The sequence below is a fragment of the Amycolatopsis sp. NPDC098790 genome (genome assembly GCF_044759945.1).
Taxonomy (GTDB): domain Bacteria; phylum Actinomycetota; class Actinomycetes; order Mycobacteriales; family Pseudonocardiaceae; genus Amycolatopsis.
This window is the reverse complement of record NZ_JBIWAI010000002.1, coordinates 1,862,808-2,093,493: the sequence shown is the minus strand read 5'-3', so window position 1 is coordinate 2,093,493 and position 230,686 is coordinate 1,862,808. Positions and strand designations below refer to the sequence as shown.

Annotated in this window: 192 protein-coding genes and 2 pseudogenes (2 of these 194 only partly in view); 93 read left to right on the top strand and 101 right to left on the bottom strand. The window is 72.4% G+C overall.

The window, feature by feature from the left end; translation table 11 throughout:
• Window positions 1-771, top strand: partial view of a beta-galactosidase gene (locus ACIQWX_RS23370; protein WP_400874617.1) — the end only. 2,112 nt of this gene lie to the left of the window's left edge; the window shows 771 of its 2,883 coding nt (coding positions 2,113-2,883); the start codon falls outside the window, past its left edge; its stop codon occupies window positions 769-771.
• Window positions 772-841: 70 nt separating this feature from the next.
• Here the strand turns inward: ACIQWX_RS23370 and ACIQWX_RS23365 are convergent, their stop codons facing one another.
• Window positions 842-1,708, bottom strand: coding sequence for a manganese catalase family protein (locus ACIQWX_RS23365; RefSeq protein ID WP_400874614.1), 867 nt, complete (start codon window positions 1,706-1,708; stop codon window positions 842-844).
• 182 nt (window positions 1,709-1,890) lie between these two features.
• Between ACIQWX_RS23365 and ACIQWX_RS23360 the strand changes: the two genes are divergently transcribed.
• Window positions 1,891-2,247 carry an STAS domain-containing protein gene (locus tag ACIQWX_RS23360; RefSeq protein WP_400874611.1) on the top strand — a complete coding sequence of 119 codons (357 nt, stop codon included), beginning with the start codon at window positions 1,891-1,893 and terminating at the stop codon, window positions 2,245-2,247.
• A gap of 8 nt (window positions 2,248-2,255) precedes the next feature.
• Here ACIQWX_RS23360 and ACIQWX_RS23355 read toward each other — a convergent pair whose 3' ends face one another.
• Together ACIQWX_RS23355 and ACIQWX_RS23350 are read right to left on the bottom strand one after the other, a co-directional pair.
• Entirely contained in the window at window positions 2,256-4,370 is a 2,115-nt protein-coding gene (locus ACIQWX_RS23355) for a BTAD domain-containing putative transcriptional regulator (RefSeq protein ID WP_400874608.1), read from the bottom strand.
• Window positions 4,371-4,431: 61 nt separating this feature from the next.
• Window positions 4,432-4,776 (bottom strand): cupin domain-containing protein, encoded by a 345-nt coding sequence (locus ACIQWX_RS23350; RefSeq protein WP_400874605.1) that lies wholly within the window; start codon window positions 4,774-4,776, stop codon window positions 4,432-4,434.
• A 37-nt stretch (window positions 4,777-4,813) separates the two neighbouring features.
• Between ACIQWX_RS23350 and ACIQWX_RS23345 the strand changes: the two genes are divergently transcribed.
• Window positions 4,814-5,410, top strand: coding sequence for a TetR/AcrR family transcriptional regulator (locus ACIQWX_RS23345; protein WP_400874602.1), 597 nt, complete (start codon window positions 4,814-4,816; stop codon window positions 5,408-5,410).
• Window positions 5,411-5,453: 43 nt separating this feature from the next.
• On the opposite strand, the gene ACIQWX_RS23340 is transcribed toward ACIQWX_RS23345, so the two are convergent.
• Together ACIQWX_RS23340 and ACIQWX_RS23335 are read right to left on the bottom strand one after the other, a co-directional pair.
• The gene (locus tag ACIQWX_RS23340; RefSeq protein WP_400874599.1) at window positions 5,454-5,861 is read right to left on the bottom strand and encodes a hypothetical protein; all 408 of its coding nucleotides are present in this window, start codon (window positions 5,859-5,861) and stop codon (window positions 5,454-5,456) included.
• 59 nt (window positions 5,862-5,920) lie between these two features.
• Window positions 5,921-6,784, bottom strand: a complete 864-nt coding sequence (locus ACIQWX_RS23335) for a universal stress protein (protein ID WP_400874596.1) — start codon at window positions 6,782-6,784, stop codon at window positions 5,921-5,923.
• Between the two features lie 94 nt (window positions 6,785-6,878).
• Between ACIQWX_RS23335 and ACIQWX_RS23330 the strand changes: the two genes are divergently transcribed.
• A complete protein-coding gene (locus ACIQWX_RS23330; protein ID WP_400874593.1) occupies window positions 6,879-7,838 on the top strand; it encodes a TIGR01777 family oxidoreductase in 960 nt (319 codons plus the stop codon).
• Here ACIQWX_RS23330 and ACIQWX_RS23325 read toward each other — a convergent pair.
• A complete protein-coding gene (locus ACIQWX_RS23325; protein WP_400874590.1) occupies window positions 7,831-8,850 on the bottom strand; it encodes a helix-turn-helix domain-containing protein in 1,020 nt (339 codons plus the stop codon). The two genes, ACIQWX_RS23330 and ACIQWX_RS23325, sit on opposite strands and share 8 nt — an antisense overlap.
• Before the next feature lie 104 nt (window positions 8,851-8,954).
• Here ACIQWX_RS23325 and ACIQWX_RS23320 point away from each other — a divergent pair, with 104 nt between their 5' ends.
• Both ACIQWX_RS23320 and ACIQWX_RS23315 read left to right on the top strand, forming a co-directional pair.
• Window positions 8,955-9,911, top strand: a complete 957-nt coding sequence (locus ACIQWX_RS23320; RefSeq protein WP_400874587.1) for an alpha/beta hydrolase — start codon at window positions 8,955-8,957, stop codon at window positions 9,909-9,911.
• 37 nt (window positions 9,912-9,948) lie between these two features.
• Complete coding sequence (locus tag ACIQWX_RS23315) at window positions 9,949-10,788, top strand: DUF1932 domain-containing protein (RefSeq protein ID WP_400874584.1); 840 nt, start codon at window positions 9,949-9,951, stop codon at window positions 10,786-10,788.
• Here the strand turns inward: ACIQWX_RS23315 and ACIQWX_RS23310 are convergent.
• Window positions 10,772-11,809, bottom strand: a complete 1,038-nt coding sequence (locus ACIQWX_RS23310; RefSeq protein WP_400874581.1) for an NADPH:quinone reductase — start codon at window positions 11,807-11,809, stop codon at window positions 10,772-10,774. The genes ACIQWX_RS23315 and ACIQWX_RS23310 overlap by 17 nt on opposite strands.
• A 424-nt stretch (window positions 11,810-12,233) precedes the next feature.
• On the opposite strand from ACIQWX_RS23310, the gene ACIQWX_RS23305 reads away from it, so the two are divergent.
• Window positions 12,234-12,365, top strand: a complete 132-nt coding sequence (locus tag ACIQWX_RS23305; protein WP_400874578.1) for a hypothetical protein — start codon at window positions 12,234-12,236, stop codon at window positions 12,363-12,365.
• Window positions 12,366-12,414: 49 nt separating this feature from the next.
• Here the strand turns inward: ACIQWX_RS23305 and glgC are convergent, their stop codons facing one another.
• The 4 genes from glgC to ACIQWX_RS23285 all read right to left on the bottom strand — a co-directional run bounded on the left by glgC (window position 12,415) and on the right by ACIQWX_RS23285 (window position 17,904).
• Window positions 12,415-13,632, bottom strand: coding sequence for a glucose-1-phosphate adenylyltransferase (gene glgC / locus ACIQWX_RS23300; RefSeq protein WP_400874575.1), 1,218 nt, complete (start codon window positions 13,630-13,632; stop codon window positions 12,415-12,417).
• On the bottom strand, window positions 13,629-14,783 hold the full coding sequence (gene glgA, locus ACIQWX_RS23295; RefSeq protein ID WP_400874573.1) for a glycogen synthase: 1,155 nt from the start codon (window positions 14,781-14,783) through the stop codon (window positions 13,629-13,631). The genes glgC and glgA overlap by 4 nt, the downstream gene beginning before the upstream one ends.
• Before the next feature lie 94 nt (window positions 14,784-14,877).
• A complete protein-coding gene (locus tag ACIQWX_RS23290) occupies window positions 14,878-16,395 on the bottom strand; it encodes a hypothetical protein (protein WP_400874570.1) in 1,518 nt (505 codons plus the stop codon).
• 171 nt (window positions 16,396-16,566) lie between these two features.
• Entirely contained in the window at window positions 16,567-17,904 is a 1,338-nt protein-coding gene (locus ACIQWX_RS23285) for a choice-of-anchor A family protein (RefSeq protein WP_400874567.1), read from the bottom strand.
• 232 nt (window positions 17,905-18,136) lie between these two features.
• Here ACIQWX_RS23285 and ACIQWX_RS23280 point away from each other — a divergent pair, with 232 nt between their 5' ends.
• The 3 genes and pseudogenes from ACIQWX_RS23280 (at window position 18,137) to ACIQWX_RS23270 (ending at window position 21,220) form a co-directional block, all read left to right on the top strand.
• Entirely contained in the window at window positions 18,137-19,303 is a 1,167-nt protein-coding gene (locus tag ACIQWX_RS23280; RefSeq protein WP_400874564.1) for a histidine kinase, read from the top strand.
• Window positions 19,304-19,738: 435 nt separating this feature from the next.
• Window positions 19,739-20,386: pseudogene (locus ACIQWX_RS23275) on the top strand (response regulator); the annotation flags it as partial.
• Window positions 20,387-20,425: 39 nt separating this feature from the next.
• Entirely contained in the window at window positions 20,426-21,220 is a 795-nt protein-coding gene (locus tag ACIQWX_RS23270; RefSeq protein WP_400875868.1) for a BTAD domain-containing putative transcriptional regulator, read from the top strand.
• A gap of 4 nt (window positions 21,221-21,224) precedes the next feature.
• Here the strand turns inward: ACIQWX_RS23270 and ACIQWX_RS23265 are convergent, their stop codons facing one another.
• The gene (locus tag ACIQWX_RS23265; RefSeq protein WP_400874561.1) at window positions 21,225-21,605 is read right to left on the bottom strand and encodes an STAS domain-containing protein; all 381 of its coding nucleotides are present in this window, start codon (window positions 21,603-21,605) and stop codon (window positions 21,225-21,227) included.
• A gap of 365 nt (window positions 21,606-21,970) precedes the next feature.
• Between ACIQWX_RS23265 and ACIQWX_RS23260 the strand changes: the two genes are divergently transcribed.
• Window positions 21,971-22,849, top strand: coding sequence for a MerR family transcriptional regulator (locus ACIQWX_RS23260; RefSeq protein WP_400874558.1), 879 nt, complete (start codon window positions 21,971-21,973; stop codon window positions 22,847-22,849).
• Between the two features lie 26 nt (window positions 22,850-22,875).
• Here the strand turns inward: ACIQWX_RS23260 and ACIQWX_RS23255 are convergent, their stop codons facing one another.
• Window positions 22,876-23,310 (bottom strand): SRPBCC family protein, encoded by a 435-nt coding sequence (locus ACIQWX_RS23255; RefSeq protein ID WP_400874555.1) that lies wholly within the window; start codon window positions 23,308-23,310, stop codon window positions 22,876-22,878.
• Between the two features lie 191 nt (window positions 23,311-23,501).
• On the opposite strand from ACIQWX_RS23255, the gene ACIQWX_RS23250 reads away from it, so the two are divergent.
• From ACIQWX_RS23250 to fusA, 5 genes are all read left to right on the top strand, one after another.
• A complete protein-coding gene (locus tag ACIQWX_RS23250; RefSeq protein WP_400874552.1) occupies window positions 23,502-27,107 on the top strand; it encodes a discoidin domain-containing protein in 3,606 nt (1,201 codons plus the stop codon).
• Between the two features lie 87 nt (window positions 27,108-27,194).
• Complete coding sequence (locus ACIQWX_RS23245; protein ID WP_400874549.1) at window positions 27,195-28,835, top strand: PucR family transcriptional regulator; 1,641 nt, start codon at window positions 27,195-27,197, stop codon at window positions 28,833-28,835.
• Between the two features lie 271 nt (window positions 28,836-29,106).
• Complete coding sequence (locus ACIQWX_RS23240; RefSeq protein ID WP_400874547.1) at window positions 29,107-30,546, top strand: M4 family metallopeptidase; 1,440 nt, start codon at window positions 29,107-29,109, stop codon at window positions 30,544-30,546.
• A 130-nt stretch (window positions 30,547-30,676) separates the two neighbouring features.
• The gene (locus tag ACIQWX_RS23235; RefSeq protein WP_400874544.1) at window positions 30,677-30,805 is read left to right on the top strand and encodes a hypothetical protein; all 129 of its coding nucleotides are present in this window, start codon (window positions 30,677-30,679) and stop codon (window positions 30,803-30,805) included.
• A 57-nt stretch (window positions 30,806-30,862) separates the two neighbouring features.
• Window positions 30,863-32,803, top strand: coding sequence for an elongation factor G (gene fusA, locus ACIQWX_RS23230; RefSeq protein WP_400874541.1), 1,941 nt, complete (start codon window positions 30,863-30,865; stop codon window positions 32,801-32,803).
• Window positions 32,804-32,976: 173 nt separating this feature from the next.
• On the opposite strand, the gene ACIQWX_RS23225 is transcribed toward fusA, so the two are convergent.
• Window positions 32,977-34,176, bottom strand: a complete 1,200-nt coding sequence (locus tag ACIQWX_RS23225) for a cysteine desulfurase-like protein (RefSeq protein WP_400874538.1) — start codon at window positions 34,174-34,176, stop codon at window positions 32,977-32,979.
• A gap of 20 nt (window positions 34,177-34,196) precedes the next feature.
• Window positions 34,197-34,418, bottom strand: a complete 222-nt coding sequence (locus ACIQWX_RS23220; protein ID WP_400874535.1) for a hypothetical protein — start codon at window positions 34,416-34,418, stop codon at window positions 34,197-34,199.
• Window positions 34,419-34,528: 110 nt separating this feature from the next.
• On the opposite strand from ACIQWX_RS23220, the gene ACIQWX_RS23215 reads away from it, so the two are divergent.
• Window positions 34,529-35,779, top strand: a complete 1,251-nt coding sequence (locus ACIQWX_RS23215) for a glycosyltransferase 87 family protein (protein ID WP_400874533.1) — start codon at window positions 34,529-34,531, stop codon at window positions 35,777-35,779.
• Here the strand turns inward: ACIQWX_RS23215 and ACIQWX_RS23210 are convergent.
• Complete coding sequence (locus ACIQWX_RS23210) at window positions 35,730-36,155, bottom strand: DUF4383 domain-containing protein (protein WP_400874530.1); 426 nt, start codon at window positions 36,153-36,155, stop codon at window positions 35,730-35,732. The genes ACIQWX_RS23215 and ACIQWX_RS23210 overlap by 50 nt on opposite strands.
• 78 nt (window positions 36,156-36,233) lie before the next feature.
• Between ACIQWX_RS23210 and ACIQWX_RS23205 the strand changes: the two genes are divergently transcribed.
• The gene (locus ACIQWX_RS23205; protein WP_400874527.1) at window positions 36,234-36,695 is read left to right on the top strand and encodes an SRPBCC family protein; all 462 of its coding nucleotides are present in this window, start codon (window positions 36,234-36,236) and stop codon (window positions 36,693-36,695) included.
• On the opposite strand, the gene ACIQWX_RS23200 is transcribed toward ACIQWX_RS23205, so the two are convergent.
• Together ACIQWX_RS23200 and ACIQWX_RS23195 are read right to left on the bottom strand one after the other, a co-directional pair.
• Entirely contained in the window at window positions 36,665-37,861 is a 1,197-nt protein-coding gene (locus tag ACIQWX_RS23200; protein ID WP_400874525.1) for an FAD-dependent oxidoreductase, read from the bottom strand. The genes ACIQWX_RS23205 and ACIQWX_RS23200 overlap by 31 nt on opposite strands.
• Complete coding sequence (locus ACIQWX_RS23195; RefSeq protein WP_400874521.1) at window positions 37,858-38,292, bottom strand: nitroreductase/quinone reductase family protein; 435 nt, start codon at window positions 38,290-38,292, stop codon at window positions 37,858-37,860. Before ACIQWX_RS23195 ends, ACIQWX_RS23200 begins: the two co-directional genes overlap by 4 nt.
• Window positions 38,293-38,346: 54 nt before the next feature.
• Between ACIQWX_RS23195 and ACIQWX_RS23190 the strand changes: the two genes are divergently transcribed.
• The 3 genes from ACIQWX_RS23190 (at window position 38,347) to ACIQWX_RS23180 (ending at window position 41,535) form a co-directional block, all read left to right on the top strand.
• A complete protein-coding gene (locus ACIQWX_RS23190) occupies window positions 38,347-38,802 on the top strand; it encodes a MarR family winged helix-turn-helix transcriptional regulator (RefSeq protein ID WP_400874518.1) in 456 nt (151 codons plus the stop codon).
• Between the two features lie 10 nt (window positions 38,803-38,812).
• Complete coding sequence (locus ACIQWX_RS23185) at window positions 38,813-40,309, top strand: cryptochrome/photolyase family protein (RefSeq protein WP_400874515.1); 1,497 nt, start codon at window positions 38,813-38,815, stop codon at window positions 40,307-40,309.
• Between the two features lie 86 nt (window positions 40,310-40,395).
• Window positions 40,396-41,535, top strand: a complete 1,140-nt coding sequence (locus ACIQWX_RS23180; RefSeq protein ID WP_400874513.1) for a DICT sensory domain-containing protein — start codon at window positions 40,396-40,398, stop codon at window positions 41,533-41,535.
• 165 nt (window positions 41,536-41,700) lie between these two features.
• On the opposite strand, the gene ACIQWX_RS23175 is transcribed toward ACIQWX_RS23180, so the two are convergent.
• Genes ACIQWX_RS23175 through ACIQWX_RS23160 form a run of 4 tightly spaced genes read right to left on the bottom strand, consistent with a single transcriptional unit; the run spans window position 41,701 to window position 49,653 of the window.
• Window positions 41,701-43,149, bottom strand: coding sequence for an MFS transporter (locus ACIQWX_RS23175; protein ID WP_400874510.1), 1,449 nt, complete (start codon window positions 43,147-43,149; stop codon window positions 41,701-41,703).
• A complete protein-coding gene (locus ACIQWX_RS23170; RefSeq protein WP_400874508.1) occupies window positions 43,146-47,285 on the bottom strand; it encodes a beta-ketoacyl synthase N-terminal-like domain-containing protein in 4,140 nt (1,379 codons plus the stop codon). Before ACIQWX_RS23170 ends, ACIQWX_RS23175 begins: the two co-directional genes overlap by 4 nt.
• A complete protein-coding gene (locus tag ACIQWX_RS23165; RefSeq protein WP_400874505.1) occupies window positions 47,282-49,003 on the bottom strand; it encodes a fatty acyl-AMP ligase in 1,722 nt (573 codons plus the stop codon). Before ACIQWX_RS23165 ends, ACIQWX_RS23170 begins: the two co-directional genes overlap by 4 nt.
• Before the next feature lie 35 nt (window positions 49,004-49,038).
• Complete coding sequence (locus ACIQWX_RS23160; protein ID WP_400874502.1) at window positions 49,039-49,653, bottom strand: hypothetical protein; 615 nt, start codon at window positions 49,651-49,653, stop codon at window positions 49,039-49,041.
• A gap of 405 nt (window positions 49,654-50,058) precedes the next feature.
• Between ACIQWX_RS23160 and ACIQWX_RS23155 the strand changes: the two genes are divergently transcribed.
• From ACIQWX_RS23155 to ACIQWX_RS23140, 4 genes are all read left to right on the top strand, one after another.
• On the top strand, window positions 50,059-51,072 hold the full coding sequence (locus ACIQWX_RS23155) for an alpha/beta hydrolase (RefSeq protein ID WP_400874499.1): 1,014 nt from the start codon (window positions 50,059-50,061) through the stop codon (window positions 51,070-51,072).
• Window positions 51,069-51,899, top strand: a complete 831-nt coding sequence (locus tag ACIQWX_RS23150) for an SDR family NAD(P)-dependent oxidoreductase (protein ID WP_400874496.1) — start codon at window positions 51,069-51,071, stop codon at window positions 51,897-51,899. The genes ACIQWX_RS23155 and ACIQWX_RS23150 overlap by 4 nt, the downstream gene beginning before the upstream one ends.
• A 175-nt stretch (window positions 51,900-52,074) precedes the next feature.
• On the top strand, window positions 52,075-53,286 hold the full coding sequence (locus tag ACIQWX_RS23145) for a glycosyltransferase (RefSeq protein ID WP_400874493.1): 1,212 nt from the start codon (window positions 52,075-52,077) through the stop codon (window positions 53,284-53,286).
• Window positions 53,283-53,693 carry a RidA family protein gene (locus ACIQWX_RS23140; RefSeq protein ID WP_400874490.1) on the top strand — a complete coding sequence of 137 codons (411 nt, stop codon included), beginning with the start codon at window positions 53,283-53,285 and terminating at the stop codon, window positions 53,691-53,693. Before ACIQWX_RS23145 ends, ACIQWX_RS23140 begins: the two co-directional genes overlap by 4 nt.
• Here the strand turns inward: ACIQWX_RS23140 and ACIQWX_RS23135 are convergent.
• Window positions 53,690-54,685 carry a YdcF family protein gene (locus ACIQWX_RS23135; RefSeq protein WP_400874488.1) on the bottom strand — a complete coding sequence of 332 codons (996 nt, stop codon included), beginning with the start codon at window positions 54,683-54,685 and terminating at the stop codon, window positions 53,690-53,692. The two genes, ACIQWX_RS23140 and ACIQWX_RS23135, sit on opposite strands and share 4 nt — an antisense overlap.
• Window positions 54,686-54,761: 76 nt before the next feature.
• A complete protein-coding gene (locus ACIQWX_RS23130; protein ID WP_400874485.1) occupies window positions 54,762-56,273 on the bottom strand; it encodes a catalase in 1,512 nt (503 codons plus the stop codon).
• 105 nt (window positions 56,274-56,378) lie between these two features.
• On the opposite strand from ACIQWX_RS23130, the gene ACIQWX_RS23125 reads away from it, so the two are divergent.
• Window positions 56,379-56,744, top strand: coding sequence for a DNA polymerase ligase N-terminal domain-containing protein (locus tag ACIQWX_RS23125; RefSeq protein WP_400874482.1), 366 nt, complete (start codon window positions 56,379-56,381; stop codon window positions 56,742-56,744).
• Window positions 56,734-57,564, top strand: a complete 831-nt coding sequence (locus tag ACIQWX_RS23120; protein WP_400874480.1) for a dihydrodipicolinate synthase family protein — start codon at window positions 56,734-56,736, stop codon at window positions 57,562-57,564. The genes ACIQWX_RS23125 and ACIQWX_RS23120 overlap by 11 nt, the downstream gene beginning before the upstream one ends.
• On the opposite strand, the gene ACIQWX_RS23115 is transcribed toward ACIQWX_RS23120, so the two are convergent.
• The 6 genes from ACIQWX_RS23115 to ACIQWX_RS23090 all read right to left on the bottom strand — a co-directional run bounded on the left by ACIQWX_RS23115 (window position 57,549) and on the right by ACIQWX_RS23090 (window position 63,817).
• On the bottom strand, window positions 57,549-58,241 hold the full coding sequence (locus ACIQWX_RS23115; RefSeq protein WP_400874478.1) for a DUF998 domain-containing protein: 693 nt from the start codon (window positions 58,239-58,241) through the stop codon (window positions 57,549-57,551). The two genes, ACIQWX_RS23120 and ACIQWX_RS23115, sit on opposite strands and share 16 nt — an antisense overlap.
• Before the next feature lie 195 nt (window positions 58,242-58,436).
• Complete coding sequence (locus tag ACIQWX_RS23110) at window positions 58,437-59,303, bottom strand: NAD(+)/NADH kinase (RefSeq protein WP_400874475.1); 867 nt, start codon at window positions 59,301-59,303, stop codon at window positions 58,437-58,439.
• A gap of 33 nt (window positions 59,304-59,336) precedes the next feature.
• Window positions 59,337-60,812, bottom strand: coding sequence for a flavin-containing monooxygenase (locus ACIQWX_RS23105; RefSeq protein ID WP_400874472.1), 1,476 nt, complete (start codon window positions 60,810-60,812; stop codon window positions 59,337-59,339).
• A complete protein-coding gene (locus ACIQWX_RS23100) occupies window positions 60,809-61,654 on the bottom strand; it encodes an SDR family NAD(P)-dependent oxidoreductase (RefSeq protein ID WP_400874469.1) in 846 nt (281 codons plus the stop codon). Before ACIQWX_RS23100 ends, ACIQWX_RS23105 begins: the two co-directional genes overlap by 4 nt.
• Window positions 61,638-62,528: an alpha/beta fold hydrolase gene (locus ACIQWX_RS23095; protein ID WP_400874466.1), complete on the bottom strand. Its 891-nt coding sequence runs from the start codon at window positions 62,526-62,528 to the stop codon at window positions 61,638-61,640. The genes ACIQWX_RS23100 and ACIQWX_RS23095 overlap by 17 nt, the downstream gene beginning before the upstream one ends.
• A complete protein-coding gene (locus tag ACIQWX_RS23090; protein ID WP_400874463.1) occupies window positions 62,525-63,817 on the bottom strand; it encodes a cytochrome P450 in 1,293 nt (430 codons plus the stop codon). The genes ACIQWX_RS23095 and ACIQWX_RS23090 overlap by 4 nt, the downstream gene beginning before the upstream one ends.
• A gap of 84 nt (window positions 63,818-63,901) precedes the next feature.
• Here ACIQWX_RS23090 and ACIQWX_RS23085 point away from each other — a divergent pair, with 84 nt between their 5' ends.
• Together ACIQWX_RS23085 and ACIQWX_RS23080 are read left to right on the top strand one after the other, a co-directional pair.
• Window positions 63,902-64,483 (top strand): TetR/AcrR family transcriptional regulator, encoded by a 582-nt coding sequence (locus ACIQWX_RS23085; protein ID WP_400874460.1) that lies wholly within the window; start codon window positions 63,902-63,904, stop codon window positions 64,481-64,483.
• A gap of 115 nt (window positions 64,484-64,598) precedes the next feature.
• On the top strand, window positions 64,599-65,642 hold the full coding sequence (locus ACIQWX_RS23080) for an alcohol dehydrogenase catalytic domain-containing protein (RefSeq protein ID WP_400874457.1): 1,044 nt from the start codon (window positions 64,599-64,601) through the stop codon (window positions 65,640-65,642).
• Here the strand turns inward: ACIQWX_RS23080 and ACIQWX_RS23075 are convergent.
• The gene (locus ACIQWX_RS23075) at window positions 65,639-66,610 is read right to left on the bottom strand and encodes an SEFIR domain-containing protein (protein WP_400874454.1); all 972 of its coding nucleotides are present in this window, start codon (window positions 66,608-66,610) and stop codon (window positions 65,639-65,641) included. The genes ACIQWX_RS23080 and ACIQWX_RS23075 overlap by 4 nt on opposite strands.
• A 258-nt stretch (window positions 66,611-66,868) precedes the next feature.
• Between ACIQWX_RS23075 and ACIQWX_RS23070 the strand changes: the two genes are divergently transcribed.
• The 5 genes from ACIQWX_RS23070 to ACIQWX_RS23050 all read left to right on the top strand — a co-directional run bounded on the left by ACIQWX_RS23070 (window position 66,869) and on the right by ACIQWX_RS23050 (window position 73,471).
• Entirely contained in the window at window positions 66,869-67,435 is a 567-nt protein-coding gene (locus ACIQWX_RS23070) for a TIR domain-containing protein (protein ID WP_400874451.1), read from the top strand.
• Between the two features lie 3 nt (window positions 67,436-67,438).
• Complete coding sequence (locus ACIQWX_RS23065; protein ID WP_400874448.1) at window positions 67,439-69,073, top strand: CATRA system-associated protein; 1,635 nt, start codon at window positions 67,439-67,441, stop codon at window positions 69,071-69,073.
• The gene (locus ACIQWX_RS23060; RefSeq protein WP_400874445.1) at window positions 69,070-69,735 is read left to right on the top strand and encodes a hypothetical protein; all 666 of its coding nucleotides are present in this window, start codon (window positions 69,070-69,072) and stop codon (window positions 69,733-69,735) included. Before ACIQWX_RS23065 ends, ACIQWX_RS23060 begins: the two co-directional genes overlap by 4 nt.
• Window positions 69,735-72,842 carry an ATP-binding protein gene (locus tag ACIQWX_RS23055; protein ID WP_400874442.1) on the top strand — a complete coding sequence of 1,036 codons (3,108 nt, stop codon included), beginning with the start codon at window positions 69,735-69,737 and terminating at the stop codon, window positions 72,840-72,842. Before ACIQWX_RS23060 ends, ACIQWX_RS23055 begins: the two co-directional genes overlap by 1 nt.
• 65 nt (window positions 72,843-72,907) lie before the next feature.
• The gene (locus tag ACIQWX_RS23050; RefSeq protein WP_400874439.1) at window positions 72,908-73,471 is read left to right on the top strand and encodes a dihydrofolate reductase family protein; all 564 of its coding nucleotides are present in this window, start codon (window positions 72,908-72,910) and stop codon (window positions 73,469-73,471) included.
• Between the two features lie 41 nt (window positions 73,472-73,512).
• On the opposite strand, the gene ACIQWX_RS23045 is transcribed toward ACIQWX_RS23050, so the two are convergent.
• The 4 genes from ACIQWX_RS23045 to ACIQWX_RS23030 form a co-directional block, all read right to left on the bottom strand.
• A complete protein-coding gene (locus ACIQWX_RS23045) occupies window positions 73,513-74,187 on the bottom strand; it encodes an Asp23/Gls24 family envelope stress response protein (protein ID WP_400874436.1) in 675 nt (224 codons plus the stop codon).
• A 238-nt stretch (window positions 74,188-74,425) separates the two neighbouring features.
• Window positions 74,426-75,643 (bottom strand): SGNH/GDSL hydrolase family protein, encoded by a 1,218-nt coding sequence (locus ACIQWX_RS23040; protein ID WP_400874433.1) that lies wholly within the window; start codon window positions 75,641-75,643, stop codon window positions 74,426-74,428.
• On the bottom strand, window positions 75,640-77,937 hold the full coding sequence (locus tag ACIQWX_RS23035) for a glycoside hydrolase family 3 N-terminal domain-containing protein (protein ID WP_400874430.1): 2,298 nt from the start codon (window positions 77,935-77,937) through the stop codon (window positions 75,640-75,642). The genes ACIQWX_RS23040 and ACIQWX_RS23035 overlap by 4 nt, the downstream gene beginning before the upstream one ends.
• Window positions 77,938-78,029: 92 nt before the next feature.
• Window positions 78,030-79,040, bottom strand: coding sequence for a LacI family DNA-binding transcriptional regulator (locus ACIQWX_RS23030; RefSeq protein WP_400874427.1), 1,011 nt, complete (start codon window positions 79,038-79,040; stop codon window positions 78,030-78,032).
• Window positions 79,041-79,173: 133 nt separating this feature from the next.
• Here ACIQWX_RS23030 and ACIQWX_RS23025 point away from each other — a divergent pair, with 133 nt between their 5' ends.
• Genes ACIQWX_RS23025 through ACIQWX_RS23010 form a run of 4 tightly spaced genes read left to right on the top strand, consistent with a single transcriptional unit; the run spans window position 79,174 to window position 85,297 of the window.
• Window positions 79,174-80,466 (top strand): extracellular solute-binding protein, encoded by a 1,293-nt coding sequence (locus ACIQWX_RS23025; protein WP_400874424.1) that lies wholly within the window; start codon window positions 79,174-79,176, stop codon window positions 80,464-80,466.
• Window positions 80,463-81,431 carry a carbohydrate ABC transporter permease gene (locus ACIQWX_RS23020; RefSeq protein ID WP_400874421.1) on the top strand — a complete coding sequence of 323 codons (969 nt, stop codon included), beginning with the start codon at window positions 80,463-80,465 and terminating at the stop codon, window positions 81,429-81,431. Before ACIQWX_RS23025 ends, ACIQWX_RS23020 begins: the two co-directional genes overlap by 4 nt.
• Window positions 81,431-82,255, top strand: coding sequence for a carbohydrate ABC transporter permease (locus tag ACIQWX_RS23015; protein WP_400874418.1), 825 nt, complete (start codon window positions 81,431-81,433; stop codon window positions 82,253-82,255). The genes ACIQWX_RS23020 and ACIQWX_RS23015 overlap by 1 nt, the downstream gene beginning before the upstream one ends.
• Window positions 82,256-82,270: 15 nt before the next feature.
• Window positions 82,271-85,297, top strand: a complete 3,027-nt coding sequence (locus ACIQWX_RS23010; RefSeq protein WP_400874415.1) for a glycosyl hydrolase 115 family protein — start codon at window positions 82,271-82,273, stop codon at window positions 85,295-85,297.
• A gap of 652 nt (window positions 85,298-85,949) precedes the next feature.
• On the opposite strand, the gene ACIQWX_RS23005 is transcribed toward ACIQWX_RS23010, so the two are convergent.
• The gene (locus ACIQWX_RS23005; protein ID WP_400874412.1) at window positions 85,950-87,011 is read right to left on the bottom strand and encodes a LacI family DNA-binding transcriptional regulator; all 1,062 of its coding nucleotides are present in this window, start codon (window positions 87,009-87,011) and stop codon (window positions 85,950-85,952) included.
• A gap of 70 nt (window positions 87,012-87,081) precedes the next feature.
• On the opposite strand from ACIQWX_RS23005, the gene ACIQWX_RS23000 reads away from it, so the two are divergent.
• Window positions 87,082-88,101 (top strand): endo-1,4-beta-xylanase, encoded by a 1,020-nt coding sequence (locus ACIQWX_RS23000; RefSeq protein ID WP_400874410.1) that lies wholly within the window; start codon window positions 87,082-87,084, stop codon window positions 88,099-88,101.
• On the opposite strand, the gene ACIQWX_RS22995 is transcribed toward ACIQWX_RS23000, so the two are convergent.
• From ACIQWX_RS22995 to ACIQWX_RS22965, 7 genes are all read right to left on the bottom strand, one after another.
• The gene (locus tag ACIQWX_RS22995; protein ID WP_400874407.1) at window positions 88,088-88,630 is read right to left on the bottom strand and encodes a polysaccharide deacetylase family protein; all 543 of its coding nucleotides are present in this window, start codon (window positions 88,628-88,630) and stop codon (window positions 88,088-88,090) included. The two genes, ACIQWX_RS23000 and ACIQWX_RS22995, sit on opposite strands and share 14 nt — an antisense overlap.
• A 55-nt stretch (window positions 88,631-88,685) precedes the next feature.
• Window positions 88,686-89,618, bottom strand: a complete 933-nt coding sequence (locus ACIQWX_RS22990; RefSeq protein WP_400874404.1) for an acyl-CoA desaturase — start codon at window positions 89,616-89,618, stop codon at window positions 88,686-88,688.
• 288 nt (window positions 89,619-89,906) lie between these two features.
• Complete coding sequence (locus ACIQWX_RS22985; RefSeq protein WP_086680104.1) at window positions 89,907-90,110, bottom strand: cold-shock protein; 204 nt, start codon at window positions 90,108-90,110, stop codon at window positions 89,907-89,909.
• A gap of 100 nt (window positions 90,111-90,210) precedes the next feature.
• The gene (locus ACIQWX_RS22980) at window positions 90,211-91,506 is read right to left on the bottom strand and encodes a class I SAM-dependent methyltransferase (RefSeq protein ID WP_400874402.1); all 1,296 of its coding nucleotides are present in this window, start codon (window positions 91,504-91,506) and stop codon (window positions 90,211-90,213) included.
• Window positions 91,488-92,870 (bottom strand): FAD-binding oxidoreductase, encoded by a 1,383-nt coding sequence (locus tag ACIQWX_RS22975; RefSeq protein ID WP_400874400.1) that lies wholly within the window; start codon window positions 92,868-92,870, stop codon window positions 91,488-91,490. The genes ACIQWX_RS22980 and ACIQWX_RS22975 overlap by 19 nt, the downstream gene beginning before the upstream one ends.
• A 39-nt stretch (window positions 92,871-92,909) precedes the next feature.
• Window positions 92,910-93,443: a DivIVA domain-containing protein gene (locus ACIQWX_RS22970; protein WP_400874397.1), complete on the bottom strand. Its 534-nt coding sequence runs from the start codon at window positions 93,441-93,443 to the stop codon at window positions 92,910-92,912.
• The gene (locus ACIQWX_RS22965) at window positions 93,440-93,631 is read right to left on the bottom strand and encodes a hypothetical protein (protein WP_400874394.1); all 192 of its coding nucleotides are present in this window, start codon (window positions 93,629-93,631) and stop codon (window positions 93,440-93,442) included. The genes ACIQWX_RS22970 and ACIQWX_RS22965 overlap by 4 nt, the downstream gene beginning before the upstream one ends.
• A gap of 183 nt (window positions 93,632-93,814) precedes the next feature.
• On the opposite strand from ACIQWX_RS22965, the gene ACIQWX_RS22960 reads away from it, so the two are divergent.
• Window positions 93,815-94,231 carry a DUF6292 family protein gene (locus ACIQWX_RS22960; RefSeq protein ID WP_400874391.1) on the top strand — a complete coding sequence of 139 codons (417 nt, stop codon included), beginning with the start codon at window positions 93,815-93,817 and terminating at the stop codon, window positions 94,229-94,231.
• A gap of 25 nt (window positions 94,232-94,256) precedes the next feature.
• Window positions 94,257-96,173 (top strand): S9 family peptidase, encoded by a 1,917-nt coding sequence (locus tag ACIQWX_RS22955; protein WP_400874388.1) that lies wholly within the window; start codon window positions 94,257-94,259, stop codon window positions 96,171-96,173.
• Here the strand turns inward: ACIQWX_RS22955 and hpaD are convergent.
• The 6 genes from hpaD to ACIQWX_RS22925 all read right to left on the bottom strand — a co-directional run bounded on the left by hpaD (window position 96,156) and on the right by ACIQWX_RS22925 (window position 103,246).
• A complete protein-coding gene (gene hpaD / locus ACIQWX_RS22950) occupies window positions 96,156-97,199 on the bottom strand; it encodes a 3,4-dihydroxyphenylacetate 2,3-dioxygenase (RefSeq protein WP_400874385.1) in 1,044 nt (347 codons plus the stop codon). The two genes, ACIQWX_RS22955 and hpaD, sit on opposite strands and share 18 nt — an antisense overlap.
• Window positions 97,196-98,704, bottom strand: coding sequence for a 5-carboxymethyl-2-hydroxymuconate semialdehyde dehydrogenase (gene hpaE, locus ACIQWX_RS22945; protein WP_400874382.1), 1,509 nt, complete (start codon window positions 98,702-98,704; stop codon window positions 97,196-97,198). The genes hpaD and hpaE overlap by 4 nt, the downstream gene beginning before the upstream one ends.
• Entirely contained in the window at window positions 98,701-99,648 is a 948-nt protein-coding gene (dapA, locus tag ACIQWX_RS22940; protein WP_400874379.1) for a 4-hydroxy-tetrahydrodipicolinate synthase, read from the bottom strand. Before dapA ends, hpaE begins: the two co-directional genes overlap by 4 nt.
• Window positions 99,649-99,664: 16 nt before the next feature.
• Window positions 99,665-100,333: a GntR family transcriptional regulator gene (locus ACIQWX_RS22935; RefSeq protein WP_400874376.1), complete on the bottom strand. Its 669-nt coding sequence runs from the start codon at window positions 100,331-100,333 to the stop codon at window positions 99,665-99,667.
• A complete protein-coding gene (locus tag ACIQWX_RS22930; protein WP_400874373.1) occupies window positions 100,315-101,736 on the bottom strand; it encodes a fumarylacetoacetate hydrolase family protein in 1,422 nt (473 codons plus the stop codon). The genes ACIQWX_RS22935 and ACIQWX_RS22930 overlap by 19 nt, the downstream gene beginning before the upstream one ends.
• A gap of 73 nt (window positions 101,737-101,809) precedes the next feature.
• The gene (locus ACIQWX_RS22925; protein ID WP_400874370.1) at window positions 101,810-103,246 is read right to left on the bottom strand and encodes an aldehyde dehydrogenase family protein; all 1,437 of its coding nucleotides are present in this window, start codon (window positions 103,244-103,246) and stop codon (window positions 101,810-101,812) included.
• A gap of 138 nt (window positions 103,247-103,384) precedes the next feature.
• On the opposite strand from ACIQWX_RS22925, the gene ACIQWX_RS22920 reads away from it, so the two are divergent.
• Window positions 103,385-104,818, top strand: coding sequence for a GMC family oxidoreductase (locus ACIQWX_RS22920; RefSeq protein WP_400874367.1), 1,434 nt, complete (start codon window positions 103,385-103,387; stop codon window positions 104,816-104,818).
• Here ACIQWX_RS22920 and ACIQWX_RS22915 read toward each other — a convergent pair.
• The 3 genes from ACIQWX_RS22915 to ACIQWX_RS22905 are packed head-to-tail and all read right to left on the bottom strand — an operon-like array spanning window position 104,802 to window position 107,701.
• Entirely contained in the window at window positions 104,802-105,644 is an 843-nt protein-coding gene (locus ACIQWX_RS22915) for an alpha/beta hydrolase (protein ID WP_400874364.1), read from the bottom strand. The two genes, ACIQWX_RS22920 and ACIQWX_RS22915, sit on opposite strands and share 17 nt — an antisense overlap.
• On the bottom strand, window positions 105,641-106,588 hold the full coding sequence (locus ACIQWX_RS22910; RefSeq protein ID WP_400874361.1) for an aldo/keto reductase: 948 nt from the start codon (window positions 106,586-106,588) through the stop codon (window positions 105,641-105,643). The genes ACIQWX_RS22915 and ACIQWX_RS22910 overlap by 4 nt, the downstream gene beginning before the upstream one ends.
• Before the next feature lie 9 nt (window positions 106,589-106,597).
• The gene (locus tag ACIQWX_RS22905; protein WP_400875865.1) at window positions 106,598-107,701 is read right to left on the bottom strand and encodes a zinc-binding dehydrogenase; all 1,104 of its coding nucleotides are present in this window, start codon (window positions 107,699-107,701) and stop codon (window positions 106,598-106,600) included.
• A 56-nt stretch (window positions 107,702-107,757) separates the two neighbouring features.
• On the opposite strand from ACIQWX_RS22905, the gene ACIQWX_RS22900 reads away from it, so the two are divergent.
• Window positions 107,758-109,047, top strand: a complete 1,290-nt coding sequence (locus ACIQWX_RS22900) for an amidohydrolase (RefSeq protein WP_400874358.1) — start codon at window positions 107,758-107,760, stop codon at window positions 109,045-109,047.
• Here the strand turns inward: ACIQWX_RS22900 and ACIQWX_RS22895 are convergent, their stop codons facing one another.
• Complete coding sequence (locus ACIQWX_RS22895) at window positions 109,048-109,767, bottom strand: SDR family NAD(P)-dependent oxidoreductase (protein ID WP_400874355.1); 720 nt, start codon at window positions 109,765-109,767, stop codon at window positions 109,048-109,050. It lies immediately after the preceding gene.
• 45 nt (window positions 109,768-109,812) lie between these two features.
• Between ACIQWX_RS22895 and ACIQWX_RS22890 the strand changes: the two genes are divergently transcribed.
• A complete protein-coding gene (locus ACIQWX_RS22890) occupies window positions 109,813-110,739 on the top strand; it encodes an aldo/keto reductase (RefSeq protein WP_400874352.1) in 927 nt (308 codons plus the stop codon).
• 45 nt (window positions 110,740-110,784) lie between these two features.
• On the opposite strand, the gene ACIQWX_RS22885 is transcribed toward ACIQWX_RS22890, so the two are convergent.
• From ACIQWX_RS22885 to ACIQWX_RS22865, 5 genes are read right to left on the bottom strand one after another with little or no spacing between them, the layout of a single operon-like run.
• A complete protein-coding gene (locus tag ACIQWX_RS22885) occupies window positions 110,785-111,507 on the bottom strand; it encodes an alpha/beta fold hydrolase (protein WP_400874349.1) in 723 nt (240 codons plus the stop codon).
• Between the two features lie 15 nt (window positions 111,508-111,522).
• On the bottom strand, window positions 111,523-112,353 hold the full coding sequence (locus tag ACIQWX_RS22880; RefSeq protein WP_400874346.1) for an ABC transporter permease: 831 nt from the start codon (window positions 112,351-112,353) through the stop codon (window positions 111,523-111,525).
• Window positions 112,350-113,294 (bottom strand): ABC transporter permease, encoded by a 945-nt coding sequence (locus ACIQWX_RS22875; protein ID WP_400874343.1) that lies wholly within the window; start codon window positions 113,292-113,294, stop codon window positions 112,350-112,352. Before ACIQWX_RS22875 ends, ACIQWX_RS22880 begins: the two co-directional genes overlap by 4 nt.
• Window positions 113,291-114,868: an ABC transporter substrate-binding protein gene (locus tag ACIQWX_RS22870; RefSeq protein WP_400874340.1), complete on the bottom strand. Its 1,578-nt coding sequence runs from the start codon at window positions 114,866-114,868 to the stop codon at window positions 113,291-113,293. The genes ACIQWX_RS22875 and ACIQWX_RS22870 overlap by 4 nt, the downstream gene beginning before the upstream one ends.
• Window positions 114,865-116,598, bottom strand: a complete 1,734-nt coding sequence (locus tag ACIQWX_RS22865; RefSeq protein WP_400874337.1) for a dipeptide ABC transporter ATP-binding protein — start codon at window positions 116,596-116,598, stop codon at window positions 114,865-114,867. The genes ACIQWX_RS22870 and ACIQWX_RS22865 overlap by 4 nt, the downstream gene beginning before the upstream one ends.
• 226 nt (window positions 116,599-116,824) lie before the next feature.
• On the opposite strand from ACIQWX_RS22865, the gene ACIQWX_RS22860 reads away from it, so the two are divergent.
• Both ACIQWX_RS22860 and ACIQWX_RS22855 read left to right on the top strand, forming a co-directional pair.
• Window positions 116,825-117,799, top strand: a complete 975-nt coding sequence (locus tag ACIQWX_RS22860) for a methyltransferase dimerization domain-containing protein (protein WP_400874334.1) — start codon at window positions 116,825-116,827, stop codon at window positions 117,797-117,799.
• Window positions 117,796-118,716 carry an alpha/beta hydrolase gene (locus ACIQWX_RS22855; protein WP_400874331.1) on the top strand — a complete coding sequence of 307 codons (921 nt, stop codon included), beginning with the start codon at window positions 117,796-117,798 and terminating at the stop codon, window positions 118,714-118,716. The genes ACIQWX_RS22860 and ACIQWX_RS22855 overlap by 4 nt, the downstream gene beginning before the upstream one ends.
• A 4-nt stretch (window positions 118,717-118,720) precedes the next feature.
• On the opposite strand, the gene ACIQWX_RS22850 is transcribed toward ACIQWX_RS22855, so the two are convergent.
• The 4 genes from ACIQWX_RS22850 to ACIQWX_RS22835 all read right to left on the bottom strand — a co-directional run bounded on the left by ACIQWX_RS22850 (window position 118,721) and on the right by ACIQWX_RS22835 (window position 123,582).
• Window positions 118,721-119,308: a TetR/AcrR family transcriptional regulator gene (locus ACIQWX_RS22850; protein ID WP_400874328.1), complete on the bottom strand. Its 588-nt coding sequence runs from the start codon at window positions 119,306-119,308 to the stop codon at window positions 118,721-118,723.
• A gap of 65 nt (window positions 119,309-119,373) precedes the next feature.
• Entirely contained in the window at window positions 119,374-120,978 is a 1,605-nt protein-coding gene (locus ACIQWX_RS22845; protein WP_400874325.1) for an amidohydrolase, read from the bottom strand.
• Window positions 120,979-120,981: 3 nt separating this feature from the next.
• Window positions 120,982-121,716 (bottom strand): MoaF C-terminal domain-containing protein, encoded by a 735-nt coding sequence (locus ACIQWX_RS22840; protein WP_400874323.1) that lies wholly within the window; start codon window positions 121,714-121,716, stop codon window positions 120,982-120,984.
• A gap of 6 nt (window positions 121,717-121,722) precedes the next feature.
• Complete coding sequence (locus ACIQWX_RS22835; RefSeq protein ID WP_400874320.1) at window positions 121,723-123,582, bottom strand: primary-amine oxidase; 1,860 nt, start codon at window positions 123,580-123,582, stop codon at window positions 121,723-121,725.
• Between the two features lie 113 nt (window positions 123,583-123,695).
• Between ACIQWX_RS22835 and ACIQWX_RS22830 the strand changes: the two genes are divergently transcribed.
• Together ACIQWX_RS22830 and ACIQWX_RS22825 are read left to right on the top strand one after the other, a co-directional pair.
• Window positions 123,696-124,523 carry an SDR family NAD(P)-dependent oxidoreductase gene (locus tag ACIQWX_RS22830; RefSeq protein ID WP_400874317.1) on the top strand — a complete coding sequence of 276 codons (828 nt, stop codon included), beginning with the start codon at window positions 123,696-123,698 and terminating at the stop codon, window positions 124,521-124,523.
• 12 nt (window positions 124,524-124,535) lie between these two features.
• On the top strand, window positions 124,536-125,336 hold the full coding sequence (locus tag ACIQWX_RS22825; protein WP_400874314.1) for an SDR family NAD(P)-dependent oxidoreductase: 801 nt from the start codon (window positions 124,536-124,538) through the stop codon (window positions 125,334-125,336).
• Between the two features lies 1 nt (window position 125,337).
• Here ACIQWX_RS22825 and ACIQWX_RS22820 read toward each other — a convergent pair whose 3' ends face one another.
• From ACIQWX_RS22820 to ACIQWX_RS22790, 7 genes are all read right to left on the bottom strand, one after another.
• Window positions 125,338-126,030, bottom strand: a complete 693-nt coding sequence (locus ACIQWX_RS22820) for an ABC transporter ATP-binding protein (protein ID WP_400874310.1) — start codon at window positions 126,028-126,030, stop codon at window positions 125,338-125,340.
• Complete coding sequence (locus ACIQWX_RS22815; RefSeq protein ID WP_400874308.1) at window positions 126,027-127,736, bottom strand: ATP-binding cassette domain-containing protein; 1,710 nt, start codon at window positions 127,734-127,736, stop codon at window positions 126,027-126,029. Before ACIQWX_RS22815 ends, ACIQWX_RS22820 begins: the two co-directional genes overlap by 4 nt.
• A gap of 68 nt (window positions 127,737-127,804) precedes the next feature.
• Window positions 127,805-128,665: a branched-chain amino acid ABC transporter permease gene (locus ACIQWX_RS22810; protein ID WP_400874305.1), complete on the bottom strand. Its 861-nt coding sequence runs from the start codon at window positions 128,663-128,665 to the stop codon at window positions 127,805-127,807.
• Window positions 128,666-128,675: 10 nt separating this feature from the next.
• The gene (locus ACIQWX_RS22805; protein WP_400874302.1) at window positions 128,676-129,845 is read right to left on the bottom strand and encodes an ABC transporter substrate-binding protein; all 1,170 of its coding nucleotides are present in this window, start codon (window positions 129,843-129,845) and stop codon (window positions 128,676-128,678) included.
• Window positions 129,842-130,237 carry a nuclear transport factor 2 family protein gene (locus ACIQWX_RS22800; protein WP_400874299.1) on the bottom strand — a complete coding sequence of 132 codons (396 nt, stop codon included), beginning with the start codon at window positions 130,235-130,237 and terminating at the stop codon, window positions 129,842-129,844. Before ACIQWX_RS22800 ends, ACIQWX_RS22805 begins: the two co-directional genes overlap by 4 nt.
• An 11-nt stretch (window positions 130,238-130,248) precedes the next feature.
• Window positions 130,249-131,010 carry a MoaF C-terminal domain-containing protein gene (locus ACIQWX_RS22795; protein WP_400874296.1) on the bottom strand — a complete coding sequence of 254 codons (762 nt, stop codon included), beginning with the start codon at window positions 131,008-131,010 and terminating at the stop codon, window positions 130,249-130,251.
• Window positions 131,011-131,067: 57 nt separating this feature from the next.
• Window positions 131,068-132,006 (bottom strand): helix-turn-helix domain-containing protein, encoded by a 939-nt coding sequence (locus ACIQWX_RS22790; RefSeq protein WP_372664905.1) that lies wholly within the window; start codon window positions 132,004-132,006, stop codon window positions 131,068-131,070.
• Between the two features lie 606 nt (window positions 132,007-132,612).
• On the opposite strand from ACIQWX_RS22790, the gene ACIQWX_RS22785 reads away from it, so the two are divergent.
• Window positions 132,613-134,817, top strand: a complete 2,205-nt coding sequence (locus tag ACIQWX_RS22785) for a tetratricopeptide repeat protein (protein WP_400874292.1) — start codon at window positions 132,613-132,615, stop codon at window positions 134,815-134,817.
• Between the two features lie 307 nt (window positions 134,818-135,124).
• Here the strand turns inward: ACIQWX_RS22785 and ACIQWX_RS22780 are convergent, their stop codons facing one another.
• From ACIQWX_RS22780 to ACIQWX_RS22770, 3 genes are read right to left on the bottom strand one after another with little or no spacing between them, the layout of a single operon-like run.
• Window positions 135,125-135,844, bottom strand: coding sequence for a glycosyltransferase (locus ACIQWX_RS22780; protein WP_400874289.1), 720 nt, complete (start codon window positions 135,842-135,844; stop codon window positions 135,125-135,127).
• Window positions 135,841-137,082, bottom strand: a complete 1,242-nt coding sequence (locus ACIQWX_RS22775) for a bifunctional PIG-L family deacetylase/class I SAM-dependent methyltransferase (protein WP_400874286.1) — start codon at window positions 137,080-137,082, stop codon at window positions 135,841-135,843. Before ACIQWX_RS22775 ends, ACIQWX_RS22780 begins: the two co-directional genes overlap by 4 nt.
• The gene (locus tag ACIQWX_RS22770) at window positions 137,079-138,035 is read right to left on the bottom strand and encodes an acyl-CoA dehydrogenase family protein (protein WP_400874283.1); all 957 of its coding nucleotides are present in this window, start codon (window positions 138,033-138,035) and stop codon (window positions 137,079-137,081) included. Before ACIQWX_RS22770 ends, ACIQWX_RS22775 begins: the two co-directional genes overlap by 4 nt.
• Before the next feature lie 54 nt (window positions 138,036-138,089).
• Between ACIQWX_RS22770 and ACIQWX_RS22765 the strand changes: the two genes are divergently transcribed.
• Window positions 138,090-139,061 (top strand): magnesium transporter CorA family protein, encoded by a 972-nt coding sequence (locus ACIQWX_RS22765; RefSeq protein ID WP_400874280.1) that lies wholly within the window; start codon window positions 138,090-138,092, stop codon window positions 139,059-139,061.
• Here the strand turns inward: ACIQWX_RS22765 and ACIQWX_RS22760 are convergent.
• On the bottom strand, window positions 139,056-140,210 hold the full coding sequence (locus tag ACIQWX_RS22760) for an NAD(P)/FAD-dependent oxidoreductase (RefSeq protein ID WP_400874277.1): 1,155 nt from the start codon (window positions 140,208-140,210) through the stop codon (window positions 139,056-139,058). The two genes, ACIQWX_RS22765 and ACIQWX_RS22760, sit on opposite strands and share 6 nt — an antisense overlap.
• Before the next feature lie 440 nt (window positions 140,211-140,650).
• Here ACIQWX_RS22760 and ACIQWX_RS22755 point away from each other — a divergent pair, with 440 nt between their 5' ends.
• Both ACIQWX_RS22755 and ACIQWX_RS22750 read left to right on the top strand, forming a co-directional pair.
• The gene (locus tag ACIQWX_RS22755) at window positions 140,651-145,201 is read left to right on the top strand and encodes a HAMP domain-containing protein (protein WP_400874275.1); all 4,551 of its coding nucleotides are present in this window, start codon (window positions 140,651-140,653) and stop codon (window positions 145,199-145,201) included.
• Between the two features lie 4 nt (window positions 145,202-145,205).
• Window positions 145,206-147,584 (top strand): SpoIIE family protein phosphatase, encoded by a 2,379-nt coding sequence (locus ACIQWX_RS22750; protein ID WP_400874272.1) that lies wholly within the window; start codon window positions 145,206-145,208, stop codon window positions 147,582-147,584.
• Window positions 147,585-147,620: 36 nt separating this feature from the next.
• Here the strand turns inward: ACIQWX_RS22750 and ACIQWX_RS22745 are convergent, their stop codons facing one another.
• Together ACIQWX_RS22745 and ACIQWX_RS22740 are read right to left on the bottom strand one after the other, a co-directional pair.
• Entirely contained in the window at window positions 147,621-148,715 is a 1,095-nt protein-coding gene (locus ACIQWX_RS22745) for a calcium:proton antiporter (RefSeq protein WP_400874269.1), read from the bottom strand.
• A gap of 51 nt (window positions 148,716-148,766) precedes the next feature.
• A complete protein-coding gene (locus tag ACIQWX_RS22740; RefSeq protein ID WP_400874266.1) occupies window positions 148,767-149,660 on the bottom strand; it encodes a LysR family transcriptional regulator in 894 nt (297 codons plus the stop codon).
• 70 nt (window positions 149,661-149,730) lie between these two features.
• On the opposite strand from ACIQWX_RS22740, the gene ACIQWX_RS22735 reads away from it, so the two are divergent.
• Entirely contained in the window at window positions 149,731-151,464 is a 1,734-nt protein-coding gene (locus tag ACIQWX_RS22735; protein WP_400874264.1) for a pyruvate dehydrogenase, read from the top strand.
• A 43-nt stretch (window positions 151,465-151,507) separates the two neighbouring features.
• Here the strand turns inward: ACIQWX_RS22735 and ACIQWX_RS22730 are convergent, their stop codons facing one another.
• From ACIQWX_RS22730 to ACIQWX_RS22715, 4 genes are all read right to left on the bottom strand, one after another.
• A complete protein-coding gene (locus ACIQWX_RS22730) occupies window positions 151,508-151,750 on the bottom strand; it encodes a hypothetical protein (protein WP_400874262.1) in 243 nt (80 codons plus the stop codon).
• A gap of 16 nt (window positions 151,751-151,766) precedes the next feature.
• Window positions 151,767-152,876, bottom strand: a complete 1,110-nt coding sequence (locus ACIQWX_RS22725) for an NDMA-dependent alcohol dehydrogenase (RefSeq protein ID WP_400874259.1) — start codon at window positions 152,874-152,876, stop codon at window positions 151,767-151,769.
• Between the two features lie 86 nt (window positions 152,877-152,962).
• Window positions 152,963-154,576 carry a sigma-54-dependent Fis family transcriptional regulator gene (locus ACIQWX_RS22720; RefSeq protein WP_400874256.1) on the bottom strand — a complete coding sequence of 538 codons (1,614 nt, stop codon included), beginning with the start codon at window positions 154,574-154,576 and terminating at the stop codon, window positions 152,963-152,965.
• 101 nt (window positions 154,577-154,677) lie between these two features.
• Complete coding sequence (locus tag ACIQWX_RS22715; protein ID WP_400874253.1) at window positions 154,678-155,502, bottom strand: urea carboxylase-associated family protein; 825 nt, start codon at window positions 155,500-155,502, stop codon at window positions 154,678-154,680.
• 144 nt (window positions 155,503-155,646) lie between these two features.
• Between ACIQWX_RS22715 and ACIQWX_RS22710 the strand changes: the two genes are divergently transcribed.
• Window positions 155,647-156,579 carry a hypothetical protein gene (locus tag ACIQWX_RS22710; RefSeq protein WP_400874251.1) on the top strand — a complete coding sequence of 311 codons (933 nt, stop codon included), beginning with the start codon at window positions 155,647-155,649 and terminating at the stop codon, window positions 156,577-156,579.
• Window positions 156,580-156,661: 82 nt separating this feature from the next.
• Window positions 156,662-157,318 carry an HNH endonuclease family protein gene (locus ACIQWX_RS22705; protein ID WP_400874248.1) on the top strand — a complete coding sequence of 219 codons (657 nt, stop codon included), beginning with the start codon at window positions 156,662-156,664 and terminating at the stop codon, window positions 157,316-157,318.
• Here ACIQWX_RS22705 and ACIQWX_RS22700 read toward each other — a convergent pair.
• Window positions 157,315-158,058, bottom strand: a complete 744-nt coding sequence (locus tag ACIQWX_RS22700) for a fructosamine kinase family protein (RefSeq protein ID WP_400874245.1) — start codon at window positions 158,056-158,058, stop codon at window positions 157,315-157,317. The genes ACIQWX_RS22705 and ACIQWX_RS22700 overlap by 4 nt on opposite strands.
• A gap of 48 nt (window positions 158,059-158,106) precedes the next feature.
• On the opposite strand from ACIQWX_RS22700, the gene ACIQWX_RS22695 reads away from it, so the two are divergent.
• Window positions 158,107-158,463: an MmcQ/YjbR family DNA-binding protein gene (locus ACIQWX_RS22695; protein WP_400874243.1), complete on the top strand. Its 357-nt coding sequence runs from the start codon at window positions 158,107-158,109 to the stop codon at window positions 158,461-158,463.
• Here ACIQWX_RS22695 and ACIQWX_RS22690 read toward each other — a convergent pair.
• From ACIQWX_RS22690 to ACIQWX_RS22675, 4 genes are all read right to left on the bottom strand, one after another.
• Window positions 158,388-159,251 (bottom strand): GNAT family N-acetyltransferase, encoded by an 864-nt coding sequence (locus tag ACIQWX_RS22690; protein WP_400874240.1) that lies wholly within the window; start codon window positions 159,249-159,251, stop codon window positions 158,388-158,390. The two genes, ACIQWX_RS22695 and ACIQWX_RS22690, sit on opposite strands and share 76 nt — an antisense overlap.
• A gap of 40 nt (window positions 159,252-159,291) precedes the next feature.
• Entirely contained in the window at window positions 159,292-161,364 is a 2,073-nt protein-coding gene (locus ACIQWX_RS22685) for a putative Ig domain-containing protein (RefSeq protein WP_400875863.1), read from the bottom strand.
• A gap of 107 nt (window positions 161,365-161,471) precedes the next feature.
• The gene (locus ACIQWX_RS22680; RefSeq protein ID WP_364456685.1) at window positions 161,472-161,693 is read right to left on the bottom strand and encodes a hypothetical protein; all 222 of its coding nucleotides are present in this window, start codon (window positions 161,691-161,693) and stop codon (window positions 161,472-161,474) included.
• 201 nt (window positions 161,694-161,894) lie between these two features.
• Complete coding sequence (locus ACIQWX_RS22675) at window positions 161,895-163,460, bottom strand: acyl-CoA synthetase (RefSeq protein WP_400874236.1); 1,566 nt, start codon at window positions 163,458-163,460, stop codon at window positions 161,895-161,897.
• A gap of 129 nt (window positions 163,461-163,589) precedes the next feature.
• On the opposite strand from ACIQWX_RS22675, the gene ACIQWX_RS22670 reads away from it, so the two are divergent.
• Window positions 163,590-164,816: a phospholipase D-like domain-containing protein gene (locus tag ACIQWX_RS22670; protein WP_400874233.1), complete on the top strand. Its 1,227-nt coding sequence runs from the start codon at window positions 163,590-163,592 to the stop codon at window positions 164,814-164,816.
• A 70-nt stretch (window positions 164,817-164,886) separates the two neighbouring features.
• Here the strand turns inward: ACIQWX_RS22670 and ACIQWX_RS22665 are convergent, their stop codons facing one another.
• Both ACIQWX_RS22665 and ACIQWX_RS22660 read right to left on the bottom strand, forming a co-directional pair.
• Window positions 164,887-167,832, bottom strand: coding sequence for a BTAD domain-containing putative transcriptional regulator (locus ACIQWX_RS22665; protein ID WP_400874230.1), 2,946 nt, complete (start codon window positions 167,830-167,832; stop codon window positions 164,887-164,889).
• Between the two features lie 227 nt (window positions 167,833-168,059).
• On the bottom strand, window positions 168,060-168,650 hold the full coding sequence (locus tag ACIQWX_RS22660; RefSeq protein WP_400874227.1) for a hypothetical protein: 591 nt from the start codon (window positions 168,648-168,650) through the stop codon (window positions 168,060-168,062).
• Between the two features lie 56 nt (window positions 168,651-168,706).
• Between ACIQWX_RS22660 and ACIQWX_RS22655 the strand changes: the two genes are divergently transcribed.
• Window positions 168,707-169,072, top strand: a complete 366-nt coding sequence (locus tag ACIQWX_RS22655) for a DUF488 domain-containing protein (protein WP_400874225.1) — start codon at window positions 168,707-168,709, stop codon at window positions 169,070-169,072.
• 23 nt (window positions 169,073-169,095) lie between these two features.
• Here the strand turns inward: ACIQWX_RS22655 and ACIQWX_RS22650 are convergent, their stop codons facing one another.
• A complete protein-coding gene (locus ACIQWX_RS22650) occupies window positions 169,096-171,441 on the bottom strand; it encodes a glycoside hydrolase family 2 protein (protein WP_400874222.1) in 2,346 nt (781 codons plus the stop codon).
• A gap of 78 nt (window positions 171,442-171,519) precedes the next feature.
• Window positions 171,520-172,554, bottom strand: a complete 1,035-nt coding sequence (locus ACIQWX_RS22645; protein ID WP_400874219.1) for a LacI family DNA-binding transcriptional regulator — start codon at window positions 172,552-172,554, stop codon at window positions 171,520-171,522.
• 150 nt (window positions 172,555-172,704) lie between these two features.
• Between ACIQWX_RS22645 and ACIQWX_RS22640 the strand changes: the two genes are divergently transcribed.
• From ACIQWX_RS22640 to ACIQWX_RS22600, 9 genes are all read left to right on the top strand, one after another.
• Window positions 172,705-174,222 (top strand): sugar ABC transporter ATP-binding protein, encoded by a 1,518-nt coding sequence (locus ACIQWX_RS22640; protein WP_400874217.1) that lies wholly within the window; start codon window positions 172,705-172,707, stop codon window positions 174,220-174,222.
• Window positions 174,219-175,259: an ABC transporter permease gene (locus tag ACIQWX_RS22635; RefSeq protein WP_400874214.1), complete on the top strand. Its 1,041-nt coding sequence runs from the start codon at window positions 174,219-174,221 to the stop codon at window positions 175,257-175,259. Before ACIQWX_RS22640 ends, ACIQWX_RS22635 begins: the two co-directional genes overlap by 4 nt.
• Entirely contained in the window at window positions 175,252-176,259 is a 1,008-nt protein-coding gene (locus tag ACIQWX_RS22630; protein WP_400874211.1) for an ABC transporter permease, read from the top strand. The genes ACIQWX_RS22635 and ACIQWX_RS22630 overlap by 8 nt, the downstream gene beginning before the upstream one ends.
• Before the next feature lie 5 nt (window positions 176,260-176,264).
• A complete protein-coding gene (rhaS, locus tag ACIQWX_RS22625) occupies window positions 176,265-177,326 on the top strand; it encodes a rhamnose ABC transporter substrate-binding protein (protein ID WP_400874208.1) in 1,062 nt (353 codons plus the stop codon).
• A gap of 63 nt (window positions 177,327-177,389) precedes the next feature.
• Window positions 177,390-177,734 carry an L-rhamnose mutarotase gene (locus ACIQWX_RS22620; protein WP_400874205.1) on the top strand — a complete coding sequence of 115 codons (345 nt, stop codon included), beginning with the start codon at window positions 177,390-177,392 and terminating at the stop codon, window positions 177,732-177,734.
• A 5-nt stretch (window positions 177,735-177,739) separates the two neighbouring features.
• Window positions 177,740-178,906, top strand: coding sequence for an L-rhamnose isomerase (gene rhaI / locus ACIQWX_RS22615; RefSeq protein WP_400874202.1), 1,167 nt, complete (start codon window positions 177,740-177,742; stop codon window positions 178,904-178,906).
• Between the two features lie 2 nt (window positions 178,907-178,908).
• The gene (locus tag ACIQWX_RS22610; protein WP_400874200.1) at window positions 178,909-180,939 is read left to right on the top strand and encodes a bifunctional aldolase/short-chain dehydrogenase; all 2,031 of its coding nucleotides are present in this window, start codon (window positions 178,909-178,911) and stop codon (window positions 180,937-180,939) included.
• A gap of 8 nt (window positions 180,940-180,947) precedes the next feature.
• Complete coding sequence (locus ACIQWX_RS22605; RefSeq protein ID WP_400874197.1) at window positions 180,948-182,369, top strand: arabinose isomerase; 1,422 nt, start codon at window positions 180,948-180,950, stop codon at window positions 182,367-182,369.
• 5 nt (window positions 182,370-182,374) lie between these two features.
• Window positions 182,375-183,760 carry a rhamnulokinase family protein gene (locus tag ACIQWX_RS22600; RefSeq protein WP_400875860.1) on the top strand — a complete coding sequence of 462 codons (1,386 nt, stop codon included), beginning with the start codon at window positions 182,375-182,377 and terminating at the stop codon, window positions 183,758-183,760.
• A gap of 13 nt (window positions 183,761-183,773) precedes the next feature.
• Here ACIQWX_RS22600 and ACIQWX_RS22595 read toward each other — a convergent pair whose 3' ends face one another.
• Genes ACIQWX_RS22595 through ACIQWX_RS22585 form a run of 3 tightly spaced genes read right to left on the bottom strand, consistent with a single transcriptional unit; the run spans window position 183,774 to window position 185,840 of the window.
• Entirely contained in the window at window positions 183,774-184,382 is a 609-nt protein-coding gene (locus tag ACIQWX_RS22595; RefSeq protein ID WP_400874194.1) for a response regulator, read from the bottom strand.
• Window positions 184,379-185,455: a sensor histidine kinase gene (locus ACIQWX_RS22590; protein WP_400874192.1), complete on the bottom strand. Its 1,077-nt coding sequence runs from the start codon at window positions 185,453-185,455 to the stop codon at window positions 184,379-184,381. Before ACIQWX_RS22590 ends, ACIQWX_RS22595 begins: the two co-directional genes overlap by 4 nt.
• Before the next feature lie 10 nt (window positions 185,456-185,465).
• Window positions 185,466-185,840: a hypothetical protein gene (locus ACIQWX_RS22585; RefSeq protein ID WP_400874189.1), complete on the bottom strand. Its 375-nt coding sequence runs from the start codon at window positions 185,838-185,840 to the stop codon at window positions 185,466-185,468.
• 133 nt (window positions 185,841-185,973) lie between these two features.
• On the opposite strand from ACIQWX_RS22585, the gene ACIQWX_RS22580 reads away from it, so the two are divergent.
• Both ACIQWX_RS22580 and ACIQWX_RS22575 read left to right on the top strand, forming a co-directional pair.
• Entirely contained in the window at window positions 185,974-187,014 is a 1,041-nt protein-coding gene (locus ACIQWX_RS22580; protein WP_400874187.1) for a LacI family DNA-binding transcriptional regulator, read from the top strand.
• A gap of 319 nt (window positions 187,015-187,333) precedes the next feature.
• Window positions 187,334-190,510, top strand: a complete 3,177-nt coding sequence (locus ACIQWX_RS22575) for a TIM-barrel domain-containing protein (protein WP_400874184.1) — start codon at window positions 187,334-187,336, stop codon at window positions 190,508-190,510.
• Between the two features lie 156 nt (window positions 190,511-190,666).
• On the opposite strand, the gene ACIQWX_RS22570 is transcribed toward ACIQWX_RS22575, so the two are convergent.
• Together ACIQWX_RS22570 and ACIQWX_RS22565 are read right to left on the bottom strand one after the other, a co-directional pair.
• The gene (locus tag ACIQWX_RS22570; RefSeq protein WP_400874181.1) at window positions 190,667-191,209 is read right to left on the bottom strand and encodes a DUF305 domain-containing protein; all 543 of its coding nucleotides are present in this window, start codon (window positions 191,207-191,209) and stop codon (window positions 190,667-190,669) included.
• Window positions 191,206-192,138 (bottom strand): DUF1996 domain-containing protein, encoded by a 933-nt coding sequence (locus ACIQWX_RS22565; protein ID WP_400874178.1) that lies wholly within the window; start codon window positions 192,136-192,138, stop codon window positions 191,206-191,208. Before ACIQWX_RS22565 ends, ACIQWX_RS22570 begins: the two co-directional genes overlap by 4 nt.
• 214 nt (window positions 192,139-192,352) lie before the next feature.
• On the opposite strand from ACIQWX_RS22565, the gene ACIQWX_RS22560 reads away from it, so the two are divergent.
• From ACIQWX_RS22560 to ACIQWX_RS22540, 5 genes are all read left to right on the top strand, one after another.
• Window positions 192,353-194,485, top strand: a complete 2,133-nt coding sequence (locus ACIQWX_RS22560; RefSeq protein WP_400874175.1) for a discoidin domain-containing protein — start codon at window positions 192,353-192,355, stop codon at window positions 194,483-194,485.
• 155 nt (window positions 194,486-194,640) lie between these two features.
• Window positions 194,641-195,693, top strand: a complete 1,053-nt coding sequence (locus ACIQWX_RS22555; protein ID WP_400874172.1) for a hypothetical protein — start codon at window positions 194,641-194,643, stop codon at window positions 195,691-195,693.
• 214 nt (window positions 195,694-195,907) lie between these two features.
• The gene (locus tag ACIQWX_RS22550; RefSeq protein WP_400874170.1) at window positions 195,908-196,342 is read left to right on the top strand and encodes an XRE family transcriptional regulator; all 435 of its coding nucleotides are present in this window, start codon (window positions 195,908-195,910) and stop codon (window positions 196,340-196,342) included.
• A gap of 19 nt (window positions 196,343-196,361) precedes the next feature.
• A complete protein-coding gene (locus tag ACIQWX_RS22545) occupies window positions 196,362-196,952 on the top strand; it encodes a hypothetical protein (protein WP_400874167.1) in 591 nt (196 codons plus the stop codon).
• A 9-nt stretch (window positions 196,953-196,961) separates the two neighbouring features.
• Complete coding sequence (locus tag ACIQWX_RS22540; RefSeq protein ID WP_400874165.1) at window positions 196,962-198,050, top strand: hypothetical protein; 1,089 nt, start codon at window positions 196,962-196,964, stop codon at window positions 198,048-198,050.
• Between the two features lie 90 nt (window positions 198,051-198,140).
• Here ACIQWX_RS22540 and ACIQWX_RS22535 read toward each other — a convergent pair whose 3' ends face one another.
• Window positions 198,141-198,653, bottom strand: coding sequence for a 2'-5' RNA ligase family protein (locus tag ACIQWX_RS22535; RefSeq protein WP_400874159.1), 513 nt, complete (start codon window positions 198,651-198,653; stop codon window positions 198,141-198,143).
• A 197-nt stretch (window positions 198,654-198,850) separates the two neighbouring features.
• Window positions 198,851-199,270 (bottom strand): hypothetical protein, encoded by a 420-nt coding sequence (locus ACIQWX_RS22530; protein WP_400874156.1) that lies wholly within the window; start codon window positions 199,268-199,270, stop codon window positions 198,851-198,853.
• Between the two features lie 156 nt (window positions 199,271-199,426).
• Between ACIQWX_RS22530 and dinB the strand changes: the two genes are divergently transcribed.
• Window positions 199,427-200,620 carry a DNA polymerase IV gene (gene dinB, locus ACIQWX_RS22525; RefSeq protein WP_400874153.1) on the top strand — a complete coding sequence of 398 codons (1,194 nt, stop codon included), beginning with the start codon at window positions 199,427-199,429 and terminating at the stop codon, window positions 200,618-200,620.
• 12 nt (window positions 200,621-200,632) lie between these two features.
• Here the strand turns inward: dinB and ACIQWX_RS22520 are convergent, their stop codons facing one another.
• Entirely contained in the window at window positions 200,633-201,553 is a 921-nt protein-coding gene (locus ACIQWX_RS22520) for a class I SAM-dependent methyltransferase (protein ID WP_400874150.1), read from the bottom strand.
• A gap of 182 nt (window positions 201,554-201,735) precedes the next feature.
• On the opposite strand from ACIQWX_RS22520, the gene ACIQWX_RS22515 reads away from it, so the two are divergent.
• From ACIQWX_RS22515 to fdhD, 3 genes are all read left to right on the top strand, one after another.
• Window positions 201,736-202,146, top strand: a complete 411-nt coding sequence (locus ACIQWX_RS22515) for an Lsr2 family protein (protein ID WP_400874147.1) — start codon at window positions 201,736-201,738, stop codon at window positions 202,144-202,146.
• 984 nt (window positions 202,147-203,130) lie between these two features.
• Window positions 203,131-204,441, top strand: a complete 1,311-nt coding sequence (locus ACIQWX_RS22510) for an OFA family MFS transporter (protein ID WP_400874144.1) — start codon at window positions 203,131-203,133, stop codon at window positions 204,439-204,441.
• 1 nt (window position 204,442) lies between these two features.
• The gene (fdhD, locus tag ACIQWX_RS22505) at window positions 204,443-205,276 is read left to right on the top strand and encodes a formate dehydrogenase accessory sulfurtransferase FdhD (RefSeq protein ID WP_400874141.1); all 834 of its coding nucleotides are present in this window, start codon (window positions 204,443-204,445) and stop codon (window positions 205,274-205,276) included.
• Here fdhD and ACIQWX_RS22500 read toward each other — a convergent pair.
• The 4 genes and pseudogenes from ACIQWX_RS22500 to sucC form a co-directional block, all read right to left on the bottom strand.
• Window positions 205,264-206,157, bottom strand: coding sequence for a LysR family transcriptional regulator (locus tag ACIQWX_RS22500; protein ID WP_400874139.1), 894 nt, complete (start codon window positions 206,155-206,157; stop codon window positions 205,264-205,266). The genes fdhD and ACIQWX_RS22500 overlap by 13 nt on opposite strands.
• Entirely contained in the window at window positions 206,157-206,585 is a 429-nt protein-coding gene (locus ACIQWX_RS22495; protein WP_400874137.1) for a beta-class carbonic anhydrase, read from the bottom strand. The genes ACIQWX_RS22500 and ACIQWX_RS22495 overlap by 1 nt, the downstream gene beginning before the upstream one ends.
• Window positions 206,582-207,463, bottom strand: coding sequence for a succinate--CoA ligase subunit alpha (gene sucD / locus ACIQWX_RS22490; RefSeq protein ID WP_400874135.1), 882 nt, complete (start codon window positions 207,461-207,463; stop codon window positions 206,582-206,584). The genes ACIQWX_RS22495 and sucD overlap by 4 nt, the downstream gene beginning before the upstream one ends.
• A 3-nt stretch (window positions 207,464-207,466) precedes the next feature.
• Window positions 207,467-208,615: pseudogene (gene sucC / locus ACIQWX_RS22485) on the bottom strand (ADP-forming succinate--CoA ligase subunit beta); the annotation flags it as partial.
• Between the two features lie 264 nt (window positions 208,616-208,879).
• Between sucC and ACIQWX_RS22480 the strand changes: the two are divergent.
• From ACIQWX_RS22480 to ACIQWX_RS22460, 5 genes are all read left to right on the top strand, one after another.
• Window positions 208,880-210,616, top strand: a complete 1,737-nt coding sequence (locus tag ACIQWX_RS22480; protein WP_400874133.1) for a thiamine pyrophosphate-binding protein — start codon at window positions 208,880-208,882, stop codon at window positions 210,614-210,616.
• A gap of 14 nt (window positions 210,617-210,630) precedes the next feature.
• Window positions 210,631-211,860, top strand: coding sequence for a formyl-CoA transferase (gene frc / locus ACIQWX_RS22475; RefSeq protein ID WP_400874130.1), 1,230 nt, complete (start codon window positions 210,631-210,633; stop codon window positions 211,858-211,860).
• Window positions 211,861-213,987: an acetate--CoA ligase family protein gene (locus ACIQWX_RS22470; RefSeq protein ID WP_400874127.1), complete on the top strand. Its 2,127-nt coding sequence runs from the start codon at window positions 211,861-211,863 to the stop codon at window positions 213,985-213,987.
• A gap of 103 nt (window positions 213,988-214,090) precedes the next feature.
• Entirely contained in the window at window positions 214,091-215,470 is a 1,380-nt protein-coding gene (locus tag ACIQWX_RS22465) for an OFA family MFS transporter (protein ID WP_400874124.1), read from the top strand.
• Between the two features lie 53 nt (window positions 215,471-215,523).
• Window positions 215,524-216,903, top strand: coding sequence for an OFA family MFS transporter (locus tag ACIQWX_RS22460; protein WP_400874121.1), 1,380 nt, complete (start codon window positions 215,524-215,526; stop codon window positions 216,901-216,903).
• A gap of 28 nt (window positions 216,904-216,931) precedes the next feature.
• Here ACIQWX_RS22460 and ACIQWX_RS22455 read toward each other — a convergent pair whose 3' ends face one another.
• Window positions 216,932-217,669, bottom strand: a complete 738-nt coding sequence (locus tag ACIQWX_RS22455) for a GntR family transcriptional regulator (protein ID WP_400874118.1) — start codon at window positions 217,667-217,669, stop codon at window positions 216,932-216,934.
• A 246-nt stretch (window positions 217,670-217,915) separates the two neighbouring features.
• Between ACIQWX_RS22455 and ACIQWX_RS22450 the strand changes: the two genes are divergently transcribed.
• The 10 genes from ACIQWX_RS22450 to pucD form a co-directional block, all read left to right on the top strand.
• Window positions 217,916-218,911: a 2-dehydropantoate 2-reductase gene (locus ACIQWX_RS22450; RefSeq protein ID WP_400874115.1), complete on the top strand. Its 996-nt coding sequence runs from the start codon at window positions 217,916-217,918 to the stop codon at window positions 218,909-218,911.
• 13 nt (window positions 218,912-218,924) lie between these two features.
• On the top strand, window positions 218,925-220,844 hold the full coding sequence (locus ACIQWX_RS22445; protein ID WP_400874112.1) for a molybdopterin oxidoreductase family protein: 1,920 nt from the start codon (window positions 218,925-218,927) through the stop codon (window positions 220,842-220,844).
• Between the two features lies 1 nt (window position 220,845).
• Complete coding sequence (locus ACIQWX_RS22440) at window positions 220,846-222,591, top strand: NAD(P)H-dependent oxidoreductase subunit E (RefSeq protein WP_400874109.1); 1,746 nt, start codon at window positions 220,846-220,848, stop codon at window positions 222,589-222,591.
• Window positions 222,588-223,445 carry a 2Fe-2S iron-sulfur cluster-binding protein gene (locus tag ACIQWX_RS22435; RefSeq protein ID WP_400874106.1) on the top strand — a complete coding sequence of 286 codons (858 nt, stop codon included), beginning with the start codon at window positions 222,588-222,590 and terminating at the stop codon, window positions 223,443-223,445. The genes ACIQWX_RS22440 and ACIQWX_RS22435 overlap by 4 nt, the downstream gene beginning before the upstream one ends.
• Window positions 223,446-223,584: 139 nt before the next feature.
• A complete protein-coding gene (locus ACIQWX_RS22430; RefSeq protein ID WP_400874103.1) occupies window positions 223,585-224,397 on the top strand; it encodes a hydroxypyruvate isomerase family protein in 813 nt (270 codons plus the stop codon).
• Window positions 224,394-225,281 carry a 2-hydroxy-3-oxopropionate reductase gene (locus ACIQWX_RS22425; RefSeq protein ID WP_400874101.1) on the top strand — a complete coding sequence of 296 codons (888 nt, stop codon included), beginning with the start codon at window positions 224,394-224,396 and terminating at the stop codon, window positions 225,279-225,281. Before ACIQWX_RS22430 ends, ACIQWX_RS22425 begins: the two co-directional genes overlap by 4 nt.
• A gap of 1 nt (window position 225,282) precedes the next feature.
• Window positions 225,283-226,971, top strand: a complete 1,689-nt coding sequence (gene gcl / locus ACIQWX_RS22420; protein WP_400874098.1) for a glyoxylate carboligase — start codon at window positions 225,283-225,285, stop codon at window positions 226,969-226,971.
• Window positions 226,972-227,165: 194 nt separating this feature from the next.
• Window positions 227,166-228,035, top strand: coding sequence for an FAD binding domain-containing protein (locus ACIQWX_RS22415; RefSeq protein ID WP_400874095.1), 870 nt, complete (start codon window positions 227,166-227,168; stop codon window positions 228,033-228,035).
• Window positions 228,026-228,496, top strand: a complete 471-nt coding sequence (locus ACIQWX_RS22410; RefSeq protein WP_400874092.1) for a (2Fe-2S)-binding protein — start codon at window positions 228,026-228,028, stop codon at window positions 228,494-228,496. Before ACIQWX_RS22415 ends, ACIQWX_RS22410 begins: the two co-directional genes overlap by 10 nt.
• Window positions 228,493-230,686, top strand: partial view of a xanthine dehydrogenase subunit D gene (pucD, locus tag ACIQWX_RS22405; protein ID WP_400874089.1) — the 5' portion only. 98 nt of this gene lie beyond the right edge of the window; 2,194 of the gene's 2,292 nt are visible here — the first part of the coding sequence; the start codon lies at window positions 228,493-228,495; its stop codon lies beyond the right edge, outside the window. The genes ACIQWX_RS22410 and pucD overlap by 4 nt, the downstream gene beginning before the upstream one ends.

Sequence of the window (230,686 nt, the reverse complement as noted above, 5' to 3'; positions counted from 1 at the left end):
GTCGCCCTGCGCTACGGCGGGGGCGGCGCCGGGATGCTGCAGGCGTGGCTGGACGGGCAGTACCTCGGCCAGGACGTCCTGCCGTCGGCGCTGGCGTCCCCGCCGACGACCGGCACCGCGACGTTCACGGTGCCCGAAGAACTGCGCGGCGACGGGCCGCACGTGCTGTCGGTGATGGTGCGCAACAACGGCCACAACGAGGACGGCGGCGTCAACGACGCGCACAAGGAGGGCCGCGGGCTGATCTCGTCGTCGCCGACCGGGGTGACGTGGAAGCTCCGGGGCGGGACGGCGGACCCGGTGCGCGGCCCGCTGAACAACGGCGGTCTCGCGGGCGAGCGCGCGGGCTGGACCCTGCCGGGCTTCCCGGACGGCGGCTGGGCCCCGGCGGCGGTGCCCGCGGCGACGGCTCCGGCGGGGACGACGTGGTACCGCACGACCTTCTCGCTGCGGGTGCCCGCCGGGCAGGACACGTCGGTGGGCCTGACGCTCGGCGACCCGGCTCGCCCCCGCTCGGGCGGGCACTACCGGGTGCTGATCTTCCTCAACGGCTGGAACGTCGGCCAGTACGTCGCCGACGTGGGTCCGCAGCACACGTTCGCGCTGCCGACCGGGATCCTCGACCCGCACGGCCGCAACACGCTGGCCCTGGCGGTGACCAGCGACGGCGGCGCGGGCAACGGCTTGGAGCAGGTGGCACTGACGGACCTGGGCTCGGCGCGCGGAGGCGTCCCGGTCCGGCCGGTGTACTCACCGGGTTGGCGGCGATGAGGGCTCGTCGCCGCCCTTTCGGCCGAGGAAGGGCCCGGCGCGTCCCGGGGGACGCGCCGGGACTCCCCGGTCAGGTCAGCTTGTTCTTGACCGCCTTGGCCTTGCCCTTCGCGGTGCCCTTGGCGTCCTGCAGCGGGGCGTAGGTGCCGTAGAGGGCGGGGTCGGGCTTGGGTGCGGTGCCGGGGCCGCCGAGGGGTTCGGGGTCCATCAGGTATTCGATGCCCGCGTCGGTCGTCCAGCTGGTGCCCTTGGCGCCGTCCGGGCCGTCGGAGAGGTGCCAGATCGTGTGGTTGTGGGTCTGGTCCTCTTCGTCGAGGAGGGCGTTGGGGGCGATTTCCTCTTCCAGGCCGTCGGCTTTGAGTTCTTCGATCGCGGCGAGCCACTGCTTCTGGTGGACGGTGTCGCGGGCAAGGTTGAACTTGAGCATGGCTTTGACGCCGGGGTCGTCGGTCATGTTGTAGAGGCGGGCGGTTTGGAGGCGGCCTTGTGCTTCGGCGGCGGCGTTGGCGCGGAAGTCGGCGAGCAGGTTGCCGGAGGCGACGATGTACTTGCCGTTCCAGGGGGTGCCGTTGCTGTCGGCGGGCAGCGCGCCGCCGCCGGCGACGATGGCTTGCTGGGGATCCATTCCGCCGATGACCGCGGCCATGACGGGGTCTTTGACGGCTTCGGCGGTCATGGTGGCGGGGGCGCCTTCGAGCAGGCGCGCGACCATGGTGGCGAGCATTTCGACGTGCCCGATCTCTTCGGTCGCGGTGTCCATGATGAGGTCTTTGTACTTGCCTTCGATGCGGCAGTTCCAGCCTTGGAACAGGTACTGCATGGTGACGGTCATTTCGCCGTAGGCGCCGCCGATGAGTTCCTGCAGCTTGTGGGCGTAGACGGGGTCGGGCTTTTCGGGCTTGGCTTCGAACTGGAGCAGCTTCGTGTGACGGAACACGCGCGGAGGCCTTTCGTCGGCGCCGGTGGTTCCCGGGGCGGAACCGGTGGCCGGAAGCCACCGCATTCCCGAGCGCCCGGGCGATAACCACGAAAACGACGATTTCCCCGAGGTTTGCCGCCACCGGGGGCCGGGTAGGAGTTGATCACCGCTTTCGCGTGCCTTCGGAAGGAGAAGCCCGGATGCCCGACCCGGCCGCCCTGCTGCTGACCGTGACGACCGCGGAACCCCGTCCGGGGACGACGCGCGTCACCGTGACGGGTGATCTGGACCTGGCGACGCGCCCGTTGCTGGACGCGGAACTCGACCGGGTGGTGGCCGCGGCACCCGGACGGCTGGTGCTGGACCTGTTCGGGGTCGGCTTCTGCGGGGTGACGGGCGTGGCGGCACTGGCCCGGCTGCGCAACCACTGCGCGGAGGCGGGGATCGAGCTGGTGGTGAAGCCGTCCCCGGTGGTCCGGCGGGCGCTGGACCTCGCGGCGGTGGGCCCGTTGTTCCGGTTGGAGGGCCGGGAGACGACGACTCTCGCGGCGCGCTGAGAGCGTTTTCACCGGCCGAAGGTCCGAGCCTCCTCGTCGGCGGCCCGCAGTTCCTGTTCCGCCGCCACCGCGTCGCCCGCCCCGCCGCGCCTCGTCAGGGCTTCCGCGTGGCGGCGCCGGGAGAACACGACCGCCGGCCAGTGCGCCAGCGCCAGGTTGTGCTGGACCGCCGCGCGCAGGTGGGCGACCGCGCGGTCCGCGTCGCCCGTCGTCAGGGCGGACGTGCCCAGCGGGTAGTGGATCGACCCGAAGCACGCGATCGCCAGGCTCGCCATCGCGGGCAGGTGGCCGAACGGGCGCAGCAGCTCCGACACCCGCGTCGCCGTCTCCGTGTCCGCCAGCAGGTAAGCGGTTTCCGACGCGCCGCACAGGGAAATGAGCCAGGTGCTCGATCGCGGCAGCACCCCCAGGTCGCCGCCGCACAGACGGGCCAGCGCGCCCGCGGCGGTCCGGCGGTCGCCCGCCGAGGCCGCCGCCACCGCCAGGGCCGCGTAGTACGAATTGTCGATCGGGCTGAGCGTGGGGGAGTGCATCAGCCCGTCCAGCACGGGCACCAGCTCGCCGAGCCGGCCCTGGAACCACCGGATCGCCACCAGCTGCGCGCCGTACCAGCCGAGCGCGTCCAGGTCGCCCGCCGCCTGGCCCACCTCCGCGCACGCCTGCGCGCGCTCCTCGGCCTCGCGGAACCGTCCGGCCCGGATGGCGAGCATGACCTTCAGCGCGTCCGCGACGAACCCCGCGGCGAGGTGCTTGCGCGCCGCCAGGAGGTCGTCGAGCTCGCCGAGGCGCCGCTGGGCGTGCGGGTCGCCGGCCAGGAAGAGGTCGACGGTGTCCCACAGCACGCCCATCACGAGGTCGGTGCGCCGCCCGGACCGGCCGCTCACCCCGACGAGCTCGGTGGCCAGCGCGTGCCGCCGGGCCGGGTGGTCGGGGCCGAGCAGGCAGTGGTGGGCCAGGCTCAGCGCCTCGGCGTGCGCGACCGCGTCACCGGAGTGCCGCGTTTCCTCGACGGCGGCCAGGATCCGGTCGTGCGTGGCGTTCTGGTAGTCCTCCTCGCCGGCGAGCCGCGTCCGCAGCCGGCGAGCGAGCACCGACGCCGGGTCGACCTGCTCCAGTGCGTGCCGCAGCCGCGTGAGCAGCAGCTCCGACGCGGCGGCCGTCCGGTGCTCGTGCACCCACACCCCGCCGAGGCCGAGCGCCGCGCGGGCGAGCGCGTCGGCGTCCCCGGCCTGCTCGGCACGGCGGTAGGCGGTTTCGAAGTGCTCGCGGCCGGTGCGCAGGTCGCCGTCCTCCAGCAGGGCGTGCTCCCCGGCGGCCAGCGCGTCGTCCGGGGCGGTCGCGACGATCCCGGCCCGCACGGCGAGCAGGCCCGGGTCGTGGGCGAGGACCTGCCGGTGCACCTGCGCCAGCACCGGCGACGGCTCCACCCCGGACGCGGTGATCAGCCCATGCCGGGCCCGGCGGAAGGCCTCCAGGGCGTCACCCTGGCGCCCGGCGCGGTAGAGCGCGGTCATCAGCTGCGCCCACAGCCGTTCGTGGCCGGGGAAGGCGGCGGTCAGCGCCTCCAGCTCGGCGACCAGCCCGGTGTCCTCGCCGGTGGCGAGGTCGGCGTCGATCCGGTCCTGGACGGCGTTGTGGCGCAACCGGTCCAGCCGCATCCCTTCGGCCTTCAGGGTTTCGACGCCGTCGAACTCCTCGTAGGCGTTTCCCCGCCACAGCGCCAGAGCGGCGGCCAGGTGCTCCCGCGCGACGCCGGGTGTGCCGTCCGCGAGCGCACGCCGTCCTTCCGCGGCGAGCTGCTCGAACCGCGCCGCGTCGAGCGCTTCCGGCGCGACGTGCAGCACGTAGCCCGGCGGGCGGGTCAGGATCAGGCGCGGGTCCACGGAGCCGCGCAGCCGCGAGAGGTAGGTCCGGACGGTGCGGTCGGCGTGCTCGGGCGGCCGTTCGCCCCACAGCGCGCGGCCGAGCGCGGGGACGCTCACGACGCGGCCTGCCTCCGCCGTCAGCACGGCCAGCAGCGCCCGCAACCGCGGCCCGCCGACGTCCCGCGGGGCGCCGCCGATGCGGACCTCGAACGGTCCCAGCACTGCGAGGTCCACCCCGCCGGTGGTGTTCGCGCCCATCCCAGCCCCTCCGCGCTCAGGTCTACAGGAGCGTGGCGGGACGCGCGAGATACGTCGCGGCTCAGGACTCGCCGGGGCCCAGCGCGGCACCCGGAACGTTCGCGCGCCCGGGTTCCTTGAGCTCGACGAAAAAGGCGTGGGTCGGCGTGTCGCCGACGTTTTCCCCGGCGTGCTCCTGCGCCGCCACCCAGCGCGCTTCGCCGGCGGACAGGTCGACGCGCACCTCGCGGCCGCCCGCGGAGATGCGGCGGCTGAACGAGCTGAGCGTCACCATCACGGTGTCGGGGTGCCAGTGCGGCGCGGTCCGGTCGCCGGGCCGGTCCCGGTATTCGAGGACCCGCACCCGGTCGTTCTCGAGGACGACGCGGTAGAGCTCGGGGTTCGTTTCGGCCGGATCGGCGGTCATGGCGCCCTCCTTCGTGGGACTTGAGTACCATGATGGCATGGAAGTGCCATATGAGTCCACGGGTCGGCGGCGGCAGAAGGGCCGGACCCGGGCGGCGCTGGTTTCCGCCGCCCACGAGCTGCTGGCGCGCGGAGCGGCCCCGACGGTGGAAGACGCCGCGGCGGCGGCCGGGATTTCGCGCACGACGGCGTACCGGTACTTCCCCAACCAGCGCGCGTTGCTGCTGGCGGCGTACCCGCAGATCGACGACGGCGCGGGCCTGCTCCCACCCGGCGCGTCCGACGACCCGGCCGAGCGCTTGGACCTGGTGCTGCGCGAGTTCATCGGGTTCACGGTCCGCTGGGAGCCGCAGCTGCGCACCCAGCTGCGGCTTTCGCTGGAGCCGGGGGCCGAGCAGCCGGTGCTGCGCGGCGGCCGGGCGATCCGGTGGATCGAGGAGGCGCTGGCCCCGCTGGCCGGGACGCACCCGGAGGTCGACGTGCACGGCCTCGCGATCGCGATCCGCTCGGCGACGGGGATCGAGTCGCTGGTGTGGTTGACGGACATCGGTGGGCTGGATCGCGAGCGTGCGGCGGAGGTGCTGGCCGCCTCGGCGCGGGCGATCTTCCGGGCCGCGGTCGAGCCGGCGGAGTGAGACGGAAGCCGCACCGGCAACCGGTGCGGCTCCCGTCGCCGTCCTACGTGATCGGCACCGTCGCCGTGCAGGACGTGGTCCCGTTGTCGAACTTCGTGGACGCCGTGCCCCTCGCCGTCGCCGGGATCGCGAGCCCCGCCGGCAAGCTCTGCGTACCGTTCGTGGCCGGCCCGACCCGGGTGTAGACCGCGTGCGTGCCGAGCCCGTCGATGTACGAGATCCGCAGCGTCTGGGTGCCCGAGTCCCCGATGTACGGCCCCGACGTCGTGATCGAGCCGATCGGGTGGTGGTAGCCGCCGGAGGTCTCGTAGCGCAGCGTGAACGTCCCGGCGAACTCGCCCGTGCGGCAGGTGCTCGTGACCTGCTTGATCGTCGCCGCCTGGGCCTGGGCCGGGGCCGCCAGTGCCGTGGCCAGCATCGCGACGAGCCCGGCTCGCACCACTGTCTTCATCTGGTTCTCCCTCTCGTTCCGCGCCATCCTGTCGCGCCCGGCTTCCGTCGCGCTTCCGCTCAACGGGCGGTGCGGACGAGCAGGACCGGGCACGCCGCGTGGTGCAGCAGCGCCTGGCCGGTCGAACCGAGCAGCAGCCCGGGGAAGCCGCCGCGGCCGCGGTCGCCGACGACCACCAGCTGCGCGCCGCCGCTGCGTTCGACCAGCTCGCGCCGCGGGTGGGCGTGCACGACGACCTGCTCGACGGCGACGTCGCCGGTGTCGTGGTCGTGGAGCCGTTCGCCGAGCAGCCGCCGCCCGGCGTCGTCGACGCACCGCGGGTCCGGCCGCGGCGGCGGGCTGTCCGCCCAGGCGTGCAGGACGACCAGGGGAGCGCTGCGGATGCGGGCTTCGGCGACGGCGGCCGCGAGCACCCGCGCGCCGGCTTCGCTGCCGTCGATCCCGGTCACGACGGGCCGGCCGCCCGCGCCGGGTTCGTCCCAGCTGTCCCCGCGGACGACGACGGTGTCGCACCGGGCGTGCGTCCCGAGCGCGGCCGCGACCGAGCCCGCGAGCAGGCCGGCGAGCCTGCCGTGCCCGGCCGAGCCGACGACGAGCAGCGACGCGGCGCGCGACGCTTCGATCAGCGTCTGCGCGGCGCGGTCGGGGTCGAGCCGGGTGGCGGCGCCCGGAACCCCTTGCGCGGCAGCGAGTTCCCGCGCGGTCCGCAGCGCCCGCCGCCCCCGGGCGCGCAGCGCGTCGATCATCTCTTCGGGCGGCGGCACGACCCCGCCCGCGAGCAGCGCGGGAACGTCGAGGGCGTGCACGATCTCCAGGGGCGCGTCCCGCAGGCAGGCGGTCCGCGCGGCCCACCGGACGGCGTCCAGGGACTCGGCCGACCCGTCCACCCCGGTGACGATCGGCGGCGCGGCTGCAGCGGTCATCCGCCGACTGTAGGCCGGGGGAGGGCCTGGCGGGCCCCGCGGAACGCGGCCACCGATATTTGAACGCGTTCAAAACGTTCGCTACGCTGGTCTCATGAAGGTCGTGATCCCCGGCGGCACCGGGCACCTGGGCCGCGTGCTGAGCCGCGCGTTCGCCAGCCGTGGCGACGAGGTCGTCGTCCTCACTCGCCGGGACGCCCCGCCGGAACCGGGGGTCCGCCACGTCCGCTGGGACGCGCGCGCCGCGGGTCCGTGGGCCGCCGAGGTCGACGGCAGCGACGTCGTGCTCAACCTGGCCGGCCGGTCGGTGCACTGCCGCTACACCCGGGCGAACCTGCGGCAGATGTGGACTTCGCGGATCGACTCGGCGCGGGTCGTCGGCGGCGCGATCGAACGCGCCGCGCGGCCGCCGCGGGTCTGGCTGCAGATGAGCACGGCGACGATCTACGCCCACCGCTTCGACGCCCCGAACGACGAGACCACTGGCGTCCTCGGCGGCGGCGAGCCGGGCGTGCCCGGCTACTGGGCCTACAGCGTCGACCTCGCCCGGGCGTGGGAGCACGAGCAGGAGGTGGCGGACACCCCGCGCACGCGCAAGGTCGCGCTGCGGACGGCGATGGTGATGAGCCCCGAGCCCGGCGGCGCGTTCGCGATGCTGCTGCGGCTCACCCGCCTCGGCCTCGGCGGCCCGGTCGCGGGCGGCGCGCAGTACCTGTCGTGGATCCACGAAGACGACCTCGTCCGGGCGATCGACTTCCTCATCGCGCGCGACGACCTGAGCGGGCCCCTGAACCTGGCGGCCCCGGAACCGTTGCCGTACAAGGACTTCATGAGCGCCCTGCGCGCGGCGGCGGGTGTCCCGTTCGGGCTTCCGGCGACGAAATGGCTGGCGGAGCTCGGCGCGTTCGCGCTCCGATCGGACACGGAACTGCTGCTCAAGAGCCGTCGCGTGGTGCCGGGACGGTTGCTCGACGCGGGGTTCGCCTTCGACCACCCCGAGTGGCCGGCCGCCGCGGAGGATCTGGTTCACCGTCCACAACGGACGTTCAGCTGACGTCGCTGTTGTCCCGCAACCTTCTGAGCATCAGCGCGAGGTGCAGCCGGAACCGGCCGGCGGGGGAGTCGACCTCGAACCCGAGGACGGCTTCGGCGCGGGCCAGCCGGGCCGGCATCGTGCTGTGGTGGCGGTGCAGCACCGCCGCGGCCTTGCGGGCCGATCCGGTCGCGCACAACGCGTCGAGCGCCGACAGCGTGTCCGCGCCGTGCGGTTCGGCCGCGAGCCGGTCGAGCGCGCGGACGTCCGGCAGGTCGGCGAGGTCCGCGCCGCCGAGCCGCGAACCGAGCGCGCCGAGGCTGCCCAGCCGGTCCCACCACACCACCGGCTCGGTGTCCGAAGTGAACCGCAGCGCCGTCCGGGCGGCCGCCCACGACCGCGCCGCGTCGAGGGCGGGCAGCTCCGGGCCGACCCCCGCGCGGCCGCCGTCGGGGAACTCGGGCACCGCCTCGGCGAGGACCGCGCGCACGCCGCCCAGCTGGGCCGACCGCCCGGCGAGCCCGTCGACGCCGGTGCCCGCCAGCACGCGCAGCCGGGCCGACGGCGCGATCCCGAGCAGGTGCAGGGCCCGCGACCGCTCGGCCGTGCCCGCCTCGCCGGAGAGCACCAGCTCGACGAGCGCCGGGTCGCCGAGCTCGGGCCGCGGCACGCCGTTCTGCTCCAGGACGACCGCGGTGGCGATCGCGAACCGTTCGAGCAGCATGTCGTCGAGCGGGACGGGCGCGCCGTCGCGGGCCACCCACACCTCGACGCCGCCCTCGAGCCGGCGGACGGCCGACCCCGCCGGTGCCGTGCCGGGCGTCGCGACGGCCTCGCCCGGGGCCGCCCGCAGCGACATCCCCTGGCCCGGCGCGTGCACGCCGACCGGGCAGCCGGCGAGGTCGGCCGTGCTGCGCACGAGCGCGTCCAGGCCGGCGCGGCCGGTGATCAGGCGGTCGAAGAACCCGATCACCCGCACGGCGTTCTCGGCGTCGGCGTCGAGCCCGGACAGCCGCAGCAGCAGCCCCTTCATGCCGCCACGATAGGCGCGCCCGCCGCCGGATGGCGAGGTCCGCGGCCGCAACGCCCGCCGCGTGGCGGTGGCCGGGACCGCGCCCGGCGGCCGAAGATCGACCCATGACCTACGCGATCGATCCCGAGCTCCTGCCCTGGCTGGACATGCTGCCGGGCGTGACCCTCACCGACTACGACGCCCTGCTCGCGGCCCGCTCCTCGATGGGGGAGCTGGGCGACGTCCTGCCGGCCTACGAGCCGGTGAACCCCGTCGACGTGCGCGACACCGCGGTGCCCGGGCCGTCGGACGCGCCGGACGTCCCGGTCCGCGTCTACTCCCCGGCCAACCGGACGGGCGCGGTGCCCGGCCTGCTGTACATCCACGGCGGCGGGTTCGTCCTCGGCGACCTGGACATGTTCCACGCGGCACTGCTCCGGCTGGTCGACGAGCTCGGCGTCGTGATCGTGTCGGTCGACTACCGGCTGGCCCCCGAGCACCCGTTCCCGGCGCCGGTCGAGGACTGCTACGCGGCCCTGCAGTGGGTCGAGGCCAAGGCGGCGGAGCTGGGCATCGACCCGGCCCGGCTCGGCGTCGCGGGCGAAAGCGCGGGCGGCGGCCTGTCGGCGGCGGTGGCGTTGCTGGCGCGCGACCGCGGCGGCCCCGCGCTGTGCTTCCAGTACCTCGGCATCCCGGAGCTGGACGACCGCCTCGACACGCCGTCGATGACGGCCTACACCGACACGCCACTGTGGAACCGGCCGAACGCGGTGTACAGCTGGACCAGCTACCTCGGCGCGGAACCGGGCGGCGACGACGTTTCGCCGTACGCGGCCCCGGCCCGCGCCGCGGACCTGGCCGGCCTGCCGCCCGCGTTCGTCACGACGTGCCAGTTCGACCCGTTGCGGGACGAGGGGATCCAGTACGCGCAACGCCTCGCGCACGCCGGTGTGGCGACCGAGCTGCGGCACTACCCGGGCACGTTCCACGGCTCGAGCATGGTGGAAACGGCGGCGATCTCGCGGCGCATGTTCGCCGACGAGGTCGACGCTCTGCGCCGCGGCCTGCGCGTGACCGGCTGACCGCGCGATCATGGGGGCTCCCGTGGAAGGAGCCGCCGTGACGTCGGTCGGACTGCTGCACCCCGGCGCGATGGGCGCCGCCGTCGGAGCCGTGCTCACCCGCGCCGGGACCCCGGTTTCCTGGGTTTCGGCCGGGCGAGGCGCCGCGACGCGCCGTCGTGCCGAAGAAGCCGGGCTGACCGCCGTGCCGGACGCCGCCGCGCTGGCCGGGTGCGACGTCATCGTGAGCGTCTGCCCGCCCGCCAACGCGCTCGACGTCGCCCGGGAGGTGGCCGCCACCGGGTTCGGCGGCGTCTACCTCGACGCGAACGCCATCAGCCCCCGGCACGCCGAGGAGGTCGAAGCGCTTTTCGGCGGGACGGCGACTGTCGCCGACGGCGGCATCGTCGGCCCGCCACCGCGGTCGGCCGGGACCACCCGGCTCTACCTGTCGGGGCCCGAACCCGCCGTCACGCGGGTGGCGAGTCTCTTCGAAGGCACGCACCTGCGGCCGGTCGTCCTCGCCGGGCCGGTCGGCCGCGCGTCGGCGCTCAAGCTCGCCTTCGCCGCCTACAACAAGCTCACCTTCGCGCTCGCCGCTCAGTCGTACGCACTGGCCGAACACCACGGCGTCGGCGGCGAGCTGCGGGAGCTCGCCGCCGACGTGCTGCCGGCGACCCCGCTGGGCGCGCCCGACGGGATCGCCTCCGCCGGGCGGCGAGCGTGGCGGTGGGAGGGCGAGATGACCGAAATCGCGGAAGCCTGCGCCGAAGCGGGACTGTCACCGGCGTTGCTCGACGCCGTGCGCGAGCTGTTCGGGCGCTGGCGCGAGCACCGCGACGACGACGGCGTCACGCTCCCGCAGCTGCTTCAGGCGCTGGTCACCCCGCCGGGGTGACGTCGATCAGCACCTTCCCGGTCGCGCCCTCCTCGGACGCGATGTGCGCTTTCGCGGTGTCTTCCAGGGGGAAGCGGTGGACTGGCACGCCGCGGTCCTCGCCGAGCCGCAGGGCGCCGTCGGCGAACGCCGCCGTGACGTCTTCGGCGCCGGCGCGCAGCTTGTCCGCGCCGACCGTGTACAGCACGAGGAACTGGTAGCGCGTGTTGAGCCACAGGTTCGCGCCGAAGTCGAGGGTGACGGTTCCGGTGCCGCGGTCGTCGCCGTAGACCGCGACCGTGCCGCGCGGGCGCAGGACCTCGGTGTGCAGCTTCGCGTTGACCCCGGCCGCGACCTCGACGACGAGGTCGACGCCGTCCGGCGCGACCTCGCGGATCCGGGTGGCCAGCTCGGGATCGGGGTAGCGCAGCACGTGCTGGGCCCCGGCCGCGCGGGCGAGGGCGGCTTTCTCGTCGCTGCTGACCGTGGCGATCACCGTGGCGCCGGCCCAGCGGCCCAGCTGGATGGTCGCGTTGCCGACCGCGCCCGCGCCGCCGCTGACCAGGACCGTCCGGCCGTCGAGGGCGCCGGGCGCGAGCCGGGTGGGCCCGTCCTCGGCGACCGTCAGTGCCCGGTGCGCGGTCAGGCCGGGGACGCCGAACCCGGCGCCTTCGTCGAACCCGGCGGTGTCGGGCAGCGGGACCACCTGGGCGGCGGGCAGGACGGTGTACTCCTGCGCGGTGCCGGCCTCGGGTCCGTGGGTACCGGCGAGGACCAGCCACACGCGGTCGCCGGGGGCGAAGCCGGTGACGTCCGGGCCCACCGCGTCGACGACGCCCGCGCCGTCCTGGTTGGGCACCGTGTCCGGCGTTTCGGTCCCGGCCTCGGTGCCGCGGCCGGCCCGGGCCTTCCAGTCGGTGGGGTTGACCGCGGAGACGACGATCCGGACGCGGACCTCACCGGGGCAGGGGTCCGCGACGACCCGCTCCGACACCGACAGCACCTCGGGTCCGCCGTGGCGGCGGTAGACGACTGCTTTCATGTCCGGTGCAATCCCGGGGTACCCCGGCTTATTCCCGGTGCGGGAAATGGGAATACGGGCCCCCGGCGAAATCGGCCGAAAACAAGCGCCACGCGGGTGATCCCCCGGCCGGGCGATTTTCGGTGCTGCCCGAGCGAAACCGGCCGCCGTCGCAGAAACTGGGCCCGTGGGAGAGGAAAAGCGCGGTCCGGGGGACGAGCAGCCGAAGCGCGACGAAGGGGAACCGACACCGATCTTCGACGCGGTGTTCAGCGCCACGCGTGCGCGGTCCACTCCGGACAATCCGCCGGGGGAACCGGAGAAAACGGGGCGCTGAAACACCGGGGCTGCCTCGGGACGGACCAACCTGAGGCAGATTGTTCGACGTCCGCAGTGAACATGTAGCATGTCGCCTGCACGTGCATCGGCGGTCGAGGAGCGGAACGTGGCCAGCGTGGTGAACAACATGATCGCCGCCGAGCACGCGGCGGGTGCCACGATCTCGGAGCTCGCCGAGCGCTGGGGCATCGACCCGCGCCAGGTTCTCGAGCGGCTGGCGGCGACCGCCGGGTCCTGACGCCGGCCGCACCGCCGCCGCGGGCGGTCCCCGCGGCGGCCCGCCGACCTCAGATCGCGCGTTCTCCCTTGCCCAGCACCACGATCCCGCCTTCGCTCACGTGGTAGTGCCCGCGGTCGCGGGCCAGGTCGACACCGATGTGCGCCCCCGGCGGCACCACGACGTTCTTGTCCAGGATCGCCCGCCGCACCACCGCGCCGCGGCCGACCCGCGCCCCGTCCAGCAGCACCGACCCCTGCACGACCGCGCCGTGCTCGACCAGCACGTCCGGCGACAGCACCGAGTCGACCACCTGCGCGCCCGAGATGATGCAGCCGTTGCTGACGATCGACTGGTTCGCCGAGCCGCCCTCGACGAACTTCGCCGCCGCCCGCTGGCCCGGGTGGGCCAGGATCGGCCACTTCCGGTTGTACAGGTTGAAGATCGGGTGCGTCGAGATCAGGTCCGTGTGGGCTTCGTAGTAGCTGTCGATCGTCCCGACGTCGCGCCAGTACCCGTGGTCGCGTTCGGTCTCGCCGGGCACGACGTTGCCGTTGAAGTCGTACACCGCCGCTTCGCCCGACTTCACCAGCGCGGGGATGATGTCGCGGCCCATGTCGTGGTGCGACGCCGCGTTCTCGGCGTCCGCGTGCAGCGCCTCGAGCATCACCTTCGTCGTGAAGATGTAGTTGCCCATCGACACGTACGACTCCTCGGGGGAGTCCGGCAGGCCCGGCGGGTCGTCGGGCTTCTCCATGAACGCGTCGATCATCAGCCCGTCGGTGGTCCGGATGACGCCGAACGCGCTCGCCTCCGCCCGCGGCACCCGGATCCCGGCCACCGTCACGCCGGCGCCCGAGGAGATGTGGGACTCCAGCATCTGCCGGGGGTCCATGCGGTAGATGTTGTCCGCGCCGAACACCGCGATGTACTCGGGGTCCTCGTCGTAGACCAGGTTGAGGCTCTGGTGGATGGCGTCGGCGCTGCCCTGGTACCAGCGCGGGCCCAGCCGCTGCTGCGCCGGCACCGGCGTGACGTACTCGCCGGTCAATGACGACAGCCGCCACGTCGTCGAGATGTGCCGGTCCAGCGAGTGCGACTTGTACTGCGTCAGCACGCACAGCCGCCGGAACCCGCCGTGCACCATGTTCGACAGCACGAAGTCGACCAGGCGGTGCACGCCGCCGAAGGGCACCGCCGGTTTCGCGCGGTCGGCGGTCAGCGGCATCAGCCGTTTGCCCTCGCCGCCCGCGAGCACGATGCCCAGCACGTCGGCTCCAGTGTTCACGACGACCTCCCGCACGCTTCGTAGAGGGCGACCGTCCGCTCGGCGATCGCCTTCCAGCCGAACTCGCCGACCGCGCGCTCGCGGCCGGCGTTGCCCATGTCGGCGGCCCGGTCCGGGGAGCCGACCACCTCGTTGAGCGCGGCGGCCAGGCCCGCCTCGAACCCTTGCGCGTCCTGTTCGTCGTAGTGCACGAGCAGCCCGGTGCGGCCGTCGTCGACGACCTCCGGGATGCCCCCGACGTCGCTGGCGACCACCGGCGTGCCGCAGGCCATCGCCTCCAGGTTCACGATGCCGAGCGGCTCGTAGACCGACGGGCACGCGAACACCGCGGCGTGGGTCAGCAGCTGCACGACCTCGTTCCGGGGCAGCATCTCCGGGATCCACCGGACACCGGTGCGCGTCTTCTCCAGGTCGGCGACCAGCCCGCGGAACTCGGCGTCGAGCTCCGGGGTGTCCGCGCCGCCCGCGCACAGCACCAGCTGGACGCCGGGGTCGAGCGACGCGCCCGCGCGCACCAGGTGCGGGACGCCCTTCTGGCGGGTGATCCGGCCGACGAACAGCACGTACGGCCGGTCCGGGTCGATGCCGTGCTTCGCCAGCACTTCGGTGCCGGGGTCGGGGCGGTACAGCGCGGTGTCGATGCCGTTGTGGATCACGTGGACCCGCTCGGGCGGCACCGCCGGGTACGCGGCGAGGACGTCGCGGCGCATGCCGCCGCTGACCGCGACGATCGCGTCCGCGGCTTCGTACGCCTCGCGCTCGATCCACGACGAGACGCGGTAGCCGCCGCCGAGCTGCTCGGCCTTCCACGGCCGCAGCGGTTCCAGGGAGTGCGCGGTGACGACGTGCGGGATCCCGTGCGTCATCTTCGCCAGGTGCCCGGCCAGGTTCGCGTACCACGTGTGGCTGTGAGCGAGGTCGTGGCCTTCGAGGGCGTTCGCCATGGACACGGCGATGTCCATGGTCGTGAACGCGGGCTGGCGGTAGCCGTGGGGGTCCGTGTGCCCGGTGGCGTCGGGGCGGTCCGCGCCCCAGCAGTGCACGTCGAGGTCGACCAGCGGCCGCAACTCCCGGGCGAGGAACTCCACGTGCACTCCGGCGCCGCCGTAGACCTCCGGCGGGTATTCCCGGGTGAGCAGGCCGACCTTCATGACCGAAACCCTATGGCAGCCACGGCCCGTGGCGCAGTCTGGCGTCCAGGGGAATTCGCCGAGTTTTCGGTCACTGCTCAGATGAGCGCGAAGATCAGGGCTCGCGGGTCAGCGTGAAGTGGCCGACGCCCTTGGCCGCGGACCGGACCTGCCAGCTGTCCGGTCCGGTCGCCGGGCCCGTCGCGTAGACGAGCCGGTAGTCCGGCTTGCGCGGCGCGACCGAGGTGTCCAGCCAGTGGTAGTTGACCCGCAGCGCCAGGCTCATCAGCGGGTTCGCCTTCGCGATCCGCTGCTCGACGAGCGAGACCGCCTGGCCGCGGTCGGAGAACTCGTCGAGGATCGCGCACTCGCAGAAGTAGGCGAGGGTGCCGATTTCGCCGGGACTGGCGACGGTGGCCCCGGCGAGCCGGGTGCCGAGGCCGGTGCCCACGCGCGCGTAGTCCGGGGCGCTCGCCCAGTTCCCGAAGATCACCGGCGACTTCCACGGGATGCCCTGCGCGGCGTCGACCGCGGCCCCGGCCAGCACCAGGACGCCGACGAGCCCGAGCGCGAGCGCCGGGGGAGCGCCGCGCAGCGCCGGGCGTTGCCCGGCCTGCCCGAGCCAGGCGCTGAACGCGGCGACCGCGAAAGCGCTCACCGCCGTGATCGGGGCGACGTAGTACCAGTGAAACGGCCCGACCCCGAGGAACGAATACGCGACGTAGTAGAGGATCCCGCCGCCGGCCAGCGCGGCGACCGGGCCCAGCGCGGGGAACTCGGGCCACCGGACCCCGAACCGCGCGGCCGCCCAGCCCGCCAGCGCGACCACGCCGAGCAGCGCCGGGACGAACGACACGAGCACGGTGACCGGCCAGCCGACGTAGTACATGACCGGCCCGGTGCTGTAGGTCCACGGCGCGAACAGCCCGGCCTGCAGCTGCTTGATCACCAGCGTGTCCGGCACGAACGAGCCGAAGACGACCCAGCTCACGGCGAACCACGGCGCGGCTGTCAGCACGGCCACCCCGGCGACGGGCAGTAGGCGCCGCCGGATCGCGGGCGCGCTCACCGCGATCACGACGACGAACAGCACCAGGTCCAGGCGCGTCAGGACGGTGAGCCCGGCGGTGAAGCCGAACAGCAGCGGCCGTCCTTCGACCGCGAAGACCGTGAGCACCAGCAGCACGGCCGGGATCAACAGGACTTCCAGGCCGATCGCGGACAGCACGAACGGGTTGAGCAGCACCAGCGCGACCCCGAGGACGCCGGCGGCGGCCGGCAGCGCGAGCGCGCGGCCGAGGCGCAGCCACGCCCAGCCGAGCGCGGCACCGCAGAGCACGGTGAGGACCCCGAGCGCGACCACCGGGTGCGGGCCGCCCGCCACCCGCGTCACCAGGGTCAGCGCGGCGAGGAGCAGGACGTTCAGCGGCGACGTCGCGGAGTTCGCGGGCGAACCGGGGATGAGGCCCCATTCGCCGTGCACGGCGAGGTTGCGGGCGTAGGCGAGGGTGATGTAGCCGTCGTCGGTGAGGCTGCCGCGCACCACGAGGAAGACGGCGGCGCCCAGCACCGCCCCGAAGACGGGCAGCCACCGGCGCGCGGTCGTGGTCTTCGCGTCCGTTTCCGCCAGCACCTGCCCACCTCGCGGAACCACCGCCCGCTGTCCGACTGCCATGGCCCGGCACCGCAACGACGGCGCATTACCGGGGTGCTACACCCGGATCACGTCCGCCGGACCCGCCGGGGTTCACCCGATGGTGTCATGGCGCGGCGCGGCCCGCAGCGTGGTCCACAGTGGACGAGGTCAGCGCGTCCGGCGGCGGATCGTGACCAGGACCAGCGCGGTGCCGCCGGTCAGGAGCAGGGCGCCGAGGCCGAGGAGCGGGCCGGCGTCGGTGCCCGTTCGCGGCAGGCCGCCGGTGCCGCCCGGGGTGGTCGACGTGGCGGCGACCACGCTCGTCGCCGTGGACGGCGCGGTCGTGGTGGTGGCCGGGGCCGTGCTCGTGGGGCTGGTGGTGGCCGGGCCCGTGCCGGTGGTCGGAGTCGTGCCGGTCGGGCTGGTGACGGTGGTGGTCGTGGTCGGTGTGGTCGGGTCCGGCTCGCCGTGGCACGGCGGCAGGTCGCCGACGAACGGGTACGCGTGGAACTCCTGCCCGCTGCCCGGCCCGGCGCTCGAGCCGTGGACGAGGTCGCCCGCCGCGAAGAAGCGGCCGTTCGTGCCCAGGAGCGTCACGGTCGTCGTCCCGGCCGGGTTGCCCGCGAGCACGCTGCCCTGGAACACGCCGCTGCCGGTGAGGGCGGCCGTGCTCGCGTCCGGGAAGTTCCACAGCAGGCGGGGCCGCAGCCGGTTGAGCGGGTCGTTGTCGTCGAGGGTGCCGCTGTAGGTGTTGATCGTCCGGACGCGGCCGGTGAGGTTGACCAGGACCGTCGCGCCGTCGGGGATGCCGGCGAAGGCGATACCCTGCGTGCCGCCGCTCGGCCCGGCGATGTCCTGGTCGATGGTGAAGACCTGCAGCTTCGCCTTGCCGTCGCCGGTGAAGAGCGTCTGGTACCCCTGGTTCCGCGCGGTCCCGGTGGTCGCGGCCCGCGCGTAGCACTCGCTCGCGGTCTTGAGCCGTCCCCGCAGGCCGGCGTACGGCTGCATCGCGTCCGGGTCGTGGACGAGCTTGCCGATGACCGTGCCGGTGACCTTCCCGGCGTGGCGGACGACGCCGCCCGCCGAGTCCCCGACGGCGTCGAGCCGCTGCCCATCGGCGACCGCGACGTCCTTGCCGACGGTCAGGTAGTCGGCCCCGTCCGGCGGCGGCACCCGCGACCCGACCCCGGCGACGCCGACGTTGTAGATCGACGACCCGGAGGTCTTGTCGAGCGTGAAGCTCCCGCCGACGACCGCGCGGCCCTCCGCTTCGGCCGCGCTGCCGGTCACGCGCATGTCGCCGCCGACGAAGAGGTTGATCCCGTCGTCGCGGCCGGCGAACGGCCCGTTGCCGACGGGCGGGTGGGTGCCGGGGCACGTCCCGGGCACGCACGGGCCGAGGCCGCCGGGCAGCGGGTCGGCGAGCGCGGTCCGGCCGAGCGGCACCGACAGCGCCACGAGCCCGCAGGCCGCCAGCACCGCCAGGGCGGCGTGGGTCACGCGCACGGGACCTCCCCTGTCCACTGTGGACTCTCCGTGGCGGACGATAGCGGCTGGTCAGCGCAGTCGCCCGGCGATGCACCCGATCGGGCAGGGCGACGGGACCGGGGGAAGTTGAGCCGACCATTGTCAAGTTCGGGCCACAGTGGACGGACCTGCGCCGATGAAATCCGGATGAACCACAACCTCCTCCCGGGGCGGGATGCGCCCGTCCCGCGCGGTTCCTAGGCTGTCCGTCGTGGGGGCGAGGGTGGTGAGCGGGATCCGGGCCCGCCTGGAGGCGAGCCTCGGCCGCGCCGGGATCGGGCTGCCGTGGTGGGTCCCCGTGGGTGTCACCGCCTTCGGGGTGGTGCTGGCGGTGGCGGCGGTGGCGCAGCGAGGGGCGCTGGTGCCGCCGGCACCGATCGCCCTCGCCGGGCTGCTCGCCATCGTGACGGCGCTGGCCTGGGCGGTCACCGGCGTCATCGTCCCGCCGTGGCTCAAGGCGCTCACGGTGCTCGCGGCCGTCGCCATCCTGCTGGCGCGGCCCGCCGTCCCGGACTTCGCGCCGGTCGTGCTCGTGGTGCTGGCCGCGGAGACCGCCGCCATCGCGCGTCCCGTCATCGCCTACGGCGTCGCCGCCGCGAGCGTCGCCACCCTGGGTGTGGCCGCCGCGCGGGTCGGGCTGGTCGGGTTCCCCGTCTACGTCGCCGCCGTCCTGCTCGGCACGGCGGGCGGGTTCATGATGCGCTGGTACGTGCGCGCGCTCGACGCCGAACGCGCCGCCCGGGACGCCGTCCGCGACCAGGCCGTCCTCGCCGAACGGCAGCGCATCGCCCGCGAGGTGCACGACGTCGTCGCCCACTCGCTGAGCATCACGCTGCTGCACCTGACCGGCACCCGCCACGCCCTGCAGCAGGACCGCGACGTCGAGGAGGCCCTGGAAGGCCTCGCCGAAGCCGAACGCGTCGGGCGCACGGCGATGGCCGACATCCGCCGGACGGTCGGGCTGCTGGCCGAGGCGCCCGCGGGGACCCGCCCGCTGCCGGGCGCCCGCGACATCCCGGCGCTGGTCGAGCGCACCCGCGCGGCCGGGCTGCCGGTGCACTACGAGCAGGAGGGCGACTTGGCCGCCGTGCCGGACCTGGCCGGGCTGGGGCTCTACCGCATCGCGCAGGAGTCGCTGGCCAACATCGCCAAGCACGGAGCCGGCGCACCGGCCCGCATGCGGCTCGACATCGGCGCGGCCGAGGCCCGGCTGGTCATCCGCAACCGGCTGCCGGCCGAGCGGACGTCCGGCACCGGGGGCTCGGGGTTGAAGGGGATGGTGGCGCGGGCGGGGCAGCTGGGCGCCGAGTTGACGGCGGGTCCGGAGGGGCCGGACTGGGTGGTCACGGTCGGCGTGCCCATGGGTGAGACCTCGTGACGGCGGGCGAGGTCCGCAACCGGCTGCCAGGCGGCGGGTCCGGTCTGAGGGGGATGGCCGCGCGGGCGGGGTGGTCGGGTGCCGCGTTGATGGCGGGCGAGGTCCGTGACCGGCTGCCCGCCGATGGACCGTCCGGCATGGCCGCGTCGGCGGGGCAGTTGGGCGTCGGGTTGATGGCGGGCGAGGTCCGTGACCGGCTGCCCGCCGATGGACCGTCCGGCATGGCCGCGTCGGCGGGGCAGTTGGGCGTCGGGTTGATGGCGGGCGAGGTCCGTGACCGGCTGCCCGCCGATGGACCGTCCGGCATGGCCGCGTCGGCGGGGCAGTTGGGCGTCGGGTTGACGGCGGGCGAGGTCCGCGACCGGCTGCCCGTGCCGGACCGTCCGGCACGGCCGCGCGGGCCAGGCAGCTCGGCGTGGCCGCGGGCGGGACCCCGTGACCGCCAGCGAAGTCCGCGTCCTGCTCGTCGACGACCAGGAGCTCGTCCGGTCCGGGCTGCGGCGGATCCTGCGCCGGCGGGACGGGTTCGTCATCGCCGGCGAGTGCGGCGACGGTGCCGAGGTCCCCGCCGCCCTCGCCGCCCTCGACGTCGACGTCGTCGTGATGGACCTGCGGATGAAGCACGTCGACGGCATCGAGGCGACGCGGCGGATCGGGGGACGGCCGCCGGTGCTGGCGCTGACCACCTTCGACGACGACGAGCTGCTCGCCGGCGCGCTGCGGGCCGGTGCGGTCGGCTACATCCTCAAGGACTCGCCCGCCGAGGACCTCATCCGGGCCGTCCGGGCGGTCGCCGCGGGCGATGCCTGGCTCGACTCCTCGGTGACCGCGCGGGTGCTCACGACCTACCGGCGCGCTCCCGCCGACGAGCCCACCGGCCCGCCGCCGGGGCTGCTGACCCCCCGCGAGCTGGACGTGCTGCGGGCGGCCGGGCGCGGGCTGTCCAACGCCGAGATCGCCGTCGCGCTCGTCGTCTCCGAGCTGACCGTGAAGAGCCACCTGGGCCGGATCTTCACCAAGCTGGGCCTGCGCGACCGCGCCGCGGCCGTCGTGTACGCCTTCGACCACGGCATCGTCAGCCCGCGCGGGTCCACTGTGGACGTCGCGCCGCTGCGACCGGCGATGGCGGTGCCCGATCCCGCGCCGGGGCTGCGGTTCTCGGTGCTGGGACCGTTGCGCGCCTGGCGCGGCGGCACCCCGCTCGACCTCGGGCCGGTGCGCCAGCAGGCCCTGCTGGCGGCGCTGGTGCTGCGCCCCGGCACGACGGTCAGCCCGGCCGAGCTGCTCGACGGCGTCTGGGGGCTGGAGCCGCCGGGCACCGGGGGCCGCGTGCTGCCGGTGTACGTCCACCGGCTGCGCAAGTGCCTGCGCGCGCCCGGCGAGCGGACGCCGGACTCGGTGATCGGCCGCACGCGCGGCGGCTACCGGTTCGCCGCCGACGGCGTCCGGATCGACACCGCGCGGCTGGCCGAACTGGCCGCGGACGCCACCGCCGCCGAAGAGGCGGACGAGCCCGCCGCCGCCGTCGAATCGTGGTCCGCCGCGCTCGGGCTGTTCCACGGCGAGCCGCTTTCCGGGCTGCCCGGACCGTTCGCCGAAGGGCAGCGGCTGCGGCTGACCGAGCGCCGCGCCGCGATGCTGACCCGCAAGGCGCGGCTGCAGCTGGGGCTGGGCCGGTACGCCGAAACCGCCGACGAGCTGTCCGCGGTGCTGGCCGGGGAACCGCTGCGCGAGCCGGTGGCGGCGCTGCTGATGCGGGCGCTGCAGGCGACCGGCCGGCGCGCCGAGGCGATCGCCGTGCACGGCCGGATCCGCGACCGGCTGGCCGCGGACCTGGGCGTCGAACCGGGGGAGGAGCTGCGGCGCGCGCACCGGGCGGTGCTGGACGACGTGCTCCACCCGGACTTCCCCGGGTGAGGGGTCAGGAGACGTGCGCGGCCGGCGTCGCGGCCAGCGCCGTGCGGGCCTCGGCGAGCCCGGGGTGCAGCGGCAGCACGCGGTCGAGGCCGAGGATGGCGAGCGGCCGGGCGACGGCGATCGCGGCCGCGGCGATGGCGAACGGGATCTCCCGCGCCAGCGCTTCGCGGTAGGCCTCGACGAGGACGCTGAAGACCGTCGAGTCGCAGAACGTCGTTTCGGTGAGGTCGGCGACGACCCCGTCGGCGCCGCCGGCGAACGGGTGCAGCAGGACGTCTCTCAGCTTCGACGTCTGGGCCAGGTCGAGGTCGCCGGCGCAGCGGACGGTGACGACGCCGGCCTCGGTCGTCGTCGCGAAGCGGGGCGAGGTGCGGTTCTCGGTCATGGAGTCCCTCCTGTGGTGCCGAAGTACCCAGCGCCGTCCGAGATCACGCGCCCGGGTGGGTGGATCGCTGCGGCATCCGAGGGATAACGATGCACGAACGTTGCGATCAGCGGTAACTTGGGTGGCGGAACCGTGCGGGCCGTGGCGGGTTGCCACACCCCGCGGCCGTCCGGATCCGGCTGACGCGGGCCGGATCCCGGCGCCGGGCGGCGCCGAGAGGGGACGCGGCAGGTCGACGCCCCGCCGCCGCGTCCCCCGCGCGCGCTTCCGGCGTTCCGCTCCCGCGCCGGGTCTGTCCGCCGTGTCGCCCTCGGCCGGGTGATCCCGTCGTCGCTAAGCTGCGACGATCGAGGCGAAGGGGAACGGTGGAACCGAAGACCGTCGACGAGCCGTCCGGGGCGGGTGCCTGGGCGCCGGGCAAGGTCGCCGAGCTGCTCGGCGTCTCGCCGGTGACCCTGCGCAGCTGGAGCGCGCGCTACGGGATCGGCCCGTCGGCGGGCGGCGCCGGCCGCCACCGCCGCTACTCCGACGCCGACGTCCGCCGGCTGCAGCACATGCAACGGCTCGTCGGCCGCGGGATGCCGGTGCGCGAGGCGGCCGCGGCGGCCTTCGGCGGCCCGGCGGACCCGCCCGAAGTGCCGGCCTCCCGCCGGGTGCGCGAGCTCGAGGAAGCGGCCGGAGAGCTGCACTCGGCGTCGGTCGCGGGCCTGCTCGACGAAACGCTCGCCACGCTCGGCCCGGCGGCGGCCTGGACCGACGTCCTGGCCCCGGTCCTGCGCGGCCTGGGCGACCGCTGGCAGCGCGGCGACGTCTGCTTCGCGTCGGAGTGGGCGCTGACGACGGAGATCTCGCTGGCGTTCGAGCGGTTCAGCCGCCGTTTCCCGGCGGCGGTACCGGGACGGCCGGTGCTGCTGGCCTGCTGCCCGGCCGAGCGGCATTCGCTGCCGATGGAGGCCCTGCGCGCGACGCTCGCGGAGGCGGGGATCCCGGTGGCGTACCTCGGCCAGCTGGTCCCGGCGGAGACGGTCGCCGACCTGGCGGAGCGCATGGACCCGGTGCTGGTGCTGCTGTGGTCCCTGGCTCCGCCGACGGCCGACGACCTGCTGGCGAACCGGGTGCGTGATCTGGGGCGGGTGGTGGGGACCGCCGGGCCGGGGTGGGAGCACCTCGGGGACCGCGGGTTCCCCCGGGTGAACGACTTGGCCTCGGCGGTGGAGCTGGCGGTGGCGACCGCGCAGGTGTGAGCCGCGGTGGTCTGTCCGCGGCCGCGTCAGCCCAAGTTCTCCAGCGCCTTCGTCAGCTTCGGCACCACTTCGTCCCCGAGCCGCTCGAACTCGCGCTTCAGGAACGGCCCCGCCACCTTCGCCCACCCGTGGAACTCGATCGTCGCGCGGTACCGGACCGTCGTCCCGTCCGGGCCCGCCGACAACCCGAAGTCGTCCGTCGACGTCGCCGTCTTGTTCTTGCCCACGAACGTCACCCGGCCCGCGTCGCGGCGCGTCAAGCTGTAGTCCAGCTCCGTCTCGCGCCCGCGGAACTCCGAAACGTTGTGCCACCGCGCGCCGACCGCCAGCGGCCCTTCGTCGGTGCGCGTGCACTTCACCGTGCCCGGGTCCCACTCCTCCGTGTGGGCGAAGTCCGCGAGGTACGCCGCCACGCGCTCGACCGGCGTGCGCACCGTGAGCGTGCGTTCGACCTGGACCATCGGACCTCCCGGCGGGTTGCGGATTCGTCGCAACCGTATCGGGCACCGCTCACCGGGGCACGGCGAGCCACTCGCCGACATCGATGTCATTTTTCCTAATTCTTGTCCTCCTTGTCTTCTTGACGCTCCCAGCACGCTCGGCGGAAGCTTCCTGGCAACGTTGTCACCCCACTCCCGAACGGAGTTCCCCCATGGCGGAGGAGTACGGCATCGCCGCCGATGTCGAGCCGGCGGAGGTGACCGCCGTTTCGCGGCGGCACGTCCTGGCCGCCGGGACCGGGCTGCTGGCGGGGTTCGGCCTCGCGGCCGTCCTGCCCGGGGTCGCGTCCGCCGCCCCCGCCGTCGCCGGTGCGCAGGCGGCGAAGACCGACCTGGCCCTGTTCCGCCCGGTCCAGGTGTCCTCGACCGCGTACGCCGCCACCCCGGCCGAGTTCGCCGTCGACGGCCTCGCCCAGGTCGGCGTCCGGGGTTCCGGCTGGCGCGCCGCGCAAGGCGACGGCCAGTGGATCGTCGTCGACCTGCAGGGCCAGTGCCGGATCGACTCGGTCGTGCTGACCTTCGAGGCCCAGCCCGGCGATCCCGCCTTCGACGCGACCGCGTCCCGCAGCCACACCAGCGGCTTCGAGATCCTCTCCAGCTACGCCGTGTCGTTCGACCTCGACGTCTCCGGCGACGGCAAGGCCTGGCGCACCGTCCACCACACCGACGCCGGCACCGGCGGCGTCGTGACGATCCCGCTGCCGGCCGTCACCGCCCGCTGGGTCCGGTTCAGCGCCGGCAGCCGCTCGACGACCAACCCCCTGGGCCTCAACGGCTTCCAGGTCTTCGGCACCGGCCCCCGGAACCGGCCCGCCGTGCACGGCTGGACCAGCTTCCCGATCCGCCCGCACGACGACCCGCCCGCGCTCGCCGTCGCGGCCGACGGCACCGTGCCGCTCGAGTCCGGCTGGGTCCTCACCATGGACGACTGGGCGCCCACCGGCGACGGCAAGGCGCTCTCCGGCGGCACCGTCGACACCCGCGGCTGGCTCCCGGCGACCGTTCCCGGCACGGTCCTCGCGTCGCTGGTCGAGCAGGGCCAGCTGCCCGACCCCGTCTCCGGCATGAACCAGCTCCACGTCCCGGAGGCGCTGTCCCGCCACGCCTGGTGGTACCGCCGCCGCTTCGCCCTCCCGCGCGGTCTCGACACCTCGCCGGGCCGGCACGTCTGGCTCGAGTTCGACGGCGTCAACCACGAGGCGCAGATCTGGCTCAACGGCGCCGAAATCGGCACGCAGAGCCACCCGTTCGGCAGGGGCGCGTTCGACGTCACGGCGGCGCTGCGCCGCACCGGCGACCAGGCCCTCGCCGTGAAGATCTCGCCGATGCCGCGACCGGGCAGCCCGGGGGACAAGGGCGCCGACGGCAGCTCCTGGGTCGACGCGGGCAGCACGATGTTCGACAACTCGCCGACCTACCTCGCGGTGTCCGGCTGGGACTGGATGCCCGCCGTGCGCGACCGCGCCTCCGGTATCTGGGACCACGTCCGCCTGCGCTCGACCGGCGCCGCGGTCCTCGGTGACGTCCGCGTCGACACGAAGGTCCCGGACGCGAACACGGCCGAGGTGACGCTCACCGTGCCGGTGCGCAACGCCGCCGCGACCGCCCAGCGCGTCAAGGTCAGTGCCGCGTTCGGCCCGGTCGGCGTGTCGGCCACGGTCACCGTACCGGCCGGGCAGACCACCGACGTCGCGTTCCCGAAGCAGGTGGTGAAGAACCCGAAGCTGTGGTGGCCCAACGGCTACGGCGACCCGAACCTCTACGACCTGACGCTGACCGCGGCGATCGGCGCGAGCACCAGCGACCGCCGGACGGTCAAGATCGGCCTGCGCGAAGTCGGCTACCGGTACGACCTGCCGATCGTCATCGCCGACGGCCGCGCCACCCAGACCGTCGACCTCGCGCCGCAGACCGCCCGGTTCGTCCGGATGCAGGGCCTCAAGCGCGCCACGGGCTGGGGTTTCTCGCTCTGGACGATGTCCGTTGTGGACAGCGCGGGCACCGACGTGGCGCAGGGCAAGCCGGCCACTTCGCTGTCGGTCGCCGACGGCAACCCGCCCGAGCGCGCGTTCGACGGCGACCCGAACACGCGCTGGACGTCGGCCTACGACGACAACCAGTGGCTGCAGGTCGACCTCGGCGCCGCGACCACGTTCGAGAAGGTCGTGCTCACCTGGGAAACCGCTTACGCGGCGACCTTCAAGATCCAGGTGTCGGAGGACGGCGACACCTGGACCGACGCCGCGTCGGTGGACAACAGCCCGAAGCCGCTGACCTTCCTCGTCAACGGCGTCAAGGTGTTCGCCCGCGGCGGCAGCTGGGGCTGGGACGAGCTGCTGCGCCGGATGCCGGCCGAGCGGACCGACGCCGTCGTCGCCATGCACCGGGACATGAACTTCACGCTGCTGCGCAACTGGGTCGGCTCCTCCTACCGCCAGGAGCTGTTCGACGCCTGCGACAAGTACGGCATCCTGCTGTGGAACGAGTTCTGGGACGGCTGGTCGACCGACCCGGCCAACCACGACACCTTCCTCGCCCAGGCGAAGGACACCGTGCTGCGCTACCGCCACCACGCGTGCGCGACGGTCTGGTTCGGCTGCAACGAAGGCACGCCGCCGGCGGTGATCGACAACGCGCTGCGGGACATCGTCCACACGAACACCGACCTGCTCTACCAGGGCAACTCGGCGGGCGGCGTGATCACCGGCGACGGGCCGTACTTCTGGCAGGACCCGAAGCGGTACTTCACCGGCGAAGCGACCGGCGGGAAGTACGGGTTCTGGAGCGAGATCGGGCTGCCGACGGTGTCGGTCGTGGAGAGCATGCGCAACCTCGTCGGCAAGGACGACCCGGGCTGGCCGATCGGCGCGCCGTGGTTCCTGCACGACTGGTCCACGAACGGCAACCAGTCGCCGCAGAGCTACCTCGCCGCGATCGACGCGCGGCTCGCGCCGTCGACGAGCCTCGCGGAGTTCTGCCGCAAGGCGCAGTTCGTCAACTACGAGAACATGCGCGCGATCTTCGAGGCGTGGAACACCCGGCTGTGGGCCGACGCGACCGGCGTGCTGCTCTGGATGTCGCACCCGGCGTGGCACAGCACGGTGTGGCAGACCTACGACTACGACCTCGACGTCAACGGCAGCTACTACGGCGCGCGCAAGGGCTGCGAGGCCCGGCACGTCCAGGCCGACCTGACGACGTGGCAGGTTCGCGTCGTCAACCACACGCCGGCCGCGCTGAGCGGCGTGACGGTGACCGCGCGGCTGTTCTCCCTGGACGGCGCCTCGCTCGGTGCCCCGGTGCAGCAGAAGCTCGACGTCGCCGCGAACGTCGGTGCGCCGGCGTTCACCGTGCCGTTCGACGCCGCCCACCCGGACCTGCACCTGCTCCGGCTGACCCTGACCGGCGCGGGCGGCGAAGTGCTGTCGGAGAACACGTACTGGCGCTACCGCAGCGACGCGGCCATGCGCGCGCTCAACCAGCTCCCGGGCGCGCGGCTGACGTCGTCGATGAAGGCCGACGGCGACGCCTACACGGCGACGATCCGCAACGACGGGAAGACGGTCGCGGCGATGATCCGGCTGTCGCTGCGGGAGCGCAACGGCACCGACCGCGTCCTGCCGACCCGCTACGGCGACAACTACTTCTGGCTGCTGCCGGGGGAGAGCCGCACGGTCCGCGTCGAGCCCCGGCGGCGCGTGCCGGGCGCGCGGCTGCAGGTGGAGGCCTACAACGTGGCGGCGAAGCTGACGTCGTAGCCCGGTTGGTGCGGGCGCACGAATCCGAGAGGTGAATTCGTCCCTCCCGACGAACTAGGCTGGCGGTGTCCCGCCTAGCTTCGGGAGGTGCTCGTTTCGGTGAACCTGCGCCCGCACGCCAGCCTCGGCCGCGTCCTCGACGACCTGGGCGGCACGCTCCTGGACCTCGTCCTCGGGGACGCCGACCGGCCCGGTGGCATCGGCGGCGTCGCCATCCACGACCCTCTCGACGAACCCGCCCTCCCGCAGCACGCCCTGGTGCTGGGCGTCGGCCTCGCCGAACCCGGCGAAGTGGTGCGGCAGCTGCGGACCCTGGCCCGCCACGACGCCGCCGGGCTCGTGCTGCGCGCGCCGGTCACGGTGACGGCGGCGATCACGGCCGCCGTCGAGGAGTCCGGCGTCGCGCTGCTGAGCCTGGCCCGCGGCGCGTCGTGGGCCCAGCTCGCGGCGATGCTCCGGTCGCTGCTGGCCGAGGGCGACGTCGGCGACGCCGAACCCGAGACCCTCGCCGGGCTGCCGTCGGGTGATCTCTTCGCCGTGGCCAACGCGATCGGGGCGCTCATCGACGCGCCGGTCACCATCGAGGACCGGCGGTCGCGCGTGCTCGCGTTCTCCGGCCGCCAGGACGAAGCCGACCCCTCGCGCGTCGAGACCATCCTGGGGCGGCAGGTGCCCGAGCGGTTCTCCCGGATGCTGGCCGACCGCGGGGTGTTCCGCGAGCTCTACCGCAGCGACCGGCCGGTCTACGTCGACCGGCCGGAGGAGAGCCCCGACGGGTTCATGATCCCGCGCGTGGCCGTCGCGGTACGGGCGGGGGACGAGATCCTCGGCTCGATCTGGGCCGCGGTGCGCGAACCGCTGACGCCCGACCGCACCCAGGCGCTGTGCGACGCGGCGCGCCTGGTGGCGCTGCACCTGCTGCGCGTCCGGGCGGGTGCCGACGTCGAACGCCGGCTCCGCGCGGACCTGCTGAGCACCGCGCTCGAAGGCGGGGCGGCCGCGCGGGAAGCGTTGAGCCGCTTGGGTTTGGCGGACCAGCCGGTGGTCGTGCTGGCGCTGGCGGTGCTGGAGAACGGCGCCGAGGACGCGGAGGTCGCGACCGAGCGCCAGCGGCTGGCCGACGGCTTGGCGATGCACCTGAGCGCGGTCCACCCGCGCTGCGCGGCGGCGCTGGTCGGCGACACCGCGTACGGGCTGGTGCCGGTGACCCGCGACGCCGACGGCGAACGCCGCGCGCTGCGGATCGCGAAGGACTTCCTGGACCGGGTGGGCGACCGCGTCCGGGCGGTGATCGGGATCGGACCGGTGGCACGCAGCGCGGCGGAGCTGCCGGAAGCCCGCGACAGCGCGGACCGCGCGTTGCGCGTGCTGCGCTCGGGCAGTGGAGCGGGCCGCCGGGTGGCCGCGCTGGCCGACGTGCACGTCGAGGCGCTGCTGCTGGAGCTGCAGGACCTGGTGGCGGCCCGCGGCGACCGCCCGACCGGCCCGGTCGCGCGCTTGCTCGACTACGACGAGCAGCACCACGCCCATTTGGTCGAGACGCTGCGGGCGTGGCTGGACGCGTTCGGTGATGTGATCGCCGCGTCGGCGGCGGTGCACGTCCACCCGAACACGTTCCGATACCGGCTGCGCCGGCTGGCCGAGGTGGGCGGGTTCGACATGACGGACCCGGAGGCCCGGTTCGCGGCGATGCTCCAGTTGCGCGTGGTGGCGCCGCCGGCCAGCTGAGGTCGGCGAAACTCGGCCGACCGCTCGCGGCGAGCGTTCCGAGCCCGGCGGGTTCGTCGCGATCGTCCCGGAGGCGAGCCGCACCGCAAAGCCCACTTCCGCGCCATGGTCCCGCCGAAGCTGCCCTGTCCGAAATGTCGGTGATTAACTACCGACCTACGGCGCCCATGTGGTGACTTACCTACTTTCGACCGGTGTGCGACCCCATCGGGGCATGTGACCCTGCCTGAACTTCACGACAGGTGATCAAGCTTCCACGGAGGTGTACCGGGTGTCACGCAAACGGGTCATCGCAGGGACGGCGGCGGTGAGCGCGGCCGTCGTCGCGGTGTCGCTGGCCACGACCGGCTCGCCGGCCTACGCGACCATCGCGCAGCCGTCGATGCACGCGCTGAACTCCCTCGCGATGCCGTTCGGCAGCGTCGTGCGGTCGCAGCAGGAGATCGGCGGCGTGCCGGTGTTCGGCGGCCAGCTGGTCCAGCTGCGCGACAAAGCCGGCGCGGTCCTCGCGACCCACGGCCGCACCACGAAGAAGACCGCCGGCGCCTTCCCGGCAAGCGACGCCGGTGCCGCGGCCGCCGCGATCGCGGACGTCGCGAAGCGCACGGGCCTCGCCGCGGCCACCCTCAAGGCCGACGCGCCCCGCGCGTACTGGTACGACGCCACCCTCGGTGGTGCGAAGGGCGACGGCGTCGCAGTGCCGACCTACCAGGTCACCGTGCACGGCGCGAAGCTGGACGACAAGTGGACCGAGGTCGTCAAGGCCGGCACGAGCGACGTCGTGACGTCGTGGTCGGAGGTCCGCGAGGTCAACCGCGACGTCTGCGACGCCAACCGGAAGGTGGTCAGCGGCAGCACCGACTCCGTCCGCTGCGGCACCGCCTTCGACGTCACCCGCGAGGAAGGCGGCGCCGAGTCGAGCGTCGCCGATGTCAACAACGTCTACACCTTCTTCGGCCAAGCTTCGGACTTCTACCAGAAGTACGTCGACGTCGACCTCACGAACCTCATCGGCGCGGACTACTCCGACGGCGCCGGCAAGGCGCTGCGCGGCACCGTCCGGATCTGCGTCAGCGGCGAATGCCCGTTCGCGAACGCCTTCTGGGACGGCGAGCAGATGGCTTTCGGCGAGGGCGTCACCACCGACGACATCACCGGCCACGAGCTCACCCACGGCGTCACGCAGCACACGTCCGGGCTGAGCGGCGGCCAGGCCGACTCGATCAACGAAGGCCTCTCGGACGTCTTCGGCAAGTTCATCGGGATCACCTCCAACGACCCCAACGACACCGGTGACAACCGCTGGCTGCTCGGTGCGGGCTCGTCGCTGGGCGCGATCCGGAACATGAAGGATCCGCGCTCGTCGCTCAAACCGCAGCCGGACAGGGTCAACGGCCCGGGCTGGGACACGAACAACCCGGACGAGCACATCAACGACGGCGTCGTCAACAAGGCCGACTACCTCATCACCGACGGCGACACCTTCAACGGCCAGACCGTGCGCGGACTCGGCCTCGACAAGTCCGTCCAGATCTGGTGGGGCGTCGAGAACACGCTCACGCAGAGCGCGACGTTCAAGGACGTCGGCGAGGCGCTGAACTCCTCGTGCGCGGCGCTCGCCAAGGCCGGCACCGCGGGCATCACCGCCGACGACTGCACCCAGGTCGGCAACGCCGTGAAAGCCACGCAGCTGGACCAGGACCCCAGCTAGGCCACGCCGCCGCCGAAGGCCACTCCGGGACACCCGGGGTGGCCTTCGGCGCGAAATCCGGTTGGCGGGCCGGAAAGCCGCCGTTACGCTGCCCGCAGTCCGAGACCGCGTCGAACGGAAGGAGCCGGCCGTGGTGGTCGTCGTCTCCCGTTCGCGGTCCGAGGTGATCCTCGTGTCCCCGCACTCCCGGTGCCTGCCGCGCGGCTCGCACCGGCTCCCCGTGCCGCACGCCACCGTGTCACTCTCCACTGTGGACTGACCGGCCCGGGGCGGAATCGCGCCGCCACCCACCGGATCGTCCACAGAGGACAGCGCCATGCGCACGCACGACCTGACCACCGTCCGCAACCTGGGCATCCTCGCCCACGTCGACGCGGGCAAGACCACCGTCACCGAACGGATCCTGCACGTCACCGGAGCCACCCACAAGACGGGCGAGGTCCACGACGGCACCACCGTCACCGACTTCGACCCGCAGGAACGCGACCGCGGCATCACGATCTTCGCCGCGGCCGTCGGCTGCACGTGGCGGGGCCACCGCCTCACCGTCGTCGACACGCCCGGCCACGTCGACTTCACCGCCGAGGTCGAGCGGTCGCTGCGCGTCCTCGACGGCGCGATCGCCGTGTTCGACGCCGTCGCGGGCGTCGAGCCGCAGAGCGAAACCGTGTGGCGCCAAGCGGATCGGCACGGCGTGCCGCGGATCGCGTTCGTCAACAAGCTCGACCGCGCGGGCGCCGACCTCGACGCCGCCGTCGCGTCCATCCGGGAGCGGCTGCACCCGGCGCCGCTGGTCGTGCAGCTGCCGATCGGGCGCGAGGACGGCTTCGCCGGCGTCGTCGACCTGGTGCGCCCGCCGGCGGACGCCTCGGCGGAGGTGCGCCGGCGGCGCCGGGTGCTGGAGGAGGCCGTCGCCGAGCTGCACCCGGTGGCACTGGACGAGTTCTGCGCCACGGGGACGATTTCGGCGGAGACGCTGGAGAAGGCGTTGCGGGAGCTGACCCTCAGCGGCGACGGGCTCGTCGTGCTGTGCGGCGCGGCTTATCGCGACCGCGGGATCGAGCCGCTGCTCGACGCCGTCGTGGCCTACCTGCCGTCGCCGGCCGACGTCCCGCCGGTGCGCGCGGACCGGCCCGCCGACCCAGCGGCGCTGCTGGCCGCGCTGGTGTTCAAGGTGGTCGCGACGGCCACCGGGCGGCTGACGTACGTGCGCGTGTACTCGGGAACGCTGCGGAAGGGGGACCGGGTGCGCGACGGCGAGCGCGTCGAACGCGTCGCGCGGGTCCTGCGCGTGCAGGCCGACCGGCAGTCCGAAGTGGACAGCGCGGTGGCCGGTGACGTCGTCGCTCTCGCGGGACCGAAGTCGGCCCGCGTCGGGGCGACCTTCACCGCGCCCGGTGACTCGCTGCTGCTGGAGCCGCCGCCGACGGCGGACCCGGTGGTTTCAGTGGCCGTCGAAGCACGCCGGGCGGGTGACGGCGAGCGGCTGGCGTCGGCGCTGGCGCGGCTGGCGGAGGAGGACCCGTCGCTGGTCGTGCGGACCGACCCGGAAACCGGGCAGACGCTGCTGTCCGGGCTGGGTGAGCTGCACTTGGAGGTGGCGGTGGAGAAGCTGCGGCGTGACCGCGGGCTCGAGGTCGCGGTCGGCCGTCCGTCGGTCGCGCACCGCGAAACCGTGGTGCGCGGGGTGTCCGGGCTGCTGTACCGGCACGTCAAGCAGGACGGCGGGGCGGGCCAGTTCGCCCACGTGGTCCTGGAGGTCGAGCCGGCCGCCGAGGGGTTCGAGTTCGCTTTGGCGGTCGTCGGCGGCCGGGTGCCGCGCGAGTACGTCCGCGCGGTCGAGGCCGGGTGCCGGGACGCGCTGGCCGAGGGGCCGCTGGGCGGGCACCCGGTGACGGGCCTGCGGGTGGTGCTGACCGACGGGACGACCCACCCGAAGGACTCGTCGGACCTGGCGTTTCGCACGGCGGGTCGGCTGGGCCTGCGGGAAGCCCTGCGGGCGTGCGAGCTGCGGCTGCTGGAACCGGTCGCCGAGGTGGCGGTGACGGTGCCGGCGGACGCGGTCGGCGGCGTGCTCGGCGACCTCGCGGCCCGCCGCGGCCGGGTGGCGGGTTCGCAGGTCCGCGCGGGCACGGCAGTGGTGACGGCGACGGTCCCGCTGGCCGAGCTGTTCGGCTACGCGAGCCGGCTCCGCAGCCGGACCCAGGGCCGCGGCACGTTCACGGCCCGCCCATCGGGCTACGCCCCAGCGCCGTAGAGCAGGGGCCGGCCCAAGCGCCCCAATGTGGCCTTGGTTGCGTCTCGCGCACCCAAGGCGGCCTTCGGTGCGTCTGACGCACCGAAGGCCACATTGGGGCGCTTCCGGTGGGGCGCTTCAGGCGGCGGCGAGCTGGGCCGCGGGGGCGCCGAAGCACCCAGCCGCGGGGGTGCTCAGCCGCGGGGGACCGAGGCCACTCCGGCCAGCAAGGCGTCGACGTCGGCATCTGTCGTGTACGGCGCGATCCCCGCCCGCACCGCGCCCGTGTCGCCGAGCCCGAGGTGCCGCGAACACTCGATCGCGTAGAAGCTCCCGGCGGGCGCATTCACCCCGGAAGCCCCGAGGTGCTCGTAAACCGCCTGCGACGCGACGCCGTCGACGGAAAAGAGGACCGTCGGGGTCCGATGACGCTCCGCCGCGCCGTACCGCGTGACACCCGGAAGCGACGCCAAGCCCTTGTCGAGCCGGGCGAGCAGCGCGTTCTCATGCTCCTCCAACTCGACGAACGACCGCACGAGCCGATCGCGGCGCGAGCCCGAACCCGGCACCAGCCCCGCCAGGAAGTCGATCGCCGCGGTCGTGCCGGCCAGCAGCTCGTACGGCAGCGTTCCCAGCTCGAACCGCTCCGGGACTGCGTCGCTCGACGGCAGCAGCTTGTCCGGGCGCAGTGTCTCCAGCAACGACGGCGCGGCCACCACCAAGCCCAGGTGCGGGCCGAGGAACTTGTACGGCGAGCACGCGTAGAAGTCGGCTCCCAGCGCCGTGACGTCGACCGCTGCGTGCGGCGTGAGGTGCACGCCGTCGACGTACAGCAGCGCACCGGCCTCGTGCACCGCCGCCGCGATCGCCGGGATGTCCGGGCGGGTGCCGAGCAGGTTCGACGCCGCCGTCACCGCCACCAGCCGCGTCCGCGGGGACAGCAGCCCGGTGACGGCGGAAGGCGCCAGCTCCCCGGTCCCGGGGTCGAAGGGTGCCCAGCGCACGGTCGCGCCGGCCGCCGAGGCCGCCTGCACCCACGGCCGGATGTTCGCGTCGTGGTCGAGCCGGGTGACGACGACCTCGTCGCCCGGTCCCCAGTCCTTGGCCAGCGTCCGGGAGAAGTCGTAGGTCAGCTGCGTCATGCTGCGGCCGAAAACGACCCCGGCCGGGTCCGCGGCGAGCAGGTCGGCGACCGCCTGCCGCGCGTCGGCGACCACCTCGCTCGCCCGGCGCTCGGCCGCCGTGACGACGCCGCGGTTGGCGATCGCGGCGCACAGCGTCCCGGCCACGGCCTCGCCGACGACGTCGGGAACCTGCGACCCGCCCGGACCGTCGAAGTGCGCGGCGGCGAGGGTGGGGAAGTGCTTGCGGATCGTCCGCACGTCGTAGCTCATGGCGCCAGGGTGCCAGGAACTCAGCGGTTGCGGGGGTGCTCGCGGGCCCGCCGTTCGTTGCCGTGCTTGTAGTTGCCGGTGGCCCTGGCCATCAGCAGCTGGCGGTCGTCACCGCGGTCGGCGGCGGCCAGGAAGCGCGCGGCGGCGGACCCGCGCAGCGTCCCGGCCGGGCGGCCGTGGTGGGTGATCGTGACGGTGCCGCGTTCGTCGACGCGGTAGGCGAAGCCGGTCGGTGTCCCCATCCGCCCAGGCTGGCACGGCGGGCAACCTGTTTTTCAGGAGCAGCGGCCCGGGTGCCGGTCCGGGGGTTTCCCGGATGGCGCCCGCGCGAGGACCCGACAGAATGCGAGAGATGATCAGAGGGGGACGAGGGGTGCGGGCCAAGCTCGGGAACGTCTACGTGCTGCTGGGGGCGCAGGTACTCGTCCTGGCCGTGCTGCTGGTGTCCTACAACGACGGCCGCCTGCGGTTCCCCGCCTACCGCGTCGACCTGGACGTCTACCGGCTGGGCTCGGCGGCGCTGCTGCACGGCGACGCGCTCTACGGCACCCTCCCGCCGACCGGCGACGGCCAGCTGCTGCTGTTCACCTATCCGCCGTTCGCGGCGGTCGTGCTGGCACCCCTGGCCGTGCTGCCGTACTGGGCCGCCTGCCTCGTGGTCACCGTCGGCACGCTCGGTCTGCTCGCGTTGGTGCTCGTCACGGTCCTGCGGGCGTTCGGTGCCCGAGCCGGCTGGCGCCGGGTCGCGGCGCTGCTCCTGGCCGCCGAGATCCTCGAGCCCGTGCTGCGCACGGTGTACGCGGGGCAGCTCGACCTGCTCCTGCTCGCCCTCGTCGTGCTCGACGTCCTCGTCGACACCCCGCGGTGGCCGCGCGGCCTGCTGATCGGGCTCGCCGCCGCGATCAAGCTGACGCCGGCGGTGTTCCTGCTGTACTTCCTCCTTCGCCGCGACACCCGGGCGGCGGTCACGAGCGTCGTCACGTTCCTGGCCGCGACGGCGCTGGGCTTCCTGCTGGCCGGCGCCGACTCGGTGCGGTACTGGACCGGCGCGCTGTGGGACACCGGCCGCGTCGGCGAGCCGACCTACGCCGGCGACCAGTCGCTGCTGGGCCTGCTCGCCCGCGCCGGCGTGCCGGCCGACGCGCGGACCGCGTGGTGGCTGCCGCTGGTGGCGGTGGTCCTCGTGCTGACCGCGCTCGGCGTGCGGCGCGCGCTGAACGCGGGGGAGAAGACGGTCGCGCTCGGCGTCAACGCCGTCGGCGGCCTGCTGGTCTCCCCGATTTCGTGGACGCACCACTGGGTCTGGGCGGTCGTCGTGCTGCTCGGCTGGGCGGAGCTGGCGCGCCGCACCCGGCGACGCGGGTTCGCCGCCGTGGCCGGTGTGGGCGCGGTGCTGTTCGTGGCCGGGCCGCAGTGGTGGTGGCCGCGCGGCGGCGAAGTCGAGCGCGACTGGACGTTCCTCCAGCAGCTGACCGGCAACGGCTACGTCCTCTTCGGGTTCGCCGTGCTGCTCACCGCCGTGCTGACCCGGTTCCCGCGAACCGAGGACGACTTCAGCGGCGCTGTTCCGGCCGTCGCCACAGCCAGCCCGCCCCGAGGATGAGCATGGCCGTGCCGAGCGCGAGGGCGAGGCAGATCGCGGCGGTGTTCATCGGCAGCACGTCGGTGACCGCCCGCGGCAGCGGCAGCAGCCCCGCGAGCCCGACGACGGCGTAGCACGCACCGGCGACGAGCAGGAACCGGGCGGCCCAGCGCGACGAGCGCGTGCAGAACACCGCGGTGGCACCCGTCAGCAGGTGCAGGAGCGCCCACAGCCCGGACACCGAGAACACCCCGAACAGCACGTGCGGGCCGCTGCCGTCGGCGACCCCCGACATCAGCTCCAGCGCCGCGAGCACGAGGAACAGCAAGCCGATCAGCATGCCCATGCCCTGCACGGGGGCGGGACCGCGCCGGGTCTCGGGTTCGGTGGCCGTCATGTTCACGAGGTTCCCCGCGCGGCGCCTTTTAATGCACCCCTCAAGGGGTAACCGTCGCATCGACGAAAGGGTGAGCCGATGACCGAGTACCGCCACACCGCGACCGCCGACATCCCCGCCGACGAGCTGTTCGCGTTCCTGAGCCATCCGGAGAACCTGCCGCGGTACTTCCCGGAGATGAAGGTGGCGCAGCCGCGGGGCGGCGACACTGTCCACGTCGAGGCGGAGGTGCACGGCCACCGCGTCGCGAGCGAGGCCTGGCTGCACACCGACCCGGCGACCCGGTCGCTGAAGTGGGGCGCGGAAGGCCCCGACGACTACCACGGCGAGCTGCGGATCGACGAGGACGGCCCGGCGTCGTCGGAGATCACCGTGACGCTGCACAGCGTCCGCGAGGCCGAGGGCGGCGAGGTCCAGCGGGGCCTCGAGGAGACCGTCGCCGCGATGACCCACGCCGCCAGCTCCGACGCCGACGTCGAAGCGGCCGAAGGCCAGGGTGGCTGGACCTCCTACGACGACAAGAGGGACTCGTCGAGCTGAGGCGGGAAGGGCCCGTAGGCGTTGCCGCGCGCGCCGCGGATGCGCACCGCGGGGACGGCGAACAGGAACTTGAGCAGGCCGGGGGGCGCGGTGCCGCGGCCACGGGCCCGCGCGGCTGCGGCCCGCCGCTCGACCTTCACCTGGTCGGCCTGGACGCGCTCGATCGCCGCGATCCGGTCGGCTTGGACGCCGGCGAGGTCGGCCGACGTGACCGCGCCCCGGCGGAGCGCGGGGACCAGGCGGTTCGCCGCGGCGACGGCGTCCTGGATCGCCATGAGGATCCCGTTGCCGCCGACGGGGGAGATGACGTGCGCCGCGTCGCCGAGCAGCAGCAGGCCCGGGCGGTGCCAGCGGTCGACGCGGGAGATGTCGACCGACAGCAGGGTGGTCTGGCCGAAGTCGGTGAGCAGGTGGGCGCGGTCGGCGAGCCACGGCACGCGGTCGCGCAGGAACGCGCGGATCGGCTCGACGCCGCGGTCGCGCAGCGCCGGGTACGCGCCCTTTTCGAGGCTGTAGCCGACCTGCCAGTCGTGGACGCCGCCGAGGACGCCGACGTAGGCGTCGCGACCGAAGTAGAGGTCGAGGTCGGCGTCGCGCGGGTCGCCGGGGGAGCGGGGGAGGCGGAACCAGAGCAGGTCGGTGGTCGCGCCGAGCGGCTTCGCGTCGAGGCCCGCCAGCCGCCGCACGGTCGAGAACCGCCCGTCCGCGCCGACGACGAGCGAGGTCTCCAGTTCGCCGCCGCGGTACCGGACGCCGGTCACCGTCCCGCCGTCGTCGAGGAGGTCGGTGACCTTGGCGTTCGTCCGCAGCGTGAACGCCGGCAGCGCGGCCGCCCGCTCGGCGAGGAAGTCGAGGAACCGCACCTGCGGCATCAGCGCGACGTAGCCGAACGGCGTGTCGAGGCGGTCGTAGTCGGCGCAGCTGTAGACGCCGGACGGCGTGTGGAAGCGGAACGAGCGCGCCTTGAAGTGGTCGAGCTCCAGGAGGTCCTCGGCCAGGCCGAGGCGGTCGAGCAGTTCGAGGGTGTAGGGGTGCAGCGAGTCCCCGCGGAAGTCGCGGTCGAAGTCCGACCGCGCTTCGAGCACGGTGACGTCGATCCCGGCGCGGGCGAGCAGGTAACCGAGCAGCAGCCCGCCGGGCCCGCCGCCCGCGATCGCGACGGTCACGCCGGGTCCAGGCGGAAGACGGCCATCCCGTCGAGGTGCTCGAGGATCTGGGCCGGGGTCGCGTCCTGCGGGACCGGGAACGCCTTGACGGCCCACGGCACCGACATCGCGGCCAGGTAGGTCGCGACCACGGCGGCGGCCTCTTCGCCGCCGACGGTCTCGGCCCGGCAGTCCTGACGTTCGCCGGCGGCGAGCAGCGCGCATTCCGGTGTTCCGAAGAGGTTCGCGACCCAGTCGCGGTCGCGCACGGGCGAGACGAGGTAGCGCCCGCCGTCCCGCGCGACGACGGCGAGCGGCACCCGCCGCGGCGCACCGGTGCTGCGGCCGCGGGTCTCGACGACGCGCAGCGCGTACCCGCCTTCGGGCGGGGCCTCGCCGGGGGCGTCGATCAGCTTGGCGGTCATTTCGGCGTTCATCGCTCGCACGTCCACCCGCTCCACGGTAGCAAAACTAGCTAGATTGTCTAGCTACCTTAGAATGGGCGGGTGGAAGACGGTGTGGCGCTCCGGGTGAACCTCGCCCTGCGGGACCTGCTGGCGCTCGCCCACGACGTCCAGCTGGCGCTGGCCCGCCGCCTGGGCCTCGGCGCGACCGACGTGCAGGCACTGCAGCACCTGGCCGCGGGCACCCCGATGGGCACGGTCGACCTGGCGCACGCGCTGAAGATCCGCTCGGCCTCGGCGACCGTGCTGGTCGACCGGCTGGAGGCGGCGGGCCACGTCCGCCGCGACCGCCACCCGAGCGACGGACGGCGGGTCACCCTGGTGGTGGCGGAGGCGGCGCGTGCCGAAGTTCGGGCAGCGCTGGCCCCGCTGGTGGACGCGGTGACGCGGTTGACCGAGGAGCTGGCGCCGGAGCAGGCCGAGGTGGTGGCGAAGTTCCTCGGTGACACCACGGACGTGTTGCGCGCGTACGCTGCGGAGCCTCACGAACCGGGTTAGCGTTCCGCCCATGCGAGACGAGCCCGCGCTCTGGCTGTTCGCCGACCAGCTCGGGCCGCACTTCCACGGCACTCCGGAGCACCGCGGCCGGGACGTGCTGCTCATCCGGTCGGCCGCCGCCTTCGCGGCCAAGCCGTTCCACCGGCAGAAACTGCACCTCGTCCAGGCCGCGCTCCACCGGCTGGCCGCCGATCTCGGCGACCGCGTCACCCTGATCGACGCGCCGGACTACCGCACCGGGCTGCGGCAGTTCGGCCGGCCGGTCGTCGTGCACGAGCCGACGTCGCACGCCGCCGACGCCTTCGTCCGGCGGCTGCGCGACGAAGGCGTCGTCACGGAAATCCTGCAGACGCCGGGGTTCGTGCTGTCCAAAGAGGACTTCAAGCTCTGGGCCGACGGACGCAAGCGGTTCGTCATGGAGGACTTCTACCGCGACCAGCGCCGGAAGTTCGGCGTGCTGCTCGAAGCCGACGGCGAACCCGAAGGCGGGCAGTGGAACTACGACCACGACAACCGGCAGCCGCCGCCGAAGACGACCCGGCTCGACGTCCCCGCGCCCTGGCACCCGCGGGAGAACGAGATCGACGACCGCGTCCGCGCCGACCTCGACGAAGCCGTCCGCGCGGGCAAGATCCACCCGGTCGGCGCCGACGGGCCGCGGCAGTTCGCCGTCGGGCACGACGAAGCCGTTCGCGCGCTGCGGCGGTTCCTCGACCACCGCCTGCCCGTCTTCGGCCCGCACCAGGACGCGATGCTCACCCACGACTGGGCGATGGCGCACGCGCTGCTTTCGGTGCCGCTCAACCTCGGCCTGCTCGACCCCCGCGACGTCGTGCGGCGGGCCGAGGAGCGCTACCGGTCCGGCGACGCGCCGCTGAGCAGCGTCGAAGGGTTCGTCCGGCAGGTGCTGGGCTGGCGCGAGTGGGTGTGGCACCTGTACTGGCACCAGGGGCCGGAATACCTGCGGCGCAACGCCTTGCAGGCGCGCCGGAAGCTGCCGGGGTGGTGGCGTTCACTCGACGCGGACGCCGTCGAAGCGGCCTGCCTGCGCACCGCGCTGGCCGGGGTGCGCGACCGCGGGTACGCCCACCACATCGAACGGCTGATGGTGCTCGGCAACCACGCGCTGCAGCGCGGGTACGACCCGGCCGAGCTGACGCGCTGGTTCGCCACCGCCTTCGTCGACGGCTTCCCGTGGGTGATGCCGGCGAACGTGATCGGCATGAGCCAGTACGCCGACGGCGGGGTCGTCGCGACGAAGCCGTACGCGGCGGGTGGCGCCTACATCAACCGGATGAGTGACCATTGCCCCGGTTGTGTGTTCGACCCGAAGAAGCGGACCGGCCCGGACGCCTGCCCGTTCACCGCCGGGTACTGGGCGTTCCTCGACCGCAACGCGGGCCGGCTGCGGGACAACCACCGGATGCGGCAGCCGTTGCGGGGCCTGGAAAGGCTGGCGGACCGTGACGAAGTCATCGCCCGAGAGGCTGATCGTCGCCACTTTTGATTTCACCTCATTGGGTGGCTAGCCGGACGGGGTTCGCTCTCTTAGGTTGATTGCCTCTCTTCCCCCCGGCGAAGGCGAACCCCTCCATGCCCGACGCAGACCCGCGCGCTGGCGTGCTGTCCAAACGCGCTTTGGTGACCGCGTCGCACGCGGTCGAGCGCGCGGCCCTCGCCGAGGGGACGGGTGCGGACACCGTGGTGTTCGCGCTGTTCCAGCGGTTGCCGTACTTCGAACGCGAGCGCGAGATGTACGCGAAGATCGCGCGCCGGGCCGCTGTGACTGTCGTCGGCATGGTGGACTCGGGCCGGCCCGACCTCCCGCACGGCGTCACGCCGGTGCTGCTGCGCCCCGACGAGCCGATGGCGCGCGAGTGGTCGGTCGCGGTGCTGTCGCCGACGTTCGGGGCGTCGGTCGTGGCGCAGGACCTGGACGAAATCGACCCGCAGGCGACGTCGGTCGAGCGGGCGCGCCTGTTCCGCGGCCGCTGGGGACTGCGCCGCGACGAGGCGTACGCCGAGGTGGTCCGGCTGCGCGACGCGATGGGCGACCGGCTGCCGCCGTCGGTCCGCCGCAAGGTCGGCGAGGTGCTGGCGTCGGTGGAGACCCCGGCGGAGCTCGACATCGAAAGCCGCGCGGAGGCAGCGCTGCGGCACGTGGCGTCCCGCCTGGACGCGGCCCGCGCTTCGGCGCCGGTCCCGGTGGGCCCGGCGGTCGACCCGGAGACGGGGCTGGACACCCTGGCGGGCATCACGCGCTGGCTCGGCGACGCGACGGACACGGTACCGCTGGGCCTGGTCCTGGTGGCGGTCGACGACCTGGCGGCGGTCGAGCGCCGCCACGGCACCCGCGTCCGGATGCACACGGAGCAGAACATCGCGGACCTCCTGCGCCGCGGACTGCGTCCCGTCGACCGCGCGATCCGGCTGGGGCCGGGGGAGTTCCTGGTGATCCAGCCGGCGGTCCCGGCGGCGGAGCTGACGGCCCGCAGCCGCCACCTGGAGTCCCGCCTGGCGGCGCTGCACGCGACGTACCCGTTCGTGGACCTGCACCCGAGGACGACGACGTTGCTGACCCGGCGCCGGCCGTTGCCGCTGCAGAAGCTGAGGGCCCAGCTGCGCGAGGTACCGGCGGTGACGTTGTGGCCGCCGAGTCAAGGGTCGCTGCCGATCCCACCGGAGCCGAGGGGACTGGTGATGCGCTCGGCGGCGGGTGCCTGGTTCCGCTGACGATGGCTGGTGGGGCCGGCTGCGGGCGCACCGGCTTGCTTCAGCCGCTCGTGCTCGCGATCCAAACGCGAGCGCGGGCCCAGGCCGGCCACCGGCTCCGCTCCCAGCACTCCGCGAAGAGCGCGGCCGCCCACTGCTGCCCACGTGAGACCGCCGTATAACGCCCTATACCGCCGCCGATCGAACTCCACGCCTCACCCGGCCGAGCACCGAAACCACGGCAGCGACCGCAAAGAGTCCACAAGCGACCCCCGCCGACACCTGCACCCCCACGGTGCAAGCGGCGCGCGCGGCCGCCAGCAGCCCCTCCGCCGCGAACCCTCGCGCCGCGGCCTCCGCCTGGACCGGCCCCGCCGCCGCCAGCCGGGCCGCCGGCTCCGGCACCCCGGGCGGCACCGCCAACCGCGCCGCGTAGACCGCCGCGGCCAGGGAACCGAACGCCGTCGTGCCCAGGCCGGCCCCCAGTTCGTACCCCGTCTTCTCCACCGCCGCCGCGCCGCCCGCGTGGCCGGGCGGGGCCGCCGACAGCAGCGTGTCCGTGCTCGACGTCAGCGCCAGCGCCATCCCGAACCCCGAGCCGACCAGCGCCGCCGCCAGCCACCACGACGTCAAGCCGCCCGCCGCCGGTACCGCCAGCGACGATCCCGCCAGCGCGAACCCCCACGTCCGGACCCGGGCGTTGCCGAACCGGCCGAGCAGCGCCGGCGCCGTCACGCTGCCCGCCGCCGACGCCCCGAGCACCAGCAGCAGCCGCGCCGCCGCGGCCGTCGGCGACAGGCCCAGCACCACCTGCAGGTACTGCGCCAGCAGCACCCCGAGCCCCACCAGCGTGCTCATCACCAGCAGCACCCCGCCCACCGCACCCGGCACGCCCGGACGGCGGAACAGCGCCAGATCCAGCAACGGCACCGCGGCGGAACGCTGCCGGCGCACGAACAGTCCTAACAGGACACACCCGGCCACACCCGCGAGAACGCCGCCACCCGACGGGCCGGCGGCGAACGCGATCCCGAGCACGCCGCCCGCCGCGAGAACCGCGCTGAGCGCGTCCCACGGCCGTCGTCCGGGCGGCGTCCGCGGCAGCCACCGCAGCGCCGCGACGACCGCCACCAGGATCACCGGCGGGTTCACCAGGAACGTCGCCCGCCAGCCCCACGCCTCGACGAGCACGCCGCCCAGCACCGGCCCGAACACCGAGCCCGTCCCGGCGACGCCGCTGCACACCGCGATCGCCGTGCGCCGTCGGCGCTGGTCCGGGAACAGCTCGCGCAGCAGCGACATCGTCACCGGCATGATCATCGCGCCGCCGCAGCCGAGGGCCGCCCGGGCGATGAGCAGCGTCGTGACGTCCGGCGCGAACGCGCACCCGAGCGACGCCGCGCCGAACACCGCGTAGCCGGTGACCAGCACGCGCCGCCGTCCGAAGCGGTCGCCGAGCGTGCCGAACGGCAGCAGCAGCGGCGCCGCCGTGAGCGGGTAGATCGCCACGATCCACACCTGCGCGGCCGCGCCCGGACGCAGCTCCCGGACGAGGTCGGGCAACGCGACGTGCAGCACGGTCGCGTCCACGGCCACCAGGAACAGTCCCGCGCCGAGCACCGCCAGCAGCCTCACAGCAACCGCGCAAGGTGCCGCGCGACGACGTCGACGTGCGGCGGGTCGACCACCGACAGGTGGTGCGCGGGCACCGGCACGACCTCCAGCCGCGGGCACAGGTCCGCCCAGCCCGCGGCGAGGTCGGAGCGGGAGTAGCGCGGTTCCATCGCGAGCCCGGCGGCGTACGGCTCGGTCGCCCGGTAGAGCACCACTCGGCCGTCGTAGGGACGCGGGGTCCCGCGCTCCGCGGCGAGCGTGTCCAAAAAGGACTGACGCTGGTGCCGCAGGACACCGGGGCTGAGCAAGCCGGCCTCGGCGACGCGGCGCATGGTCAGCTCGATCTGCTCTTCCTCGGGCAGCGGCGCGAGTTCGTCGTGGCCGAGCCGGACCGGGCGGCCGTAGGTGCCTTCGACGTAGCCGGTGAACCGCAGGAACCGCCGCGCCGACGACGCCCGCGGATCCAGATCGGGTTCCGGCAGTGGCAGCATGGTGTCGACGAGGGCGACGAATTCGACGTCCTCGCCTTCGTCGGCGAGCCGGGTCGCGACACCGTAGGCCAGCGCGCCGCCGAACGACCACCCGGCGAGCCGGTAGGGCCCGTGCGGCAGCCGCGCGCGGACCAGCGGCAGCAGCCGTTCGACGCGCTCCTCGATGCTCGTGCCGGGCACGCGTTCGAAGCCGAGGCACGGCACGCCGGCGGGGAGCCGGTCGAGCAGCGGCCGGTAGACGGTGCACGTGCTGCCGCCGGGGTGGAACAGCAGCAGCGGCGCGGCGCCGGCGTCGCCGGGAGTGAGGACGTGCACCGGGCCCCGGGTCTCGCGCGTGTCGAGGACGGCGCGCGCGACGTCGGCGATGGCGGCCAGGGAGTCGTGCGGGAGCAGGTCGGCGGCGTCGATCGGGGTGTCGAGTTCGGCGGACAGGCCGGCGGCGAGGAGCCGGGCGAGCCGGTCGTCGAGGCGGACGTGCGAGCCGGGGTCTTCGCCGGTGTGCTCGCGCCAGAGCCGCCGGACGAGCCGGTCGGCGGCATCCCACGCGCGGCCCCGGGCGGGGCGGGGGAGTTCGCCGTCGCGGGGAGCGAGGTCCCGGTTGAGGTCGGCGAGGGTGGCGCCCCGCAGGACGGCGGCGGTATCGGGTTCGGCGCCGAGCTCCCGCCGGACGGTCTCGCGGATCCGGTTCGCCATGAGCGAGTCGAGCCCGAGGTCGACGAGCGGGGTATCGGCGTCGAGGCGGGCGGGGGAGAGCCCCATGACCGCGGCGACGATTTCGGTGAGCCGGTCGCGAGCCGGGATGGGCGGCCGCTCGGCGACGGACGCCTCGGCTGCCGGTTTCGCCGTCGGAGCCGTCGGCGCGTCCGTGTACCAATACCGCTCGTGCCGCCACGGCATCGGCGGCACGTCCGCCAACCGCGCACCATCGTCCGGGGCGCTCACCGTGATCCGCGTTCCCGCGCAGTACAATTCCGCCGCGGCCGCGCCGAACGCCCGGACTTCGTCCTGTCCTCGGCGCAACGTCCCCGTCACCACCGCGTCCGCGATCCCCGCCGCCTCCAAGGTCCGCGCCAAGGATCCACGCAGGATCGGCTGCGGCGACACCTCGACGAACACCCGGTGCCCGTCCGCGGCCGCCGCCGTCACGGCCTGGCGGAACCGGACCGGACGCCGCACGTGCGCCGCCCAGTAGTCCGCGTCGAAGTCCGGCAGCGCACGCGGGTCCGTCAGCACCGTGTCGTACCACGGCACCAACGGCCGACGGCCGCCCAGCTCGGCCAACGCGTCGCGCAGCGATCCCAGGATCGGGTCCACCGAAGCCGAGTGCCCGGCGACGGACACCGGCAGCCGGCGCGCGGTTCGACCCCCAGCCGTCAGCGAAGCGACCAGGGAGTCCAAAGTGGACGCATCCCCGGACACCGTCAGCTGTCCCGGCGCGGAGTCGACCGCCAGCTCCACCCCGGCCGGCAGTTCCGACGCCGTCAGCGAAACGGCGGCCATCGCGCCGCCCGCGCCGAGGGTGCCCAGCAGCCGCGCGCGGGTGGCGACCAGGTGGACGGCCTCGTCCGCGGTCAGCACCCCGCTCACCACGGCGGCGGCCGCGGAGCCCAGCGAATGCCCGACGACGGCGGCGGGCCGGACGCCGAGCGCGTCCCACCGCGCGGCCAGCGCCACCTGCGTCCCGAAGATCGCCAGCTGGGTCTCGGGCAGCGACAAGGAGTCAGCACCGAGCAACGCGCGCAGCGACCGTCCACCGTGCTCGGTGAACGGATCGCCGAGCTTGTCCACTTGCGCCGCGAACACCGCCGACGAAGCCAGCAACCCGCGGCCCATCCCGGTCCACTGCGAACCGTGCCCGGAGAACACGAACACCGGCCCCTCGCCCGGCGCCGCGGTTCCCGTCGCCACGCCGGCGGGCAGGGGGTCGGTGCCGACGGCCCGCAGCAGGACGGCCAGTTCGGCGGTGTCGCCGGCGACGAACGCGGCCCGGTGCCGCTCGCCGTTGTCGCGGCGGAACAACGTGTGCGTGACGTCGGCGAGGGACTGGCCCGGTGACGAGTCCAGCCAGTCCGCCAGCTGCGTCGCGCGTTCGGCGAGCCGGGACCGGGTCCGCGCGGACAGCAGGCCGATCCGAACCCCCGGACCGGGAGCGGGAGTCCCGATCGGCGCCGCCTGTTCGACGACGACGTGCGCGTTGGTCCCGCCGAACCCGAACGCCGACACCCCGGCCGTGGCGCGCCCGGAGTACGACGGCCACGGCGTGGGCTCGGTGACCACCTTCAGCCGCAGGTCGTCGAACGGGATGTGCGGGTTCGGTGCGGTGAAGTGCAGCTGCGGCGGCAGTTCGCCGTGCACCAGCGAGAGCACGACCTTGATCAGCCCGGCGATCCCGGCGGCCGCCTCCGCGTGCGCGATGTTCGTCTTCACCGACCCGATCAGCAGCGGCTCGCCGGCGGCGCGGCCCGCGCCCAGGACCGCGCCGAGCGCGCCCGCCTCGATCGGGTCGCCGAGCAGGGTGCCGGTCCCGTGCGCCTCGACGTAGTCCACAGTGGATGGATCGAGCCCGGCGCCGCGGTAGGCGTCGCGCAGCATCGCCTGCTGCGCCGCGGGATTCGGCGCGGCCAGGCCGTTGGACCGGCCGTCGGAGCCGACCGCCGACGAGCGGAGGACGGCGAGCACGCGGTCGCCGTCGACCTCGGCGTCGGCCAGCCGCTTGAGCACGACGACGCCGCAGCCCTCGGCCCGCGCGATGCCGTCCGCATCGGCCGAGAAGGTCTTGCAGCGGCCGTCGGCGGCGAGCAGTCCCGCGGCGGCGAACGCGGCCGTCGGCCCGGGCACGAGCATGAGGTTCACCCCGGCGGCCAGCGCCAGGTCGGCCTCGCCGTCGCGCAGCGCGCGCATGGCGTGGTGCACCGCGACCAGTGACGACGAGCAGGCCGTGTCGACCGCCATGCTCGGTCCGCGCAGGTCGTAGACGTAGGACAGCCGGTTGGCCGCGATGCTGCCCGCCGCGCCCGTCGCCGTCCAGAGGTCCGGTGCGGCGCCGGTCAGCGTCAGGTGGCCGTAGTCGTGGGTGGCGATCCCGGTGAAGACGCCGGTGCGGCTGCCGCGCAGGGCCGCCGGGGCGATGCCGGCGTGTTCGAGCGCCGCCCACGCGACCTCGAGGAGCATGCGCTGCTGGGGATCCATCGTCGCGGCCTCGCGCGGGGTGATGCCGAAGTGCTCGGCGTCGAACCCGGCGACGTCGTCGAGGAAGCCGCCGGTGAGCGGTGCGGCGCCGGCGTCCCAGCGGCCCGGCGGTGCCGTCCGGACGGCACCGCGGCCGCCGCGCAGCAGGTCCCAGAACTCGTCGGCGCCGTCGGCGCCGGGCCAGCGGCAGCCGAGGCCGACGACGGCGATCGGGTCGGTCCGGCGCCGGTCGGCCGGTGGTGCCGCCGGCTCGTCGCCCGCGGTGAGGCTGCGGACGAGGTGGTCGACGGTCGGGCTCTCCCACAGCAGCGTCGCGGGCAGCCGCCTGCCGACCAGGTCTTCGAGGTCGGCGGCGATGCCGACGGCCTGGCGGGAGGACAGGCCGTAGTCGGCGAGCGGGCGGTCGGGTTCGACGGTCGTGCCGGTGTGCTCCGCGAGCAGCTCGAGGAGCCGGTGGCGCAGGTCGGGGTTTCTCATCGCGCCAGTGCCTTTCCGTAGTTGCCGGCCTTTCCGTAGTCGCCGGCGAGGTAGCGGTCGCGGCAGGCGCCGCGGGCGATCTTGCCGCTGGAGGTGCGCGGCACGCGGCCGGCCGGGACGAGCAGCACCTCGCGCAGGGACAGGCCGTGCGCGTCCGAGACCAGCCGCCGGACCGCGACGGCGAGCGCGCGTTCCGCCTCCTCGGTCAGGGCGTCGTGGGTGCGGTGCTCGGCGACCACGACGACGGACTCGGTGTCGGCGCCCGTGACGGCGAAGGCGGCGACGCTGCCGGGGCGGATCGCGGGGTCGGCCGACGCGGCCGTCGCCTCGACGTCCTGGGGGTAGTGGTTGCGGCCGTCGACGATGATGAGGTCCTTGATCCGGCCCGCGATGTACAGCTCGCCTTCGTGGCGGACGCCGAGGTCGCCGGTGCGCAGCCACGGGCCTTCGGGCAGGCCGGGGTGGCCGCCCGTCAGGCGGGCACCGAAGGTTTCGGTGCTCTCCAAGGGTTTCCCCCAGTAGCCGGCACCGACGTTGGGACCGTGGACCCAGATCTCGCCGACTTCCCCGTCGGCGAGGACGACGGCGGTGTGCGGGTCGACGAGGGCGACGTGCTGGCCGGCCGGGACCCCGCACGCGACGAGCCGGACGCCGGTCCCGGCCGGCCGGGCGGTCCCGGTGGCGAGGGCTTCGCGGTCGAACGTCGCGACTTTCGGAGCCGCGGCCGGGCCGGTGGTGACGAAGACGGTCGCTTCGGCGAGACCGTAGGCGGGCCGCGTCTTCTCGGGCGTGTACCCCGCGGCGGCGAACGTGGTGTGGAAGCGGTCGAGGACGTCGGGGTTGATCGGCTCGGCGCCGTTGACGATCGCCGCGACCCCGCCGAGGCGCAGGCGTTCCGGTTCGCGCACGCGGGTCGCGCAGTAGTGGAAGGCGAAGTTCGGCGCCGCGCTCCACGCGCCCGGGTGGTCGCCGAGCAGGTCGAGCCAGCGGACCGGGCGCTCGATGAACGCGAGCGGGTCCATCAGCACCGACCGCAGGCCCAGCGCGAGCGGCGTGAGCAGGCCGAGGACGAGCCCCATGTCGTGGAACAGCGGGAGCCAGGAGACCGTGGTGGCCGTCCGCGGGTCGAGGCCGAGGCCGCGTACGACCTGGGCGACGTTCGCGAGCACGGCGGCGTGCGTGAGCACGACGCCGGCCGGGCTGCGCGTCGAACCGGACGTGTACTGCAGGTACGCGACGTCGTCCGGCGAACACTCGGGAGCCGGCCACGAGCGTGCGGGGCCCGGGCGGTCGGCGGCGACGACCGGGACGCGGCCGCCGAGGAAGTCCTCGACCGCGAGCTGGACGCTGGTGGTCGTGACGACGGCCGCGGGCGCGCAGTCGTCGAGCACCGCGGCGAGGCGTCCCGCGTGGCCGGGCAGGCCGGGGTCGAACAGCGGCACGGCGATCGCGCCGGCGGCGATCGCGCCCAGGAAGCCGGTGACGTAGTCCGTCCCCTGTGGACAGAGCACGGCCACGCGGTCGCCGGGGCGGACCGGGAGCGCGGCCGCCACGGCGTCGACGCGCTCGGCGAGCCGCCGCCAGGTCAGCCCGCGCCGCCGCCCGGCGGGATCGGCGGTGAAGTCGGTGAAGGTCACGGCGGGTTCGTCGGGCGTCGCCGCCGCCCAGTGGCGCAGGCAGGCGGTGAGGGTGCCGCCGCCGAGGTGCTGCAGGGACATCGGGGTTCTCCTTGCGGTTCGGGCAGATCAGCGGTTCAGCGGCCCAGTCGCGGGGTGGCGTGCTGCCACGCGGTGACGGCCAAAGCGTCGAGGTCGAGGCCGGTCGCGCCGGCGTCGCGGAGCACGAGCAGCACGTCGTCGGCGGCGATGGCGACGGTGCGCAGGCTCAGCCCGCCTGCTTGCCCGGGCAGGCTCAGGACTTGCCGGTAGGACAGGGTTTTCGCGCCCGCGACGGCGGGCGGGGTGGTCAAGGTGAGCGTCGAGACCGTCGGGAGGTCCTGGTCGTCGACGGTGACCTGGGCGCAGCGGCGGGCGCGATCGGCCCAGGCGGTGAGGTCGGTGCGGGTGCGGGCGAGGAGTTCGGACAGCTGACCGCCTGCGACCGTCGTCTGGAAGCCGCGGGCGGTCACCCGACCACCGGGGAGCAGCCTGCCGTGGACGACGGCGGTGCAGCCGTCGTCCCTGTCTACTGTGGACGGTGCTTCGGGAACGTCGAACTCGGCGCGGGCGGGGGTGCCCGGGATCGCCGCGGCGGCCAGCAGTGCGTCGGACGGAACCGTCGGCGGCGGTTTTGCGCCTGCGCCGGAAATGGTCGTCACCGCGGCCGCGGCGACCAGCAGGATCGGAGGGAATCGAATTCGGGCGGCCATGAGCATCCCTTTCGGGGGCGTTCTGGGGATTTTCTCGGCCCCCGCGTTGGGACCCTTCGCCGGCGACGCGTCCACGGACGGCCAAGCCCGGCGGCACGGGAGACCCTACGGCAGGTAATCGGTTACCGGAAGAGCCTCAAGATTGCGTAAACGTCACTCGTGTACCCGCGGTGACCTGCGGAACAGCTGGTTACTCGCTAGTTAACCCCGGCGTTGTGGCACGGGCGTCCGACTTCGGTCACCCTGAGTACTCGCCGACTCACCCGCGCGGGGGAGTTTGTTTGCCTGCGCTTCACATTGTCCGGCAGTGGACAATTGCGTCTTCGATTCTCGCTCCGCTAACTTGGCCGCACGCCCGAAGTGATTCCGGGTGACCGCCGTCACTTTCCCGGGAAAGGAAATCAGATGCGCATATCCGCGAGGTGGCCGCGGTGTGCCGCGGTGCTGCTCGCCGTGGCGGCCACGCTGCCCGGCACCCCCGCCCCGGCCGCGACCGGCGTGCCGGACGCCCGCGCCGACGACGGCTCGCACGTCGTCGCGGAGACCACTGTGGACGGTGACGCCCGGGTGCTCGACCTGACCGTGCGCTCGACCGGCGTCGGAGCCTACGCGATGGTCCGGCTGATCCTGCCGCGGGACTGGGCCGCTTCGCCGGAGCGGACGTGGCCCGCCGTCTACCTGCTCGCGGGGGAGACGCGGCTGCAGGACTACCGCGGCTGGAGCGCCAACACCGACGTCCGGCGCCTCGCCGACGACGCGGACGTCCTCGTCGTCATGCCGGGCTCGGGGCCGGCGGGTTTCTTCACGGACTGGTGGAATAACGGCAAGGACCTCGCGCTCAACCAGTGGGAGACGTTCACCGCCGTCGAGCTGCCGCAGCTGGTCGACCGCGGCTACCGCGGGGACGGCAGGCGCGCGGCGGCCGGGCTGTCGCTGGGCGGCTACGGCGCGATCGAACTCGCGGCGCGCCGGCCGGGCGTGTTCCGCTACGCCGCGTCGTACAGCGGGAACCTCAACCCGGCCGGCCCGACCGGCGAGCTGCTGACCGACGCCATCGTCGCCTCCGCCCACCTCGACCCCGAAGCGCTGTGGGGCGACCGCCGCCGGGAAGCGGCGCGGTGGGAGGCGCACGACCCGGTGGTCAACGCGGACCGGTTGCGCGGCACGGAGCTGTATCTGTCGGCAGGCAACGGCCTGCCGGGGCCGCTCGACGCGAAACTCCCGGTCGACGTGCTGCCCGGGGCGATGCTGCTGGAGTTCCTGTGTGGAGGCCAGACGACGGCGATGGCCGATCGGCTGCGCGCGCTCGGCGTCCCGGTGGCGGCGGACCTCTACGGACCGGGCACGCACCAATGGGCGTATTGGCAGGAACAGCTGCACAAGACGTGGCCGCGGATGGTGGCGGTGGTGGCGTCGTGAAACCGTCCTATGTGGTCACCGGCGCGTCCGGCGGGATCGGCCGCGCGTGCGTCGCGGAGCTGGTCCGCCGCGGCGCGCACGTGTGGGCGAGCGTGCGGACCGACGGGGACGAGAAGGAGCTGGACCGCGCGTTCGGTGGCGCGGTGAGTGTCTTGCGGATGGACCTGCGGGACGCGGACTCGATCGCCGAGTGCGGCGCGCGGGTCGCGGCGGCGGGACCGGTGCGGGGGCTGGTGAACAACGCCGGGCTCGCGCGGCCGGGGCCGCTGGAGTACGTGCCGCTGGCGGCGTTCCGCGAGCAGCTGGAGGTGAACGTGACGGGCCAGCTCGCGGTGACCCGCGCGATGCTCCCGGCGCTGCGGATCGCCCCGGTGGCGCGGGTGGTGACGGTCGGCTCGATCGGCGGCCGCATCGCGGGGCCGATGGTCGGGCCGTACCACACGTCGAAGTTCGCGCTGGTGGGCTTGACGGACAGTCTCCGCGCGGAACTGGCCCCGGAGGGCATCGAGGTGATCCTGGTCGAGCCGGGCGCGGTGGCGACGGCGATCTGGTCCCGCGCACGAGAGGCGGCGGAGGAGGTGCGCGCGACGCTGCCGGCGGCGGGTCTCGAGAGGTACGGCGAGCAACTGGCGGCGGCGGAGCAGAGCGCGCTCCGCTCGGCGCGCACGGGTCTGCCGCCTCGGCGGGCGGCGGAGGTGGTGGTGCGGGCGTTGACGGCGAGAAGGCCGGCCCCGAGATACCTGGTGGGTAGGGACGCGCGAGTGGCGGCGGTGCTGGCGAATCTGCCGTTCCGGTTGCGCTACCGCCTGACGGCGGCGAAGCGATGACGGGGATCGCGCCGGCGCGGGCTCGCTCGGCGGGGCTTGGCGGGCGGTCGCTGCTCGCGGCGGCGGGTCGCGTTGGCCGGCAGCTGGTCGCGTACCGCAGCACCCGCCACCGGATCCGGCCCGCCGCGCCGCCGGGGCTCGGCCGCCCGCAACCCCACTACGCGGCGGCCACCCGATGAGCCGCCGGGTCGTCCTCATCGCGCCCGGCTCGCGCGGGGACGTCCAACCCTGCGTGGCCCTCGGGCGCGGGCTCGCCGCCGACGGCGACCGGGTGCGGATCCTCGCCGCCCCTGCCTTCGAACCCCTCGTCACCCGGCACGGCCTCGGCTTCGGCCCCCTGTCCGCGGATCCCGGCGCGGTGCTCGGCTCCGAAGCCGGGAAAGCCTGGACCACCGGCAACCCGCTCAAGTTCCTGACCGGCCTCCGCGCGGCCGTCCGGCCGGTCCTCGACCGCATGCTCGCCGACGTCCACGAGGGCACGAAAACCGCCGATCTCGTCCTCGCGCCGACCCTCGGCCTCCTGGGCACCCACCTGCCCGTCCCGAACGTCGAACTCCACTACCAGCCCAGCATCCCGACACGAGCCTTCCCGCACCCCCTCCTCCCGTGGGCGGCGAAGCTGGGACCGTGGGGCCGCCACCTCAGCTTCACCGCCGTGGACGCGCTGGCCGAGCGCATCCTGCGGCCCGAAATCGACCGCTGGCGCGTCCAAACCCTCGGCTTCTCCGGGAAACGGCCGCGCCGCGATGCGCCGGTCCTGTGCGCTTTTTCCGGCGCCGTCGTTCCGCGGCCGCCCGACTGGCCCGCCCGGGTCCACGTCACCGGCTACTGGTTCCTCGACGCCGACCCCGGCTGGCGCCCGGACCCGCGGCTGCGCGACTTCCTCGCCGCGGGACCGCCTCCGGTGTACGTCGGCTTCGGCAGCATGCCCACCGACGAAACCCTCGACCTGGTACGCACGGCCCTGCGCCGCGCCCGGGTGCGCGGGCTCGTGACCGGGGAAGGGCCGGAAACCGATGATCTGCTGACCGTCACCGACGTCCCGCACGACTGGCTGTTCCCGCGCACCGCCGCGGTGGTCCACCACGGCGGCGCCGGCACCACCGCGGCCGGGCTCCGCGCCGGCGTCCCGGCGCTCGTCTGCCCCGTCTTCTCCGACCAGCCGTACTGGGGTGACCGGGTGCACCGCCTCGGCGCCGGACCGCGGCCTCTGCCGCACCGGGAACTGACCGTCGACGCCCTGACGGCGCGGCTGCGCGAGCTGACGGCCAACCCGCTCTTCCGGCGAGGAGCGCAGTACGCCGGGGCCCGGCTGCGCGAGGAGGACGGCGTGGCCCACGCGTGTTCGGTCCTGCGCGAGGACCGGTCTGCGATCATGGCGCCGTGAAGCCACGCCGCTGGAACCCCGACACCGTCGCGCCGCCGCTGGGCCGCTACAGCCACCTCGCCGAGGTCCCCGCCGGACACCGGCTCGTCTTTCTCGCCGGCCAGGTCGGCGTGGCTCCCGACGGCACCCTCGCCGGCCCCGGCGCCGAAGCGCAGGCCAATCGGATCTTCGCCAACCTCGGGGCGCTCCTCGCGGCCGAAGGGGCCGGGCCGGAGCACCTCGTCAAGCTGGTGACGCTGGTCGCGGGCACCGAGCACCTCGACGGCTACCGCGCCGCGCAGACCGAAGCCTTCGGGCAGTGGTTCCCGGAGGGCGACTACCCGGCGCAGACCCTCGCGGTCGTCGCGGGACTGGCGCGACCGGAGTACGCCGTCGAGGTCGAGGCGATCGCCGCCGTGCCGGTCTAGGCGAAGATCGCCAGCGCCAGGCCGGTCCCGGTGATCAGCGCGCACGCCGCGATCGTCGTGCGGCGGTAGTGCAGGATCAGCGCCGCGAACTCGCGCAGGAGCGCGCTCGGCAGGAAGTAGCGCGCGGTCGGCGCGCCCGTCGCGTCGAACGGCAGGCCCAGCCGGCGGCACTCCACCGCCGTGCGGAAGACGTGGTAGTTGCTCGTCACCGCCAGCACCCGGTGCGGCCGCGCGCCCTCGGGCAACAGCTCGGCCGAAAATCGCAGGTTCTCCTCGGTGGTTGTCGCCCGGTCCTCCAGAAGGATCCGGTCGGCCGGGATCCTCCGCGAAATCAGGTATTCCTGCATGGCGGCGGCCTCCGTGACCGTCTCGCCGGGCCCCCGGCCACCCGACACCACGAGCAACGGCGGTTCCGCTTCCCGCGAGTACAGCCGGATCGCACGGTCGAGCCGGGCGGCCAGCAGAGGCGTCACGCGGTCGCCCGCCAGGCCGCAGCCGAGGACGATGATCGCTTCGACGCCCGTGCGGCGTCGCAGCCTGCCGTACAGGAGCGAATACCCGAGCAGCGACGCGAAGAGGAACCCGAAGTAGCACGCGAGCACCGCCGCCGTCGCGACCAGCGCCGAACCCCACCGGCCGAGCGGTACGAAGAAGAGTCCTTCGAGCACCAGCATGCCGACGCCGAGGACGAACGACAGCAGGTTCCCGAGACTCCGGCCCTCGCGTCGCACCATCCGGACGCCGTTGCCGATCAGCGCGGCCGGCAGCACCACGGCGACCAGCACCGCGACCGCCGCCACCAGCCCGCCCAGCACCGGGGTGAGCCACTCCAGGTGCAGCGCCGCGCGCAGCAGCCACAACCCGGTGAACAAGAGCGCCAGCCCGAGCCAGACGGCGTTGCCGAGCCGCCGCGGTTCGCGGGCCACCCGGGCCGCGAACACCAGCAGCGCCACGGCGGCGCAGCCGGGCAGCACGGCATCCGTGACGCTCACCCGGCCTCCCCACTTCACGCGGAGAGGCCAACCTAAAGCACGCGGACCCGGTGGCGGCCCACCGGGTCCGCGTCGGTCAGGCCTTGTGCTGCATGCTCGACCGGGCCGGGTTGCCCTGGTCGGCGGCCTTCGGGTCCTTCTCGTCCTGCTTGGCCCGGACCCCGGACTCGATCCGGTCGCCGAGGTCCTTGTCGACGTTGCGCCAGTAGTCGAACGCCCGCGCCAGCACCGGCTCGGACACGCCGTTGAGCAGGTGCCCGACGATGTTGTCGACCAGCCGGCCGCGCTGGTCGTCGTCCAGCACCTCGCGGACCATCGTGCCGGCCTGGCCCCAGTCGTCGTCGTCCTCGCGCAGCGTGTACGCCGTGCGGACCATGTCGCCGTCGGTGTGCCAGCCCGCCGGCTGCCCGTACCGGGCGACGTCGGCGCGCGGGCCGCCCTTCGAGTTCGGCGCGTACACGGGGTCGGAGACCTTCGTGTACCGCATCGCGCCGTCCTTGCTGTAGCTGTGCACGGGCGCGACGGGCGCGTTGACCGGCAGCTGCCGGTAGTTCGCGCCGATCCGGTAGCGGTGCGCGTCCGGGTAGGAGAACAGGCGTCCGAGCAGCATCTTGTCCGGGCTCGCCCCGATCCCGGGCACCAGGTTGCTCGGCTCGAACGCGGCCTGCTCGATCTCGGCGTGGTGGTCGGTCGGGTTGCGGTCGAGCGTCATCCGGCCGACGTCGATGAGCGGGTAGTCGCCGTGCGGCCAGACCTTCGTCAGGTCGAAGGGGTTGAAGCGGTAGGTCTTGGCGTCGTCGAACGGCATGACCTGGACCTTCAGCGTCCACGACGGGTGGTCGCCGCGCTCGATCGCCTCGTACAGGTCCCGCGTGTGGTAGTCGGTGTCGGCCGAGGCCATCTGGTCGGCCTCGTCCTGCGTGAAGCACTCGACGCCCTGGTCGGTCTTGAAGTGGTACTTGACCCAGAAGCGTTCTCCGCCGGCGTTGACCCACATGAAGGTGTGGGAGCTGTAGCCGTTCATGTGGCGCCAGGTGCGGGGGATCCCGCGGTCGCCCATCAGCCACGTCACCTGGTGCGCCGACTCCGGCGACAGCGTCCAGAAGTCCCACTGCATGTCGTGGTCGCGCAGGTTGTTGTCGGCGCGGCGCTTCTGCGAGCGGATGAAGTGCTGGAACTTCAAGGGATCCCGCACGAAGAAGACCGGCGTGTTGTTGCCGACCAGGTCGTAGTTGCCTTCGCTGGTGTAGAACTTCACCGCGAAGCCGCGCGGGTCGCGCCAGGTGTCGGGACTGCCGCGTTCACCGGCGACGGTGGAGAACCGGACCAGCAGGTCGGTCTTGGTGCCCGGCTGGAACACCGCGGCTTTCGTGTACGCGCTGACGTCGCCAGTCACCTCGAAGCGCCCGAACGCGCCGCTGCCCTTCGCGTGCGGCTGCCGTTCGGGGACGCGTTCGCGGTTGAACTGCGCCATCTGTTCGATGAGGTAGTTGTCGTGCAGCAGGATCGGGCCGTCGGGACCGACGGTGAGGGAGTGCTCGTCGCTCTCGACCGGGATGCCGGCGTCGGTGGTGGTCGGTTCCGTCATGACACCCCACCGTGCGCGCTTTTCTGGATCGGGTCAAGTCCTCGGATGGAGTGTTTGATCGGGCGGAAAGCGGGTAAGGGCCGGGGGTTCTGGCATGGTGGGGTCGTGGGTGAGCGACCGGCTTTCGTGCTGCACGAGCATTGGCGCCCGCGTCACCACTTCGACCTGCGGCTCGAAGAGGGCGGCGTGCTGCGCTCGTGGGCCGTCCCGCGCGGCCTCCCGCCGGACTCGAGCGGCAACCGGCTCGCGGTCGCCGTGCCCGACCACGGGCTCGACCACCTCGGCTACGAGGACGACACCAAGAAGGTCGCCGACACCGGCTGGTGGGAGGAGCACGACCGCACGGACAAGCGCATCCTGTTCACCCTCCACGGCCGGACGGGCGCGGTCCGCTACGCGCTGATCCGCACCGACCGCGACTGGCTCCTGCACCGCACCCGCGACCAGCCGGGAGACGCCGATGCGCGCTGAAGTCCTCTCCGCCACGCCCACGCTCTTCCGCGACGACCTGGCACTCGACGAAGGCGCCAACACGGAGTTGCTGACGTGGCTGCACGGCCGCGTCGACGGCGTCTTCGTCGCCGGGACGACGGGCGAGTTCCCCGCGCTGGAGCGGGCCGAGCGCCGGACGCTCGCCGGGCTCGCGCTGGACGTGTTCGGCGCGGAGCACACGATCGTCCACGTCGGCGCGGCGAGCACGCGCGAAGCCGTTTCGCTGACCCGGGACGCCCTCGCCGCCGGCGCCACCCGCCTGGCCGTCATCACGCCCTACTACCTGCCCGCGGACGCCGGCACGGTCCGCCGGCACTTCGCGGCCGTGCGCGACGCCGCCGGGGACGCCGACGTCTACGGCTACCTCTTCCCGGACCGCACCGGCGTGACGCTGACGCCGGCGGAGTTCGCCGCGACGGGCCTGCGCGGCGGCAAGCTGTCCGGTGCGGCGGCGGCCCGGTTCGCCGACTTCCGGGCGGCGCTGCCGGCCGCGCGGTTCTGGTCGGGCGCGGACACCGACGTCGCGGCGGTGGCCCGTGCGGGTGGAGCGGGTGTGGTGTCCGGTCTGTCGTCGGCGTTCCCCGAGCCCTTCACCGACCTGGGGGCCACCGTCGAAGCCGGCGACGAAGAGGCCGAGCGGGCGGCCCAGGCGCGCGCGAACGCGGTGCGGGTCGCGCTGGGCGGCACGGTCGAGGGGATCAAGGAGGCGGTCCGGCAGCGAGGCTTCGGCAACGGGCTGCTGCGGATGCCGGCTCCCGCGCCGCCCGCCGAACGGATCGCGGCCTACGCCCGGAGCTGAACCCCGGCGCGCATCGCCCGGTGCGCCCACTGCCCCAGCACGGCGAGCAACGCGATCTCCAGCACCATCATCAGGCGCTCCACCAGCCCGGTCGCCACGGTCGGGAGGTGCCCGCCCAGCACGACGTTGACCGCGAACGGCACGATGAACGGCAGGTAGAACGGGATCGCCGCCAGCGCGAGCCGTCGCGACCAGGTCGCGAACCGCCGCCAGCGCGGGTCGTCGCGGTGCCGCCGTCCCAGCGCCCAGCCCACGATCGGCAGGCTCAGGCACGTCACGGCCGAGGCGTACAGGTGGATCTTGCCGGTGGCGGTGATGGCGCCACCCTGCGGGTCCTTCGCGAAGACGGCGACCGCGAGCAGACTCACGCACCACAGCACCTTCGCGGCCACCAGCGCCGGGTTCGCCAGCAGGCCCCGCCGGTACAGCGCCACCAGCAACAACGCCGAGCCGGCGCTGGTGAGCAGCAGCGCGCCGTCCCACAGCAGGCGGCCCGGGCTGAGCGCGTAGTCGCTGAGCATCGTGCTCACGGGGTCCAGCGGGGCGAGCCGCCGGTCGAGGTGCAGCACGGCCAGCAGGACGACGGCGCCGGCGAAGGCGGCCAGCGCGCCGGGCACGAGCAGCCGGGCGCGGAGGCGGGGACGGACGGGTGCGGGGCACAGCATGTAGAGGGACACTCCCGGGCGGCTCGGCTGGTTCAAGCGGAGCCGCGGACGCTACCCGTGACCATTCCGTGACCAGTGCGCGACACGCCCGAGATGTGACCCGCGCCACGCGGAGCTTTCACGTGAAAGCTGCGACCTGGGGGCCGAGCTTTCACGTGAAAGCTCCGCCTCCTCAGAGGGTGGAGCTTTCATAGGGAAAGTGCGTTCTCAGTGGTCGCCGTCCTGGGGGATTTCGGCCGAGTCCGTGAGCCGGAGCTTGCGCCGGGCCCGCTGGTAGAACGTCGTCATCCCGAGCCGGACGACCCGGGCGGCGCTCGGCCGGGCGCGCAGGTCGAGGCGGTCGCCGGGGGAGACGTACCCCTCGACCTGGCCGTCGACCTCCACCGCCAGCCTGCCGCTGGTCGGCAGCAGCTCCAGCGTCACCTCGTCGTGCACCGAGAGCACCACGCCCCGGCTGTACGCCGAGTGCGGCGCCGCCGGCGTGACCAGCAGCGCCTCGACCGACGGGCTGGTGATCGGCCCGCCGGCGGAGAAGCTGTACGCCGTCGATCCGGTCGGCGTCGCGACGACCACCGCGTCCGCCGAGTAGCTGACGAACTGCTGGCCGCCGACGTGCACCGCGACCACCGCGCTGCCGTCGCCGGGCACGCGGACCACGGCGATGTCGTTGAACGCCGTGATCTTCCGTCCCTCCAGCACGGCGTCCACGGCGAGGCGCGGCTCCACCGTGAACTGGTGGTCGTCGATGGCCGAGAGCGCGCCGGGCAGGTCCGGGACGTCGACCTCGGCGAGGAAGCCGAGCTTGCCGAGGTTGACCCCGAGCACCGGCGCGCGCTGCCCGTCGGCCAGCCGCATGGCCCGCAGCATGGTGCCGTCGCCGCCGAGGCTGACGACCAGGTCGGACCGGCGGCCGAGCTCCTCGGCCGTCACCCCGACCGCCGCGCAGTTGAGGCGGACGATCTCGTCGGCAATGCCGAGGATCTCGATGTTCCGGTTGCCCGCCCAGCCGAGCACGGCCTCGACGGCGGCCGCGGAGTCGCGGCGGGGGTGCAGCACCAGTCCCGCGGAGTGCATGTCAGCGGCTCCGGGCGGGCAGATTGCAGGGCGTCATGCGCTCAGTCTGCCCGCTCCCGCCTTCCGTCGCGAGAACCGCAGCGCGCCGTCGTCGATCCGGCCGTGCCGCAGCTTGACGACGTCGTGCGCGTAGCTCATGCCGAGCTGCCACGGCGCCCGCGAGCCGGCCTTCGGGAACTCGTCGATCGACCGCAGCACGTACCCGGCGTCGAAGTCGAGCAGCGGCCGCTCGGTGACCGCCGGGTCGTCGTTGACCGGGACGGCCTGGTCGTAGCCGTGGCGGTCGAGGTGGCGCAGCAGCCGGACGACGTACTCGCCGACGAGGTCGGCCTTGAGCGTCCACGACGCGTTCGTGTACCCGATGGTGAACGCGAAGTTCGGCACGCCGCTGAGCATCATCCCCTTGTACGCCATGGTTTCCGGCAGCTTGACCGGATCGCCGTCGACGACCAGGTCGATGCCGCCGAAGGCCAGCAGCCGCAGCCCGGTGGCGGTGACGACGACGTCCGCTTCGAGCTCGTCGCCCGATTCGAGCCGGATGCCGGTCTTCGTGAAGGTCGCGATCCGGTCGGTGACGACCGAGGCGTCGCCGCGCTTGATCGACCGGAACAGGTCGCCGTCCGGCACCAGGCACAGCCGCTGGTCCCAGGGCTGGTATCGCGGCTTGAAGTGCGTGTCGACGGCGTACCCGGGCGGCAGCTGCTTCATCGCCGCCTTGCGGATCATCGCCTTGACCACGCCCGGGCGGCGCCGGCTGAGCTGGTAGATCAGCGTGCTCACGGCGACGTTCTTCCACCGCGCGATCGGGTACGCCAGCTTCGGGCCGAGCAGCCCGCGCAGCCGGTTGGCCAGCGCGTCTTCCGACGGCAGCGACAGGATGTAGGTGGGGGAGCGCTGCAGCATGGTGACGTGCTCGGCGCGGTCGGTCATCGCCGGTACCAGCGTCACGGCGGTCGCGCCGCTGCCGATCACGACGACCTTCTTGCCGGCGTAGTCGAGGTCCTCGGGCCAGTGCTGCGGGTGCACGACGGTGCCGCCGAAGTTCTCGAGGCCGGGGAACTCCGGGGTGTGGCCGCCGGCGTAGTCGTAGTAGCCGCTGCAGAGGTAGAGGAACTTCGCGGTGAACTCCACGGGCTGGCCGTCGTGCGTCGCCTCGACCGTCCACAATGCGTCCTCTGTGGACCATGCGGCGCGGATCACCTTGTGCCCGAACCGGATGTGCCGGTCGATGCCCGCGTCGGTCGCGGTGTCCCGGACGTACCGCAGGATCGACGGGCCGTCCGCGATGGCCTTCGCGTCGGTCCACGGCCGGAACCGGTAGCCGAGGGTCTGCATGTCCGAATCGGACCGGACGCCCGGGTAGCGGAACAGGTCCCACGTGCCGCCGATGGCGTCGCGGGCCTCGAGGATCGCGTAGGTCTTGCGCGGGAACGCGGTCCGCAGGTGGTGGGCCGCGCCGACGCCGGACAGCCCGGCGCCGACGATCAGGACTTCGACGTGCTCGGTCATCGGACGGCCTCCGTCCGCCGCGGGCGCCTCATCACGCGCGAGAGCACGGCGTTGTAGTGGGTGGGGGTGATGCGGGCGAGCGCGTCGAACAGGTAGGCGTCCGGGCCGACCAGGATGCGAGCCTTGCCGCGGTCGACGCCGGCGTGGATGATCGCCGCGGCCTTGTCCGGCGACGTCATGGTCATGGCCTCGAACTGGGCGGCCATCTGCTCCTTGGTGCGACCCAGGCCTTCGGGGTCGCGGCGCATCCGGGCGTTGCGCGCGATGTTCGTCGTGATGCCGCCCGGGTGCACGGTGATCGCGCGGACGGCGGACCCGTGCAGCTCCTGCCGCAGCGACTCGGTGAAGCCGCGGACGGCGAACTTCGCGGCGCAGTACGCGCTCTGGTTCGGCATCCCGAGCAGGCCGAACACGCTGGAGGTGTTGACGATCGCGCCTTCGCCCTGCTCGACGAGGATCGGCAGGAACGCGCGGGTGCCGTGCACGACGCCGCGGAAGTTGATGTCGTGCAGCCAGTCGTCGTCCTCGATCACCGCGTCGAGGACGGTGGAAGTGACCGCGACGCCGGCGTTGTTGAACACCGCGGCCAGCGGTGCCGGGAGCCAGTCCTTCACTTCCGCCGCGAACTTCAGCTGGTCTTCGGCGTCGCGGACGTCGAGCACGCGGGTCAGCACCCGGCCGTGCAGGGCGGCGGCAGTCGCCTTCAGACCGTCCTCGTCGACGTCGGCCAGCGCGACCGGGGAGCCGAGCCGGGACAGGCGCGTGGCCAGCGCGCGACCGATTCCGGACGCCGCACCGGTGATCACCACCGGGCGGCCGGTGAGGCTACGGGGCCGTGACATCGCTGCTCCTCGCGTGCTTGTCGATGAGGTCGAGGATCGTCGGCCACGCGCCTTCGGGCAGGTCGTGGCCCATGCCGGACACGGTTTCGAGGCGGGCGCCCGGGATCGCGCGGGCGGTCGCGGCGCCGCCGGTGGGGTGGACCATCCGGTCGCGGTCGCCGTGGACCACCAGCGTGGGCGCGGTGATCTTGCGCAGCAGCGGGGTCCGGTTGCCCGACTTCATGATCGCGGCGAGCTGGCGGCCCACGCCACCGGATGTCGGGTCGCGGTCCCAGCCCGTCCCGGCCAGCTCGCGCACGAAAGCCTCGTCGAACGGGAAGCCGTGGGAGCCGATGTGCCGGAACATCCGGATGGCGCTTTCGACCGCTTCTTCGCGCGACTTCGGCGGCTTCGCGCCCATCATCCGCAACGTCGAGAGCGCGGGGCGGCCGAGCAGGCGCGACCCGGTCGTCGACATGATCGACGTCAGGGTGCGGATCCGGTCCGGGTACCGGGCCGCGACCGTCTGGGAGATCATGCCGCCCATCGAGACGCCCGCGATGTGCGCGGTTTCCAGGTCCAGGGCGTCGAACAGGCCGATCGTGTCGGCGGCCATGTCGAGGAGGTCGTACTGCTGCGCGGGGAACCGGCCCGCGAGCATGCCGAGCAGGCTCGGCGGCCGGAAGCGCGGGTGGGTCGAGCGCCCGGTGTCGCGGTTGTCGAACCGGACGACCTCGAAGCCGCGGTCGGCGAGCTGCGCGCAGAAGGCGTCCGGCCAGCTGTGCAGCTGCTGGCCGAGCCCGGCGACGAGGACGAGCGGGTCGGCGCCGGCGTCCCCGATCCGTTCATAGGCCAGGGAAACGCCCCGCCCGACGTCGGCGATCTGTTCGGTCACTGCTCTCCTCCGGTGCTCCGGCGGCGCACGACCGCGCGGCCGCCCTTGGCGGGTGCGTAGGCCACGCCCCGCGAATGCCAGCGTTCGCCGGGCTCGGTTGTCGGGACCAGCGTGAAGTCCCGCAGCAGCGTCCGCAGCACGACGGTCATCTCCATGGTCGCGAAGGCGGCGCCGAGGCAGCGGCGCGTGCCGCCGCCGAACGGGATCCACTGGTACAGGTCCGGGCGTGCGCCCTCGAAGCGGTGCGGGTCGAACGCTTTCGCGCGCGGGAAGACCGCGTCGTCGTCGTGGATCAGCGCGATGCTGACCAGCACGTTGTAGCCCTTCGGCAGGGTCCAGCGGCCGAGCCGGAAGCCGTCCTGCTTGACCTGGCGGGCGGTGAGGTCGATGACCGGGCGGGTGCGCTGGACCTCGAGGACGGTCGCGTCGAGAAGGCCTTCGTCTTCGGTCAGTTCGCGCAAGATCGCCGGATGCCGGCGGAGGCGTTCGACGGCCCAGGCGAGCGTGGTCGCCGTCGTCTCGTGGCCGGCGGTGAGGAGGGTGAGGAGCTGGTCGGCGATCTCGTCGCGGCTGAGCCCGGACCCGTCGTCGTAGCGGGTCTGCAGCATCATCGAGAGGACGTCGTCTTTCTGTTCGACGCGGGCCTTGGCGATGAGCCGGTCGACGATCGCGTCGTACTGGCGGCGCATCCGTTCGAAGCGGCGCCACGGGTTGAAGCGGCCCTTCTTCGGGATCGGCGCGACGGCCAGCCGCGAGCCGAGGGTGACGAACGGCGGCAGCAGTTCGCGCAGCTCGGCGAACTCGGCTCCCTCGGCACCGAACACCGCGCGCAGGATGGCGTTGAGCGTGATCCGCATCATCGACGGCAGCGTGGCGAACGCTTTTCCGTCCGGCCAGGTCGCGAGCTCGCGGACGGTCTCCTCTTCGACGATCTTCTCGTAGGCCGCCAGCCGTTTTCCGTGGAAGGGCGGGACGAGGAGCTTGCGCTGCCTTCGGTGCTCGTCGCCGGAGAGCGCGAACATCGAGTGCGGCCCGAGCACGCGACCGAGGTTGACTTCGAGGTTGTCGACGAGGTCGGGGCCGGAGGTGAACAGCTGCTTGATTTCGGCGGGATCGCTGAGCACGACGGCGTGGCCGAAGATCGGCACGTTGACGGTGAAGGCGTTCCCGTACCGCTCTCTGAGCCGCCGCATGCCGCGAAGGGGTCGCGTCAGCGCGTAGGCGCCTTGGATCGCGCGGGGCGCGGTCGGTCCCGGCGGCAGTGTCACCGCGCTTGTCATGGTCGTCATCGACCCTCCCGAGAGGTGGTACGCGAGCGTACCGTCGGTACGGTACGCCGGTGTACCATCCGGGTTCAAGAGGGAGGCGATAGCGTGACTGCTGTGGACGTCGACATCCGCCGGCAGCGGCTGCTGGACGGCCTGGCCGCCTCGATCACCGAGGGCGGCTTCCGCGACACGACGGTCGCCGACGTCGTCCGCCGCGCGCGCACGTCACGCCGCACTTTCTACGAGCACTTCTCGAGCCGTGAAGAGTGCCTGATCGCACTGCTCGCGGACGCGAACCGCGCGATGATCCAGCAGATCTCCGACGCGGTCGACGCGGACGCACCGTGGGCGCTCCAGGTGCGCCAGGCGATCGAGGCGTGGATCGCGTGCGCGGAGTCGGAGCCGGCGATCACGCTGAGCTGGATCCGCGACGTCCCGGCGCTGGGAGCGGCGGCCCGGGATCTGCAGCGCGACGCGATGGAGGGGTTCATCGCGATGACGCAGAAGCTGACGGACACCCCGGCACTGCGCGCGGCGGGCATCAGCCCGCCGTCCCGCCAGACGGCGATCATCCTGCTGGGCGGGCTGCGTGAGCTGATCGCGACGACCGTGGAGGACGGCGGCCGGGCCGGCGACGTCACCGAGGTCGCGGTGCGGGCGTCGATCGCGTTGCTCGGGCCGGCCTGATCCCGGGCGGGTCCGACCCAGGTCTCAAATTGCGACAGCCGGGCGGCTTCCCCGGCCCTAGCGTCGAAAGCGGCCGAGCCCGGCCACGCGAGCCGGGCGGCCGACGGAGGCGACGATGAAGGCGCTGGTCTACCACGGTCCGGGCGCGAAGGCTTGGGAAGACGTCCCGGACGCCGTCGTCGAAGAGCCGACCGACGTGGTCGTGCGCGTCGACACCACCACCATCTGCGGCACCGACCTGCACATCCTGCAGGGTGACGTCGCCGCGGTCACCGACGGCCGGATCCTCGGGCACGAAGCCGTCGGCACGGTGACCGCCGCCGGGGAGGCCGTGCGCGCGTTCGCGGTGGGGGACCGGGTGCTGGTTCCGGCGATCACGCAGTGCGGGCGCTGCGAGTACTGCGGGCGCGGGATGCCATCGCACTGCCAGACGGTCGGCGGGATCGGCTGGATCTTCGGGCACCTCATCGACGGCACGCAGGCCGAGCTCGTGCGGGTCCCGTACGCGGACACGTCGTTGTACGCGGTGCCGCCGGAAGTCACCGACGAGCAGGCGATCTTCCTGGCCGACTCGCTGCCGACGGGCTACGAGGTCGGCGTGCTGGCCGGCCGCGTCCGCCCGGGCGACGCGGTGGCGGTGGTCGGCGCCGGCGCGGTCGGCCTGGCGGCGATCCTGACGACAGGCCTGTGGGGCGCGGCGAAGGTGATCGCGGTGGACTCCGACAAGTTCCGCCTGGAGAAGGCCCTGGAGTTCGGCGCGACGGACGCGTTCGAAGCCGGTCCGGGTGTTCTGGAGGACGTCCGGGGCCTGACCGACGGTCTGGGTGCGGACGTGGCGATCGAAGCGGTCGGCTACCCGGAGACGCTCCGGACGGCGGCGTCCCTGGTCCGCCCGGGCGGCCGCATCGCGAACATCGGCGTCCACGGGGTGCCGGTCGAGCTGCCGATGCAGGAGATGTGGATCCAGAACCTCACGCTGACGATGGGTTTGGTGGACACGGTGTCGATCCCGACGCTGTTGAAGATGGTGGCGTCGGGCCGCATCCCGGCCGAGCGCATGGGCACCCACCGGTTCACGTTCGCGCAGCTGGAGGAGGCGTACGAGGTGTTCGGCAACGCGGCCGCGAACTCGGCGCTGAAGGTGGTGATCACGCCTTAGGTGACGGTCGGGTCCCCAAGGCCCAGTTCGGGCGGCCGCCCCCGCCGCGCGACGACGACGGCCGACGAGCCGAATGGGGACGCGGAGACGCCCGGCCGCGACATCTCGAGCCGCAGCACCCGGGCACCGGTGACATCGACGTCGATGGTCGCCGGCTTCCCGGCGGCGACCTCGTGCTCGGACCGCGGCGTCCCGTCGAGCACCACGCGGAACCGCCCGACCTGGAAGGGATCCCGGGCATCGTCGAGCACACCGGCGACGGTGGTGAACCGCCGGTAGTGGCCGCCGAGGTCGAGTTCGACGAAGCCGGGCCCGGTGGGGGTGGGCGTGGCGGGCCGCAGGACGATGCTGTGTTCGTAGGTCACGTCGTCGATCGCCGCGGCGCCGCGGCGCACCCCTTGGCTGGCGCAGGTCCACGGGAGTTCGTTCGCGAGGATGGGCTGCGGGTCCGCGGTCCCGTCGAGCCACCGGCCGCGCGGCGGCATCGGGTGCTTCCCCCGTCCGGTGATCGCGGCCAACAGGTCTTCGACACCCTCGTCGGTGACCTGCGTGATCTCGTACCGCGTCATCGAGTACGGGTTGAGGAACGCGGGAATGTCGTCGATCGATCCGCCGGGCAGGACGACCGGCAGGATGCGCCGGGTGCCGTCTTCCATGTCCTTGGTCATCTTGTTGCGGAGCATGGCGCTCTCGTACTGGGCACCGCGCCCTTCGTCGGGTGGCGCGTCACCGTCGGCGCGGGCCCGGTACAGGGGAGAGGCGACGGCGATGACGAAGTCGGCGGCCTTGAGGTGCCGGGTGGCCCACAACGACCAATCGATGCGGCTGCCGTCGTACCACTGGTCGAGCACGACCTCGAGGCCGATCCGGCTGCGCAGGAAGGTCGCGAACCGCCGGACCTGTGCCTTGTGCTCTTCGGAGTCGTGCGAGTAGCTGAAGAACACTTTGGGCGCTTCGGCCTCGGTCATCGGTTTCCCCTCGGGATCGGTCGGTGATTCACCGATCCGGGAGATCGGTATTCCGGAAAGACTTCGCCGCGTGGTGCGCGGCTTGGTCAGTCATCTATCCGGATGCCGATGATTTGTCAAGATGCATTCCTCGGTGGTACTTGAGGTGTGGCCAGTTATTGTCCTGTATCTGTCAGGTTTCGCGCCTTCTTCGTTGGCGTGTGGCGGATCTAGGATTGCATCCGCCTGGTGGGGAGCGGTGAAGGAGCGTCGGCACGCGTGTACGAGTACGACGTCTTCATCAGCTACCGGCGCACTGCGAGCGACATATCCGAGTGGATTCGCCACCATTTCCACCCGCGTCTGTCGGAAGTGCTCGACAACAACCTCTACGACGACGTCAAGATTTTCTTCGACGACCAGGTGCGCACCGGCGACAGCTGGCCGGACGAACTGAGCTCGGCGCTCTTGCGCTCGCGCGTGCTGGTGCCGGTCTGCTCCCCGAAGTACTTCCGGGACGAGCTGTGCCTGGCCGAGTGGTACTCGATGGCGGAGCGCGAGGCGCTGGGCGGCGGGCGGCCGCTGATCTACCCGGTGATCTTCTGCGACTCGCAGCACTTCCCCGACTGGGCCCACGCGCGCCGCCCGCGTGACCTGCAGCAGTGGAACCACCCGTTCGAGCACTTCCAGACCACGCCGGCCTACCTCGACTTCAACCAGCAGATCAAGCAGATCGCCGTGGAGCTGGAGGAGCTCATCGAACGGGCGCCGGAGTGGCGGGACGACTGGCCGGTGCGCACCCCGGCTCCAGGGCCGCCGCAGCGGGCACGAAGGCCGAGGTTCTGACGGATGCCGGGAACGATCTTCACCTTCTACTCCTACAAGGGCGGGGTCGGCCGGAGCTTCACCCTGGCCAACATCGCCGTACTGCTCGCCCGGTGGGGACACCGCGTGCTCTGCCTGGACTGGGACCTCGAAGCCCCGGGCCTCGGCGACTACTTCCGGCCGCGCCTGCCCGCGCGGCCGAGCGGTGGCGTCGTCGACCTCGTCGACGACTTCCGGCAGGGGCGGTTCAGGCCGGAGGCGCACGTCCAGCGGCTGGCGGACGTCGGTGTCCTCGACTTCCTCGCCGCCGGCCGCGAAGAGTCCGGCTACGTCGCGCAGGTGCAGGCGATCGACTGGGACCGCCTGTACGACGACGGGTTCGGCGAGTACCTGGAGAAGTGTCGCGAGCAGTGGGTCGCACGCTACGACTTCGTCCTGATCGACAGCCGCACCGGGATCTCCGACATCGGCGGGATCTGCACGGCGCACCTGCCGGACCACCTCGTTCTGCTGTTCACTGCGAACCGGCAGAGCATCCTCGGCGCCATGGAGGCCGCCCGGCGCGCCGACGCGGCACGCAACCTCCTGCCGTTCGACCGGGCGCGGCTGACCGTCCTGCCGGTGCTTTCGCGGTTCGACAACCGGGAGGAGTACGACCGGTCCGAGACGTGGCGCGGCATCGTCGTGGACGAAACGGCCGAGCTGTACCGGACCTGGCTCGACCAGACGGTCGAGCCGGCGACGATGGCTCGTCACCTGACGTTGCCGTACGTGTCGTACTGGAGCTTCGGCGAGCAGTTGCCGGTGTTGTCGGAGCAAACGCCGAGCGCCGACCAGATCGGGTTCGCCCTCGAGACCGTCGCCGCGGTGGTTGCCAGCCGGCTCGATCGCACTGACCTGCTGGCCGAGAACCGCGACGCGTACGTGGCCGCGGTGCGCACGAGCCGGCGGGAGTTCAAGCACGATCTGCGCGTCAGCATCCCGCGTCCGCTGGTCGACACCGCGGACGACCTGGTCGACGCGCTGAAGAAGCAGGGCGTCCGGGTGGTGAAGTCCCTGTCCGGGGACCGGTCCCTGCTAGCTCGCAGCGAGGACGACGCACGGCATCTGTGCCTGCTCGTCGACGGCAAGGTGAGCCGCTGGCAGTCCGCGGAGGTCGAGCTGTTCCTGCACCGCACGCTCGGCCAGGACCGCCGCGTGATCCCGGTGCTCACCGCGGGCACCGACGCGGCCGGGCTGCCCGGTTACGTCGGCAATCTCCGGTACGTGAGACTCGGCGGCTCGCGCGGCGTGGACGAGGTCGCGCGCGACCTGGCCGGTCAGCTGAAGGGGTTCACGTCCCTCGCCGATACCGACGAAGACGTCGACCTCGCCGCGCTGCTCGGCGAGGCCCGCGGAGCCCGGCTGCGCCCGTCTCGCTGGGACCTGGTGGACGAGCTGGTGACGGCTCTGCAGGCAGCGGTCGGCGCGGGCGACGGCGGCCGCATCCGCGAGCTGGCGGCGGACCTCGCGGTGGTGACGAAACCCCGCGCCCCCGACGGCGACGGCCACCACGCGGTACCGCCGGGGGTCCGCCAGTCGATCGACTGGCTCCTGCGCACCCTCGACGCCCGCGCCCGGACCACGACGAAACCGAACCACCGGAAGGATCTCGGATGACCGACCGCTTGGGACACAAGCAGACCGCGGCGATGTTCACGCTGATGGTGCTGGGCCGGGAGGTGTCCAACCAGGAACTGCAGGAGGTCGTCGGGTTCACCCTCACCGGCAAGGACCGCACGAACCTGAACAAGCTGGGGTACGTCGAGAGCGAGCCGACCGGGCCGAGGAAGAGTTTCGTGCACCAGCTGAGCGACAGCGGGTGGGCTTGGTGCGAGGAGGAGCTCGCGGTGGGGAACCCGCCCCCGCCCCGGGGGCAGAGCACGCTGGCTTCGGCCATGTACGTGCTGCTGGGTGGCCTGAACGACTACCTCGTGCGGGAGAACAAGCGGCTGTTCCACGTCTTCGGTCCGGCCGAGGCGCAGCCCGAGGCCGCGCCGACAGCCGGGGAGACGTCGGCAGGCGACCTCGAAGAGCGCATCCGCGTCGCGTACCGCGAGCTGGTCAAAGAACCGCGTGGCTGGGTCGGGCTCGTGGACTTGCGCCCGAAGCTCGGCGCGCCCGCGGCGGAGGTCGACGCCGTGCTCAAGAAGCTGAGCAGCGCCGGAAAAGTGCACCTCGTCCCGGAGGACAACCGCAAGGCGCTCACCGCGGCCGACCACGAGGCGGCGATCCGCATCGGCGGTGAGGACAACCACCTGCTCTCGATCGAGGCCCTGTGATGGACGAACTCGCAGCGTTGGCGGCACTGAGCTTCGACTGGGCGGACACCCCCGACCACGTCTGGCGGGACTCGCCCTACCACGTCGACGGCCTGCACGCCGACGCTCTCGCCGCGATCGACACGGGTATCCGGGACGCCGTGACCAGCGACGGTCCCAGCCCGATCGGGCTCGTCCTGCGCGGCCTCAAGGGGGTCGGCAAGACCCACTTGCTGGGGCTGGTCCGCCGCCAGGTGCACCGTGCCCGGGGCTACTTCTTCCTCGACGACGTCACCGCCGCCGAGGCGTTCTGGGAGAACACGGCCGAGGCGCTGCGACGCGGGCTGGCCCGCCAGGACGATTCGGGCGAGTCGCAGCTGAAGCGATTCCTGCTGCGCGTGTGCCTGCGAGCTCACGTCAACGCCGAGGTGGAAGCGAGGATCCGGCGCGGGCGCGGCCTCACCGTGGACGACGTCGAGGCTTTCATCGAGGGCATCGAAGCCCTCGACGAGACGGTCGCGACCGAGTGCGGGGACACCGCGCGCGCCCTCGTCCTCATCGCCAGCAAGGACCGCGGAGCCAGGTACATCGGCGAGGATTTCCTGGACGGGGACACCGAGCTCACCTCGGAAGCCCGGCAGTGGAACATCTACTCGCGGCCGAAACCCTCACGTGTCCTCGTCGAGGAGATCACCCGGCTGCTGGCCCTGACGGGGCCGGTCGTGATCGCCGTGGACCAGCTCGACACCCTCGTCTCGCGGTCGATGAAGCTCACGCGGGAGATCGGGGACAGCGCCGAGGAAGACCTCCTCGTGGCGCAGATCGCCGACGGGTTGATGGGACTGCGGGAGATCACGCGGAAGACTCTCACCGTGGTTGCCTGCCTGCCCGGCACGTGGGACCAGCTCAGGCGAAAGGCTGCGGGCACGGTGCCGGACCGTTTCCGCGAGTCGGTCACGCTCGGCCGGATCATCGACGCCGAAGTCGGCCGGGCCCTGGTGGCGAAGCGGCTGGGGGTGGCTTACCAGGCGATGGGATTCACTCCGCCGCACCCGACGTGGCCCGTCGCGCCGGTGGCTTTCGCGGAACCTTGGGAGCAGTGGACGCCGCGGCAGTTGTTGAAGCGCATCGGTGCGCACATCGAATTGTGCCTCCGTGCGGGACAGGTCCAGGAGCTGACCTCCTTCGACGAGAAGGCCGTCGTGCCGGTCGCACCGGTGCGCACCGCGGTCGAGACCGATCGCTTCGCCGACCTCGACGCCGAGTTCGAGAAGCTGCAGGCGGAAGCGGAACCCGAGAAGCTGCTCGCCGAGAAGACCGTGGACAAGGCCATGCCGGACCTGCTCTCCGCGGCCCTGCGGTGCTGGGTCACCGAGGTCGGGGACGACGACATGGAGTGGTCGTGCGAGCGCCAGAACGGGCGGAGCGAGGTCCACGCCTGGCTCACCCGCACCCTCGACGAGGCCGCGGACCTGCAGGAGCACTGGGCGTTCCGGGTGATCGCCGCCCGGGATCCGCGGGCCGCGCTGAGCCGGTTCCGGAAGGCCCGTTCCGCGGCGGGGCAGTTGCAGGGCGCGGACAACCGGCACCTCGTCATCCTGCGGGACGCGTGGGGACGCGGGGCCAAGACGCGCGAAGAAGTCGAGAAGTTCACGACCGCGGGTGGCAAGACGATCCCGCCGAGCCCGGCCGATGTGAAGACCTTCTGGGCCCTGCAGAAGATGCTCGGCAACGGGGGCCGCGAACTGCACGAGTGGCTGATCGACCGCCGCCCCGCGAGCAGGTCCGAGCTGTTGTCCGCCGTTCTTCCGGAGAAGCCGTCGGGGCAGCCCTCCGAAGGGACGCACCCGCCGCCGGCGGCAGTGACCACGGTGGCAGGTGCACCGCCTGCTGACGGGGAGATCACCCTCGGGACCGTCGTCGGGTCGGGGGAGCCCGTTCGGATCGAACTCTCCGCCCTCCGCAAGCATGCCGCGGTCTTCGCCGGGTCCGGTTCCGGGAAGACCGTCCTCCTCCGGCGGATCGTCGAAGAATGCGCTCTCCTCGGCGTCTCCGCGATCGTTCTCGATCCGAACAACGACCTCGCCCGGCTCGGCGACCCGTGGCCCGAACCACCGGACGGCTGGAAGAACGACGACGCCCAGCTGGCCAAGCGGTACCTCGCCGAGACCGACGTCGTCGTCTGGACGCCGGGACGCGCCACCGGGCGGCCGCTCGCCTTCCAGCCCCTCCCGGACTTCGCCGGTGTTCTCGACGACTCCGACGAGTTCGCCGCCGCCGTCGAAGTAGCCGTTGCCACACTTGCTCCCCAAGCGCGGCTCACCGGGAGCACCGCCAAGACGAACATCGGGCTCGCCGTGCTGCGGCAGGCCGTCGTGCGGCACGCGCGCACCGGGTCGCGCAGCCTGCCCGCACTCATCGACCTGCTGACCGAGCTGCCCGAGGACGTCAGCAACCTCAACGACGCCCTGCGCATCGCGGCCGGGCTCGCCGAGGTGCTCAAGGCGGCCATGGTCAACGACCCCCTCTTCGCCGGCGGTGGCGAGCCGGTGGACCCCGGCGCGCTGCTCACCCCGGCGGAAGGCAAGCGGGCGCGCGTGTCGGTGATCAGCTTCGTCGGCTTGCAGGCGGAGGAGCAGCGGCAGAACTTCGTCAACCAGCTGCAGATGGAGCTGTTCGCCTGGATCAAGCGCAATCCCGCGGGGGAGCGGCCGCTGGGTGCGCTGTTCGTGATGGACGAAGCCCAGACGATGGCCGCGTCCGGGACGCTGACGGCGAGTACCCGCAGCACGATCGTCCTCGCCTCGCAGGCTCGCAAGTACGGGCTCGGCCTGCTGTTCGCCACCCAGGCGCCGAAGGGGCTGCACAACCAGGTGGTCGGCAACGCGATGACGCAGTTCTTCGGCCGCCTGAACAGCCCGGCCCAGATCGCGGCGGCCAACGAACTGGCGCGCGCCAAGGGAAGCCCGGTCGCGGACATCTCCCGCCTGGAGCGCGCGCAGTTCTACGTGGCGGGGGAGGCGTTCGGGTTCCGCCAGGTGGCGACGCCGCTCTGCCTGTCCCACCACCCGGCCAGCCCCCTGCGGCTGGAGGAGGTGATCGCCCGGGCGCGCGAAGAACAGGAGTAGCGGCCTGTCGATCCGGAGGCTCCTCGTTCGACGCACCGGTGTAGCCCACCGAGGAGGGATCCGCGATGACCGGACCGATCAGGTTGTACATGTCGATGTCGCTCGACGGCTTCGTGGCCGGGCCGGACGACCGGCCGGGCCAGGAGATGGGGCGTGGTGGGTTCCGGCTGTTCGACTGGCTGGACGACCGGCACGGCGACGGGCCGAGCGCGCAGGTCTACGCCGAAGCACTGGCGACCGGCGCGCTGATTTCCGGACGGCGGACCTTCGAGCTGGCCGGCCGCTGGGGCGGCGACCACCACGACGGCGTCCCCATCCACGTGCTGACCCACCACGTCGACCCGTCCGACACGCCGCCCGGGAGCGCGCGGTTCTTCACGGATGTCGTTGCGTGCGCGGAAGAAGCGCGCGCGGCGGCGGGCGGGCGCGCCGTCATGGTGCACGGTGCCGGTGCCGCGCAGGCGTTGCTGAAGGCGGGATTGCTGGACGAGGTGGAGCTGCACGTGGTGCCGGTGCTGCTCGGCGGCGGCCGCCGGTTGTTCGGGGCGGGGGAACAGGTCGAGCTGGACCTCGTCCGGCAGCTGACCGACCGCGACGTCCTGCACCTGCGCTACCAGGTACGCCGCTGAGCGGTCCCGGGGCGCGCGGAACCCCGGGACCGGACCGGAGATCAGTCGGCGTCGGGGAAGTGGATGTCGGCGACGTGGACGTCCACCGAGGCCACCTCCAGGCCGAGGTACTCCTCGACCGCCTCGATCACCTGGACGCGGATCTGCTCGGCGAGCGTCTTGACCGCGCGGCCGAACTCGACGACCAGCGTCACCGCGATCGTTGCGACTTCGCCCTCCACCTCGACCGACGTGCCCGCCTCGTCGAGCTCGTGCACGCCCTCGGCTCCGCGGGCGACCCGGACGACGATCTTGCTGACGACGCCGTCGGCCACCGTCGTGCTGCCGCGGGTGCCCGCGGCGGGGCGCGACGTCTCCTCCTCGACGGCGACCGGCGTCTCGATCTCTTCTTCCTCGGCGACGGCCGGGACTTCGGCCTCCTCCGAAACCGCTTCCCCGGTGTCCTCGTCGGACTCCGACGACTCCGACGACTCCGAGGGCTCCGACGTCTCAGCGGCCTCGTCGGTCTCCTCGGCGGCGTCCTCTTCGGAGACGGCGCCTTCGGTGGTGTCCTCTTCGGTCTCGACTTCGGCGGTGTCCTCGGCCGGCTCGACGGTCTCGGTGCCCGTCGTGTCGGCGTCGACGGTTCCGGTCGCGGTGGTGCCGTACTCGTAGGTCTCTGAACTGGGCGTTTCGTTCTGGGCGCGACCGAAGATGCTGTTGATGACGTCGGACATGATTTCCCCTTTTCGGGATCGTCGACTGCGGATGGGGGACGAGCAGACGGCGACATGATAGGGGGAGACCGGTGATCCACGTCACCGGGTCCGGGCTTCGAGACTCGCTTGTGTCCCAACGGATACCCGTTGACTGGACCACTGATCACCCAGCGTCAGGCCGGGTTCGCCGGTCCGTGATCGCGGGCCCGGAATGGCGTCCGGGAATTGTCCACTTTCCGGCGTCGGGACAATTCCTTCACCCCGCCCGGAATAGGCCGGCCGGAATGCTGGAACCCAGCGCGCGGTACCCCGCCGGGTTGAGGTGCAGGTGGTCACCGACGTCGTAGGCGGGCAACAACCGGGTCGGGGCCGCCGGGTCGCGGGCCACGCGGTCGAAGTCCAGGACCGCGTCGAAATGCCCGCGGATCCACGCGTTCACCGAGGCACGGGCCGCTTCCCGCTCCGGCGAGTCGTAGCCGGTGTTGCCGCCGAACGGCGTCAACGTCGCGCCGTAGACCCGGATCCCGGCCGCGCGGGCGCGGGTCAGGATCTGGTCGTACGCGTCGATCAGGTCCGAAGCCGTGGCCGCGGCCGCGTCGGGGGCCGCCGTGCCGATGTCGTTGACGCCCTCGAAGACGATCGCCCACGACACGCCGCTCGTCGCCAGCAGGTCGCGGTCCAGGCGCGCCAGGACGTTCGGGCCCAGGCCGTCCTGCAGCACGCGGTTGCCGCCCGCCGCCTGGTTCACGACGGCGGCCGGGACCCGTGAAGCCAGCACGTCCGGCCAGCGGTCGTTGCCGTTCGTCGTCGACCCGCGGCCGTCCGACAGCGAGTCGCCGATCACCGCCACCGCCGACGCCGGGGACAGCACCTCGATGCCGCTCAGGAAGTACCAGTGGTCGACCGGCGTCGCGCCCGGCAGATCGAGAGCGGACACCTGGTTCCCGGCGACCAGGTAGGACGTCGTACGCGAACCCGGGTGCGAAGTGATCGACAGCGAGGCCTGGCCGCGCGCCAGGTACGTCGTCACCGCGATGTTCTCGAACGCGCGCACCGGGAACGGCAGCGGGTCGGACACCACCTGTGCGCCCACCGGGACCGTCGTCGACGGCTTGCCGTGGAACGTCACCGGGACGACGCTGCCCGGGACCACCGCGGAAACCCCGGCGGCACCGGAAACCGGCCGGGCCACCGAAACCGCGGTGATCGGCAGGGCGGAACCGCCGAAGGCGTTCGAAAACCGCAGCCGGATCCGGGGGCCGCCGACGGAAACGTGGGCCGTCTGGCGCAGGGAAGCGTTGTCCAGCACGCGGTCGGCCCCCGTGAACGGCGCCGGCGGCATGTTGGACGGTTCGGTCAGCTGCGGCATCGATGTCCAGGTCGCCACCCAGTGCGACGCGGGCGGCCGCCCCGACGCACCCACGAACAACGCGGTCAGGACCGCGAGGCAGAAGACGGATAGGGTGCGCTTCACGATCCGAACTCCGGCGTCATCACCCGCTCGACGCCGACGTGCCGCCGGGCGCCGGTGAGCGTGCAGTGCAGGGTCGTGACGATCTGCTCGCTCGACGTCCCCACCCGCAGCTCGACGTCGCCCGGCTCGACCAGGCGGCGGCCCGCCCGGCCGGTGTACGACGTCAGATCCGCGTGCAGGCCGATGTCCACCACCACCGTCGCCCCCGGTTCCACCGCGACCCGGCGGGCCGCGATCAGCTGGCGCTCGGGCCGCGCGACCTCCGCGACCGGGTCGTGCAGGTACACCTGGACCACTTCGGTCGCCGTCCGCGCGTGGTCGTTGCGCAGGGTCACCCGGACCCGGCAGACGCCGTCGGTCGGCCACAGCGACCCCGTCGCGCTCACGTCGGCCCAGGTCACCGGCGTGTAGGAAAGCCCGTGCCCGAACGGGAACAACGCCGAGGGGTCGACCGTGCTCACCTCGCTGCGGCGCCCGAGCGGCGCGGCGAGGTAGGTCGACGGCTGGCTCGCGCCGGCCGCCGGGAAGCTCACCGGCAGCCTGCCGGACGGGTCGATCCGTCCACTGAGGACACCCGCCAGCGCCGGCCCGCCCTCCTCGCCGGGGTAGAACCCGCAGACCACCGCCGCCAGGCGGTCGATCTGCCGCGAAAGTTCGTACGGCCGCCCCGACAGCAGGACCACTACGACCGGCTTACCGGTGGCGAGCAAGGCTTCGAGGAGCTCTTCCTGCCGGCCCGGCAGCCGCAGATCGGCCGCGTCGCAGCCTTCGCCGGACGTCCCGCCGCCGAACAGCCCGGCCAGGTCGCCCAGCACCGCCACGCAGACGGACGCCGAATCGCACGCCGCGACCGCTTCGGCGATCCCGTCGTCGTCACCACCGGTGACCGGGCAGCCGAGCGCGTAGGTGACTTCGAACGACTCCCGCAGCGCCTCGACGACCGTCGGCACCGAGACGCCGAACGGGACGTCCGGGTGGTGGACGCCGACGTGCAGCGGGAAGGAGTAGCAGCCGAGCATCGCGCCGGGCGCGTCCGCGCGCGGTCCGACCACGGCGATCGACGCGCCGGGGGAGAGCGGCAGCGTCCCGTCGTTGTGCAGCAGCACGATGGACTTCTCGGCCACTTCGCGGGCCAGCGTCCGCGAAGAAGCGTCGTCGAGGTCGATCTCCTCCGGCACCTCGGGTGCCCAATCCGCGTCGAGCAGGCCCAGCTCACACTTTTGCCGCAGCACCCGTTCGAGGGCGCGGTCGACGGCGGCGGCGTCGACCGCACCCCCTTCCACCGCGGCGAGCAGCGGCTCGCCGTAGCAGTCCATGGTGGGCAGCTCCACGTCGATGCCCGCGGTCAGCGCCTGCCCGGCCGCGTCGGCGCGGTCGGCCGCGACGCCGTGCAGGCGGTGCAGGAACGCCACGGAGAAGTAGTCCGAGACGACCGTGCCGGTGAACCCGTAGGTGTCGCGCAGGAGTTCGGTCAGCAGAGCCGTGTCCGCGGCGCCGGGGACGCCGTCGACGTCGGTGTAGGTGTTCATCACCGACCGGGCGCCGGCCCGCAGCGCCAGCTCGAACGGCGGGAGCAGGACGTCCGCGATCTCCCGCGGCCCGGCCGAAACGGGCGCGAGGTTGCGCCCGGCGCGCGAGGCGGAGTACCCGACGAAGTGCTTCAAGGTCGCGATCACGCCGGCGGACTCGAGCCCGGCGACGTACGCGCTGCCGATCGTCCCGACCAGGTACGGGTCTTCGCCGATGGTCTCTTCGACGCGGCCCCAGCGCAGGTCCCGGGCGACGTCGAGGACCGGCGCGAGACCTTGGTGCACGCCCAGCCCGCGCATGGTCCGCCCGATGCTCGCCCCCATCCGCTGCACCAGGTCCGGGTCGAACGTCGCGCCCCAGGACAACGGCGCCGGGTAGATCGTCGCCTGCCACGCGGCCAGCCCGGTCAAGCATTCTTCGTGGACGACGGCGGGGATGCCGAACCGGTTGCTGGAGACGATCTGGCGCTGCGTGCGCGCGAGGCTGTGCGCGCCGATCAGCGGGTCGACCGGCCGGGTGCCGAAGACGCGGGTCAGCTGGCCGATGCCGTGCCGGACCAGGTCGTCGAAGTCGACCGCCGCGTCGACGAAGTCGTGCTGGTGCGGGGCCATCTCGCCGCCCGAGTCGATGCCGACCCAGACGCCGTAGAGCTGAGCCAGCTTTTCGCGCAGGGTCATCCGGTCCAGCAGGGCGCGGACGCGCTCGGCGGGATCGGCCGTGGGGTCGCGCCACGGCTCGGGGGCCGTGGCTGGCTGCGTGGTCAAGGCTTTCCGCCCTTCGTCAGGGAGCTTTCGGGGGTTCCGGGTGGCGGAGCCCCCGGCCCCGGGGCGAAGCCCCGGATGTCACAGATAAGAACTCAGGAAAGGGCCCGGGTGGAGTGCCGCACCACGAGGCCGGTGTCGAGGGTGACGTGGGTGCGCCCGACCTCGTCGCCGTTGATCAGCGCGATGAGCATGCTGATCGCCCGGTGGCCCATTTCGCGGATCGGCTGGTCCACTGTGGTCAGTGGCGGGCTGCAGAGCGCGGACTCGGGGACGTTGTCGAAGCCGACCACGGACAGGTCGTCGGGCACCGAAAGGCCCAGCTCGCGGGCCGCGCCGACGGTCGCGATGGCCGAGATGTCGTTCGCGGCGAACACGGCGGTCGGCCGGTCGGGGCAGGTCAGCAGGTCGTGGGCCGAAGCCGCGGAGACCTCCGGGTCGTAGGCGCCGATCCGGATCAGGTTCTCGTCGGCCGGAACTCCCGCGGCTTCGAGCGCGCGCAGGTAACCCGCCTTGCGCAGGGTCGCCGATTCGAGGTCGGGACGGCCGGAGAGGAACGCGATCCGGCGGTGGCCCAGCTCGAGGAGGTGCTCGGTGGCCAGCTGCGCCCCGCGCAGGTTGTCGGAGTCGATGGTGGGCAGGTGCGACGGCCCGGTGTGCGGGTCGACCGCGACGACCGGCGTGCCGGGGACGGCCTCCAGCGAGACCGCCGGCGTGACCAGCACGGCGCCGTCGACCAGCGTGCCGGAAAGCCGGGACAGGTAGCGCTTTTCCCAGCCCGACGGGTCGCCGGTGCGCCCGCCCGCGGAGTAGACGACGAGCTCGAACCCGCTGCCGCGGATGGCGTCCGCGGCCCCCTTGAGCAGCTCGGTGGAGAACGGTTCGAGGTCGGCGACCAGGATCCCGATCACGTTGGTCCGGTGGTTTCTCAGGCTCTGGGCCACGAGGCTCGCCTCGTAGCCGAGTTCTTCGATCACCGCGCGGACCTTCGCGAGCGTCGCGGCGGAGACGCCGTAGCGCTCGTTGATCACTTTGGACACCGTGGCCACCGAGACGCCGGCCCGGGCCGCGACGTCACGGATGGTCACCCTGGAACTGGGCTGCATCGGCTCAGACTAACCATGGAAAACGTTATCGACAACGATTGACATCCGATTTGCCCGGGAGCAGACTCTTCGCCAACCCGGGCGCAGTCGCGCCCCGTCCAACTCGGCCGAAGTCGTCAGGAGTGGACCCACGATGTCTGTCAAACGCCGGATCCCCGTTCTCGCCGCCCTGGCGGCCGTCGTCCCGCTCGCGCTTTCCGCGTGCAGCGGAGGGAGCGAAACGCCCGCGCAGCCGAGCGGCCCGGTCACCCTCACCTGGTGGCACAACGGCACCACCGACCCGATCAAGTCGATCTGGGAGAAGGTCGTCACCGACTACCACCAGGCGCACCCCGACGTCACGATCAAGGCGCAGCCGCTGCAGAACGAGGACTTCACCACCAAGGTGCCCCTCGCCCTGCAGGGCGCCGAGCCGCCGGACGTCTACCAGTCCTGGGGCGCCGGCGAGCTGAAGTCGCAGGTCACCTCGGGCAAGGTCGCCGACATCACCGACGCGACGAAGCCGTGGATCTCCGGGGCGGGGAAGTTCGCCGAAAACTGGCAGGTCGACGGCAAGCAGTACGGCGTGCCGTTCGAGCAGCACTTCGTCGGTTTCTGGTACCGCAAGGACCTCTTCACCCAGGCCGGGATCGCCGCGCCGCCGAAGACGATGGACGAGCTCAACGCCGCCGTCTCGGCGCTGAAGGCCAAGGGTGTCGCGCCGATCTCCGTCGGCGGCAAGGACCGCTGGCCGGATGCCTTCTACTTCAACTACTTCGCCGTCCGCGAGTGCTCGGCCGACGTGCTCAAGCAGTCGGTGCAGGCGGTCAAGCTGGAAGACCCGTGCTGGACCAAGGCCGGGCAGGACCTGAAGAACTTCCTGGCGACGCAGCCGTTCCAGACCGGGTTCGCCGGCACGCCCGCCCAGCAGGGCGCGGGCAGCTCGGCCGGCCTGGTCGCCAACGGCAAGGCCGCGATGGAGCTGCAGGGCGACTGGGAGCCGGGCACGATGTCGTCGCTGACCGAGGACAAGGACCTGGACTCGAAGATCGGCTGGTTCCCGTTCCCGTCCGTCGCGGGCGGGCAGGGCGACCCGGCGGCCGTGCTCGGCGGCGGTGACGGCTTCGCGTGCACCAGCCGCGCGTCGAAGGCGTGCGCGGACTTCCTGTCGTACCTCAACACCGAGCCGATCCAGACGCAGCTCGCGGCGCAGGGGGCCGGCCTGCCGGTCAACACGGCGGCCGCCAAGGCGCTGAAGACCGACACGCTCAAGCAGGTCTACGACTACGGCATCAAGGCGCCCTACCTGCAGATGTACTTCGACAAGGCGTTCCCGACCGCGGTCGGCGCGGCGCTGAACGACGCCGTCGCGAACATGTTCGCCGGCCAGGGCACCCCCGAAGGCATCGTGGCCGCCGTCAACCAGGCCGCGGCGGGCAACAAGTGACCACGGCGACGACGCCGGTGCGGACGGCCGCGCCGCCCGCACCGGCGCCCCGGCCCCGGGCGAAGCGCTCCAGCCTGGGGAAGCGGCTCGAGCTGGCGCTGCTGCTCGGGCCGGCCCTGCTGCTGTTCGCCGGGTTCGTCCTGGTGCCGATCGGGATCGCCGGGTTCTACAGCCTGTTCCAGTGGAACGGCTTCGGCCCGCTCGACGACTTCATCGGGTTCGACAACTACGTCGACGCCTTCACCGGTGAGGTGTTCCAGGGCGCGATCGTGCACAACCTGATCATCGCCGGGCTGTCGATCGTGGTGCAGCTGCCGCTGTCGATCGGGCTGGCGATGCTGCTCAACCGCAAGCTGCGGGGCCGCACGGTGCTGCGTGCCCTGGTGTTCGCGCCGTACGTGCTGTCCGAGGCGATCACCGCCGTGATCTGGGTGCTCATGCTGCAGCCGGGCGGCTTCGCCGACCAGGTGCTGCGGGGCGCCGGGCTCGGCGGCCTGGTCCACCAGTGGCTGGCCGACCCGGGCATCGTGCTCTACACGATGTTCGCGGTGATCACCTGGAAGTACATCGGCTTCGGCATCATCCTGCTGCTGGCCGGTCTCCAAGGCGTGCCGGCCGAGCTGCGCGAGGCCGCGGCGCTCGACGGCGCGTCGGCCTGGCAGACCACCCGGCACGTCGTGCTCCCGCTGCTCGGGCCGACCATCCGGATCTGGATCTTCCTTTCGGTGATCGGCTCCCTGCAGCTGTTCGACGTCGTGTGGATCATGACGACGGGCGGCCCGGCGAACGCGTCGACGACGATGGCGACCTACCTGGTCGACCACGGCTTCAAGCGCTACGAGTTCGGGTTCGGCTCGGCGGTCGCGGTGATCCTGTTCGTGATCTGCTTCGTGTTCGCCCTGCTGTACCAGCGGTTCGCGCTGCGCCGCGACACCCAGGGCGCCCTGACCAGGATGGTGGGCTGATGCGTTCGCGCAGGTTCGGGATGGCGACGGGGTACCTCGCGGCGATCGTCGTGCTCGGCGTGACCGTGGTGCCGCTGCTGTTCGTCGTGCTCGGCGGGTTCCGCACCAACGCGCAGATCAACGCCGACCCGGCCGGGCTGCCCGGCCCGTGGGTGACGGACAACTACGCGTCGGTCCTCGGCTCGAGCGCGTTCTGGACGTTCCTGGGCAACAGCGCGCTGATCGCCGTGATCGCGACCGTCGTCGCCGTCGGGCTCGGCTCGATGGCCGGGTACGCGCTTTCCCGGTACCAGTTCAAGGGCCGCGAGGCCGTGTACACGCTGTTCACGCTCGGTCTGCTGTTCCCGCTCACGGTCGCGACGCTGCCGCTGTACCTGTGGCTGCGCCAGCTGGGCATGCTCGAAAGCTTCTGGGGCGTGGCGATCCCCGAAGCGGCGTTCTCCCTGCCGGTGACGATCGTGATCCTGCGTCCGTTCATGCACGCCATCCCCGGCGAGCTCGAGGACGCGGCCGTGCTCGACGGCGCCGGCAGGCTCGGCTTCTTCTGGCGCATCCTGCTGCCGCTGTCGGCGCCCGCGCTGACCACGGTCGCCGTGCTCGCCTTCGTCACCAGCTGGAACGCCTACCTGCTGCCGCTGCTGGTGTTCAACGACTCCGCGCACTTCACGCTCCCGCTCGGCGTCGCCATGTTCCAGTCCCAGTTCTCCCAGGACACCGCCCGGGTGCTCGCGTTCACCGCGCTGTCGATGATCCCGGCACTCGCGTTCTTCGTGCTCGCCGAACGGCGCATCGTCGGCGGGCTGACCGGATCCGTGAAGGGCTGACTCAGGAGGTCTGCCGTGCCGTCCGAGGTCCACCGTCGTGCCTTTTTGCAGTTGCTCGCGCTGGCCGGGGCCGGCTCGGCCGCCCTCCCGGGGCTGGCCGAAGCCGGGACCGGGTTCCCGTTGGTGTCGCGGGGGAAGGCCGCGACGATCGTCGTCAGTCCGGGTGACCTGCCGGGCGTCCGGCGGGTGGTGGGGGACCTGGCCGCCGACGTCGAGCGCGTCACGGGTGTCCGCCCGGCCGTGTCGGACGTGGTGCCGGCGAACGGGCCCGTCGTGCTGGTCGGCACCCTCGGCCACAGCCCGCTGGTCGACTCGCTGGTGTCGTCCGGCCGGCTGGACGTCCGGGGGATCGCCGGGAAGTGGGAGACGTCGCTGAGCCAGGTCGTCGACGGGCGGCTCGTGCTGACCGGCAGCGACCAGCGCGGCGTGATCTACGGCGTCTACGAGGTTTCGCGGCGGATCGGCGTTTCGCCGTGGTACTGGTGGGCCGACGTCCCGCCTGCGCGAAGGTCGGAGTTGCACCTTCCGGGGGAGCGGTTCAGCCTCGGGACGCCGCATGTGAAGTACCGCGGGTTCTTCATCAACGACGAGAACCCGGCGCTCGGCACGTGGGCGCCGGCGTACTTCGGGCCGGGTCTCGCGCCGGGCTATCCCGGCGGTTTCAACCGCCTGTTCTTCGCCAAGATCTTCGAGACGATGCTGCGGCTGCGGGCCAACTACCTGTGGCCGGCGGTCTGGGGTCGCGCGTTCGCCGAGGACGACCCGCTCAACCACGCCACCGCCAAGGAGTACGGCGTCGTGATGGGCACCTCGCACGAGGCGCCGATGATGCGCGGCATCGAAGAGTGGAACCGGCACGCGGTGCCCGCGGTCCGCGACTCGGCGGGGACGATCGTGACACCTGGCCACGACCCGTACGGCGGCACGGGGGAGTGGAGCTTCCGCCGCAACGGCGAGGCGATCAAGGCCTACTGGACCGACGGCATCCGCCGGATGGCCCGCGAGGACTTCGAGGGCGTCGTCACGCTCGGCATGCGCGGCAACGGCGACGTCAGCCTGCCCGACGGCGACGGCATCGAGCTGATGCGGGAGATCATCGCGGCCGAACGGGAGATCCTCGCGCGCGAACTGAGCACGGACGTCCCGCAGGTGTGGACGCTGTACAAGGAGGTCCAGCGGTACTGGGCCCAGGGGCTGCGCCCGCCGGACGACGTCATCGTCGTGTTCACCGACGACAACTGGGGCAACGTCCGCAAGCACCCGGACCTCTCGCTGCCGCCGCACCCCGGCGGGTACGGGCTGTACTACCACTTCGACTACGTCGGCGGCGGCCGCAACTACAAGTGGGTCGACACCGCGTTGCTCGCGAACACGTGGGAGCAGCTGCACCAGACCGTGTCGTACGGGAACGACCGGTTGTGGGTCGCCAACGTCGGCGACATGAAGGGCAACGAGCTGCCGCTGCAGTTCTTCCTCGACTACGCTTGGGATCCCTCGTCCCTCCCGGTCGAACGTCTGTCCACATGGGAGCGCTCGTTCGCCGCGGAGAACTTCGGTCCGGCTTTGGCGTCCGACATCGCGTCGGTGCTGCACGACTACGGGCGGCTGCAGTCGCGGCGCAAGCCCGAGCTGCTGAACCGGCGGATCACGGTGGACGGCGCCGGGGTGATCACCTACGACGACCAGATGACGCCGTTCAGCCTGGTCGACTACCGGGAGCTGGACCGCGTCACCGAGGAGTGGCAGGAACTCGGTGCGCGGGCGGCGCGTCTATCGGCCCGGGTGCCCGCTGCTTACCGGGACGCCTTCTACGAACTGGTCGGGTACGCGGTCACGGCGTCGGCGAACCTCTACGCGTTGCGGCGGGCCGAGTTCACGAACCTGTTGTACGCGGCGCAAGGGCGTGCGTCGGCGAACGGGCTGGCCGCCGTCACCGAGGCCCGGTTCGCCGACGACCTCGCGCTCGCGGAGAAGTACAACACCGGCATCGCGGGCGGCAAGTGGCGGGGGTTCCAGACCCAGCCGCACATCGACTACGGCGACGTCGCCCGCTACGGGCCCAACGCGCCCTGGCAGCAGCCGGAGCTGAACAACGTCGCGCTGCCGGACGTCATCTTCCCCGCGGTGCGGCGGATCGACGTGCCGTCGGCGGCTTCGCTGGGCGTGGCGGTGGACGGGTCCGCCGAGGCGTGGCCGGGCGCCGCGGGACGTCCGGTGCTGCCGGAGTTCAGCCCGTACCAGAGCGCGCCGGCGCAGTACATCGACGTCTTCAACCGCGGGCGGACGCCGTTCCGGTGCACGGTCGTCGCCGGGGCGCCGTGGGTCCGGGTCGAGCCGCGCGGCGGCCGGGTGGAGGAGGAGCTGCGGATGACCGTGCGGATCGACTGGAGCCGGGCACCGAAGGGCACCACGACGGTGCCGATCACGGTGTCGGGGGCGGGGCAGTCGGTGGTGGTGGACGCGGTCGTGCGGCGCGTGGAGGTGCCGCCGTCGTGGCGGCGCGGGTTCGTCGAGGCGAGCGGGTACGTGTCGATGGAGGCCGCGCACTGCAGCGCGAACGTCGCCGCCGGGCCGGTCGCGTGGCGCCGGATCCCGGACCTGGGCCGCACGGGCGACGGGATGACACCGTTCCCGGTGACGGCACCGAGCCGCGCGGCGGGCGCGGGGCCGCGGCTGGAGTACCGGCTGACGCTGGTGACACCGGGGCCGGTGACGGTGTGGGCGTATTTGTCACCGCGCAGCAACGTGTTGCAAGGGGACGGTCTGCGCTACGCGGTGTCGTTCGACGACGCGGCACCGCAGGTCGTGAACATCACGAAGGCCACGGGCGCGGATGACATGACGATGAACCGCCAGTGGGAGCGGACGACGTCGGACAACGTGAACTTGACCTCGACGCGGCACGAGGTGGGCGCCGGCCCGCACGTGCTGAAGGTGTGGATGGTCGATCCGGCGGTGGTGGTGCAGAAGCTGGTGGTCGACACGGGCGGTTTGCGGCCGAGTTACTTCGGGCCGCCGGAGAGCATGCGGTGGCCGGGATGAGCGGGGCCGCCGGGGCGCCCCCCGTTTTCCACTTTACCGGTGGGCACCGACAATTCCGGCGCCCGGGAGTCCGCCGGCCGGGCGCACGTGGTTTGGCTGGGAGTCTTTCGGGATGGCCGTCCGCCGGGGTGCTGGAGTTCGCGGGTTGGTCGTGGTGGCCGAGCCGCCACGAGTGGCCGGGAGTCCGCCGGCCGGAGTTCGAGGATTGCTTGTGGTGGCCGGGTGCATGCGGTCTGGCCGGGCGGCTCGAAAGCCTGCGGGAGGACCGCTCGCCGAGTCCGGCCGCCGGGGCGCCCCCCGTTCTCTACTTTACCGGTGGGCACCGACAATTCCGGCGCCCGGAAGTCCGCCGGCCGGGCGCACATGGTCTGGCCGGGCGGCTCGAAAGCCTGCGGGACGACCGCTCACCGGGTCCGGCCGCCGGGGCGCCCCCCGTTCTCTACTCTACCGGTGGGCACCGACAATTCCGGTGCCCCGGAAGTCCGCCGGCCGGGTGCACGTGGTTCGGCTGGGGCGGCTCGAAAGCCTGCGGGACGACCGCTCACCGAGTCCGGCCGCCGGGGCGCCCCCCGTTCTCAACTCTACCGGCAGGCACCGACAATTCCGGCGCCCGGAAGTCCGCGAACGACCACCGGGCCCGCTCGCCGAGCACTCATCCCCGCCCGACCGGAACCGCCTGGCGCGCCGGCGCCGCTGTGCTCTGCCGGACCACCAAGCTCGTCGCCAACTCCAGCCGGTGGCTCTCCGGGTGCGTCCCCCGCGCGAGGGAAATCGCCAGCCGGGCACCCGCCGCCGCCATCTCCTGCAGGGGCTGGCGGATCGTCGTCAGCTCCGGGGTCAGCCACCGGGCCACCGGCAGGTCGTCGAAGCCGACCACGCTCAGGTCGTCCGGGATGCGCAACCCCGCGTCGCGCGCGGCTTCGTACACCCCCAGCGCCTGCAGGTCGCTGCCCGCGAACACCGCCGTCGGACGATCCGGGAGGGTCAGCAATGATGCCAGCTCCCGGTAACCCGACCGGACGTGGAAATCACCGCGCCGGACCAGCGCCGGGTCGAACGCCAGGCCCGCCGTCTCCAGGGCCGTGCGGTAGCCGTCGATGCGCGCGCGGCTGCACAGCACTCCGTCCGGCCCGCCGATCATCGCGATCCGGCGGTGCCCCAGCTCCACCAGGTGCCGGGTCGCCGTCAGGCCGCCCTGCCAGTTCGTGGCCCCGATCGAGGGCGTCTCCGGGCCCGGCGCGCCTGCCGGGTCGACCACGACCAGCGGGATGTCGCGGGCCCGCAGCTTCGCCAGCTGCCCGCCGGTGAAGTCGGAGCACACCGAGACGATGCCGACCGGCCGGCGCGCCAGCACGCTTTCCAGCCAGCTCTGGCCGGGCGTGTGCCGGCCGGACGATTCCGCGAGCACCACCGCCATTCCGTTTTCGCGGGCGACGTACTCCACCCCGCGGATGATTTCCAGTGCCCACGTGCTTTCGAGTTCGTGGAACATCAGTTCCAGCAACCGGGAACGGCGGGACCGTTCGTCGGCCCGGCGGCGGTAACCGTATTTCCCGATGACGGCTTCCACCCGCGCACGGGTGCTTTCGGCGACGTCGGGACGGCCGTTGAGCACTTTCGAAACGGTCGGCACGGAAACCCCGGTCTCGGCCGCGATCCGGGCGATGGTGACCCGGGTCGCGCAGGACTCGGGATCATCGGACTTCGTTGTCATGAAGGAGATTCTAGGTCATCGAAACCCGGTTTGACACACCTCGAAACTTTCGGAGAACGGAAGGAATGACATGCGAAGAAGAATTCCGATTAGACGCGCGCTGATGACGGCGGCGATCGTCGCGGGCATTGCCGGGTGGCAGGTGCCGGCGGCTTCGGCGTCGGTTCCGCTGAAAGCCATCACCCACAAGTACGTCGGCAGTGCTGTCGCGGCGGCGTACCTGGCGAACGAACCCGACTACCGCGCGGTGCTCACCCGTGAATTCGACAACGTGACGCCCGAGAACGAGATGAAATGGGGGACGGTCGAAGCCGTCCGCGGGCAGTACGACTGGTCGGGTGCCGACGCGATCGTCCGGTACGCCCAGGCGACCCACAAGACCGTCCGCGGTCACACGCTGGTCTGGCACTCCCAGCTGCCGGACTGGGTGGCCGCGCTGCCCGCCGACGAGCTGCGCCGCGTCCTGCGCGACCACATCACGACGGAAGTCAAGCGGTACAAGGGAAAGATCCGCGCCTGGGACGTCGTCAACGAGATCTTCAACGAGGACGGCACGCGCCGCGACACCGTCTTCCGGCAGAAGCTCGGCGACGGCTTCGTCGCGGACGTCTTCCGCTGGGCGCACGCGGCCGACCCGTCGGCGACGCTCTACATCAACGACTACAACATCGAGGGGATCAACCCGAAGAGCGACGCGGTGTACGACCTGGTGAAGACGCTCCGGCGCCAGGGCGTGCCGATCGGCGGCGTCGGGGTCCAGGCGCACCTGTCGATCCAGTACGGCTTCCCCGGCCGGTACCGCGAGAACCTCGCCCGGCTGACGAAGCTCGGCGTGGACGTCGCGGTCACCGAAGCGGACGTCCGGATCCCGACCCCGGCCGACGCGGCGAAGCTGGACACGCAGGCGAGCTACTTCGACCAGCTGTGGGACGGCTGCCAGGCGGTCCGGCGGTGCGTCGAGTTCACGACCTGGGGCTTCACGGACCGGCATTCGTGGGTGCCGGACGTCTTCCCCGGCGAAGGGGCGGCCTGCCTGTTCGACGAGAACCTGCAGAAGAAGCCGGCGTACCTGCGGATCAACCCCTGGTGAATCCCGGCCGCAGGCCGCGGGCGGCGAGCGCCGCGAGGATCCGCGGCACCGCCGCCACGGTCGCCGGGCGGCCTTCGTGCAGCAGCACGACGCCGCCCGGCTCCGCGCGGTCCGCCGCGGCCACGATCTCGTCCTCGGGAGCACCGGCCCAGTCGCGGGTGTCGACGGTCCACAGCACCTCGGTCAACCCGTGCGCGGCGGCCGTCTCGGCCACCGAGGGGTCCGTGTCGCCGTAGGGCGGCCGGAACAGCACCGGACGCACGCCCGTCAGCGAAGCCAGGAGGTCCTGCGTCCGGAGGACCTCCTGGTCGCGGGCCTCGGCCGAGAGCCCGGTCAGGTGGGGGTGCGTCCACGTGTGGTTGCCGAGCACGTGCCCGGCGGCCGCGATCTCGCGGACCAGCGCCGGGTGCGCGGCGGCGTGCTCGCCCCACAGGAAGAACGTCGCCCGCACCTCGCCGAGCGCGGCCAGCAGAGCCGGCGTGGTCGACGGGTACGGGCCGTCGTCGAAGGTCAGCGCCACCGGGTCCATCCGGCCAACCTCACCCGGCCGGGCCACGAAGGCAAGGACTTTCGGCGGCCTTTCGTCAGCGGGCCAGCGCGGCCAGCCGCTTCGGGGTGGGCCACCGGACGTTCCACGCCCAGCCCATCTTCTCGAACGCCCAGATCACCCGCGCGGAGACGTCGATCTGGCCGCGCAGCACGCCGTGGCGGGCCGACGTCGGGTCCGCGTGGTGGGTGTTGTGCCAGGACTCGCCCATCGACAGGATCGCCAGCGGCCAGAAGTTCGCCGACCGGTCGCGGCTGGCGAACGGGCGCTCGCCGATCATGTGGCAGATCGAGTTCACCGACCACGTCACGTGGTGCTGGAACGAGATCCGCGCCAGCCCGGCCCAGAGGAACGCGGTCAGCGCGCCCCACCACGACAGCGTGATCAGGCCGCCGAGCAGCGGTGGGAGCAGCAGGCTCAGCACGACCCACAGCGGGAAGAGGCGGTCGACGACGCGCATGTCGCGGTCGCCCGCCAGGTCGGGGGCGAAGCGGTCGACGTTGGTCTTGTCGCGGCCGAAGAGCCAGCCCATGTGGGCGTGCCAGAACCCGCGGGCGAGCGCCACCGGCGACGTGCCGAACAGCCACGGCGAGTGCGGGTCGCCCTCGCGGTCGGAGAAGGCGTGGTGACGGCGGTGGTCGGCGACCCAGCCGATCACCGGGCCCTGCGCGGCGAGGCCGCCGGCGATGGCCAGCGCGATCCGCAGCGCCCGCTTCGCGCGGAACGCGCCGTGGGTGAAGTAGCGGTGGTACCCGACGGTGATCCCCAGCGTCGAGACGACGAAGAACGCGCCGCCGATGGTGAGGTCGAGCCAGCTGACGCCCCAGCCCCAGAACACCGGGACGGCGGCGGCGAGCGCGAGGAACGGGACCAGCAGGAACGTCCGGATGGTGATCAGCTCGGCGATGGTCTGGCGGCCGGAGAGGACGGGTTTCGGGACGGAACGGGGAGCCTTCACGGAGGCTGTCATGCACTACTCGTTTCGAGGTCAACGCACGCCGGAGCGAATCCACGCGCGGGAGGCCGGGGAGCGGGAACACCCGGCGGTCAGCGGTCTGCGGTGGGGCCGGGCGCGTCGCCGCTCCTGTCGGCGATGGCCTCGGTGGCCCCGGGTCGGGAGTGGGACCGGCGGGACGCCGGCGTCCGAGGGGGTTCTCCCGATGCGTCCCACGTTACCTGATCGTTGTGAATCCGCAGTGTGGCCGCGCACGAGAAAGGCCCCCGCCCCGGGGGGCGAGGGCCTTCGGTGCCTCGTGGCTCAGATGACGCTCACGCGCTGGGCCTGCGGGCCCTTCTGGCCCTGGCCGATCTCGAACTCCACGCGCTGGCCCTCATCGAGGGACTTGAAGCCGGTGCCCTGGATCTCGGAGTAGTGGACGAACACGTCCGGGCCCCCGCCATCCTGGGCGATGAAGCCGAAGCCCTTTTCGCCGTTGAACCACTTGACACTGCCCTGAGCCATACCAATACCTACTCTTTGTAGTGAGCCTGGACGCCCCGTTCGGACGCCCGGTCTCGCGACCATCCTTCCATTCCCGGTCCCGCCCGGCCAGCCCCGGTGGTCAAACTCCCCAATCGGGGCGCAGCGGCATGCCCATCCCGCCCTCGCGGTCGGTCCGCACACCCAGGATCTGGTGCAGTTCGATCTCGCGGCGTTCGAAGGCCAGCCGGCAGGCCGCGAGGTACAGCACCCAGACCCGGCTGCGTCCCGCGCCCGCCTCGGCGACGGCCTCGTCCCAGTGCTCGTCGAGGTTCGCGCACCACCCGGCCAGGGTGAGCGCGTAGTGCTCGCGGAGGTTCTCCGAGTGCCGGACCTCCAGGCCGGCGTCGTGCATGGCGGTCATCAGCTCGCCCGGGGCCTCGAGCTCGCCGTCCGGGAAGACGTACCGGTCGATGAACCCGCGCGAGCGGTGCGCGACGCTGGTGTCCGGGTTGGTGATGCAGTGGTTGAGCAGCCGCCCGTGCGGCTTGAGCTTCTCCGCGAGGAACCGGAAGTAGCCGGGCACGTTGCGGGCGCCGATGTGCTCGGTGAGGCCGATCGAGGAGATCGCGTCGAACCCGGTCTCGGTGACGTCCCGGTAGTCGAGGTGCCGGATCTCGGCGCGGTCGGCCAGCCCGAGCGCGACGATGTTCTTCTGCGCCCACTGCGCCTGTTCACGCGAAAGGGTGACCCCGAGCGCCTCGACGCCGTAGTGCCGGACGGCGTGCGCGACCATGCCGCCCCACCCGCAGCCGACGTCGAGCAGCTTCATCCCGGGCTGCAGGCCGAGCTTGCGGCAGACCAGGTCGAACTTGTGGTACTGCGCCTCCTCCAGGGAGGAGCCTGCCTCCGGGAACACCGCGCACGTGTAGGCCATCGACGGCCCGAGGACCAGCTCGTAGAACCGGTTCGACACGTCGTAGTGGCTGGCGATGGCCTCGCTGTCGCGGCCCTTCGAGTGCCGTAGCGCGGTCAGCCCGCGTCGGAACCGGCTCGGGTGCTCCTCGGCGGGCGGCTTGACCACGCGCAGGTGGCGCGGGCCGAGCTTGCGCAGCAGCCACAGCCGGTCGGCCGGGCTGAGCTGGTCGACCTGCGCCGACAGCGCGTGCAGCGCGGTGTACAGGTCACCGGTGACGTCGAGCGCGCCGGCGACGTACGCGCGGGCGAGGCCGAGGTCGCCGGGGGAGGACATCAGGTAGTCCAGGGCCAGGGGCGAGCGCACCTGGATCGCGACCGGCGCGTCGGCGGGGCCGCTGCTGCTGCCGTCGTAGGCGGTGATCGACACGGTCGCGCGGGGGCCGAGCAGACGCTCGAAGACCTCGCCGACCGGGGGGCTTGCCTGGTTCACGTTCGTTCCTTTCACCGGCGGCGGACGCATTTTTCGTAGAGGCCGAGCAGCCGCTCGTCCGGGTCGTAGGTCCGCTTGAGGTCCCGGTAGACGTCGCCGTTGTAGAGCCGCCAGAACTCGTCTTCGGCGTAGAAGCTGTCCGAATAAAGAGACTTGTGCCCGCCCAGCCGGGTGACCTCGGCTTCGATCATCCGGTTGTGCACGCCGTCACGCTCACCCGGGTCCAGCGGGACGGCCGACCAGAACCCGAAGTTGACGTACAGCGCTTCGGGGTCCAGCTCGTAGAGCGGCCAGCGCACGCCGCCGGGACGCTGCCGCAGCGGGCAGATCCACACCGGGCTGATCGGGATCTCCCGTTCGAAGAACTCGAGGAACTCCGCGGCGCGCCCGATCGGGACCTCGATGTCCTGCACGATCGTCTCCTCAGGTGGGAGGCGCCGCAGCTTGAGCAGCCGCTCGGCGATCTTGAACCGCCGGTCGAGCGCCACCGCCTTCCAGTACACCGAGGACCGCAGGAACCGGCGGCCGAGCAGCAGCCGCGGCAGCCGGTGCTGGACGCCGAACGCGCGCGAGCACCAGAACCAGTCGGTGTCCCAGCGCCAGAGGTAGTCCCGGACGGTGAGGTGGTCCGTTTCGCGGCGTTGGATCGAGCGGTAGTAGATGTCCAGCCAGGTGTAGTCGCTGGTCGCGGGCGCGGCGTCGGTGAACTTCGCCAGGGTCAGGTACAGCTCGTCCGGGCCGAAGACCGTGCCGTCGACGAAGTCGTGCTCGCCGCTGTCGCAGGCTTCCGTGAGGGCCCGGAAGTAAGTGTCCCGGTCGTGGTAACGGACGTGCCGCAGCTCGACGAACGGCTTGACCGGTTCGAGGACGATCTTCAGGCGCAGCGCGTAGCCGAGGGTGCCGTAGGAGTTGGGGAAGCCGCGGAAGAGGTCCCGGTGCTCGTTGTCCGGCGTCGCGACGACGATCCGGCCGTCGCCGGTCAGCACCTCGAGCTCGAGCACCGACTCGTGCGGCATGCCGTTGCGGAACGACGAGGACTCGATGCCGAGGCCGGTCACCGCGCCGCCGAGGGTGATGGTCTTCAGCTGCGGCACGACCAGCGGCATCAGGCCGTGCGGCAGGGTGGCGTCGACGAGCTGTTCGTAGGTGACCATCCCTTCGACGTCGGCGGTGCGGCTCCCGGGGTCGACGCGCAGCACGTGGGTGAAGCCGGAGACGTCCAGCCCGGGGTGCTTCGCGGCGGCCCGGGACCGGAAGAGGTTGGAGGTCCGCTTCGCGAGCCGGACGGTCGCTTCACCGGCGATCGCGGTGAGCTGCCGCCGCAGGGCGTCGACGCGGGCTTCGTGTTCGGGGAACGGCGGGGCTTGCGGCACCCCGGCCTGATCGATGGTCACGAACCCGATCCTGCCTCACGCCGACAGCGGGCGCACGGGTCAGGCGGCCGCGTGCAGCCGGGTGTCCGCTTCGAGCAGTTCCGCTGCTTCGGCCAGGAATGCGTCGATCTTCCGCAGCCGGTCGGCGGTCCGGCGTTCGGTGGCGGCGAGGTACTCGACGCGGTGGCGGGCGTGCTCGATCTCACGGGCCGCGTGGACCCGGGCGTCCTCGAGCTTCCGAGCCGCGGTGTCCTCCGCTTCGCGGACGATCGCCGCGCCTCGCTGCCGGGCCGCCGCGACGACGCCGTCCGCTTCGGCGTGGGCCAGCTCGAGCAGGTGCCGCACGCGGTCCCCGACCGCGGCCGGGTCGGCGGGGGTCCGGCACAGGCGGTCGGCGCGGGCCCGCAACGCGGCGTTGGCGGAGCGGGCTTCTTCGAGGCGCCGCGCGAGGGTTTCGGCTTCGGCGACGGCGGCGTCGCGGTCGGCCGTGAGCAGGCCGATCTCGGTGAGCAGCTCGTCGATCCGCTCGTCGACCTGGTCCCGGTCGTAGCCGCGCAGGGTGAGGGCGAAGCTCTCGGGCAGGGGGAGCGTCATGACCGGTGCAGGAGGTCGGCGAGGCCGACGTCCGCGGCGGACCGGAGCCGGACGGGGTCGGGGCGGCCCATGGTGTGGTCGTCGTCGTGCAGCGTGGTGACGAACCGCGGGACCCGCCGCGGCGCCGGGGCCACAAGATCTTCCCTGGAGTGCTGGTAACCGGTCGGCAGGGCCGTCGATGCGGTCACGGGTGCGGAACCTTTCTCGGTGGTGGTGCTGGTGTCACTGTTGTAACATGTCATCGAAGCGACGACAAATGAGATGTCGCCGGATTGACGACATGGGCGCGTGGGGTTGATCGCGGCGGTGGCGGGGTATCCGGCGCACGGACCGCGGGGATCCCGCGGCGGGACGGGGAAAGCGAGGCGGCGTTGAGCATTCTGATCGATTTCGGGCGCGACACGGAGTTCTCGTTCGAGCGGGGGTTGCGCGGGTACGTCGCCGCGGTGGCCCGCGCGGTGGGGGTCGGGCTGGAATCCTGCACACTGGACGCGGGCACCCCCGCGGCGGCGTACATCGCGCTCGACTGGCGCCTGAGCCGGTTCCCCGAACACGACTTGGCTTTGGTCTGGGACGAGGCGCACGGCTGGGCGGCGGCGATCGAAGACGCCGGCGGCGCGACGGTGCTGTCCTACTTGGGCGGAGAAGTGCTGCCGGAACCCCGTGCGGTGGTCCGCTTCCTGGCGGCGGTCCGCGCCGACGACCCGGACGCCGGGACGCTCGAAGCTCCGGAGCTGCGCGAGCCGGGCCGGCACGAGGAACTGCTGGGGACGCTCGCTCCCCGTTGATCCGGTTTCCGGCACACTGGGTGGAGTGCTGACGGCGGAGACTGTGGTGGACCGGGAAGTGCCGCGTGATCCGCGGATTTCCCCGGACGGCCGGTGGGTCGTGTACGTGACGGCCCCGGTGGGCCGGGCAGGCGAGTACCCGGTGAGCCGGTTGTGGCTGGTCCCTTCCGACGGCAGTGCGGAGCCCCGTGAGCTGGCGGCCGGTGTGGCCGCGGAGAACCACGCGCCGCGGTGGGCCGTGGACTCGGGTTCGGTGTTCTTCTTGTCGGACCGAGCCGAGCGGGGAACGGCGCGGCTGTACCGGATCGGGCTCGAGGGCGGGGATCCCGAGCAGCTCGGCGACTGGCCGGCGGGCGTCAGCGGCCATGTCCCGCTGCCGGAGTCGGTGGTGGTGATCGCGCCGGATCCGGAGGAGCGGCCGGCCGATCCCCGGGTGCGAGTCGTCCGGGCGGCGGCTGGTGGCCGCGGTGAGCGGCAGGAGGGATCACTGGCCGGCAGGCGCGAAGGCCACCCCGGCGAGCCGGCCGGCCGGGCCACCGAACCTCGCCCCGATCCGCCCGCCCGCTGGGACACCGAAGCCCGCCCCGACCGGCTATGGCTGCTCGACCTGTGCACCGCGACCGTCAAACCCTTGGGGGATCTGGGCCGCCGCCACGTGCGGGAAGTCGCCGTCCGGCCGGACTTCGCCACCCTCGCCGTCCTCACCTGGTCCTGCGCCGATCGCGAACCCGGCCTCTTCGAACCCGGCCTCCACTTCGTCGACCTCGCCACCGGCGAAACCCGCGACCAACCCACCCCGCCCCTCGAAGCGTCCCACCCGGCCTGGTGGCACGACGGCACGGAATGGCACCTCGCCCACCTCGGCCTGACCCCGCCCGGCCTCATCGGCGGCACCGCGGTCTTCGACAACGGCGTCAACCTCACGGCGGGCCTGACCAGCTGCCCGACCGAACTCGTCCAAGTCGCCGACGGCCCGCCCCTCGCCCTCTTCGCCGAAGGCCTCGACACGACCGTCCGCCGCCTCGACACCGCGTTGACCACCGTCGCCGAAGTCCAAGGCACCTCCCTGACCGCGAGCCACGACGGCGAAACCATCGCCCTCGTGCGAAGCGCCGGCGCCGAGCCCGAGGAGGTCCACGCCGGACCACCGCACGACCTGGTCCGCCTCACCCGGACCGCCCCGGACCACGGGTGGGCCACCCAGCACCGCCTCGCCTACCGAGCCCCGGACGGCCTCGACCTCGACGGCCTCCTCGTCCTGCCGCCCGGCAAGACCGGGAACGACGGCCCGTTCCCCCTCGTCACGCTGGTGCACGGCGGCCCGTACGACCGCTACGCCGACACGTTCCAGCTCGGCTGGTTCCGCTGCGGCCAGTGGCTGGCCGCGGCGGGGTTCGCGGTGTTCCTCCCGAACCCGCGGGGCAGCCTCGGCCACGGTCACGCCTTCGCGGCGAGCGTCGCCGGGGACGTCGGAGGCGCGGAGTTCACCGATCTCCTCACCGGGATCGACCTGCTCGTCGAGGCGGGCGTCGCCGACGAAGACCGGCTCGGGATCGGCGGCGGGAGCCACGGCGGGTTCGTGGCCGCCTGGGCCGTCACGCGGACGGACCGCTTCAAGGCGGCCGTCGTCAACGCGGGCGTCGTCGACTGGCCCCTGCTGGCCGCGACCGGCGAGAACGGCCGGTTCGAGCTCGCCCTCGGTGGCCGGGAAAACAGCCCGATCACCCACGCGGACCGGATCGCGACCCCCGTCCTCATCCTGCACGGCGAGGACGACACGAACGTCCCGCTGTCGCAGGCCGAACTCCTGCACCACGCCCTCGGGGACCGGCCGCACGAGTTCGTCGTCTACCCCCGGGAGGGCCACTCGCTCCGCGAACGCGGCCACCAGCTCGACTTCCTGCACCGCGTCCGCGCCTGGTTCTCAGACCTGCTCGCCTAGCTTGAACTCCGCGGAACCGGTGCTGAAGGAGAACCCGTCCGCGCCGATGGTGACGTCGGCTTCGCGCGGCTCGGCCCGGGCGACGACCGGGGCGACCGAACCGGCCAGGTCCAGCACCACCGACGCGTCGGTGTACCAGCTCGGCACCACCGGGTTGCCCCACCAGTCGCGGCGCTGGTTGTCGTGGACGTCCCACGTGATCACCGGGTTGTCCGGGTCGCCGGTGTAGTAGTCGTGCGTGTAGATCTCGATGCGGTGCCCGTCGGGGTCCCGGACGTAGAGGTAGAACGCGTTCGAGACGCCGTGCCGGCCCGGGCCGCGCTCGATCGTGCCCGGCTTGCGCAGCGCGCCCAGGTGGTCGCAGATGTGCAGGATCTGGTGGCGTTCGTGCGACGCGAACGCGATGTGGTGCAGCCGCGGGCCGTCGCCGCCGGTCAGCGCGACGTCGTGGACCGTCGGCTTGCGGAACATCCACGCCGCGTACACCGTGCCCTCGTCGTCCTGGATGTCCTCTGAGACGCGGAAACCCAGGCCCTCGTAGTACTTCCGTGCCGCCGGGACGTCGGGGGTGTCCAGGTTGAAGTGGTCCAGCCGCGACAGTGCCCCGGCGCCGTGGACGTCGTAGCGCTGCGTGAACCGCTCGACGTGCTCGGCCTCGTGGAAGAACTCGACCGGGAACCCGAGCGGGTCGACGACCCGGACCGCTTCGCCGATGCCGCGGGTCGCGCCCGCCGCCCGCCGCTCGACCCGGCAGCCGAGCGAACGGTAGTACTCCTCGGCCAGGTCGAGATCAGGAGCGCTTCGGACGCGGTAGGCCAGCACGGCCAGCGCGGGCGTGGTTCCCTTCCGCAGCACCAGCGAATGGTGCAGGTACTCCTCGAAAGCCCGCAGGTACAACGCCTCGGAATCCTCGTGGGTGACGACGAGCCCGAGCACGTCGACGTAGAAGGCCCGGGACGCGGCGAGGTCGGTGACGACGAGTTCGGCGTACGCGCAGCGGAGGACGTCCGGCGGGGTGGCGGTCATGACTGTCCTTTCCGGACGCTGCCGAACCGGGCCGTGTGCACCGGCCCGAGCGAAACGTGGATGGCCTGCTGGTGGGTGTAGAAGTCGAGCGAGCGGTAGCCGCCTTCGTGGCCGAGGCCGGACGCCTTGACCCCGCCGAACGGCGTCCGCAGGTCGCGGACGTTGTGCGAGTTGAGCCAGACCATCCCGGCTTCGACGGACTGCGCGAAGGTGTGTGCCCGCTCCAAGTCGGACGTCCACAAATACGCCGCCAGCCCGTACTTGACGTCGTTGGCCAACGCCAGCGCTTCGGCTTCGGTGTCGAACGGCGTCAGCGCCACGACCGGCCCGAAGATCTCCTCTTGGAAGATCCGTGCGGACGAAGGAACATCGGCGAACACCGTCGGCGCCACGTAGTTGCCGGAGTCCAAACCGGACGGACGGCCGCCGCCGGCGAGCAGCCGGCCCTCGGACTTGCCGAGCTCGACGTACCGCATCACCTTCTCGTAGTGCTCGGGGTGCACGAGCGCGCCCACCTCGGTGGCCGGATCGTGCGGGTCCCCGACGACGATCTGCTGAGCCCGCGCGGCGTACCGCGCGCAGAACTCGTCGTAGATCGAGCGCTCGACGAGGATCCGGCTGCCCGCGGTGCAGCGCTCGCCGTTGAGGGAGAACACACCGAAGAGCGTCGAGTCGAGCGCGGCGTCGAGGTCCGCGTCGGCGAACACGATCGCCGGGGACTTGCCGCCCAGCTCCATCGACATGCCCTTGAGGTGCGCCGCGCAGTTGCGGTAGATCGTCTGCCCGGTCGTCGTCTCGCCGGTGAACGAGATCAGCGGGACGTCCGGGTGTTTGACGAGCGCGTCGCCCGCCTCTTCGCCGAAGCCGTTGACCAGATTGAACACGCCCTGAGGAAGTCCGGCGTCGGCGAAGATCCCGGCCCACAGGCTCGCCGACAGCGGCGTGAACTCGGCCGGCTTGAGCACCACCGTGCAGCCCGACGCCAAGGCCGGGGCGAGTTTCCAGCTCTCCAGCATGAACGGCGTGTTCCACGGCGTGATCAGCCCGGCGACCCCGACCGGCTTGCGGTGCACGTAGTTCACCTGCCGTCCGGGCACCTGGTAGGTGTCGTCGGCCTGCGCGACGACGAGGTCGGCGAAGAACCGGAAGTTCTCGGCCGCGCGCTGCGCCTGCCCGAGCGCCTGGGTGATCGGCAGGCCGGTGTCGAACGTCTCCAGCTCGGCGAGCCGGGCGTCCTGCGCTTCGACGGCGTCGGCGATCCTGTTCAGGATCCGCGCCCGGGCTCGCGGCAGCATCCGCGGCCACGGCCCGTCGGTGAACGCCGTGCGCGCCGCGGCGACCGCCCGGTCGACGTCCTCGGCCTGGCCGGCGGCCGCGGTGACGTACGGGGTGTTGGACACCGGGTCGAGCACGTCGAACGTCTTGCCCGAGACGCTGTCGACGAGCTCGCCGCCGATGTAGTGCTTGAGCTCGCCCGGCAGTCCTTCCGGGACGTAGTGGGTCATGCCGTTCCTTCCACGGTGAAGCCTTCGGTCGGCGAGAGGTACTTCTCGCCTTCGGCCATCAGCTCGGTGATCCGGGCGACGCCCTTTTCGGTGGGCGGGATCAGCGGCGGCCGGACGTGCCCGGAGGCGATCAGCCCGCGCTGCTCCAGCACCCACTTGCCCGGCGCCGGGTTGGTCTCGACGAACAGCAGGTCGACCAGCGGGTGCAGGCCGTAGTGGATCTCCCGCGCGCGTTCGTGGTCGCCGGACTGCCACGCGGTGTACATTTCCGCGCACGCGGCCGGGGCGATGTTGGCCGTGGCGCTGACGAACCCGGCACCGCCGAGGGCCAGCAGCGGCAGGCAGAGCAGCTCGATCCCGGACCACACCAGCAGTTCGCGGCCGCACAGGTGCAGCACGCGGGAGAAGTGCTCGAAGTCCTTCGTGGTCTCCTTGATCCCGACGAAGTTGTCGCACGAGCGGTACAGCCGCGCGACCGTCTCCGGCGCGAGGTCGACCGCGGTCCGGCTCGGCACGTTGTAGGCGACGATCGGCAGGTCGGGGAACTCGCGGCAGACCGTGCGGTACCAGACGAACAGCGCGTCCTGCGTCGGCCGCGCGTAGTAGGGCGTGATGACCAGCGCCGCGTCGATGCCGGCGTCCCGCGCCAGCGCGGTCAGCTCCAGGGTCTCGTCGAGCTTCGCCGAACCGGTGCCGGGGACGACCGGGACGCGGTCGCCGACCTCGGCGACCACCGTCCGGATGGCCTCGGCGCGCTCGGCGACCGTCTGCGAACCCGGTTCGCCGGTGGAGCCGCCGATCGAGATGCCGTGCGAGCCCGAGGCGAGCTGCCAGCGCACGAGGTTGGTCAGGCCGGCGTGGTCGACGGCCCCGTCGGCGGTGAACGGCGTCATCAGCGGCGCGATCGACCCGCGGATGGCCTGGGGGTCGGAGCGGAAGCGCATGGGGGTCCTTCCTGGGTCAGGGGTGGCGGTGGGCGAGGAAGGCGTCCAGGGTGGCCAGCCGGTGGGCGCGGACGGCCTGTTCGACGTCGGCGGCCGGGGCGCCGGCGTCGAGCAGCCCGAGGATGTGCTCGTGCTCGGCCACGGACTGCCGGGCGCGGCCGGGGACGAAGCTGAACGTCGACGAGCGCAGGCCGTTCAGCCGGTCCCAGCCGCGCCGGACGAGGTCGAGGACCTGCGGGTTGGGGCAGGCGTCGAACAGCACGGCGTGGAAGTCGCGGTTGAGCGCGGTGAACCGGGCCGGTTCGAAGTGCCCGAGGCAGTCCGCCAGTTCGGTGTTCAGCGTCCGGGCCCGGTCGAGCGCCCCGGGCGGGAGGACCGGTGCGGCGAGCGCGGCGGCGTAGCCCTCGACGAGCGCGAGGGTCTGCATCGTGTGCTGGTACTCGCGTTCGTCGACCATCGCGACCTGCGCGCCGACGTGCCGTTCGAACGTCACCAGCCCCTCGGCCTCCAGCAGCCGGATGGCCTCGCGGATCGGCACGACGCTGACGCCCTGTTCCTGGGCGAGCTGGCCGAGGACGAGCCGGTAGCCGGGGGAGAACGTGCCGTCGGCGATCCGGGCCTTGATCCACTCGTAGGCGATCCGCGACTTGCTCAGCGCGGTGCCGTTCACCGCTTCGCGAGCCATGCGGCGTACCTCCCGCGCCAGTGCTCGTCCATCGGGTAGAGGCCCTCGACGCGCTCGCCCGCGGCGACCTGCTCGGCGATGAACGTCTCCTGCAGCTCCTGCTCGATCGCCGCGTCGACGACCTCTTCGACGAGGTCCGGCGGGATGACCAGGACGCCGTCGCCGTCGCCGACGATCACGTCACCGGGGCAGACGGCGGCGCCACCGCAGGCGATCGCGACGTCGACGTCCCACGGCACGTGCCGCCGGCCGAGCACCGCCGGGTGCGGCCCGGCGTGGTACGTCGGAATGTCCAAAGCGGACACCGCGGCCAGGTCGCGGACGCCGCCGTCGGTGACGATCCCGGCGGCGCCGCGCACCTGCGCCCGCAGCGCCAGGATGTCGCCCACGGTGCCGGTGCCACGCTCCCCGCGGGCTTCCATGACGAGGACGTCACCGGGGCCGAGGCCGTCGATCGCCCGTTTCTGCGCGTTGTAGCCGCCGCCGTGGTTCTTGAACAGGTCTTCGCGGTAGGGCAGGTAGCGCAGGGTCCGAGCGCGGCCGGTCAGCCGGGTGCCGGGCCGGGTGGACGTCAGCCCGTCGATCGACACCGCGTTGTACCCGCGCTTGCGCAGCTGGGCGGACAGCGTCGCGGTACCCACGGATTCGAGGCGCCGCTTGAGGTCCGCGGTCAACTGGAAGTCCGATGTGGACGTCCCGTATGCGTCCGCGCGCTGCTGCTCGTCCACGCGGGGGAGCGCGCCGTACGGTCCGAAGGGGACGGTTCCCTCGGTGATCGGCGTGACGAGCCGGCCGGTGGTGTGCCCGTCCGTGTCGACCTCGACCTCGACGACGTCGCCGGGGATGGCGACCGACGCGCCCGCGGGGGTGCCGGTCAGGACGACGTCGCCGGGGTCGAGGGTGATCAGCTGCGAGAGGTCGGCGACCAGCCTGCCGAAGTCGAACAGCAGGTCATCGGTGGTGTCCTCCTGGACCAGCTCGCCGTTCAGCCACGTCCGCAGCCGCAACGCGGCCGGGTCGACGTCGGTGGCGGGCAGCACCGCCGGGCCGAGCGGGGTGAAGCCGTCGCCGCCCTTCGACCGCAGGTTGCTGCCCTTGTCGGCGTAGCGCAGGTCGTAGACGCCGAAGTCGTTGGCGGCGGTGACCCCGCCGACGTACGACCAGCCGTGCTCGGGGGAGACCCGGCGAGCGGTGCGGCCGATGACCAGCGCGATCTCGCCTTCGAAGCCGAGCAGTTCGGTGCCCGCCGGCCGTTCGAGGGCGGTGCCGCTCGCCGCGACGGACGTCGAGGGCTTGAGGAAGTACGACGGCTGCTCCGGTACCCGGCCGCGCTGAGCGGCGCGGGAGCGGTAGCCGAGGTGCAGCGCGATGATCTTGCCGGGCCGCTGCGGGAGGGTCGTCATCCGTGGTCCTGCCTGCCGGTTCGGAGAAGGTATCTCAAATAATATACGATCTGCGGCGTGGGGAAACCCCCTTTCACCCGCCGTAGTGGAGCCAGACGGACTTCACTTCGGTGTACGCGTCGAGCGCCCACGGGCCCATCTCACGGCCCCAGCCCGACGCTTTGTAACCACCCCACGGCGCGGCCATGTCCGGGATCGGCGGCATGTTGACGAACACCGCACCGGCCCGGATGCCGTCGGCGTACCGCTGGGCCGTGCGCAGGTCGCGGGTCCAGACCGTCGCGGCGAGGCCGTACTCGGTGTCGTTGGCGCGGCCGAGGAGCTCGTCGCCGTCGTCGTAGGGCGTCACGGCGAGGACCGGGCCGAAGATCTCCTCGCGCATGATGGCCATGTCGTCACGGACGCCGGCGAACAGCGTCGGGGTGTAGAAGTAGCCGTCGCGCTCGACCGGGGTGCCGCCGGTGACCAGGTCGGCGCCCTGCTCACGGCCGGTGCCGACCAGGAAGTCGACGTGTTCGCGGTGCTTCTCGGACACCAGCGGCCCGAGTTGCGTGGCCTCGTCGGTGCCCGGGCCGAGCCGCAGGCCCTCGAGGCCGCGGGCCATCTTCTCGACGAACTCCTGCTCGCGCTTGCGGTCGACGTAGAAGCGCGTGTAGGCGGCGCAGACCTGGCCGGTGTTGAGCGTCGCGCCGGCGAGGTTGCCCGCGACGGCGGCGTCGATGTCGGCGTCGGCCGCGATGATGCTGGGCGCCTTGCCGCCGAGTTCGAGGGTCAGCCGCTTGAGGTTGGACGCCGCGCTCGCCGCGGTGATCAGCTTCCCGACCGCGGTGGACCCGGTGTAGGAGACGTGGTCGACGTCCGGGTGCTCGGTCAGGAAGGCCCCGATCGCACCGTCGCCGGTGACGAGGTTGACCACCCCTGCGGGGATCCCGGCTTCGTGGACCAGCTCGACCAGGCGGATGCTGGTTAGCGGCGTGACCTCGCTGGGCTTGATGACGACCGTGTTGCCCGTGGCCAGGGCCGGCGCGAGCTTCCACGCGAGGATCATCAGCGGGAAGTTCCACGGCGTGATCAGCGCGTTCACCCCGACCGGCTCGCGGCGCGTGTAGTGCAGGGTGTCGGGGAAGGACACGGGGTTGGTCGTGCCCTGCAGCTTCGTCACCCAGCCCGCGAAGTAGCGGAAGTGCTCCGCCGCGCCGGTCACGCTCACCTGCCGGGACACGCCGATCGGCTGCCCCTGGTCGAGCGTCTCCAGCCGCGCCAGCTCTTCGTGGTGCCGCTCGACGAGGTCGGCCAGCCGAAACAGCAGCGCGGCCCGCTGCACGGGCAGCAGCCCGGCCCACCCGGGTGCGGTGAGTGCTCGCCGGGCGGCCGCGACGGCGGCGTCGACGTCGGCCTTCGCCGCAGTGCCGACCTCTTCGAGCACCTTGCCGGTGGCCGGGTCGCGCGTCGGGATGACACCGCCGCCGGCTTCGGTCCACTGTCCGTCGATGCACAGGCGTGTCGCCATCCCGGGTTCCTCCTCGGCCTTCGGTGAGCCGAGTATCGGGCGCCGGGCGGCCGCGGGTCTTGTCCGCTCACGCATGTCCGTTGACCGACCGCGAAGGGATGCGTCCCGCGCGGCCGGGCGCGCGTCAGGCTGGGGCGCATGGACGTGATCGTGGTGGGTGCCGGCTCGGCCGGCTCGGTGGTGGCGCGGCGGCTGGTCGACGCGGGAGCGGCGGTGACGCTGCTCGAAGCGGGTGGTCCCGACGGCAACCCCGCCATCCACGACCCCGCGCGGGCCGGGGAACTGTGGCACGGTCCCGAGGACTGGGACCTCTACACGGTCCCGCAGCCGCACGCGGGCGGCCGGCGGCTGCACCTGCCGCGGGGTCGCGTGCTCGGGGGTTCGCACGCGCTCAACGCGATGATCTGGGTCCGCGGCGCGCCCGCCGACTACGACGGCTGGGGCCTCCCGGGCTGGACCTGGGCCGACGTCGAGCCGGTGTTCGCGCGGATCGAGAAGGACCTCCTGGAGGTCGTGCCGAACGAGCCGCTGCACCCGATCCAGCAGTCCATAGTGGACGCATGCGTCACGGCCGGGCTGCCGGTGAACCCGGACTACAACAGCGGTTCCCTGGACGGCGTGTCCGTCGAGCAGATCACCGTGCGCGACGGCCGGCGCTTCACCACCTGGCACGCGTACGGTCTTCCGGTGGCTTCGCGGATGACCGTCCACACGGGAGCCTTGGTGGAGCGGCTGATCTTCTCGGGATCCCGGGTGACCGGGGTGGTCGCGTCGATCGACGGTCGGGTGCGCTCGCTGCCGGCGGACCTGGTGGTGCTCGCCGCGGGTGCACTGGCGTCGCCCGCGATCCTGCTCCGCAGCGGCATCGGCCCGGCGGACGAACTGCGCGCGCTCGGCATCGACGTCGTCGCGGATCTCCCCGGCGTGGGGCGGAACCTGCACGATCACCTGCTTTCGCCGGTCGTCTTCACGACTTCGCGGGAGGTGGAGCCGCCGGTTTCCGGCCGGTCGGTGACCCAGGTGCACTGGTTCTGGCGCAGCCGGCCGGGCCTGGCGGTGCCGGACACGCAGCCGATCTGCTTCAGCGTGCCGATGTACGAACCGTGGATGTCCGGACCGCCGACCGGGTTCTCGCTGATGGCCGGGATGGTGACGCCGGCGAGCCGGGGCAGCCTGCGGCTGGCGCCGGACGGCTCGCCGCTGATCGACCTGGCTGCGCTGTCGTCGCCGGAGGACTTCGAGAGCCTGGTGGCGTCGGTGGAGCAGTGCCTCGCGGTCGGCCGCGCGCCGGCGTTGGCGGAGGAGTGGGGCGCGCGGCCGTTGTACCCGGGCCCGGCGGACGACCTCCGCGAGTACGTCCGCCGGACGGCCATCACGTACCACCACCAGGTGGGCACCTGCCGGATGGGCACGGACGCGTCGGCGGTGGTGGACCCGCGGCTGGCGGTGCACGGGCTCGAGGGCCTGGTCGTCGCGGACGCGTCGGTGCTGCCCAAGGTGACCACGGGCAACACCAACGCACCGGCGGTCCTGGTGGGGGAGCAGGCCGCGAAGTTCATCCTCGCGGGTTGAGCAGCCGGCGCAACCACGAGGACCGCGCCGCCAGGGCCGCGCGCGTCACCTCGGCCTCCGGCGCGAACCGGTCGAAGCCGTGGTGCGCATCCGCCCAGACGTGCAGTTCCGTCGGCACCCCGGCCTGGGCGAGCCGCTGCGCGTACGTCACGTCCTCGTCGCGGAACAGCTCCGCCCCGCCCACCTCGACGAACGCCGGCGGCAGCCCGCTCAAGTCCGTCATCCGCGCCGGTGCCGCATACGGGGACGTCTGTCCATTCAGGAGACTGCGCCACCCGAAGTCGTTGGCCTCCCGCGTCCACACTAGATCCGGGAGGTCCGCCGACGTCCGGTCGTCGAGCATCGGGCACAGCAGCAGCTGACCCGCCAGCGCCGGCCCGCCGCGGTCGCGCGCCAGCAGCGCCACGCCCGCGCTCAGCCCGCCGCCCGCACTGCCACCACCGACGACCACCTGCGCGAAGCGGAACTCCGAGGCAAACCACACGAGACCCGCGTAGCAATCCTCCAGCGGTGCGGGATGCGGGTGTTCGGGGGCGAGCCGGTACTCGACCGTCGCCGCGACGAACCCGAACTCCTCGATCAGCGGCACGAGCCGCGGGAGGTCGGCGAACCGGTCGTCCAGCACCATCCCGCCGCCGTGGATGCTGTACAGCCCGGGTGCGTCCGGTCGCGCGTGCCGGGGCCGCAGGACCGTGACGACCACCCCGCCGTCGAGGACGTGGTCCGACCACACGATGTCCCGGTCACCGATCGCCTCCTCCGGCGTGAGGTTCTCCGCGCGGACGGTGGCGCGGACTTCGGCCAGAGTCTCGGCGGACAGGTTCACGGCCCCTCCGGATCGACGGCGTCGCGGTCCGCCCAGAACGGCTCCACCAGCGCACGCAGCTCCGCCGCACCCACCCGGTCCACCAGCGCGACCGCCTTCAGGTTGTCGGTCAGCTGTTCGACGCTCGTGGCACCGAACAACGTCGTCGTGGTCGCCGGGTGCGTGAGGGTGAAGGCCAGGCACAACTGAGCCGGTGTCGCTCCGACGCTCGCAGCGGCCTTCGCGAGCCCGGACGCCGAGCCGGCGATCCGCTGCCGCACGTCTCCGGGGTCGCGGCCGACCTGGCGGCCGCCCTTCCCGAGCAGCACCCCGCCCTCGAAGACGTCGGACGCCTGCAACGAAACGCCGAGGGAGAACACCGAGGCGAACGGGTCACCGTCCGGAATGGACCGGCGGGCGACGCTGTACTTGAGCTGCGCGATCGCCGGCCCGGGGACGCCGTCCGCGGCGGCGAACCCGTGTACCGCCTTGATCGCCGACGCCGACCAGTTGTTGACACCCCACTGCCCGATCAGGCCGGCCGAATGCAGCTCGGCGAGGTCGGTGACGAGGGCGTGCAGGTCGGTGTCGTCGCGTCGCAGGTCGCCGAGAATGACGAGATCGGCGTGCGAGACGCCGGCGCGGAAGAAAGCGTTCTCCAGCTGGCTGCGCAAGCTGTGCTCCGGATAGCCCTCGAGCCACAGCTTCGCCGACAGCAGGTAGTCCTCCCGGCGCAGGCCCGCGGCCCGGACCATGGCGGAGAACAGCACGTCGGTGAACACGGGCGGGCTGCCGGGCAGGCCGTACACGCCGACGTCGAAGAGGCTGATGCCGGCGTCGACGGCCGTGTGCAGCAGCGACACGGCTTCGCGGAAGTCCATCCGGTCGTAGGTGTGCCACGAGCCGAGGGACAGCACGCCGGTGAGCGGGCCGTCGCGGCCGATGCGGCGCTGGGGGATGCGCATTCCGGACTCCTAGGGCAGTCGGGGGTCGATGACGGCTTTGAGCTCGCCGAGCCGGGACATCGACTCGACGGCGGCGGACGCGCCGGCCAGCCCGACCGGCGCGCTGAACAGCTCGGCCCAGGGCATGCTCCCGGCGAAGGCGCGGAAGAACTCGACCGAGCGGTGGTAATCGGCGATGTCGCCGTTGAGCGAGCCGGCGATCGTCAGTTCCTTGCCCATCACCGTGCCCAGCGGCACGGGGGAGGGCGCCGGGCCGGTCGACCCGACGATCGCGACCGTCCCGCGCTGGGCGGCGAAGGCGACGGCTTCCGCGCCGACAGTCGGGCCGCCCGCGAAGTCGAAGACGTGGTCCGCGCCGCGGCCGCCCGTCAGTTCGCGCACACGCTCGACGCGTTCGTCCGGAGTGGACTCGACGGACACGGTCGCGGTGGCCCCGAACCGTTCCGCGACGGCCAGACGGTCGTCTGGGCCACCGATCGTGATCACCGTCCCGGCGCCGCAGAGCCGGGCGACCGCCGTGGCGAACACGCCGAGCGCGCCGGCGCCCTGGACGACGACTGTCGCGTTCGGACGGATCCCGCCGGACCGCGCGACCGCGCGCAGCACGGTCTTGCCCGCGCAGCCGGACATCGACGCCCACGTGTCCTCGACGTCGTCCGGCAGCAGGAGCTTCGCCGCGCCGGGCGTGACGTAGCAGTGGCGGGTCAGGCCGCCGGTGGCGTAGGGGAACCGGTCGGCGCGCTGCAGGAAGCCGTAGCCGCGGCTTTCGCACGCCACCGGCTCGCGCAGGATCATGCAGCCGTAACACTTCCCGCACGTCGACTCCGACCAGCCGATCCGATCGCCCGGACCGATCTCGCGGCCGAGCGTGTCGGTGGTATCGGGGCCGGTCGCGACGACTTCGCCGACCATTTCGTGGCCCAGCACCATCGGGAGCATGCCGGGCAGGCTCATCTGCCCGGACCAGAGGTGGACGTCGGTGCCGCACAACGTCGTACAGGTGAGCCGGACGAGCGCGGCGCCGGGCTCCGGTTCCGCGGGGAGGGGCAGCTCGCGCAGTTCGAGGGGTGCGTGGTGGCCGGTGAGGACGGCGGCCTCCGTGTGGGTGGGCAGGGCCATCTTTTTAGTCTACAGTTGTGGAAGAAAAAGTCCAGGCCCGGGAGGAAACCATGACGGCACAACGGATCCGCCCGGCGGACCTCGTGGTCCAAGGGGGAGTGGTGCGCACTTTCGACGCGGCGGGCACGGTGGTGGACGGCCTGGCCGTGCGGGACGGCCGGGTCGCCGCGGTGGGCGACGTGACCGGCCACATCGGACCGGACACCGAGGTCCTGGACCTCGCCGGCCGCACCGTGCTGCCCGGCATCAACGACGCGCACCTGCACGCCGCCTGGCTCGGCGCGCGCTGGCCGCACCCGCTGCTCGGCGCACCGCACGAGGAAGCCCCGGTGGTCACCGCCGAAGACCGCCGGGCGGCCATCCTGCGGGCCGGGGACGTCTGCGCGGCGCTCGGCATCACCAGCTACACCGAGCCCGGGCTCGGCCCCGGCGAGTCCGGGTGCTTCTCGACGGAGGTCCTGGAGGAGTACGCGGCTCTGCACCGCGGGGGTCGGCTGCGGGCGCGCGTCACCGTGCTGCGCCTGTTCGGACTCCTGGACGGCGCCAGTTCGCTGGCGGACTTCGCGCGGGGCCTCGCCACTCCGGTGCCGGAAGCGGATCCGGAATGGCTCGCCGTCACCGGCGTCAAGATCTTCGCCGACGGGATCCCGCCGATGCGCACCGCGTGGACGCACCACTGCTACGCCGACGGCACTCACGGCGCGTTGCTCGTGGACGGCCCCGGCGACGACGAGCGTGCGGCTGCCCTGGCGTCGATGATCTCCCTGGCGCACGAAGCCGGGCTGGTCGTCGGCGTGCACGCGACCGGCGAACGCAGCATCGAGGCCGCTTTGGAGGGCCTGCGCGCCGGCGACCACATCGTGCACGGCGACCTCGTCACCCCCACGCAATTGCGGCGGATGGCCGCGCGACGAGTCGGCCTGACCACGCAGCCCGCGATCGCCACCGCGATGCGGCCGATGGTCGCCACCGCGCTCGATGACGACGTCGCGGCGAAAGCGTGGCCGCTGCGGGAGATCCTGGACCTCGGCGTGCAGCTGACGCTGAGCAGTGACGCGCCGGTCGTCACCCCCGACTGGCGCGTCCACCTCGCCGCGGCGGGGGAACTGCTGGGTGCGCGAGGAGTCACGCCCGAGCTGACCGAGCGGCTGCTTCGGTGCTACACCACCGAAGCGGCCGCGCAGGACGGATCCGCGGCCTGGAAGGGCTCCCTGGAACCGGGCAAGGTTGCCGACTTCTGCGTTCTGGCCGCCGATCCTTGCGCGGTCGCACTGGCCGACCTGCCGTCGGTCGCGGTCGAGGTGACCGTGACCGGCGGCCGGGTCGTCCACAAGGGATAGTCAGGTCAGCAGCTGGCCGCCGTCGACCGCCAGGCTCACCCCGGTGATGTGGGTCGCGCCCGCCAGGAACACGACGGCGGGCACGACGTCCTCGACCGCGGCGATCCGGCCCAGCGGAATCCGCGCCTCCCAGGCCGCGCGCGCCGCGGTGTCGGCGGCGAAGCCGGCGGTCATCGGCGTGAGCACCGGCCCCGGCGCGACGGCGTTGACCCGGATCCCGCGCGGCGCCAGCTCCAAGGCCGCGGACCGGGTCAGCGCGTCCACGGCCGCCTTCGTGGCCTCGTAGTGGCCGAGCCCGGGCGTCGGCTGCCGGGCGCCGATCGACGAGACGTTGACGATCGCGCCGCCCGCGGCCATCCGCGCGCCGGCCGCACGGGTCATGAGGAACGTGCCGCGGAAGTTGGTCCGCACGCACCGGTCGAAGACGTCGGCGTCCAGCTCGGTCAGCGGTCCGCCGCCCCCGGCCAGCCCGGCGTTGTTGACGAGGACGTCGATCGGCCCGAACCGATCGGTGACCAGGGAGACGGCCGCATCGACCGAAGCCGCGTCCGAGATGTCCAGCTGGACGTGCTCGGCCCCGATCTCGCGGCCGACGTCGTGCGCCGCCCGGGCGTCCACATCGGCGACGACCACCCGGTCGCCTTCGGCGAGAAAAGCTTTGGCGACACCCCGCCCGATCCCGCTCGCGCCACCGGTCACCACCACGATCCGTGTTTTCATTCTACAATCGTAGACGAACGAAGTGCTGGGACGAAAGGAAAACCCGTGAGCGTGCTCGGAAGATCGGTCTTCGGCCTCGGATCGTGGAACACCTGGGACCGGATGGACTTCGAAGACGCCGCCCGGTTGCTGCGGACCGCCGTCGACGCGGGCGTCACGCTGTTCGACGTCGCCCACTACGACTTCGGGCCGCACGCCGAGAACTCCCGCACCGACATCCTCTTCGGTGAGGCCGTCAGGGAGGCCGGGATCGCCCGCGACGACTACGTCCTCTGCGGGAAGCTGTGGCTCTGGGACTACCCGCGCAGCGGCTTCGCCGAGCAGCTCGAGACGTCGCTGGGGCGGATCGGCACCGACTACGCGGACCTCGTCGTCGTGGGGGACTACCGCGAGCGCCCGGACATCCCGCGGGTCGTCACGGAGGTGGCCGAGCAGGTGCGGGCCGGCCGGATCGGCGGCTGGGGCGTCAACAACTGGCTCGCCGCCGACCTCGACCTCGCCTACGGCTTCGCGGCCCGCGAAGGCCTGCCGGCGCCGGAGTTCGCGCAGCTCAAGTACTCCATCGCCCGTCGCTCGATGGCGGAAGGCGAGTACTACGGCAAGCACATCGCGAGCGGACGCCTGATCCTGCAGGCTTCGGACGTCTTCGAAGGCGGTGTCCTGCTGGGCAACGCGGCACCGGCCCGGAAGATCGGTGCCGACGTCGGCGCGATCCGCCAGTCCATAGTGGACACATCGGCCGAACTGGGCTCGATCGCGGCGGAGTTCGGCGCGACACGCGCCCAGCTGGCCCTGGCGTTCTGCCTCGCGTACGCCCCGGTGGCGAACGTCCTGTTCGGAGTGAGCCGGGCGTCGCAACTGGCCGACAACCTCGGCGCCCTGGACCTGGCCCGCAAGCACGGCACGGAGATCCGCACGGCGGTCGACCACCTCTGGCTGGACCGCGAAGTCAACCCCGACGGCACCTGGTGACGAGGAAGGGGCGGCACTTTCACGTGAAAGTGCCGCCCTTTCTCATTAGGGGGTGTCGAGGAAGGTGAGGGCGGCCGTGCGGAAGGGGAAGCCGCGCAGGGCGCCGCCGTGGTCGCCTGGCACCAGGAGCAGGTCGCTGCCCGGCACCAGGGGGACCAGGCTTTCGATGCCCTGGCTGATCGGGTCGTCCCGCCCGGCGACGAACCGGGTGGGCACGGTGAGCGTCCCGACGCGCGGCGCGAACGGCTCCCGGCGCAAACCCTCGATGCAGTGCGCGAGAGCGACCGGGTCCCGGCCCGGCGCCGTGATCATCCGGGAGATCGCCGCGGTCAGCGGGTCGGCCGGGAGCTTGCCTCCGCCGGCGAAGGCCAGCGCCGCCTCGACGTCGACCGCGCCGAACGGCTCGTGCGGGCTGATCCCGGCCAGCACCAGGCGCCGGACCGGCAGCACCGCGGGCAGTTCCCACGCCAGCCGAGCACCGAGCGAGTAGCCGACAACGTCCACTTCGGACACCTCGCCGACCGCCGACGCCAGTTCCTTCACGACGGCTTGCGGGGTGGCGTCGGCGGGCGCCGGGCTCGAGCCGTGCCCGGGCAGGTCCGGCACCACCACCGCGCGGCCGGACGCGGTGAGCGCCGCCGGCCAGCCCGTGCTGACCCAGTCGATGTGCCCGTCGGAGGCGAACCCGTGCACCAGCAGCACCGGCGGCCCGGAAGGCAGGCCGGCAGGGGCGAACCGGCGCACGGCCAGGGAAGTCGGGAGCGTCAAGGAAGTCCTTTCTGACTAGGAACGGCGGAGGCGTTGCAGCTCGCTGAGCGTGCGGGCCCGGGCGTCGACGGCGAGCCGCAGCGCCGAGCCGGCGAGGTTGAGCAGGAAGACGCAGACCATGATCGTCACGCCCGGCACCACGACCAGCCACGGCGCGGTGACCAGGTACGAGCGGCCTTCGGCGATCATGTTCCCCCAGGTCGGCGTGGGTGGGGCGATGCCGAGGCCGAGGAAGCTCATCGCGCCGTCGACGAGCATCGCGGCCGCGGCGAGGATGACGACCTGCACCAAGGCCAGCGGCAGCACGTTGGGGAACACGTGCACCAGCAGGATCTTCCGGCGGCTCATCCCGGACACGCGCGCGGCGCCGATGTACTGCCGGCCGGCGACGCCCAGCACGCGGCTGCGGATCACCCGCGCGGTGAACGGCGTGAAGATCACCGTCAACGCGATCAGCTCGGTCCAGATGCTCGCGCCGAGCGAAATGGCCAGCGCCATCGCGAGGATGATCGCCGGGAACGACATCCACGCGTCCATCAGCCGCATCAGCACCGCGTCGGCCGCCCGGTAGAAGCCGCTGACCAGGCCGATCACCATCCCGGAGAACGCGGCGCACAGCGTGATCAGCGCGGACAGCCCGAGCGACGCGCGCCCGCCGGACACCAGCCGCGCCAGCACGTCCCGGCCGAACGAGTCGGTGCCGAGCGGGTGGGCGGCCGACGGCGGCAGCAGTCGGTGCACGGGGTCGGTCGCGCTGACGCTCGGCAGGAAGAACGGCAGCACCACGACGGCCAGCACGATCAGGCCGAGCAGCACCGAGGTGACGAGCAGGGTGCGGTTCCTCATGCGACCCGCACCTTCGGGTCGAGCAGCGCGTACGACAGATCGACCAGCAGGTTGACCACGACGAACAGCACCGCGACGAACAACGTCACGCCCTGGATCAGCGGGAAGTCGCGAGTGGACACCGCACCCATGAGCAGGTGGCCGAGCCCCGGCACGACGAAGATCGACTCGATGATCACGATCCCGCCGACCAGCATGGCGAAGTTGCTGCCCAGCTGCGTGACCAGCGGCATCAGCGCGTTCGGCAGGACGTGCTTCAGCATCACCCGCCGTTCTGGCAAGCCTTTGACGCGCGCGGTGCGCAGGTACGCCAGCGGCAGCTCACCGAGCACGCTCTCGCGCAGCGTCAGCACGAACAACGCCGTCTGCCCGATCACGAGCACGGTCACCGGCAGCACCAGGGAGGGCACCGCGGCGACCGGGTCGGTCAGCAGGTCGTGGTAGCCGCTGGACGGGAACCACCGCAGCGTCACCGAGAACACGAGTACGAGCACCAGCGAGATCCAGAAGTCCGGCATCGCCATGCCGAGCGCCGAGAGCCGGTCGAGCGCGCGGGCCACCGGGTTGCGCGGCGACACCGCCTGCCACGCCGTGATCGCCACCGACAGGAAGAAACTGAGCACTGTGGACAGCACGGCCAGCGTCAGGGTCGGCACGATGTGCGCAGCGACCACGTCGAGCACCGGCTGGTGGTAGGTGATCGACGTCCCGAAGTCGCCGCGCAGCACGTGCCCGGCCCAGGTCAGGTACTGCTGCCAGAGCGAGCCGTCGAGGCCGAGGCTCGACCGCAGCGCGGCGACGTCGGCCGGGCGCGCGGTCGGGCCGAGGATGGCCTGGGCCGGGTCGCCCGGGATCAGCCGGATGACGAAGAACATCATCGTACCGACGATGACCAGGATGATCGCCAGGTCGCGCAGCCGGCGCAGCAGCACGGCGGTCATGCGGCCAGCCAGGAGTTCCAGAAGACGCGGTAGAAGTCGCCGTAGCCCTTGAGCCGCGGGGTGTAGGCCGCGTAGAGCTTCGACTGGCTGAGGGTGATCACCGACAGCTGCTTCCACGTGAAGGCCTGGAGCTTGTCGATGACGGCCTTGGCCTGCTCCGGCGACGTCGAAGCGTTGAACTCGGTCATCAGCCCGTCCAGCTCCGGCGACGACGAGCCGTTCAGCGTGCCTAGGGTGAGCGCGGGCATCTGGGCGGGCGAGGTCAGCGACGAGTCGAAGAACAGCGTCGTGATGTCCCAGCCACCCGGGTCCTTGGTGAGCGTGCCGAGCATCGTGGCGAAGTCGTAGGTGTCGATCTTGGCCTGCAGCCCGATCTTGCCCAGCTCGTCCTGGATGAGCACGGCCCACTTGCCGAACTCGGGGTAGGAGTTCGTGGTGACGATGTGGATCGTCGCCCCGGCGGTGATGCCGGCCTCGGCGAGCAGCTGCTGGGCGCGCGCCGGATCGTGCTGCTTGTAGACGTCTTCGCCGGCGGTCGAGTAGGAAGCCTTGTTGTCGGGCGAGGCGAACGCGCCGGTCTCGATCGTCAGGTCCTTGCTGCCGCCGGTCGCCGCGTTGATGGCCGGCTTGTCCAGCAGCAGGTTCAGCGCCTGGCGCGCTCGCGGGTCGGCGAACTTCGAGCCCGGGTTGAAGTTGGGGATGATGACGTTCTCGTTGCCGCCCGGCAGGTTGTGCACGACGAGGTTCGGGTTGGCCTTGAGCTGCTCGTACTGGTCGTTGGCCGGCATCGCGTGGTCCCACTGCCCGGTCTGCAGGCCGTTGACCAGCGCGTCCTGGTCACCGACGATCTTGTAGGTGACCGTGTCGAGGTAGGCGTGCTTGGCGCCGGCCTGACCGCCCCAGTCCTCTTCGGACCGTGACTTGTAGCCGTCGTAGCGCTCGAGGACGAGCTGCTGGCCGATGTCCCAGCTCTTCAGCTTGTACGGCCCGGTGCCGATGGCCTTGTCCTGGCCGAACCCGGTCGCCGGGAGGCCGACGAGGTTCTTCGCCTCGTAGATTTCGGTGCCCGCGCCGGCCAGTTCGTCGATCAGCGGGTAGCGCGGCCGCTTGAGCTTGATGCTGACGGTGGCCGGATCGGCCGCCGTGATCGCGTCGATGTCGGGGGTGACCAGCTGGCCGGTGCGGTGGCTCTTTTGCCAGCGTTGCAGGCTGGCGACGACGTCATTGGCGGTCAGCGGGTTGCCGTCCTGAAACGTGACGCCCTGGCGGAGCTTGAACGTGTAGGTGAGCCGGTCCGCGCTCGTGTCGTAGGTGTCGACGAGCATCGGCCGGGCGACGAAGTGCTGGTCGACCTCGAACAGCTTCTCGTACAGCATGTTCCCGATCTGCGCGGTCACCTGGCCGGGGTTGGCGACCATGTCGAGCGACTGCGGATCGGTGGGGACGGCGACGGTGAGGTTGCCGCCGCGGACGGGCGGTCCGTCGGCGGCGGCCGTGGTGCCGGCGCTCCCCGTGCAGCCGGCGAGCAGGGTGGCCGCGGCGGCGAGGGCGGCGAGCAACGGAGTTCTCTTCATGGGCGCGTCGATCCTGTGTGGGGGAGGGCGGGCAGGTCGGGGTTGGCGGCGAGCAACCGCCGCGTGTAGTCGTGCCGAGGGGCGAGCCGGATCTCGTCGGGCGAGCCCGTCTCGATCAGCTCGCCGCGGTACATCACGCCGACGCGGTCGGCGACCGACAGCACGAGGCTGAGGTTGTGGGTGATGAACAGCAGGCTGAGCGTGCGGGTGCGGCGCAGGTCCAGCAGGAGGTTCAGCACCTGGCCCTGCACCGAGACGTCGAGGGCGGAGGTCGGCTCGTCGGCGACGATCAGTTCGGGACCCGCGGCGATCGCGCGGGCGATGGAGACGCGCTGCCGCTGCCCGCCGGACAGCTGCGACGGCAGTTTCCCGGCGGTGTCCTTCGGCAGGCCGACCTCGTCGATCAGCTCGGCGACGCGCCGGTCGAGTTCGGCGCCGCGCAGCGGGGTCAGCTCCTTCAGCGGCTCGGCGATGATCCGCGCGGCGGTGTGGCGGGGGTCCAGGGAGCTCTGCGGGTCCTGGAAGATCAGCTGGACGCGGCGGCGGAACGCGCGTTCGTCGCCGGTCAGCCCGGCGGGCGTGATCCCGTGGGCGCCGAACGCGATCGTGCCCGACGTCGGCGGTTCGAGCGCGGTCACCAGCCGGCCGAGGGTGGACTTGCCCGAGCCGGACTCGCCGACCAGGCCGAAGAACTCGCCTGCTGGGATCTCCAGGGAGACCTCTCGGACCGCGTGCACGCGTCCTTTTCGTCCGTACACTTTGGACGCGGCGGTGATCGTCAGCGGCGGTCCTTCGACCACCCGGTCCGGCCGGGGTTTCAGGGCCCGCGTCTCGACGGCTTCGGTCGCGCCGCCGGCCATCGCGGATTCGAGCAGCGCGGGGGAGATGACCGGGAAGCCGTCGCGGCGGCTGACGCCGAGCTGCGGCACGCACCCGAGCAGCGCGCGGGTGTAGGGGTGCCGGGGCCGCGTCAGGACTTCGTCGCGGGAGCCCACTTCGACCAGCCGGCCGCGGTACATCACGGCGATCCGGTCGGCGACCTGCGCGGCGACCCCCATGTCGTGGGTGATGAACACGCAGGCGGTGCCGTGGTCGCGGCGCACGCGGTCGAAGAGCGTCAGGATTTCCGCCTGCGTGGTGACGTCCAGCGCCGTGGTCGGCTCGTCGGCGATGAGCAGGTCGGGGTCGGCCATCAACGCGAGCGCGATCATCACGCGCTGCTGCATGCCGCCGGAGAGCTGGTGCGGGTACAGCCGCAGGATCCGGCCGGTGTCGGCGAGCCCGACCTCGGTCAGCAGCCGACGCGCCTTCGCCTCGGCTCGCTTGCGCAGCGGGCTGCCGCGCCGGGCCGCCTGGCCGGGCAGCGACCCGGCTTCGCGGTAGGCCTCGACCAGCTGCCCGCCCACCCGGCGGCCCGGGTTCAGGGAGTCGAGGGCCTCCTGGAAGATCATGCCGATCCGCGGGCCGCGGTAGGCGCGCATCGCGTCGGCGGGCAGTTTCGTGACGTCCACGCCGTCGATCGCGATCTCCCCGCGGGTGCGGACCGGGGCGACGAACTCGAGCAGGCGGATGATCGACAGGGCGGTGACGGTCTTGCCGCTGCCGGACTCGCCGACCACGCAGAGCGTCTGCCCCCGCTCGAGGTCGAGCGACAGCTCCCGCACGAGTTCGCGCTCGGTGCCGCCGGCGACCACACCCACGGTGAAGTCCCGGATTTCGAGCAGCGTCATGGATTCCCCTTCCTCGTGCCCGCCGCGACGGCGGGCCGGACTGCCGGGCACCGGCAGGGGTAGTTCTACGCATGTTGACACCGCCGTCATGCGGTGTCAATGGTTTTATTCTACAAACGTAGGAAGTTGAGATCTCACCGGTTTTTGGTGCTGTGCGGGCGAAATCGGCACTGGACTGGTTTATCTACGCATGTAGAGTGTCCGCGTCGAACAGAAGGAGGACGACGTGACGACGACCCCAGCCACGCCGGAACGGATCGTGGACATCGCGGTGGGCTACATGGCCGCGCAACAGCTCTTCGCCGCCAACCGGATCGGCCTGTTCCCGGCGCTGGCCGACGGACCGGCGACCGCCGCCGACCTCGCCGAGCGGACCGGCCGGCCGGAGAAGATCACCCGGATCCTCGGCGACACCATGGCATCCCTCGGCCTGCTGTCCCGCGTGGACGGTCGCTACGCGCTCACCGCCGACACCGCCGAGCACCTCGGGGGAGGAGGTCTGGACCTCGCGCCGTTCCTGACCTTCCTCGAGACGATCAGCTACCCCCACTGGCAGCAGTTCGCGCACACCACCGACACCGGCGAATCCGGCGACCTCGACCTCGCCGGCGACCGCTGGGACACCTTCCTCGGCGGGGTCATGGTGTATAACGCCCTACACGCTCGGCAGTTGGCTCACGCCTTCGACTTCGGGGGCTTCAAAAACCTCCTCGACCTGGGCGGGCTTTCGGCCGAGTTCGCGCTCGGCGCGTTGCGGGCCAACGACGTCCTGCGGGCGACGTTCGTCTACGACCCGCGGTCGGTGCCGTCGGTGACGTCGGCGGTGGCTTCGTTCGCGGACCGCACGACGGTCGTCGGCGAACCCACACCGGACGCCGAACCCGAGGGCGAGTTCGACCTGGTGATGGTGAACCACGTGGTGCACCGGTTCTCCGTCGAGGAGAACCGCGCGATCCTGCGGCACGCTCGCGCCGCGGCGGCGCCGGGCGCGCGGCTGCTGCTGCTCGACTTCTTCCTGGACGACGATCCGTCGCCGCGGGCGCTCGACGCCCTGCACGCGGGGGAGTACCTGGTCATCGACGGAACGGTGGTGTACCCGGAGGCGGACGTCCGCGGCTGGCTGGCCGACGCCGGGTGGCGGCCGGTGGACCGGCTGACGCTGCCGGGCTCGCCGCGGGTCCTCGTCGCGGAAGCGGTGTGAGCGTGAGCCTCGACCCCGCCGTCCGGGAGATGCTGGCGCAGAGCCCGGAAGCGCCGGACCGGCCGATGACGGCCGTCGAGTTGCGGGCTGCCTTCGCCGCGTCCCGGCCGAATCCGGGCGTGGTGGCCCCGGTCGCGTCGGTGACCGAGCACCGGCTCCCGAGCGGCCTCCGGGTGCGGCTGTACCTGCCGGAGGCGGCCGGCCCGGTGCCGGCGTTCCTCTGGATCCACGGGGGCGGCTGGACGATCGGCTCGATCGACGAGAACGAGGTCGCCTCGCGGTCGGTGTGCGCGGCCGCGTCGGTCGCGGTGGCGGCCGTCGAATACCGGCTCGCCCCGGAAGATCCTTACCCGGCCGCGCCTTCCGACTGCTACGAGGTCCTGGAGTGGCTGGCCGGGGGTGGGGCGGGTCCGGCGGTGAACGCTTCCGCCCTGGCGGTCGGCGGCGAGAGCGCGGGCGGCAACCTGTCCACTGTGGTGTCGCTGATGGCGCGCGACCGCGGTGGGCCGGGGATCGCGGCGCAAGTGCTGATCTGCCCGGTGTTCGGCCATCCCGACGACGGGTTCGCGTCCTATGCGGACTTCGCGACCGGTTACGGCATGACGGCCGACGCGATGCGGTTCTTCTTCGCCCAGTACGTCCCGGATCCGTCCGCTTTGGACGATCCGTACCTGTTGCCTTCGCGATGTTCGGATCTGTCGGGCCTACCGCCGGCGCTGGTGCTGACGGCGGAGTACGACGTCCTGCGCGACGAGGGTGAGGCGTTCGCGGCCCGGCTCGCCGATGCGGGGGTCGCGGTCGACGTCCACCGGTACGCCGGGCAGATCCACGGGTTCTACGGGCTGTACACGGACCTGCCGGCGTCGCCGCGGTCGCACGCCGAAGTGGCGGCGTACCTGCGGGGGATCTTCGGCTGAGACGTCAGGGGCGGGTGAGGCGCTCCAGGAGGGACTCCAGGTGCCGGTGCTGGAGGCCGACCGTGGAGAACTCACCCGCCACCAGGCTCATCACGTTGGCGCCCGCGTTGAGCAGGACGATTTCGTCGACGATCTGCTCGTCCGGGGTTTCGGTGACGATGTCGCCGTCTTCGCGGCCCTCGGTCAGGAAGCGGTGCAGGAGGCCGCGCCACTCGCGGACGTGCTCGAGGTACTTGTCGTGCATCCGCCGGTTGGCCAGGGACATCTGCCAGAAGATCATGAGGACGCGCCCGGCGGTGATGCGCTCTTCGTCGATCGGCATCGAGGACACGCAGATCTCGCGGAGCGCGTCGAGGCCGCGGAGGCCGTCGAGGTCGACGTACTGCCGCATCATGTCGAGGGCGCGCTCGTAGGTGGCCGCGATGATGTCTTCCTTGCCGGGGAAGTACAGCTTGAGGGCGCCGTTGGCGAACCCGGCCGCGGCGGCGATCTCCCGCATGGTGGCGGCTTCGATCCCGCCGCGCACGATGAGGTCCCAGGTGACGTCGACGATGTCCCTGCGCCGCTGGTCGTGGTCGATGATCTTGGGCACCCGGCACCTCCCGCACTGGTTTCTCTACCAGTGTAGGAGAAACTACCCGCGAGTACCGACCCGGGCTACCGCTGGAACACGCGGTTCCCCGCGAACCACGTCTCGACGACCCGCGTCCCGGCGACGTCGGCCGTCTCGAAGGGATTGCGGTCCAGCACCACGAAGTCCGCCGACCGGCCCGGCGTCAGCGACCCCGTCACGTCGTCGAGGCCGCACGCCCGCGCCCCGCCGAGGGTGAACACCTCGATCGCCTCGGCCAGGGTGATCGCCTGCTCCGGCCACAGCGCCCCCGGCCGCCGGCCGTGCGGGTCGGACCGCGTCACCAGGCCCGCGATGCCCTCCCACGCGTTCGGGGACTCGCTCACCGGCCAGTCCGAGCCGCCCGCGACCAGGGCACCGCTGTCGAGCAGCGTCCGGTTCGGCTGCATCCGGGACGCCCGGGAAGCCGGCAGGACCTCCGCGATCGCGTCCGGGATCACGCCCGGCACCCACAGGAACGGCGAGACGTCCGCCGCCACGCCCAGTGCCGCGAACCGCGGGAGGTCGTCCGGGTGCACGAACTGCCCGTGCGCCACCTGGAACCGCGTCTCGGTGAACCCCGCGGCCCGGACCCGCGAGACCGCGTCGAGGAACTGCCGCACCGACGCGTCGCCGGTGCAGTGGACCTTCGCCGAGAACCCCGCCGCGGCCGCGGTGAGCAGCCACTCGGTCAGCTCGTCCGGCGGCATGGTCGTCGAGCCGTGGTGGCAGCCGCCGTGGACGTCGTCGGGCAGGTACGGCTCGAGGAACGCCGCCGTGCGCGTCGGCGGGACGCCGTCGAGGAAGATCTTCACGAAGTCCGGCCGGTGGTGCTCGGTGCGGTAGCGCCCGGCGACCTCCAGCAGCGGCGCGCCGACCGGGTCGAACCCGAAGATCGGGTCGTTGACCAGCAGCGACGACACGACCCAGGCGGTCAGCTCGCCGGCGGAGTCCAGCGACCGCAGCGCGCCGAGGATGTCGGTCGAGACCCCGGCGTCCTGGAACGCGGTGACGCCGAAGCCGTGCAGGATCTCGATCGCCCGTTGCGACGCGCGCCGGTGCTGCTCGGGTGTCAGCTCGCCGGTGACCCGCTCGACGAGCACCCCGGCGGCCTCCAGGAGCAGGCCGCTCGGCTCTTCGCCGTCCCGCACGATGACCCCGCCGGTGGGGTCCGGCGTGGCCGCGGTGATCCCGGCCAGCTCCAGCGCGCGGCTGCTCACCCAGCGGTTGTGGCGGCTGTCGTCGGCCAGCGACACCGGCCGCCCGCCCGCGGCGTCGTCGAGGGCCCGCCGGGCGGCCACCGTGGACAGCTTCGAGACCAGGGTGGACGCCCAGGCACCGCCGGTCAGCCACTCGTCCGGGCCGAGCGAGGCGGCCCGGACGCGGACGGCGTCGAGGATGTCCTCGAAGCCCGCGTCGGCGCCGAAGGTGAGTTCGAACAGGTCCGCGCGGCCGGCCATCGCGTGGTGGTTGTGCACGTCGACCAGTCCCGGCAGGACGAACGCGCCACCGAGGTCGCGCACCTCGGTGGCCGGGCCGATCTCCTCGTCGGCGAGGATTTTCCCGCCGCCGACGGCCAATGTGGACGCCCACGGACGTGCCTTGTCCACTGTGTACACCACGGCGTTGGTGAGGACGAGGTCGGCGGCCACGGCTCAGCCCTCCGCGGGGTCGTACGGTCCGGGGTGGACAGTCGTGCTCAGCAGCTTGCCGTGGGCGCCGAAGGTGAAGTGCGTAGGCTGCTCGCCGGTGGCGTCGAGTCCGAAGAGGACACCGTGCGAACGCAGGTTGCGGGCGTCGCGGTGGTCGGCGATCGTGACCGACGCGCACGGGATGATCTTCTCGCGCCAGGTGAAGACGTGGATGCCCGGCCGCACCCGGTAGACGGTGTTCTCGTCGGTGTCGGCCAGCCCGCGCTCGGGGCCGGCCAGGCACTGCCAGGTGTACCAGTGCGGGCTGAGGTAGACGTGCTCGTAGGCGTGTTCGGCGCTGTACACCCACAGCACGCGGCGGCCGATCAGCGCGGTGCTCGGCGCCATCGCCTCGCCGCGGACTTCGAGGCCGTCGATGGTCGCGGGCCGGAACTCCTGGGTGACGCGCGGGGTGCCGTGGTCGCCGATCGTGGTGGTGACGACGAGGGCGCGGCCGTCGCGCAGATCCAGGAAGAGCGACACCGCTTCGCGTTCCGTCGGCTGGACCTGGACGTAGTACAGGTCGTCGTCGACCAGGAACGTCTCGTCGGTGCCCTGCCAGGTGAAGACGGGCCCGTCGTCGTCGCGCAGAACGAAAGAACGGCCGTGCAGGTCGTCGACGGTGGGCGCCTTGTTCGCGTCGAAGCCGGGCGCGAGGCCGTCGAGGGGGAGCCAGGTCGAAGTGTCCGAAAGAGTCATGTGTCCTCAGTGGTCGCAGTGGTCGCCCGAGGGCAGGTCGAGCGCGGGGTTGCGGTCGCAGAAGCCGTACGGCCGGAACAGGAAGCCGGACTTGTCGACGGGCATCACCGGCCAGTCCTCCGGCCGGGGCACGTGGGTGGGGCCGAAGACGTGCCAGAGCACGAGGTCGGCGTCGACGAGGTCGCGGTCGGCGGCGGTCCAGGCGGGCAGGCCCGCGCCGCCGGGGTGGGCGTTGGGCCGCTCGCCGGCCGGGTAGCGTTCGTCCTGGTGGTACGGCGTCGCCCACAGGTGCCGCGTCGCGAAGGTGGCCCGCGCGTGCACGGACGCTTCGGGCTGGGCCATCAGCGTCGCCGACGCGCGCGGGACGAGCTGGTACGCGGTGGGCTTGCCGAGCCGGTTGACCTGCGTGGCGCTGCGGACTTCCCAGACGCGCGCGTGCGCCGGGTCGGCGTGCCGCTGGGCCTCGCTTTCGGTCCGCAGCGGCGTGCTCCGCCAGGTGAACGCGTTGCCGTACGAGTTGTCCGGGCCGGTCGGCACGCCCACGACGTCGACCTCGTGCAGGCTGGTGCGCTCGCCGTCGACCTCGACGTCGAGCCGGGCGCAGAAGAGGTGCTGGTGCACCGGCGCGAACAGGCCGGGCGCGAGTTCGGTGGCGTGTGGCTGGTCCTGACCGGGCGTGCCGGCCCCGCAGAAGACGACGCCGGTGGCCTTCGCCTCGAACTCGATCGAGCCGTCGAGGTGGAAGTACCAGTAGTGGCCGTAGTCGTAGTTGCCGATGGTCGAGATCGAGGAGACGACGAGCCGGCGCGAGCGGCGCACCTCCGGCGTCCCGGCGAGGTCGGTGTGCTTCCAGAGGATGCCGCCGTCTTCTTCGTGCAGGCAGATCGCGCGCGGGATTTCGACGGGCTCGCCGTGGTCGTCGGCGACCCAGGCCGGGAAGTACCGGATCTCGCCGACGCAGTCGCAGCCCAGCCGCAGGTCGTTGCCGTTCTTGCCGAACTGGTACTCGCCGGCGTCGAAGTAGCTGATCCAGAACCGGCCGGGCGCGACGTCACCGTACGGGACCACCATCTCGGGGACGGAGGCCCGGTACAGGACCGGCCGGTCCTGGAAGCTCACCTGGTGCAGGGTCAGGCCTTCGCGGGAGTTGAAGCCGACGCGCAGGCGCCAGCCCTCCCAGGTCACCTCGGTGCCGTCGACGGCGAAGCTCGGGCCGTCGGGCTGGGTGATCTCGATCGGCCGTTGCGATGTCCGGGCGGTGACGCCGGTGTAGCGGCCGTGCTCGGCCGGCACGGGGATGTCGCCCTCGTCCTCGACGCGGAGGACTTCCTGCTTGGTCAGGTCGAGGTGCACGATCAGGCCTTCGACCGGGTGGGCCCACGGGCTGTCGCCTTCGTCCTCTCGGAGGAAGGTCAGCGAGCGCATGACGCGGCCGGTCTCGTCCTCGCGGCCGAAGTGGCCGGGGGCGAGGGGCGCGCAGAAGGCGTGGTCGATCCGGTCGCCGAGGCCGCGGCGGGCCATCGCGGCCTGCCAGCCCGCGGACGCCTTCGTCAGCTGCTCGGCGAGTTCGTACTCCTCGAAGAGGTAGGACGGCTGGCCGGGTTCGGTCGTCCAGCCGTGCCAGTCGACCTCGTTCTTGGTGACGTCGACGGTGGCTTCGCCGGATCCACCGGTGGCGGTGTCGAGCAGGGTGTAGCGGATCCGCCGGTTCCCGGTGCCGGCGCGGACGTCGGCCTTGCCCGGTTCGAGGGGCACGACCTGCGGAAACCGGACGGTGCCGGTGACGAGCCCGGCCTCGGCGAGGAGGGCCCGCCCGGCGGAGAGTTCGGCGGCGGTCAGCGGGTCGAGGGGATGCGGCGTGCTCACCCTGGACAGTCTCGCGCGCATCCGGGCGGCACGGAACCGCCCGTGCGGCGGCGGACAACAAGGCTGCGCTCGACGCCAACCCCTGCTCGGGCGCGTGCGGCGAGGATGGGCGCATGGGATGGGAACTGGCAGGCAAGGCGGTTTTGGTGACCGGCGGGGCGTCGGGCATCGGGCTGGCGTGCGTGCGGGCGTTCGCCGCGGAGGGGGCGCGGGTCGCGGTGATCGACCGCGAGCCGGGGCCTTGGGCCGAGGTGGCTGAGCGGGCATCGGCGGGTGCGAGCGCACAATCGCCGGCTCGGGCCGGCTCGGTCGGCGGTGCTGAGCACGAGCCGCTGCCCGCGGTCGGCAGCGGCGTCGCCGAACCCGACCTCGCCTTCTCCCGCGCCGATGTCACCGACGAACCCGCCTTCGCCGCCGCCATCGACACCCTCGCCCGTCACCTCGGCGGGCTCGATGTCGTCGTCGGCTGTGCCGGGATCTCCGGACCCGTCGGCAGGCCTCTCGCCGACACCACTGCCGCCGAGGTCGCTGCCGTCCTCGCCGTCAACATCACCGGCCCGTTCCTGCTGGTCAAGCACGCCCTGCCGCACCTGGCCGACGGCAGCTCGGTCGTCCTCCTCGGCAGCGACTCCGCCTTCGCCGCCGCGCCCGGGATGGTGCCGTACTGCGCGTCCAAAGGCGCCGTCGTCGCCATGACCCGGGCGCTTGCCGTCGAGGTCCCCGGGATCCGGGTCAACTGCGTCTGCCCGTCGGTCGTCGACACCCCGATGGCACGCGGCGACCTCGGGGACCTGCTCGACGACCCCGCCTTCCCCGTCCAGGCCGCCGAGGACGTCGCCCGCCAGGTGCTCTTCCTCGCGTCCCCCGCGTCCCGGCCGGTCAACGGCCAAGCCCTGCTGGCCGACTTCGGCATGTCGGCCCGCTCGGCCTTCCCCGCCTAGAAAGGATCCACAGTGGACACCACGAACAGGGTCGTCGCCATCACCGGCGGCGGCACCGGCATCGGCGCGGCCGTCGCCCGGCGCTACTCCGGCGAGGGCGCCCGCGTCGTCGTGCTCGGACGGCGTCGCGACCCCCTCGAGAAGGTCGCCGCGGAGACCGGCGCGCACGTCATCGCCTGCGACGCCAGCGTCCGCGACGACGCCGAGACCGCCATCGCCGAGATCATCGGCAAGTACGGGCGGCTCGACGTCGTCGTCGCCAACGCCGGCGGCCACGGCCTGTCGTCGGTCGTCGACACCGGCGACGACGAGTGGGAGCTGGCTCTGCGCTCGAACCTCTCCAGCGCGTTCGTGTTGTGCCGGGCCGCGCTGCCGTCGCTGGTGGAGACCGGCGGGCAGGTCGTCGTCGTGTCGTCGCTGGCCGGGCTGTTCGCCGGGCCGAACGTCGCCGGCTACACCGTCGCCAAGCACGCGCTGATCGGCCTGACCCGCTCGATCGCCCGCGACTTCGGGCCGAAGGGCGTGCGCGCGAACGCGGTCTGCCCTGGCTGGGTCCGCACGCCGATGGCCGACGGCGAGATGGACCAGTTCGCCGCCGCGGCCGGCTTCACCGGCGGCCACGACGAGGGCTACCGCCGCGTGACGGCGGAGGTCCCGCTGCGCCGGCCGGCCGAGCCCGAGGAGATCGCGGCGGTGGTCCGGTTCCTGGGCTCGGCGGAGTCGTCGTACATCACGGGCGCGGTGCTCGTCGCGGACGGCGGCGCCCACGCCGTGGACCTGCCGACGCTGGCCTTCGAGCGCGCCGGCATGTGACTCACGACCCCAGGTAGGCCGCGTGCAGGGTGGCGGGGGAGTCCAGCAACGGCTGGGCTTCCCCCGCGTACGTGACCCGGCCCGAGGAGACCACCAGCGCCTCCTGTGCGACGCCGAGCGCCAGGTGCGTGAACTGCTCCACCAGCAGGATCGCCGCCCCTTCCGCGGCGAACCGCGTCACCACCGGCAGCAGGCGCGTGAACACCACCGGCGCCAGGCCCAGCGACATCTCGTCGATCAGCAGGAACGCCGGGCGCGCCGCGAACGCCCGCGCCAGCACCACCATCTGCTGCTCGCCGCCGGACAACAGGGCCGCGGGGGAGTCGCGCCGCTTGTCCAGCTCCGGGAACAGCTCGAGGACTTCGTCCACCCGCGCCGGGGTGCGCGCGGTCAGGCGCAGGTTCTCCAGCACCGTCAGCCCCGGGAACACCGCCCGGCCCTGCTCGATGTGCGCCAGTCCGAGCCGCGCCCGCGCCACCCGCGAATGCCGGGTGACGTTCACCCCGCCCACGTGGACGCTGCCCGCCGACGGCGCCACGACCCCCGACACCGCCTCCAGAAGACTCGTCTTGCCGGCCCCGTTGGGCCCGACCAGCGCCGTGATCCGGCCGGGCTCCAGCGTGAACCCGACATCGCGGATGACCGGGCCGGCGCCGCGCTCGACCGTCAGACCGTGGACTCGCAACGCCGTCACAGCAGCTCCGTTTCACCCATGTACGCCTTGAGGACCGCCGGGTCGGCCAGCACGTCCGCCTGCGGCCCGCTGGCCAGTACCTCGCCGAAGTCGAGCACCGTCAGCCGGTCGCACACCGACCGCACCAGGTCGAGGTCGTGCTCGATCAGCAGCACCGACACCCCGAACCGGGCCGGGACCTGCCGCAACCGCCGCCCGAACGCCACGTGCTCCTCGTGCGGGAGGCCGGCCGCCGGCTCGTCGAGCAGCAGCACCCGCGGCCGGGCCAGCAGGTGCCCGACGACCTCGACGAGCCGCCGCGCGCCCGCGTCCACTGTGGACAGCGGGGTCCGGGACGGCGGGCAGCCGAAGAACTCGAGCGCGTCGGCGACCTCGCGGCCGGTGACCCGGCGCCGGGCGACGAACCGGACGTACGCGCCCACCGTCAGACCGGGCGGCACGCGGTCCTGCTGGAACGTCCGCCGCAGCCCGGCACGCGCGCGTCGTGTCGGCGACCCGGTGAGCGGGCGGCCGTCCAGCGTCACGGTTCCGGTGGCGCGCGGCAGGAAGCCGCTGACGGCGTCGACCAAAGTGGACTTCCCGGCGCCGTTCGGTCCGATCACACCGAGGATGCCGTGCTCCGGCACCGTGATGTCCACATCGGACAAGGCATGGACGTGGCCGAAGTGGACACTCAGGCCGCGCACCTCCAGCACCGGATCGCCGGGCGGCAACGGGTCCACCTCCGGGAGGTCCGTGAGGCCGAGGCCGGTGGGCTTGCGGGACCGGTACCAGAGGTTCCGCACGGCCGTGCCGAGGTTGCCGCGCCCGGCCAGGGCCTGGACACCGAGGAGGCCGAAGATGACGAACCCCCAGTCCTGCGGCACACCCCAGCGCTTCAGCAGCTCCGGCACCGCGACCCAGAGCAGCGCGCCGAACACGGCCATGTCGATCAGGTGCGCGCCGGACATGATCGCCAGCACGTACAGCGCGAGCGACTGGATCGCGGTGAAGCTGGCCGGGAACGCGAGCCCGACCTGGCCGGTCAGCAGGCCGCCGCTGATCCCGCCGAGCGCGGCGCTGACCGCGAACGCCGTCAGCTTGGATGTCCGCACGCCGGCCCCGACCGCGGCGGTGCCCCGCTCGGAGAACGCGACCAGCTGCCAGCTGCTGCCCCAGCGGCCGCGCCGCAGGAAGTGCACGACCAGCCCGCAGGCGACCAGGACGAGCACCGCGAACAGGAAGTACGACCGGTCGTCGGAGAACGCGTCCGGCCGCTCGATCGAGAGGCCCTCGGTGGCGCCGGGGAACTGGATCTGCACGAGCGTCAGGTCCGCGGCGGCGGCCAGCCCGAGGGTGACCACGGCCAGGGTGATGCCGCGCAGCCGCAGCGCGGGCAGCCCGACGAGCACCCCGGCCGCCGCGGCGGCCAGGCCACCGAGGAGCAGCCACACGACGAACCCGCCGGGCACACCGGCGACGTTGCACGCGGAGACGACGAACGCGCCCACCGCGGCGAAGGTCAGCTGGCAGAGGGAGATCATCCCGGCGGTACCGGTGACGACGCCGAGCCCGAGCAACGCGATCGCCGCGACGACGGCGCTCACGCCGAGGTAGACGAAGTACCCGGCCAGGCCGACGCTGAGCGCGTAACCGACACCGACCGCGGCGGCCGCGACGGCGAACGGCAGACCCGCTCGCGCGAGGGGGTTTTCAGCGAGCCGCACAGCGCACCGCCTTTCCGGCCATGGCGAGCCGGTGGCGCGCTCGGCCGGCCCGTCCGCGCGAGTGCCTTTCAGCGAGCCGCATCCCACACCTCCTTGCGCTGCGTCCACAGCAGCAGCGCCACGATCACCAGGAACGGGAGGAAGTACCGCAGCACCGACAGCTTGTCCGACTGCGCGACCGCCCCCTGCGCCATGCCCAGCACCAACCCACCCGCCACCGCCAAGTCCAGCCGCCGGAAGCCGCCCAGCAACGCGGCCGCCGCGGCCGGGACCACCAGCATCGCCAGGGATGTCGGGTCGTTCGACTGCGATGGCGCCACAATGGACACCGCCAGCGTCGCGATCACCCCGGTCGCCGTCCAGACGCCGACCGACAGCGGCCGGGCCGGGATGCCCAGCAGCTCCGCCGTCGTCGGCCGCTCCGAGAGCGCGCGCAGCCGGACGCCGAGCGTCGTGCGGGCCAGCACCACCCGGCAGCCCAGTGCCACCAGCACGGCCAGCGCGACCGTCACCACGGTCACCTGGCTGACCACCACCCCGCCGACCGTGAACGCCGGTCCGGCCAGCAGCGGGTGGAACGGCTGCGGCTTGTTGCCGAACAGGATGAACGCCAGCGAGATCAGCAGCAGGAGCACCGCGACCGTCACCGCCGAGCGCGTCCCGGTGTCCGCTTCGGCCAGCCACGTCGAGACGATCCAGCCGAGGACCGCGCTCAACGCACCGCCGAGCACGATGCCCGCCAGCGTCGCCAGCCACTCGGGAAGTCCTAAGTGGATGGCCAGGAACACCGCGACGTAGCAGCCGAACATCCCGGTGGCGGACTGCGCGAAGTTGACCACGCGCACCAGGCGCGACATCAGCGTCAGGCACACCGCGAGCACCGCGTACAGGCCGCCGGCGGCGAGACCGGCGAGAGCGCCCTGCAGCATGACCGTCCTCCTAGGACCGGGGGATCCGGAGCCAGTCCTGCGCGGCCAGCTCCCACTTGTTCGTGCCGGAGGCCAGCTTGATCGGCCAGCCCGCGGTGTTGTCGTGGTGCGTCGGCGCGGGCCCGAACACGTACGGCGTCCCGACCATCGGGTCGCTGACCGGCTTCATCTCGCGCAGCGCCTTGGTCACCGACTCACGGGTGACGTCACCCTTGATTCCCCGAAGGACGTCCAAAAAGTACTTCGCCGCCAGGTAGCCGCCCTGGCTGAACGACGTCAGCGGGATCTTGTTCTTCGCCATCAGCTCGCGCCAGTCCTTGGTCTGCGGGCTGCCGGCGTCGGTGAACGGGTAGAACTCGGCCGGCACGTACACCCCGGCGCCCGCGTTCGAAATCGCCTTGGCGTAGTTCTCGCTGTAGACGCTGGTCAGCAGCAGCCAGGTGACGTCGGTCCAGCCCTGCGCCTGCGCGGCCTTGAGCTGCCCGATCGAGTCCGGCTCGACCGGGTTGACGGTGATCGCCTTGCAGCCGGCGGCCCGCGCCTTGACGATGTACGACGTGTAGTCCGACCCTCCATAAGGGACGGTCGCGTCGACGTACTTCAGCTTCTTGCCGGTGATCTTCGTCCACTCGGCGATCGCGGCCTGGTACGCGGGCAGCGTGTTGCCGGCGATCTCCAGCAGCGCGCAGATGTCGTTCAGCTTCAGCGTTTCCGAGCCGTAGAGCAGGGTGAGCGTCATGTCGTGGAACGGGCCGACGTTGACCGGCGCGATGTTCGGGCTGGAGAAGCACGCCGGGTCGACGCCGATGCCCTGCACCGACAGGATCTTCTGCTGCTCGTAGTACTTGGCGTTGATCTCGCACTCGATGAGGCTCGACGACCCGACGAGCGCGACGGCGTCGTCCCCGCCGACCACCTCACGAGCGGCTGCCGCGGCCGCCGCCGGGTCGCCCTTGTCGTCGATCGCCTTGTACTCGATCTTGCGGCCGTTGACACCGCCCGCCGCGTTGGCCGCGTCGAACACGGCCTTCGCCGCCTGCGACGCCTCGGGGAAGGTCGCCGCGCCGCTCAGCGCGTTGACCGAGCCGACGACGATCGGGCCGTCGCCGCCGGCTTCGGAACCGGCGCAGCCGGCGGTGACCAGCAGCGCCGCCGCCAGGACGGGAAGGATCTTTCTCATGACTGCTCCCGGGCCGCGGCCACGACGGGCGCGGAGTCGACGATCTGCTCGAAGGACGTGAGTTCGCCGCCGTCGAAGCGCCACAGGTGCGCGACGCGGGCGGTGAAGGACCGGCCGGTCCGGCGGTGCGTGCCGGTGTAGGTGCCGACGCCGACGACGGTGTCACCGGCGTCGAGGAGGCTGTCGAGGGTGAAGGTGTAGCCGTCCCAGTCGCGGCCGATGGCTTCGAAGACGTGCGAACGGACCTCGTCGGGGCCGGTGTACGTACCGGCGTAGGGGAAGCCCGCGGCCTCGGTCCAGGTCGTCTTCGGGCCGAGCGGGGCGAGCATGCCGGGCAGGTCGCCGCGGTCGCTGGCGGCGTAGTGCGCGCGGATGACGTCCACAGTGGACATGGCGGGCTCCTTCAGACGGGCTGGGCGTCGGGGTAGGCCACCGAGCCCAGCGGGTAGACGTGCCCGCCGGCGCGGGAGTGCTCGGACCGGCCGTCGCCGGTGAGGCCGAGGAAGACGCCGGTGGTGCGCAGGGCGTAGCCGAGGTCGTGCAGCCACACGCTCGCCACGGCGATCCGGAATTCGCGGAAGCAGAACAGGTAGAGGCCGTCGGCGAACTTCCAGACGGTCGAGAGGTCCATGTCGCCGTGGCCGCGCTGGACGCCTTCGAGGCATTGCCACGCGTAGCGCTCCGACGAGACGTAGACGTGCTCGTAGAGGTGGTCCGGGCTGTAGCGGTAGAGGTTGCGCTTGCCGATGAGGTCGCGCGACGGGCCGGGCGCGACGCCGGTGGGCGGGCCGCCGTCGGTGACCCCGGACTGGAAGCTCTGCGAGACGCGGGGAACGACGTCTTCGGCGCCGATCACCGAGCGGACGGCGAGCGCGCGGTGGGACGTCGTCGAGTACACGACCGTCAGCGCTTCGCCGTCGACGCTGGTGAGCGGCAGGTTCACGAAGAAGACGTCGTCGCGCACGGCGACCGCGTCGTACGGGTCCTCGACGCCGTTGCACACGACGTGCTCGGCGTCCTTGAAAGCCAGTTCGAGGACTTCGCCGTCGTCGAGGGTGATCGTGACGTCGCGGCCGCTGAGGTCGGCGTTCGGCAGGCGGTAGGTGGCGATCCCGGCGGCGAACTCGTCGTAGGTGCGCCAGCCGTCGGTGGGGGCTTCGGGCATGGCCTCATCGTCGGGCGGGCACGGAGTCCGGGCGAGCGGTCACGCGCTGCGGGGCAACTACCGGTCGCTGACGGTCAACTCGCGCCGCAGCTCGCTCGGCGCGCGGCCGAAGGCGCTCTTGAACACGCGGCTGAAGTGGGCGGCGTCGACGAACCCCCAGCGCGCGGCGATGGCCGCGACCGGGCGGCCGGCGTGCACGGGGTCGAGCAGGTCGCGGCGGCAGTGCTCGAGCCGCCGGGTCCGGATCCACCCGGCGACGGTGGTGCCCTGCTCCTGGAAGAGGCCGTGCAGGTGCCGCGTCGAGATGAAGTGCTCGGCGGCGATCCGCGCGGGGCTGAGGTCGGCCGAGGGCAGGTTCGCGTCGATGTGCGCGCGGATCCGGCGCATCAGCTCGTGGTGCGGGTCGGCGTTCGCGAGGTCGAGTTCGGTGGCGACGAGCGTGGAGAGGAGGTCGACGGCGCTGTGCGCGAGCCGCGCGCCTGCCGGGCCCGCAAGTTGTTCGAGGTTCCCGCCGAGCTGGGCGAGGAAGGGGACGACGACGTTGCCGACGCCCTCCTTGCCGGACATCCGCACGGCGGTGAGCCGGCCGACGAGCTCGGCGGGCAGGTCGATCAGCCGCTGCGGGAACATCACGACGAGCGTGCGGAAGTCCTCTTCGAAGACGAGCGAGTAGGGCCGGTGGGTGTCGTAGAGGGCGACGTCCCCGGGGCGCAGGACGGCTTGGCGGTCGTCTTGGACGAGCAGCCCGGTGCCGGCGAGGATCAGGCTGAGCTTGTAGTACCGCCGATCGCCGCGCGCGATGAGCTCGGGCGTGCGTTCGACGACGTGCGGGGAGGCGGTGACCTCGGAGACCTGCACTTCGTCGGCGCCGGAGGAGCGGATCCGGCCCCGGAAGCCGTCACCACCGGCGGTGACGTGCAGGGGCACGAAGGACTGCGAGACGGCGGCGCGGAACTCGGTGAAGTCCCGGGCGATCAGGGTCGTGGGGGCGGGCACGGGTCACCTCGCAGCATCGAGAGGGGAGCAGTGTCGTATACGATAAGCGATACGATCTTCGGCGACAATGCTCGGTCGCCGGGGGGCGCTTGCGATGAAAGGGTCGTTCATCGCGTCTGGCGACATGAACGACTCTTTCATGTCGTCGCGAGCCGGGAGCGTGACGGTCCGGGAGGAGGGCGGGGGCTCGCGGGCCGGCTGTGGTGGTTTGCGTCCGGTGGCCGGCCGGGTGGGCGGGCCGGCCGCGGCGGGCGCGGCGGATTGCCGGCCCGGCCCGCGCGAGCGGGCCAGCGTGCGCTCGGCGGATCGCCGAGCCGACCGCCACCCGTGGGGCTTGTCCGCGCTTGCCGGATCGCCGAGCCGGCGGCCGCCGCAAGCCGGCGTGCGCTCGGCGAATTGCCCACCCGGGCCGCCCGCGGGCTTGCCTGCGCTCGGCGGATCGCCGTGCCGGCTGGCGCCGCCCAGCCGGCCGGCGCCAGCCGAGCCTGGTTCCGCCCGCCGCGTCGGCGGCGCCGAACCGGCCCGCCTCGAACCCGCTCGCCTGGCCACCTCCCTGGCGCCCACCCGCCCGCGCGTGTGATCCTCCTCCCGGGAGGGACAACGGGGATGGATTCGTTCGGCACCCGCTTGCGCCGGCTGAGGCGCGCCGCGGGGCTCACCCAAGAGGCGCTCGCCGAGAAGTCCGGGCTCAGCGGCCAGGCCGTCGGCGCGCTCGAACGCGGCGATCGGCGCTTCCCGCACCGCGACACCCTCGACCGGCTCGCCGGCGCCCTCGGCCTCACCGGCACCGATCGCGACGACTTCGCCACAGCGGCCGCGCGGCCCACCAAACCCGCCGCCGAAAAAGAGGTCGTGCCCCGGGAACTACCCGGGGGCATCGCCGTCTTCACCGGGCGGGACGCTGAACTCGACCGCGTCCTCGGGCTCTTCGAGTCGCGGGACAGCGTCGTCGTCGCCATCGGCGGGATGGCCGGGGTCGGCAAGACCGCGCTCGCCCTCGAGGCCGGCCACCGGCTCGCCCGGCGCTTCCCCGACGGCTCGCTCCACCTCGACCTGCGCGGCCACGCCGCCGATCCGCCCGACCCCCTGGACCTGCTCGACCGGCTCATCCGCGAACTCGGCGACGAACCGCCGAAACCGCTGTCGCTCGCGTCCGCGTCCGCCCGGTTCCGGACGCTGCTCGCGACGAAACGCGTCCTGCTCCTGCTCGACAACGCCCGCGACGCCGCGCACGTCGCGCCGCTGCTGCCCGGGGCCGGTGGCTCCGGAGCGATCGTCACCAGCCGCGCCGCGCTGCCGGACCTGCCTCAGGCGCACCAAGTCCTGCTGGACGTCCTGCCCGAGGCGGACGCGCTCCGCCTGCTCGCGGCCGAGGTCGGCGCCGAGCGCGTCGCGGCCGAACCCGCCGCCGCGCGGACGGTCGCGCGCCTGTGCGGATACCTGCCGCTCGCCCTGCACCTCGTCGGCGCGCGGCTGGCGACGCGGCCGCGGTGGCCCGTCGCGCACCTCGCGCACCGCCTCGACGACGAGCACCGCCGCCTCGACGAAACCGGCGTCCGCGCCAGTTTCGCCCTGGCCGTCGGCGCGCTGGACGACACCGCCGCCCGCGCCTACCCGCTGCTGTCACTGCTCGACGTCCCGGAGCTGTCGGTGCCCGTCGCGAGCAGGCTGCTCGACGCGCCCGAGCCCGAGACGGAGGAGCTGCTCGAGCGGCTCACCGACGAGCACCTGCTGACCACGCCCGCTCCGGGGTGGTACCGGCTGCACGACCTGCTCCGGCTCTACGCCCGTGAGCAGGCGCCGCCGGGGGAGCGGGCCGCCGCGATCACCCGCGTCGTCGAGCTGTGCGCGGCGATGGCCTGGCGGAGCATGGCGCTCGTCTCCGCGGCCTCACACCGCCACGACTGGGCGGCCGGGCGGTGGGCCGCCGCCGGACCCGCGTCCGCCGACGAGGTGTTCGCCTGGCTCGACCGGCACCAGGCCCACGTCGTCACCGTCGTACGGCAGGCCGCCGCGACGCCGGGGGTGCCGGCCGAAGCGATCGCCGCCGTCGGGCTCGGTTTGTACGAGTACCACCGCGCGCGGGCCCGCTGGCGGGACGCCATCCAGGTCGACGAGGTCGCGCTCGGCCTGGTCGACGGCGTCGACCCGGTCGCGGCCGCGACCCTGCGCAACGACCTCGGCGTCGCCGAAGCGGAGCTCGCGAGCGGTGGCGAGGCGGCCGGCTTCCGCCGCTCGCACGAGCTGCTCCGCCGGAGCCTCGCCGACTGGGAGGCGATCGGCGACGAGCGTCAGCTGGCGGGCACCCTCAACAACCTGTGTTTCGTGTACGGCCTCGGCGACGACGTCGAGACGGCCATCGGGTTCGGCGAGCGCAGCCTGGCGCTCAACCGGTCGCTCGGGCTGCGGTACGTCGAGACGCTGAACCTGGTCAACCTGGCGGTGCTATACGGACGCCGAGGCGACCGCGCGCGCGAACTGGCGTACGCGACCGAGGCGGTGGCGGTCGCCGAAGACAGCGGAGACGTGCGTGGCACGGCGTACGGCCGGATGCGGATCGGGATCGTGCACCGCGACCTCGGCCGGTTCGACGCGGCGATCGACGAGCTGAGGCGCAGCGTCGACCTGTGGCGCGAAGCCGGGGTGCGGCTGTACGAAGCGATGACGCTGGCCGAGCTGGGCCGCGCCCACGCGGGCCGGGACGAGCGCGACCGGGCTCGTGAAGTGTTCACGGAGGCGCTGGAGCTGCTGGGGGAGTACGGCGGAGCGGAGCGCGTGGCCGCGGTACGGGCGGAGCTGGCGCGGTTGTGAAGGCGACGACCAGGTAGGGCCGCGCCCGGTGCGCCGGGTGGCAGGCGATCTTGCCGGCGTGGTCCGCGCAGGTGATGGTGACGGTGTCGCGGATCCGCTCGATGAGCAGCGGCCGTGCCCGGGTCTCCGCGGCGGCGGGCGCCCCGGCGAGCAGGGCCGCGACGGCGAGCGCGGCGAGAAGCGTTCTGCAGGCGGCTCTCACCGGTGCCCTTCGCGTCGGAGGTGGCGGAAAGACCGATCTTCGCCGCGCCTGGTCCCGGGCGACAGCGACAACCTCTACGAACGACCTCTACGAACGCGAAGCCGGTCAGGCGACCGTGTCCTCCGCCAAGCCCCGCAACAGCGCCGCCAACCCGTCCGGTGCCCGCCCCACCAGCCGCGCGCTCGTCACCACCGGCGCCCCGGCCTCGAAGCACCTGCGGAAACCGGCCTCCCCCAGCCGGCGCCACAGATCGTGGTCCTCGCCCGTCGCGCGCTCCCCGAAGCCGCCCACCACGTCGAACGCGTCCGCGCGCACGCCCAGGTTCGCCCCGTACACCGACCCGTGCCCCTCCGAAGTGCGCGCGCACTGGAGGACGTGGTCGTAACGCGCCAGCGCCGGCGCCGACGCGCTGAACGGTTCCGACAGCTCCGCCGTGCCCGCGATCGCGTGGTAGCCCCGGCGGGCCCGGGCCAGGTGCGCCCGCGCCCAGCCCGGGGTCACCCGCGTGTCGGCGTCCGTGCTCAGCAGCAGCGTCCGCGCCGGTGCCGGGAAGCCCAGGGCCGCGCGGACCCGCGCCACGCCCAGGTCCCGGACCTCGCCGACCGTCCGCGCCGACCGGGACGTCACCACCACTCCCGGCACCGCACCGAACGCCGCCCGGGCCACGTCCGCCGTCGCGTCGCCGCACCGGTCCGCGACGACGCAGACCGCGCGCGACACTCCGGCGGGCAGCCTGCTCAGCGCGAGGTCGAGCGCGCGGACGCACGCCCCGACCAGGGAAGCTTCGTCGCGCGCGGGCACGACGACGCCGACCGCCGTGATCACCGGCGCCTCAGCACGTGCAGCAGGAACTGCTCGTCGGTGTGCTCGACCAGCGGTTCGAACGCGGGGTGCGCGAGCAGCCGCGCGTGGGTGTCCCGGCCGTCGCGTGGAGCCTCCGGTGCCCAGGGGAGCCAGTGCGCCGCCAGCAAATGACCGCCGGGACGCAACGCCGCCGCCGACGCCTCGATCGTGGCGGACAAGGCATCGTCGTCCAAGTAGTACAGAAGCTCGCTGTAGACGAACAAGTCCACCGGACCGTCGGGAACGCCGGACGGCACCGCTCCGATGTGGACGTCCACATGGGACAGATCGGCGACGGCGGCGCGCGTGCGCTCGACGGCCGCGGGTACCGGGTCGAACGCGACCACGCGATCGGCCCGCGCCGCCAGGTCACGGGTCAGCACGCCGACGCCGCAGGCGGGTTCAACGACCGTGCCGTAGCGCTCGTCGGGCAGGCACGCCAGCACCATCGCCCGCTTCCGCCGCTCGTACCACTTCGTCGCCACCGACCAGGGGTCGTCCGCGGCCTCGTACAGCGAGGCGAACCGGCTGACCGGCGCCGACGTCCGCGGCGGCTCGCGGAAGAACACCTCGGTACCGCCGGAGAAGTGGGCCAGCACCTCCTCCGGCAGGATCGGCTCTTCGCCGCGGGGCCCGGGCTTGAGCTGCGAGGTGAACGTCGCGATCGCCGCCGCCTTGGCGTCCCGCTCCGCCTCGGTGAGCCGCAACGACCGCGCCCGCGGCCACGGGATGACCGGGTCGTCGCGACGCAGCCGGTGCCACAGCCAGATCGGGTACGACCAGCACTGCGCGGACACCGGGGCGGCGGCGAGCGCGGCGCGGGCGACGGCCTGGTGGTCGGGGTGCGGGTCGTCCGGCCACGGCAGCAGGCACAGGTCGTGCCCGTCCGCGTGCGAGGACAGGACCGACGCCAGCTCGTCGCCGTGGGACGCCAGACCGGAGTCCGGCAACCCGAGCCACACCGGCTCCACTTCGGACAACCCTTGCGCCCGCAGGGAATCCCGCAGCTCCTGGCGGCGGGTACGGCCCAGCTCACGGCGTTCCGCGAGACCGGCGGCGGGGAAGGCCGCTTCGCCGTCGGTCGCCACGACGAGCGTGACCGCGGTGCCGGCCGCGTGCAGCCGCTGCAGGAGGCCGCTCGCCCCGAGCGTCTCGTCGTCCGGGTGCGCGGCGACGACGAGGGCACGCTCGAAGGGCTCTTCCGGCCAGTCCGGGATCATGCCGCACCCAGGACGGTCCGGCCGAGCGCGGCGAGATCGCGTTCCGCGTGGTGCTGCCGGACGTACACCGGCAGGTCGGCCACGCGCTGGGCGAAGCGCCGGTCCCGGCACGCCGGCGTCGGCCCGGTCACCTTCAACGCCCGCTCCAGGACTTCGACGGCGGTTCGTTCGGCTGCGGCCCGGCACGTGCCCGCGACCAGGGCGTCCACCTCGCTGGTGGCCGCCCGCGCCAGCACGGCGTCCGTGCCGCTCAGCGCGGTGTGCATCGCGCCGACGTGCGCCAGCTGGTGCTCGTCGGCCTCGCCGCGTTCGCGCAGGTAGGCGAGCACGCCGTCGAGGACGCCCGCGGCACCGCCGAGCCAGACGGCCGCGACCCCGACGCCGCCGAGCGCGAAGCCGGGCCGGGCCACGTACCAGCCGGGCGGCCCGACGAGCGTGCCGGGCACGCCGTCGAACACCACGTCACCGCTGTCGGAGGCGTCCATCCCGACGGCCTGCCACGCGTCCGGGTGCCGCCGGACACCCGGCTCGGCGAGGTCGACCTCGACCAGCCGGTCACCCGCGGCGACCAGGGCGCGTTCCAGCAGGGACAGCCCGGAGCAGAACCGGACCGTCCCGGTGAGCGTGCCGCCGTCCAGGACCGCGCCGGTGCCGCCGGACTTCGCCGCCCACACGCCGTAGAGCGCGCCCGGCGCGGGGGAGTGGCCCGCCTCGGCGAGGATCGCCACGGCGTCGGTGTGACCCTCGGCGAGCCGGGCCAGTGCCAGGTCGCGGCGGCCGAACGCGGAGAGGGCCGCCCACCGCGCCGCGGTCCGGTCGCCACCGGGCAGGGGCAGGTCGAGCGCGCCCGCCGCGTGCAGCGAGCGCAGTTCCGCGCCGACCACCGCGGTGGTGCGGGGCGACGGCAGGGGTTTCGGCGGGATCGCCGCCAGCAGGGCGTTCACAAGATCCACGAGTACCCCGGTTCGCGCCGGATTACGCGGACGCGCGCCCGGGCACCCGGTGGCATGACGAAAACCCGGGCCTACCGCGACGGCGCACTGCTCAAGGAAGACTTCCCGCTGGCGGACGTCTCGGACTTCCTGGCCGAACCGGACACCGCCGTCTGGGTCGACCTCTGCGAACCGTCCGAAGCGGACCTCGCCGAGCTCGCGGGCGAGCTCGGCCTGCACCGGCTCGCCGTCGAGGACGCCGTCCAGGAGCACCAGCGGCCCAAGCTCGACCGCTACGACGGCCACGCCTTCCTCACCGCCTACGCGGTCCGGTTCGACGCCGCGAGCGAGCGCACGACGACCCACGAGCTCGCGGTGTTCATCACGCCCGGCGCGCTGGTGACCGTCCGCAAGGACGACGGCTTCGACGTCGAGGCGGTCACGCGCAGGTGGGATCAGGCGCCGGACCTGGCGAAGTCCGGCGTGCCGTTCCTGCTGCACGGCCTCCTCGACGACGTCGTCGACGGCCACTTCGACGCCGTCCAGGCGCTCGACGACGAGGTCGAGGACCTGGAGGACATGGTCTTCGACGACCGCCCCGACACCGCCGAGCTGCAGCGGCGCTCGTTCCGGCTGCGCAAGAACCTGACCGCGCTGCGCCGGGTCGCGGGGCCGATGCCCGACGTCGTCGGCTCGTTGATGCGGCCGGACCTGAAGCTGGCCGACGGCACCACCCGCCCGTACTTCGAGGACGTCCACGACCACGCGCGGCAGGCCGCCGAGCACGCCGAGGCGCTGCGGGAACGCCTCGTGACGGTGCGCGAGACGCAGCTGAACCTGCAGAGCGACCGGCTCAACCTGATCATGAAGAAGGTCACCGGGTGGGCGGCGGTGATCGCGGTGCCCACCGCGGTGACCGGGTTCTACGGGCAGAACGTCCCCTACCCCGGCAACGGCACCACGGCCGGGTTCTGGGTCTCGACGGCCGTGATGCTGGTGCTCTCGGTCGGGCTGTACGCGCTCTTCAAGAAGCGGGACTGGCTATGACTCCGGGACCGGCGCGCCGCGCCGCACGAGGTCCTGGCCCCGCTCGTAGTCCTCGTCGGCTTCGTGGGTCAGCACGCCGACCGCCTTGCCGGCGCGCTCGTACCAGACGGTGAAGCCACCGTCGTCGCGCGGCAGCGGGCGGGCGCGGTCGAAGCCGTCGCCCCAGGCGGCGTACTTGAGCACGCGGTCGCCGATCACCGACCAGAAGCCGGGCACCTCGTCCCACGCGGCGTCCGCGCCGGCCGCGGTCCGCCCGGCCACCTCGCCCATCGCCAGGCCCTCACCCCAGTGCTCGACGGCCAGCGCTCGACCGGCCGCCGGGTTGTGGGCCAACGCGACGTCGCCCGCCGCGAGCACGCCGGGCCTGCTCGTGCGCAGGTGCTCGTCGGTGCGGATCCGGCCGTGCTCGAGGGTGAGCCCGGCCGCCTCGGCCAGGCCGACCCGGGGCCGGACGCCGGTGGCGAGCACGACGAGCCCCGTGTCGAGGACCGGTACCAGGTCGGTGCGGACGCGGTAGCCGTCCTCGATCGACAGCAGCTTGGTGCCGCGCAGCACGCTCACGCCTTCGGTTTTGAGCCAGCGCAACAGGAATTCGCCGGCTTCGCGGCCGAGCCGCTTCTCCTGCGGGACGTCGTCGGTGCAGACGACGGTCACCTGCAACCCGAGGCGCGAGAGCGAGACCGCGGCCTCGCAGCCGATGAACCCCGCGCCGACGACGATCGCGCTGCGCACCCCGGAGGCGGTCGCGCGCAGCTCGCGGGAGTCCGCGGCCGACCGGAGGGTGCGGACGTCCGGGTGGTCCGCGCCGGGGAGGTCCGGCCGGACGGGTTCGGCGCCGGTGGCGAGCACGCAGGTGGTAAACGGGTGGACCGCGCCGGAGGCGGTGCGCACCTCGCCGTCGCCCAGTTCGGTGACGGGGTCGGCCAGCGTGACGGTGATGTCGTGCTTCTCGGCGAAGTCTTCGTCCAGGGGCGGGAGTTCGGCCTCGCCGCGCAGGAATTCCTTCGACAGCGGCGGGCGTTCGTAGGGCGGGTCGGGGTCGGCGGTGAGCACGCGGACTCCTCCGGTGCCGCCCGCTTCCCGGTAGGCGCGGGCCGCCGACACGCCGGCGGGCCCGCTTCCGACGACGACCAGGTTCTCGGCATCCATGCGCGAGGGGTACCCCGCACGTGCGCCGGTACACGACGGGCTGAAGGGCACCTTCCTCGCATCTGACGAGCTGAAGGGCGCCTTCGTTACGTCACATGCGCCGAAGGTGCCCTTCAGCACCGTCGGCCCTCCACAGTGGAGTGTCCATAGTGGATGGACGAAGCCGGGCACGCCGACGGCCGGCGGCCGCGTCGGGCGCGGTTCGCCGGTGACTGGGAGCGCGTTCAGCCGAATGGGTCAACGCGGCCGAATGCCTGCGGTGAAAAGGAAAGCTGTGAGGAGACCACCTGGGGAGCACGCGCGGACACGGGCGCGGCTGGTTGCTCAACCGTTGCCCGGAATCATAGTGCAGCTGCACTATGCTGGGCCATCCGGTGTGCTCGCCGGGACGGCGCCCCGGCGCCGGCAACCGAAGGAACGGGTGGCGGATGGGTGGGGCAATGGCCGAGGGGACGCGCCCGGGTGCCAGAGGCACGGTCGCAGGCGTGGGCGAGGCGGGGGAGCAGGAACTGCGCCGCCTGCTGGCGGGCCTGACCGCGGTCCGCGACGGCGACTTCGGCATCCGGCTGCCGGGCGGCACCGACGGGCTGCTCGGCGAGATCGCGACGGTCTTCAACGGCATGGCCGACCAGCTGTCGCTGTTCACCTCCGAGGTCACCCGCGTGGCGCGCGAGGTCGGCAGCGAGGGGCAGCTGGGCGGGCAGGCGAAGGTCCCCGGCGTGTCCGGCACGTGGAAGGACCTCACCGACTCGGTGAACGCCATGGCCGGCAACCTGACCACCCAGGTCCGCGACATCGCCCAGGTGGCGACCGCGGTGGCCAAGGGCGACCTGTCGCAGAAGATCGACGTCGACGCCCGCGGCGAAATCCTCGAACTCAAGGACACCGTCAACACGATGGTGGACCAGCTGTCCTCGTTCGCGGACGAGGTCACCCGCGTCGCCCGCGAGGTGGGCAGCGAAGGCCGGCTCGGCGGCCAGGCCCAGGTGCCCGGCGTCGGCGGCGTCTGGCGCGACCTCACCGACTCGGTGAACTTCATGGCCGGGAACCTGACCGACCAGGTCCGCAACGTCGCCCAGGTGACGACGGCGGTGGCGAAGGGCGACCTCTCCCAGAAGATCACGGTCGACGCCCGGGGCGAGATCCTCGAGCTCAAGAGCACGATCAACACGATGGTGGACCAGCTGTCCTCCTTCGCGGACGAGGTCACCCGCGTCGCCCGCGAAGTGGGCACCGAGGGCCGGCTGGGCGGCCAGGCCGACGTCAAGGGCGTCTCCGGCACCTGGCGCGACCTCACCGACTCCGTGAACTTCATGGCGGGCAACCTGACCGACCAGGTCCGCAACATCGCCCAGGTCGCGACCGCGGTGGCGAAGGGTGACCTGTCGCAGAAGATCAACGTGACCGCCCGCGGTGAGGTCCTGGAGCTCAAGGACACGCTGAACACGATGGTGGACCAGCTGTCCGCGTTCGCGGACGAGGTCACCCGGGTGGCGCGCGAGGTGGGTACCGAGGGCCGTCTCGGCGGCCAGGCCGACGTCAAGGGCGTCTCCGGGACGTGGAAGGACCTCACGGAGTCGGTCAACGTCATGGCCGACAACCTCACCGCGCAGGTCCGCTCGATCGCCCAGGTCACCACCGCCGTCGCCCGCGGCGACCTCTCCCAGAAGATCCGGGTCGACGCCCGCGGCGAGATCCTGGAGCTGAAGGAGACCATCAACACGATGGTCGACCAGCTGTCCGCGTTCGCCGACGAGGTCACCCGAGTCGCGCGCGAAGTCGGCACCGAGGGCAACCTCGGCGGCCAGGCCACCGTCCGCGGCGTGTCTGGTACCTGGAAGAACCTGACCGACAACGTCAACGTCATGGCGTCCAACCTGACCGGCCAGGTGCGCTCGATCGCGCAGGTCGCGACGGCGGTCGCGCGCGGTGACCTGTCCCGGAAGATCACCGTCGAGGCCAAGGGCGAGGTCGCGGCCCTGGCCGACGTCATCAACACGATGGTCGACACGCTGTCGGCGTTCGCGGACGAGGTCACCCGCGTGGCCCGCGAGGTCGGCACCGAGGGCATGCTCGGCGGCCAGGCCCGCGTGCCGAACGTCGCCGGCACCTGGAAGGACCTCACCGACAACGTCAACTCGATGGCGAACAACCTCACCGGGCAGGTCCGCAACATCGCCCAGGTGACCACCGCCGTCGCCCAGGGCGACCTGACCCGCAAGATCGACGTCGACGCCCGCGGCGAGATCCTCGAGCTGAAGACCACGATCAACACGATGGTCGACCAGCTCTCGGCGTTCGCCGCGGAGGTCACGCGCGTGGCGCGCGAGGTCGGCAGCGAAGGCCGTCTCGGCGGCCAGGCCGAGGTCGAAGGCGTGTCGGGCACCTGGAAGCGGCTGACGGAGAACGTCAACGAGCTGGCCGGGAACCTCACCCGGCAGGTCCGCGCGATCGCCGAGGTGACCAGCGCCGTCGCCGAGGGCGACCTCACCCGCTCGATCACCGTCGACGCCTCCGGCGAGGTCGCCGAGCTGAAGGACAACATCAACTCGATGGTCGAGTCGCTGCGCGAGACGACGCGGGCGAACCAGGAACAGGACTGGCTGAAGTCCAACCTGGCCACCATCACCGGGCTGATGCAGGGCCGGCGCGACCTCGCGGTCGTCGCGGCCGCGGTGATGGACGAGCTCGTCCCGCTGGTCAACGCCCAGTACGGCGCGTTCTACCTGGCCGACGACACGACCGAGGTGCCCGAGCTGCGGCTGGTGGGCGCCTACGGCCACCCGGACGACGGCGACGGCCCGGTCGTGCGGTTCCGGGTCGGGCAGTCGCTGGTCGGGCAGGCCGCGCGCAGCCGCCGCCCGATCGCGGTCGACGACGTCCCGCCCGGCTACGCCACCATCTCCTCCGGGCTCGGCAGCACCGCGCCGGCCGGCTTGATCGTGCTGCCGATCGTGGTCGAGGACCAGGTGCTCGGCGTGCTCGAACTGGCGTCGGTGCACGGCTTCACCGCGGTGCACCGGGCGTTCCTCGAGCTGCTGATGGAGCAGATCGGCGTCAACGTCAACAGCATCGTCGCCAACGCCCGCACCGACGAGCTGCTCGGCGAGTCGCAGCGCCTGACCGCGGAGCTGCAGGCCCGTTCCGAAGAGCTGCAGGCGCGGCAGGAAGAACTCCAGTCGTCCAACGCCGAACTGGAGGAGAAGGCCGCGCTGCTGGTCACGCAGAACCGAGACATCGAGACGAAGAACCTGGAGATCGAGCAGGCCCGCCAGGAGCTGGAGGCCCGCGCCCAGCAGCTGACGCTGGCGTCGAAGTACAAGTCGGAGTTCCTGGCCAACATGAGCCACGAGCTGCGAACCCCGCTCAACAGCCTGCTGATCCTCGCCCAGCTGCTCGCGCAGAACCCGACCCGCAACCTCACCGCCAAGCAGGTCGAATACGCGGGGATCATCCACTCCGCCGGGTCGGACCTGCTGCAGCTGATCAACGACATCCTCGACCTGTCGAAGGTCGAGGCCGGGAAGATGGACGTCACCCCGGAGCAGGTGTCGCTGCGCGGCCTGCTGGACTACGTCGAAGCGACGTTCCGGCCGATGACGTCGCAACGCAACCTCGACTTCCGGATCACCGTCGCCCCGGGTTCGCCCACCGAGCTGCTCACCGACGATTCGCGGCTGCGGCAGGTGCTGCGCAACCTGCTGTCCAACGCGGTGAAGTTCACCGAGGTCGGCGGGATCGAGCTGCACATCGAGCCGGTCGACCCGGGAGCCCTGCCGCGGCCGCTGCGCGTGCACGGGCCCGCCGTCGCGTTCCGGGTCACCGACACCGGGATCGGGATCGCCGAACACCAGCTTGAGTCGATCTTCGGCGCGTTCCAGCAGGCCGACGGCACCACCAGCCGCAAGTACGGCGGCACCGGCCTCGGCCTGTCGATCAGCCGCGAGATCGCCCAGCTGCTCGGCGGGGTCATCACCGCCGAAAGCACGCCCGGCGAGGGCAGCTCGTTCACGTTCTCGCTGCCGGTCGCGCGGCCGGACTTCGCGCCGCTCCCCGCGGGCGAGCACCCCCGCACCGCCATCACGGCCGGCGACAACGGCGCCGGCGTCACGACGCCGGCACCGCGGTCCTACCGGCGGCTGCTGGTCGTGGAGGAACGCCAGCACGGCCTGCTGACGCTCGTCGCCGAGAGCGCCGCGGCGGACCTGGCCGACAGCCGCGACATCGGCATCTCGCCGGCCGAAGTCGAAGTCGTCACCGCCGTCGGCACCCAAGAAGCCGCGGCCGCGCTCGCCACCGACGCGTTCCACTGCGTCGTGCTCGACCTGGACCTGCCGGAACGGACCGCGTTCACGTTCCTCGACGCGATGCAGGGCGACAGCGCGCTGCGGCTGGTGCCGGTGCTCGCGCACAACAGCCGCCGCCTCGACGGCGAGCTGGAGCAGCTGGTGCAGTCCCGCGCGGACGTCCAGTCGCTGGAGGTGCTGTCCGGGCTGGACGAACTGCGCGAGCGGATCGCGCTGCACCTGTCGGCGGAGGAGCCCGGCGCGGTGCTGCCGCTGGTCCGCCCGGACGAGCCGGCCGCGCCGGTGCGGGCGGCCGCCGTCGACACCACATTGGCCGGGCGCACGGTGCTGATCGTCGACGACGACCCGCGCAACGTCTACGCGCTGACGGGGATCCTGGAGCTGCACGGCATGCAGGTGCTGCACGCCGAGGACGGCCGCAAGGGCGTCGAGACCGTCGCCGGGCACCCCGGCATCGACCTGATCCTGATGGACGTGATGATGCCGGAGATGGACGGCTACACCGCGACCGCGAAGATCCGGGCGATGCCGGAGCACGCGGGGATCCCGATCGTCGCGGTGACGGCGAAGGCGATGCCGGGCGACCGCGAGAAGAGCCTCGCCTCGGGCGCCACCGACTACGTGACCAAGCCGGTCGACGCGGACGACCTGATCGCCCGCATCAAGCGGCACGTGACGGCGTGATCGGGTGACCGCCGACGAGGAGACGCTCCCGGTGCTCGCGCCGCCGGCCGAGGTGTCCGCCAACCTGGCCCGGCTCGCCGCCACCGTCGCCCGCCTGCGCGGCGAGGTCGACCACGCGCACGCCGTCGCCGACGGCCGCGCGTTGATCGAGCTGGCCAAGGGCGTCCTGATGGAACGCCTGCACTGCACGCCGGCCGACGCCGCGCGGCAGCTGGAGTCCCTCGCCGCACGCGCGGGGCTGACGCCGCTGGAGTTCGCCGCGGACGTCGTCGGCGAGGCCGCCGAGGACCGGATCAGCGAGGTGACGCAGGAGTTCCTGGCCCGCGCGGAAGGCGAGGACTCCGTCGCGGTCCGCTTGCGCACCGCGGAAAGCGGCGTGCTCGCGGCGGGGGACACCCAGCGCGTCGCGGAGTCCATTTTGGAGCACGCGCTGCGGCCGCTCGGGGCGACGGCGGTGGCGGTGTGGCTCGCCGGGCCCGACGGGTCCATGACGCTCGCGGGTTCGGCCGGGTTCTCCGCCGAGGAGGGCGCGCGCTGGCGGTACGTCCCGCCCGGCGTCGCGACCCCCGCCCGCAGCGCGCTGATCGAACGCGACACCGTCTGGTACCCGACGCTGGCCGGCGGCGGGCTGCCGTCGATCGGGCAGCACACGCTGGGCGACGGCGGCCGGGTCGCGGTGCCCACCGGCACCGGCGGCCGGATCATCGGCGTCGTCGAGATGTGCTGGCCCGAGCCGCTGCCCGCGGAACCGGGGCGGCTGCGGCGGCAGCTGGAGGCGCTGGCCGAGCTGTGCGCGCACACGCTCGACACGTGGGACGGCGTGATCGCGCCGGTGGCGGCCGACGGATCGGGCGACTTCCTCGGTGAGCTGGTGGACTTCGTCGACGGGCTGCACGACCCGGCCGTGCTGCTTTCGCCGTGCCTCGACGGCGGCCGGCTGAGCGACTTCCGGATCCACCACGCGAACGTCCGGTTCGCCGACCCCGGCGGGCGGCCGCGCAGCCGGATCGTCGGCACGCGGTTGCTGGAGACCTACCCGCTGGCCGCCGAGGAGAGCGGCCTGCTCGACATGATCCAGCGGGTCTACGCGACGGGAGAGCCGTTCCGCGCCGACAGCATGGCGATCACCACGCTGGTCGACAAGGTGCCGCTGACGGTGTTGACGGACATCAGCCTGACCCGGTTCGCCGGCAACGTGCTGCTGATCCTGCGCATCCAGGACGACGCGGCGAAGCTGGCGGTGCTGCTGCAGCACGCCCAGCGCCTCGGCCGCATCGGCGGGTTCGAAGAGAACGTCGTGACCGGCGCGATCACCTGGAACAGCGAGCTGTTCGCGCTGTACGGCTTGCCGCCCACCGCGACGCCGCTGTCGCTGCACGAGCTGGCCACGCACGCGCACCCGGACGACGCCCAGGCGATCGGCCGGTTCCTGCGCGCGGTGCTGCACCACCGGCGCCCGTCGTCGACGGCGTTCCGGCTGCAGCGCTCCGACGGCGTCGCCCGGCACATCCGGGTGGTCGCCGAGCCGGTCGTGGACGGCCGCGGCGAGCTGGTCGCGGTCCGCGGGGCCTACCAGGACGTCTCCGCGCAGCACTGGACCGAGGTGGCGCTGGCGGCGACGCGGGACCGGCTGGCCGAGACCGAGCAGCAGGCGATCGAGCGCAACCGGCTGGCACTGCAGCTGCAGCACGCGATCATGCCGCCGGCGAAGGGCCCGATCGACATGCCGGGCCTGCGCGCGGCGGTCCGCTACCGGCCGGCCGAGAAGGAGCACCTGGTCGGCGGCGACTGGTACGACGCGGTGGCGCTGCCGACGGGCGAGGTCCTGCTGTGCGTCGGCGACGTCGCCGGGCACGGCATCGACGCGGCGACCGGGATGGTGAGCCTGCGCAACGCACTGCGTGGTCTGGCAGCGACGGGCGCGGGGCCGGCGCAGCTGCTGACGTGGCTGAACCTGGTGGCCTACCACCTGACCGACCACGTGACGGCCACGGCGGTGGCGGCGGTGTACGACCCGGCGCACCGCAAGCTCCGCTGGGCCCGCGCGGGCCACTTGCCCCCGATCGTCCGCCACCGCGACGGCGGCGCGACGACGTTGCCGCTGATCAGGGGGCCCTTGCTGGGCGCGGTCCGCGACGTCGGCTACGAGGAGTCGGAGATCCAGCTCGACGAGGGCGACATCCTGTTGATCTACACGGACGGGTTGATCGAGCGGCGGGACCGGCCGGTCCAGGAGACGGTGGCCCGGTTGGTGACGCTGGTGAAGGGCCACGACGGGGGCTTGGAGAACCAGCTGGACACGTTGCTGACGTACAGCACGGCGGACACGGACGACGACACGTGCGTGGTGGGCATCGAGGTCCGGACGACGCCACCGGCCTGAGGCGGAGCTTTCACGTGAAAGCTCCGCGGCGAGGGCTCAGGGGTTGACCGCCAGCACCAGGAACCCGGCCAGCAGCACCAGGTGCACGCCGCCTTGGAGGCGGGTCGCCCGGCCGGGGACCACCGTCAGCACGCTCACCACCACCGTCAGCGCCAGCAGGACGATCTGCGTCGACCCCAAGCCCAGCAGCAGCTGGACCGGCAGCCACACCGAGGCCAGCGCGATCGCCGGGATCGTCAGGCCGATGCTCGCGATCGCCGAGCCGTAGGCCAGGTTGAGGCTGATCTGCATCCGGTCGCGCTGGGCCGCGCGCGTTGCCGCCAGCGTTTCCGGCAGCAGCACCAGCAACGCGATCACGACACCCACGAACGACTGCGGGAACCCGGCCGCGCGCACGCCCGCCTCGATCGCCGGGGACTCCACCTTCGCCAGCCCGACCACCGCGACCAATGCCACCAGCAGCAGTGCCAGGCTGCCGAGCGCAGCCCGGGTCGACGGCGGTTCCGCGTGGTCGTCCTCCTTGACCTCGCCGTCGGCCGCCACCGGGAGGAAGAAGTCGCGGTGGCGCACCGTCTGCGTCAGCACGAACGTCCCGTACAGCGCCAGGGATGCGAGCGCCGCGAACGTCAGCTGTGCCGGGGAGAACGCCGGGCCCGGCGTGCTGGAGGTGAACGTCGGCAGCACCAGGCTCAGCGTCGCCAGCGTTGCGACCGTCGCCAGCGCGGCCCCGCTGCCCTCAGGGTTGAACAGTGTCGAACCGTAGCGGCGTGCGCCGACGAGCAGGGAGATGCCGACGATGCCGTTCGTCGTGATCATCACCGCCGCGAACACCGTGTCCCGCGCCAGCGAGCCGGCCTCCGGGCCGCCGGAAACCATCATCGTGACGATCAGCGCGACCTCGATCACGGTGACCGCGACCGCGAGCACCAGCGACCCGAACGGCTCGCCGACGCGGTGCGCGACGACCTCCGCGTGGTGCACCGCCGCCAGCACGGTCGCGCCCAGCGCGATCGCCACGACCGCCACGAACACCGGGCCGAGGTCACGGCCCCACGCCAGTGCCAGCACGACGATCCCGAGCAGCGGCGTGACGGAGGTCCAGGACGTGAGGAAGGATCTCAGCGCGGCCATGTCCCCACCCTGTCACACCCAAGCGAAAACCGCCTGGTCCTAAGGCGGTTCTCACATAGTCCCTTGTGGACGGTCGAGGTCGGCGGCGAGGACGTACTGCCGGAAGGTTTCGCTCAACGGCGGGAGAGTCCGCCCGGCCGCCCACGCCAGCCCGATGTCGCGGGCAGCGTCCACATCGGTCAGTGCGAGGTGCGGCGCCGGGAACGTCGCCGTGTGCGGCAGCGGCAGCACCGACACGCCGAGCCCGGCGGTGACGAGCCCCCGCAGCGTCTCGACTTCGTCGCCCTCGAACCCGATCCGCGGCGCGAACCCGGCTTCGGCGCACAGCCGCTCGGTCGTCTCGCGCAGGGCGTAGCCGGGCCGCAGGAGGATGAACGTCTCGTCCGCGAGGTCGGCCAGCCGGACGCGCCGGCGGCCGGCGAGCCGGTGGTGCGGCGGGACCGCGAGCCGCAGCGGCTCGACGAGCAGGCGTTCCCAGCGCAGCTGCGCGTGCCCGGGGTCGCCGCTGGTGATGACGAGGTCCGCGGTGCCCTCGAGGAGCTCGGCCTCGAGTCCGGCTTCGCCGTGCTGCCGCAGTTCGAAGCGGGCGCCGGCGTGCTCGCGCAGGAAGCCGCTCAGCACCGACGGGACCAGCCACGTGCCGAACGTGTGCAGGAACGCCAGCGGCACCACGCCGGTGCCCGGGTCGACGATCTCGGCGACCTCGCGCAGGCCCTGGTCCAGCTGGTCGAGCACGGCCTCGACGTGCCGCCGGAACGCGTGCCCGGCCGGGGTCAGCCGCAGCACCCGCCCGGACCGGCGGAACAGCTCGGCGCCGGCGTCGTGCTCGAGCCGCCGCAGCGCCCGCGACAGCGCGGGCTGGGTGAGGTGGCCCCGCGCGGCCGTCTCCGTGACGGTGGCGCCGCCGGCGACCTCGCGGAACAGGCGCAGCGTCTGGACGTCCATGCCCTCAGTGTATGGATTTCCACCCAATCAGGCATTGGACGCATCGGTCGCGACGGGCCACGCTGAAGGTATGGCAACCGTGGCGGAACAACTGGTCAGGACCCTGCGCGACGCGGGTGTCGAACGCATCTACGGCATCGTCGGCGACAGCCTCAACCCGATCGTCGACGCGGTCCGCCGCACCGACGGCATCGAGTGGGTGCACGTCCGGCACGAGGAGACCGCCGCCTTCGCCGCGGCGGCCGAAGCGCAGGTCACCGGCAAGCTCGCCGTGTGCGCGGGCAGCTGCGGGCCGGGCAACCTGCACCTGATCAACGGCCTCTTCGACGCCCACCGCTCCGGCGCGCCGGTGCTCGCGATCGCGTCGCACATCCCCTCGAACCAGATCGGCACCGGCTTCTTCCAGGAGACCCACCCGGACCGGCTCTTCGCCGAGTGCAGCCACTTCAGCGAGGTCGTCGCAGACCCGGCGCAGCTGCCGCGGCTGCTGCGCATCGCCACGCAGGCCGCCGTCGGCAAGGGCGGCGTCGCCGTGCTGACCATCCCGGGTGACCTCGCCGACCGCAAGGCGACCGGCCCGCTGACCGAGCGCCTCCCGCTCGTCACGCCGTCGCCCGCTGTGCCGGCCCCGGAGACCGTCCAGGAGCTCGCGGACCTGCTGAACTCGGGCGAGAAGGTGATGCTGTTCGCCGGCGCGGGCGTCCGCGGCGCGCACGACGAGGTCATGGCGCTGGCGGAGAAGCTGGCCGCACCGGTCGGGCACTCGCTCGGCGGCAAGGAGTGGATCCAGTTCGACAACCCGTTCGACGTCGGCATGAGCGGCCTGCTCGGCTACGGCGCCTGCTACGACGCGATGCACGAAGCCGACCGGATCGTGTTGCTGGGCACGGACTTCCCGTACGACAACTTCCTCCCGCAGGCCCGCACGATCCAGCTCGACCACGACGCCTCGCGCCTCGGCCGGCGCACACCCCTGGACTTGGCGGTGCACGGCGACGTCAAGGAGACGCTGCGGGCGCTGCTCCCGCTGCTGCGGCCCCGCACCGACCGCGCGTTCCTCGACCGGATGCTGCGCGAACACGTGCGGAAGCTGGAGAAGGTCGTCGGCGCGTACACGGGCAAGATCGAGCAGCGCCGGCCGATCCACCCGGAGTACGTCGCCTCGGTGCTCGACGAAGTCGCCGCGGACGACGCCGTGTTCACGGTGGACACGGGCATGGGCAACGTCTGGGCCGCGCGCTACCTGACCCCGAACGGCCGCCGCCGCGTGCTCGGCTCGTTCCGGCACGGCAGCATGGCGAACGCGCTGCCGCACGCGATCGGCGCGCAGCTGTCCCAGCCGGGCCGCCAGGTCGTGTCCCTCTCGGGCGACGGCGGGCTCGCGATGCTGATGGGCGACCTGCTGACGCTGCCCGCCTACGACGTCCCGGTCAAGGTGGTGGTGTTCAACAACGCCACGCTGGGCATGGTCAAGCTGGAGATGCTCGTCGACGGCCTCCCGGACTTCGGCACCGACCACGCACCGGTGAACTTCGCGGCGATCGCGGCGGCGTGCGGGGTGTTCTCGGTCCGGGTCGAGGACCCGGCCGACGTCCGCGCCGCGCTGGAGAAGGCGTTCGCCCACCCGGGTCCGGCGGTGGTCGAGGTGGTGACCGACCCGAACGCGCTGTCGATCCCGCCGCGCATCACCGGCGAGATGGTGCGCGGGTTCGCCTTGGGCGCGACGAAGACGGTGCTCAACGGCGGCGTCGGCAAGATGGTCGACCTGGCGCGCGCCAACCTGCGCAACGCGCCGCGGCCGTGAGCCGGGGGTGGCCACCACCTCGTCGTGGTGGCCACCCCCGGGCTCAGGGGTCGGTGACGATGATCCCGGCGGCGACCAGGTGGGCCAGTGCCGCCACCAGCCGCGCCCGGCTGGTTTCGGCGAGTTCCGCGGCGTCGAGCGCGTCGCGGGCCGTCGCGTGCATCGCCAGTGCACGGGCGAAGCGGAGCACGTCCGGGGCGTCGAACAGGCACCCGTCCCGGCGGTCGCGGGCGAGCGCGTCGAGGGGTACCAGCGGGTTCAGCCGGTACGGCGCGTCGAGGTCCACTGTGGACTCCGGTGGGTCACTCGTGGACGATGACGCCGCGGATGTTCTTGCCGTCGCGTAGGTCCTGGTAGCCCTCGTTCACCTGCTCGAGGGCGTACTTGCGGGTCACCAGCTCGTCGAGCTTGAGCTGCCCGGCGTCGTAGAGGCGCAGCAGCCGGACGATGTCGTACTGCGGGTTCGCCGACCCGAACAGCGTGCCCTTGATCGTCTTTTCGAAGAGCGTCAGGACGCCGCCGGAGACGTGGACGGTGAGCTTTTCGGGGTTGGCGAGGCCGGTGATGACGACCGTGCCGCCCTTGCCGACGACGTTGAACGCTTCGCTCACCACGTCTTCGTCGACCGTGCCGACGGTGATCAGCGCCTGGTCGGCCAGCTGGCCCCACGTGAGCTCGTTGACCTTCTCGGCGGCTTCGGCCGCGGTCGCGAACGCGTGGGTGGCGCCGAACTTGAGCGCGGCCTCCCGCTTGAACTCGACGGGGTCGACGGCGACGACGTACTTCGCCCCGGCGTGTTTGGCGCCCTGCACGGCGTTGATGCCGATGCCGCCGATGCCGTAGACGACGGTGGTGTCGCCGGCCCGGACACCGCCGGCGTAGTTGGCGGTGGCCCAGCCGGTCGGGACGCCGCAGCCGACCAGGACGGCGGTTTCCAGCGGCAGCCAGTCGTCGACCTTGACGACGGAGTGCTGCGAGATGGTGGCGCGCTCGGAGAACGTGCCGAGCATGCACATCGCGCCGAAGTCCTGCCCGCCGCCGTGGAAGCGGAAGGTGCCGTCGGGCAGGTGGCCCTCGAGGATGGTGGCGCCCATGTCGCAGAGGTTCTGGCGGCCGGTCGAGCAGTAGCGGCAGGTGCCGCAGTTGGGGATGAAGCTGCAGACGACGTGGTCGCCCGGCTGCACCTTGGTGACGCCCGCGCCGACCTCCTCGACGATCCCGGCGCCCTCGTGGCCCCCGATGATCGGGAAGCGCGGCACCAGGTCGTTGTCGATGAGGTGCAGGTCCGAGTGGCACAACCCGGCGGCGGTGTACTTGATGAGCACCTCGCCGGGACCCGGGCCGTCGAGGTCCAGCTCCATGATCTCGAACGGCTTCCCGGCATCGAACAGTACGGCTGCCTTGGTCTTCACGGCCATCTCCTCCACGTGCGGCGGTGGTCCGTCGATTGTGGGCAGGCGCCGGTTCCGTGAAGTGTCCGAATCCCGGACAGTCGTGGTCAGCGGACCCGCAACGCGCGCATCCGGTTGTAGAGCGTCGAGCGGCTGATGCCCAGCTGCTTGGCCGCCCGGACCTTGTTGCCGTCGCAGGCTCGCAACGTCCGGACGATCACGTCGTACTCCGCCTGCTCCCAGCCGGTCAGCGCACCCGGGGCCGTCTCCGCGCAGCCCGGGGCCACGTCCTCCGCCGTCAAGTCGCCCGCCGACCGGCGGTCGGCCGCGCCCGCCAGCACTCCCGCCAGCTCGCGGAGATTGCCCGGCCACTGCTGCGAACCCAGCAGTTCCAGCGCGCCCGGCGTCAACCGCAGGGAGTCGCCGAAGCCGCGCAGCAACGCGCGCGCGATCCCCGGGATCTCGTCTCGGCGCTCGCGCAACGGCGGCAGCTCGATCCGGCGGTGCATGCGCGCCGCCAAGGTCGCCTGCTCGCCGCGCAGTTCCGCCGGCGGGCCGCTGAGGAGGGCGAACCACGCCGTCGTCGTGTCCAGCAGGCGGGACAGGCGGACCGCCGCCAGCGGGGGCAGCAGCTGGATGCCGTCGACCACCAGCAGGCCGCCACCGGCGCAGGCCGCTTCGACCCGGGCGCACCAGGCCGGCACCGAGTCGGCGACGACGTCGGACGCGTCGAACTCGTGCACCGGCTCGTCCCCGGCGACGATCCGCGCCGCCGTCGTCCGGCCCGCGCCCGGCTCGCCGGAGATCAGCACGCGACGGCGGGCCCGGCCCGCGCCGCGGAGGCGCTCGTCGATCTGCGCCGGGAACAGGCCCTGCGCGGCACGCGGGCGCGACACCACCGGGCTCGACGTCCGCACCGGCGCCAGCTCGAACAGCAGCCCGGCGTTCGCCGACACCGCCTCGACGCGCACCTCGACCGGCGTGCCCGACGTCAGCCGCAGCCGCCGCAGGCCGCGTCGGGTGCGGCCCAGCTCGCGCAGCAGCCGGTGGTCGGCCGTGTCGACCAGCTCGGTCGCCGCGGTGTTGGCCAGCACGACGTCCTGGCCGAGCGCCAGCACCGCGCACGCCCGGTGCTGCACCGACTGGAACGCGGCCAGCAGCTGCTGTTCCGCGAACTTGGCGCCGTCGAGCAGCCGCCGTTCGATGTCCGCGACCGCGCGCCGCAGGAACGGCCCGAGCAGCGGGTTCGCGTCGCCCGCCGGCCCGGTGATGTCGAGGACGCCGGCGAGGCGCCGCGTCGCCGGGTGCACCACCGGGTGGCCGTAGCAGGTGAACTGCTTCATGGCTTCGAGGAAGTGCTCGTCGCCGTCGACGGAGACGCCGCGGCGGGTCTCGAACGGCGTCGCGAGGGAGTTCGTCCCGGTCCGCTCCTCCAGGAACTGGCAGCCGGGCACCGCGCTGATGTCCTCCAGCGCCAGCTCGACCGACCGCTCGCTGAAGCGGCGGGCCACGATCCGGCACTCGTCGTCGGCCAGGATGACGCAGAAGCGCGTGCCGGCCAGCTGCCGGGCCAGCTCGTCCAGCACCGGGGAGGCGGCCCGCAGCAGCCGGCTGCGGCTGTCGACGTCGGCGACGTCCAGGCGCTCGACCGGCGACGCCGGCGAGAGCCCGGAAAGCTCCGCCCGCCGCCACGACTGCGCGATCTCGGTCCGCAGGTCCACTCGCACTCCTCGCCGAGCCGATCGGTGTCCCCGGACTGCCATCATCACACGGACGGCGCGAAGGGAGAACCTTCGCGACGGATTCCGTTGCCGGACAACGGTTACGTGCCCCACTCCGGCAGCCGGACGCCGTGCAGGCCGCGGTAAGCCGCGCGCTCCGGTTCGCGCCGGCCGTCGAGCAGGGCGTCACGGGGCTTGAACACCTCGACGCCGATCGGGTGGCAGACGTCGATCGGGTCGCGGGCGCCCGGGCCCCAGAGCGGGACGGACAGGTCGCCGCCCGGGCACGTCGACAGCGCGCACAGCAGGTCCAGCTCGGCGAAGAACTCGAAGTGGTCGCCGGGGCGGGCGGGGCAGGCCTTCATGAAGTACCGGTCCTCGTCGTTGAGGCCGGTGCACTGGAAGACGTTCAGGACGTCGTGCACGTCGAACTCGGTCAGCCCGAACGGCGCGACCGCGCGCACCAGGTTCGAGTGGCAGTGGAAGTCGAAGTCCTCGCCGGTAAGCATCCGGTTGACGTACGGGTCGCACCGGGTGCCGAGCAGGTCGTGCACGCGGCCGCCGTCGGGGTCTTCGCCGTAGTTCTCGAGCGTGTCGGCGGTGATCGTCGCGAGCGGGCGGAGGAAGGGCAGCGTCGACCAGAGCCGGTCGAACGTGCTGACGTGGGCGCGCTGGAGCTGGCGGGTGCGGGCGGCCCAGAAGCGCTCACGGGGGTCGTTCGCGTTCCACAGGTTGAGGTCGCCGACCTGCGGGCCGTCGACGGTCTTGAGCCGGCAGAGGTGGCCCGCGGGCACCCGCCACGCGCGGCCGGAGCGGATGGGGACCTCGAAGGCGTCGACGAGCTCCCGGCCGTCGTCCTCGGCGAGCCGCCGGTAGAAGTCCTGGTCGACGTCGAGCGCGCGGCCCTGGTAGGCGGCTGGGGGCATCGGGGTCTCCTCGTGCGTGCGGATGCTCTTCCAGCATGCCCGGCTACGCACGGTGGTGTTCGATCACTCGTTCGGCTGCTGGGGCGGTGACCGGTCGGCCTTTTACCGTCGAGGGAGCTCTACTCGTGGGAGGAGTGACCGGCGGTGCTCGTGACCTTCCAGCGCACCGGTGACGAGCGGCGCCTGCCCGCCGCGGCGGAGCACCTCGTGGGACTGTTGCGTTCGTGGGGCCCTGGTCCGGACCACCTGACGGGGCTGGCGCTGGCGGGGATCACGGTCCCGAGCCGGCGCGGACCCCGGGTGGTGGACGCGCTGGTGTTCACCCGGTCGGGCGTCGTGGTGATCGCGGCGCACGAGCCGGGGGAGGGCGTGACGCCGGGGCCGGAGGAGCGGGCCGGAGCGGGGGTCGCGGCGGCGAAGGGGGCGTTGGCCGCCCACGACGGCGGGCGGTACGTGACGGGGCTGGTCGCGGTCGTGCCGCCGGTTTCGGGCGGGTACGAGGAATTGGTGACCCGGCTGGCCGAACCGCAGCTCGAGTCCGAACCGGCGCCGAGCGGGCGCGAAGAGCCGGCGCCCGGACCGCCACCCGAGCCCGACACGCCGCGGGCCGAGCCGGGCCTCGTCGCCGTTCCGCACCCGCGCGAACCCGAGTCCGTCCCCGGCGTGGCCGTCGTCCTCGCCGATCCTCGCGGCCTGCGCCGGATCATCGGCCAGCACAACCGCTGGCGCACCGTCTGGTCGGCCGACGACGTCCTCGACGCCTGCTACGCCCTCTCCCTGGCCCACCTCGCCCCACCGCGCTCGGCGCTCCTCGCCGACGGCTTCCCCGCCCGCATCCCCACCCGGTCGCGCGTGCCCGAACTGCCCGCCGTCGTCGAAGTCCCGCCCGATCCGCCGCCTGCTCCGGTCGACGACGAGCCCGGTCCGCGGATCCCGGTCCAGCGCGGCCAGGCCGCCTTCCCGCGGCAACGGCCCATCCGGCTCGTGCCCTGGGCGCTGCTCTTCGTCCTCACTCTGCTCGTCACCGTCGGCATCATCGCCGCGGTTTTCGTCGCGCAGGTGTTCCACGGCTCGTAAAATTCGCGCCAACTAGGCCATCTGCACCGTTTCCCCGCGTCGGCGCCGGGGCACCTCCCGGTAGACGTGAAAGGGGTTCACGATGCCGCGCACCCGAGCGCTCGTCCTGCTGGCCGTCCTCGCCGGCGCTTCCCTCACCGGCTGCAAGGTGCCCGACGGACTGGCCGCCGGGAGCCAGCCCACCGGCACGCAGCAAGCTCCGCCCATCGCGCCCGCCGAGGCGCGGGCTCAGCTGGCGAAGCTGCCGATCGCCGTGCGCGGCACGATGGACGGCTACAGCCGCGACAAGTTCCCGCACTGGGACAAGGTCGACGGCGCCTGCGACACGCGCGAGCAGGTGCTCAAGCGCGACGGCAAGGACGTCACCACCAACGCCGACTGCGCCGCGAAGTCGGGCACCTGGGTCAGCGCGTACGACGGCGAGACCTGGCACAAAGCGTCCGATGTGGACATCGACCACATGGTGCCGCTCGGGCAGGCCTGGGTCAGCGGCGCGAAGAAGTGGACCCAGGAACGCCGCGAGCAGTTCGCCAACGACCTGATCCGCCCGCAGCTGCACGCGGTCACCGACAACCTCAACGAGCAGAAGAGCGACAAGGCCCCGGACCAGTGGAAACCGCCGCTCGTCTCGTACTGGTGCACCTACGCCACCGACTGGATCGTCGTCAAGAGCAACTACGGCCTGACGATCACCGTCCCGGAGAAGACGGCCCTGGAGACCATGCTGCAGCGCTGCTAGAACGACCGCGCCGCCGCGACCGCCTGGCCGGCGTACGACCGTCCGAACAGGACCGTGTGGACCAGCAGCGGGAACAGCTGGTGCAGCCCGATCCGGTCGCGCCACCCGTCGGCCAGGGGCGCGGCCTCGTCGTACGCGGCGACGACGCGGTCGAGGTGCGGGCAGCCGAACAGGTGCAGCATCGCCAGGTCCGTCTCGCGGTGCCCGCCGTGCGCGGCCGGGTCGATCAGCCACGCCTCGCGGCCGTCCCACAGGACGTTGCCGGTCCACAGGTCGCCGTGCAGCCGCGCCGGCGGCTCGGCCGACGCCGGGATCCGCGCACACGCGCGCTCGAACACCGCCGCCTCCGACGCGTCGAACGTTCCCGCGTCGACGGCCCGCCGCACATACGGCAGCACCCGGTCGGACGCGTACCACGACGCCCACTCGGCACTCGGGACGTTCACCATCGGCGCCAGCCCGATCCACGCGTCGGCGGCCCCCTCCGGGGGCAGCGAGCCGAACGCGGGCGCTCCGGCCGCGTGCAGGCCGGCCAGCCCCCGCCCGAAGCGCTCCGCCGCCGGCGCCGACGCGCGACCGGCCGGGACGCGGTCGATGACCAGCGTCTCGTCGTCCTGGCCGCGGATTTCCGGCACCGCAACCGTGCCCGCCGCGGCCAGCCAGCGCAGGCCCGCGGCTTCCGCGGCGGTCGCGCCGGGGGCGTGCCCCCGCTTGACCACGACGTCACGCGGATCGCTCATACCCCGCACGGTACCGGCGCGCTACGGTGTCCGCCGGAGGGTGCGAAAGTGACGGTGCGGGTCCAGCAGTTCGAAAAGGTGCTGACGACGCTGGCGGAGGTCCAGCGGTCGGAAGCACGCGACTATTCGTCGTTCAGCGTGCGCGGCAAGCGGTTCGGCTACTTCTGGCCGCGCACCCGCACGGTCGGGTTGAAGCAGACGATCTCCGAGCAGCTGGCGCTGGTGGCCGAACGCCCGGACGTGTTCGAGGTCCAGTTCACGGCCGGCGGCTTCGGCTGGGTGGTCGTCTACCTCGACGAGATCGACGTCGACGAGCTGGGCGAGCTGGTCTACGAAGCCTGGCGGCTGTCGGCGCCCGAAGAGCTCGTCGCCGAGGTGCCCTTCACCAGGATCGCCCGCGCGTAGAGCAGGTCGAACCCCTGCCGCTGCACGTTCTGCTGGGACTTCGAGCCGGGCTGGGTGGTGACGACGGCGATGTCGCACCCGGCCTCGGCGGCCGCCGCCAGCCGTGCGCGCAGCAGGGCCGTCTGCACCCCTCGGCGGCGAAACCGCGGCACGGTCGCGGCGCCGGTGAACTGCGCGATCCCGTCCGTGACGCGGAAACTCGCGCCCCCGGCGAACTCGCCGTCCCGCTCCGCGACGTAGCGCCGCACCCCGGACATGTCGCGCAAGGCCCGGATGAGCGTCTCCCGCGGGAAGTCCTCGTGCGAGGGCAGCCCTTCGGTGTCGGCGACGGCGCTGGCGTCGGCGACCACCGCCAGCCACCGCTCGAGCTCGTCCTCGCGGATCAGCCGGACGCCGGCGGGCTCGCCGGCGTCGCCGAGCCGCCGCCCGAGCACGCTTTCGAACGACTCCAGGTGGTAGCCGCGCCGGGTGAGCAGCGCGCCCACCGCGGGGTCGGCGAGCGGCGAAAGCTCGACCTGCACCGGCGCGCCCAGCTCCGCGAAGGCCGCTTCGACCTCGGCCAGTTCGGCCTCCGGCGGCACGCCGTCGAAGCCGAGCCCGATGACCTTGTTGAACGGCGAGTCCGCCTCGGCGAAGCTGGCGACCCCACCGGCCAGCGGCCGCGCGAAGCCGACGTCGTCCCCGCGCCGCACGCGCGCGGCGTCGCTGCTCTCGGCCGTCAGCCGCGCCTCGGCCCGATCGATCCGCGCCGCCAGCGCCGTGTCGCAGAAGAGCCGCTCCCCGTCCATGCGCCCACAGTGCCGGACGCGCGGACGGGGAGCCAACCGATTAACCCTCCACGCGGTGCGAGGCCCAGAACGACGTCAGGTCGGTCGACCCGGCCGCCGCCTGTGCCGCGGCCTTGAACTCCGCCGTCGTCGAGACGCCGTACCAGTGCGACTGCGCGTACGACTTCAGCAGGTTCGCCATCGCCGTGTCGCCGATGAGCCGCCGCAGGTCGTGCAGGGTGCACTTGCCGTAGTTGTAGACGACCGTCGAGTACCGGGACGAATGCGCGTCCCAGTAGGCCATCGAGTTGGTCAGCTTCTCCGCGCTCGACTGCCACGTGATGCCGCAGCCGCTGCCGGTGACCCCGCGGTAGAGGTCGGTGGCGTAGTCGGTGAAGCTCTCGTCCAGCCACGGGGAGGTGTACTCGTCGTCGCCGACGATCCCGTAGAACCACTGGTGCGCCAGCTCGTGCGGGAGCGCCGTGGTCGACACGAGGTCGAGCACGAAGCCCGGGTACTCCATGCCGCCGAACCAGAAGTTGTTGTCCAGCACGACATCGACCTCGCCGTACGGGTAGTTGCCGAAGCGGCCGGAGTGGACGTCGATCGAATCGGCCGCGAGGGTCAGCATCTGGTTCGCGCTGCTCGTGGAGATGCCGCTGACCGAGTACACGTTGACTCGCACGCCCTTGCCGGACGTCGTGGTGATCTTCGCGAACGGCCCGGCGGCCCAGGCGAAGTCGCGCACCTTGTTCGCGACGGCGTGGGTGGTGGTCGTGGTCCCGCTGGTCGTCTCGGTCGACGAGCCGGTGGCCGGGGTCAGCAGCGACGTCGGGTGCACCAGGGTGACGTCGAAGTCGCCGATCACGGTGTAGAAGGACTCGCCGTTGTTGGTGTACGGGTCCAGGTGCCAGCCCGCGCCGTCGCGGACCGCGAGCACCGGCAGCGCGTTGCCGATCATGTTGTACGCGCCGTCGTGGCCGAACCGGTCGGCGCCGCTGGGCACGACGATGCCCAAGTCGAACCCGATGGTCGCCGACTGGCCCTGGGTCAGCGGCGAAGGCAGCGTGATCTTCATGGCGGTGCAGTTCACGCTCAGCGCGGACGCCGTGCCGCCGGTGACGTTCGTGACCGTGATCGGCGTCGTCGGGCAGCTGCCGTGGTAGTTGTCCCACAGCCGCAGGTAGACCTCGGGCAGCGCGGTCGCCGAGCCGTTGGTGAAGCTGACGCTCTGGTGGCCGGTCCAGGTGGTGCCGGAGCTGTTCGACGTGAGGTTGACCGTGTACGCCGGGTTGATCGGCGTGCGGGTGGAGTCGTTCGGCGCCGAGCCGATGGTCCACGCGAAGGTCGCGCTGCCGCTGTTGCCGGCGGGATCCTTGGCCGTGACGGTCACCGACGACGTCCCGGCCGCGGTCGGCGTGCCGGTGATCTTGCCCGTGGCCGACCCGATGGCGAGCCCGGCGGGCAGCCCGGTCGCGGTGTAGGTGAGCGCGTCGCCCTGCGGGTCGCTCGCCTGGACCTGCACGGACACGGCCTGGCCGACGGCACCGGACTGGGCGCCGGGCGAGGTCACGACCGGCGACTGCGGGCTGGACGTCCCGGTCGTGGTCAGCGAGAAGTCGTCGAGGAGGAAGTTGGTCGCCAGGCTCGAGTCCTCGGTGCCGGTCACCTTGAGCGTGACGGTCTGGCCGAGGTAGCGCGACACGTCGACGGTGCGCTGGACGTACCCGGTGTTCTTGTCGAGGTTGGAGTAGCTCGCGAGGGTGTCGGATCCCGCCTGCACCACCAGCTTGTCGTAGGCGGTGGAGGTCGTGGTCTCCTTGGTGTCGACGTGCGCCCACCAGGACAGCGACGCCGACGCGCAGCCGGCGGGGAGCGTCAGCGACTGGGACAGGGTGTCGGTGTGCGTGCTGCCGTAGCCGTCCAGCCAGGCGTCCATCGTCCCGCCGTGCGCGGGCTCCGCCGTGGTGGCGGCGGAGATCACGCCACTGGTCTGGGTCCACGGCGCGGTGCCGCTCTCGAACCCGCCGTTGCCGACGACCTGGTCACCGCAGACCGCGGCGGCCTGGGCCGGCGCGGCGACGACGACCGTGCCCAGCAGGCCGACGGCCGCACCGAGCGCAGCAGAAAGCACCCTCGATCTCATGGGGGGAGTCCTTTCCCGGCCCCGTCCGTCGGGGCCAGGGGAAAGCGTGCGCTGCCGCCGGGGCGGCAACAACCCGCCATGAGTCGGGTTCCGCGTCAGGCCTGCTGGAGCACGTTCAGCAGGATGAAGAGCAGGACGAGGGCGCCGGCGACCGCGAGCACGGCCGAGACGCCGGAGCGGATCATCTCGCCGAAGCCCTTCGCGGTGCGGGCCCGGTAGGCGGAGTAGTTGGCGCGGGCCTCGCGGGCGCTGTGGACGCGGCTGCCGACGAACAGCCCGGCGCCCAGGGCGAGCAGGACGGCGAGGAAAACGGACACGGGAAGATCCTTTCGCGGTTCGGGAACGAGGAACGGCCTCATTACTAGACCCGACGGACGCCGCGCGCCATGGCTTTCGGGTATCTCGTTTCCGGGCCGGTCGGCCCTGGTGGGACAGCCGGCCCGCGTTCCTCGGAAAGCGGCGGTGGGCAGCCGACGGTATCCGCGGTCTTCCGTGTCGCGCAACGAGTTTTCGGTGGCTCAGGCCTCCGTCGCGAGTCCTTTGTGCCGCTCCCGCAATTCTCGTTTGACGATCTTTCCGCTGGGATTCTTGGGAAGCCGGTCCGCGAACACGACGTACTTGGGACATTTGTAACCGGCGAGGTGTGCCTTTGCGTGGTCGATCACTTGCGCAGCGTCGAAAGTGACGCCTTCGCGCGGGACGACGACGGCCGTCACGGCTTCGATCCAGTGTGGATGGCTGATCCCGAACACGGCGACTTCGGCGACGCCGTCGAGCAGGTACAGCGCCTCCTCGACCTCCCGGCTGGCGACGTTCTCGCCGCCGGTCTTGATCATGTCCTTCTTGCGGTCCACGACGGACAGGTAGCCGTCCTCGTCGACGACGCCGAGGTCGCCGGAGTGGAACCAGCCGGCGCGGAACGCTTCGGCGGTCTTGGCCTCGTCGCGGTAGTAGCCGAGGGTGGCGTGCGGGCTCCGGTGCACGATCTCGCCGATCTCGCCCGGCGCCACGGGGTTGTCTTCGTCGTCGACGATCCGCGTCTCGACGTTGAGCGACGCCCGCCCGGCCGACCCGGCACGCTCCAGCTGTTCGTGCGGGCGCAGGATCGTCGCCAGCGGCGCCATCTCGGTCTGGCCGTAGAAGTTCCAGAGCTCGACGTCGGGCAGGCGCCGGCTCAGTTCGCGCAGCACCTCGACCGGCATCGCCGAGGCGCCGTAGTAACCCTTTCGCAGACTGGACAGGTCGGTCCGGTCGAAGTTTTCGTGACGCAGCAAGGAGATCCACACCGTCGGCGGCGCGAACAGCTTCGTCGCGCGCTCCCGCTCGACGGCGGCGAGCAGCGCGGCCGGGTCCGGGCCGGGCAGGATCACGCTCGTGGCACCGAGGTAGACGTCGACGGAGAAGAAGCAGTCCAGCTGGGCGCAGTGGTACAGCGGCAGCGAGTGCACCTCGACGTCGTCGGCGCTCATGCCGCCGTCGACCACGCACGAGACGTACTGCGCGATGAGCGAGCGGCTCGACAGCAGCACGCCCTTGGGGCGTGATTCGGTGCCGGAGGTGTACATGATGCGCAGCGGGTCGTCGTCGGCGACGAGGACGTCGGGTGCTCCGGTGTCCCCTTCGGACAGCCAGCCGGTCACGTCCTCCCACTCGCCGGCCGGGCCGATGCGGCCGCGGACGACGTCGCTCAGCTCGGCCAGTTCGAGCGCCTTGGCGGCGGTTTGTTCGAGGGCGTCCTCGGCGATGAACGCCTTGACCTCGGCGTGCCGGAGGATGTAGGCGATCTCGTCGGCGCCGAGCATGAAGTTGACCGGCACGAGCAGGACGCCGAGCTTGGCGGTCGCGAAGGCGAGCGCGCCGTACTGCCAGGAATTGTGGCTCAGCAACGCGAGCCGGTCGCCCTTGGCCAGGCCGCGGGCGGCGAGGGCGTGGGCACAGCGGTTGGCGGCGGCCTCGAACTCGGCGAAGGTGAGCTTCGTGGTGCCGTCGACGACGGCGAGCTTGCCCGGCAGCCGCAGCGCGGTGCGGCGGAGCAGGTCGCCGAGGGAGTGCTGCCGGGCGCGGTCGACGAGGTGCTGATCCATCCCGGCAGTCTCGCCTCGCGCCGGGCGATCCCGCAACTGTCCCGTTCGTCGTGTATGCGCGGTGACGTCCGGGTGTACGGATCTTGTACGCCGGGTTGCGAGCTTGGGATCACCGACAGGGAGGAAGACATGGTTCCCAAGAGAATGCGCCGGGCCCTCGCGGCAGGTGCGGCGGCCGCGTGCGCGGTGGTGGCGCTGTCCGGCGGCGTGACCGCGAACGCCGCGCCGGCGGCCGAACCGCTCGCCACGAGCGGCATGGAAGCGCTGTTCAACAACCCGCCGGAGAACGGCGACCGCGACCACTCGATCGAAACCCGGCTGGTCCAGCTGATCGACGCCGCGCCGGCCGGCTCGGAGATCCACTTCTCCGTCTACAGCTGGACGCGTCCGGCGGCCGCCGAGGCGCTCAAGGCGGCGCAGGCCCGCGGGGTGAAGGTGCGGATCGCGATCGACGGCGGCGCGGACGACGACCCGGCCAACACCGCGATGCCGATCCTCAAGTCCGCGGGCCTCACCCAGCTCGTGTTCTGCGGCACCGGCGGCACGAACACCGGCTGCATCGCCCACGGCGGCAGCCCGCACTCGATCAACCACGACAAGCTGTGGATGTTCTCCGAGACCGAGGGCAAGAAGGACGTCGTCGTCATCGGGTCGCACAACCTCACCACCACGCAGGGCAACCTCTTCAACAACGCCCTGCTGACCTACGGCGACCCCGACCTCTACGGCTTCTACCTCGGCCACGTCAAGAAGATGCTGGCGCAGCAGAAGGACAGCGACTACTTCAACGACGGCGGGTACCACAAGTCGCCGGACAGCCAGGTGACCAGCTACCTCTCGCCGCGCGCGGACTCGAAGGGCGGCGACTCCGAGGAGTTCGCCACCGACACCTGGGCGCAGCTGCTGAAGTGGATCACGAAGTACGAGTCCGGCTGCGCGCTCGACGTCGTGCAGGCCAACATCGCCGACTCGCGCACGCCGGTCGTGACCGAGCTGGCGCGGATCGCGAAGCTGGGCTGCCAGGTCCGGATCGTCTACGGCACGATGGAACCGGCCGCGCTGGCCGCGCTCAAGGGCAAGGCGAACGTGACGCTCAAGCGGTTCAGCACCACGGTGAACGGCCGCGAGATCTCGGTGCACTCGAAGTACATGCTCTACCGCGGGCACTACAACGAGACCGCGCACCGGTCGATCGTCTTCACCGGCTCGCACAACGTGTCGGGCGCTGCCTTGCGGGACAACGACGAGATCCTGGTCAAGGTGGAGAACCCGGCGATCAGCGCGGCGTACCAGGACAACTTCGCGACGATCCTGGCGCGCGCGAAGTGCTCGGCCCCGCCCACCGGCACCTGCTGACCGCGCGGTCGTGAGTGGGAAACAGTGTTCTAACCCTGTTTCCCACTCACGACCAGCAGCGGCAGACTGCTCAGCCGGGGAGGTTCTCGAGGACGCGCGCCACTCGCGTCTCGAGCGGGCGGTAGCCGGCCTGGGCCGCCAGCTTGGCCGCGGCCTCGCCGTGTGCGCGGGCCTGGTGGGTGTCCCCGGACGTCAGTGCCGCCTCGGCCAGGCCGGTCAACGCCGACGCCTCGCACCACGCGAAGCTCGTTTCCCGCGCGATCTCGAGGGCTGTGGTGAGGGGGTCGGCGGCCGGGCGGTCCAGGAGGACGCAGACCTCGCCGAGTGCCGCGAGCGCCGAGGCTTCCGTTCCCCGGTCGCCGATGCGGCGGGTCAGCTCCACCGCTTCGGCCGCGTCCGCGAGCGCCCGCGTGTCGTCGCCCGCGCGGGCCTCCAGCACCGCGCGGCCGGACAACGCGGCCGCTTCGCCGTACTGGTAACCCACTTCGCGGTTGGCCGTCAGCGCCCGTTCGTAGAATTCGGCCGCTTCGGCGTCGCCGCGGTCGCGGTGGATGTGCGCGAGGTCGACCAGCACCACGGCGACGCTGAACCGCGCGCCGTCGCGTTCGGCGATCTCCAGCGCGCGGCCGAAGTGGTGCAGGGCCGCGTCGAGCTCGCCGACCTGGCCGCACGCGAACCCGAGGTTGGCCAGCGCCATCGTGACGCCCGGGATGGCCAGCTCTTCGCACAGCCGCAACGACTCTTCGCCGCACGCGATGGCCTCGTGCGGGTCGCCGAGGCGCTGGTGCACCGCGCTGAGGTTGTTGAGCGCCGCCGCGCGGCCGGCCGGCCAGTCCGCCGCGAGCCCCGCGTCCAGGATCGTCGTCAGGTGCGTGCGCGCTTCGGCGTACCGGCCGCTGTTGACGCCGGCGAGCGCGATGGACAGCCGCATTGCCGCCTGCGCCTGCCGGTCGCCGGCGGCCTGGGCCGCGGTCAGCGCCGTGGTCGCGGTGTCGATCCACTCGGTGTGGTGGCCGCGGTGGTGGAAGAACGCCCGCAGCGCGTCGGCGAGGTGCCAGGCGTACTCGCGGGCTTCCGCGTGCTCGACGGCGGCCGCGAGGTTCGGCCACTCGGTGTCGAGCCAGGCCAGCGCGTCCTCGGTGCCGTCGAAGACCTGCGCCGGTTCGGGCCGGGGCAGCCGGAGGAAGTGCGGGATCAGCCGGCGGCCCGCCGCGTCCGCCGTCGTGAGGTAGTGCTCCAGCAGCCGCCGCCGGGCCGCGTCCCCGGCTTCGGCGGGGTCGTCGGCCGTGCCCCGGCCGGACGCGTAGCTGTGCAGCAGGTCGTGGAAGCGGTAGCGGCCGGGCAGGTGCCGTTCGACGAGGTGGGCGGCGGCCAGCGCCTTGAGCTGCTGCCCGGCGCGTCCTTCGGCGACGTCGGCGAGCGCCGCGGCGGCGGGTGCGGTGAACGTCTGGCCCGGGACGAGCGCGAGCCGTCGGAACAGCAGCCGGTGCTCGGCGGGCAGGGCGCGGTAGGACACGGAGAACGCCGTCGTGACGGCACTTTCCTCGGCGCCGTCGACGCTCAACCCGGCTAGCGGATCGCCCTCGGCGAGTTCGCGGGCCAGGTCCGCGAGTCCGGCCGTCTCGCCGAGGTTCGCCGCGGCCAGCCGCAGGGCGAGCGGGAGGTGGCCGCACAGCCGCGCCAGTTCCGCGGCCGCCGCCGGCTCGGCCGCCACGACGGGCGTGCCGAGGACCGTCTCCAGCAGCTGCCGCGAGTCGTCGGCGGGCAGCACGGCCAGCGGCACCGGCCGCGCGCCGGTGCGGGCGATGAGGTCGCCGAGGCGCTGGCGGCTGGTGACCACGACGGTGCCCGACGGCGGCAGCAACGGCGTCACCTGCGCGCTGTCGCGGGCGTTGTCGAGCAGGACGAGCACGCGGCGGTCGGCGAGCAGCGAACGCCACAGCGCCGTCCGGCCGTCGGGGTCCGGCGGGATCGTCCGCGGGTCGGTCCCCAGCGCCCGCAGCAGCTGCGCGGCGGCGACCGCGGGGGTCAGCGGCTCGTGGTCGGGGTCGAAGCCGCGCAGGTCGAGGTAGAGCTGGCCGTCGGGGAACCGGTCGCGGACGCGGTGCGCCCACCGCACGGCGAGCGCGGTCTTGCCGACCCCGGCGGTCCCGGTGACGACCCGGATGTCCGGGCCGGCCCCCGCGGCGGGCTCGTCGAGCCGGGCCAGTTCGGCGGCGCGGCCGGTGAAGCCGCGGACGTCGTGTGGCAGCTGGGCGGGGCGCACCGGCTCGGCGACGGCGTCCAGCGCCGGGTCGGCCGCCAGGATCGCCGCCTGCAGGCGGCTCAGCTCCGGCGCCGGGTCCAGGCCGAGCTCGTCGGCCAGCCGTGTCCGCACCTCGCGGAAAGCGGCGAGGGCGGCGTCGGTGCGGCCTTCCCGGTGCAGGGCGAGCATCAGCTGGCCGACGAACCGCTGCCGCAGCGGGTGCGCGGCGACCAGCGCGGTCAGCTCGGCGAGGACGTCACGGCCGCGGCCGAGCCGCAGCTGGGCGTCGATCCGGTCTTCGAGAGCACTCAGCCGGGCTTCGTTGAGCCCCGCGAGGAGCCGGTCGGCCAGCTCGGCGGACGCGGCGCCGGCCAGCGCGTCGCCCTGCCACAGCGCGAGGGCTTCGGCCAGCAGCGCGACGGCGGTTTCGTCGTCGGCCGCGCGGGCCCGCCGGACCAGCGCGGTGAACCGGTGGACGTCGACGGCTTCGAGGTCGGCGCGCAGGACGTACCCCGGGCCTTCGGTGACCAGTTCGGGGCCGCCGGCGGCGCGGAACACCGCGCGCAGCCGGGAAACCAGCGCCTGGACGGTGTTGCGCGCGCTCGCCGGGGGAGCGGTGGGCCAGAGGAGGTCGACGAGCCGGTCGAGCGGGACCGGGCGGCCGGCTTCGAGGAGCAGGACGGCGAGGACGAGCCGCTGCTTGCGGGAGCCGAGGTCGACCGGAACGCCGTCCACGGACGCCTCAACGGTGCCGAGGACGCGGAACCGCACTCCGTCACCTCCGTTCACCCGAGCGGGTGACCACCGTACTGCAAGCCGGTTGCAAGCCCGTTCGACGATCCTGGCCGGGCGGTACGGACACCACCCCGACGATGTCCACGGCCGGCTCAACCGCCGGTGCCCAACCGGCGGGCTGTCGCTCTCACGGGCGCGAGCTGGGGGTAGGGCCACCACGGAGACCTTCCCCCTCGGTCGCCGTGGTGGCCTTTCGCGCGTTTTCAGCGGGCGCTGTCGTCGATCTGCACGGGGTAGCCCGCGCGCAGCACGGCGATCGTGGCCGGCGGCGTGAGCACCGGGACGGTTCCTGCCCGGGGCAGTGGCTGCCGCCGTCCGTAGCCCGCGGTCGTCCACTCGGTGAGGTGGCCGTCGACCTTGAGCTCGGGGTGGTCGTGGCGGAGCACGAAGACGCCGTCTGGGAGATCGGTCCAGTCCAGCTCGTGGAGACGCCGGGTGTGGGTGCCGCGGACCAGCCGTTCGGCGTGCAGCCGCCGGTTCATCGCGCCGGCCGACGGACGTCCCGGCCAGGCGTCGCGGTAGGCGGTGTACGCGGGACGGCGGCACTCGCCGCACGGCCGGTGCCCGGCGGCGAAGGAGACGGCCTCGTCGTGGAAGTACAGGTGGGTGTAGCGGTTCGGCAGCCACTGCTCGCGCCACCGGTCCTTGAAGGTGAGCGCGCAGGTGATCCAGAGGTCGCCGCCGTGGAACCGGACGATCTCGTGACCGCGGTGCAGCACGCCCCGGTTGCCGGTCCACGCGCCGCGCAACGGGACGTCGACGAGCTCGCCGGACGGCGTCACGCGGTTGCGCACCGGTGCCCCCGCCTTTCGGAGTGGCGGCCCGCGCGGACGCACCGCAGAATGCGCGCATGCAGCCGACGGTCGTCCGGGTGGCGCGCCTGGCCGACCCGGCCGGGCCCGCCGACGGCGTCCGCGTGCTCGTGGAACGGCTCTGGCCGCGCGGCACGGCCCGCACGGCGGTCGTCCTCGACGGCTGGTACCGCGGACTGGCCCCGTCCGACGAGCTGCGCACCTGGTACGGCCACGATCCCGAGCGGTTCGCGGAATTCACCGAGCGATACCGGGCGGAGCTGCGGGAGCCCGACCGGGCGGCGGCCCTGGAACGGCTGCGCGAGCTGGCGGCGGGCGGCCCGCTGACGCTGCTGACGGCGAGCGGGTCGCCGAAGATCAGCCAGGCCGCGGTGCTCGCGGCGGTCCTGGCGGGCGAAGCCTGAGACGCCGGCGCCGACCACCTCCGTCACGACCGCGACCCGCCTTCCGAACCGTCGGCGCTCACCGTCGCGGTCGCCGTGCCCAGGGTCTCGTGCTTCGCGGTCAGCGTCAGCACTCCCGGCGGGCCCGCGAACGGCCGCAGCCACACCGCCGCCGCCCCGCCCGTCGCCCCGAAGTCCAGCGTCGGGTCGCCGACCAGCTCGCCCGGCCCGGTCAGCGCCAGCGTCACCTTGCCGGTCGCGCCCGCGCGCAGCGTCCCGAACCGGTCCACCGCCGACACCACCACGCGGGTCGCGTCGGCGCCGTCCGCCCGCAGCCGCGTGTCGTCCGGGACGCAGCTCAGCACGTCCCGGCTCCGGTCGCCGCTGAAGCGCCGGGACACCACGAGCTCGCCGCCCGCGTAGCCGTCGATCCGCAGCTGGGGCCGCTGCCCGAGCGGAACCACCAGGTCCACGGCGAACGGCGGGTGCTGCAGGTGCGGGAAGTCCGCCCGCCGGCTGCGCGCCTCGCCGATCGGCCGGTCGTCGAGGAACAGCAGGAGCCGGTCGCAGTTGGACCAGATCGTCACGTCCCGCCCGGGCCCAGACGGCGACGCCGTGAAGTCCCACGCGAAGCCCGGCTCGACGACCGCCCGCGTCCGCGGATCGCCCTGGGAGGCGTAGAACGCCGCCGCGGGCTTCGGGATCCGGAAGAAGTCGGACACCCCGGCGTACTTCGACCCGCCCACCGACCGCTGCCAGCCCGACGGGTAGTCGAACGCGCACCAGGCGAGCAGCCCGCAATAGCGGTCGTCCGCCGCGGCCAGGTCGTGGGCCTTCGCGTGCAGCTCGGCCTGCAGCTGCTGGGCCGCGGCCTGGTCCGTCCGCCGGTAGGCACGGGCGCCCGCGAGGGTGCCGATCGTCTCCGTGACCAGGTAGGGGACTCCCGCGCGCGGCGGGCGCAGCTGAAAGGGCGCGCCGCGGCGGGCGGTGTAGTCGTTGTAGGCCAGGACCTCGACGTCGCTGCCGGCGAACCGCGCGCCGGTCGAACTGGCCAGCGCGCCGCTCGTCGGCCGGGACGGGTCGAGCTGCCGGGCGAGCTGCCCGGTGCGCCCGTACATCGCCGTCGTGCCGTTGGCCTCGTTCACGCGGGTGCCCCAGACGACGATGCTGGGGTGGTTGCGGTCGCGGGTGATCATCCCCGAGACGTCCCGGAGGTTCTGCCGTTGCCAGGCCGCGTCGCCGACCCGGCCCCAGCCCGGGATCTCCTCCCAGACCAGCAGACCCAGTTCGTCGCAGGCGTCGAGGAACGCGCTCGACTGCGGGTAGTGCGAGCAGCGGACCATGGTGCAGTTCAGCTCGCGCCGCAGGATCTCGGCGTCGCGCCGCTGGACGCGGCCGGGCATCGCGCCGCCGGCGAACGGGTACCACTGGTGCCGGTTGAGGCCCACCAGCTTGAGCCGGCGGCCGTTGAGGAAGAAGCCGTCCGTCGTGAACTTCGCGTCGCGGAAGCCGACGCGCACCGTCCGCTGGTCGAGCACCGCGGCCCCGGACCGCACGGCGACCACGACCTCGCACAGCGCGGGGTCCTCGACGTCCCACAGCCGGACCGCGCCGAGCCCGCCGACGTCGAACTCCACCGTCCGGCTCCCCGGCGGGACCGGCGCACCGCCGCGGGCCAGCTCCCGGCCGGCCTGGCGCACGGACGCGGTCACCTGCGCGGCGGCGGGGGCGTCGAGCGTGCAGGTGAGGTGCAGCGACCGGCCGGGGGAGAGGACGTCGACGGGCCGGGCGAAGACGTCGGCCAGCCGCGTCCGCGGCACGGGCCCGATCGTGGCCGGCCGGTAGATCCCGGCGGGCTGGTAGAAGTCGATCACCGACGGACCGCCGGCGCGCGGCAGGTTGGGCGGCACGTCCAGGGCCCACCGCCCGTCGACGACCACGGCGAGCACGTTGTCGCCGTCGACGACCCCGGGCAGCTCCGCCTCGAACGGGAGGTAGCCGCCTTCGTGGGTGCCGGCGAGCGTGCCGTTGAGGAACACCGACGCGGTCGTCATGACGCCGTCGAAGCGGGCGGTGAACCGCTCGGCCGCGGTCGCCGTGAAGTGCTTGCGGTAGATCCACCGGTCCTGCCAGGACGCCGGGTCCCAGCCGGTCCACGAAAGGGGCGTCACGCAGTGGGGCAGCTGCACGGGGGAGAGGTCGAGCTCGTCGAAGCCGAGGTCGGTGCAGCCGTCGGCGTACCGCCCGAAGAGCCAGAAATCGCCCAGCCGCACGCTGTCCGGGCCGGGTGCGGCGTGCCCGGCCGACCCGACGGCGGCCACGCCGAGCAGCGCGGCCCCGCTCGCGGCGAGGAACCCGCGCCGCGTCAGGCGCGGTTTGCCCTCGGCCATCGTCGACCTCCGTGCTCGGCGTCCCACCCGGGAATCGCTCCCGGGCGTTAAGACGTCACAGACGATCGAACGGTTGGCTCAGCGAAGGGTCGAAGCGCGGACCACCAGTTCGGGGGTGAAGACGACCTGCCGGTGCTCGTGGCCGGGCTCGGCCTCCGCCAGCAGCAGCTCGGCGGCCGTGCGGCCGAGCCGGCGCCGGGGCTGGCGGACCGACGTCAGCGGGACGGCGGCCGCCGCGGCGAACTCGATGTCGTCGTACCCGACGATCGCCATGTCCTCCGGGACGCGCATGCGGAGGTTGGCGCACGTCTGGAGCAGGCCGAGGGCGACCAGGTCGTTGGCGCAGAACGCCGCGGTCGGGCGGACGGCCGCCGGCAGCCCCGCCAGCCGCTCGCCCGCGCCGCGCCCGTCGGCCACGGTCAGGGCCGTCGTCGTCAGATCGACGAGGTGGTCGGGCCCGAGGCCGGCCGCGTGCAGCGCGCGCAACGCGCCCAGCCGCCGGTCGCGGACCTGCCCGACCGTGGTGTGGTTGCCGATGAACGCGATCCGGTCGTGGCCCTGCTCGATCAGGTGCCGCACGGCGATCTCCCCGCCGTAGACGTCGTCGACGGCGACCGAGCAGTGCGTCGTGCCGCCCGGGGTGCGGTCGACGACCACCACCGGCGTGCCGCGCAGCGCGATTTCGTGCAGCAGCGGCGCGTCCGGGTCGACCGGCGTGATGAGGATGCCCTGCACGCGCTGCTGTTCGAGCCGGCCGAGGTAGGCCGCCTCGCGCGACGGCTGGTGCGCGCTGTTGCAGAGGAACAGGGAGAGGTCGCCGGCGTCGGCGGCGTCTTCCATCCCGGCGGCGACGTCGGTGAAGAACGGGTTGCTGCCGTCGAGCATCACGTAGGCCAGCACGCGGCTGCGCCCGGCCCGCAGCTGCCGCGCGGACTCGTTGCGGACGAACCGGAGCTCGGCCATCGCGGTCTCGACCTTCGCGCGCGTCGCGGGGCTGACGCGGTCGGGGCGGTTGAGCACGTTGGACACCGTGCCGAGGGAGACGCCGGCGGCCGCGGCGACGTCCTTCATGCCGGCCGTTTTCGGTTCGGCACCGGACTCCTGGACCGTCATGAGCGCTCCCCTTTGAAACGTAACATCATCACGAACTGCCCGGTCCGGAAGCCGTTTGGCCACGGTTCGGCGGATTCATTGACTTGTTCTCCGACCGCATAGTAGCGTCACCGCGCCAGGTTTGTGAAACCTTTCAATCCGGAGGTCGCGATGACGCGGCAGGACCCGGGCCGGGCGCCTCTGCTGGAGGTGCGCGGCGTGACGAAGTCGTTCGGGGCGGTCGCCGCCGTCGCCGGCGTGAGCTTCGGCTTGCACGCGGGGGAAGCCCACGCGCTCGTCGGGGAGAACGGCGCCGGCAAGTCCACGATCGTGAAGATGCTCGCCGGGGTGCACAAGCCCGACGACGGCACTTTGCTGCTGGACGGCCAGCCGGTCGAGTTCGGCTCGCCCGCCGACGCGAAGGCCGCCGGCATCGCCGTGATCTACCAGGAACCCACGCTGTTCCCGGACTTGAGCGTCGCGGAGAACATCGTGATGGGCCGGCACCCGCGCAAGAGCATGGGCCGGATCGACCGGACGGCGATCCGCGAGGAGGCCGAGCGGCTCTTCACCCGCCTCGGCGTCCGGATCGACCCCGCCCGTCCCGCGCGCGGACTGTCGATCGCCGACCAGCAGATCGTCGAGATCGCCAAGGCGCTCAGCGCCGACGCCCGCGTGCTGGTGATGGACGAGCCGACCGCCGCGCTGACTCAGATCGAGGTCGAGCGGCTGTTCAGCGTCGCCCGGACGCTGCGCCAAGAGGGTGCGGCGATCATGTTCATCTCGCACCGCTTCGAGGAGATCACCGAGCTCTGCCAGCGCGTGACGATCATGCGCGACGGCAAGCACGTCTCCACCGACCTCCTCGAAGACGTCACGGTCGACGACATGGTCAAGCGGATGGTCGGGCGCGACCTCGACGCCCTGTTCCCGAAGCAGGACGTCGAGCCCGGCGCGGTCGTGCTCGAAGTCGAAGGTCTGGCGCGTGAAGGCGTTTTCCGTGACATCTCCTTCTCGGTGCGGGCGGGCGAAATCGTCGCGTTCGCCGGGCTCGTCGGGTCCGGGCGGTCCGAAGTGGTCCAAGCCGTGTTCGGAGTGGACGAACGGGACGCGGGCGTCGTCAAGATCGGCGGCAAGAAGCTGAAAGCGCATTCGTCGCGGGCCGCGATGGCCGCCGGCGTGGCGCTGGTGCCGGAAGACCGGCGTCAGCAGGGCCTGATCATGGACCTCTCGATCGAGCGGAACGTGACGTTGCCGCGGTCCCGCGCGCTGTCGAAGCTCGGCTTCCTCACCGGCGCGAGCGAGCGGCAGGAAGCCCGGCACTGGACCGAGCGCCTGCGCACCAAGTACCGCCGCCTCGCCGACCCCGTCGGCACGCTTTCCGGCGGCAACCAGCAGAAGGTCGTGCTGGCCAAGTGGCTCGCGATGGCACCGAAGGTGCTCATCGTGGACGAGCCCACGCGCGGCATCGACGTCGGCACGAAGGCCGAGGTGCACCGGCTGATGTCGGCGCTCGCGGCCGAAGGCGTCGCGATCGTCATGGTGTCCTCGGAACTGCCCGAGGTGCTCGGCATGGCCGACCGCGTGCTCGTGATGCGCGAAGGCAGGCTCGTCGCCGAGCTCTCGCGTGCCGACGCGACCGAAGACGCCGTCATGTACGCCGCGATGGGGCAGGGGGCCGCCGCATGACCGTCACCAAGGAGGCCCCCGTGACCGGGGAACCGACCGTCCACCCGCGACAGTCGTGGACCGCGAACGTGTTCAAGGCCCGCGAATCCGGCATCGTGCTCGCCCTGATCGTGCTGGTCGCGTTCACCGCGACGCAGAACTCCCGGTTCCTCTCCGGGCAGAGCATCCGCGACATCCTGCTCGGCACGGCCATCCTGGCGGTGCTCGCCGTCGGGCAGGCGATCGTGATGATCACCCGCAACATCGACCTCTCCGTCGGTTCGGTGCTCGGCCTCGCCGCCTTCGCCGTCGGCTCGCTGATGCGCGACAACCCGGGCCTGCCGGTGATCGTCGCGCTGCTCGTGGGCCTCGGCGTCGGCGCGGTCTGCGGGCTCGTCAACGGTTCGCTGGTGCGCTTCGGCCAGGTCCCCGCGCTGGTCGTCACGCTGGGCACGCTCTACGCCTTCCGCGGTGTCAGCTTCTTCTGGGCGGGCGGCCAGCAGATCAACGCCGACAAGCTTCCCGCGTCCTTTTTGGACTTCGGGACGGCGTCGGTGCTGGGCGTGCCGTGGCTGGTGCTCATCGCCGTGCTCGTCCTCGTCGTCGGCGGGATCGTGCTCCGCAGCTACCCGGCCGGGCGCGAGCTGTACGCGATGGGGTCGAGCCCGCAGGCCGCGCAGCTGGCCGGCATCCGGGTCGGCCGCAACACCACCGCCGCGTTCCTGGTCAGCGGCGCGCTCGCGGGTCTGGCGGGTGTGCTGTTCGCCGCCCGGTTCGGCACCGTGGACGCGGCCGCCGGCACCGGCTACGAGCTGAACGTCGTCGCGGCGGCCGTCGTCGGCGGGGTCGCGGTGTTCGGCGGCAGCGGCTCGGTCTGGGGCGCGGGCCTCGGCGCGCTGCTGCTGACCGTCATCGGCAGCGCTCTGGCCGTGCTCGACATCAACCAGTTCTGGCAGCAGGCGATCGTCGGCGCGCTGATCCTGCTGGCCATCGGCGCCGACCGGCTGGTCGCCGTCCGGGTCGCGAAGGCACTGAAGAAGAGGGACGCCCATGTCTGACCGAGGTAACCCGCTCGGGCGGCTGCTCAGCTGGGACGCCGCCGTCGTGCTCGTGACGGTGATCGCGCTGATCGTCGCCTCGGGCGCCGTCGAGAACTTCGGCACCAGCCGCAACTTCACGTTCCTGCTGCTCGATCTGCTCCCGATCGCGCTGGTCGCGCTGCCGATGACGTTCATCATCGTCACCGGCGAGATCGACCTTTCGGTGGCGAGCACGCTCGGGCTGACGTCGGCGGTGATGGGTTCGCTGTGGGACGCGGGCCTGTCGATCGAGACGATCATCCCGCTCTGCATCGTGCTCGGCGCGGTGCTGGGCGCCCTGAACGGCTTCTTCGTCACGGTGCTGAAGCTGCCGTCGCTGGCCGTCACGATCGGCACCCTCGCCCTCTACCGCGGCTTGGCGTTCGTCGTCCTCGGCGACGGCGCGGTCGCCGACTTCCCGCGCGACTACACCAGCTGGGTCACCGGGACCATCGGCGACGGCCCGATCCCGAACGTCCTGGTCCCGCTGCTCGTGGTCGCCCTGATCTTCGGCGTCGTGCTGCACGCGACGCCGATCGGCCGCGGGGTCTTCGCGGCCGGCGCGGGCGAGCAGGCGGCCCGGTTCGCCGGGATCCGCACCGGGCGGCTCAAGTTCTGGCTGTACGTCGTGAGCGGCGCGGTCGCCGGGCTCGCCGGGATCCTCTGGACCCTGCGCTACTCCAGCGCCCGCGCCGACAACGGCTTCGGCCTCGAACTGGCCGTGGTGGCCGCCGTGCTCCTCGGCGGCGTGTCCATCTTCGGCGGCAAGGGCACGCTGCCCGGCGTGCTCGCCGGGGTGGTCCTGCTGGCGACCCTGCAGAACGCGCTGCGCCTGCAGGACGTCTCGAACGAGGCCCTCAACATCGTGACCGGCGTGCTCCTCATCGTGTCGGTCCTGCTGCCCAACATCGTCTCCTCGGCCCGGACGGCTCTGCGCCGCCGTGGCCGGGCGACTGCTCCGGTATCCCCAGAAAGGTGACGAAGATGTCCCGACGGTTCCTCACCGGCGCAGTGTCGGCCGGGCTCGTGCTCGTGCTGGCCGCCTGCGGCGGCACCACGAAGAACGACTCCGCGGGCTCCGGCGCCCAGCAGTCCACGGCCACGGCGAACCCGAACGCCACGGCCGCGACCGGCGTCAAGATGGCGTTCCTGCCCAAGCAGCTCAACAACCCCTACAGCGACATCGAGGTCAGCGGCGGCAAGGACGCGCTGGCCGAGCTGAAGGGCGAGTACAAGCTGGTCGGGCCGAACGACGCCAGCGCGTCCTCGCAGGTCAGCTACATCAACACGCTGATCCAGCAGCAGCAGGACGTCATCGGCATCGCCGCGAACGACCCGAACGCCGTGTGCCCGTCGCTCAACCAGGCCCGCAGCGCCGGCATCAAGGTCGTCGCGTTCGACTCCGACGCCGCCAAGGACTGCCGCGACGTCTTCATCAACCAGGCCACCACCCAGGGCATCGGCGAGGCGCTGGCCAAGCAGGCCAAGGACCTCACCGGCGGGTCCGGCGAGATCGCGGTGCTGTCCGCGACGCCGAACGCGACCAACCAGAACGCCTGGATCGAGGTCCTGAAGAAGGAGCTGGCCAAGCCGGAGTACGCGAACATCAAGCTGGACAAGATCGCCTACGGCAACGACGACGACCAGAAGTCGTTCCAGGAGGCCCAGGGCCTGCTGCAGTCGTTCCCGAACCTCAAGGTGATCGTCTCGCCGACCACGGTCGGCATCGCGGCCGCCGCGCGGTACGTCAGCACGTCCAGCTACAAGGGCAAGGTCGCGGTGACCGGCCTGGGCACGCCGAACCAGATGCGCGCCTTCGTCAAGGACGGCACGGTCAAGCAGTTCGCGCTGTGGAACCCGGCCGACATCGGCTACCTCGCCGCCTACGCGGGCGTCGCGCTCAAGTCCGGCCAGATCACCGGCAAGGAGGGTGAAACGTTCAAGGCCGGCAAGCTCGGCGACTACAAGGTCGGCGCGAGCGGCGAGATCGTCCTCGGCCCGCCGACGACGTTCGACGCGAACAACATCGACAAGTTCAACTTCTGACGGTTTTCCGTGGCCGGGCCGATCGCCGCCCGGCCCGGCCACGGAGTCCACTAAGGACGGACAGTGCCCCGTTACTGCTTCTGCCTCCAGGTGAAGCCCGATCGAGCGGCCGAGTACGCCGAGCGCCACCGCAACGTGTGGCCCGAGATGCGGCAGGCCCTGCTCGACACCGGCTGGCGCAACTACTCGCTCTTCCTGCGTGAAGACGGCCTCCTGATCGGCTACGTCGAGGCGGACGACCTCGCCGCCGCACAGGCCGCGATGGCCGAGACCGACGTGAACACCCGCTGGCAGGCGGAGATGGCGGAGTTCTTCACCGGACTCGACGGTGGCCCGCCCGACGAAGGCTTCCAGCTCCTGTCAGAGGTCTTCCACCTCGAACCCCCCACCGTCGCGGAAGGACAGTGATCGCCATGGGTGATTTGACCGCCGTCAAAGCGGCATTGCGGGCCCAGCGCATCGAAACACCCTCGTGGGCGTACGCGAACTCCGGAACCAGGTTCAAGGTGTTCCCGCAACCCGGCGTGCCCCGCACCCCCGAAGAGAAGATCGCCGACGCCGCCACCGTGCACCGCTTCACCGGCGTCGCGCCGAGCGTCGCCCTGCACATCCCCTGGGACAAGGTCGACGACTACGGCGCCCTGACCGCCTACGCGCGGGACGCCGGCGTCGAAATCGGCGCGATCAACACCAACGTCTTCCAGGACGAGGACTACAAGCTCGGCTCGGTCACCAACCCGGACGCCGGCATCCGGCGCAAGGCCACCGACCACCTGCTCGAAGCGATCTCCATCATGGACGCCACGGGCTCGCGCGACCTCAAGCTGTGGTTCTCCGACGGCATCAACTACCCGGGCCAGGACGACATCCGCGACCGCCAGGACCGGCTCGCGGCGGCGTTGAAGGAGGCCTACGACCGGCTCGGCGACGACCAGCGGATGCTGCTGGAGTACAAGCTCTTCGAGCCCGCCTTCTACGCCACCGACGTCCCGGACTGGGGCACGTCCTACGCGCACTGCATCGAGCTGGGGGAGAAGGCGACCGTCTGCATCGACACCGGCCACCACGCCCCGGGCACGAACATCGAGTTCATCGTCGCGTTCCTGCTGCGGGCCGGGAAGCTCGGCGCGTTCGACTTCAACTCGCGCTTCTACGCCGACGACGACCTGATGGTCGGCGCGGCGGACCCGTTCCAGCTGTTCCGGATCATGTACGAGATCGTCCGCGGCGACGCACTCGACCCGGCCTACGGCATCGCGTTCATGCTCGACCAGTGCCACAACATCGAGGCGAAGATCCCGGCGATCATCCGGTCGGTGATGAACGTCCAGGAGGCCACGGCCAAGGCACTGCTCGTCGACCGCGCCGCGCTGCGCACCGCCCAGCAGGCGGGTGACGTCCTCGGCGCGAACGCCGTGCTGATGGACGCGTACAACACCGACGTCCGGCCGCTGCTGGCCGAGCTGCGCGAGGACTCCGGGCTGGACCCGGACCCGATCGCCGCGTACGCCCGCAGCGGGTACCAGGAGAAGATCGTGGCCGAGCGTGCCGGCGGCACGCAGGCCGGATGGGGAGCATGAGCATGACCGTGCCGGAGCAGCTCATCGCGCGCAGCAACGCGCTCGGGGCCGACCCGCGCAACACCAACTACGCCGGCGGCAACACCTCCGCGAAGGGTTCGGTGACCGACCCGGTCACCGGCTCGGCCACGGACGTGCTGTGGGTCAAGGGCTCCGGCGGCGACCTCGGCACGCTCAAGGAGAGCGGGCTCGCGGTACTGCGGCTGGACCGGCTGCGGTCCCTGGTCGACGTCTACCCGGGCGTCGAGCGCGAGGACGAGATGGTCGCCGCGTTCGACTACTGCCTGCACGGCCGGGGCGGCGCGGCGCCGTCGATCGACACCGCGATGCACGGCCTCGTGGAGGCCCCGCACGTCGACCACCTGCACCCGGACTCCGGCATCGCCCTGGCCACCGCGGCCGACGGCGCGGCGCTGACGAAGGAGTGCTTCGGCGACCGCGTCGCCTGGGTGGACTGGCGGCGGCCCGGGTTCCAGCTCGGTCTGGACATCGCCGCGGTCAAGGCGGCGAACCCGCAGGCCATCGGCGTCATCCTCGGCGGGCACGGCATCACGGCGTGGGGCGCGACGTCCGAGGAGTGCGAGCGCAACTCCCTCGACATCATCCGCACGGCCGAGGAGTTCCTCGCCTCGCGCGGCGTCGCCGAGCCGTTCGGCCCCGTCGTCCCGGGCTTCGAGGCGCTTCCCGAAACCGAGCGCCACGCGCGTGCGGCGGCTTTGGCGCCGGTGATCCGCGGGCTGGCCTCGACCGACCAGCGGCAGGTCGGCCACTACACCGACAGCGACGTCGTGCTGGAGTTCCTCAGCCGCGAGAAGCTCGCCGCCTTGGCGGCGCTGGGCACGTCCTGCCCGGACCACTTCCTGCGCACCAAGGTCCGGCCGCTCGTCGTGGACCTGCCCAGTACGGCGCCGCTCGAAGACGTCGTCGCGCGGCTGAAGGAACTGCACGGCGAGTACCGCGACTCCTACCGCGCCTACTACGAGCGGCACGCGACGCCGGACTCGCCGGCGATGCGCGGCGCCGACCCGGCGATCGTGCTCGTACCGGGCGTCGGGATGTTCTCCTTCGGCAAGGACAAGCAGACCGCGCGCGTGGCGGGCGAGTTCTACGTCAACGCGATCAACGTCATGCGCGGCGCGGAGGCCGTCTCGACCTACGCGCCGATCGACGAGAGCGAGAAGTTCCGGATCGAGTACTGGGCGCTGGAAGAGGCGAAGCTGCAGCGGATGCCGAAGCCCAAGCCCCTGGCCGGGCGGATCGCGCTCGTCACCGGCGCTGGCTCCGGCATCGGCAAGGCCATCGCGCAACGGCTCGCCGCCGAGGGCGCCTGCGTGGCGATCGCCGACCTGAACGCCTCGGCCGCCGCGGAAACGGCGTCGGAGATCGGCAACGCCGACAAGGCGATCGCGGTCACCGCCGACGTCACCGACGCCGACGCGGTCCAGGCCGCGATCGACGCCACCGCGCTGGCCTTCGGCGGGATCGACCTCGTCGTCAACAACGCCGGGCTGTCGATCTCCAAGCCGCTGCTGGAGACCACCGAACGCGACTGGGACCTGCAGCACGACGTCATGGCCAAGGGATCCTTCCTGGTCGCCCGCGCGGCGGCGAAGGCGATGATCGACCAAGGCACCGGCGGCGACATCGTCTACATCTCGTCCAAGAACTCGGTGTTCGCCGGTCCCAACAACGTCGCCTACGGTGCCGCGAAAGCCGACCAGGCCCACCAGGTCCGGCTGCTGGCCGCCGAGCTGGGCGGGCACGGCATCCGCGTCAACGGCGTCAACCCCGACGGTGTCGTCCAGGGCTCCGGCATCTTCGCCGGCGGCTGGGGCGCCCAGCGCGCCGCGGTCTACGGCGTCGAGGAGGCGAAGCTCGGCGAGTTCTACGCCCAGCGGACCATCCTCAAGCGCGAGGTGCTGCCCGAGCACGTCGCGGCCGCGGTGTTCGCCCTCACCGGCGGCGACCTCACCCACACCACCGGCCTGCACGTGCCGGTGGACGCCGGGGTGGCCGCCGCGTTCCTGCGTTAGGAGTTCCGATGACGCTCGACCGCACCACGCCGCGCCGGACCCGCGTCGGGCTCGTCTCCGGCGGGCTCGGCGCGTACTGGCCGCAGTTCCCTTCGCTGTTGCCGCAACTGGAGGCCTCGGCTCGGCGCGTCTCGGAGAGACTGTCCGAGATGGACTGCGAGGTCGTCGACGCCGGCTTCGTCTCGGACGCGGTCGAGGGCGCGGCCGCGGCGGAAAAGCTCCGGGTGGCGGGGTGCGACCTGATCGTCGGGTTCCTCACGACGTACCTGACGTCCAGCATGCTGGCGCCGGTCGCGCAGCGGTCGGGCGCGCCGGTGCTGCTGCTGAACCTGCAGCCGACCGAGGCGATGGACCACGAGTCCTTCGACACCGGCGCGTGGCTGGCGTACTGCGGCGCGTGCCCGCTGCCGGAGATGGCCAACGCGTTCCGCCGGCTGGGCGTCGAGTTCCGCTCGGTGTCCGGCTACCTCGAGGACGCCCGTGCCTGGACGAAGATCGAGCGGTGGATCAAGGCGGCCGGCGTGCGGGCGGCGCTGCGGCACGGCCGCCACGGCCTGCTCGGGCACCTCTACCCGGGCATGATGGACGTCTCCACCGACCCGACCCTGGTGTCCGGCCAGCTCGGCGGGCACGTGGAGATCCTGGAGATCGACGACCTGCGCGTGCGGGTCGAAAAGGTGTCCGACGCCGACGCGGCCGCAAGGATGGCACTGGCCCGCGAAGTGTTCACTGTGGACGAGTCCGTAGTGGACGAAGACTTCGCCTGGGGCGCGAAGGTTTCCGTGGCGCTCGATCAGCTCGTCTCGGACTTCGCACTGGATTCGCTGGCCTACTACCACCGCGGCCTGGACGGCGAGACCCACGAACGCGTCGGAGCCGGGTTCATCCTCGGCGCGTCCCTCCTGACCGCGCGCGGCATTCCGGCCGTCGGCGAGTACGAGCTGCGGACGTCCCTGGCCATGCTGGTCATGGACCGGCTCGGCGCGGGCGGCTCGTTCACCGAGCTGCAGGCGCTGAACTTCCGGGACAACGTCGTCGAGATGGGCCACGACGGCCCGGCGCACCTCGGCATCAGCGCGCGCAAGCCGCTGCTGCGCGGCCTCGGCGTCTACCACGGCAAGCGCGGCTGGGGCGTGTCGGTCGAGTTCGACGTCAAGCACGGCCCGGTGACGCTGTGCGGGCTCGGGCAGCGGCGCGACGGGACGTTCACGCTCATCGCGTCGGAAGGCACGGTCGTGCCCGGGCCGCTGCTGCGGATCGGCAACACGACGTCCCGCGTCGACTTCGGCTGCGACCCGGGGGAGTGGACCGACGCCTGGTCGGCCAGCGGCATCGCGCACCACTGGGCGCTCGGCACCGGCCACCGCGTCGGCGAGCTGACGGCCGTCGCGGACCTGCTCGGCCTGGAGCTGACCGTGGTGAACCCGTGAAGCGGGTGGCGGCCGTCGACCTGGGCGCGTCCAGCGGGCGCGTGATGGCCGGGACGGTCGGCGCGTCGGTGCTGGAGGTCTCGGAGGTCCGCAGGTTCGCCAACGGCGGGGTCCAGGCGGGACCGGTGCTGTACTGGGACGTCCTCGGGCTCTACCGCGAGACCCTGGCCGGCCTCCGGGAAGCCGGGGCCCTCGACGGCGTCGGCATCGACTCGTGGGCGGTCGACTACGGGCTCTTGGACGAGCGGGGCGCGTTGCTCGGCAATCCCGTCTGCTACCGGGATCCGCGCACCGACGGGATCACCGTCCCGGTGCCCGACCGGGAGCTGTACGACGTCACGGGGTTGCAGCAGCTGCCGTTCAACACGCTGTACCAGCTGGTGGCCGAAGGCGACCGGCTCGACGCGGCGCGGACGATGCTGCTCATCCCGGACCTGCTGAACTACTGGCTGACCGGGGAGATCGGGGCGGAACGCACGAACGCGTCGACCACGCAGCTCTACGACGTGCGCGCGCGGACCTGGGCCACCTCGCTCGCCAGCCGCGTTGGTATTCCGCCGCGGCTGCTCCCGCCGTTGCGCGATCCCGGCACGGTGGTGGGCAAGGCGCGCGAACTGTCCGGGTTGCCGGTGATCGCGGTGGGTTCGCACGACACGGCGTCCGCGGTGGTCGCCGTGCCCGCTTCGCCGGGGACGAACTTCGCGTACATCTCCTCGGGCACGTGGTCGTTGGCGGGTTTGGAGCTGCCGTCGCCGGAGCTGAGCGACGCCGCGATGGCGGCGAACTTCACCAACGAGGGCGGCGTCGACGGCACGATCCGCTTCCTGCGCAACGTGATGGGCCTGTGGGTGCTGTCGGAGACACTGCGGACGTGGTCCACTTCGGACCTTCCGGGGCTGCTCGAGGCGGCGGCCGCCGCGCCCGCGTTGGCGGCGGTGGTGGACATCGACGCTCCCGAGTTCCTGCCACCGGGGGGCATGCCTTCGCGGATCGCCGCTGCCTGCGAGGCGACCGGTCAGCGCCCGCCGTCTTCGCGAGGTGCGGTGGTCCGGTGCATCCTGGACAGCCTGGCGCTGGCCTACCGGCGCACGCTCCGCCAGGCGTCGTCGCTGACCGGCCGCCCGATCGACGTGGTCCACATCGTCGGCGGCGGCGCCCGCAACGAGCTGCTGTGCCGCTTGACGGCGGACGCGTGCGGGGTCCCGGTCCTGGCGGGCCCGGTCGAGGCGGCGGCGCTGGGCAACGTCTTGGTCCAGGCCCGGGCGCTGGGGGAGGACCTGCCGGACCTGGCGTCGATGCGGACTTTGGTGCGCGAGACGCAGGAGATCCGCCGTTACGAGCCCTCGGGTGCCGACGACTGGGACGCGGCGGAGACCCGGCTGCGCGGCTGATCCGCGACCGGAGTCAGAGCCAGCCGCGGTCGTCGGCGATCCGCACCGCCTCGACGCGGTTGCGCGCGCCGGTCTTCGTGATCGCCGCCGAGACGTAGTTGCGCACCGTTCCTTCGGACAAGTACAGCCGCGACGCGATCTCGGCGATCGTCGCGCCGGTCCGGGCCGTGACGAGGACGTCCCGCTCCCGCGCGGTCAGCGGCGACTCGCCCGCCGCGAGCGTCGCCACCGCCAGCGCCGGGTCCACCACCCGCTCGCCGGCCCGCACGCGGCGGATCGCGTCGGCGAGGACGTCGGCCGGGGCGTCCTTCACGACGAAGCCGGCCGCGCCCGCGTCCATCGCCCGGCGCAGGTAGCCCGCGCGGCCGAACGTCGTGAGCATGACGACGCGGCAGTCCGGCACCTGCGCGGCGAGCACCGCCGCCGCGGAGAGGCCGTCCAGGCCCGGCATCTCGATGTCCAGCAGCGCGACGTCGGGCCGGTGCTCGCGGGCCGCGTCGACGACCTCGTCGCCGCGCCCCACGGACGCGACCACCTCGAAGTCGTCCTCGAGCGCGAGGAGCGCGCACAGCGCCTGGCGGACCAGTTCCTGGTCGTCGGCGAGCAGCAGGCGGATGGTCACACCGTCACCCGCAGCCGCCAGCCGCGTGGCCGCACCGGCCCGGCGCGGAACTGCCCGCCGGCGGCTTTGACCCGCTCGCGGAGCCCGGCCAGCCCGGAACCCTCTTCGGGAGAGCCGCCGACGCCGTCGTCGACGACCTCCACAGTGGACTCCGAGACGGTGACCGTGCAGCGGGTCGCCCGGGCGTGCCGGGCCACGTTGGTCAGGCCTTCCCGTACGACCCACCCGAAGAGCTCCTGGTGCGCCGGCCCGACGACGTCGGTGGCGGTCGGGAGGTCGGCGGCGACGCCGCACGCGCGCAGCAGCTCGCGGCCGCGGGCGAGCTCACCGGCCAGCGTGACGTCGCGGTAGCCGGACACCGCCGCGCGGACGTCGGTCAGCGCCTGGCGGGCCAGCGTCTCCACGGCGGTCATCTCCTCACCCGCGCGGGCGGTGTCGGCGTCGACGAGCCGCCGGGCCAGGGTGCTCTTGACGGTGATCGCGGTGAGCGAGTGGCCGAGCAGGTCGTGCAGGTCCCGCGCGATGCGGGTGCGTTCGGCTTCCGAGGCCAGCCGCGCGACCTCGGCGCGCGCCTCGACAAGGGCGGCGTTGGCCCTGACCGCTTCGGCGAAGGCGTAGACCACGAGCACGGTGAAGACGAGCGCGACGGCCTGCGTCCAGCCCGCGGTGCCCCACAGCACCCACGGGACCACCAGCGCGGCGACGGCGGCGACGACCACGAGCGCACCCCCGTGCCGCGGCAGCCGCGGCACGGCCAGGGACACGACGACGATGGCGAGGAAGAACGCCTCGGCGTGGGCGAAGGGGAGCGTGGCGGCGAAGAGGACGGCCAGTACCCCCACGAGCGTCCAGAACCGGCGCGCGGCGCGTTGCGCGGCGGCCCGCGCGGTGAAGGCGTAGCAGCCCGCGAAGACGGCGACGAGCGCGCAGCCGGCGACTGCGGCGCGGCCCGCCGAGTGCTGGAGCACGCCGGGCACGGTCACGGCCGGGTAGACGAGCATGCCCGCGTCGAGCACCATCACCCGCCAGCCGCGCACCCAGCGCTGCACGTCGGCCGGTTCCGTCCTGTCCACCTCCGGCACGCTACCGGGCCCGGACGCGCCGGCCGTTGACGAGCACCGTGACACCGAGCAGCAGCAGCCCGCAGACGGCCTGCTCGATCCGCAGCCACATCGGGAACAACCCGGGCAGGGCGACGATCACGACGATCGCCACGAGCATCACCGCGGCGACGATCCGGAGTCTGAGCAGGCCCTTGCGCGACCCGCGGGCGGCGCTGCGGGCGAAGGCGAACGTCAGCAGCGAACTGGCGACGACGAGGGTGGCGCGCACCCAGACCGCGTCGGTCACCAGTGCGTGGTCGTTCCGGAGGAGCACGATCGCGGCGAGCGTGAGGACGCTGAGCGCGGCGTAGCCGCCGGTGAGCAGGAGAACGGGCCGGAAGGCGGTGGTGGTCATGCCGGAAATGCTGGTCTTCGGAGTGGGTTCGGGGGCAGTGCCGTCCCGCATCGGCCGTCCATGACATTTGTCAGCGGCACGGCGTCGGGCCCAGGACTGGGAGAGCGCTCTCACAGCGTGCTACAAAGGTGAGGTGACGACGCACCCGCCCTCGGCGCCGCCGACCTTGGAGGACGTCGCGCGGGTCGCCGGCGTCTCGCGGGCCACGGTGTCCCGCGTGGTCAACAGCGTGCGCAACGTCGACCCGAAGCTGCGGGAGACCGTCGAACGCGCGATCGCCGCCACCGGGTACGTGCCGAACCGCGCGGCCCGGTCGCTGGTCACGCGCCGCACCGGCGGCGTGGCGCTGGTGGTGTCCGAGCCCGAACGGCACATCGAGGCCTTCGGCGGCGTGTTCGGCGACCCGTTCTTCGGCCGGGTCGTCGAAGGGGTGATCGCGCACCTGCGCCCGCAGGGCCTGCACCCGCTGCTGATGCTCGTCGACAGCGACGAAGAGCGGGAGAAGCTCGTGCCGAAGCTGCGGCAGGAGCAGGTGAGCGGGGTGCTGCTGATCTCGCTGCACCCGGCGGAGGACCCGTTGCCCCGGATGCTGACCGACGCGGGGGTCCCGACGGCACTGTTCGCGCGCCCCGGCCGTCCGGCGCCGGTGAGCTACGTCGACGTCGCCCACCAGGACGGCGCCCGGCTGGCCGCGGACCGCCTGGTGGCCCGCGGGTGCCACCGGGTCGCGACGATCGCGGGCCCGGCGGGGACACCGGCGGGCCAGGACCGGCTGGCCGGGTTCCGCGACGCGATGGCCCGCCACGGCCACGCGTACGTGGCGGTCGCCGAGGGCGACTTCACCGAGCACGGCGGCGAGCGCGCGATGGAGCGGCTGCTGGCCGAAGAACCGGCGCTGGACGGGCTGTTCGTGGCCAACGACCTGATGGCGTACGGCGCGTTGACGGTGCTGCGCGAGGCCGGGCGCCGAGTCCCGGACGACGTGGCGGTGATCGGCTTCGACGACAGCCGGGTGGCGCTGAGCTGCCGGCCGAGGCTGACGACGGTCCGCCAGCCGGTGGAGGAGATGGGCGCGGCGATGGCCCGCATGGTGCTGGAGCGCATGGGCGATCCGGACCGGCGCGCGGAGTCGGTGATCTTCGACCCGGAGCTGGTGATCCGCGACTCGGCTTGACCCGGTACCACCCCGCCCCGGTCCGGCGTCGCGAATGTCGCATTCGCGGCACCGGAGGTCCCGAATGCGACATTCGCGACCTCCGCGCCCGCCGGAGAACCGCGAACTCCGCAATACCAGCCGTGCCACCGGTTCGCCGCGCTACTCCGCGCGCGTGGCCTGCCGGGCACCGGCTCCGGCCTGTCCGGACAGTTCCGCCCACCGGTCTGGACACGCGACCGCCCGCTGTGCTCAGATCGAACCGCCTTTTCCAACGTTGTAAAACTCACCGGAACGGAGTTCCGCCTTGCGGCCGAGAGCAGTGAGATCCCTCCACCTGGTGAGCGTCCTGGCGGTCGCCGCCGCGGTCGTCACCGTCGCGGCGCCCGCCGATGCCGGACCCGCCGCGCGCGGAACCGTCGCCGCCGGGAACGCGCGCTTCCAGGTCCTGTCGCCGACCCTCATCCGCACCGAATACGCGGGCGACGGCCGGTTCACCGACGCCGCCACCTTCAACGCCGTCGGCCGCGGCTCGTTCACGCCCCCGCCGTTCACCTCCACGACGGCGAACGGCGTGCTGACCATCCGCACGAGCGCGACGACCCTGACCTACAAGCTGAACTCCGGCCCGTTCGACTCCGGCAACCTCCAGATCCGGACGACCGCCGGCGCACCGGTGACCGCCGCGCCGTGGCGCCACCTGACCTGCGCCACCGGCGCGCTCTGCGAGGCCGAAGACCTGACCGCCGACGGGCTAGGCACCGCCACCGACCACACCGGCTACACGGGCGAAGGCTTCCTCGCCGGCTTCGAAAGCACCGGCACGTCGGCGACCGCCGACGTCGTGGCCGCCACGGCCGGGACGTACAACGTCACCGCCCGCTTCGCGAACGGGGTCGGCGGGGACGGCCAGCACGTCACGCGCACCCTGAGCGTGTCCGTCGACGGCGGCGCGGCCCAGAAGCTGAGCCTGCCCGCGACGGCCGACTGGAACAGCTGGACCACCGCTTCGGTGCCGGTCACCCTCACCGCGGGGCGCCACAACCTCCGCCTCGAACGGACCGCGAGCGACTCCGGCAACGTCAACGTCGACGCGATCGCGGTGCTGCCGCCGGGCGCGTCCTTCCCGCCGGCGTCGGCCCGCGCGTTCACCGGCTGCGCCCTGGATGTCAGCTGTGAAGGCGAATCCGCCCTCCGCACGGGCTCGGCCGTCGTCGCGACCGACCACGCCGGGTACGCCGGACGCGGGTTCGTCGCCGAGCTGAACCGCGGCTCGTCGCTGACCCACCGCGTCGTCGACGTCCCCGCCGCCGGCACCTACCAGCTGGACGTCCGGTACGCCAACGGCACCGGCGGCGACGGCCTGCACCAGACCCGGACCGCGACGGTCGCCTCGGCCGGCGTGACGCGCACGCTGTCGATGCCGGCCACCGCGAACTGGGACACCTGGGGAACCGCGTCGGTCCCGGTCGACCTGCGCGCGGGCACGAACGACGTCGTCCTCGGCTGCCCCGACGACGCGAGCTGCCACGTCAACCTCGACACGGTCGCGGTGACGCGCACCGGCGCGGCGGTCCCGCAGCCGCACCTCGCGCTCGGCGGCTACCGCCGCGGCCTCGACGGCGTCAACGGCGACAACGGCACGCCGTCGCTCACCGAAGGGCTCCTGCACCAGGACGGCTGGTACCTGCTCGACGACAGCCCGTCCGCGCTGTACGACACCGCGACCGAACGGGTGACGCAGCGGCCGTCGCACGCCGGAAACCCCTACCAGGACGGCTACGCCTTCACCTTCGGCCACGACTACAAGGCGGGCCTGCGGGACCTGGCGACCCTGACCGGGCCGTCGGAGCTGCTGCCGCGCTGGGCGTACGGCGTCTGGTACTCGGAGTACATCGACCGCACGGCGGCCGACTACCGCGACAAGATCCTGCCGAAGTTCCGCAGCGAGGGCGTCCCGCTGGACGTCCTGGTGACCGACACCGACTTCAAGGCGCCGGACACGTGGAACGGCTGGCAGTTCGACACGGCCAAGTTCCCCGACCCGGCGGCGTTCTTCGCCTGGTCGCACTCGCAGGGCCTGCACAACACGCTGAACATCCACCCGAGCATCATGGGTTCGGACCCGCAGTTCGCCCGCGCGCAGGCGACGGCGAAGGGCAAGCTGGCGAAGTCGAACTGCGGCACGGACTGCTACGTCTTCGACTGGGGCGACCCCGACCAGCTCAAGGCGTACCTGGACCTGCACGGCCGGATGATGGACCAGGGCAACGACTTCTGGTGGCTCGACTGGTGCTGCGACGCGGCGAAGTCCAGCCTGCAGGGCGTCACGCCGGACTCGTTCATCAACCAGAAGTACGCCGACCTGTCCGCACCGGCGATCGAGCGGGGCTTCGCGACTTCGCGGGCGTACGGCTCGCTGCAGGCCGGCGGGTACGGCGGCCCGGTCGGGCTGTCGACGGGACCGTGGGCGGACAAGCGCAGCACGGTCCACTTCACCGGGGACACGTCCTCGACGTGGGGCACGCTGCGGATGGAGGTCGGGATCACCCCGGCCGAGTCGGCCGCGACGGGCCTGTCGCCGATCAGCCACGACATCGGCGGCCACAACGACACGACCGGGCTGCGCGGCAGCGAGACCTACACCTCCGGCGGGCAGCAGCACCAGACGTTCAAGCTGCCCGACGACCTGTACGCGCGCTGGGTCCAGCTCGGCACGTTCCAGCCGATCGACCGGCTGCACAGCAACCACAGCGACCGGCTGCCGTGGCAGTACGGCGACGCGGCGAAGGCGTCGGCGACGAAGTTCCTGAACCTGCGCGAGAACCTGGTGCCCTACACCTACACGCTGGCCCAGCAGGCGGCGACGACGGGCGTGCCGGTCGTGCGGCCGACGTACGTGGAGTACCCGGACGACCCGGCGGCCTACGCGGCGGCGTCGAGCGAGTACTTCTACGGGCCGGACCTGCTGGTCGCGCCGGTGACGTCGCCGGGCACTTCGGCGACGACCTCGGTCTGGTTCCCGCCGGGGCAGTGGACGGACTACTTCAGCGGCAAGGTCTACCAGGGCGGCTCGACCCAGCAGGTGACGGCCGACCTCGGGACGATGCCGGTGTTCGTCCGGGCGGGCGGCATCACGGTGACCCGCACGGCGGACGTGACCAACGACGTCCAGAACCCGCTGAACCGCGCGACGGTGACGGTGGCGCCGGGTGCGTCCGGTTCGTTCTCGCTGTACGAGGACGACGGCAGCTCGTCGAAGCACAGTTCGACGACGCGGATCACGTACTCCGAGCGGCGCGGCGCCCACACGGTGACGGTCGAGCCGACGCGGGGCCGGTCCCAGGTCGCTTCGCGCGAGTGGACGGTGAAGTTCCTCGGCGTGACGTCGGCACCGGCGCGGGTCAAGATCGGCGAGGGCTGGGCGCCGTCGCGGAGCTGGAAGTGGGACGCGGCGACGCAGACGCTGACGGTCACGGCCCGCGGTGGGCACGGACCGGTGACCGTGACCTACTGAGACTGCCGGCGGGCGGAGCCGGTACGGCCGTCGAGGCCACCACGTGGGGTGGTGGCCTCGACGGCGCCCGGCTCGGTCACCCTGTGGGCTGAGTGACCTCACGGCCCGAGCCGCGCTCGTGGCGACGCGCGGCTCGGGCCGTTGCTTCGTCTCCGGTCAACCGAGACCGGTCAGTGCCTGCTCCTGCCGCGCCCCTTCGGCGCCGACCTCACCGGCGAGTTCCCGCGTCTGCGCGTCCCCGCCCGAGGTCTGCTCACCTTTCGCCAGCACCACGAGCTGCGCCGCATGCGCCCGCAGCAACGCGACCAGCCGCCGGTCGAAGTCCTCCCCGGTCCCGGTCCGCAACGCCACCAGGTCCGCCGCCGTGACCATCCCCGGCATCCGGTGTCCACTGTGGACGTCCGCGGCCGGCAGCCCCGCCCGGTCGCGGGCCGCCGTCAAGCGCGTCAGCAACCGCTCCGACGGTGCCGCGACCGAGTCCGCGGCCGCCCGCACCGCCGGCCCGGCGTGGGACGGCGCCAGCCGGGCGGCCGCCAGCGCGTTCTCGGTCATCGGCACCACCAGCTGCAGCCACGCCACGTCGGTCGGGTTGAAGGCCGAAGCGGCGGGGACGGTGGGGACGGCGGGGGCGGGGCCGGTGGTGGCGCAACCGCCCATGATCAGCGCCACCACCGCCGCCCCCAGGAACGGCCGTCTCACGGACGGCCGGGCAGCCGGTAGTTCGGCCCGAGCACCGTGCCGCGGTCCGGCTTGTAGAGGTCGTACCCGCGCGGGTCGCACTGCAGGCCGCCGTTGATGCAGTGCTTCACCAGCGCCTCCAGCGTCGGCGGGTCCCACGCGTTGAAGAAGTCGTAGTGCCACGAGTACCCGCGCCCGCTGGCCAGGTGCACGCCGGACATGTCGCCGCTGACCGGGAACGCCATCTTGAACTCGAGCATCGGCACCGGCACCGGGTGGTCGGCCGGGCACGTCAGCGTCGGCCGGTCCGGGTACGCCATGTGGCTCTTGTGGTCGGCCGAGTCCAGGTGGACGCCGTCCCAGCAGCTCGGCGCCTGGTACCGGATGTTGAGCTGGCTACCGGCCACGCACCGCACGGGGATGTCCCAGTTGTGGAAGCTGTCCCCGCACTCCCAGCCCTCGACGGCGCCGGTCGCGTGCTGGAACTCGTCCTGCGTCGCGGTGACGCTGCCGACGACGTACCGCAGCCCGGGCGGGAACGGCACGACCTTCGTGTAGTCGAGGATGCCGGACTTGTAGTAGACGACCTGCGCGAAGTTCGGCAGCACGACCTGGTTGCCGTTCAGGACGGTGGGGAACCAGTACGCGGACAGGTCGTCCGGCGCCAGGCACGTCGTGGCGCCGACGCCCGCGTTCTGCAGCGACTGCAGGGTGGTCGCCGCGTTGGTGGTCTTGTTGCCGAGGAACGTGTGGTCGTGCGACGCGCCGGGCAGCCCGGGGAAGACGATCGGGTCGTCCGGCTGGTGGTGGCTGGGGGAGCAGTTGACCTGGAACTCGTGGTGGGTCACGAGGTCGTCCGCCCCGGCGGGCGACCAGGTGGCCGCGGTCAGGAAGGCGCCTGCCAGCACGGTGGCGGCGGTGCAGGCGAGGAGCGCGATTTTCGATGCCAAGGGTCCTCCACGGTGAGGTGCCAAGGGTGGGAGAGCGCTCTCCCACAGCATGCGCACCGCGCCCTCGCCGTGTCAAGGAGCACCCGGATCGGTCGCCGGACAGTCATTGTCGAGTTGACGCGCGAATCTTGACAACGCGGGGGCGCTTGCCGAACCATCGATCGCGCCGGAGAGCGCTCTCCCTCTCCGTTCCCCTTGTCGTACGGGAGTCATCGTGGACCGACCGTCGCTCCTCCGTGCCGTCCCCGCGCTGGTGGCCCTGCTGGTGCTGGGCCTGCTCGCCGGCCCGTCCCCGGCGCACGCCGCCACGCTGCTGTCCCAAGGCAGACCGGCCACCGCGTCGAGCAGCGAAGGCGCGGGCACACCGGCGTCGGCGGCCGTCGACGGCAACGCCGGCACCCGCTGGGCCAGCGCCTGGAGCGACCCGCAGTGGCTGCAGGTCGACCTCGGCGCGCCGGCCGACATCAGCCAGGTCACCCTGAACTGGGAAGCCGCCTACGCGACCGCATACGAAATCCAGGTCTCCGACGACTCCGGTACTTGGCGGACTGTGTACAGCACGACGACGGCGGTCGGCGGTACCCAGAACCTCGCCGTCACCGGCCACGGCCGGTACGTGCGCTTCTACGGCACCCACCGCGTCGGCGGCTACGGGTACTCGCTGTGGGAATTCCAGGTCAGCGGCACCCCGGGGACGCCGACGCAGGACGGCCCCGGCGTCACGCGGGTGACCGGGACTCAAGGCAACTGGCAGCTGACGGTCGACGGGACACCGTGGACCGTCAAGGGGCTGACCTGGGGCCCGCCGGTCGGCGAAGCGGCCGCTCGGATGCCCGAGCTGCACGCGATCGGCGTCAACACCGTCCGCACCTGGGGTACGGACGGCAGCAGCCGGCCGCTCTTCGACGCCGCCGCGGCCAACGGCATCAAGGTCGTCGCCGGCTTCTGGCTGCAACCCGGCGGCGGGCCGGGCAGCGGCGGCTGCGTCGACTACACGACCGACACGAACTACAAGAACACGATGCTCGCCGAGATCCAGAAGTGGGTCGGCACCTACAAGGCGAACCCCGGCGTGCTGATGTGGAACGTCGGCAACGAGTCGATCCTCGGGATGCAGAACTGCTACTCCGGCACGCAATTGGAGCAGAACCGGATCGCCTACACCCGCTTCGTCGACCAGGCCGCGCAGGCGATCCACGCGATCGACGCCAACCACCCGGTCACCTCGACCGACGCCTGGACCGGCGCGTGGCCGTACTACAAGGCGTACGCGCCGAGCCTCGACCTCTACTCCGTCAACTCCTACGCCCAGGTCTGCCAGGTGAAGCAGGACTGGCTCGCGGGCGGCTACACGAAGCCGTACATCATCACCGAGACCGGCCCGGCCGGCGAGTGGGAGGTGTCGAACGACGGCAACGGCGTGCCGACGGAACCGACCGACCAGCAGAAGCGCGACGGGTACGTCAACGCCTGGAACTGCGTCCTGGCCCACCCCGGCGTGGCGCTCGGCGCGACCCTGTTCCACTACGGCACCGAAGGCGACTTCGGCGGTGTCTGGTTCAACATCACGACCGGCAACGAGAAGCGGCTCTCCTGGTACGCCGTCCGCAGGCTCTACAGTGGACAGACGAACGGCAACACGCCGCCGGTGATCTCGTCGATGAACCTCAGCCGCGTCACCGACGTCCCGGCCGGCTCGACGTTCACCCTCACGGCGAACGTGTCCGATCCGGACGGTGACCCGATCGCCTACACCATGGGCTACAACAGCAAGTACATCAACAACGCGTCCGGACTGATCCCGGCGCAGTTCACCGGGAGCGGCACGTTCACCGTCACCGCGCCGCAGCAGCTGGGCGTCTGGAAGATCTACCTCTACGCCCGCGACGGCCACGGCAACGTCGGCATCGAGACGCGCTCGCTGCGCGTGGTCGCCCCGCCGGTGCCGGGCACGAACCTGGCCCGCGGCAAGGCGACCACGGCGTCGACCTACCAGGCCGACGGCCCGGGCGCGCCCTACCCGCCGCAGGCCGCCACGGACGGCGACACCGCGACGCGCTGGGCGAGCGCGTGGGCCGATCCGCAGTGGCTGCAGGTGGACCTGGGCAGCCGTCAGGCGTTCGACCACGTCCAGCTGATCTGGGAGGCCGCGTTCGGGAAGGCCTACGAGATCCAGGTCAGCGACGACGCGGCGAACTGGCGGACGGTGTACTCGACGACGTCGGCCGACGGCGGAGCCGACGACCTTGCGATCGCCGCCGCCGCCCGGTACGTCCGGCTGTCGGCGACCCAGCGCGGCTCCGCGTACGGCTATTCGCTGTACGAGCTGGGCGTCTACCGGCGGTGATCGACCCCGGGACCACGCGGAAGAGGTGACGTCGCGGGTCGGCGCCACCGGGCTGGAACTCCGGCCCGGTGGCGCCTCGGAGGTGCTGCGTTCCCTTGTCACGGCGGTACTTTTGCCGAACCACCCCACCTCCCCGGCCCGCTACCCTCCCGGCCATGGTGGACACGACGACCCGGGTGGTCCCGCTCTCCCGCGCCCGCCGCTGGACGTGGGTCCTCGTCGTCGTCGCGGTCGCCTTCGCCGCCTGGCACGGCTACGGCATCACCGTCGCGCCCGAGCGGCCCTTCTTCTGGATCGGCGTGGTGCTCGACGTCCTCGTCGCCGTCGTCGCCTGGCTGCTCGGGCGCGCCTGGCCACCCGCGGCGACCTTCGGCCCGGACGCCCTTGCCTTCGAGCGGACGCGAATCCCGTACACCACCATCACCGACGTCCGGCGCGGGGCCGTGTCGGCCAAGCCGTTCTGGCTCGCCTTCTGGATCCCGACGTCCCTGGTGGTCGGGCTGATCGTCGCGCTCCGGCCGTCCGGCGACTTCGACCGCGAGGTCGTCGAATTCCGCGCCGACCAAGGTCGCGTGCGCACCCGGTGGCGCGACTACCGGGCCGCCGAGACGTTCCGCGCCGCCCTGCGCGACAAGCTTCCCGACCTCGAAGTCCGGTACGGCGTCGAGCCCGCCGCGTACGCGCGCGACCACTCACCGCGCCTCGGCGTCGGCGGCGGCTTCCTCGCCTTCGCGCTCGGGATCTGGCTGTTCTTCGGCACCTGGTTCGGGCTGCAGCTGCTCGACCAGTCCCTCGACCGCGGCCCCTACCCGCCCGGACCGACGTCGGCGGCGATCAACGAGCTCGCCGCCGGCCTGTCCGGTTTCGCGCCGCTGCCGGGCGTCGCCCCCGACTTCACCGAATGGCCGTGCAGCCGCACCAACGACCTCGTGCTCGGCCCGGACCCCGGCGCCGCCGACCTGCACCTCAAGCTGGTCGGCGCGACACCGGCGGCCGGCGCCGTCGAAGCGCGGCTCCGGCAGGCGGCGGGGATGGACCCGGACCAGTACCTCGAGCGGCTCGGCCCGGACGACGTCGACTTCGAGGTCGACATCCCCGAGGACGACGACCTCTACGTCGAGTTTTCCACCGGCTGCGTCACCGACGACGCCGTGCCGGGCCTGCGCGAAGACCTCGCGAAACTGGCCACGGCGATGGGAGCGCGCTGAGGTGGGGCGGCGCGGCGGGAACAGGGTGGGGCGCGTGGCCACCCCCAGCGACCACGTGACGTCACCCCGCGGCCGCTGCGCCACCCCGGCATCCGGTGTCCTGTTTTCGAAACACCGAACAGGGGTATCGTAGTCTTTCCGGGACAGGCTGTGTCAAGTTTTCGGGACAGCTAGGCTGACGGTTGTCACGTTTCAAGGCTGAAGGTGGTGTGTGGTGAGCGACGAACGCAGTTTCGCGGACCGGCTGGCGCAGTTGATCGCGACCGTGCACCCGCCGGACCGCAAGCCGTACTCCTACCGGGAGATCGCGCACGGCGTCGCCGAGCAGACCGGCGTGACGATGTCGGCGACGCACGTCCAGCAGCTCGCCGTCGGCGCGCGCAAGGACCCGAAGCGCTCGCACATCCAGGCCCTCGCCCAGTTCTTCGGCGTGCCGGTGACGTACTTCTTCGACGACGAGGTCGCCGGGCAGGTCGACCGCCAGGTCGAGGACGTCGTGGCGTGGCGCGACACCGAGGCCCGCAACCTGGCGCAGCGCGCGATGCGGCTCTCGCCGCGCGACCGCGAAACCGTGACGGCGCTGCTCGACCAGCTGGCCGGCTACGACGAGACCCGGCACCGCGAGGGCCGCCGCCGGAAGCCGGAGTGACCGCGCGCGGTCGGCTACGATGACCTCGTCCGTGATCGCGCCCCGGTGCACCCGGCTGGCGCCCGGTGACCGGGGAGGGCCCATCGACGAGCGCGGCTTGACCGACCTCCGGGCCGCTGCCCGGCAACGGGTGCGCGCACTGCTCGCCGACGTGCCGGTGCCCCGTCCGTGGTCGATGAACGCCTGGGTCGACCGCCTGGAGACGTGGCGCGGGCGCGAAATCGACCTCGTCCCGGTCGAATACCGGCCCGGTCGCCCGTCCGGCGCGTGGCAGGCGCGCCCGGACTACGACCTGATCGCCTACGTCGAGCACACGTCGGCGCTGCACCAGGACCACATCATCGCCCACGAGCTGGCCCACATGCTGTGCGCGCACACCGGCACCTGCCAGATGTCGGAGTCCGAAGCCGCGCGGCTCGCCCCGGACCTCGCGCCGCAGGCGTTGTCCCATCTGTTGACCCGGGTGACGACCGGCACCGACGAGTACGAGGCCGAGCTGATCGCGGTGCTGCTGATGAGCGCCGCGACGAGCGAGCCGCCCGCCGTTCGGCCGGGCGCGTCCGGCCGGGCGGGGGATCAAGCTAGGCGGCTGGCGGCACTCCTGGGATAGTGCCCTCTCGTGATCGACATTCTGTTCGTCGGGGTCGGGCTCTTCGCGTTGGCGGTCGGGATCTGGCGCGCGGTCCGCGCCCGGCGCACCGGGGCGGGGATCGGGCTGGCCGTCTCGCTCATCGCGCTCGGGGCGGCGTTCTGCTTCCTGTCCAACCGGGCGCAGGTCTTCGAGAGCGAGATCTACCCGAGCCTCGGCCGGCTGCTGTCGAACCTCGCGACGATGGTCGCGGCGTACGGCATCGGGTTGACGGTCGCCGAGATCAGCGGCACCCGCGACCGCGGCGCCCGGCTCCGGCTGGGCGCGCTGGGCGTCGCGCTGGTCCTGCTGACGGTGATGTTCTTCAGCACGCCGGATCTCCCGCGCGGCATCGGCCTGTTCGACGAGCTGTACCGCACGCACCCGACGCTGGTCGTGTACGTCTTCGTGTACACGGTCTACCTCGGCTTCGCGGTGATCGACATCGGCGTGGTGTCGGCGGTGACGATCCGCGCGAGCGGCGGCGCGCTGCGCGCCGGCTTGACGTTGCTGCTGCTGGCGTCGGCGTTCGCGATCGCGTACTTGGTGGGCAAGGTCGTCGCGACGATCGGGGCGCTGCAGGCCGAGCACCCGGTGAAGGCGTTGTGCAGTGGGCCGTTTTCGACGGTGCCGTGCGCGCTCGACGTGGGTTTCCCGGCGATCTCGGTGCTGCTGATCGTGGTGGGGCTGACGGTCCCGTCGGTCCCGGGGCTGGTGGCCGGCCGCCGCGACGCGAAGACGCTTCGCCTGCTTAGGCCGTTGCGGACGCACTTGACGCGGCGGTTCCCGGAGATCGTCCGCATCGACCCGGGCGGGCCGTCCCGCCGCGAGCGGTTGCTGACGGCGATGAGCGAGACGAACGACGGGTTGATCCTCGCGGGGGTGACGCCGGAGTTGCCGGCCCCGGCGGCGGCGCGAGTGGTGCGCGATCTTCCGGAGGAGCCGGGGGAGGAGGAGCCGCCGCCTGCCGCGCAGGCGGAGCCGTTCGCCGCCGACGTCGCGCGGTTGCGGGCGATCGCGCGGGCGTACCGGAAGCTGGACGGTGCCGCGGTCGGCGAGGCGGCCAGTCCGGCGAGGTGACCCGCCCGCCGCGCACCGCTAACCGGCTATAAAGGTGTAGTCACTCCACATCACTACCGACTACGAAGATGCATGCGCTGCGCGGACCACTCACCCGCCGAACGGCGCTTCCAGCCGCGGCTCCCACCCGCGCTCGGTCAGGGCGACCAACTGCAGCGCTTCGGCCCGGCCGGTCACCGGCAGCAGGGGCCGGACTTCGGCGGCGACTCGGGAGAGGGTCTCGTCATCGCCGCCCATCGCGACGGTCACGTGCGCCGGCGGCCGAGGCCCGAACCGCCCACCGTAGGGCGAAACGTCCGGCCACCGAGCGCAAACCGCATCGGTGATCGCCTGAAGCGACGGAGCCGGCAGAGCCAGGAAGCCGGGTGCCACCAGAACCTCGGTCAGCTCAACGGAAACCGGAGCGGTCGCGGCGGCAAGCGAACGAACGGCCGACAAGACCTCATCGTTCAGCGAAGAATCGGGGAGGAACGGGTACAACGCGGTCACGTGAGCGGGCAACCCGGGCCGCACCAAGCCGGAGTCGACCCGGCGAGCGGCATCGAGCGCGGGTTCGGCGGCGGGCAGCAGGATCACCAGCGCGGTGGTTCCGATCTCGGGCACCCCCGCATCATGGCAGCCGCGCGTCGGCCGTCCCCCGCAACCGTCGCTTCATGGCAGCCGTCGAGCACCCCGCACTGCGGCGGCTAGGCGATCGCGGTCCCTGGGGACACATCGCGGCGGCTGAGCGACCGCCGTCTCCGGGAGCCGCCCTGCGGCGGCTGGGCGATCGCGGTCTCCGGGAACCACACCGCGGGCGGCTAAGCGACCGCCGTCTCCGGGAACCGCCCCGCGCGGGCCAGCGCCAGGCTTCGCCGGCACAGCTCCACCAGCTCCGAGTTCGCGCGGCTGAGCGGGCTGCGGCCGCAGAGTCCGCAGTGGATGGTCACCTCGCCGGTCAGCTCGTCCACCGCGACCAGCGCCTGGTGGTCGCACCGGCGGCACCAGCGGTACCCGATCGCCGGGTTCGTGTGCACTGGGGACGCGACGCAGTCGTGCAGCCAGCGGCGGTGCGTCCGGCACGTCACGCGGTCGGTCGGGTCGACCCGGCCGGCGTCTTCGTCGCGGTCCTCGCCGGCCAGCGTCGACGCCAGCAGCGGCTGTCTCGCCGCGGCGGGGCGGTCGTCGGGATTCGGGCTGGCCCACGCGTGGTGGTCGCCGCATCGGCACTTCTCGGACATTGTCGCCCCCAGTGGTCGGGTGAATCGATCCGTCGAGTGTGACCGGGGCAACAGCGCGGCGACAACCGGGAAAACGCTCAGTCTCGGTCGGCGGCAGGGGTTCCGCGGCGGGCGGACGTGCGGACTTTGGCCCCGCTTTATGCGAACATATGTTCTATGACGGACGCCGAGGGGCCCATCCTGCACGCCGACCTCGACTCGTTCTACGCGTCGGTCGAGCAGCGCGACGACCCGGCGCTGAAGGGGCGTCCGGTGATCGTCGGCGGCGGGGTCGTGCTGGCCGCGAGTTACGAGGCCAAGGCCTATGGCGTGCGCACCGCGATGGGGGGCGCGCAGGCCCGGCGGCTGTGCCCGCACGCCGTCGTCGTGCCGCCGCGGATGTCGGCCTATTCGGCCGCGAGCAAGGTCGTCTTCGACGTCTTCCACGACACCACGCCGTGGGTGGAAGGCCTCTCGATCGACGAAGCTTTTCTCGACGTCGGGGGGTTGACGAGGATCGGCGGACGGCCCCGCGAAATCGCCGAACGGCTGCGCGCCGCCGTCGCCGAGCGGGCCGGGCTGCCGATCACGGTAGGGGTTGCGCGGACGAAGTTCCTCGCCAAGGTCGCCAGCCGCGTCGCGAAACCGGACGGGCTGCTCGTCGTCCCGCACGACGCGGAGCTCGAGTTCCTGCACCCGCTGCCGGTCGGCGCGCTGTGGGGCGTCGGCAAGGTCACCACCGAGAAGCTGCGCGCGCGGGGCATCACGACGGTGGGTCAGCTGGCCGCGTCCGAGCCGGTCGACCTGGTGGGCATGCTCGGCCGGGCGGCCGGCGGGCACCTGCACGACCTGGCGCACAACCGGGACCCGCGCCGCGTCGAGGTCGGGCGGCGGCGCCGGTCGATCGGCGCCCAGCGGGCCCTCGGGCGCGGCAGGCGGACGCCGGCGGAGCTCGACGTCGTGCTGGTGGCGCTGATCGACCGGATCGCCCGCCGGTTGCGCGCCGCCCGCCGCGTCTGCCGGACGGTGACGATCCGCCTGCGGTTCGCCGACTTCACCCGGGTCACCCGCTCGCACACGCTCACCGACCCGACGGCGGGCACCGGCGCGCTGCTCACCGCGGCGCGGGAGCTGCTCGTGGCCGCGTTGCCGATGATCGCCGACCGCGGCCTCACGCTGCTCGGCGCCGCGCTGTCCAACCTGGCCGACGAAGACCCGTTCCAGCTGTCGCTGCCGTTCGAGCGGCAGCGGGCGACGCAGCTCGACACCGCGCTGGACGCGGTGCGGGACCGGTTCGGCAAAGCGGCGGTCACCCGGGCGATCCTGCTCGGCCGCCCGGACGACCTCGAAGTGCCGATGCTGCCGGATTGACGGGAAAACCGCTCAGATTCCGGGCGGTTCGGGAATGCGGGCGTGCGCCAGTGCGGAAAGCGCGGCGGGACGCAGCGCGTCCGTGCGGTTCCACAGCTCCGGGGCCACGCTTTCGCGCTGTCCGGCCTGTTCGACGACTTCGAAGCCGGCTTCCCGCAGGAGGTCCGCCATGGCGGCGGGGGAGAGGAACGTCCGCCACGGCTCGCCCTGTTCCGCGGCGACCGGGGCGACGGCTTCGGCGTAGCCGTTTCCGGCCGCGTCCCGCAGTTCCGCGGGGAGCACGTGATCGGTCACGATTTCCGATCCGGGCGCGAAACCGCCGAGATCCGTCAATGTGGCGAGAATCGCCTCCCGGGTCAGGTACATGGTGACACCGAGCCAGCTGACGAACACGGGGCGAAACGGGTCGAGTCCACTCTGGACGAGCCGTTCCCGGAGCGGGTCGGCTTCGAAGTCGACCGGGACGAACGTGACCGAAGCGGGCACGGCGACGCCGGCGCGCTCGAGCAGTTCCCGTTTGGCGGCCTGGGTCGCCGCCCGGTCGACCTCGAACACCCGGAATCGCCCGGGCGCGCTCCGATAGGCGAACGAATCCAGTCCGGCGCCGAGAATCACATACTGGTCTATACCGGAATTGCCGCGGCGGAGCCGGTCTTCGGTGAACCGGCTCCGGCATACCGCCTGGGCGCGGGCGCCGGCCAGCACCGGATGCGTACCGTGGACGTGGTGGTAGGCCAAGAGTTCCTCGGCGTGGTCGCCGAGCAGCTTCGCGGCGAGGGTGTCGGAGAAGATGACGGGCTGGACGTCGACGAGCAAATGTGCCGCGCGTGCGGCAGCCGCCGTGAAGGCGGTGCGGCTGACGCGGGGAGCAATACCGGTAAAGTCGGCTCGGGTCATGAGGCCACGGTACCGATTTGATTCCAAGCATATCACGAATACAAATCTTCCGCAAGATCACGCGCATTTCGGCTCGGTTGCGGTCACCCTGGACGAGGGCGACGCGGTCGCCCGGGCGGCCATTGTGGACGCTTCACGGGTGTCGCGCGTGCCGGACGGGATTCGACAGGTTAGGGTCTGTCCGACCGTGTTCTGGAGAAGATGAGGAACGACGAACCATGGCGCAACGGGTGCACGTCGAGATGGTGGACGACCTCGACGGGAGCGAGGCTTCGCAGACCGTCCCGTTCAGTCTCGACGGGGTGACGTACGAGATCGACCTGTCCGAGGACAACGCTTCCGCGCTCCGTGACGAACTCTCCCGCTACGTCGCCGCGGCGCGGCGGACGGGTGGTCGCAAGGTGCGCCTCGCGACGGGCCAGTCGCTGTCGGGCTCGTCGGGCTCGGGCACCGACCGCGAGCGCAACCGCCAGATCCGCGAGTGGGCGCAGGCGAACGGCTACGAGGTGGCCGAGCGAGGCCGCCTGTCGAGCGAGATCATCGCGGGCTTCGAGGCCGACCAGGCCGCACCGGCCGAACCGGCCGAGCCGAAGCCGGCCCGCAAGCGCGCGACGCGCAAGAAGGCTTGACGCCGGGACTGGTTGCCGGAGAAGGAATGCTGTCGGGTCTCGCCGCCGGAGTGTGCGCGGCGCGGTCGGGCGGCGTTCGGTAGTCGGATTCGCGCGCCCGGAGCCGGGGGAGCTCCCGGCGCGCGAAATGAGAGGTGTCGGGCCGGAATCCGGGTCGGCTCGGCCGAAGTGGCTGCGGTCGTCGACGTGTGGGCCGCGTTCGCTCGGCCGGATGGGTGCGGCACCCGGGATCTGGGCCGGCTGAACCGGGCTGACCGCGGTCGCCGCGGCGGAGCCGCGTTCGCGCGCCTCGCTGAGCCGCATCGGGTGCTGCCGTCGGGGATTCAGGCCGGCTCGGCCGAGTTGGGTCGCGGTCGCCGGCGTGTGAGCCGCGTTCGCTCGGTTTGGATAGGCGCGGCACCCGGGATCTGGTCGGCTGAACCGGACTGGGCCGCAGTCGCCGCGGCGTGAGCCGCGTTCGCTCAGCAGAATCGGCGTGCTGCCGCCTGCGCCGCTTTCCCGCTCATCCCCGTTGGCGGCCGCTGCACCAAGCGCGCGAGTGTTCGCGAAACCAGCCCAGTCGGAGTCGCCCGCGACTGTCGCGGTCGGTCTGTCTCGCGGTGCCGCATTCTCTCCGTCGCATGTGGATCTTCCCGACTGTCCCGTCCGGTAAGTAGCCGGCCGTCACGCGCCGTTGTCCTGGCGTGGCGAACCCGCGGCGCGCCGACATTTCCCGGCCGGTTAAGCTTGTCGGAGGGTGGCTCCGATCGCCAGACTGTCAGTGCTCCGCGCGGCCGGTACCGCGCCGGAGCACGGCCCGGTGGCCGCCTCCTCCCTCGATGGCCACCGGGCCGCCTTCCACTCCGGCGCCGCCGCGAAGCGCTTTCCCGCCGATCGGGCGGCACATCCCCGCATCCTGTAGACAATCAGCCGCCACGAGCGCACACTCAGACTACTCCATACTGCATACAATCTTCAGTTGGAAGTTCTGAGGAGGCGGTCACGATGGCCGAGGTCCGCGAGCTCCGGGACGTCTACGGACGGCAGTACCGCGTCGGCGAGTCCGACCGGGAGCTGCTCGGCCGGCCGCGGACCTGGATCACCTGGCTGGCCGGGGCGGCGATGCTGGCCGCCGGGGTGCAGCAATACGGCTTCGGTGCCCTCGTCCCGCAGCTGACCCAGACACACGGGTGGACGTTCGGCACGATCGTGCTCTCGCTCGCCGTGTGGGCGATCTGCCAGGCCGGGGCCGCTTTCCCGACGGCGTGGCTGCGGGAGCGCGGCCTGCTCCCCGCACCCCTGGCGATGGCCGCCGGCGCCGTGCTCTGCGCCGCCGGGCTCGTCACGCTCGGGCACGCGACCAGCCTGCTCACCGTCTTCCTCGGCTACTCCGTCCTCGGCGGCCTCGGCACCGGCCTGGTCTACGCGACCTGCGTCGGCGCGGTGCTGGCCTGGTTCCCCGACCGCACCGCACCCAGCGCGGGCCTTGTGAGCGGCGCGTTCGCCTACGGCAGCGTGCCCTTCGTCGTCCTTGCCGCCGCCCTGCCGGCCGCGCGGCCGGTGGTGCTCGACGTCACCGCCGCCGTCGTCCTCGTCGTGATCGCCGGGTGCGCCCTGCTGCTGCGGTACCCGCCGCGGCACTGGTGGCCCGCGACGCCCGAACCGCGCACGTGGGCCCTCGACCGGGCGCACAACCGGCGCCCGGCCGTCCGGCACTACCGGCCCGCGGAGCTGTTCCGGTGCGGGACGACGCTCGCGCTGTACCTGGTCGTCGTGCTCGCTGCCGCGGTGCTGCTGTTCGACCTCGCCTACCTCGCGACGTTCGTCGCCGAGCGCAACGGGCCCGGCCTCGCCGCGGCCGCGCTGGCGCTGCTCGCCGCGGCGACCGGCAGCGGCCGCGTGCTCATCGGCAGGCTCGCCGACCGGCTCGGCCGGCACCGGATCCTGCGGTTCGCGCTGCTCGCGGGCGGCGTCGCCCAGTTCGTCCTGTTCTACTCGGGTGAACACCGGCACGCCGTCGGGCTGCTGCTCGGCGTCGCGCTCGCCGGGCTCGGCAACGGCTGCTGCTACACGCTGCTGGTCGGCCTGGTGCGCGAGTACTTCGGCGAAGAATCGGCCGCGCAGAACTTCGGGATCCTGTACTCCGCGAAAGCCGTCGGTGCGGTGGTCGGGATCGGGCTCGCCGCGCTCGTCGTGACGTCGCACGGGTTCGTCGCCGCCTTCGCCGCGGCGGGCGTACTGAGCCTGGCCGGCGCGGTGCTGTCCGGGCGGCTGACCCAGCCGGGCCGGCCCAAGTCGCTGCTGCCGGCGGCCTGACGTGGGGCGGATGACGAGCCGGCGCCGGGTGCTGCGCGTCCACGACGGCGTGCACACCGCGCGGCCGGACACGCTGACCGTCGAGGAACCCCTCGAGATCCGGGTCGCCGGGAAAGCGCTGTCGGTCACGATGCGGACTCCGGGCGACGACTTCGACCTCGCCGCCGGGTTCCTCGTCGGCGAGGGCGTGGTGCGCGCGGCCGCGGACATCCACTCGATCCGCTACTGCGCCGGCGCCACGGCCGACGGGAGCAACACGTACAACGTCCTGGACGTCGTGCTCGCGCCGGGCGTCGCGCCGCCGGACGCGTCGGTGGAGCGGAACTTCTACACGACGTCCTCGTGCGGGCTGTGCGGCAAGGCGAGCTTGGACGCCGTCCGGACGACGGTGACGTGGCCGGTGGCCGCGGACCCGTTCGCCACCGACCCGGCGACGCTCGCCGGGCTGCCGGACGAACTCCGTGCGGCGCAACGGGTCTTCGACCGGACCGGCGGGCTGCACGCGGCGGGCCTCTTCGACGCCGACGGCAAGCTCCTGTGCCTGCGCGAGGACGTCGGACGGCACAACGCGGTGGACAAGGTGGTCGGCTGGGCGACCCGCGACGGCAGGCTGCCACTGGCGGGGACGGCGCTGATGGTGAGCGGGCGGGCGTCGTTCGAGCTGGTGCAGAAGGCGGTGATGGCCGGGATCCCGTTGCTGGCGGCGGTTTCCGCGCCGTCGTCGCTGGCGGTGGACCTGGCGGCCGAGCTGGGGCTGACGCTGGTGGGGTTCCTGCGGGGCACGTCGATGAACGTCTACACGCGACCCGACCGGCTGGGTTTTCAGCCGAGCTGAGCGAGCAACGCGGCAACGGCGGGGGAGACGTCGGCGCGGTGCACGGCGCCGAGCTGCCAGGCCGGCGGCCGGGCGAACCGCCGCACGGTGAGATCGGGAAACCGCGCGGCGGCCGAGGAAGGCAGGACGCAGGCGGCGAGCCCGGCCCGGAGCAGCCCGGCGGCCACGGCGAGGTCATCGACTTCGAGGGAGAGCCGCCGGCCGGGGAAGGCCCGGTCGACGGCTTCGCGGACGGCCCAGCCGGACGGGAAGTCCACGAGGGACAGTTCGGAGAGATCGGCGGGCGCGGAAGGAGAGCCGCCGGGCGCGGTGGCGAGGACGAGTTCCTCGCACGCGAGAGGGGTGACGGCCAGCCCGGCGCCGGCTGCGGGGTGTCGGACGGGCGCGGCCGCATCGGGGTCGCCCGAGTCGAAATCGGGCCCGGCCGCGATGCCGTCCGGTGCCGCGGAAGCGACCGCCGTCAGCACCACGTCCACTGTGGACCCCACAACCGCCGCCGCCCCATCGCACGCCGCGACCTGGCGGACCTCCACCGCCAACCCCGGGTGCACGTGCCGCAGCGTGGCCAGCACCCGGTGCCAGTCCGCCAGCAGTCCCGGGCACACCCCCAACCGCACCCGGCCGCACACCGGGGCCACCGCCGCCCGCGCTCGGGCGGCCGCCTCCAGTGCCGCCCGCGCGGCGGGCACGAACGCCTCGCCGGCCGGCGTCAGCTCCACCCGGTGCGTCGTGCGGTGGAACAACGGTGTCCCCAGGTCGCGCTCCAGCGCGCGGACCACTGTGGACACCGTCGACTGGACCGTCCGCAGCCGGTGGGCGGCCGCCGTGAAACCGCCTTCTTCGGCGACCGCCACCACCACCGCCAGCTGGCGCAGCTCCATCAGGGCACCTCGTCGAGCGCGCCGGTCCGTTCGTCGAGGACGTAACCGCGCACCACTTCGGTGTGCCGCAGGAACGGGGACGCCCGCAGCCGGGCGATGCACTGGCGGACGTCCTGGACCGGGTCGGTGAACGTCTCCGCCGCCCAGCCCGGCCGGATGCCGGTCGACGACTCCAGGCGCCGGGCGAAGTCCGTGTCCGTGAACTTCCGCATCCCGCAGTCCTGATGGTGGATCAGCACGATCTCCCGCGTGCCCAGCAGGTGCTGGCTCACCGTCAGCGACCGGATCGCGTCGTCGGTGACCGCGCCGCCCGCGTTCCGGATCACGTGCGCGTCGCCCTCCCGGAGGCCGAGCAGCCGGGACACGCTGATCCGCGCGTCCATGCACGCGAGCACCGCCAGCTTCAGCCGCGGGACCGCCGACGTCATCCCAGCACCTCGCGGACCAGCGCCGCCGTCTCGCTAGGGGTGCGGCCGACCCGGATCCCGGCCGCTTCCAACGCCTCCTTCTTCGCCGCCGCCGTCCCCGCCGAGCCGGACACGATCGCGCCGGCGTGGCCCATCGTCTTGCCCTCCGGTGCCGTGAAGCCCGCGACGTACCCGACGACCGGCTTGGACACGTTGGCGCGCACGAACTCCGCGGCCCGCTCCTCCGCGTCGCCGCCGATTTCGCCGATCAGCACGATCAGGTCCGTCTCCGGGTCCTTTTCGAACGCTTCGACGGCGTCGATGTGCGTCGTGCCGATGATCGGGTCGCCGCCGATGCCGACGCAGGTGGAGAACCCGATGTCGCGCAGCTCGTGCATGAGCTGGTAGGTCAGCGTGCCGGACTTGGACACCAGCCCGATCCGCCCCGGGCCGGTGATGTCGGCCGGGATGATGCCCGCGTTCGCCTTGCCGGGGGAGATGATGCCGGGGCAGTTCGGCCCGATGATCCGCGTGCGCCCGCCCGCCGCGACGGCGTGGGACCACAGCCGGGCGCTGTCGTGCACCGGGACGCCCTCGGTGATCACCACGGCGAGCCCGATCCCGGCGTCCACGGCTTCGATCACGGCGTCGGCGACGAACGGCGGCGGCACGAACAGCACGCACACGTCGGCGCTGGTCGACGCCATCGATTCCGCGACGCTCCCGAAAACCGGTAGTTCGGCCGAGCCGACCGAAACGTGCTGCCCGGCTTTGCGCGGGTTGACACCGCCGACGACTTTCGTCCCCGCGGCCAGCATCCGCTGCGTGTGCTTGGCGCCTTCGGAGCCGGTGATGCCGGAGACGACGATCCGGCTGGTCTCGTCCAGGAAGATGGCCACGGTTCAGACCTCCGCGATCGCGAGCTTCGCCGCCTCGCGGGCGGCGTCGTCCATGGTGGCCACCACGGTGACCAGGGGATGGGCGGCGTCGGCGAGGATCCGCCTGCCCTCGGTGACGTTGTTGCCGTCGAGCCGGACGACGAGGGGCTTCGAAGCCCGCGACCCGAGGATCTCCAGCGAGCGCACGATCCCGGTCGCGACGGCGTCGCACGCGGTGATGCCGCCGAAGACGTTGACGAACACGCTGCGCACCTGCGGGTCGCCGAGGATCACGCTCAGCCCGTCGACCATCACCTGCGCCGACGCGCCGCCGCCGATGTCGAGGAAGTTCGCCGGGCCGCGCGCGCCCGCCTCGGCCGCTGCCGCCGCCACGACGTCCAAAGTGGACATGACGAGCCCGGCGCCGTTGCCGATCACACCGATGTCGCCGTCGAGCTTCACGTAGTTGAGGCCCTTGGACCGTGCTTCCCGTTCCAACGGAGAGCCGTCCGCGGTGTCGTCGAACGACGCCGACCGGCGGAAGAACGCGTTGTCGTCCAGGGTGATCTTGCCGTCCAGCGCGACGATTCCGGTCGACGTGCTCGCCAAGGGGTTCACCTCGACCAAAGTGCAGTCCTCGGCGACGAACACGTCCCACAGCTTCTCGACGACGCTGGCGACCTCGCCGCGGACGTCGGCGGGGAACGCGGCGGCGACCGCCGCGGCGTCGACACCGATCAGGGGGTCGACCGGGACCCGGACCAGTGCGTCCGGCCGGGTCGCCGCGACCTCCTCGATCTCCATCCCGCCTTCGGTCGACGCCATGGCGAGGAACGTGCGCCCGGCGCGGTCCAGCAAGAAGGACAGGTAGTACTCCTCGGCGATCTCGCTGGCTTCGGTCACCAGGACGCGGTGCACGGTGTGGCCCTTGATGTCCATGCCGAGGATGTCGTCGGCGGCTTGTTCGGCGTCGTCGGGCGTGTGCACGACGCGGACACCGCCCGCCTTGCCGCGGCCGCCGGTCTTCACCTGGGCCTTGATCACCACCGGCCCGCCGAGTTCGGCCGCGAGGGACCGGGCCGCGGCCGGGTCGGCGGCGACCCGGCCGCGGGGGACGGGTACGCCGTGCTTTTCGAAGAGGTCACGGGCTTCGTGTTCGAAGAGGTCCATGCGGGGCGTCCTTTCCGCGGCGGGGCAGGGCGAAGGGCGTGGAGTGGTGGTCCGCGGGGCCGGCTTCGAGTGCCGGAAAAACCCTGCGGATGGCCCTGGACACGGGCTGCTTGAAGAGTGACTATATGCCTACCCCATACGGTATGCAATCTACAGTCTGCCGAAAAGGGGCCGCTGACCTCGACGGACGCCGGCAGCGGCGACGACGGACCGGAGTACGCACCGCCGGACAAGAGAGATCCGGCGGCGGACCAGAGGAGTTGAGCAATGGCGCTGACAACGACCGGCACCACCGCGGGGGAGAGTGCCGCGGCGACGAACGGCGCCGAGCCCGCGCCCGCCGAAATCTCGGGTGGCCACCTCGTGGCGAAGGCGCTGAAGGCCGAAGGGGTCGACACGATCTTCACCCTCTGCGGCGGCCACATCATCGACATCTACGACGGCTGCGTCGACGAGGGCATCCAGGTCATCGACGTCCGGCACGAACAGGTCGCCGCCCACGCGGCCGACGGCTACGCGCGGATCACCGGCAAGCCCGGCTGCGCGGTGGTCACCGCCGGACCGGGCACCACCGACGCCGTCACCGGTGTCGCGAACGCGTTGCGCGCGGAAAGCCCGATGCTGCTCATCGGCGGCCAGGGCGCGCTCACCCAGCACAAGATGGGGTCCCTGCAGGACCTCCCGCACGTGGACATGATGGCGCCGATCACCAAGTTCGCCGCCACCGTGCCGCACACCGCCCGCGTCGCCGACCTCGTGAGCATGGCGTTCCGCGAGGCCTACGCCGGCGCGCCCGGCCCGTCGTTCCTGGAGATCCCGCGCGACGTCCTCGACGCGCGCGTACCCCTCGAACAGGCCCGCATCCCGGAAGCCGGCCGCTACCGCGCGTCCACGAAGAACGCCGGCGACCCCGCCGACATCGAGAAGCTCGCCGACCTGCTGGTGCACGCGAAGAAGCCGGCCATCCTCCTCGGCAGCCAGGTCTGGACCACGCGCGCCACCGAGCCGGCCGTCGACCTCGTGCGCACGCTCAACATCCCGGCGTACATGAACGGGGCCGGCCGCGGCACGCTGCCGCCGGGCGACCCGCACCACTTCCAGCTCTCGCGCCGGTACGCCTTCGACAACGCCGACGTCATCGTCATCGTCGGCACCCCGTTCGACTTCCGGATGGGCTACGGCAAGCGGCTGTCGAAGGACGCCACCGTCGTCCAGATCGACCTCGACTACCGCACGGTCGGCAAGAACCGCGACGTCGACCTCGGCATCGTCGGCGACGCCGGCCAGGTTCTCGCCGCCGTCGCCGAGGCCGCGTCCGGCCGCACCGACAACGGCGCTGTCGGCCGCAAAGCCTGGCTCGAAGAGCTGCAAGCCGTGGAGGAGAAGGCGAAGCAGAAGCGGCTGCCGCTGCAGCACTCCGACGCGAGCCCGATCCACCCGTACCGGCTCGTGCACGAGATCAACGAGTTCCTCACCGAGGACTCGATCTACATCGGCGACGGCGGCGACATCGTCACCTTCTCCGGCCAGGTCGTCCAGCCGAAGTCGCCCGGCCACTGGATGGACCCCGGTCCACTCGGGACACTCGGCGTCGGCATCCCGTTCGTCATGGCGGCCAAGCACGCGCGCCCGGACAAGGAGGTCGTCGCGCTCTTCGGCGATGGCGCGTTCAGCCTCACCGGCTGGGACTTCGAGACGCTCGTGCGGTTCGACCTGCCGTTCGTGGGGATCGTCGGCAACAACTCGTCGATGAACCAGATCCGCTACGGCCAGGCCGCGAAGTACGGCCTGCCGCGCGAACGCGTCGGCAACACCCTCGGCGACGTCCGCTACGACGAGTTCGCGCGGATGCTGGGCGGCTACGGCGAAGAAGTCCGCGACCCGGCCGACATCGGGCCGGCGCTGCTGCGGGCGCGGGAGTCCGGCAAGCCGTCGCTGATCAACGTCTGGGTCGATCCCGACGTGTACGCCCCCGGAACCATGAACCAGACCATGTACAAGTGAGCGGAGGCCAAGGCATGGGTAAGGCACTGGAGGGCATCCGCGTCCTCGACATGACCCACGTGCAGTCCGGACCGTCGTCGACGCAGCTGCTCGCCTGGCTCGGCGCGGACGTGATCAAGCTGGAAACCCCGGGCCGGGGCGACATCACCCGCGGGCAGCTGCGCGACCTGCCCGGAGTGGACAGTCTCTACTTCACGATGCTGAACTCGAACAAGCGCAGCATCACGCTCAACATGAAGAGCGACGAGGGCAAGGAAGTCTTCGAAAAGCTCGTGTCCGGAGTGGACGTCCTGGTCGAGAACTTCGGGCCGGGCGTCGTCGACCGGTTCGGCTACCCGTGGGAGAAGCTCTCGGCCCTCAACCCGCGGCTGGTCTACGCCTCCATCAAGGGCTTCGGGCCGGGCCGCTACGCCGACTTCAAGGCCTACGAGGTGGTCGCGCAGGCCATGGGCGGCGCCATGAGCACCACCGGCTTCGAAGACGGACCGCCGACCGCGACCGGTGCGCAGATCGGCGACTCCGGTACCGGGATCCACCTGGTGGCCGCCATCCTCGCCGCGCTGTTCCAGCGGACCTCCACCGGCCGCGGTCAGCGCGTCCAGGTCGCCATGCAGGACGCCGTGCTCAACCTGTGCCGGGTCAAGCTGCGCGACCAGCAGCGGCTCACCCACGGCCCGCTCGGGGAGTACCCGAACGAGAACTTCGGCGACGAGGTCCCCCGCTCGGGCAACGCGTCCGGCGGCGGGCAGCCCGGCTGGGCGGTGAAGTGCGCACCCGGCGGGCCGAACGACTACATCTACGTGATCGTCCAGCCACCCGGCTGGGCACCGCTCGCCCGGCTGATCGGCAAGGAGGAGCTGGCCGAGGACCCGGCGTGGGCCACGCCCGAAGTCCGCTTGTCCAAACTCGACAAGATGTTCGCCCTCGTGGAGGAGTGGACCGAGAAGCACACCAAGTGGGAGGTGATGGAGAAGCTGAACGCGCACAACATTCCGTGCGGGCCGATCCTGTCCACCAAGGAGCTGATCGAGGACGAGACCCTGGCCGAGCTCGGCTCGGTCGTCGAGGTGGCGCACCCGGAGCGCGGCAGCTTCAAGACCGTCGGCTGCCCGCTGAAGCTGTCCGACTCGCCGGTGGAGATCGAACGGTCGCCGCTGCTCGGCGAGCACAACGACGAGGTGCTGGCCGAACTCGGCTACAGCGAAGCCGAGCTGGACAAGTTCCGCGCCACGGGGGTGATCTGAGTGGGGGATCGCGCGGCGGTCGAAAAGGTCCTCGCCGAGGCGGCGGCCGAAGGCCGGTCGTCGCTGACCGCGCCCGAGGGGCGTGCGGTCTGCGAGGCCTACGGCATCCCGACGCCGGCCGAGCGGCTGGCGACCACGGCCGAGGAAGCCGTGACGCACGCGGAAGCCATCGGGCTGCCGGTGGTGCTCAAGATCGTCTCGCCGGACATCCTGCACAAGACCGAGGCCGGCGGCGTGCTCGTCGGCCTGCGGGACACCGACGCCGTGCAGGCCGGCTTCACGAAGATCGTCGAGAACGCCAAGGCCTACAACGCCGACGCCCGGATCGTCGGCGTCCAGGTGCAGCAGATGCTCACCGAAGGGCAGGAGGTGATCATCGGCTCGGTCACCGACCCGACGTTCGGCAAGGTCGTCGCGTTCGGCCTGGGCGGTGTCCTGGTGGAGGTGCTCAAGGACGTCACCTTCCGGCTCGCGCCGACGTCCACCGAGGAAGCGCTCTCCATGGTCGACGGCATCCAGGCGGCGGAAATCCTGAAGGGCGTCCGCGGAGCGGAGCCGGTCGACCGCGACGCGCTCGCCGCGGTGATCACCGGCCTGGGCGAGCTGGTGTCCGACTTCCCGCAGCTGTCCGAAGTGGACCTCAACCCGGTGCTCGCGACCCCGCACGGGGCCACCGCGGTCGACGTCCGGATCCTGGTCGACCCCGAAGCGGCGAAGACTCCGCACCGGTTCACCCAGGAGGAGATCCTCGCCTCGATGAACCGGATCATGAAACCGGCGGCGGTCGCGGTGATCGGCGCGTCCGCCGAGGCGGGCAAGATCGGCAATTCGGTGATGAAGAACCTGGTCAACGGCGGCTACGCGGGGGAGATCCACCCGATCAACCCGAAGGCCGCCGAGATCCTCGACCGCAAGGCCTACGCGAGCATCACCGACGTCCCCGGCGACGTCGACGTCGCGGTGTTCGCCATCCCGGCGAAGTTCGTCCCGGCGGCGTTGGAAGAGGCCGGCCGCAAGGGCGTGGCGGGTGCGATCCTCATCCCGTCCGGCTTCGGCGAGACCGGCAACATCGAGCTGCAGGACGAGGTCGTCGCGATCGCTCGCAAGCACGGCGTCCGCATCCTCGGGCCGAACATCTACGGCTACTACTACACGCCGGAGAACCTGTCGGCGACGTTCTGCACGCCGTACGACGTCAAGGGCGGCGTGGCGCTCTCGTCGCAGAGCGGCGGGATCGGGATGGCGATCCTCGGCTTCAGCCGCTCGGCGAAGATGGGGGTCTCCTCGATCGTCGGCGTCGGCAACAAGGCCGACATCGACGAGGACGACCTGCTCACCTTCTTCGAGCAGGACGACAACACCCAGCTCGTCGCGATGCACCTCGAAGACCTCAAGGACGGCCGGTCGTTCGCCGAGACGGCGAAGCGGGTCTCGAAGCACAAGCCGGTCGTGGTGCTGAAGGCCGGGCGGACGTCGCAGGGCGCCAAGGCGGCCAGCTCGCACACCGGCGCGCTGGCCGGCGACGACAAGGTGTACGACGACATCCTCCGCCAGAGCGGCGTGATCCGGGCGCCCGGCCTCAACGACATGCTCGAGTACGCGCGTGGCATCCCGCTGCTCCCGGCGCCGAAGGGCGAGAACGTCGTCATCATCACCGGTGCCGGCGGCTCGGGTGTGCTGCTCTCGGACGCCTGCGTCGACAACGGGCTGAGCCTGATGGAGATCCCGCCGGACCTCGACACGGCGTTCCGGGAGTTCATCCCGCCGTTCGGCGCGGCGGGCAACCCCGTCGACATCACCGGCGGCGAGCCGCCTTCGACCTACCGCAACACGATCGCGCTGGGCCTCGAGGACGACCGCATCCACGCCCTGATCCTGGGCTACTGGCACACCATCGTCACCCCGCCGATGGTGTTCGCGGAGCTCGTATCGGAAGTGGTCGAGGAATACCGCGCGAAGGGCATCCACAAGCCCGTGGTCGCGTCGCTGTCCGGTGACGTCGAAGTCGAAGAGGCCAGCGACTACCTCTACGACCACGGCGTCGTCGCCTACCCGTACACGACCGAAAAGCCCGTGGCGGTGCTCGGCGCGAAGTACCGCTGGGCCCGGGCCGCGGGCCTGCTCTGAACGTCTTCCACAGGGGCTGGCCCGACCACACGGAAAGGACGATGATCCACCCGCACGACGGCAGCAGAGGGATTCGAGTCAATGGTGACGAAAGAGAACTCTTATGACCGCAGCTACGTACCAGGAGATCACTGACCCGAACGGGCGGGTCTACCGGGTCGGCGAATCCGACCGGGACATCATGGGCAGACCCCGGTGGACGATGGTCGTCCTGCCCTGGGTGGCCATGATGGCCATCAGCTCTTCGGAATACGCGTTCACTTCGGCCGAGGACACGCTGTCCGCGGCGCACGGCTGGCACGGCGCGCACATCTTCTGGCTGCTCGCCGTCTGGGTGTTCTTCCAGGCGGCGGTCGCTTTCCCGGCGGGCAAGATGCGGGAGAGCGGCCGGTTGTCCGCCCGGTCCGCGATGTTCATCGGCGCGGGCGGCACGGTGCTCGGCTACCTGGCCCTGGCCTATTCGCCGAGCGTTTTCTGGGCCTACCTGGGCTTCGGCCTGTTCGGCGGTGGCGGCGCCGGGTTCGTCTACGCGACCTGCATCAACATGGTCGGCAAGTGGTACCCGGAGCGGAAGGGCGGGAAGACGGGCTTCGTCAACGGCGGGTTCGCCTACGGCTCGGTCCCGTTCATCTTCATCTTCACGACCTACCTGGACCTGGGCAACTACGGCAGCATCCTGCCCGCGGTCGGGCTCTTCCTCGCGGCCGCCGTCGCGGTGAGCGGGTTCTTCTTCCGCGACCCGCCGAAGAACTGGTGGCCGGCCCACGTCGACCCGCTCAAGGTCTCCGACGACCCGCGGGTGCGCCGGTCGCTGGCGAAGAACCCGCCCGCGGTCAAGCAGTTCACCCCGCGGGAGGCGTTGAAGACCGGGATGCTGCCGCTGATGTGGATCTGCCTGCTGTGCACGGCGGGCGTCAACATCTTCGGCATCTCCGCCCAGGTGCCGTTCGGCAAGGAGATGGGTTTCGCCGGCGGCATCGTCGCGCTGGCGATGAGCCTCAAGGCGGTCATCAACGGGGCCGGCCGCGGTGTGATCGGCTGGATCTCCGACCGCTACGGACGACGTCAGACGCTGTTGCTGGTCTGCGTGGTGCTGGGGCTGGCGCAGGTCGCGGTGTTCCTGTCCGGCTCGCTCGGCAGCATGCCGCTGTTCCTGCTGGCGTCGATGGTGTCCGGGTTCGGCGGCGGGGCGATCTTCCCGTTGTTCGCGGCCCTGACCGCCGACTACTTCGGGGAGAACAACAACGCCAGCAACTACGGCCTCGTCTACAGCTCGAAACTCGTTTCGGGGATCGTCGGCGCGGGCCTCGGGAAGATGGTGATCGACGGGTGGGGCTACGGCGCGGCCTTCTACCTGGCGGCCGGGACGAGCCTGCTCGCGGCCGGCCTCGCGCTGTTCCTGCGCCAGCCCGGCCGGAAACCCGGCGGGATGCGTCACGGGCTCGCCGAAACCGAGCTCGTCGCGCGACCCGCCACTGGTTGACGCCAAGTGCATTGCAGAGGGACATGAGTCAACGGTGACGAAAGAGAACTCTTATGACCGCAGCTTCGTACCAGGAGATCACTGACGAAAACGGAAGGGTGTACCGGGTAGGCGAGTCGCCGCACGACATCATGGGGCGCTCGCGCAGCTGGATGGTCTGGCTGCCGTGGATCGCCATGATGGCGGTCAGCGTCTTCGAATACGGCTGGGGTGCCGTCGAAGGCACCCTCGAGGAGAAGTACGGCTGGACGCTGTCGGACGCGTTCTGGCTGGCCAGCATCTGGGCGGTGTTCCAGGCCGCGGTCGCGTTCCCGGCGGGGCGCCTGCGGGAGAAGAACATCGTGTCGGCGCGGACGGCCATGCTCGTCGGCGCGGTGTGCAGCGGGATCGGCTACTTCACCATTTCGCACAGCGGCAACCTCGTGCTGGCGTTCGCCGGCTACTCGGTGCTGGGCGGGATCGGGGCCGGGCTGGTGTACGCGACCTGCATCAACATGGTCGGCAAGTGGTACCCGGAGAAACGGGGTGCGCGGACCGGGTTCGTCAACGGTGGGTTCGCCTACGGCGCGGTTCCGTTCATCTACGTGTTCGCCGCCTTCCTCACCCCGGCCAACTACTCGGTGATCCTCGACGTCATGGGCGTGTACATGCTCGTCGCCGTCGGGATCTGCGGGTTCCTGTTCAAGGATCCGCCGAAGAGCTGGTGGCCGAAGGACGTCGACCCGCTCAACTGGGTCCGCGACCGGAAGTCGAAGAGCGGGGGCCTGGCGAAGAACCCGCCCGCGGTCAAGCAGTTCTCGCCGGCGGAGGCCGTCCGCACCGGCATGCTCCCGCTGATGTGGGTGTGCCTGGTGATCATCGGCGGGGTTTCGCTGTTCGGCATCAACTTCCAGGTGCCGTTCGCGAAGGTGAGCCACTTCGGCGCGTTCGTCGCGGCCTCGTCGGCCGGGGTGCTGGCGATCGTGAACGGCACCGGCCGCGCGGTCGTCGGCTGGGCGTCGGACAAGCTCGGGCGGCGGCAGACGCTCACGCTGGTGCTCGTGATCGCGGCCGGGGCGCAGTTCGGTGTGCTCTACGCCGGCAACACGCACAACCTGGTGCTGTTCATGGTGTTCGCGTTCCTGACCGGCTTCGGCAGCGGCGCGTTCTACCCGCTGTTCGCGGCGCTGGTGCCGGACTACTTCGGCGAGAACAACAACGCGTCGAACTACGGTCTGGTCTACAGCGCGAAACTGATCGGTGGCGTCGGCGGCGGCGGGCTCGCCGCGGGTGTCATCAGCGTGTGGGGCTACACCGGCGCGTACGTCCTCGCCGGGTGCATCGCCCTCCTTTCGGCGGCGCTGACGCTCTTCCTGCGCCAGCCCGGCCGGAAGCGCCACCAGCTCGCCGAAACCGAGCTGGTGGCGCGACCGTCGGCCTCGGCCGGCGGTTAGCCCGGCGAGCGCCCCGGTCCTGCCGAAATCAGGATCGGGGCGCCTCCGGGCGTTCGTGGTAGGCCTGGCGGGTCCGCTCGGTGTGCTTGGCCATGATCTGCTCGGCCAGCTCGCCGTCCTCCATCGCGATCGCCGTGATCAGCTCTTCGTGCTCGTGCCACGCGTCCTGGCCGCGGGGGCGGGCGATCGGCGTGTAGTACCAGCGGACCCGGCGGTCGACCAGGCCGATCAGTTCCGCCAGGACGGCGTTCCCCGACAGTTCCGTGATAAACGCGTGCAGGGCGGCGTTGGCCGCGACCAGGCCTTCGGTGTCCTCGGCTTCGAGCGCTTCGATGCCCGCCTTCTGCAGGTCCCAGAGCCGGTCGACGTCGTCGGCGGTCGCGCGGCCGGCGGCGAGCTTCGCGGAGTGCGTCTCCAGCACGCTGCGGACGCTCAGCAGTTGGTCGGCCTCTTCGTCGGTCGGCAGGTGCACGAACGCGCCCTGGGCGGGCCGGAGGTCGACCCAGCCTTCGCTCTGCAGCCGCTGCAGGGCTTCGCGGACGGGCTGCCTGCTGACGCCCAGGTACTCGGCCAGGTCGGCTTCGACCAGGTGCTGGCCGGGTTCGAGGGTGCGGTTGATGATCAGCTCGGCGAGGGCCTCGTAGACGACCTGCCGCAGCGGCGCGGGCCGTTCGACGCGCTTGGCGGCGGTCGAGCTGAGCGAGCCCTTGGCCGTGCGGCGACCGGTCGGGCCGCGGTCGGGGAGGGGAGAAGCGGGCTGGCTCACGGGACACCTCGAAAGGGGAGAGGAACGCGATGATCTGCCATCAGGATACAGGTTTTGGTATGCAAAATCCCGGATTCTCACCCCGTCGGGGCTTTTCGGTCGAAGTGGATCAACCAACAGGGGGCGTGGTGACCCGCGGTGTCTGATTTGTCGGAATGTGCTGCGCCGCCCGAGTGATTTGCCCTGGTCACTGTCGCGGATCCAGGATACTGTATGCAATCGAGCGCTCGACCAGGGAGGCACATCATGAAGGTGGCTGTTCTCGGGGCCGGGGCGATCGGCGCCTACGTCGGGGCCGCGCTGCACCGCGGCGGGACCGAGGTGCACCTGATCGCCCGGCGCGCCCACCTCGCCGCGATGCGCGAGCGCGGCGTCCGCGTGCTCAGCCCGCGCGGCGACTTCACCGCGCACCCGCACGTCACGGACGACCCGGCCGAAGTCGGCGAAGTCGACTTCGTGTTCCTGGGCCTCAAAGCCAACTCCTACGCTTCGTGCGGACCGCTGCTCGCCCCGCTGCTCGGCCCGGACACCGCGATCGTGGCCGCCCAGAACGGCATCCCGTGGTGGTACTTCCACGGCCTGAGGGGGCATCCGCTCGAAGGCAGGCGGGTGGAGACCGTCGACCCGGGCGGCTCGGTGACCGCCGTGCTCGAGCTGCGGCGCGCGATCGGCTGCGTCGTCTACTGCTCCACGGTCATCGAGGAACCGGGCGTGATCCGGCACCTGGAGGGCACGCGGTTCTCCCTCGGCGAGCCGGACGGCGAGATCTCCGCGCGCTGCAAGGTGCTGAGCGCGGCGATGATCGCCGGCGGGCTCAAGGCCCCGGTCGAACCCCGCCTGCGCGACGACATCTGGATCAAGCTGATGGGCAACGTCGCCTTCAACCCGCTCTCGGCGCTGACCCGGGCGACCATGGCCCAGATGTGCGAGCACGACGACACGCGCGCGCTCGTCGCGACGATGATGACCGAGTCGCTCGAAATCGCCCGCGCGGCGGGCAGCGACCCCGGTGTCTCGGTCGAGAAGCGCATCGACGGCGCCTGGCGCGTCGGCCACCACAAGACGTCGATGCTGCAGGACCTCGAAGCGGGCAAGCCCCTCGAGATCGACGCGATCATCGGCGCGGTCGTGGAGCTGGCCGGCCTCACCGGCGTGCCCGCGCCCGCCCTGCGGCACGTCCACGCCGCCATCTCGCTGCTCGACCACACCAGCAACCCGCCCGTCCCCGTCGGGGCGCACTGAACCGGAGGTGCCCGTGAAGCGCAGGAACACCGAGCCGTACGTCCGGCTCACCCAGCCCCTGGTCCGGGACTCCGGCGTGCTGCGGCCGGCGACGTGGGAGGAGGCCCTCGACCGGGCCGCCGCCGGCATCCGCCGGACCCTCGAGAGCAAGGGGCCCGAGGCGTTCGGGATGTTCTCGTGCGCCCGCGCGACCAACGAGATGAACTTCGTCGCCCAGAAGTTCACCCGCGCGGTGATCGGCACGAACAACGTCGACTCGTGCAACCGCACCTGCCACGCGCCGAGCGTCGCGGGCCTGGCGCGGGTGTTCGACAGCGGCGGCGGGACGTCGTCCTACCAGGAGATCGAGGACGCCGACGTCATCGTCATCTGGGGCGGCAACCCCCGCGAAGCGCACCCGATCTTCTTCCAGCACGTCCTCAAGGCCGTCCACCGGGGAGCGAAGCTGTTCGTCGTCGATCCCCGGCGGACGAGCACCGCGAGCTGGGCGCACCGGCAGCTGCAGCTCGAAGTCGGCACCGACATCCCGCTGGCCCACGCGATCGCCCGCGAGATCATCCACTCCGGACTCGCCAACACGACGTTCATCGAACGCGCGACCGAAGGGTTCGCCGAGTTCGCCGCGTCGGTCGAACCGTGGACGCTGGAGGTCGCCGAGAAGACCACCGGCGTGCCGGCCGAGCTGATCAAGGAGCTCGCCCACACCTACGCGCGTGCCGACCGCGGCCAGCTGTCGTGGACCCTCGGCATCACCGAGCACCACAACGGCACCGACAACGTCCTCGCGCTGATCAACCTCTCGCTGCTGGCGGGGCAGGTCGGCCGCTACGGTGCCGGGCTGAACCCGTTGCGAGGGCAGAACAACGTCCAGGGCGGCGGCGACATGGGCGCCATCCCGGACCGGATGCCGGGCTTCCAGGACATCCTCGACGCGGGCGTCCGGGCGAAGTTCGACGCCGCGTGGGGCTCGTCGATCCCGCCGCACAAGGGCCTCAACCTGACCCAGATGCTCGACGCGATGGAACGCGGCGACCTCACCTGCGTGTACATCATCGGCGAGAACCCGGTGCAGTCCGAAGCGGACTGCGAGCACACGATCAAACGGCTGTCCAACGTGGACCACCTGGTGGTGCAGGACATCTTCCTCACCAAGACCGCGCAGCTGGCCGACGTCGTGCTGCCGGCGTCGGCGGCCTGGTGCGAGAGCGACGGCACCTTCACCAACTCCGAACGCCGCGTCCAGCGCGTCCGCAAGGCCCTCGACCCGCCGGAAGGTGCGCGCGACGACATCGAGCTGCTCTCGGAACTCGCTCGCCGGCTGGGCCACGACTGGCACTACACCGGTGGCGAGGAGGTCTGGGACGAGCTGCGGTCGCTGTCCCCGATGCACGCCGGGATGTCGTACGGGCGGCTGGAAGAACTGGGCGGCATCCAATGGCCGTGCTACTCCGAGGACACCCTCGAACCGACGTTCCTGCACGGCCGCCTGTGGGCCGACGACCCGGCCGAGCGCGGCCGCCCGGCACCGTTCACGGTGCTCGAGCACAGCCCGCCGGTCGACCTGCTCACCGAGGAGTTCCCGATCCGGCTCACCACCGGACGGCGCCTGGACTCCTACAACACCGGCGTCCAGTCCGGCGGGTTCCCCTCGCCGCTGCGGCAGGGCGAGACCCTCGACCTCTGCCCGGAGGACGCGCGGTCGCTCGGCGTCGAACCCGACGAGCTGGTCCGGATCTCGTCGCGGCGCGGGGAGATCGTCGCGCCGGTGCGGCTCGACAAGGGCCTGAAGCCCGGGCTCGCGTTCATGACCTTCCACTTCCCGGACGAGGTCGACGTCAACATCATCACCATCGAAGCGACCTGCCCGATCGCCGGGACGGCCGAGTACAAGGCCGCGGCGATCCGCGTCGAAAAGCTGCCGGTGGAGGTCTGAAGTGGACCTGAAGCTCCTGGACGCCGTCGCGTCGCGTGAAGAGCGGGACGCGGTCGCCGGTTTCGCGGGCGGCGGCCGCGACCAGCTGCTGCCCGCACTGCACGCGGTCAACGACCGGGTCGGCTGGATCAGCCAGGGTGCGCTCAACCTCATCTGCGAGGCACTGCACGTGCCGCCCGCCGAGGCCTACGGCGTGGCCAGCTTCTACTCGCTGTTCGCGCTTGAGGAGCGCCCGGAGCGGGTCGTGCACGTGTGCACCGACCTGGCGTGCCGGCTCAAGGGCGCGGACACGGTGTGCGACGTCCTCACCGAGCACGTCGGCGCCGCGGGGAAGGCGCGCGGCGGGGTCACGTGGCTGCGCAGCCCGTGCCTCGGCGTGTGCGAACGAGCCCCCGCGGCGCTGACGTTCCAGGCCGGTGACCCGGCCACCACCAAGCTGCTCGCCCCGGCGACCGGCGCGTCGGCCGTCCTCGCCGCGCAGCGGGAGCCGTCCGCTTCGGACGGTGCGCCGCCGGTGATCCACCAGAAGGACGGGGTGCGGTTGCTGCGCCGCGTCGGCGTGGTCGATCCGTCCAGTTTGGACGGCTACCGCGCGGCCGGTGGCTACGCCGCGCTGCGCAACGCCCTGCGCATGGGCGAGGCCGCGGTGCTCCGCGAGGTCGCCGACTCCGGCCTGCTCGGCCGCGGCGGCGCGGCGTTCCCGACGGGACGCAAGTGGGCGGCCACGGCCGCGCAGCCGGCCGGTCCGCACTACCTGGTGTGCAACGCCGACGAGAGCGAGCCGGGGACGTTCAAGGACCGCGTGCTGCTCGAAGGCGACCCGTTCGCGCTGGTGGAGTCCATGACGATCGCCGCGTTCGCCATCGGGGCCCGGCAGGGGTACGTCTACCTGCGCGGCGAGTACCCGCGGGCGCTGCGGTTGCTGCGCAACGCCCTGGAGGTCTGCCGCGAACACGGGTTGCTCGGCGTGGACGTCATGGGCCACGAGGGGTTTTCGTTCGACATCGAGATCCGGCGCGGCGCGGGCGCGTACATCTGCGGCGAGGAGACCGCGATCTTCAACTCGATCGAAGGCTTCCGCGGCGAACCCCGCACGAAGCCGCCGTTCCCGGTCGAGAAGGGCTTGTTCGGCAAGCCGACGGTCGTCAACAACGTCGAAACCCTCGTCAACATCCCGCTGATCCTCACCGAAGGCGCGGCCGCGTACCGTTCCCTCGGCACGGAGGGCTCGGCCGGGCCGAAGCTGTTCTGCCTGTCCGGCAACGTCGAACGGCCGGGCGTCTACGAGGTGCCGTTCGGCACGACGCTGCGCTCGCTGCTCGAGCTGGCCGGGGGAGTGCCCGAGGGCCGTACGCTGCGCGCGATCCTGCTGGGCGGCGCGGCCGGCGGGTTCGTCCGGCCGGACGAACTGGACCTGCCGCTCACGTTCGAGGACGCACGGGCGGCGAAGACGACGCTCGGCTCGGGTGTCGTCCTGGTGCTGGACGACCTGGCCGACCTCGGCGGGTTCCTGCTGCGAATCGCGGAGTTCTTCCGCGACGAGTCGTGCGGGCAGTGCGTCCCGTGCCGGATCGGGACCGTGCGGCAGGAAGAGGCGATCCGGCGCGTCCTCGCGGCCGGTTCGGAGGAGCGGCCGCTGCTGCGGGAAGTGGGCGGCGTCATGCGCGACTCGTCGATCTGCGGCCTCGGCCAGACGGCGTGGAACGCCATCGAATCCGCGATCGACCGGTTGGGGGCGCTGAAGTGACCATTGTGGACATCGGAATTCCGAAACGGCTCGTCGAGTTCACTGTGGACGGTGAGGCGGTCCGAGTGCCCGAAGGCTCGACCATCCTCGACGCGTGCACGGCGGCGGGCAAGGAGATCCCGACGCTCTGCTACGGGGACACCCTGGAGCCGGCGAACGCCTGCCGCGTGTGCATGGTGGAGGTCGAGGGCTCGCGGACGCTGGTGCCGTCGTGCTCGCGCAAGGCCGAGCCGGGGATGGTGGTGCACACCGATTCGGAGCGGACCCGCACGAGCCGCAAGGTCGTCCTGGAGCTGCTCGGATCGGCGACGGACCTCTCCACGACCCCGGACGTCGAGCGCTGGATGGCCGAGACCGGCGCGGATCCGGCCCGCTTCGGCCCGGACGCGGCCACCGTGGCGCAACCGGCCATTGTGGACAACGAGCTGTACGTCCGCGACTACGGGAAGTGCATCCTCTGCTACAAGTGCGTCGACGCGTGCGGCGACCAGTGGCAGAACTCGTTCGCCATCAGCGTGGCCGGCCGCGGGTTCGGCGCGCGGATCTCGACGGAGTTCTCGAACCCGTTGCCGGACAGCGCGTGCGTGTACTGCGGCAACTGCGTCGAGGTCTGCCCGACTGGTGCGCTCAGCTTCAAGCGCGAGTACGACAAGCGCGCGGACGGCACGTGGGACGAGTCGCGGCAGACCGAGACGACGACCGTGTGCACGTTCTGCGGGGTCGGCTGCAACCTGACGCTGCACGTCCAGGACAACGAGATCGTCAAGGTGACCTCGCCGCACGACAGCTCGGTAACGCACGGCAACCTCTGCATCAAGGGCCGCTTCGGCTGGCAGCACGTCCAGAACCGGTAGCCGCACCCCGTTCGCCCGAAGGCGCCGTGGCTCGACGAGTCGCGGCGCCTTCGTCGTCCGGGCGTTGACCGCGCCGCAGGTCAGCAGCTATTCTCGATATGCGAAAGAAAAATTCCGGATAGTGAAATTTGAGGTCGCGATGCCAGAAGAGGGGCACTCCCTGCCGTACGTCGCCAACCTGTCGATCCTGTTCAAGGAGGTACCGCTCCTCGAGCGCGCCGCCGCCGCGCGGGCGGCCGGGTTCACCGACGTCGAGTACTGGTGGCCGTTCGACACCGCGGTGCCCGCGCGCGACGAGGTCGACGCGTTCGTCGAGAGCTTGGACGGCGTCCAGTTGCGAGGGCTGAACTTCTACGCCGGCGACATGGCGGCGGGGGAGCGCGGCCTGGTGTCGTGGATCGGCCGGGAGACCGAGTTCGCCGACAGCCTCGTCGTCGCGCTCGGGATCGCCGAACGCACCGGCTGCCGCAGCTTCAACGCGCTCTACGGCAACCGGCTCGACGGCGAGGAACCGGCCAAGCAGGACGATCTGGCGCTGGTCAACCTCGCGAACGCGGCCGAAGCCGCCGCGAAGATCGGCGCGCAGCTGGTCCTCGAACCGCTCTCCGGCGCGGACCGCTACCCGCTCAAGACCGCCGCGGACGCCGTGGCCGTGCTCGACGACCTCGGGCGCGGCAACGTGCGGCTGCTGGCCGACCTGTACCACCTGGCAGTCAACGGCGACGACCTGGACGCCTTGGCGACGCGGCACATCTCCCGGATCGGGCACGTGCAGATCGCCGACGCGCCCGGCCGCCACCAGCCCGGCACGGGCGACCTGGACCTCGACGGGCACCTCGCGAGGCTGCAGGAAGCGGGCTACGACGGGTTCGTCGGGATCGAGTACGTCCCGGAACCCGACACGCTCACGTCGCTCGGCTGGCTGCCGATCACCCGAAGGGGACGAGCATGAAACTGGGATTCATCGGACTGGGCGTGATGGGCGCCCCGATGGCCGCGCACCTGGTCGCGGCCGGGCACGACGTGGCGGGCTACGACGTCACCCCGGCCGCGGGGGAGAAGCTGCGCGCCGCCGGCGGGCGGGCCGCGACCGGGGTCGCCGACGCGGTGGCCGGCGCGGACGTCGTCATCACCATGCTGCCGAACCACCCGCAGGTCGAGGAGGTCGTGCTGGCCGCGGGCGGCGTTCTCGACAACGCCGAGCCCGATGCGCTGCTGATCGACATGAGCACCATCCGGCCGGAGACGTCGATCGCGATCGCCGAAGCCGCGCGGGACAGGAAGATCCGCGTTCTGGACGCACCCGTGTCGGGTGGGCAGGCCGGCGCCGAGCAGGCGTCGCTGTCCATCATGGTCGGTGGCTCCGAAGAGGACTTCGAGGCCGCGAAGCCGGTGCTCGAAGCACTCGGCAAGACGATCGTGCACGTCGGCCCGCACGGCGCCGGCCAGGTCGTGAAGGCCGCCAACCAGCTCGTCGTGGGCGGGATCTACGGCCTGGTCGCCGAGGCGATCGTGCTGCTCGAAGCGTCCGGTGTGGACGCCGCGACGGGCCTCGACGTGCTCGCCGGGGGATTGGCGGGCAGCCGGATCCTCGAACTCAAGCGGCAGTCCATGGTGGACCGCCGGTTCGCTCCCGGCTTCCGGATCGACCTGCACCACAAGGACATGGGGATCGCGCTGGCCGCCGCGCGGCAGGCCGACGTCGCGCTCCCGCTGACCGGGCTGGTCGCCCAGCTCGTCGCCGCGGGCCGTGCCATGGGGTACGGCTCCCTGGACCACTCGGCCTTGCTGAAGGTCGTCGAACAGTTGTCGGGCCGCGTCCCGGCGGAGGTGTGACATGCCCAGAATCCCCGCGATGCAGGCGGTCGTCGACGTCCTGGAGAGCGAAGGCGTCGACACCGTCTTCGGCTGCCCGGGCGCCGCGATCCTCCCCCTGTACAACGCCCTGCAAGGCCGCGCGATCCAGCACCTGATCGTCCGGCACGAAGAGGGCGCGACGCACATGGCCGACGGCTGGGCCAGGACGAACGGCAACGTCGGCGTCGCCATCGGCACGTCCGGACCGGCCGGGACCAACATGATCACCGGGCTCTACACCGCGCACGCGGACTCGATCCCGATGATCTGCATCACCGGCCAGGCGGCGACGACCAAGCTGCACCAGGAAGCCTTCCAGGCGGTCGACATCGTCGAGATCGCCAAGCCGGTGACGAAGTGGGCGGTGCAGGTCAAGGAGGCCGCGCAGCTGCCGTGGATCTTCCGCGAGGCGTTCCGGATCGCCCGGTCAGGCCGCCCGGGTCCGGTGCTCATCGACCTGCCGATCGACGTCCAGAAGCAGGACATCGAGTGGGACTCCTCGATCGACTCGCCGCTGCCGGTGACGGCGGTCAAGCCCGCGTCCGCGCGGGTCGAGCGAGCCCTCGACATGCTCCTCGAAGCCGAACGTCCGATCATCCTGGCCGGCGGTGGCGTCGTCCTCGGCGAGGCGAGCGAGCAGCTTCGGGCCGCGGCCGAGCGCCTGGACGTCCCGGTGCAGGTGACGCTCATGGGCAAGGGGAGCTTCCCCGAGGACCACGAGCTGTTCGCCGGGATGGCCGGCATCCAGACGTCCCAGCGCTGGGCGAACGCGGCTTTCCTGGAGTCGGACCTGGTGCTGGCACTGGGGGCGCGGTTCGGCGACCGGCACACCGGCGAGCTTTCGGTGTACCGCGGTGACCGCAAGTTCATCCACGTCGACATCGAGCCGACGCAGCTGGGCAAGGTGTTCGGGCCGGACCTCGGGATCGTCTCGGACACGCGGGAGTTCCTCGACGCGCTGCTGACCGCACTCGACCGGCGATCACCGGCACCGCGCCGGGAGTGGGTCGGCCGCATCGCGGAGCTGAAGGAAGCGCTTCCCCGCCGGGAGGACTTCGACACGCTGCCGATCAAGGCGCCGCGGGTCTTCAAGGAGATCAACGAAACCTTCGGCGAGGACACGTACTTCGTCACGGCGATCGGGCTCTACCAGATCTGGTCGGGCCAGTTCCAGAAGGCGCACAAGCCACGCCACTACCAGGTGTGCGGCCAGGCCGGCCCGCTCGGCTGGGAGATCCCCGCCGCGATCGGCGTCAAGAAGGCCAAGCCCGAGGCCGAGGTCGTCGGTGTCGTCGGCGACTACTCGTTCCAATTCCTCGTCGAAGAGCTGGCGGTCGCCGCCCAGTACGACGTCGGGTTCGTGCTGATCATGCTCAACAACGAGTACCTCGGCCTGATCCGCCAGGCCGAGACCGGCTACGACATGAACTTCGAGGTCGACATCCACTACGACTCGAACGGCACGGACAACGTCAAGATCATGGAGGCCTACGGCTGCTCGGGCACCCGCGTGCTCGAACCCGGGGAGATCCGGACGTCCCTGGAATGGGCGCGCAAGGAGGCCGAGCGCACCAGCCGGCCGGTCCTGGTGGAGATCATGATCGAACGCGAGGGCAACGCCGCCATGGGCGCCGCGCTCGACGCCGTCAAGGAGTTCGAGCCCGCGTAACACCCGCGTGACCACGGCCGCCGCACGAGACCCTGACCTCGTGCGGCGGCCTTTCCGCGTCCGCGATCAAGGCGTTGTCGGAAAGTACAAACCGGGGCCGTAAATTCACCCGTCTTTCAGGGGTTTTGCCGTGGTCGCGGCCACACCCCAGCGTGTGTACTCCTTTGCGAAGCAGCCCCGAAAGGACGTCCACAGTGGAATTCCTCCGACCCGCCTCGCTGGCCGACGCGCTCGCCGCGCGTGCCGCGAACCCCGGTGCGGTCCCGATCGCCGGCGGCACGGACGTGATGGTCGAGCTCAACTTCGACCACCGCCGTCCCGGCGCCCTGCTCGACCTCGGCCGCGTCGCCGAACTGCACGAGCACGGCACCGACAGCGGCCGGATCCGGATCGGCGCGGCCGTGCCCTACACCCGGATCATCGCCGAACTGGGCACCCGGCTGCCCGGCCTCGCGATGGCCGCGCGGACCGTCGGGTCCCCGCAGATCCGCAACCGCGGTTCCGTGGGCGGCAATCTGGGCGCGGCTTCGCCTGCGGGCGACTCGCACCCGGCGCTCCTGGCCGCCGACGCCGAGGTCGAGATCGCCTCGCTGCGCGGCACCCGGATCGTCGCGGCGAAGGATTTCTATGTGGGCGTCAAGCGCAACGTCCTGGCCGAGGACGAGCTGATCACCGCGGTGCTGCTGAAGCCGGCCACCGGCCCGCAGCAGTTCAGCAAGATCGGCACCCGCAACGCCATGGTCATCGCGGTCGCCGCGTTCGGCCTGGCACTGCACCCGGAGGAACGGCGCGTCGGCACCGGTGTCGGCTCGGCCGCGCCCACCCCGCGCCGGGCCTTCGACGCCGAGGAGTTCCTGGCCGGCGAGCTGGACTGGGACGCCCCGAAGGCCTTGAACGACTCGGTCAAGCGCCGCTTCGGCGACCTGGTGGCGGCGGCCGCGTCGCCGATCGACGACGTCCGCGGCAGCGCGGCCTACCGGCGCCACGCACTGGGCGTCATGGCGCGCCGGACGCTGACCTGGGCCTGGACCGACTACTGCGGAGGGAGCGCGAAGTGCGCGTGAACGTCACCGTCAACGGCGAGCACCGCCGCGCGGACAACGTCTGGGAAGGCGAAAGCCTGCTGTACGTGCTGCGCGAGCGGCTCGGCCTCCCGGGTTCGAAGAACGCCTGTGAACAGGGCGAATGCGGTTCCTGCACGGTCTACCTCGACGGCGTCCCGGCGTGCGCGTGCTTGGTCGCGGCCGGGCAGGCCGAGGGCCGCGAGGTCGTCACGGTCGAAGGGCTGGCCGAGGGCGACGACCTCGACCCGGTGCAGGAGTCGTTCGTCGAGCGCGGCGCCGTCCAATGCGGGTTCTGCACGCCGGGCCTGCTGGTCGCGGCGCACGACCTGATCGAGCGCGTCCCCGACCCCAGCGACGTCGAGATCCGCGAGGCCCTCGCCGGCAACCTCTGCCGCTGCACCGGGTACGAGAAGATCCTCGACGCCGTCCGCGACGCCGCCGCGAAGAAGGCGGTCCGATGAGCGCGCCGGCCCGCTCCCCGCAGGAGCTGCACGACACGATCGCGGGCGGCATCGGCGAGAGCCCGCTGCGCCCGGACGGCACGCTCAAGGTCCGCGGCGAGTTCGCCTACTCCTCCGACCTGTGGCACGAGGACATGCTGTGGGGCGCCACGCTGCGCAGCCCGCACCCGCACGCCCGGATCGTCCGCCTCGACGTCTCCCGCGCGCTGGCCCAGCCGGGCGTGCACGCGGTGCTCACCCACGAGGACGTCCCCGGCGAGAACGTCTACGGCCTCAAGTACCAGGACACCCCGGCACTGGCCGCGGACCTGGTCCGCTACCAGGGCGAGCCGATCGCGATCCTCGCCGCCGACCACCCGGAGATCGCGCGGCAGGCGCTCAAGGAGATCGTCGTCGAGTACGACGTCCTCGAGCCGATCACCGACCCCGAGCGGGCCGCGCACGACGACACCCTGCCCAAGCTGCACCCGGACGGGAACCTGGTCCGCCACCAGCGGATCGTCAAGGGCGACCCGGCCGCGACCGCCGACGTCGTCGTGTCCGGCGTCTACGAGATCGGCATGCAGGACCAGGCGTTCCTCGGCCCGGAGTCCGGGCTCGCGGTCCCGGCCGAGGACGGCGGCGTCGACCTCTACCTGGCGACGCAATGGCTGCACGTCGACCAGCGCCAGACGGCGAAGGCCCTCGGCCTGCCCCTGGAGAAGGTGCGGCTGACGCTGTCCGGCGTCGGCGGCGCGTTCGGCGGCCGCGAGGACCTGTCCATGCAGATCCACTCGTGCATGCTCGCGCTGCGGACCGGGCGCCCGGTGAAGATGAGCTACAACCGCCTGGAGTCGTTCTTCGGGCACGTCCACCGCCACCCGGCGAAGATGTACTACGAGCACGGCGCCACGCGCGACGGGAAGCTCGTCTACGTCCGGGCGAAGATGTACTTCGACGGCGGCGCGTACGCGTCGAAGACCCCGGTCGTGGTCGGCAACGGCACCACGCTCAGCGTCGGCCCGTACGACGTCCCGAACGCGCACATCGAGGGCTGGGGCGTCTACACGAACAACCCGACCTGCGGCGCGATGCGCGGGCTCGGCGCGGTCCAGCCGACGTACGCCTACGAGTCCCAGATGGACAAGCTCGCGTCCGCTTTGGACATGGACCCGGCGGAACTGCGGATCCGCAACGCACTCGGCGAAGGGTCCACTGTGGTCACCGGCCAGGTGGTCGACTTCCCGGCGCCGGTGGCCGAGCTGGTCCAGCGCGTCCGCGACCTCCCGCTGCCGCCCGAGCCCACCGGCGAACGCGACATCCGCGAGCTGCCCGGCGGCGCGTCCAACACCACCCACGGCGAAGGCGTCGTCCGCGGCGTCGGCTACGGCGTCACGATCAAAAACATCTCCTACGCCGAGGGCCTCGACGACTACTCGACGGCCCGCGTGCGTCTCGAGGTGCTCGGCAGCGAGGCGGTGGCGATGGTGCACACCGCGGCGGCCGAGGTCGGTCAGGGCCTGGTGACGCTGCAGCAGCAGATCGCCCGCACCGAACTGGGCCTGACCCGGGTGAGCGTGCACCCGGCCGACACGAGCGTCGGCGACGCCGGCTCCAGCTCGGCGTCGCGCCAGACCTACGTCACCGGCGGTGCGGTCCGCAACGCCTGCCGCGCGGTCGCCGAAGCGGTCTACGCCCGGCTCGGGGTGCCCGCCGAGGGCATGTCCCTGGTGGGCGGGAAGGTCGTCGCGGCCGACGGTGAAGTCGTCGCCGACCTGGCCGAGCTGCTCGGCGACACCGCGATCGAAGAGACCCGCGAGTTCCACCACCGCCCGACCTACCCGCTCGACCCGGAGACCGGCCAGGGCGACGCCCACGTGCAGTACGGCTTTTCGGCCCACCGCGCGGTGGTCGACGTCGACCTGGACCTCGGCCTGGTGAAGGTCGTCCAGCTCGACTGCGCCCAGGACGTCGGCAAGGCGATGAACCCCGACGCCGTCGTCGCCCAGATCCAGGGCGGCTCCGCACAGGGCCTCGGCCTCGCCGTGATGGAGGAAATCCTGGTCAAGGACGGCAAGGTGCGGAACCCGTCGTTCACCGACTACCTCATCCCGACCATCCTCGACATGCCGCCGATGCGCGTCGACGTCCTCGAGCGGCCCGACCCGCACGCGCCCTACGGCGTCCGCGGCGTCGGCGAACCACCCACGA

Coding starts and splice junctions, on each gene's coding strand:
- rhaI (WP_400874202.1), top strand. CDS start 177,740: ATGGGTGATTTGACCGCCGTCAAAGCGGCATTGCGGGCCCAGCGCATC.
- ACIQWX_RS22795 (WP_400874296.1), bottom strand. CDS start 131,010: ATGCCCGAAGCCCCCACCGACGGCTGGCGCACCTACGACGAGTTCGCC.
- ACIQWX_RS22765 (WP_400874280.1), top strand. CDS start 138,090: ATGACGAAAACCCGGGCCTACCGCGACGGCGCACTGCTCAAGGAAGAC.
- ACIQWX_RS23025 (WP_400874424.1), top strand. CDS start 79,174: ATGTCTGTCAAACGCCGGATCCCCGTTCTCGCCGCCCTGGCGGCCGTC.
- ACIQWX_RS23335 (WP_400874596.1), bottom strand. CDS start 6,784: ATGACCGCTGCAGCCGCGCCGCCGATCGTCACCGGGGTGGACGGGTCG.
- ACIQWX_RS22970 (WP_400874397.1), bottom strand. CDS start 93,443: ATGACGCTCCCCCTGCCCGAGAGCTTCGCCCTCACCCTGCGCGGCTAC.
- ACIQWX_RS23090 (WP_400874463.1), bottom strand. CDS start 63,817: ATGACGACCATGACAAGCGCGGTGACACTGCCGCCGGGACCGACCGCG.
- ACIQWX_RS22895 (WP_400874355.1), bottom strand. CDS start 109,767: ATGAAAACACGGATCGTGGTGGTGACCGGTGGCGCGAGCGGGATCGGG.
- ACIQWX_RS23220 (WP_400874535.1), bottom strand. CDS start 34,418: ATGGGGACACCGACCGGCTTCGCCTACCGCGTCGACGAACGCGGCACC.
- ACIQWX_RS22910 (WP_400874361.1), bottom strand. CDS start 106,588: ATGCGCATCCCCCAGCGCCGCATCGGCCGCGACGGCCCGCTCACCGGC.
- ACIQWX_RS23100 (WP_400874469.1), bottom strand. CDS start 61,654: ATGTCACGGCCCCGTAGCCTCACCGGCCGCCCGGTGGTGATCACCGGT.
- ACIQWX_RS23325 (WP_400874590.1), bottom strand. CDS start 8,850: ATGAAGGGGCTGCTGCTGCGGCTGTCCGGGCTCGACGCCGACGCCGAG.
- ACIQWX_RS22650 (WP_400874222.1), bottom strand. CDS start 171,441: ATGGCCGAGGGCAAACCGCGCCTGACGCGGCGCGGGTTCCTCGCCGCG.
- ACIQWX_RS23165 (WP_400874505.1), bottom strand. CDS start 49,003: ATGTCCCTGCAGCACCTCGGCGGCGGCACCCTCACCGCCTGCCTGCGC.
- ACIQWX_RS22700 (WP_400874245.1), bottom strand. CDS start 158,058: ATGAGCGATCCGCGTGACGTCGTGGTCAAGCGGGGGCACGCCCCCGGC.
- ACIQWX_RS22775 (WP_400874286.1), bottom strand. CDS start 137,082: ATGATCCCGGACTGGCCGGAAGAGCCCTTCGAGCGTGCCCTCGTCGTC.
- ACIQWX_RS22810 (WP_400874305.1), bottom strand. CDS start 128,665: ATGCTGCAGGGCGCTCTCGCCGGTCTCGCCGCCGGCGGCCTGTACGCG.
- ACIQWX_RS22875 (WP_400874343.1), bottom strand. CDS start 113,294: ATGACCGCCGTGCTGCTGCGCCGGCTGCGCGACCTGGCGATCATCCTG.
- ACIQWX_RS22515 (WP_400874147.1), top strand. CDS start 201,736: ATGGCGCAACGGGTGCACGTCGAGATGGTGGACGACCTCGACGGGAGC.
- ACIQWX_RS23170 (WP_400874508.1), bottom strand. CDS start 47,285: ATGAGAAACCCCGACCTGCGCCACCGGCTCCTCGAGCTGCTCGCGGAG.
- ACIQWX_RS22675 (WP_400874236.1), bottom strand. CDS start 163,460: ATGGATCAGCACCTCGTCGACCGCGCCCGGCAGCACTCCCTCGGCGAC.
- ACIQWX_RS23130 (WP_400874485.1), bottom strand. CDS start 56,273: ATGACGGAACCGACCACCACCGACGCCGGCATCCCGGTCGAGAGCGAC.
- ACIQWX_RS23205 (WP_400874527.1), top strand. CDS start 36,234: ATGACCGAGTACCGCCACACCGCGACCGCCGACATCCCCGCCGACGAG.
- ACIQWX_RS22800 (WP_400874299.1), bottom strand. CDS start 130,237: ATGTCCACTGTGGACGTCATCCGCGCGCACTACGCCGCCAGCGACCGC.
- ACIQWX_RS22715 (WP_400874253.1), bottom strand. CDS start 155,502: ATGCCCCCAGCCGCCTACCAGGGCCGCGCGCTCGACGTCGACCAGGAC.
- ACIQWX_RS23355 (WP_400874608.1), bottom strand. CDS start 4,370: ATGGGCGCGAACACCACCGGCGGGGTGGACCTCGCAGTGCTGGGACCG.
- ACIQWX_RS23000 (WP_400874410.1), top strand. CDS start 87,082: ATGCGAAGAAGAATTCCGATTAGACGCGCGCTGATGACGGCGGCGATC.
- ACIQWX_RS22870 (WP_400874340.1), bottom strand. CDS start 114,868: ATGAAGAGAACTCCGTTGCTCGCCGCCCTCGCCGCCGCGGCCACCCTG.
- ACIQWX_RS22500 (WP_400874139.1), bottom strand. CDS start 206,157: ATGGAGCTGCGCCAGCTGGCGGTGGTGGTGGCGGTCGCCGAAGAAGGC.
- ACIQWX_RS23050 (WP_400874439.1), top strand. CDS start 72,908: ATGACCGGACCGATCAGGTTGTACATGTCGATGTCGCTCGACGGCTTC.
- ACIQWX_RS22705 (WP_400874248.1), top strand. CDS start 156,662: ATGCCGCGCACCCGAGCGCTCGTCCTGCTGGCCGTCCTCGCCGGCGCT.
- ACIQWX_RS22630 (WP_400874211.1), top strand. CDS start 175,252: ATGTCTGACCGAGGTAACCCGCTCGGGCGGCTGCTCAGCTGGGACGCC.
- ACIQWX_RS22740 (WP_400874266.1), bottom strand. CDS start 149,660: ATGGACGTCCAGACGCTGCGCCTGTTCCGCGAGGTCGCCGGCGGCGCC.
- ACIQWX_RS23045 (WP_400874436.1), bottom strand. CDS start 74,187: ATGTCCGACGTCATCAACAGCATCTTCGGTCGCGCCCAGAACGAAACG.
- ACIQWX_RS23080 (WP_400874457.1), top strand. CDS start 64,599: ATGAAGGCGCTGGTCTACCACGGTCCGGGCGCGAAGGCTTGGGAAGAC.
- ACIQWX_RS23320 (WP_400874587.1), top strand. CDS start 8,955: ATGACCTACGCGATCGATCCCGAGCTCCTGCCCTGGCTGGACATGCTG.
- ACIQWX_RS22925 (WP_400874370.1), bottom strand. CDS start 103,246: ATGGCGACACGCCTGTGCATCGACGGACAGTGGACCGAAGCCGGCGGC.
- ACIQWX_RS22930 (WP_400874373.1), bottom strand. CDS start 101,736: ATGACGACCCTCCCGCAGCGGCCCGGCAAGATCATCGCGCTGCACCTC.
- dinB (WP_400874153.1), top strand. CDS start 199,427: ATGACGGACGCCGAGGGGCCCATCCTGCACGCCGACCTCGACTCGTTC.
- fusA (WP_400874541.1), top strand. CDS start 30,863: ATGCGCACGCACGACCTGACCACCGTCCGCAACCTGGGCATCCTCGCC.
- ACIQWX_RS23065 (WP_400874448.1), top strand. CDS start 67,439: ATGCCGGGAACGATCTTCACCTTCTACTCCTACAAGGGCGGGGTCGGC.
- ACIQWX_RS22645 (WP_400874219.1), bottom strand. CDS start 172,554: ATGACGGTCCAGGAGTCCGGTGCCGAACCGAAAACGGCCGGCATGAAG.
- ACIQWX_RS22465 (WP_400874124.1), top strand. CDS start 214,091: ATGACCGCAGCTACGTACCAGGAGATCACTGACCCGAACGGGCGGGTC.
- ACIQWX_RS23310 (WP_400874581.1), bottom strand. CDS start 11,809: ATGAAAGCAGTCGTCTACCGCCGCCACGGCGGACCCGAGGTGCTGTCG.
- ACIQWX_RS23120 (WP_400874480.1), top strand. CDS start 56,734: ATGCGCGCTGAAGTCCTCTCCGCCACGCCCACGCTCTTCCGCGACGAC.
- gcl (WP_400874098.1), top strand. CDS start 225,283: ATGCCCAGAATCCCCGCGATGCAGGCGGTCGTCGACGTCCTGGAGAGC.
- ACIQWX_RS22530 (WP_400874156.1), bottom strand. CDS start 199,270: ATGTCCGAGAAGTGCCGATGCGGCGACCACCACGCGTGGGCCAGCCCG.
- ACIQWX_RS23075 (WP_400874454.1), bottom strand. CDS start 66,610: ATGACCGAGGCCGAAGCGCCCAAAGTGTTCTTCAGCTACTCGCACGAC.
- ACIQWX_RS22745 (WP_400874269.1), bottom strand. CDS start 148,715: ATGGCCGCGCTGAGATCCTTCCTCACGTCCTGGACCTCCGTCACGCCG.
- ACIQWX_RS22450 (WP_400874115.1), top strand. CDS start 217,916: ATGAAGGTGGCTGTTCTCGGGGCCGGGGCGATCGGCGCCTACGTCGGG.
- ACIQWX_RS22480 (WP_400874133.1), top strand. CDS start 208,880: ATGGCGCTGACAACGACCGGCACCACCGCGGGGGAGAGTGCCGCGGCG.
- dapA (WP_400874379.1), bottom strand. CDS start 99,648: ATGCGCTTCCGCTCCGACCCCCAGGCCATCCGCGGGTCGATCGCGCCG.
- ACIQWX_RS23255 (WP_400874555.1), bottom strand. CDS start 23,310: ATGGTCCAGGTCGAACGCACGCTCACGGTGCGCACGCCGGTCGAGCGC.
- ACIQWX_RS23160 (WP_400874502.1), bottom strand. CDS start 49,653: ATGGCCGCCCGAATTCGATTCCCTCCGATCCTGCTGGTCGCCGCGGCC.
- ACIQWX_RS23105 (WP_400874472.1), bottom strand. CDS start 60,812: ATGACCGAGCACGTCGAAGTCCTGATCGTCGGCGCCGGGCTGTCCGGC.
- ACIQWX_RS23185 (WP_400874515.1), top strand. CDS start 38,813: ATGCGAGACGAGCCCGCGCTCTGGCTGTTCGCCGACCAGCTCGGGCCG.
- ACIQWX_RS22655 (WP_400874225.1), top strand. CDS start 168,707: ATGCAGCCGACGGTCGTCCGGGTGGCGCGCCTGGCCGACCCGGCCGGG.
- ACIQWX_RS22555 (WP_400874172.1), top strand. CDS start 194,641: ATGGTGGACACGACGACCCGGGTGGTCCCGCTCTCCCGCGCCCGCCGC.
- ACIQWX_RS22610 (WP_400874200.1), top strand. CDS start 178,909: ATGACCGTGCCGGAGCAGCTCATCGCGCGCAGCAACGCGCTCGGGGCC.
- ACIQWX_RS22760 (WP_400874277.1), bottom strand. CDS start 140,210: ATGGATGCCGAGAACCTGGTCGTCGTCGGAAGCGGGCCCGCCGGCGTG.
- ACIQWX_RS22690 (WP_400874240.1), bottom strand. CDS start 159,251: ATGGACGGGGAGCGGCTCTTCTGCGACACGGCGCTGGCGGCGCGGATC.
- ACIQWX_RS23215 (WP_400874533.1), top strand. CDS start 34,529: ATGATCAGAGGGGGACGAGGGGTGCGGGCCAAGCTCGGGAACGTCTAC.
- ACIQWX_RS22425 (WP_400874101.1), top strand. CDS start 224,394: ATGAAACTGGGATTCATCGGACTGGGCGTGATGGGCGCCCCGATGGCC.
- ACIQWX_RS23005 (WP_400874412.1), bottom strand. CDS start 87,011: ATGACAACGAAGTCCGATGATCCCGAGTCCTGCGCGACCCGGGTCACC.
- ACIQWX_RS22605 (WP_400874197.1), top strand. CDS start 180,948: ATGACGCTCGACCGCACCACGCCGCGCCGGACCCGCGTCGGGCTCGTC.
- ACIQWX_RS22785 (WP_400874292.1), top strand. CDS start 132,613: ATGGATTCGTTCGGCACCCGCTTGCGCCGGCTGAGGCGCGCCGCGGGG.
- ACIQWX_RS23265 (WP_400874561.1), bottom strand. CDS start 21,605: ATGACCGAGAACCGCACCTCGCCCCGCTTCGCGACGACGACCGAGGCC.
- ACIQWX_RS22830 (WP_400874317.1), top strand. CDS start 123,696: ATGGGATGGGAACTGGCAGGCAAGGCGGTTTTGGTGACCGGCGGGGCG.
- ACIQWX_RS22900 (WP_400874358.1), top strand. CDS start 107,758: ATGACGGCACAACGGATCCGCCCGGCGGACCTCGTGGTCCAAGGGGGA.
- ACIQWX_RS22755 (WP_400874275.1), top strand. CDS start 140,651: ATGGCCGAGGGGACGCGCCCGGGTGCCAGAGGCACGGTCGCAGGCGTG.
- ACIQWX_RS23350 (WP_400874605.1), bottom strand. CDS start 4,776: ATGACCGCCGATCCGGCCGAAACGAACCCCGAGCTCTACCGCGTCGTC.
- ACIQWX_RS22920 (WP_400874367.1), top strand. CDS start 103,385: ATGGACGTGATCGTGGTGGGTGCCGGCTCGGCCGGCTCGGTGGTGGCG.
- ACIQWX_RS23030 (WP_400874427.1), bottom strand. CDS start 79,040: ATGCAGCCCAGTTCCAGGGTGACCATCCGTGACGTCGCGGCCCGGGCC.
- ACIQWX_RS22865 (WP_400874337.1), bottom strand. CDS start 116,598: ATGACGCTGCTCGAAATCCGGGACTTCACCGTGGGTGTGGTCGCCGGC.
- frc (WP_400874130.1), top strand. CDS start 210,631: ATGGGTAAGGCACTGGAGGGCATCCGCGTCCTCGACATGACCCACGTG.
- ACIQWX_RS22990 (WP_400874404.1), bottom strand. CDS start 89,618: ATGACAGCCTCCGTGAAGGCTCCCCGTTCCGTCCCGAAACCCGTCCTC.
- ACIQWX_RS22735 (WP_400874264.1), top strand. CDS start 149,731: ATGGCAACCGTGGCGGAACAACTGGTCAGGACCCTGCGCGACGCGGGT.
- ACIQWX_RS22880 (WP_400874346.1), bottom strand. CDS start 112,353: ATGAGGAACCGCACCCTGCTCGTCACCTCGGTGCTGCTCGGCCTGATC.
- ACIQWX_RS22495 (WP_400874137.1), bottom strand. CDS start 206,585: ATGACGTCGGCGGTCCCGCGGCTGAAGCTGGCGGTGCTCGCGTGCATG.
- ACIQWX_RS22585 (WP_400874189.1), bottom strand. CDS start 185,840: ATGACCACCACCGCCTTCCGGCCCGTTCTCCTGCTCACCGGCGGCTAC.
- ACIQWX_RS22635 (WP_400874214.1), top strand. CDS start 174,219: ATGACCGTCACCAAGGAGGCCCCCGTGACCGGGGAACCGACCGTCCAC.
- ACIQWX_RS23345 (WP_400874602.1), top strand. CDS start 4,814: ATGGAAGTGCCATATGAGTCCACGGGTCGGCGGCGGCAGAAGGGCCGG.
- ACIQWX_RS23015 (WP_400874418.1), top strand. CDS start 81,431: ATGCGTTCGCGCAGGTTCGGGATGGCGACGGGGTACCTCGCGGCGATC.
- ACIQWX_RS22935 (WP_400874376.1), bottom strand. CDS start 100,333: ATGGCTCGCGAAGCGGTGAACGGCACCGCGCTGAGCAAGTCGCGGATC.
- ACIQWX_RS23110 (WP_400874475.1), bottom strand. CDS start 59,303: ATGCACTCCGCGGGACTGGTGCTGCACCCCCGCCGCGACTCCGCGGCC.
- ACIQWX_RS22985 (WP_086680104.1), bottom strand. CDS start 90,110: ATGGCTCAGGGCAGTGTCAAGTGGTTCAACGGCGAAAAGGGCTTCGGC.
- ACIQWX_RS23210 (WP_400874530.1), bottom strand. CDS start 36,155: ATGACGGCCACCGAACCCGAGACCCGGCGCGGTCCCGCCCCCGTGCAG.
- ACIQWX_RS23225 (WP_400874538.1), bottom strand. CDS start 34,176: ATGAGCTACGACGTGCGGACGATCCGCAAGCACTTCCCCACCCTCGCC.
- ACIQWX_RS22640 (WP_400874217.1), top strand. CDS start 172,705: ATGACGCGGCAGGACCCGGGCCGGGCGCCTCTGCTGGAGGTGCGCGGC.
- ACIQWX_RS22670 (WP_400874233.1), top strand. CDS start 163,590: ATGGTTCCCAAGAGAATGCGCCGGGCCCTCGCGGCAGGTGCGGCGGCC.
- ACIQWX_RS23360 (WP_400874611.1), top strand. CDS start 1,891: ATGCCCGACCCGGCCGCCCTGCTGCTGACCGTGACGACCGCGGAACCC.
- ACIQWX_RS22840 (WP_400874323.1), bottom strand. CDS start 121,716: ATGACTCTTTCGGACACTTCGACCTGGCTCCCCCTCGACGGCCTCGCG.
- hpaD (WP_400874385.1), bottom strand. CDS start 97,199: ATGACCGCCACCCCGCCGGACGTCCTCCGCTGCGCGTACGCCGAACTC.
- ACIQWX_RS23145 (WP_400874493.1), top strand. CDS start 52,075: ATGAGCCGCCGGGTCGTCCTCATCGCGCCCGGCTCGCGCGGGGACGTC.
- ACIQWX_RS22545 (WP_400874167.1), top strand. CDS start 196,362: ATGACCTCGTCCGTGATCGCGCCCCGGTGCACCCGGCTGGCGCCCGGT.
- ACIQWX_RS22460 (WP_400874121.1), top strand. CDS start 215,524: ATGACCGCAGCTTCGTACCAGGAGATCACTGACGAAAACGGAAGGGTG.
- ACIQWX_RS23155 (WP_400874499.1), top strand. CDS start 50,059: ATGCGCATATCCGCGAGGTGGCCGCGGTGTGCCGCGGTGCTGCTCGCC.
- ACIQWX_RS23055 (WP_400874442.1), top strand. CDS start 69,735: ATGGACGAACTCGCAGCGTTGGCGGCACTGAGCTTCGACTGGGCGGAC.
- ACIQWX_RS23340 (WP_400874599.1), bottom strand. CDS start 5,861: ATGAAGACAGTGGTGCGAGCCGGGCTCGTCGCGATGCTGGCCACGGCA.
- ACIQWX_RS23270 (WP_400875868.1), top strand. CDS start 20,426: ATGGCGGTGCCCGATCCCGCGCCGGGGCTGCGGTTCTCGGTGCTGGGA.
- rhaS (WP_400874208.1), top strand. CDS start 176,265: ATGTCCCGACGGTTCCTCACCGGCGCAGTGTCGGCCGGGCTCGTGCTC.
- ACIQWX_RS23250 (WP_400874552.1), top strand. CDS start 23,502: ATGGCGGAGGAGTACGGCATCGCCGCCGATGTCGAGCCGGCGGAGGTG.
- ACIQWX_RS23180 (WP_400874513.1), top strand. CDS start 40,396: ATGCCCGACGCAGACCCGCGCGCTGGCGTGCTGTCCAAACGCGCTTTG.
- ACIQWX_RS22510 (WP_400874144.1), top strand. CDS start 203,131: ATGGCCGAGGTCCGCGAGCTCCGGGACGTCTACGGACGGCAGTACCGC.
- ACIQWX_RS23330 (WP_400874593.1), top strand. CDS start 6,879: ATGAAGGTCGTGATCCCCGGCGGCACCGGGCACCTGGGCCGCGTGCTG.
- hpaE (WP_400874382.1), bottom strand. CDS start 98,704: ATGACCCACTACGTCCCGGAAGGACTGCCGGGCGAGCTCAAGCACTAC.
- ACIQWX_RS23060 (WP_400874445.1), top strand. CDS start 69,070: ATGACCGACCGCTTGGGACACAAGCAGACCGCGGCGATGTTCACGCTG.
- ACIQWX_RS22995 (WP_400874407.1), bottom strand. CDS start 88,630: ATGGACCCGGTGGCGCTGACCTTCGACGACGGCCCGTACCCGTCGACC.
- ACIQWX_RS22430 (WP_400874103.1), top strand. CDS start 223,585: ATGCCAGAAGAGGGGCACTCCCTGCCGTACGTCGCCAACCTGTCGATC.
- ACIQWX_RS22980 (WP_400874402.1), bottom strand. CDS start 91,506: ATGCGTCCGCCGCCGGTGAAAGGAACGAACGTGAACCAGGCAAGCCCC.
- glgA (WP_400874573.1), bottom strand. CDS start 14,783: ATGAAGGTCGGCCTGCTCACCCGGGAATACCCGCCGGAGGTCTACGGC.
- ACIQWX_RS22805 (WP_400874302.1), bottom strand. CDS start 129,845: ATGAGAAAGATCCTTCCCGTCCTGGCGGCGGCGCTGCTGGTCACCGCC.